Source organism: Caballeronia sp. AZ7_KS35 (genome assembly GCF_023631045.1).
GTDB classification, from domain to species: Bacteria; Pseudomonadota; Gammaproteobacteria; order Burkholderiales; family Burkholderiaceae; genus Caballeronia; species Caballeronia zhejiangensis.
Map to the genome: position 1 here is coordinate 1 of NZ_JALQDV010000009.1, position 230,686 is coordinate 230,686.

The window sequence follows — 230,686 nt, forward strand, 5'->3', positions numbered from 1 at the left end:
CTATTGCCGATTCCGAAGAACCAGCCGCACTCGCCATCAAGCGCCCACACTTATCGGCTGTTAGTTTTTAAAGAGCACATCGCAAGACAAGCCTTACTTCAACTTCCGTCTTGCGTCGCTGCATCAGCAGCAGAGAAACGAGATTATGAAGAACGTTTCGGTTCGTGTCAACAAGAATTCGAAGTTTCTTTTTCTTGCCGATCCGCGCCCGGAGCCTTCTACAACCTACCCCCGAGCACACCGCCGATACCGCCCTCTCCAGCTTCCTTCGCGTTCATCGAATCGCGAAGGAACGGAATTCTAGTGAGCGAATCCCGACTCCGCAAGGGGGATGCAAAGAAATTATCGTGGCGCTCCAAGTCACGCTGCACTCTCCTCCGATCGACGTGTTGCAACGCCGCACGATAAAAGCATCGCCCGAGCGACTACAATCAAAGGTTCACCGCACTAATTCACTCTAGTATCTATATGCGCTCGCGAATCGCAAAACGTATTCCCCCAGATGCAGACAAGCTCGTCAGCCTCTCCCTCGCGCTTTTCGCGTCCGGCAGCCGTGTCGAGGACCGCTTCTGGGAAGCTCGCCTCGACACGCTCATCGCCAAACTCGTGCGCAACGGCAATCAGACGACGCTCGACGCCGCGCTCGACCATCTGCAGCAGAATCATCCGGACGCCTACGGCGCGCTCGCCGATATGGCCGAGACGCACAGCGAGTCGTTCAGATTCGACATCGAAGGCGCACCGCATGAAGCCTTGCTCATTGCCGCGCCGGTGCTCGCGTGGACGCGCTACGCGATTCCATCGGGCTCGCTCAAAGGCGATGCCGTCGACGCACTGCGCACGCAGATGCAGGCTCATGTGCTCGCAGCCGATGCCCGGGTAGCCGTCGCGCCCTATCTGTACAGCATCGATCAGTTGCCACGCCACCATGTGGATACGTCGCGCCTCGCGCAACAGTTGCTGCAGACGGTGACGAGCGGCAGCGTCGCACGTCTGAATCTGTCGGACCTCCCGGAAACCTCGCCGATTCTCGCGGACCCGCGATTTCTATTGGCGCTGGTCGTCGTACCGGCCGGTGCGGCGTTCTTTCGCTGGCAGGAAGACGAAAACGGCAGCCGCGTGGAGCGGGGTCAATGCCTCGAACAGTGGGCCGCGCAAGGCGGACCGAGCTTCGCGGCAATTCTGCCGGGCTGCGAGTTCGAGTGCTTGCTTCCTGACGCCTACTACTCCGCCTGCCGCGACGCCGACGAGCAGGTGCGTCCGCACACCGTACGTACCGCCGTCCGATATCTGTTCGATACGCTCGGCACCGCGCCCCAGGACTTGCGCGCGGTCATCGCGGGCTTCGGCGAGCGGCGCATCGACGAATATCGCATCGGCTTTACACGTCGCGGCAGTAACGATGTGATCTACGGCGTCGTGTGGCCGCTCTATGGCCGCGAGAACGGGGAACTCGGAATGGACGAGGATCCGGTCGATCTCGAGGGCGCCAATGGACCGGTGGAAGAAATCGTCGAGTTGCTGAAGAAGACAGGTGTCTCTGACGTACGCCGCCATGCGGGACGCTTCGAACCGGAGTTCTGCGACGACTGCGGCGTGCCGCTCTATGCCGATCCGCTCGGCGAGATCGTTCACGCTGAAATGCCGGAAGACGCTGATCCTGCGCAGCCACATTTCCATTAACGATGCTCGATAGCAGCTATTTACGCCAAAAAGAACCCCGCCGCGTGCGGGGTTTTGTGTATTTATGCCTATGCCATTCGGATAGGGGGCCAAATCACCTTAAATTTGTCAACATACCGACTGGCGCCGATGCAAACCGGCGCCGAGTTCCGAAGCCGGTAGGCGACGGTGTATTGACAAGAGGTGAAGCATGATAATCAACATCATTGGTTCCGACGCAGAACGCCGGGCGGGCCTTAAAACATTGCTGCGCCGCGTTGCGCGCCAAGCGCAATTCATCGAGGCGAAGGATTGGAGACAAGCCCGTTCCGCCTTGAAGCGCTCCTCCCCTGACATGATCGTGATCGACTGGGCGCCCGAACTGCGCACCGGCGACCTGCAGATCCTGCTCGACGACGCCCCAGATGTGCCAGCGGCCATCATGGTCGACCGTTGCGGCGCCGCGCTGGTCTACGCGCTGATGAGCGTCGGCGCAATGGGCGTGATCCCGCGCGCCCTCGATCCCATCCTGATACTCCGCGCGCTGGAGATGGTCCTCGTCGGTGGACATTACATTCCGCCGGACGTGGTCGACCCGGAACTGACGCTTGAGCTCACCACCCGCCGCATTCGAAACAGTGCCAAGCTGCCGAAGATTCGCCATCATCCGACGCTGTCACCGCGACAACAGCAAATCATGCGCTGCGTGCACATGGGCAGCACGAACAAGATGATCGCGAAGACGCTCGGTATCAGCGAAGGCACGGTGAAAATCCACCTTGCAAGTATCTTCCAGCAGCTGGGCGCGACAAATCGCGCGGCCGCGGTCGCGATCTACAACGGCGTGCAGAATTCGCATCTCGAGATTCTGCGCAGCGGAGGCGAGAAACCGGTGCGCGTCGTATCGGGCCAGCCAGGCGTGATTCCGCTGCGCCGGCCGCGGACGCGCTATCCGTCGCTTCTCGACAACGATGCGGCCGCGCTGCCGATGGCCGCCGAGCCTGAATCAACGTTCTAGCAACAAACGAGGCAAACGGGTCCGTCCTTTGCGCACACGTTTTACGCGCAACGAGTAATATGCAAGGCATGGGGTTCTTCTACACACCGCTACCGCTTTGGCTAACCGTCGGCAGCTGGATCGCCGCCGCGGGGCTGCTCGCGCTCGCAATGCTGCAGCGTCCGTTCGCTCGCCTGCAGGACGCCACGCTGCAAAACGTGTGGCTTGGCGTCATCGTCGCGATCTCGGTGCTATGGGCATGCAACGCATGGTTCGATGACGGACCCGTCATCCATCTATTGGGCGCAACGTTGATGGTCACGCTGTTCGACTGGCGGCTCGCGCTCATCGGCACGGCCGCGACCACGGGTCTCGCGGCCGTCGTGCTCGATGCATCGTGGCTGTCGGTCGCGACCACCTATCTTCTCTTCGGCGCAGTGCCCGTCGCTGTGTCGACATTGCTGCAGCGCTTGAGCAACCTATGCTTGCCGCGCAATCTCTTTACCTTCATCGCCGGACACGGGTTCATCACGTCGGCGGTTGCGGTGGCCGCGGCTTGTGGCGCGACGGTCGGGCTCGAGATGGCGCTTGCCGGCGGCCCGGTCATCGTGCCTCCGGCATTCACGCGCGGCTCGCTGCTGCTGGGCGCCGGCGAGGCGCTCTTCACGGGCCTGCTCACCATATTGATCACGGTGTATAAGCCCGCCTGGATCACCACCTATGACGTGCGCCGCTATCGCCTGGACCGCGGCCCGCGCGTCTAGGTTGCGCGAAACGTATCAATTCACTGCTACTGGCGGAGTCGGATATCGGACTCCGGGCGATGGGTACGCGCACAAAGTACGATAAGATTGAACTCCCTCCCCACACGGCGCATCTTACTTGCCCGTGTCTTCTTAGCGCCAGACTTGATGGAAAGTAACTTCGCACCGCGCCGGCTCCTGCGGCTCGTCGGCCGGTTGGCGGCATGTGCATCGTTGGCATGCGCCGTGTCCGCTTTTGCCGATTCGCTCGACGAGCGCAACGAACTGATTCACCACTTCGTCACCGATTTCAAAGCCAACCCGCTCGTCGCGGATTGCGCTGCACATGGCAACTTCATCGCCAGCACGTCGTCGGCGTTCGATCACGTCGAATTTCCGCCTGCCTCGTTCGATGCCTCGCATTCCGCGATCGAGCCATGGAACGATTCGTTCGACGAGAAGAAGCAGCGAATCAAAGTGGACAACGTCGTGACCGTCGAAGGCCAAGGCATGCCGAAGGACGGCGGGAACGATCCCACTCCGCTCAAGTTCCGCTGCGGTTATGTCGGCAGTCAGATGCTCGCTTTCGGCTGGAACGATCCCGTCCCGCCATTGCGCGCGCGCGCTGAACCTCGCTCGACGCACGCCACGAAGGGCAAGCACGGCGCGAAGACGAAGGCGTCGTCGGGTAAGTCGAAGAGCACGTCGAAGTCCTCGACCAAGTCGACGAAAAAGACCACCAAGAAGCACTAGCTCCCTTCGTCCTGCGACGAAGACACGACAAAAAAGGGCGTGGCTGCATGAAGCGGCCACGCCCTTTTCACATCGGCGGCAAGTCGGCGGCGCTCAGGCGCCGAACGCCTGCAGATGCCACAGAATGGCTTGCAGCATCGATGCGCCGAGCGCCGCGCTGCGCGCGCCGTTCCAGCCGACGCTCTCGTCGGGCAGATTCGCGTTGTCCTTGAACGGCATCTCGAGCGTAAGCGACAGGCATTTATACTCGTTGCCGATGTACTTCGACGCGAGCTTGAGCGCATCTGTCTGATACTTGCTCGACTCGTAGCCGTGGACGTCCTGGAAATCCGGGCTCGCCTGCTTGAAGAAATCGACGAACGCCTTCTGCTCCTTCGCCTGCTGCTCGGTGAAGCCCGGCAGCATCTCCGAGCCCGCGACGAACACGTACGGAATGGCTTCGTCGCCGTGGATATCGAAGAACAGGTCGCAGCCCGTCTCCTCGATCGCCTCGCGCACGACCAGCACTTCCGGACTGCGTTGCGCGCTCGGCTCCATCCATTCGCGGTTGAGGTTCGCGCCCGCCGCGTTGGTGCGCAGGTTGCCGAGCACGCTGCCGTCCGGATTCATGTTCGGCACGATATGGAAAATGGCCCGCTCGAAGAGCGCGCGCGCCACCGGATCGCCCGCCCAGTCGCCGAAACCGGCGAGACGCTTCACGAGTCCTTCGACGAACCATTCCGCCATCGTCTCGCCCGGATGCTGACGCGCGATGATCCAGACTTTCTTCTTCGGCTCGGCGTCGCCGAAATCCGGGATGCCGAGCGACAGCACCGATATCGGGCGGCCCTGAACCGTGCTGCCGAGCTCGGTCAGCGTCGCGAGCGGCATCTGCTGGACCGCGCCGAGAAACTCCGAGTGGCGCTCTTCGCTGTACGGCTCGAAGTACGCGTAATAGATGCGATCGAAGTCAGGCGTGTGGTCGATCTTCATCACCTGCCCGTCGTACTCCGTCGACACGCGGAACCAGTTCACGCGGTCGTAGCTGGCGACCGCTTCATAGTCGCGCCAGCCTTCGGGAAACGCGCACTGCGCCGCGTTCTCGAAGGTCATCACGAGACGCTCGCCGCGCGCGCCCGACACGCGGAAATAGAACCATTGCGCGAAATCCGCGTGCGAATCGGGACGAATGCGCAGGCGAATGTCGGCGGGATCGTCGGCGTTGAGGACTTCGATCGCGCCCGCGTCGAAGTTGCTTGAGATAGAGAGAGTCATCTGCGTTTCCTTGCGTGCTTGCCGCGTGGATCTCAGTCCGCGACGCGGCGACGAAATACATAGGTCGTGTCGTTCGATGCTTTTGCATCGAATTTGTAGCCTTCGCTGTCGAAGCCCTTGAGCGCTTCCGGTTCGTCGATGCGGTTCTCGACCGCATAACGCGCCATCATTCCGCGCGCGCGCTTCGCATGAAAGCTGATGATCTTGTAGCGCCCGCCCTTCCAGTCCTCGAACACGGGCGAGATGACCGGAGCCGCCAGCAGCTTCGGCTTGACCGACTTAAAATATTCCTCCGACGCGCAGTTCACGAGCACCCGCGCGCCGCGCTGCCTCTGCAACTGCTCGTTGAGCGCCGCCGTAATGCGCTCGCCCCAGAAAGCGTAGAGATCTTTGCCGCGCGCATTCGGAAACTTCGTGCCCATTTCGAGCCGATACGGCTGCAGCAAATCGAGCGGCCGCAACAAACCATACAGCCCCGACAGCACGCGCACATGATTTTGCGCGAAATCGAGATCGCCGGCAGACAGCGACTTCGCGGCAAAGCCTTCGTACACGTCGCCGTTGAACGCGAGCACCGCCTGCTTGGAATTGTTCGTGTCGAAGGTCTTCGACCAGTCCGCGTAACGCTGGAAGTTCAGCGCCGCGAGCGGGTCAGAAATGCTCATCATGCCGCCGATCTGCTGCGGCGAAAGTTCGCGCAGTCCGTCGATCAGTTCCGCGGCGTCATCGACGAATTGCGGCAGCGTGTGCTTCTTGATATGGGCAGGCGTCTCGTAGTCGAGCGATTTGGCGGGCGAGAGAACGATTATCATGGAGGCTCGCCGGCACGCCGCCGGCGATCATTGGCATAAACCCCTGATTGTATCGAATGGACAATTCCGCCGCGCCGCAGCCTGGCTCCACGCGCGTGGTGCTCGATTCGAATGTGTGGATCGACATCCTCGTATTCGACGACCCCGCCACGCGTCCGATTCACGCGGCACTCGTTGCCCGCACGCTCGAAGCGCTCATCGACGAGCGCTGTCTCAGGGAACTCACGCGCGTGCTCGACTATCCGCAATTCGTGCGAATGGACGTCGACAAGACCGCCGCGCTCGCGAGCGTCGCGCGCCTCTCGACGCTCGTGGCCGCGACCATCGACGAAAACGGGCGTCCGCTGCCCCAATGCAAGGACCGCGACGACCAGAAGTTTCTCGAACTCGCGCACGCATCGGGCGCACAGTGGCTCGTATCGAAAGACCGCGCGGTGCTGAAGCTCGCGCGGCGCGTCGCGCGCGATTTCGCGTTTCGCATCGCCGAGCCGAAGCCGTTCGTCATCGAATTCGAGGCACAGGCGGCCATCGGCTGACGGTGTCTTAAAATAGTCGCGAGCCAAATTCAACGCCCATCCGACCATGAACACGACGCACGAATTGCCGCCGACACCGCCCGAACTTTACTTCCCGTCGCGTCTGCCCAACGTGGGCACGACCATCTTCACCGTGATGAGCGCGCTCGCCACGCAAAAAGGCGCGGTGAATCTCGGCCAGGGCTTCCCCGATTTCGATTGCGACGCCCGCATCGTCGATGCCGTCGCGGCCGCCATGCGCGACGGCCACAATCAATATCCGCCGATGGCGGGCGCCGCGCCGTTGCGCCAGGCGATCGCGCGCAAGATCGACGCGCTCTACGGCCGCGCGTATAACCCCGACACCGACATCACCGTGACCGCCGGCGCGACGCAGGCGCTGCTCACGGCGATCCTGTGCTGCGTGCATCCGGGCGATGAAGTCATCGTCATCGAGCCGATGTACGACAGCTATGTGCCGTCGATCGAACTCGCGGGTGGCAACCCGGTGTTCGTGTCGCTCGAAGCGCCCGACTACGCGCTGCCCTTCGACAAGATCGCCGCCGCGATCACGCCGAGGACGCGCCTCATCATGATCAACACGCCGCACAATCCGACCGGCCGCGTGTGGCGCGCGGAGGACATGAAGAAGCTCGAAGAGATCGTGCGCGACACCAATGTGCTGATCGTCTCCGACGAAGTCTACGAGCACATGGTCTACGACGGCGCGCCGCACGAAAGCGTGTCGCGCTATCCGGAGCTGGCGAAACGCAGCTTCGTCGTGTCGAGCTTCGGCAAGACGTTTCATGTGACCGGCTGGAAAGTCGGCTATGTGGCCGCGCCCGCCGCGTTGACGGCCGAATTCCGCAAGGTGCATCAGTTCAACGTGTTCACCGTGAACACGCCGATGCAGATCGGTCTCGCGCATTATCTCGAAGACCCGAAGCCGTATCTCGAACTGCCCGCGTTCTATCAGAAGAAGCGCGATTTCTTCCGCGAAGGTCTCGCGAAGACGCGCTTCTCGCTGTTGCCGTCCGAAGGCACTTACTTCCAGTGCGTCGATTATTCGAAGATCAGCGACATGCCCGAAGCCGAGTTCTCGCAATGGCTCACGAGCGAGATCGGCGTCGCGGCGATTCCCGTTTCGGCGTTCTATCACGAGAGCCATGAGTCGGGCGTCGTGCGCTTCTGCTTCGCGAAGAAGGAAGAAACGCTCGCACTCGCGCTGGAACGTCTCGCGAAGCTTTGAACCGCGGCGCACGCGCCATAACCGCCACAACGAGGAGTCGAACGGAACATGAGTACGCAAGACTTCAAGATCGAAACGCTCGGCATCGTCGGCAGCGGCGCGATGGGGCGCGGCATCGCGCAGATCGCGGCGCTCGGCGGGCTCAGCGTGCGCATCTACGATACGAATCCGAAAGCGCTCGCTGCGGCGCGCGAGTATCTGTCGGACACGTTCGCGAAGCTCATCGCGAAAGGCAAGCTCAAGGAAGCCGACGCGCACGCGGCGCTCGCGCGCATCCGCGATGCGGGCGACACGGGCGAGCTCTCCGATTGCGACGCCATCGTCGAGGCGATCGTCGAGAACCTCGACCTCAAGCGCGAACTGTTTCGCGAGCTCGAAGCCGTGGTCGGCGAGCGCTGCATTCTGGCGTCGAACACGTCGTCGCTTTCGATCACCGCGATCGCCGCCGGATGCGCGCATCCCGAGCGCGTCGCGGGCTTTCACTTCTTCAACCCGGTGCCGTTGATGCGCGTCGTCGAAGTCATCGACGGACTGCGCGGCGACCCGCGCGCAGGCGACGCATTGATGGACCTCGCGCGCCGCATGGGTCATACGCCCGTGCGCGCGAAGGACATGCCGGGCTTCATCGTCAATCACGCCGGGCGCGGCATGAACACCGAAGGCCTGCGCGTGGCGAGCGAAGGCGTCGCGAGCTTCGCGGAAATCGACCGCATCATGCGCGAGCAGGCAGGCTTTCGGCTCGGACCGTTCGAGCTGCTCGATCTCACCGCGCTCGATGTATCGCATCCGGTGATGGAGTCGATCTATCACCAGTTCTATGAGGAGCCGCGCTTCAAGCCGTCGCCGATCACGGGCACGCGGCTCGCGGGCGGGCTCATCGGGCGCAAGGCAGGCGAAGGTTTTTATCGCTATGTCGATGGCAAGCAGGACGTGCCGCCCGAACCCGCCGCGCCGACCGAACTGCCGACGCGCGTGTGGATCAGCCGCGCATCGCACGAAGGACGGGAGCAAGTGCTGAAGCTGATCGCCAAATGCGATTGCTCGGTGCACATCGACGCGGGCCACACGCCGGAGCCGGATTCGCTCATCATCGTGACGCCGCTCGGTTTCGATGCGACCACCGCCGCGGTCAACGAGCATCTCGATGCGACGCGCGTCGTCGCCGTCGATACGCTCTTCCCGCTCGATACGGTCGCGCGCCGCACGATCATGACGACGCCCGCGACCTCGCCCGAGATGCGCGACGCCGCGCACGCCCTCCTCGCTTTCGACGGCGTGCCGGTCTCCGTTATCCGCGATTCGACCGGCTTCGTCGCGCAACGCGTCGTCGCGACGATCGTCAATATCGGCTGCGATATCGCGCAGCAAGGCATCGCGACGCCCGAGGACATCGATCTCGCCGTGATGCTCGGCCTGGGCTATCCGCAAGGTCCGCTCGCGCTCGGCGATACGCTCGGCGCGACGACGATCCTCACGATCCTGCGCAACATTTGCACCGCGCTCGGCGATCCGCGCTACCGGCCCTCGCCGTGGCTCACGCGGCGCGCGCAGCTCGGACTTTCGCTTACCCATACCGAGGAGCTCAGATGAGCGCCGAACTTCTGACAGACCGTCCCGCGGGCAGCGACACCACGCTCGTGCTCAAGTTGTCCAATCCCGGCGCGCGCAACGCGCTGCATCCGGACATGTACGCGGCCGGCATCGAGGCGTTGAACACGGCGGAGCGCGACAACAGCGTGCGCGCGATCGTGCTGACCGGCGCGGACAACTTCTTCTGCGCGGGCGGCAATCTGAATCGCCTGCTGGAAAACCGCGCGAAGGATCCGTCGGTGCAAGGCGAAAGCATCGATCTGCTGGCGGAATGGATCAGCGCGTTGCGCTCATCGACGAAACCGGTCATTGCCGCCGTCGAAGGCGCGGCGGCCGGCGCGGGTTTCTCGCTCGCGCTCGCGTGCGATCTGATCGTCGCCGCCGATGACGCCCGATTCGTCATGTCGTATGCACGCGTCGGCCTGACGCCCGATGGCGGCGCATCGTGGTTTCTGTCACGCACGCTGCCGCGCACGCTCGCGAGCGAAGTGCTGCTCGAAGCGAAGCCGATCGGCGCGGCGCGGCTGCATGAAGTCGGCGTCGTGAACCGGCTGACGAAGAAAGGCATCGCGCTCGATGCGGCTATCGCGTGGGCCGACGATCTCGGCAGCGTGTCGCCGAAAGCGATGGCGCGCATCAAGTCGCTCATCAACGCCGCCGAACTGCAGCCGCTCGCCGCGCATCTCGACATGGAGCGCGACAGTTTCGTCGATGCGCTGCATCACGGCGACGCGCTCGAAGGCATCACCGCGTTCCTCGAAAAGCGCCAGCCGAACTATCGCTAAGCTCATGGCTCACTACGAATTGCCGAAGCGCCGGCGCATCTTTCTGATGCGTCATGGAGACGTCACCTATTTCGACGACAGCGGCCGCGCGATCGATCCCGAAAGCGTGCCGCTCAACGAGCGCGGACGCGAGGAAGCGAGCGCCGCGGGCCGCGAGTTCGCCGCGCAGAACGTGCGCTTCGATCGCGTGATTGCGAGCGGATTGCCGCGCACGATCGAAACCGCGCAACGCGTGCTCGACGCGACGGGGCAAAGCATCGACATCGAAGTGTGGCCCGAGTGGCAGGAAATTCGCGGCGGCAAGCTGAAGGATCTGACGGTGTCGGACATCGAGCGCGCGTTTCTCTCGGTGTTCGATGGCGTCGTGCCGGAAGAGACGCAATTCCTCGGCGGCGAAACCATCGGCGAATTGCTCGACCGCGTGCTGCCTGCGGTCGCGCGTCTGCGTGAAGATCGATCGTGGGACACGGCGCTGCTCGTGCTGCACGGTGGCGTCAATCGCGCGCTGCTCTCGCACGCGATCACCGCGGGCGGGCGCGCGTTCTTCGGGCATCTGTCGCAGGCGACGGGCTGCATCAACGCGCTCGATGTCGGCGACAAGCAGGCCGACTGGGTCGTGCACGCGATCAATCATTCGCCGCCCTCGCCGCTGCACGCCGACGTGCACAATACGACGATGGAACTGCTCTACGCCCAATTCGTTCGCTACAAGGCCGGCGACATGAACTGAAAACCGCAGTCCGGAGGAGACGATGCAGAACAACGAGACGCAAAAGCAGTCCGATTTCTCCGCGTTCGAAGGAACGCGGCCCGTGCAGGACAAACAGCGTTTCGATACCGATGCGCTCGTAGCGTGGCTCGCGGCGAACGTCGATGGCTTCGACGGCCCGTTGACCATCGAACAATTTGCCGGCGGCCAGTCGAATCCGACATTCAAGCTCGTCACGCCCGCGCGCAGTTACGTGATGCGCGCGAAGCCCGGACCCGCGGCGAAACTCTTGCCGTCTGCGCATGCGATCGAGCGCGAGTATCGCGTGATGCACGCGCTCGCCGCCACCGACGTTCCCGTCGCGCGCATGCTCGCGTTATGCGAGGACGAAAGCGTGATCGGCCGCGCGTTCTATGTGATGGAGTTCGTCCAGGGCCGCGTGCTGTGGGATCAGTCGTTGCCCGGCATGACGCCCGTCGAGCGCGCCGCGATCTATGACGAAACGAATCGCGTGATCGCAGCGCTCCATACCGTCGATGTCGAGGCCGCCGGGTTATCGGGCTACGGCAAGCCGGGCAATTATTTCGAGCGGCAGATCGGACGCTGGAGCAAGCAATACGTCGCGTCCGAAACCGAGAAGATCGACGCGATGAATCGCCTGATCGACTGGTTGCCGCGGCATATTCCCGCGTCCCGCGAACCGAAAGTCAGCGTCGTGCACGGCGACTTCCGGCTCGACAATCTCATCTTTCATCCGGCCGAGCCGCGCGTGCTCGCCGTGCTCGACTGGGAACTGTCGACGCTCGGCGATCCGCTCGCCGACTTCGCGTATCACTGCATGGCGTGGCATGTCGACCCATCGCAGTTTCGCGGCATCGCCGGACTCGACTGGGCGGCGCTCGGCATTCCCGACGAAGCCGCGTACGTGAAGCGCTATTGCGAGCGCACCGGCTTCGCAATCGAAGGCGACTGGAACTTCTATCTCGCCTACAACATGTTCCGCATCGCCGCGATCCTGCAGGGCATCATGAAGCGCGTCGTCGATGGCACCGCCGCAAGCGCGCAAGCCGTCGATGCGGGCAAGCGCGCGCGGCCGATGGCCGAACTCGCGTGGACATACGCACAAAAAGTGGGGACAAGCGCATGAACTTCGACTACACGCCCAAGGTCCAGGCGTTGCGCGAGAAGCTGCTCGCTTTCTTCGACGCGCACATCTATCCCAACGAAGGCGCTTACGCCGATGAAATCGCGGCGAATCGCGCGGCTGGCAACGCGTGGATTCCGACGCGCCTCATCGAAGGCTTGAAGGAGCAAGCGCGCGCCGAGGGACTGTGGAACCTCTTCCTGCCCGCATCGGCGCGCGGCGCGGGGCTGACGAATCTCGAATACGCGCCCTTGTGCGAAATCATGGGCCGCGTGCCGTGGGCGCCCGAAGTCTTCAATTGCAGCGCGCCCGATACGGGCAACATGGAAACCATCGAACGCTACGGCACCGATGCGCAAAAAGCCCAATGGCTCGAGCCGCTGTTGCGCGGCGAAATCCGCTCGGCGTTTTTGATGACGGAGCCGGAAGTTGCGTCATCGGATGCGACGAACATCCGCTGCAGCATCGCGCGCGACGGCGACAGCTACGTGATCGACGGCCACAAATGGTGGTCGTCGGGCGCGGGCGATCCGCGCTGCAAAGTGTATATCGTGATGGGCAAGACCGACGCCGACGCGCCGAAACACGCGCAGCAATCGATGATTCTCGTGCCCGCCGATGCGAGCGGCATCACGGTGCATCGGCCGTTGAACGTCTTCGGCTACGACGACGCGCCGCACGGCCATATGGACATCACGCTCGACAACGTGCGGGTGCCCGCGACGAACATGCTGTTAGGCGAAGGACGCGGCTTCGAAATCGCGCAGGGGCGGCTCGGGCCCGGGCGCATCCATCATTGCATGCGTCTGATCGGACTCGCCGAACGCGCGCTCGAGTTGATGACGAGACGCACACTCGCGCGTGTCGCGTTCGGCAAGCCGATCGCGCAGCATGGCGTGACGCAGGAGCGTATCGCCGAGGCGCGCATCATGATCGAGCAGGCGCGGCTTCTGACGCTCAAGGCCGCGTACATGATGGACACCGTCGGCAACAAGGGCGCGCGCGGCGAAATCGCGATGATCAAGGTCGTCGCGCCGAACGTCGCGTGCCAGGTCATCGACTGGGCGATCCAGGCACACGGCGCGGGAGGCGTCTGCGACGACTTTCCGCTTGCTTATGCATATGCATCGGCGCGCACGCTGCGTTTAGCCGACGGCCCCGACGAAGTGCATCGAAATGCGATCGCGAAGCTCGAACTCGGGAAATACGCGTCAGGCGGCTGACGCGCCTGAATCGACAGGATTGCGCAGGCCGAAAAGCGCGGCGGAATCGACGGTCAGCACGAGCTCGCCGTTCTGGTTGTGCGCTTCCCAGCGCGTCTGCACGATGCCGCGATCCGGCTTGCTCTTCGACACGCGCTTGTCGAGCACGCGCACGGTGAGGCGCACGCTATCGCCGACGCGCACCGGCTTGATCCAGCGGATGTTGTCGAGACCGGGCGAGCCCATCGAGGTCGAACCGCGCAACATGTCGCGCACGAGGATGCCCATCATCGCGGAACAGGTGTTCCAGCCGCTCGCGACGAGCCCGCCGAAATGCGACGCCTCGCCCGCCGCCTCCGAGAGATGAAACGGTTGCGGATCGTAACGCTCCGCAAATCCGACGATCTCGTCTCTCGTGAACGTGTGCGCGCCCAGCGTCACGGCGCTGCCGATTTCGAAATCCTCAAAAGCGTAGGTCATGCGTTCTCCTTTACGTGGCGGCAAATTCTGACAACGGAGAACACGGTCGCGCAGAACGCACGGAGGACTGGCGTCGGTGAGAAAAACTGAGGTCCATGCGCAGTGTCTCCTTCACGGCCCCTTCCGGAGCCCGAAAAGACACCGCGCAAGAACGTTACTGCAGCGGCTCTTTCAGCGCGTCCGGAACAGGCAACGGCATCACGTCGATCCCTTCTTCGAGCAGCGCGTGCGTCTCTTCGGGCGTCGTGACGCCGCGTATGTTGCGCGCGGGCGCCTCGTTGTAATGAATGCGCCGCGCCTCGTCGGCAAACCGGTCGCCCACGTTTTCGGTCTTCTCGATCAGCTCGCGCATGAATTGCAGCGCGCGCGCCTGCAATGCCGCCGCTTCAGGCGCGGCTTGCGCCTGCGCAGGCTGGGAAGCCGCCTCCCCTCGCGCGGACGACAAATTCAAGCGTGGCGCGGACGGCATACGACTCACATCGGTCGCCGAGCAAACCGGACAAGCAACCAGCTTGCGCGACAATTGCGACTCGAACTCTTCGGTCGAGGCGAACCAGCCTTCGAACCGGTGATCGTGCGAGCACTTTAAATCGAGGACCTTCATGCTGATGGGGCTTCGTTGAAGTTTATCTCAAAAACGCGCTTTATGAACGGTCGTTCGCAAATCTGCAGGAATGTGCAGTGGCCGTCAAACGCTGAACTACTCATTCTAGCCGCTCGGCCCGAAGGGCGCCTTTGACGACGCAAAAACGACAAAAGCGGCCATCGAGGCCGCTTTTGCACGCATCCGTGTGACGAGCGCTCAATCCTCGATCGACTCACCAAGCTTCCACTCACCCGAGCGGATCTTCTCCAGCCAGAACACGCCGATGATCGTCTTCACGTCGCTGATGCTGCCGTCCTTCACCCAGGCCATCAACTGCGCTTCGTCGGCGACGAAAGTCTCGAGGAATTCGCCTTCGTCGAGTTTCGCATCGCCGGCATTGAGGCCGCGCGCAAGATAGATGTCGATGAACTCGGTCGAATACGAAATCACCGGATGGATTCGCGTGAGGAACGTCCATTCACGCGCGGTGTAACCCGTCTCTTCCTGCAACTCGCGTTTCGCGCACGTCAGCTCGTCTTCGTCCGGATCGAGCTTACCCGCCGGAAATTCGAGCAGCACGCGGCCCACCGGATAACGAAACTGGCGTTCGAGCAGCACGCGTCCGTCGTCGAAGACCGGGAGAATCATCACCGCGCCGGGATGCTCGACGAACTCGCGCGTCGCGTGCTTGCCATCGGGCAATTCAACGGTATCGCGTTTCAGCGTGAGGAACTTGCCCTCGTGCAGCGTGACGCTTTCGACCTTCTTTTCGATGAGGCCGTCGTCGTTACCGGGAATCGAGGAATGATCTGCCATCTTGAGCCCTGTGCTGTTGAAGCAAACAAGCCGCTGACAGCACGAAGCGGTCAGCAGCGTTTGACGAGATATTGATACGTGAAGCCCGGAAAGGCGAACACGACGAAGAGACTGAAGGTAATGGCATAGAACTGCCATTCCTGATCGAATCGGTTGCCGGCGCGCGCTTCGAGCATGAAGCCGAGCGCACCGACCACAAAGTAAAGAACGACGAGCTCGCCGATGCGAATCCACGCGCTCTTCTTCGCCGCCTTGCGTCCCGTCGACGCCGGAAGCGGCAACGGGACGATGGCGAAGAGGCGCTGATTCAGGAACGGCACGTTGGCAAGAACGAGCGCCAACAGCACGATGAACCAGCCTGCCGCCGACATTACAGCGGCAGCGTATGCGAGATCGCCGTGAGGCACGCGCTCATCAACGGACCCGGCACCAGACCGAGCACCAGAACGGCCAGGCCGTTGAACGCGAGCAGCGAGCGGTTCAGGCCGCCGGCGACGATCGGCGATGCGTCCGTCGGCGCATCGAAGTACATCAGCTTGACGACGCGCAGGTAGTAGAACGCGCCCACGAGCGAGGTCATCACGGCGAGGACGGCGAGCCATGTGAGACCGGCGTTCATCGTCGCTTCGAGCACGGCGAGCTTCGCGTAGAAGCCGACCGTCGGCGGGATGCCGGCGAGCGAGAACATCATGATCATCATGACGAACGCGAATACCGGGCTGCGCTGATTCAGGCCCTTGAAGTCTTCGAGCATTTCGGCTTCGAAGTCGCGGCGCGCGAGCAGCATGACCACGCCGAAGGTGCCGAGCGTCGTGACGAGATAGATGATGCTGTAGAACATCGCCGAGCTGTATGCGCCCGCCGCACCCGTCAGCTTGCCGTCGACCACGCCGGCGAGCAGACCCAGCAGCACGAAGCCCATGTTCGAGATGGCCGAGTAAGCCAGCATCCGCTTGATGTTCTTCTGCACGATACCCGTGATATTGCCGACGATCAGCGACAGCGCCGCGAGGATCACGAGCATTTCCTGCCAGTCCACCGCGAGCGGCAAGAGGCCCATCACCAGGAAGCGCAGACCCCACGCGAACGCCGCGACCTTCGGTCCGCCGCCGGTGAGCAGCGTCATCGCGGTCGGCGCGCCCTGGTAGACGTCAGGCACCCACATGTGGAACGGCACCGCGCCCATCTTGAACGCCACGCCCGCAACGATGAAGATCGCGCCGAACAGCAGCACGGCGTCGTTGATGCGGCCCGAAGCGACGGTCTTCAGCACTTCGTTCAGATCGAGCGAGCCGGTCGCGCCGTAGATCATCGAGATGCCGTACAGCAGGAAGCCGGATGCGAGCGCGCCGAGCACGTAGTACTTCATCGCCGACTCGTTCGACTGCGGCACGTCCTTGCGCAGCGCGATCACCGCGTACAGCGACAGCGACATCAGTTCGAGGCCGAGATACAGCGTCAGGAAGTTGTTGCCCGAAATCATCACGCACTGGCCGAGCAGCGAAAACAGGCCGAGCAGGAAGAAGTCGCCGCGGAACAGGTCGCGGTCTTCCAGATACTTCTTCGAGTAGATGATCGACACCGCGTAGCCGAGACACACCACCGCCTTCATCGCGCTCGCGAACGGATCGACGATATACATGCGCGTGAAGAAGAAATGCGGCGTCGGGTCGAGCGCGGTGACGGCGAACCACACGCCGCAGACGATCGTCGACACGAGCGCGATCAGATACGTCGTGCCGCGGCTCTTCGGGCCGAACATCGTGTCGTTGAGCCAGGCCAGAACGACCGACGCCATCAGGACCGCGTCAGGCCAAAGAATACTCATAGAGGCGTTTTGCATGATCTTTTAGTTCCTCCGCACGACGTTACTGAGCCAGCGGCAGCTTGGACTGCGCGACGTGGGAGAGCAGGTTTGCCACGGATTCGTGCATCACGTCGGTAAAGGGCTTCGGATGCAGGCCCATGTACAGCGTGAACAGCGCAAGGATGGCGAGCATCAGGAATTCACGCCCGTTGATGTCCTTGAGCTTCGCGACGTGGTCGTTCGCGACCGCGCCGAAGTACACGCGCTTGTACATCCACAGCGTGTAGGCCGCGCCGAGGATCAGCGTGAACGTCGCGAGGAAAGCGATCCAGAAGTTGTACTTCACCGCCGCCAGAATCACCATGAATTCGCCGACGAAACCCGAGGTACCCGGAAGGCCGCAGTTGGCCATCGCGAAGAGCATCACGAATGCCGCGAACTTGGGCATCGTGTTCACGACGCCGCCGTAATCCGCGATCTGGCGCGAGTGCACGCGGTCGTACAGCACGCCGATCGAAAGGAACATCGCGCCCGATACGAAACCGTGCGAGATCATCTGGATGATCGCGCCTTCGACCGCGAGCTGGCTCGACGCACCGAACATGAAGAAGCCGAGCGTGACGAAGCCCATGTGCGCGATCGACGAATACGCGACGAGCTTCTTCATGTCGGACTGCACCATCGCGACGAGACCGATGTAGATCACCGCGATCAGCGACAGCGTGATGACCACCGGCGCGAGGAAATGGCTCGCGTCCGGCGCGATCGGCAGCGAGAAGCGCAGGAAACCGTACGCGCCGAGCTTCAGCATGATCGCCGCCAGCACGACCGAACCGCCCGTCGGCGCTTCGACGTGCGCGTCCGGCAGCCACGTGTGCACCGGCCACATCGGCACCTTCACGGCGAACGCCAGGAAGAACGCGATGAACAGCAGCACCTGCGGCGTCATGTCGAGCTTCGCGGCTTGCCACGTCGCCAGATCGAACGTGTGCGTCTGCGTGTAGAGGTACAGCAGCGCGACCAGCATCAGCAGCGAGCCGGCCAGCGTGTACAGGAAGAACTTGAACGCCGCATACACGCGGTTCGGGCCGCCCCACACGCCGATGATGATGTACATCGGAATGAGCGTGGCTTCGAAGAACACGTAGAACAGCAGGCCGTCCGCCGTCGAGAACACGCCGATCATGATGCCCGAGAGGATCAGGAACGCGGCCATGTACTGCGACACGCGCTCGGTGATCACTTCCCAGCCGGCGATCACGACGATCACCGTGATGAGCGCGGTCAGCACGACGAACCACATCGAGATGCCGTCGACGCCGAGGTGATACGTGATGTTGAAGCGCTCGATCCAGTTCGACTGTTCGACGAACTGCAGCGCGGCCGTCGACGTATCGAAGCCGGTGATGAGCGGAATCGTGACGATCAGCCCGAGCACCGAGCCGACCAGCGCGACCCAGCGCGCGGGCGCCGGGTTGCGGTCGTTACCAACTGCGAGCACGAGCAGGCCGAAAACGATCGGTAGCCAGATCGCGACACTGAGAATCGGAAAAGAGTGCATAGGATCCCTCGCCTTATTTGCCGCCGAGCGTCACAAACAGGGTCAAGAGCCCCAACATGCCGATAATCATGGCGAACGCGTAGTGATAGATGTAACCGGATTGAAGGAAGCGGATCACACCGGCGAACCAGCCCATGAACCGCGCACTGCCGTTGACGATGCCGTCGATGACGACCACATCGCCCTCTTTCCACAAGCCGCGGCCGATGGCGACAGCGCCCTTCGCGAACACGACCTCGTTGATCTTGTCGCAGTAGTACTTGTTGTCGAGCAGCACGTAGATCGGGCGGAACGTGCGCGCGACAACCGCTGGCAGGTCCGGACGCTTCATGTAGAAGAACCACGCGACGATCACGCCGAGCGCCGCGAGCCACACCGGACCCGGGGTGATGATGCCGTGCAGCGCCATCGCAATCCAGCCGTGGAACTCTTCGGCCATTTCCTTCAGGCCTTCGTGGTTCTCGGCGATGTAGATCACCTTGTCGAACACGACGCCGTGCGAGAAGAAGTCGCCGTAGATCATCGGGCCGATCATGATCGCGCCGATGATGATCGACGGAATCGCGAGCAGCACGAGCGGCAGCGTCACGACCCAAGGCGTTTCGTGCGGGACGTGAGCGTGTCCGTGACCGTGATCGTCGTGATGACCGTGCGAATCATGACCGTGGCCGTGCGCTTCCGCCTGGCCCATCGGCGAGTCGGGATGCTTCGGACCGCGGAAGCGCTCTTCGCCGTGGAACACCATGAAGTACATACGGAACGAGTACAGCGACGTGACGAACACGCTCGCGACCACCGCGAAATACGCGAAGCCCGAGCCCGCCAGATGCGAGTACTTCACGGCTTCGATGATCGAATCCTTCGAGTAGAAGCCCGAGAAGAACGGCGTGCCGATCAGCGCGAGCGAACCGATCAGCGATGTGATCCAGGTGATCGGCATGTACTTGCGCAGGCCGCCCATGTTGCGCATGTCCTGATCGTGGTGCATGCCGATGATGACCGAGCCCGCGCCGAGGAACAGCAGCGCCTTGAAGAACGCGTGCGTGCCGAGGTGGAACACGGCGACCGGATAAGCCGAGACGCCGAGCGCGACCGTCATGTAGCCGAGCTGCGAGAGCGTCGAGTACGCGACCACGCGCTTGATGTCGTTTTGCACGACGCCGAGGAAGCCCATGAACAAGGCCGTGATCGCGCCGATGACCGTCACGAACGAAAGCGCCGCATCCGAATGCTCGAAGAGCGGCGACATGCGCGTCACCATGAAGATGCCGGCCGTCACCATCGTTGCCGCGTGGATCAGCGCGGAGATCGGCGTCGGGCCTTCCATCGAGTCGGGCAGCCAGACGTGCAGCGGGAACTGCGCCGACTTGCCCATCGCGCCGATGAAGAGGCAAATGCACGCGACCGTCAGCAGACCCCATTGCGTGCCGGGGAACGTCATCGTCGCGAGCTTGTCGCCCTGCGCGAACACGTCGCCATAGTTCAGCGAACCGGCGAACGCGAGCAGCAGGCCGATGCCCAGCAGGAAGCCGAAGTCGCCCACGCGGTTCACGATGAACGCCTTCATGTTGGCGTAGATCGCGCTCTCACGCGTGAAGTAGAAGCCGATCAGCAGGTACGACACGAGGCCCACCGCTTCCCAGCCGAAGAACAGCTGCAGGAAGTTGTTGCTCATGACGAGCATCAGCATCGAGAACGTGAAGAGCGAGATGTACGAGAAGAAGCGCTCGTAGCCGACTTCCTCGTCCGCCATGTAGCCGATGGTGTAGATGTGCACCATCAGCGAGACGAAGGTCACGATGACCATCATCATCGCCGTGAGCGAGTCGACCAGGAAGCCGACTTCCATCTTCAGCGTGCCGACGCTCATCCATTCGTAGATGGTCGCGTTGAAGCTCGCGCCATGCATCACGTCGTTGAAGACGATCGCCGAAAGAATGAACGAGATGAAGACGCCGAGGATCGTGACGCGATGCGCGCCCTTGCGCCCTACCCATTTCGCGAACAGCCCCGCGATCAGACAGCCGGCAAGCGGCGCCAGCGGAACCGCGAGCAGGAGGTTTTCATTGAGTGTCGTGGACATAACAGCCTAGCCTGAAATTAACCTTTGAGCTGATCGAGGTCCTCGACGTTGATCGTGTCGAGGCTACGGAACAGGGTCACGAGAATCGCGAGACCGATCGCGGCTTCAGCGGCGGCGACAGTCAGCACGAAGAACACGAAGATCTGGCCGTGCACGTCGCCCAGATAGTGCGAGAACGCGACGAAATTGGTGTTCACCGCGAGCAGCATCAATTCGATGGCCATCAGGATGATGATGACGTTGCGGCGGTTCAGGAAGATGCCGACGATGCTGATCGCAAAGAGGATCGCACCGAGCACGAGGTAATGGGCAAGACTCAACATATTCGATTTCTCCTTCGCGCTCAGCCCTTGTTGTCGACCGTGCCCGCGCCGATGTTGCCGGTCACGGCAGGTTCCGTGGAGGCGTCGGGCGCCTGCGTTTCGGCCTGCATCTTCACGAGGCGCACGCGGTCTTCGCGGCGCACCTTGACCTGCTGGCTGACGGTTTGGGTCTTCTTGTCCTTCTTGTCGCGGATCGTGAGCGAGATCGCCGCGATGATCGCAACCAGCAGCACGAGGCCGGCGATTTCGAACGCGAAGATGTAGTCGGTGTAGATGACCTTGCCGATCAGTTGCGTGTTCGACATCGCCGCTGCGCCCGTCACCGCCGTCGACGTTTCGGGTGTGATCGTGCCGCCGTAGCCGTGCCAAAGGATCAGCGCGGTCTCGATCACGATGATCGCGCCGACGATGCTCGCGAGCGGCACGAAGCGCCTGAAATCCTTGCGCAGGACATCGATGTTGATGTCGAGCATCATGACGACGAACAGGAACAGCACCATCACGGCGCCGACATATACGAGAACCAGCAGAATCGCGAGGAATTCGGCTTGCAGCAGCATCCAGATCGCGGCCGCGTTGAAGAACGCGAGCACGAGGAAGAGCGCGGACGACACCGGGTTGCGCGAAGTGATCACCTTCAGCGCGGAAACGACCAGCAGCAGCGCGAAGATATAGAACAGTACGGTTGTGAATTCCATGATTACCGGTTCATCGTTAGGCCATCATCAGGCATGGTGTGTCGGCGCTTTCGGACAGGAGCCGCCCTCGGCGCGCGCCGCAGTGTGCCAAACAGCAACAACAAAATCGCTACGGTGCGATGCCGGAACATGAGGCTCGGGCATCGGACGCATATCAACGATAAGGCGCGTCGGCCGCCTTCGATGCGGCGATTTCCGTTTCGTAGCGATCGCCCACCGCAAGCAGCATGTCCTTCGTGAAATACAGGTCGCCGCGCTTTTCGCCGTGATATTCGAGGATGTGCGTTTCGACGATCGAATCGACCGGGCAGCTCTCCTCGCAGAAACCGCAGAAGATGCACTTGGTCAGGTCGATGTCGTAACGCGTGGTGCGACGGGTGTTGTCCGCGCGCGTTTCCGATTCGATCGTGATCGCCATCGCCGGGCACACCGCTTCGCACAGCTTGCAGGCGATGCAGCGCTCTTCGCCGTTCTCATAGCGGCGCAGCGCGTGCAGACCGCGAAAACGCGGCGAGATCGGCGTCTTTTCTTCCGGGAACTGCACCGTGATCTTGCGCTGGAACGTGTAACGTCCCGTCAGCGCAAGACCCTTGAGCAACTCGGTCAGGAAGAAGGTCTTAAAGAAGTTCTGAATAGCATTCATGATGTTTTCGTCCGCGCTCGCTTACTTCCAGATGTTGAGCGGCGACATGATCCAGAAACCGACCACGACCACCCAGATCACCGACACCGGCAGGAACACCTTCCAGCCCAGGCGCATGATCTGGTCGTAGCGGTAACGCGGGAATGTCGCGCGCGCCCAGATGAAGACCGACAGCAGCAGGAAAACCTTGAAAACGAACCAGAATACGCCCGGAATGAACGACAGGAAGCCGAACGGTGCATCCCAGCCGCCGAGGAACAGCGTCGCTGCGATCGCCGAGATCACGATCATGTTGATGTACTCGGCGAGGAAGAACAGCGCGAACGCCATGCCCGAGTAATCGATCATGTGACCGGCGACGATTTCCGATTCGCCTTCCACCACGTCGAACGGGTGACGGTTCGTTTCCGCGATGCCCGAGATGAAGTACACGACGAACATCGGCAAAAGTGGCAGCCAGTTCCACGACAGGAAGTTGATGCCCCAGCCCGCGAACATGCCGCGCTGCTGCGAGTGCACGATGTCGGACATGTTCAGCGTGCCCGCGACCATCAGCACCACGACGAGCGCGAAGCCCATCGAGATTTCGTAGGACACCATCTGCGCCGCGGCGCGCATCGCGCCGAGAAACGCGTACTTCGAGTTCGACGCCCAACCCGCCAGAATCACGCCGTATACGCCGATCGACGAAATCGCCATGATGTACAGCAGACCCGCGTTGATGTCGCCGAGCACCGCTTTCGCCTGGAACGGGATCACCGCCCACACGGCGAACGCCGGCACCACGGTCATGATCGGTGCGATCACATAGATCCACTTGCTCGCAGCCGTCGGCTGGATGACTTCCTTGAGCAGAAGCTTCAGCACGTCGGCGATCGGCTGCAGCAAGCCTGCGGGGCCGACGCGGTTCGGGCCGAGACGCACGTGCATCCAGCCGATGAGCTTGCGTTCCCAGAGAATCAGGTAGGCCACGCACAGCAGGATGACCACCGAAACCACCAGGATGCGGACCACCGCCCACACCGTCGGCCATGCGACGCCCAGAAGCTGCGTGCCGCCTGCGTTGATCGTATCGAACAAGCCCATTTTTACGCCTTCTCCACTACCAGTTCACCGAACAGGCCGCCGAGCGCGGCGCCAGCCGTCGTGCCCGCCGACACGCGGACCACCGATTCCGCGAGATTCGCATCGCGGATCGCGGGCAACGTCACCGACAGATTGCCTTGGCGAATACGCACTGCTTCGCCATCCTTCAGACCGAGCTTGTCGAAGAGCGCGGTCGGAAGGCCCGCCACGTTCGCATCGCGTGCGGCTGCCGTCAAATGCAACGAGGGCGCGCGACGCACGAGCGCATCGGCGTGATAGATCGGTACATCGGCGAGACGCTGCAAGCCGCTGCCGTTCAACACGACGTTCGATGCAGCGCGCTTGGCCTGCACTGTCGTCTTGTTCGACAGACGCGCGGTCAGATCGCCCGTACCCAACGCCGCGACACGCACTTCGTCAGCAGTGTCGAACTCGAAACCCGGCAGGCCGAGAATCGTGCCCAGCACGCGCAACACCTTCCAGCCCGGACGCGTCTCGCCCAGCGCGCGCACGACGCCATTGAACGACTGAGCGGTGCCTTCCGCGTTGACGAACGTGCCCGACGTTTCCGTGAACGGCGCGATCGGCAGCAGCACGTCCGCGTAGTCCATGCCGTGCTTGAACGGCGACATCACGACGACCATTTCCGCTGCCTTGAGCGCGGCGATGGCTTGCGCCGGATTGGCCGTATCGAATTCCGGTTCCGCGTTGAAGAGCACGTAGCCCTTGCGCGGCTGCTCGAACACTTCGCGCGCGTTGAGACCGCCCTCGCCCGGCAATGCATCGACGAGATGCGCGCCGACCGAGTTCGCCCCTTCCGTGAGGAAGCCGAGCGTCGCGCCGGTATTGTCGGCGATCCACTGGGCGGCCGCCTGAATCTGCGCGAAATCCGGATGCTGAACCGCGAGGTTGCCGAGCAGCACGACGCGCTGTTCGCCCGCCGACAGCGACGCCGCGACGTCCTTCGCCGCGGCCGACACTTCGCGACCCGCGAATGCGTCCGGCAGCGCGACGCCGCGCGCTTCCGAAACCGCCGCAGCGATGCCCGCAAGCTGATCGAGCCACGCCGACGGCGCCGCGACCAGGCGATGCGCGGTCGGGATCAGCGAGTCGTCGTTGCTTGCGTTGAGGAACGTGAGCTTCGCGCCGTTTTTCGCGGCCTGACGCAGACGCGCGGCAAACAGCGGATGATCGCGACGCAGGAACGAGCCGATGACGAACGCAGTGTCGATAGTCGACAGATTCGCGATCTTCGTGCCGAGCCACGGCGCGCCGACGCCGACCGGCGCCGAGAAATCGTTCTGACGCAGACGGAAATCGACGTTCGGCGTGCCGACGCCTTCAGCCAGCGTCTTCAGCAGATGCAGTTCTTCGACCGTGCTGTGCGGCGTGGCCAAAGCGGCGATGGCATTCGCGCCGTGATCCGCCTTGATGCCCTTCAGACCCTTCGCGACGTACTCGAGCGCGGTCTGCCAGTCGGTTTCGATCCAGTTGCCGCCCTGCTTCAGCATCGGCGCGGTGAGACGCTCGTCGCTGTTCAGGCCTTCGTACGAGAAGCGGTCCTTGTCGGAGATCCAGCATTCGTTGATGGCTTCGTTCTCCATCGGCAGAACGCGCATCACGCGGTTGTTCTTCACCTGCACCACGAGGTTCGCGCCGACGGAATCGTGCGGGCTCACCGACTTGCGGCGCGACAGTTCCCATGTACGGGCGCTGTAGCGGAACGGCTTGCTCGTCAACGCGCCGACCGGGCACAGGTCGATCATGTTGCCCGACAGCTCCGAATCCACGGTCTTGCCGACGAACGACGTGATTTCCGAATGCTCGCCACGGCCCAGCATGCCGAGCTCCATCACGCCGGCGACTTCCTGGCCGAAGCGCACGCAGCGCGTGCAGTGGATGCAGCGCGACATCTCTTCCATCGAGATGAGCGGACCGACGTTCTTGTGGAACACCACGCGCTTTTCTTCGCTATAGCGCGACTGCGACTTGCCGTAACCGACGGCCAGATCCTGCAATTGGCACTCGCCGCCCTGATCGCAAATCGGGCAATCGAGCGGGTGGTTGATCAGCAGGAATTCCATCACCGACTGTTGGGCCTTCACGGCCTTGTCCGACGTCGTGCGGACGATCATGCCGTTCGATACCGGCGTGGCGCAGGCGGGAACGGCCTTCGGCATCTTTTCGACTTCGACGAGGCACATCCGGCAGTTCGCCGCGATCGACAGTTTCTTGTGATAGCAGAAGTGAGGGATGTACGTATCGACCTTGTGCGCAGCCTGGATCACCATGCTGCCTTCAGGCACCTCGACCGCCTTGCCGTCAATTTCTAGTTCAACCATGATGGATAAAGATCCTCAACCCTTCTCGAGCGTTGTCGCGCATCTGACTGCGCGCCTGATTACGCGGTAAGCGCTTCGGACGGCGCGTGATGCGCGTGCCCGCCGACGAGACAATGCTTGTGCTCGACGTGATATTCGAATTCGTCCCAGAAGTGCTTGAGCATGCCGCGCACGGGCATCGCCGCTGCATCGCCGAGCGCGCAGATCGTACGGCCCATGATGTTCTCGGCGACCGAGTTCAGCAGATCCAGATCTTCCTTGCGGCCGAGACCGTGCTCGATGCGATGCACGACGCGATACAGCCAGCCCGTGCCCTCACGGCACGGCGTGCATTGGCCGCACGACTCTTCATAGTAGAAGTACGACAGGCGCAACAGCGAGCGCACCATGCAGCGCGTTTCGTTCATCACGATGACCGCGCCCGAGCCCAGCATCGAGCCGGCCTTCGCGATCGAGTCGTAGTCCATGTCGGTCGCGAGCATCATGTCGCCCGGCACGACCGGCGCGGACGAGCCGCCCGGAATCACGGCCTTGATCGACTTGCCGCGCACGCCGCCCGCCAGTTCCATCAGCGTCGAGAACGGCGTGCCGAGCGGAATCTCGTAGTTGCCCGGACGGTTCACATCGCCCGAGACGGAGAAAATCTTCGTGCCGCCGTTGTTCGGCTTGCCGATCTCGAGGTAATTCTGCGGGCCGATTTCCAGCAGGAACGGCACCGCCGCGAACGTCTCGGTGTTGTTGATCGTGGTCGGCTTGCCGTACACGCCGAAGCTCGCCGGGAACGGCGGCTTGAAGCGCGGCTGGCCCTTCTTGCCTTCGAGCGATTCGAGCAGCGCGGTTTCTTCACCGCAGATGTACGCGCCGTAACCATGGTGCGCGTACAGCTCGAACGAGAAACCCGAGCCCAGGATGTTCGCGCCCAGATAGCCGGCCTGACGCGCTTCTTCGAGCGCCGCTTCGAACACGCGATAGACTTCGAAAATCTCGCCGTGGATATAGTTGTAGCCGACGGTGATGCCCATTGCATACGCGCCGATGGCCATGCCTTCGATCAGCGCGTGCGGATTCCAGCGCAGGATGTCGCGATCCTTGAACGTGCCCGGCTCGCCTTCGTCCGAATTGCAGACGAGATACTTCTGCCCCGGAAACTGACGCGGCATGAAGCTCCACTTCAGGCCGGTCGGAAAGCCCGCGCCGCCGCGGCCGCGCAGACCCGACGCCTTGACGTCGGCGATCACCTGCTCGGGTGGAATCTTTTCTTCGAGAATGCGGCGCAACTGCTTGTAGCCGCCGCGCGCGACGTAATCTTCGAGATGCCAGTTCTCGCCATTGAGGCCAGCGAGGATCAGCGGCTTGATGTGACGATCGTGGAGTGACGTCATTTCGAAAGTTCCTCGATCAACTGGTCGATCTTCTCGCGGCTCATGAAGCTGCACATGCGATGGTTGTTCACGAGCAGCACAGGTGCGTCGCCGCACGCGCCGAAGCACTCGCCTTCTTTTAGCGTGAACTTGCCGTCGGGCGTGGTCTCGCCGAAATCGATTCCAAGCTTCTGCTTGAGATATTCGGCAGCGCTGTCCGAACCGCCATCCGGGCCGAGCTGGCAGGGCAGATTCGTGCAGAGCGTGATCTTGTGCTTGCCGACCGGCTTCAGCTCGTACATCGTGTAGAACGTGGCGACTTCCTGCACCGCGACCGGCGGCATGCTCAGGTAATCGGCCACGAACTGCATGATTTCGGGCGAGAGCCAACCATGCTCTTCCTGAGCGACAGCGAGCGCCGCCATCACCGCCGATTGCTTTTGCTCGGCGGGATACTTCGCGACCGCGCGATCGATTTCTTTCAGGCCTTCAGCTGAGATCATTTTCAGACACGACTCTTTCAATTCCTACCGAACGAAAACCTGCCGCGCCCTTCGTATTGCGGCAGACCTGGCGTTCCTGCGGGTTCCTGTTATTGCTTTCGCGTTTCTTGCGCAGCGGCTCGGCGAGCCGACCGCGCAGGCGCCGATGAATCAGCGATCGATCTCGCCGAACACGATGTCTTGCGTACCGATGATCGTCACTGCGTCGGCGATCATGTGGCCTCGCGCCATTTCATCGAGCGCTGCGAGGTGTGCATAGCCCGGCGCGCGAATCTTCAGGCGATACGGCTTGTTCGCGCCATCCGAGATCAGGTAGATGCCGAACTCGCCCTTCGGATGCTCGACCGCAGCGTACGTTTCGCCTTCCGGCACATGGAAGCCTTCGGTAAAGAGCTTGAAATGGTGAATCAGCTCTTCCATGTTGCTCTTCATGCCGACGCGCGACGGCGGTGCAACCTTGTGATTATCGACCATCACAGGGCCAGGATTCTTGCGCAGCCACGCAATGCACTGTTTGGCGATGCGCGTCGACTGGCGCATTTCTTCCACGCGCACCAGATAGCGGTCGTAGCAGTCGCCGTTCACGCCGACGGGGATGTCGAAGTCGAGCTGATCGTACACTTCGTACGGCTGCTTCTTGCGCAAGTCCCACTCGATGCCCGAGCCGCGCAGCATCGCGCCGCTCAAGCCCATCTGCAACGCGCGCTCCGGGCTCACCACGCCGATGCCCACGAGACGCTGCTTCCAGATGCGGTTGTCGGTGAGCAGCGTTTCGTACTCGTCGACACAGCCCGGGAAACGATTGAAGAAGTCCTCGATGAAGTCGAGCAACGAGCCCTGACGGTTCTCGTTCATCTTGTCGAGCGCCTTCGCGTTGCGGATCTTCGACGCCTTGTATTGCGGCATCGCGTCCGGCAGATCGCGATAGACGCCGCCCGGACGATAGTACGCCGCGTGCATGCGCGCACCCGACACCGCCTCGTAGACGTCCATCAGATCTTCGCGCTCGCGGAACGCGTAAAGGAAGACCGCCATCGCGCCGACGTCGAGCGCGTGCGAGCCGATCCACATCAGATGGTTCAGCACGCGCGTGATTTCGTCGAACAGCACACGGATGTATTTCGCGCGGATCGGCACGTCGATGCCGAGCAGCTTCTCGATAGCGAGCACGTAGCCGTGCTCGTTGACCATCATCGACACATAGTCGAGACGGTCCATGTACGGCACGGACTGCAGGAAGGTCTTGGTCTCGGCGAGCTTCTCGGTCGCGCGATGCAGCAGACCGATGTGCGGGTCGGCGCGCTGGATCACTTCGCCGTCGAGTTCCAGCACGAGGCGCAGCACGCCGTGCGCTGCCGGGTGCTGCGGGCCAAAGTTCAGCGTGTAATTCTTGATCTCTGCCATGGCGTTCTCTTAATGTTTCAGACCGCCATAGCGATCTTCGCGAATCACGCGCGGCGTGATTTCGCGCGGTTCGATCGTCACGGGCTGGTACACCACGCGCTTCTCTTCCGGGTCGTAGCGCATTTCGACGTAGCCGGAAATCGGGAAGTCCTTGCGGAACGGATGACCGATGAAACCATAGTCCGTGAGAATGCGGCGCAGATCGGGATGGCCTTCGAATACGATGCCATAGAGGTCGAACGCTTCGCGCTCGTACCAGTTCGCCGACGTCCAGATATCGACCACCGAAGCCACGATGGGCACTTCGTCGTCCGGAGCGAATACGCGCACGCGCACGCGCCAGTTGTGCGTGATCGAGAGAAGATGACTGACTGCCGCGAAACGCGGACCGTCGTAGACGCCGTCGCCATACGTCGAATAATCGACGCCGGAGAGGTCCATGAGCTGCTCGAAGCGCAGCGACGGGTCATCGCGCAACTGCTTGCAGACGTCCAGATAGTCGGCCGCCTTGACGACGACCGTCACCTGACCCAGCGACTCGGTAATGCTCTGGAGACGGCCGCCAAACGCCGTCTCGAGGTTCGCTTTGAGGGTCTCGAGTTTGCTTGCCATAGTTTGGGGGAGACTCAGGCCCTTACTGACGGGCGATGGTGTTGGTGCGGCGAATCTTCGCCTGCAACTGGATCACGCCGTAGACCAGCGCCTCGGCGGTCGGAGGACAACCGGGAACGTAGACGTCGACCGGGACGATCCGGTCGCAGCCGCGCACGACGGAATACGAATAGTGATAGTAGCCGCCGCCGTTCGCGCACGAGCCCATGGAGATGACCCAGCGCGGCTCGGCCATCTGGTCGTACACCTTACGAAGCGCGGGCGCCATTTTGTTGCAGAGCGTGCCGGCGACGATCATCACGTCCGACTGGCGCGGGCTCGGGCGGAACACCACGCCGAAACGGTCCAGGTCGTAACGGGCGGCGCCCGCGTGCATCATCTCGACCGCGCAGCATGCGAGACCGAACGTCATCGGCCACAGGGAGCCGGTGCGCGTCCAGTTGATGAGCTTGTCAGCCGTGGTGGTGACAAAGCCTTCCTTCAAGACCCCTTCGATACTCATTTGTTTTCCACTCCAGATGAGCAGCCAGCCAAAGCCGCCCATGAATCCGGTGATCTAACTGTCATTCCCAGTCGAGTCCGCCCTTTCTCCAGATGTAGGCGAAACCGAGCAAAAATTCGAGCAGAAAAATCATCATCGCGATGAAACCAGGCCAGCCGATATCGCGCAGGGAAACACCCCACGGGAACAGGAACGCCGTCTCAAGGTCGAAAATGATGAAAAGAATCGCGACGAGATAGTAACGCACATCGAACTTCATACGCGCGTCTTCGAACGCTTCGAAGCCGCATTCGTACGGCGCGTTTTTCTCGGTGTCGGGCTTGTTGGGACCGAGGATCTTGCCAATGCTGACCAACGCTATACCTAAACCAAGGCCCACCAGAAGAAACAAGAAGACGGGGTAATAGGGTGCGAGGTTCAAGGCTATCCTCAGATCGGTAGATGTGGCCTGTAATTGATTGGGGCGCTTCAGCCGGGACGGACCACCCGGCAGGAGATATCACTTGGGACCGCTCACGATATCAGCACAACGTGACAACCGCTTTGATGTTGTCGATGCCGCCGCAAAAACGTAAGCGTACTCCAGAAGTGACAATGCCAGCCGAAGCGATGCAAGCGGCTGGCATTGGATAACTTTGGTGCCGACGGCGAGACTCGAACTCGCACAGCTTTCGCCACTACCCCCTCAAGATAGCGTGTCTACCAATTTCACCACGTCGGCACTGTACTGCAATCCGGGAAAACTACTTCTTAATTGCCGCGAATCGCTTCAAGACTTGAATTATAACTGGGCCCTTGGAATTGTTCAACGCACAAAATGCAAAATCCGCGAAAAATCTGTTCCGTCGTTATTTGGGCACGTCAGCGCCCGGCGCCGACGATGCAACCGGTGCCGACACAGGCGCAGACGCTCCTGATGCGGCCACGGCCGGAGCCGATGCCGGCACAGGAGCCGCACCGCCCAACACACCCGCGGACGTCTGCGGCTTATAGCTTCCGAGATAGGTCAGCGCCAGCGTCGTCACGAAGAAGATCGCGGCGAGAATGGCCGTGGTACGCGACAGGAAGTTGGCCGAGCCCGTCGCACCGAACAGACTGCCCGATGCGCCGCTGCCGAACGCCGCGCCCATGTCCGCGCCCTTGCCGTGCTGGAGCAGCACGAGGCCGATTACACCCAACGCCGACAGCAACTGAACGACGATAATCAATGTCTTCAAATACAGCATTTCAACTCACCCGATTCCTGATGTTTCCGTGACACCTTCGTGTCGCACTATGCTCTTTCGCCTGCCCTGCCCGCTCGCCGTTCGACGCTCAATGCGTCACGGTTTGCGCCGCCCGGCAGATCGCCAGAAAATCTTTCGACTTCAGCGACGCGCCGCCAATCAGCCCGCCGTCGATGTCTTTCTGCCCGAACAGCTCTTCCGCGTTTTCCGGCTTCACGCTGCCGCCATATAAGAGCGGCACGTTCGCAACCGTTGCGCCCTTCTCCAGCAGCTTGTGACGCAGAAACGCATGAACATCCTGCGCCTGCCCCGGCCGCGCGGTCTTGCCCGTACCGATCGCCCAGACCGGTTCGTACGCGACCACGATGCCCGCCGCCTGCTCTTCCGTGAGCGCCTGCAACACGGCTTCGAGTTGCGTGCCGATGATCCGCTCCGTCGTGCCCGCCTCACGTTCTTCCAGCGTCTCGCCGACACAGACGATCGGCGTAAGGCCCGCTTCGATCGCGCGCTGCGCTTTCGACGCAACGAGTTCCGGACTTTCGCGATGATACGCGCGTCGCTCCGAATGCCCGACGATCGCGTACGTGACGCCGAAGTCCGCCGCCATCTCGGCCGCGACTTCGCCGGTGAACGCACCGCCCGTATGCGCCGACACGTCCTGAATGCCCCAGCGCACCACCGAGCCGCTGAGCAGCGCTTGCGATTGCGCGAGATACGGACACGGCACGCACACGCCGACGCTCACGCCCTTCTGCAAAGCCGATGCGCCCGCGGCGACCTCGATCAGCAAGGTCGCATTTTCTCCGATGCGGCCGTGCATCTTCCAGTTGCCCACCACCAGTTTCGCTCGTTCTCTGGACATATGTCTCGTCAGTCGGTGGCGGCTTGTTGCATGCACGTGGTCAGCCGCCCTGTTATAAGAATGAACCGCTACGAACCGCAAACTGCCTGCAAAACAGGCGATTTTACTGTGTTACGACGAAACCGGTCAAACCATCAAAAGCGAGCCGCAACATGAAACGCTCGCTCCCGGCGAATTTCACGCGTCGTCGCGCCAGTCGAGCACGATCTTGCCGACGTGCGTACTGCTTTCCATCAGTGCGTGCGCGGCGGCTGCATCGCGCGCCGGGAACACCTGATGGATCACCGGCTTGATGCGCCCCGCCTCGATTTCCGGCCAGACGCGCTCCTTCAGCTTCGCCGCGAGCTTCGCCTTGAATGCGACGGGACGCGGACGCAGCGTCGAACCCGTGATGACGAGACGCCGGCGCAGCACGTCGTTCAGATTGATCTCCGCCTTCGCGCCGCCGAGCAGCGCAATCACGCAGATGCGCCCGCCGTCGGCAAGCGCCTTGAGCTCGCGCTGGAGATAGTCGCCAGCGACCATATCCAGAATGACGTCGACGCCGCGATCGTTCGTCAGCGACTTCACCACTTCGACGAAATCTTCCGTCTTGTAGTTGATCGCCCGCTCCGCGCCGAGCGCTTCGCACGCGCGGCACTTTTCATCGGTGCCGGCCGTGGCGAACACGCGAAAGCCGAGCGCTTTGGCGATCTGAATCGCCGTCACGCCAATGCCGCTCGACCCGCCCTGCACGAGCAGCGTTTCTTCCTCGCCGTTCTCGCCCGCGCCCAACTGACCGCGTTCGAACACGTTGCTCCACACCGTGAAGAACGTCTCCGGCAAGGATGCCGCCTCGATGTCCGACAGACCCTTCGGCACCGGCAGACACTGTTCGAGCGGGGCCACCGCGTATTCGGCGTATCCGCCGCCCGCGAGCAGCGCGCACACGCGATCGCCTTTTTTCAGACCGAACGGGTTGTGCTTCGGATCGAAATCGCCATCGACGATTTCACCGGCAACCTCCAGCCCCGGGAGATCCGACGCGCCCGGCGGCGGCGCATAAGCGCCCTTGCGCTGGAACACGTCCGGCCGGTTGACGCCGGAAGCGGCCACCTTGATCAACACCTCGCACTTGCCCGGCGCAGGCGTCGGACGCTCGCCGAGTTTGAGAACTTCGGGTGCGCCGAACTCAGTGATTTCGATGGCCTTCATATGCTCTCCCTGTGCCGCCCAGAGTTAGTGTGCATCCGAACCGGATGGCACTGCGCGCGCCTCGAAGCAATCCGCGCTCCACACACTGCCATCGAGTCCGATGACGCGTCGGACAATGCATAGCGTCCCAAGCGTCATACATGAAAACGGCCGGCTCGCTGAAGCGGCCGGCCGTCTACACATTACCGCATTACTGCTGCGGGTGCGTCGGTTCTGCCTGCTGCGCGCCTTCGTTCAGAAGCGCCTTCGCCGACAGACGCACACGACCCTTTTCGTCCGTCTGGATGACCTTGACCTTCACGATCTGGCCTTCCTTCAGATAGTCGTTGATGTCCTTCACGCGCTCGTTGACGATCTCAGAGATGTGCAGCAGACCGTCCTTGCCCGGCAGAATGTTCACGATCGCGCCGAAATCGAGCAGCTTGAGCACCGGGCCTTCGTAGACCTGGCCGACTTCCACTTCCGCCGTGATGTTCTCGATGCGCTTCTTCGCGTCGGCCATGCCTTCCGCGCTCGTGCTCGCGATCGTCACGACGCCGTCGTCCGAAATGTCGATGGTCGTGCCGGTTTCTTCCGTCAGCGCGCGGATCACCGAACCGCCCTTGCCGATCACGTCGCGGATCTTCTCCGGATTGATCTTGATGGTGATCATGCGCGGCGCGTAGTCCGACAGTTCCGTGTTCGTCGTCGGAACGGCGGCGGTCATCTTGCCGAGGATGTGCATGCGGCCTTCCTTGGCCTGCGCCAGCGCGACCTGCATGATTTCCTTCGTGATGCCCTGGATCTTGATGTCCATCTGCAGCGCCGTGACGCCCTGCGACGTGCCGGCCACCTTGAAGTCCATGTCGCCGAGGTGATCTTCGTCGCCGAGGATGTCGGTCAGAACCGCGAACTTGTTGCCTTCGAGGATCAGGCCCATCGCGATGCCCGCGACGTGCGCCTTCATCGGCACGCCGGCGTCCATCAGCGCGAGGCAGCCGCCGCAGACGGAAGCCATCGACGACGAACCGTTCGATTCAGTGATTTCCGACACGACGCGAATCGAATAGCCGAACTCGTCGGCGCTCGGCAGGCACGCGACCAGCGCGCGCTTCGCCAGACGGCCGTGGCCGATTTCGCGGCGCTTCGGCGAACCGACGCGGCCGGTTTCGCCCGTCGCGAACGGCGGCATGTTGTAGTGAAGCATGAAGCGCTCGCGGTATTCGCCTTCGAGTGCGTCGATGCTTTGCTCATCGCCCTTCGTGCCGAGCGTCGCGACGACGAGCGCCTGCGTTTCGCCGCGCGTGAAGAGCGCCGAGCCGTGCGTGCGCGGCAATACGCCCGTACGAATTTCGATCGGACGGACGGTGCGCGTGTCGCGGCCGTCGATGCGCGGCTCGCCGTTCAGGATCTGCGTGCGGACGATCTTCGCTTCGATATCGAACAGGACGTTGCCGACCGTCGCCGCATCGGCCGCGACCGTGCCGCCCGTCGCGGCTTCTTCCGCCAGCTTCGCCGACGTCGCCGCGTAGACTTCCTTCAGCTTGGCCGAGCGCGCCTGCTTGTTGCGCAACTGATAAGCCGCTTCGAGTTCCGGCTTGGCGATTTCCGTGACGCGCGCGATGAGCGCTTCGTTCTTCGGCGCCGGCTGCCAGTCCCACTCGGGCTTGCCGCCTTCGCGCACGAGTTCATGGATCGCGTCGATGGCGGTCTGCATCTGCTCGTGGCCGAAAACGACCGCGCCGAGCATCACTTCTTCGGAGAGCTGCTGCGCTTCCGATTCGACCATCAGCACCGCGCGCTCCGTGCCCGCGACGACCAGATCGAGCGCCGATTCCTTCATCTGCGGGCGCGTCGGGTTCAGCACGTACTCGTTGTTGATGTACGCGACACGTGCCGCGCCGACCGGACCGTTGAACGGCAGTCCCGACACGGCGAGCGCGGCGGACGCGCCGATCAGCGCCGGAATGTCGGCCGGAACATCCGGGTTCAGCGACAGGACGTGGATCACGACCTGAACTTCGTTATAGAAGCCTTCCGGGAACAGCGGACGCAGCGGGCGGTCGATCAGACGCGAAATCAGCGTTTCGCCTTCCGACGGACGGCCTTCGCGGCGGAAGAAGCCGCCCGGGATCTTGCCGGCGGCATAGGTCTTTTCGAGGTAGTCGACGGTCAGCGGGAAGAAGTCCTGGCCCGGCTTGGCGGTCTTCGCGCCGACGACGGTTGCGAGCACGACGGTATCTTCGACATCGACGATCACCGCGCCGCTCGCCTGACGGGCGATTTCACCCGTTTCGAGGCGGACGTTGTGCTGTCCCCACTTGAACTCTTTGACGATCTTATTGAACATTTCGACTCCTTCTACGTTTGCGCCGCGCCGGTCGACTGGCGCGTGCGGGAAGGTCCGGAGCCACGCTTGAGAGGTGTGTTATGCCATTCCAGCGCGATGCGTTTCGATGAACGTCGTCGCGCTGGAATGACACAAAGCTCCGCTGCGAGGCTGGACCGAGTGTCGGACCGGATGGACTCATCCGGGACAAAGCTTATGAACTGCCGAAACTTCCGACTGCGTGGCAACTCCGGGCGCCGATTGCCGAAAACACGATCGGGCACCACTTCGCGACCGAAACGCACAAAAACAAAGTGCCTGTATCAGCGGACTGACACAGGCACTTCATTAGGACGTTGGCCGCAAAGCCACGCTTGGCGCCAATTACTTGCGCAGACCCAGCTTTTCGATCAGCGAGCGATAACGATCCGCGTCCTTGCCCTTCAGGTAGTCGAGCAGCTTACGACGACGGCTCACCATGCGCAGCAGACCGCGGCGGCTGTGGTGATCCTTCGAGTGCGACTTGAAGTGGACGGTGAGTTCGTTGATGCGGCTCGTCAGCAGTGCGACTTGCACTTCGGGAGAACCGGTGTCGTTTGCGCCGCGTGCGTATTCAGCGACGATGTCGGATTTCTTGATTTCTGCTACGGACATTTGCTTTTCCTTTGATACAGACAGGCGGTCACGGAAGAAAGGCCGTGCCGTGGATTTACAAAAAGTGAATCGTTTCCGGCAATGCGCCAAAAACGAAGCGCAGAGTATAGCACAGTGCAATGTCTCGCCGAAGCACTTCTGCGCGGGGCGAATCGGCGCCTTAGCGCGGCGGGCGCGACATACGGCACGTCGTCGGTTGCGCGGTCTTGTCGGCGGGGACGCTCTGAAGCGTGCGGAAGCCGTAGCCCGAGCCTTCGTTATCGAGCGGGACACCTTTCGTCCCCGCCTTGTCCATTTCCATGACGTAAAGGGGCTGGATCACCTGATGATCTTCGGCACGCACGGTCATCGGGTGGAAGCCTTCGCCGTCGAACTTCATGCCTTCGAGCGTGCGCGCCACCGCGAGCGGGTCCGCGCTTTTTGCGCGCGTCATCGCGGCGGCGAGCATTTCTACCATCAGCGGCATACGCGCGACAAGGTAATCGTCCGCGGCGGCAGGATAGCGGGCTCTGAACGCGCGATAGTACGCGTCCGACGCAGCGCTGCCCGCATTCGGATGCCAGTCCGCCACGGCGATCACGCGCTTCACGCCGGCATCGCCGAGCGCGGCCGGAGCGCCCAGACTGTTGCCGTAGAACGTGTAGAACTTCGTGTCGAGCCCCTGCTCGCGCGCGGCTTTGACGAGAAGCGTCAGATCGTTGCCCCAGTTTCCGGTGATCACCGCGTCCGCTCCACTCGCGCGGATTTTCGCGATGTAAGGCGCGAAATCCTTCACGCGCCCGATCGGATGAAATTCGTCGCCCGCGATCGCGATGTCCGGGCGCCGCTCCCTGAGCGCGCGCTGTGCCTCGCGGCTCACGTCGTGGCCGAAGCTGTAATCCTGATTGAGCAGATAGACCTTCTTCACCGCGCGATCGTCTTTCAGCGCATCGGCGAGGGCATCCATCCGCATGCCGGCGTGCGCGTCGAAGCGGAAATGCCAGAAACTGCACGCGTCGTTGGTGAGCGCGGGATCGTCGGCGGAATAATTGAGGAACAGCACGCGGCGATCCGGCTCGCGAGCGTTTTGGCGGTCGACAGCCGCTACGAGCGCCGCCGCCACCGCCGAACTGTTGCCCTGCATGACGAAGCCGATCTTCTCGTCGATCGCCGCACGCAGCTGCACGAGACTCGCCTCGCTGCTGCCCTTGCCATCGAGCACGACGAGTTGCAGCGGATGCGCGCCGTCCGCGAGCTTCACGCCGCCTTGCGCGTTCACGCGCTCGACGCCGAAACGCAGATTGCGCTCGACCATTGCGCCGGCGTTCGCGAACGGGCCGGACATGCCTTCGATCAGCGCGAGCTTGATGGGTGGCAATTCGGCCGCCCGCGCCGTCATGGATAAGGCAAGACACGCCGATGCCGCGATGCGCAGCCATTGCATCGCGCGCGCGCTGGTTCCGTTCTTCATGAGTTTCCGCCGATCCGCCGAAAGCGCGGATCATAGGCTGCAGCGCGCGCCCCGCGCAAGTCGCGATTGCCGACACATCGGCTTGAATGCCGCGACGTATCGGAGAATGCTTTGCCGCGCGCGCATGTCAAAATCACGGGAAACATCGAACAAACGCTGCTCGCCGCCGCGAGGAGCAAGCACGTGGAGGCTTCAATGCTGCATATACTCAACCGCATGCGCGCATCGCTGACATGCGCCGGGGTCGCGCTCCTTTTGTCCGCCTGCGCGCAGCCGTGGCAGAACTATCAGGCTGGCGCGGATGCCTCGACGATCACCGCCCGCCTCGGCCCGCCGCGCGAAATCTACGATCTGCCCAATGGCGGCAAGCGGCTGATGTGGCCGACGCAACCGCTCGGCGAATTCACCACCGCCGCCGATATCGACGCTTCCGGCAAGATCGTCAATGTTCGGCAAGTGCTCGACGAAAACGAGTTCTACAAGGCGCAGATCGGCACCTGGACGAGGCAGGACGTGCTCGTGAACTTCGGGCGGCCCGTGGAGACGTCGTACTTTCCGCTGATGAAGCGCGAAGTCTGGACCTATCGCTACATGGAGGCGAACATCTGGTATCTGATGTACAACTTCTATTTCGACGAGCAGGGCATCTTGCGCATGACGCAGAAAACGCCCGATCCGTTGCACGATCCGGATCGGCGCAATCTGTTCTGAGCGCATCGACGCCATGTAAAAAGCCCTCGCGAAGAGTAATGCCGTTCAGTTAAGGTCTTTTCCTAGATAGCGAACGGTGTACCGTTTAGGGCGGGATTTGACGACCCGGTCGCATGTGCGTCCGGGTCGTTTTTCGTTGCGCATAGACTTGAGCCTTTCGCGCAGACGCTGAAGGCAGGCGGGTAATTTTGCAAACGCCGGCGTGAGGGCCGCCCACATCATCTCGTGCTGGATCGTGTGAAGCGCTCGCACGAAGCTGATATCAGTCGGAGCAAGTTTCGCTTCTCGCGCGGCGCTCGCGATCTCACGTCGAATCAGGTTGTAGGCGATCAACGCGCCCCATATCTCCTGATAGACCCCTGCGACGGTGCGGCTGCGCAAGGTCAATTCCGAACCCAGCATCGATTGTTTGAGCTCGGCGTAACTGGTTTCGATTTGCCAGCGGCGCTCATAACAGGCGACGATATCAGCGGGTTTGAAGCGTCGGCGATCGATCAGCGAAGTCAGCAGCACGCGTTCGCGTCCGCGCGCGTCGATGGCACGGATCGCCCGCGCGCTCCAGAATTCGGGCAAAGCCGGACATTTCTGGCGCGCCTGCGGCGACACACGCATGCGCACCATCGCATCGTCAGCGCTACCCGAGACGACTTCCCAGCAGGTGTTGGCTTTGGCTGGAATCAGGAAGTGGCGATTGCGCGCGTTCATCGTCAGGCCACACAGGATTTCCGCGGCCAGAAAGCCTTTGTCGAACACCGTCAGTGAGTCTTCCGGGATCTGCGCCAGCAGGCTTTTGGCGTACACCATTTCGTTGGTGTCGTAGCGACCGAATTGATATCGGCGATCAGGTGCGTCGGAATGGCGGTGAGCGTCACGGCGCGCACCTGCGGATAACTCGCCACCTTGCCGCTGGCATAGCCCTGCGCGCCAAAGTGCTCGCGGTTGGCCGCGCTGTCCGGGGTGCGCAGTGTGGTGCCATCCATTGCCCACAGACTTAAGCCCTTGAACGCATGGTGGGCCGCGTCCTGAGTCGTCCACGCTCGCGCGGTCTGTTCAAACAGCCACGCCATCGGCGCTTCGCCAACGCGTTGGCGCGCCTGCGCCGCAGCGCTCTTGCTGACAAACGGGGCGGCCTCGTTGGGCAAGGCCAGATCGAGGCTGTCAAGGACCTCGCTGATCGACCAGTGACGGTACATCGCCAGCGCAATGACCAGCCACACCACCTGCTCGGCCGGAAGGCGACGGCGCCGGATGCTCGCCGTGCCGGTCGCCTGGACTGCGCGTTCGATCCACTCGAAGGGCAGATGCTCGGCCAACCGTCGCAGATCGGCCGGCTCCTGTGCTTCGATCAGGTACGTGAGGTGGTTGGCAAGCATCGCACCGAGAAGTTAACAGTCCGGCGCTCCGTTTACAACCACTTCTCGCTCCACAAACAAAAATGCCGTTCAGCGCTAACTGAACGGTATTACCTCGCGAAGAGGGCTTTTTTGCGTTTCGACCGATCGAATCAAAGCTGCGGATTGAGCTTTTCGACCTTCGAATGCAGCTTGTTCAACGCGGCGATGTACGCCTTCGCCGACGCCGCGACGATGTCCGGATCCGTGCCCACGCCGTTCACGATGCGACCGCTCTTCGACAGACGCACGGTGACTTCGCCCTGCGCCTGCGTGCCGGTCGTGATCGCGTTGACCGAATACAGCACGAGCTCCGCGCCGCTCTCGACCTTCGATTCGATCGCGTGCAGCGTCGCATCGACCGGACCGTTGCCGCGCGCTTCGCCCGTGACTTCGGTGCCTTCCACCGCGAACACGACCTTCGCTTGCGGCTGCTCGCCGGTTTCCGAATGCTGCTTCATCGACACGAAGCGGAAGTGCTCTTTCGCCTGCGCCTCGGCGGATTCCTCGGAGACGATCTGCATGATGTCTTCGTCGAAGATTTCGGCCTTGCGGTCAGCGAGATCCTTGAAGCGCGCGAATGCCGCGTTCACATCGGCTTCGGATTCGAGCGTCACGCCCAGTTCTTCCAGACGCTGCTTGAACGCATTTCGGCCCGACAGCTTGCCGAGCACGATCTTGTTCGCGCTCCAGCCCACGTCTTCCGCGCGCATGATTTCGTAGGTGTCGCGCGCCTTCAGCACGCCGTCCTGATGGATGCCCGAAGCGTGCGCGAACGCATTCGCCCCGACGACCGCCTTGTTCGGCTGCACGACGAAACCGGTGATCTGCGAGACGAGCTTCGAGGTCGGCACGATCTGCGTCGTGTCGATGCCCAGATCGAGGCCGAAGTAATCCTTGCGCGTCTTCACCGACATCACGATTTCTTCGAGCGACGTATTGCCCGCGCGCTCGCCCAGACCGTTGATCGTGCATTCGACCTGACGCGCGCCGCCGATCTGCACGCCCGCGAGCGAATTCGCGACCGCCATGCCGAGGTCGTCGTGGCAATGCACCGACCAGATCGCCTTGTCGGAGTTCGGCACGCGCTCGCGCAGCGTCTTGACGAGATTGCCGTAGAGCTCCGGCACGCCGTAGCCGACCGTATCCGCGATATTGATGGTGCGCGCGCCTTCGTCGATCACGGCTTCGAGCACGCGGCAGAGATAATCGATATCCGAGCGGCTGCCGTCTTCCGGCGAGAATTCGACATCATCCGTGAACTTACGCGCGAAACGCACCGCGAGGCGCGCCTGGTCGTAGACCTGCTCCGGCGTCATGCGCAGCTTCTTCTCCATGTGCAGCGCCGACGTCGCGATGAACGTGTGGATACGGAACTGGCCGGCGGGCTTGAGCGCATCGGCGGCGCGCTGGATGTCCTTGTCGTTCGCGCGGGCGAGCGAGCAGACCGTGCTGTCCTTCACGAGCCCCGCGATGGTGTGGATCGCGTCGAAGTCGCCGTTCGAGCTGGCCGCGAAGCCGGCCTCGATCACGTCGACCTTCATGCGTTCCAGTTGCTTCGCGATGCGGATCTTCTCTTCCTTCGTCATCGACGCGCCGGGGGACTGCTCGCCATCGCGCAAGGTCGTGTCGAAGATGATCAACTTGTCTGCTGCCATGTTGGGCTCCTGTGGGGAGATTTATCGATTGTTGGAGATATCGAGACGAAACTCAAAAGGGAATTCGGGTGTTCGCGCCACCGCTGGCGTCGAAAACCTGAATGGACGAGCAGACGGGAGGCGTGAAGGATCAGCGCGGTAGGCGCGCTAGCAGCGATAGTGCGCGTAGCGACGCACTAGCCGGAAACAACGAGAAGGGGAACGTGAAAAAGTTCATTCAAAAACTATAACGACTTTTGATGACGTGTGCAATGAGGCTTTCCGATTGCGCCGATTGACGCTGCCTCGCGCCCGAACGCAAAACAAAAAAGCCTGCGTCCGCAAAGGAGGCAGGCTTTTTTCGATGCCGACAGACGATCAGTAACCGCCGATCGACGCGCTCACGCGCTGGCGCAGTTCCGCGCCGTCGCCGACTTGCGCGTTCTCGATGCGACGCGCGCCCTGAAAACGCTTTTCCCAATAGCCGTCTTCCATGTCGTCGACACGGATCGTGCTGCCGGTCGACGGCGAATGCACGAACTTGTTGTCGCCGATATAGATGCCGACGTGCGAGAACGAGCGGCGCATCGTATTGAAGAACACGAGGTCGCCCGGCTTCAGATCGGAGACGGTCACTTTCTCGCCGACCCGGCTCATTTCCTCGGCGCGGCGCGGCAAGGTCATGCCGAGCGTGTCCTGGAAAACGTAGCGGACAAAGCCGCTGCAATCGAGACCGGAATCCGGCGTGTTGCCGCCCCAGCGATAACGCACGCCGATCATGTTGAGCGCGCCGACGACGACGTCGCCCGCCTTGCTCGCCACGCCCGACAGAAACGACTTCGCGCCGCCCGGATTGCTGGCGGCGTCTGCGCTTGCTGCATCGCTGGATTTGCTAGAGAAAATGCCGTTGTTGGCATTTTGGCTGCTACTGCTGACTTCGTCGGCGAACGCGCCGGAAGTTGTTGTCATCAGAAGGCCGATTAACATGCTCGCGGCGGCGCGCGCACATGTCTGAGTCATCGTTAGTGGCTGCATCGGTCGGTAGGTTTTACAATTAAAAGCTGCTAAATCAGGGAGATACGTGAAAGTTTGGAGGGATACTAGCCATAAAGTATTTAACTGTCAAAAGAAATAGAAAAATACAATTGAGACGCGCACCCAATTGGCGAAAAAGAAAGATTTTTAGGAAACTAGCGATGCTTTCAGAAGCTTTCTTGTGTATTCGTCAGAAGGGTTCGCAAAAATCTTCTCTACTTCCCCCGACTCCACGACAAAACCATTCCGCATGACCGCGACGCGATGAGCCATCGCGCCGATCACCTGCAGGTCATGGCTAATGAAAACGTAACCAAGATTGTGCTTCTTCTGAATATCGGCCAGAAGCGCAAGCACTTGAGTTTGAATGGAAACATCGAGCGCGCTGGTCGGCTCGTCGAGGATCAGGATGCTCGGTTCGAGCACGAGCGCGCGCGCGATCGCAATGCGCTGGCGCTGTCCGCCGGAGAATTCGTGCGGATAGCGATCGAGCGCCGCGCGCTCCATGCCGACTTCGCGCAGCACGGCGATCACTTTCGCCCGTCGAGCGGCGGCATCGAGTTCCGGTCGATGCAGCGCGAGCCCTTCTCCGACGATGCGCTCCACCGTCTGCCGCGGCGAGAGCGAGCTGAACGGGTCCTGAAACACCACTTGCAGGTTCGAGCGCAGCACGGTTTTTTCGCGTCCGCGAAAATCGCCGATTGCGCGCCCCTGGAACTCCACCGCGCCGTTCGAGATGCGCTGCAGGCCGAGTAGCGCCATCGCGAGCGTCGATTTCCCCGAACCCGATTCGCCGACGATGCCGAGCGTCTCGCCCTGGCGCACCGTCAGCGTGACGTCGTCGACGGCCTTGAAGCGGCCGCGCCGGAACCAGCCCGCGAAACCCGGCAGACGCGTCGGGTAATCGACGGACACATCCTTCGCATCGAGCAGCACCGGGGCGATGGGCAGCACCGGCAGCACGCTGCGCTTCGGCTTGCTCTCGATGAGCCGCTTCGTGTACGGATGCTGCGGCGACGCGAAAATGGCCTCCACCGTGCCGCTTTCGACGAGCACGCCCTTCTCCATCACCGCGACGCGCTCGGCGAAGCGCCGCACGAGATTCAGGTCGTGCGTGATGAGCAGCACCGCCATGCCGCGCTTTTCGGCTTCATCGCGCTGAAGTTCGAGCAGCAACTCGACGATCTGCGCGCGGATCGTCACATCGAGCGCGGTGGTCGGCTCGTCGGCGAGCAGAAGCCGCGGCCGGCAGGCGAGCGCCATCGCGATCATCACGCGCTGACGCTGTCCGCCCGAAAGCTGATGCGGATAACTGTCCACGCGCCTTTCCGGCTCGGTGATCCCCGTACGCGCGAGCAGCGCAATCGCGCGTTTTCTCGCCTCGCGCGGGCTCGTGCCGTCGTGCAGGCGGATCGTCTCGCCGATCTGGTCCCCGACCGTGTAGAGCGGATTGAGCGCGGTCATCGGCTCCTGAAAGATCATCGCGATGTCGGAACCGCGCAGACCTCGGATCGCGCGTTCGCTTTTCGACAGCAATTCCTCGCCGTTGAAGCGGATCGATCCGCTCACTTCGGCCTCGTGCCCGAGGCGCAACACCGACAGCGCCGTCACGCTCTTGCCCGAGCCCGATTCGCCGACGAGCGCCACACGCTCGCCCGCGCGAATGTCGAGATTGACGCCATCGACCGCGAGCGTGTCGCCGAAGCGCACGCGCAAGTCTTCGATCGAAAGTAGCGGCTCCGTCACTGCCCGCCTCCGGCTTTCACGGCATCGGAAATACGCGTATCGAGCGCGTTGCGCAAGGCGTCGCCCATGAAGGTCAGCAGGAGCAGCGTCGCGACGAGCACGCCGAACGTCGACAGCGAAATCCACCACGCGTCGAGATTGGCCTTGCCCTGCGCGAGCAACTCGCCGAGCGACGGCGTCGGCGACGGCACGCCGAGGCCGAGAAAATCGAGGCTCGTGAGCGCGAGAATCGCTCCGCTCATGCGAAACGGCAGGAACGTAATGACGGGCGTCAGGCTATTGGGCAAGACGTGCCGCCAGATGATCTGCCAGTTCGACAAACCCATCGCGCGCGCGGCGCGGACATAGTCCTGCGTGCGGTTGCGCAGAAACTCCGCGCGCACGTAATCCGACAGGCCGATCCATCCGAACAGCGACAGCAGGATGATCAAAAGAATGAGACTCGGCTCGAATATCGACGCGAAGATGATCAGCAGATAAAGCTCCGGCAACGCGCTCCAGATTTCGATCAGGCGTTGCCCGGTGATATCGATCCTGCCGCCGAAGTAGCCCTGCACCGCGCCCGCGACGACACCGAGCACGGTGCCGATCGCCGTCAGCACGAGCGCGAACAGCACCGACACGCGAAAGCCGTAGACGAGGCGCGCGAACACGTCGCGGCCGCGATCGTCGGTGCCGAGCCAGTTCTCGCGCGACGGCGGCGCCGGGTTCGAGCCCTTCGAAAAATAGTTGAGCGTGTCGTAGTAGTAGTGATTCGGCGGATAGATCGCGAAGTTGCCGGGCGCGCTGAAGCGATCGCGCACGAACGGATCGAGATAATCGGCGGGCGTCGGAAAGTCGCCGCCGAAGGTCGTCTCCGCATACGTCTTCACGAGCGGAAAGTAAATGTGGCCCTGATAGCGCACGACGAGCGGCTTGTCGTTCGACCACAGCGGCCCCGCGAGACTGATGACGAACGCCGCGATGAACACGATCAGGCTCCAGTATCCGAGCCTGTTTCGCTTGAAGCGCAGCCATACGCGCCGTCCTGGCGGCACCGATGCCGCGCCGCGCAGCGGTTGCGCATCGCTGCCGTTGGCACCGCGCCGTGACGATTCCGGTGAAGCGGCTCGATTCAAATCAGCGCTCCAGTTGTTCGAATTGAATGCGTGGATCGACCCAGACGTAACAGAGGTCCGAGATGAGCTTCGTCGCGAGGCCGATCAGCGTGAAGAGATAAAGCGTGCCGAGCACGACCGGATAGTCGCGCCGCACGACGGATTCGTACGAGAGCAGTCCGAGGCCGTCGAGCGAAAAGAGCGTCTCGATCAGCAGGCTGCCCGTAAAGAACGCGCCGATGAACGCCGCCGGAAAACCGACGATCAGCGGCAAGAGCGCGTTGCGGAATACGTGCTTCCACAGCACGCGCCGCTCACTCAAGCCTTTGGCGCGCGCGGTCAGCACATATTGCTTGCGGATTTCGTCGAGGAACGCGTTCTTCGTGAGCATCGTGACGACGGCGAAGCTGCCCACCACCGACGCCACGACCGGCAACGTGATGTGCCACAGATAATCGAGAATCTTGCCGCCGAGCGAGAGCGTCGCCCAGTTGTCGGACGTGAGATTGCGCAGCGGAAACAGTTGCAAGAACGTGCCGCCGCCGAACAGCACGAGCAGCAGCACGCCGAGCACGAAGCCCGGAATCGCAAAGCCGACGAGCACGATGAGACTCGTCGCGACATCGAACTTCGAGCCGTTCTTCACGGCTTTGGCGATGCCGAGCGGCACCGATATCAGATACGTGATGAAGAAGGTCCACAAGCCGATGCTGATCGACACCGGCAGCTTCGACACGATCAGCGACCACACGCTCTGATGCCTGAAATAACTCTCGCCGAGATCGAAGCGCGCGAACTTGCCGAGCATCAGAAAGTAGCGTTGCAGCGGCGGTTTGTCGAAGCCGTAGAGCTTCTTCAGTTGCTCGACCTGCTGCGCATCGACGCCCGTATGCGTGCGCAGCCCGAAGCCGCCGCCGCCTTCGGACTGTCCGCGCCGCAAGTCGTGCACCGCCTGTTCGACCGGACCGCCCGGCACGAACTGGATCACGACGAACGTGAGCGTCAACACGCCGATGAGCGTCGGGATCATCAAGAGAATGCGTTTAAGGATGTAGCTCCACATGGCGCGTCCTCGTTACTTCGCCGCGTGCGCGGCGGGCCCGGATTTGGCCCACCACGTCGATATGACCCACTCTTCCGCGCCGTAATACAGCGGCAGCGTCGACGGGTACGCCAGCGTATTCCGATACGCCACGCGATGCGTCGCCGAGTACCAGTGCGGCACCACATAGTAGCCGTTCATCAGCACGCGATCGAGCGCGTGCGTCGCGTCCACCAGTTGCTCGCGCGTCTGCGCGGAGATCACTTTCTGCAGGATCGCATCGACGGCCGGCGACTTCACGCCTGCGAGATTGTCGGAGCCCTGCTCGTCCGCGGACTTGCTGCCGAAGCGCGAAACCTGCTCGGTGCCCGGCACCTGCACGTCGGGCATGCGCACGCTCGTCACGTCGAAGTCGAACGCATCGAGACGTTTCTGGATCAACGCGTAATCGACGGTGCGAAAGTTCATCGTGATGCCGAGCTTCTGCAGATTGCGCCCGAACGCGGCCGCGACCGGCTCCATCGACGCGCCGCCGCCGGTGTCGTCGAGAATCTCGAAGACGAACGGCTCGCCCTTCGCGTTGCGCAGCGCGCCGTCGCGATACGTCCAGCCGGCTCGAGCGAGCAATTCGCGCGCCTTGATGAGATTGGCGCGCAGCGAGCCGGGCGGATCGGTGTCCGGCTGACGCGGCATGTCGCCGAACACGGAAGGATCGAGCTGCTTCTTCAGCGGGTTCAATATCGCGAGTTCGCCTTCGCTCGGCAATCCCTTCGCCTGCAGATCCGTGTTGACGAAAAAGCTGTCGATGCGCCTGTACTGATTGAAGAACAGTTGCCGGTTGAGCCACTCGAAATCGAGCGCGAGATCGAGCGCCTGACGCACGCGCACGTCCTTGAAGAGCGGCTTGCGCGTGTTCATGAAGAAGCCCTGCATGCCGGTGCCGTTGTGGTGCGGGAACTCGCGCTTGATGAGCTCGCCGCTGTCGAAGCGTTTGCCGATATCGCGCCGCACCCAACTGCGCGCGACGTACTCGACCAGCACGTCGTACTCGCCCGCCTTGAACGCTTCGAGGCGCGCGGTCGGATCGCCGTAAAGCTTGTAGTCGATGTGCGCGAAATTGAACGTGCCGACACGCACCGGCAGCGCCGTGCCCCAGTAATCCGGATTGCGCCGGTACGAGATCGTGCGGCCGTTGTCGTAACGATCGATCAGATACGGCCCGCTGCCGATGGGCTTCTGGAACGCGATCTTGTCGAACGGAATGCGCGTGCCGTCCGGCTTCATGCCCCACTTGCGCGAAAACACCGGAATGCCGCCCGCGAGCAGCGGCATCTCGCGCGTCGCGATCTTGAACTCGAAGCGGATCGTCTGCGGATCGACGATCACCGCGCGCGCGATCTGCCCGAAGTACACGGAGAACTGCGGCGCGGCAAGCGGACTCTTGAGCGTCTCGAACGAGAACTTCACGTCTTCCGCCGTGACCGGATCGCCGTTGGAAAAGCGCGCTTTCGGATTGATGTGGAAGGTGGTCGACATGCCATCGGGCGCGACGGAAATGTCATCGGCGAGCAGGCCGTAAGCGGTCGATACTTCGTCGGAACTGCCTGTCGTCAGACTCTCGAACATCAGCGAAAGACCGGGCGCGGGATTGCCGCGCAACGTGAACGGATTGAACTTGTCGAAGCTCGTCAGCCGGTTCGGGTTCGCGAGGACGAGCGTGCCGTCGCGCGGCGCGTCGGGATTCACGTAATCGAAGTGCTTGAAACCGGCCGGGTATTTCGGCTCGCCGTATTGCGCGATGGCATGCACCGCGTAAGCCGGACTCGCGAGCCATGCCGCCGATGCGGCCAGCGACCAGGTCAGGACCAAGCGTGAGGCGCTGCATAAACGGATCGTCATGTGCCTCTGGGCGCGATTTGAGTGTGTGACGCGATGGAGTGACCCGGCCGGAAACCCGAAGCGCGAGCCGCGGGAATCTTAAGGCGAGGCATTGCGATGTGAGAGAATTCTACCCAAAATCACGCACCGCTCGGCCTGCGACCCAAGGGTTGTCGACTGGCCGATCGCGCCACGCACGACCCCGCGCGGCATCGGACAACCGGTGCGCGCCGCGACACTGACATCAAAGAAGGAGCATTCATGGGCTTTCTCGCTGGAAAACGAATTCTGCTGACGGGCCTGCTGTCCAACCGCTCGATCGCTTACGGCATCGCCGCGGCCTGCAAGCGCGAAGGCGCGGAACTGGCGTTCACGTATGTCGGCGAGCGCTTCAAGGAGCGCATCACCGAGTTCGCGACCGAGTTCGGCAGCGACATGGTCTATCCGTGCGACGTCGCCGACGACGCGCAAATCGATGCGCTGTTCGCGTCGCTGAAAGAACGCTGGGACTCGCTCGACGGCCTCGTGCACTCCATCGGCTTCGCGCCGCGCGAGGCAATCGCGGGCGATTTCCTCGACGGCATGACGCGCGAGAACTTCCGCGTTGCGCACGACATCTCCGCCTACAGCTTCCCCGCGCTCGCGAAAGCCGCGCTGCCGATGCTGAAAGACGGCTCGTCGCTGCTCACGCTGTCGTATCTCGGCGCCGAGCGCGCGCTGCCGAACTACAACACGATGGGCCTCGCGAAGGCATCGCTCGAGGCGAGCGTGCGTTACATGGCGGCGTCGCAGTCGCTCGGCGCCAAGGGCGTGCGCGTCAACGCCATCTCGGCCGGCCCGATCAAGACGCTCGCGGCGAGCGGCATCAAGAGCTTCGGCAAGATTCTGAACTTCGTCGAACAGAATGCGCCGCTCAAGCGCAATGTGACGATCGAGCAAGTGGGCAATGTGGCCGCGTTCCTGCTGTCGGATCTGTCGAGCGGCATGAGCGCGGAAGTCGTCCACGTCGATGCCGGATTCCATGCGGTCGTCGGCGGAATGGGCGGCGACGCGGAATAAGCGCCCGTTCGCAGCTTCAAAATGAAGCGCCGCTCACTTCAGGTGAGCGGCGCTTTTTATTTGCCGCGATGACCGCGCCCTGCGCTCAACGATAGCCGTGCGGGCCGCCATGTCCGTTGCCGTGCCCGTTGCCATGTCCGTAACCGTGCCCCGGCGGCGGACCATGCGGGCGCGGCGGAGGCGGCGGACGGCCGTGCCCGTAATGACGATAGTAGTCGTTGCGGCTCCAATAGCGTCGGCCGTCCCAGTACCGGCTGCCATGCCAGCCGATGACGACCGGCGGCGCGTACATCGGCGCGGGCTGATAGACGACGGGCGGCGGAGGCGGTGCATAGACCGGCGTCGGCGCGACGTAGACCGGCGCCGGAATGCCGATATTCACGCCGACATGAACGTCCGCCGCGCGCGCGATGCCCGTCACGCTCAGCGCCGCCATGGTCAGCACACCGGCCACGATTCGTCCCGAGAACTTCTTTTTCATATGCAACCGGACCTCGCTTTGTACTTGTTCGCTTGCGCTCAAATATAACGAAAACCTTTCGACGCAATATTTCAGCTTTGTAAGTTATTGCCTGCTCGCGCTTTACGTCTGGAGAAACCTTACCTTTTGTTACATCGCGCGGGTGAGAATTCGCGGCGTTGTTGTTTTACTGGGAATTCGCCCTTCCACGTTCAAGCGGCAACAAAAAAGCCACCCGTGACGAACGAGTGGCTTTCGGCGACGGACGCCGGGCGGCGCGGGACGATCAACGCCAGCCGTTGTGACGGCCGTGGTCATGGCCGTCTTGATCGTGGCCGCGGCCATGATCGTAGTGGCGATAGTAATCGTCGCGATCCCAGTAGCGACGGCCATCCCAGTAACGATCGCCATGCCAGCCGACCACGATGGCCGGCTGCACGTAGACCGGCGCCGGAGGCGGCGCGTACACGACGGGCGGCGGAGGCGGCGCATAGACCGGCTCGGGCGCGACGTACACGGGCGCGGGCACCCCGATGTTCACGCCCACGGACACACCCGCATTGGCCGCGCCGGACACCATCAGACCGCCGAACATCACGGCGCCAGCCAGCACGGAAGCCTTCGATACCTTGTTCATGTAAAGCCCCACCCCGATGGGTTGTTTGTTGTGTTGACCGGACTATATCGGACGGATGCCGCATCGAGTGTTCGACTTCGTAACCTGCTATTACCGAGGAAAAACTTACGAAAAGTAAGCTCGTGCAGATGAAAAAACGGCGGCCCTCGCATCGCGAAGATCGCCGTTCGTGAGAGGCGCAGCGAAGATCAGTTCGGCAGTTCCTGGCCTTTCGTTTCCGGCGCGAGCGGGATCACCGCGAGACCGATGAGAAACGCAATCGCGGTAATGGCAATCGGCACGCCGAGCGTCTTCATGTTGAGCACCATCGCGCCGATGCCGAAGTTCACGATCGCGCCGAAGAAGCGCCCGACCGACGTGCAGAACGCGAAGGCCGTCGCACGCACGCGGGTTTCGAACTGCTCGGGCAGCCACAGCGAGAAGAGCGCGAAGTTGCCGCCGAAAAAGCCCAGCACGACGAGCAGCGCGATGAACGGCACCAGCCCGTTCGGCAGATAGAACGCCCAGCCGAACGCGAGCGCGATCGACGCTGCCATGCCGACGAAATACACCGCGAGCGTCTTTCTGCGGCCGATCTTTTCGGCCATCGGCGGCAGCGCGAGACAGCCGACGATCGTGCCGATCGAAAGCAACCCCGTCGCGATCGACGCCATGCGCGCGGCATCGTGCTTGTCCATGCCCGCCTTCGTCGCGAGCTGAACGACCGCCGACGGTTCATACACCGCGCCCGCCCACAAGCCGATGATCGCCACCGTCAGCAGCACGGCCGCGACGATCGTCCGCTTGCGATATTGCGCATTGAAGATCGCCTTCAGCGAACTCTCGTGCTTGACGTGCGGATGAGCGGTTTCGGCGCGTTCCCACTTGTCGGTTTCCTTCACGCGCAGGAGCACCATGATCGACACGACGACCGGAAACAGGCCGACGAGAAACATCGCGCGCCAGCCGAACGTCGCGCCGATCGTGTAATTGAGCGCGGCGGCGAGGAAGAAGCCCGCGTAGTAGCCGGTCTGCAGATAACCCGCGCCCATCTTCCGGCGATCTTCCGGCCACGCTTCCGCGACATACGTGCCCGCGAGCGCCCATTCACCGCCGATCCCCACGCCCGCGCAAAACCGATAGAAGCCGAGCTCCCACACGTTATGCGCGGTCGCCGCGAGGCCGGTGAAGATCGCGAACGTGAAGATGGTCGCCGCGAGCACTTTCGTGCGTCCGAAACGGTCGGCGAGCGGTCCCCAGATGAACGACAGTCCCCATCCGACGAGAAAGAGCGCGAAGAGAATCGAGCCCGCAAGCCCGATGTTCGCCGGCGTCGCATCATAGCCCGAACGCGGCAGCAATTCGGTGAGCGCCGGCGCGAGCACGAGCGCGTAGATGAACGAATCCATTCCGTCGAGCGTCCAGCCGGCCCACGCACCCCAGAAACCGGTGATCTGCGACCGGTTGAGCGGTGTCTTCGTGGCGCGCGTGGCGCTTATCTGTCGATCCAGCGTGCTGGGCATGGCCATGTCTCCAAAGGAATTAGCGACGCGCCGGTTAAAAGTGTTTGTTATGGCGTCTAGGGAAAGCACCGAAGTACCGTGTGCGTTTTTATATATAATATTTGAACATCGACACACGACAAGTCCGCACTTTCACCTAGCCATGCCGACAGATCTCTCAGCCGGATCGACTCCGGCCTCATTTCGCGACGCGCAGTTCGAACCGCGCCAGAGCACGTCGCGCTTCATCGCGGATGCGCTGCGCGCCGCCATCGTCGATGGCTCGCTGTTGCCGGGCGAGCCGCTGCGGCAGGACGCGATCGCCCGGCAGTTTTCGGTCAGCGCTATTCCGGTGCGAGAAGCGTTCCGCCAGCTCGAAAGCGAAGGCTGGGTGACAATCGAGCCGAATCGCGGCGCGGCCGTCAGTCTGCAATCGGCCGACGAGGCGCGCGAGATCTACGAGATTCGCGCATCGCTCGAAAGTCTCGCGATCGGCATTGCGATCGCGCATCACACGCCCGAAACGCTTGCCGACGCGAAACGCCTGCTCGAAGCCGCCGAGAACGAGCCCGATCCGACGCTCTACGTCGTGCGCAACGAGCAGTTCCACATGGCGCTCTACGCGCCCGCCGACCGTCCTCGGCTGATGGAGCTGATCGGCCAGATGCATCGGCGCGGCGAACGCTATTTGCGGCTGAAGCTCGGTCTGCCGATCCACAAGGATTCATCCGATGCCGAGCACCGCGCGATCTTCGATGCCCTCGCCGCGCGCGATATCGAACAGGCGCAGACGCTCGTCGCGCGCCATCTGCTCGCGACGGGCGACCTGCTCTACCGCTTTCTCGCCGATGCCCAGGCGCTCGCGCACTCGAGCCACGTCAAGAAGAAGAAACGCCGCGCATCTTCCCGATCGAATTCCGTCAAGGCCGACCAATGAACGACGTCATCGCTAAAACCCGCAACTGGAACACGCGCGCGCAGGAAAAAGCGCGGCGTCTTAAGCTGATCGAGCCGTGGATGAACGGCTCCGTGCTCGATGCCGCGCACATCGTCGATGCGTTGAGTGCGCTCATCGTCACCGGCGACCGTGTCGCGCTCGAAGGCAACAATCAGAAGCAGGCGGACTTTCTCTCGCGCGCATTCGCGAAGCTCGATCCGGATCGCGTGCACGACATCCATCTGCTGATCTCGAGCATCAGCCGTCCCGAGCATCTCGCGCTCTTCGAGCAAGGCATCGCGCACAAGGTCGATTTCGCGTTCGCCGGGCCGCAAAGCCTGCGCGTCGCGCAACTGCTCGAAGACGGCATGCTGGAGATCGGCGCGATCTATACGTACATCGAACTGTATGCGCGCATGTTCATCGACTTGACGCCGCAGGTCGCGCTCGTGTGCGCGGTGCAGGCGGACCGGCACGGCAATCTGTACACGGGCGCCAACACCGAGGACACGCCGACGATCGTCGAAGCCACCGCGTTCCGGCATGGCATCGTGGTCGCGCAGGTGAACGAAATCGTCGACGAACTGCCGCGCGTCGATATTCCCGGCTCGTGGGTCGATGTCGTCGTCGAGGCCGATCGTCCGTTCGCCGTAGAGCCGCTTTTCACGCGCGATCCGCGTCACATCGGCGAATTGCAGATTCTCATGGCGATGATGACGATCCGCGGCATCTACGAGCGCTATGGCGTCAAGGCGCTCAATCACGGCATCGGCTTCGATACGGCCGCGATCGAACTGCTGTTGCCGACATACGGCGAGAAGCTCGGCCTCAAAGGAAAGATCTGCACGAACTGGGCGCTCAATCCGCATCCGACGCTGATTCCCGCGATCGAATCCGGCTGGGTGGACAGCGTGCATTGCTTCGGCAGCGAAGTCGGCATGGAGGACTACATCGCGGCGCGCTCCGATGTGTTCTTCACCGGCCGCGACGGCAGCCTGCGCTCGAATCGCGTGTTCTGCCAGCTCGCGGGGCAATACGGTGTCGATCTCTTCATCGGCTCGACCTTGCAGATGGACGCCGACGCGAATTCGTCGACGGTCACGCTCGGGCGGCTCGCGGGCTTCGGCGGCGCGCCGAACATGGGACACGATCCGCGCGGCCGGCGTCATTCGAGCGAAGCGTGGCTCAAGCTCCTGAAGGACGACGGCCCGAATCCGAAGATCGCGCGCGGCCACAAGCTCGTCGTGCAGACGGCCGAGACGTACAAGAAAGGCGGCGAGCCGACCATCGTCGATGCGCTCGACGCGATTGCCGTCGGCGAGAAAAGCGGCATGCCGATCGCGCCCGTGATGATCTACGGCGACGATGTCACGCACGTCGTGACGGAAGAAGGCATCGCGTATCTGCACGCGGCCGAAGGCGTCGACGAGCGCCGCGCCGCGCTCGCGGCGGTCGCGGGCGTGACGCCGATCGGCATGCGCGCCGATCCCGCGAAGACGGCGGAATTGAGACGGCGCGGCATCGTCGCGTATCCGGAAGATCTGGGCGTGCGGCGCGGCGAAGCCAAGCGCTCGCTGCTCGCGGCGCGCAGCATCGACGATCTCGTCGCGTGGTCGGGCGGCTTGTACGCGCCGCCCGCGCGCTTCCGGAGCTGGTGATGAAGCCGGCTCTTCGCGATCTTGCGCGCGCGGTCGCGTCGCCGTCGCTCATCGCGCAATGCGCCGTCGATGCGCTGATCGCCGAGGCGCGTCTCACGCCGAAGCCCGCGCTCGTCGATGAACGCGGCAGCGGCGCGCATCGCGATCTCGATCTGGACACGATGCTGCGTTCCGCTCGCGCCCTGCATCCGACGTTTCTCGCGATCGCGCGCGCGGCGTCGCACGCGGAGCCGTCGCAGATCTTGCGCGAGCAACTGGCGCGCATCGGCCGCGAAGGCGAATCCGCGATGATGCGCGCAACCGATGGCAGCAACGCGCATCGCGGCGCGATCTGGATCATCGGTTTGCTGTGCGCGGGCGCGGCGATGCAAGCGCCCGACGACAGCGGCGCGATCTGCTTCTCGGCGGCGAAGATCGCCCGTTTCGACGATCGCTACGCGCCGCTAACGGCAACGAAGAGCCACGGTGCGCGCGTCAGCGAACGCTATCGCGTGGCGGGCGCACGCGGCGAAGCGCGCGATGGTTTTCCTCACGCGCGGCTCGTCGGCCTGCCCGCGCTGGACGCCGCGCGCGCACGCGGACTCGACGAATCCGACGCGCGGCTCGATGCGCTCGTCGCGATCATCGCGTCGCTGGACGATACGTGTCTTCTGCATCGCGGCGGAATGCCCGCGCTCGAAGCAGCGCATCGCGGCGCGCGCGATGTGATCGCTTGCGGCGGAGCGGCGAGCGTCGCGGGCCGTCGCGCGCTCGAGGCGCTTCACGAAGAACTGATGAAGCTGAACGCATCGCCCGGCGGCGCGGCCGACCTGCTCGCGGCGACACTCTTTCTCGACAGTCTCAGGCGCTTGCCCTGAAGAGGAACGAACGATGGAAAACATGCGATACGAATATCCGGCCAAACGGCCCGTCACGCGCCGCGCGCACGTGGGCGTCGTCGGCTCGGGCGATCTCGAAGTGCTGCTTTCGCCGTCACAAAGTGCGAACGCGGAAGTGGTGATCCGCACGAGCGTCGATGGCTACGGCCATGTCTGGAAAAGCGTGCTCGACCGCTTCTTCCAGCGCTACGACGGCGCGGCGAAAATCGAACTGAACGATTTCGGCGCGACGCCCGGCGTCGTCATGCTGCGACTCAACGAAGCCGTCGAAGCAAGCGAAAGCGAAGGAGACACGCCATGAACGCGCACGACACGTTTCTCGCGCGGCACAGCTTCATCGAAATGACGGCGCGCGAACGCGCGCACGCGCTGCTCGACCAAGGCACGTTCCGCGAACTGCTCGGCCCGTTCGACCGCATCGAATCGCCGTGGCTCGCGATGCAGAACATCGTCTGCCAGGCGGATGACGGCGCGGTCATCGCACGCGGCATGCTCGGCGGCGAACCGGCGGTGATCGCCGCGATCGAGCCGGCGTTTCAGGGCGGCAGCATCGGCGAAGTATCCGGCGCGAAGATCGCCGCCGCGCTCGAAATGGCCTTGAGCGAATTCGAAGCCGGGCGCGCGATCCGTCCCGTCGTGCTGTTCGAAACCGGCGGCGTGCGTCTGCAGGAAGCGAATCTCGGGCTCGCGGCCATCGCCGAAATTCAGGCGGCGATCGTCGCGCTGCGGGCTCATGTGCCTGTCGTCGGGGTGATCGGCGGGATGGTCGGCTGCTTCGGCGGCATGTCGCTCGCGGCCGCGCTCTGTACCGAGCTGGTGATGACGCGGCAGGCGCGCCTCGGCATGAACGGGCCGGAGGTGATCGAGCAGGAAGCGGGCATCGAGGAACTCGATTCGGGCGACCGGCGCCTCATCTGGTCGATGATCGGCGGCGAGGAACGCGTCGCGGTCGGTCTTGCGGACACGCTCGTCGAAGACGATACCGAGCAGGTGCGCGACGCCGTGCTCGCGGCGTTCAGGCGCGGCGTGCCGCCGCGGCATCGCACGGAGAACGTGGATGGCTTCATCGCGCGGCTCGCCGACGTCAACCCCGACGCCATTGATCCCGACACCTTGCGCAAACTGTGGGGCGCATCATGACCGGCACACTTTCCCGCGGCGAGCGCTGGCTCGACGCGCTGACTTCTGCGTCGACGCAATCGGAGCGCGGGCCGATCCGCGTGCGCGAAGGCGCTCTCGATGGCGAACGCGCGAGCTTCTTTGCCGTCGTGCCCGATCCGCAGAACCGCTTCCCGCGCGCGACCGATAACGTCGTCGGCCTCGAACAGGGCTGGCTGCTCGCACGCGCCGTGCGCGAAACGATCGACGCCGATCGCGATGCCGGGGTGAAGCGCGCCATCGTCGCCGTCGTCGATGTGAAGAGCCAGGCGTACGGACGTCGCGAAGAACTGCTCGGCATTCATCTCGCGTGCGCCGCCGCCGTCGATGCCTACGCGAGCGCGCGGCTCGCGGGCCATCCGGTGATCGCGCTGATCGTCGGACCGGCGATGTCGGGCGCGTATCTCGCGCACGGCTATCAGGCGAATCGCATCGTCGCGCTCGACGCGCCCGGCACGGCCGTCCACGCGATGGGCAAGGAAGCTGCGGCGCGCGTTACGCGGCGCAGCGTCGAAAGCCTCGACGCGCTCGGCGACGCGGTCCTGCCGATGTCGTACAAGATGAGCGCCTACGCGAAGCTCGGCTTGCTGCACGAGCTGATCGAAGGCGTCGACGCCGACGCGCCCTCTTCCGCCGACATCGAGCGCGTGAAGGCATCGCTCGCGGCGGCGGTGAAGGATGCGCGCAGCGGTCCGCGCGATCTGTCGAACCGGCTCTCTTCCGCCGATGCGAAACGCACGCGCGCCGCATCGATCGAGGTGCGCAGGCGCATGCGCGAGCAGTGGAGCGTTTGATGGACCGCGTGATGGAGCGCGCGCCGCGTCCGCACGATTTGCTGCGGATCGCGCCCGCGACGCCCGCCTTTGACGACGCGCCCGCGTGGGTCGCCGCGTCGCTCGCGCGCGCGCCGTTCGTCGTCGTGCGGCGCGCACCGCGCATCGGCGCTGCGATTCCCGTCGGCGTGCGCGGAATGACGCGCGGCGAACGCTTCGGCGCGTGGATCGAGACGCGTCACATCGACGCGATGCTCACGCCCGAAGCGCTGCGCACGCGCGAGCCCGATCCGGCGCGTCGCGACCTGCCCGCGTTCGCGTTGTTGCGCGCGGTCGCGCCGATCATCGACGGATGCGGTCTCGAATGGGGCCCGGCCGGCAGCGCGGGCTTCGAGCTCGCGTGCGCGATGCCGGCGATCACGCGCGACAGCGACCTCGATATCGTCGTGCGCGCGCCGACGCCCTTGCCCCGCGAAGACGCATCGGCGCTCTTCGATGCGCTCTCGCGAGCGGCGCAGAAGGAAGACACGCGCATCGACGTGCAGATCGAAACATGCGACGCGGCTTTCTCGCTCGCGGAGTTCGCGCGCGTCGGACTACGCGTCATGCTGCGGCACGCCGACGGCCCGCGCCTCGTCGCGAATCCGTGGGCAGCGGCATGATCGCGTACCTCTTTCCCGGACAGGGCGCGCAAGCGCCGGGCTTTCTGCATCGGCTCGGCGGCGGCGAGCCGCATCCGGCGATCGTCCGCACGCTCGACGAAGCATCCGATGTGCTCGGCGCGGACGTCCGCGATCTCGACAGCGCCGACGCGCTCAAATCGACCGTCGCCGTGCAGATTTCGCTCGTCGTCGCGGGCGTGGCCGCGGCGCGCGCGCTCGCGGAGGAAGGCGTCGAGCCGAAAGCCGTCGCGGGCTTGTCGGTCGGGGCGTTCGGCGCGGCGGTCGTGTGCGGCGCGATTTGTTTCGACGATGCGCTCGAACTCGTGCGCCTGCGCGCCAGGCTGATGGAAGACGCGTATCCGAGCGGCTACGGCATGCTCGCCGTGCTCGGGCTCAACGAAAGGGAGATCGCCCGCGCGATCGCCGATTGCGGCGCCGACGCCTACATCGGCAATCTGAACGCGCCGCGTCAAATCGTCCTTTCGGGCAGCGACGCCGCGCTCGCGCAAGTCCGCGACATCGCCCTGTCGCGCGGCGCGCGGCGCGCCGAACGGCTGTGCGTGAGCGTGCCCTCGCATTGCGTGCTGCTGGAAAGCGCCGCGCAACGGCTCGGCGAAGCGGCGAGCAAGGTGCGGATCGAGGCGCCGCGCATCGCCTACATCGGCAATCGCGGCGCGCGCGTGCTGCGTCGCGCCGACGCCATTCGCGAAGACCTCGCCACCAATCTGCGCTATCCGGTGCGCTGGCACGAATCGACGATCGCGCTCGCCGAACTCGGCGCGAAGGTGTTCGTCGAGATGCCGCCGGGACAGACGCTCACGCAGCTTGCCGCCGAAGCCTTGCCGGACGCGGCTTCGATCGCGATGGACGCCGCACCCGCCGCATCCGTCGCCGCACGCGTGCGCGCCGCCTGCAGGCGCGCGACCGATTGATTCGCGTTCCGTGCGCGACTGATGCACGGTTTCCGCTGGCGTTTTCATCTTTTTTGCCGACAAAATCGGAATTTTCGAATAGCTTACGAATCGACTGTCATTAGCATTTCGCTGCGTTCGCGCACTCTGCGCAGAACGACGATCACAACAACATTCGAAAGGTAAAACTATGACGATCTTCCGCATCGCGCTGGCGGCCTCCGCTGTGTTCACACTTGCGTCGTGCAGCAGCATGAGCAGCATGGATCCGAACCAATTGATGCAATCCGGGCAAATGGCGACTCAGGCGCTGTCGCTGAGCGACTCCGATGTCCGCACGCTGTCCGACAAGTCTTGTGCCGAACTCGACAAGGAAAACAAAGTCGCGGCGGCCAACAGCCCGTACACCCAGCGCCTGAACAAGATCTCGAAGCAGCTCGGCGACAACATCAACGGCGTGCCGGTCAATTACAAGGTCTATCTGACGAAGGACGTCAACGCGTGGGCGATGGCGAACGGCTGCGTGCGCGTTTACAGCGGCCTCATGGACCTGATGAACGATGACGAAGTGCGCGGTGTCGTCGGGCACGAAATGGGGCACGTCGCGCTCGGCCATACGAAGAAAGCGATGCAGGTGGCGTACGCGACGTCGGCGGCGCGCACGGTGGCTTCGGCGGCGGGCGGTATGGTCGGAAGCCTGTCGGCGTCGCAGCTCGGCGATCTGTCGGAAAAATTCGTCAACGCGCAGTTCTCGCAAACGCAGGAATCGGCCGCTGACGATTACTCCTTCGATACGCAGAAGAAGAAGGGCTACGACCCGAAGGGACTGGTCACGGCGTTCCAGAAGCTCGCGACCATCGATGGCGGCAAGTCGAGCATGCTGAGTTCGCATCCGTCGTCGCCGGCGCGCGCGAAGCATATCGAGGACCGGATCGCGTCAGGGAAGTAAGGATGTGACTGAGCGCGAGCGGCGACGCTCGCGTTCTCTTCGGCGACGATTCAGAAGGATGACGAAGCGATGCACTTCGTCGCAATGCACTTCGTCGCAATGCACTTCGCCGACTAACGCGGCAAAAAGAAAAAGCCCCGCAAGTTTTTAACCTTGCGGGGCCTTTCTACGACAACTGGCGGAGACGGAGGGATTCGAACCCTCGATCCAGTTTTTAGCCAGATGCTCCCTTAGCAGGGGAGTGCCTTCGACCTCTCGGCCACGTCTCCCAAACTTTTCGCCGCACCGGGAGTGCAGTGCAACGAGATCGAGATAATAGCGTGTTCGCAGGCCGGGGTCAAATTCACACGACGATTTTTTTCGAAACGGCCAATATGAAATCGCGCGTTCAGCGAACCGCAACGATGTGAAGGCCCGCGAGCCTTCACATCTCCGTCACACGCTTACACGCTTACGCGCGATCCAGCTCGAACGCCTTGTGCAGCGCGCGCACGGCGAGTTCGGTGTACTTCTCGTCGATCAGCACCGAGATCTTGATTTCGGACGTCGAGATCATCTGGATGTTGATGCCCTCTTCCGACAGCGTGCGGAACATCGTGCTCGCAATACCCACGTGCGAGCGCATGCCGACGCCCACCACCGACACCTTCGACACCTTCGGGTCGCCCAGCACGGTTTCGGCCTGGACGTGGCCCTTCACCTGGTTGTTCAGGATTTCGAGCGCGCGCTGATAGTCGCCGCGGCCGACCGTGAACGTGAAGTCGGTCTTGCCGTTCACGCTCTGGTTCTGAATGATCATGTCGATGTCGATGTTCGCATCGGCGACCGGGCCGAGAATCTGATACGCGACGCCCGGCTTGTCAGGCACGCCCATGACCGCGATGCGCGCTTCGTCGCGCTGGAACGCGATGCCAGAAATCACTGCTTTTTCCATGTTCTCGTCTTCTTCAAAAGTAATCAGGGTGCCGGAGTGCATTTCGGCTTCGAGCGGCATCAGCGGGTCGGTCAGGCTGGAGAGCACACGCGTCTTCACCTGATACTTGCCGGCGAATTCCACCGAGCGGATTTGCAGCACTTTCGAGCCGAGGCTCGCCATCTCCAGCATTTCCTCGAAGGTCACGCGGTCCAGCCGGCGCGCTTCTTCCACCACGCGCGGATCGGTCGTGTAGACGCCGTCGACGTCGGTGTAGATCAGGCATTCGTCCGCTTTCATCGCCGCCGCGATCGCAACCGCCGACGTGTCCGAGCCGCCGCGTCCGAGCGTCGCGATATGGCCTTCCGGATCGACGCCCTGAAAGCCCGTGATGACCACGACCTTGCCCGCGTCGAGGTCCTTCAGCACGCGTTCGCCGTCGATTTCGCTGATACGCGCCTTCGTGAACGCGCTGTCCGTCTTGATCGGCACTTGCCAGCCGGCATAACTCACGGCGTCGAGGCCTTCCGCGTGCAGCGCGATGGCCAGCAAGCCCACGCTGACCTGCTCGCCGGTGGAGGCAATCATGTCGAGTTCGCGCGGGTCCGGATCGGCCTTGATGTCTTTCGCGAGACCGAGCAGGCGATTGGTTTCGCCGGACATCGCCGAGGGCACGACGACCATCTTGTGGCCGGCCTTATGCCATTTGGCGACGCGCTTGGCGACGTTCTTGATGCGCTCGACCGAGCCCATCGAAGTGCCGCCGTATTTGTGTACGATGAGTGCCATTGTCGTTCTTGAACTGGAGAGAAAACCGCGCTTCACGCGCTTTGACGCGAGAACGCTCGAGACTCGCGCTCGATCGCTTCAGGGGATGTCGAAGCCGGCTACGATACGCGGGCGCTGCCGCACGCCCTTCGCACGCTCGCGCCATTGATAAGCGACGCGAGCGGATGCGTCGTTGCGGGCGAAATCGAGTCTTTTGAACGCAGATGCCGCGCAAAAACGCGCTTGGGCGAAAACGAGTTACCGTACCCGATCGAGGCTGAAATTACAAGATGAGGCACCGGTGACGGCGATTTTACCGGCTTCGGCGCAACGTTTGCCCAAAGCGCCTCACACGAGCAGCAAATCCGGCCGCCACGAAATGCGCCGCAGCGGTCCGTGCGCGGCGCTCGGCGCGGCCTCGCGGTTCACGCCGACATGCGGCACGAACAGCAGCGCCTCGCCGATGAAAAGCAGCGGTACGTCGCGCTTCCAGGCCGGCACGCCGCGCTCCTGAAAGAGGTTCTTGAGCGTGCGGCTCGGCGCTTCGGCCGCGACGCGCATGCGCTCGCCGCCCGCACGCGAACGCGCGACGAGCGGCGCGGCGCGCAACACGCCCTCCCCGACGACATCGTCGGCGGAAGAATCAGCGGGCTCGAACACGAACGAGCCGCGCCATTGCGGCAGACGCCACACCTCTTCGCCCTGCCATAGCAGTTCCGCCGCGACTTTGAGCGCGGCCGCGCCTTCATCGAGATCGGGCGCATCGGCGCTGTCGCCGGCTTCCCAGAACAGCAGATTGCGATACACGCGCAAGCTGTGCCCCGCATGATCGACGCGCAGCGCGTGGCCATCGCGCGCGGCGGCGGCATCGCGCAACTGACGCAACATGTCGGCGATGCGCGCCGTCGATGCCGCCATCAAACCGCGCGAGCGGATCCAGAAACGCATGAGATTGATCGCGCGCTCGTCGTCGAGTGCGAGAAACGCGTCGAGCACGAGCGCGCCCTCTTCGTCGGCGCTCTGAACGTGTCCCAGATCGATGCGCGCAAGCTGATCCAAAAGCCGCTGCGCCGACGCGGCATGCGATGCCGTGCGCGCGAGCGCATCGCGAAAGCCGGGAAAATGCACCGCGAGCATCGGCAGCACGTCATGGCGCAGCGCGTTGCGCGAATAGCGCGTGTCGGCGTTGGATTCGTCGTCGATCCAGCTCAGGTCGCGCTCGTGCGCGTATTGCTCCAGTTGCGCGCGCAGCAGGCGCAGCAGCGGACGCACACGCGGCGCGGCGCCGTCCGCGCGTTGCGGCGCCATCGCCGCGAGGCCCGCGACGCCCGCGCCGCGCAGCAGTTGCAGCAGCACGGTTTCGGCCTGATCGTCGGCATGATGCGCGATGAGCAGCGCCGCCGCGCCATGCTGATCGCAGAGCTCGTCGAGCGCGCGATAACGCGCGTCGCGCGCCGTGGCTTCGAGGCTCTCGCCGCCGGTCCGCGCGACATCGACATGACGCGCGTCATACCGCACGCCGAGCGACGCCGCAAAGCGCTCGCAATGCGCGGCCCACGCGTTGGCGTTCGGACTCAGACCGTGATGAACATGCAGCGCGATCAAACGTCGCGCGCCGAAGCAACTCACGGCCGCGTCGAGCAGCACGGTGGAGTCGAGCCCGCCGCTCAATGCGACCGCGAGAAGTGAATCCGGGGAAAGGTCCGCGTCCGAAACCGCCGCGCGCACCGCCTGTAACACGAGGCGGCCGGCCGGGGTTTCGTTATCGGATGTCACGAGAGTTCGTGATGGATGAGATGACGAAGATGACGGGAACGGATTACGCGCCCGGCAGCGATTCCTTGAACTTGCCGTACGCCATCAGCTTTTCGAAGCGGCGCTCGCGCAAGTCGTTGACGCTCATGCCCTGGAACTGACGCAGCGAATCGGCGAGTGCGCGGCGCAGGAGCGCGGCCATGCCCTTCGCGTCGCGATGCGCGCCGCCGAGCGGCTCGTTCACGATCTTGTCGATGAGACCGAGCGCCTTAAGACGATGCGCCGTGAGGCCGAGCGCTTCGGCCGCTTCCGGCGCCTTCGCCGCGCTCTTCCACAGGATCGACGCACAGCCTTCCGGCGAAATGACCGAGTACGTGGAGAACTGCAGCATCATCACGGTATCGGCGACGGCGATCGCCAGCGCGCCGCCCGAGCCGCCTTCACCGATGATCGTCGTGATGATCGGCGTCTTGAGCTCCGCCATCACATAGAGATTGCGGCCGATGGCTTCCGACTGGCCGCGCTCTTCCGCGCCGATGCCCGGGTACGCGCCCGGCGTATCGACGAACGTGAAGATGGGCAAGCTGAACTTCTCGGCGGTACGCATCAGGCGCTCCGCCTTGCGATAGCCTTCCGGACGCGGCATGCCGAAGTTGCGCAGCGCGCGTTCCTTCGTGTCGCGGCCCTTCTGATGGCCGATCACCATGCACGGCTGGCCATTGAAGCGCGCGAAGCCGCCGACGATCGCAAGGTCGTCCGCGAATGCACGGTCGCCATGCAATTCATGAAAATCGGTGAAAAGCTCGCTGACGTAATCGAGCGTGTACGGACGCTGCGGGTGACGCGCAATCTGCGAAACCTGCCACGGCGACAGGTTTGCGTAGAGATCCTTCGTGAGCTGCTGGCTCTTCTTCGACAGCCGCTCGATTTCTTCCGAAATATCGACAGCGGAATCGTCCTGAACGAAGCGGAGTTCTTCGATCTTCGCTTCGAGTTCAGCGATCGGCTGCTCGAAATCCAGAAACGTGGTCTTCATATGTTCGAGTCCTGGGAACATCGGGCAGCGCGTATTCTAACCGCGTCCGCCCCTCAAAAATTCGCGCGTGAACTATCGATTATAAAGCAACGATAGCGCGCGCTTTTCGCGTGGTTATTTTAGTGATCTGACGGAATCGGATTGAGGCTGCGCCACATGTACCACGTCGCGACCGTGCGCCACGGTTCCCAGTTCGCCGCCACTTCCCGCGCCTCGCTGCGCGTCACCGGCTCGCCGCTGAAGTAGTTGACGCTGATCGCCTGAATCAGGCCGAGATCGTCGAGCGGCAGGACGTCCGGGCGCGACAGATTGAAGATGAGGAACATCTCCGCCGTCCATCGGCCGATGCCGCGAATCTGCGTGAGCTCGGCGATGACGGCTTCGTCGTCCATCGACGTCCATGCGTCGACGTGCAGCGCGCCCGATTCGAAATGCTGCGCGAGATCGAGAATGTACTCGGCCTTGCGTTTGGATAAGCCGCACGCCTGCAGTTTCTCGTGACCGAGCTTGATGAAGTGCGCCGGATGAACCTCGGGACATGCGCCCTTCACCCGTTCCCAGATCGCCTGCGCGGCCTTCACCGAAATCTGCTGGCCGGCAACGGAACGCGCGAGCGTGGAGAACGGATCGCCGAGATTGACGAGATGAATCTCGCCGAACTTCGGAATCAGCTTCTTGAGTATGCGGTCGCGTCGCATCAAATCTGCGCACGCGCGGTCCCAGTAGTCGGGACGAACGGCTTCGCGCGTGAGTCCGCCGATTTGCACGGGCACCGCGGCATCCGATGTGACGACGCGCGACTTGCGCACCACTTCGCCGCGTTCGGCGACGAGCGCCTGAGCGCGCGCGCCATCGCCTGCGACCGCGCGGCCGTTGCCCTTCGCGGGCGACGCTTCGGCTTCTTCCGTGCCCGCTTTCGATGCGCGCGCAGCGCCGTTCAGGCGCGTTGCCGTCTCCGGCTTCGCGGCCTTGAGCGCAACGCTGCGCGCCGGCTTCGCCGTCTTGCCGGCCGCCGCACCTGCGCCATCGATCTTCTGCGTGTTCACTTTCGTTTGTGCGCTGCTCGCGCGCTTCGTTGCGCCCGACGCATCGCTGACAGACGCGGGTCGCTTGACCGGCGTCTTCCTGGCCGTTGCCATCTTGCCTCCTGCCTGGTGAGTCGATCAGAGGGTTCGAAGGGCCGCGCTCAAACGCGGCGCCATTCGGTCGACCCACCCGGTTTGTCTTCAAGCGCAATACCGGCTTCGAGCAATGCAGCGCGAATCCGGTCTGCTTCGGCATAGTTCTTCGCCTGCTTCGCGGCGATGCGCTCGGCGATCTTCGCTTCGATCTCTTGCGGCGAGAGTCCCTCGCTCGAGCCTGCGCCGCTCGCCCGCTGCAGGAACGCACGCGGCTCGCGCTGAAGCAGTCCGAGCACGCCCGCAAGACCCTTGAGCTGACGAGCGAGCGCGGCATCGCGCGTACGATTCACTTCGCTCGCGAGATCGAACAACACCGACACGGCCACCGGCGTGTTGAAGTCGTCGTTCATCGCAGACTGGAAACGCTGCGCGTTCGCCTCGCTCCAGTCAAGTTGCTGATTGTCCGGCTCGACATCCTTCAACGCCGTATATAGGCGCGTCAACGCGTTCTTTGCGTCGTCGATATGCACGTCGCTGTAATTCAGCGGCGACCGATAGTGTGCCCGCGCAATAAAGAAGCGCACGACTTCAGCATCAAATTTTTCAAGAACTTCGCGGATCGTGAAAAAGTTGCCGAGCGACTTCGACATCTTTTCACTGTCGATCTGCACAAAGCCGTTGTGCATCCAGTAGTTCACGAACTGCTTTCCGGTAGCGCCTTCGCTTTGCGCGATCTCGTTCTCGTGATGCGGGAACTGGAGATCCATGCCGCCACCGTGGATGTCGAACTGTTCGCCGAGCAACGTGCAGCCCATCGCGGAACATTCGATGTGCCAGCCGGGACGCCCGCGGCCCCACTTCGAGTTCCAGCCTGTGTCTTCCGGCTCGCCCGCCTTCGATTGCTTCCACAGCACGAAGTCGAGCGGATCTTCCTTGGCGTCGTTGGCCGTGACGCGCTCGCCGGCGCGCAAGTCTTCGATCGACTTGCCGGACAGCTTGCCGTAGTCGGTGAACTTGCGCACCGAGTAATTCACGTCGCCGTCTTTGGCCTGATATGCATAACCGTTGGCGTGCAACGCATCGATCATGCCGAGCATCTGCGGCACGAACTCGGTCGCGCGCGGCTCGATGTCCGCACGCGCGACGCCGAGCGCGTCCATGTCCTCATACATCGCCTCGATGAAACGCTGCGTGAGCGACTTGATCGATTCGTTGTTCTCCACCGCGCGGCGAATGATCTTGTCGTCGATGTCGGTGATGTTGCGGACGTAAGTCACCTTGTAGCCGATCTCGCGCAGCCATCGCTGAACGATGTCGAACACCACGAACATGCGCGCGTGCCCGACGTGACAGTAGTCATACACGGTGATTCCGCAGACATACATGCGTACCTCGCCGGCGCGAAGCGGCGTGAAGGTTTGCTTGTCACGCGCGAGCGTGTTGTAGATGCGCAGCGAGTTCATAGAAGGCGAAGCATGGGCCGGAATCAACCGTGTGCCGGGCAGCGAGCGCCGTGAGCGATACGCGCGGGAGCGAAGAGACCCACACGCGAGCGCGAACACGACGGTCATGCGACCAGGACGGAGACGGCCACGAGTGGCGAAAGACAGTCTGGAGTCGGCGCGAGATGCTCGCCTGGAGATCCAGGCGCAAGACTCGTGCGCGGGACGTGCAGACCTTTTGTTAGAATGGGTCGGAGTATAACACCGGGACTTGAGCCTATGAAATCTCGAAGCGGCCGCGCGGCGGGCATGGCAAGCCGCGCTCCGGGCCGGGCCGAAAGCCTTGCCGGAGACGACGCCGCATCGGGCATTTCCGCTCGTTCTCCAGTGCTCGCACGCCTTCGCGTGCTCGGGCGCTCGCCGTCCCTTTCGCCGCTTTCACGGCTTCTTTCGCAGCCTCATTCATTGACTCGATTCCAAGTGACTCATCGCCACGCGCGCACGCCTCTGCAACTCTCTTGCCGGCTCGTTTCCCGGACGCTCGCCATCGCGGCGCTCGGCTTCGCATGTGTCGGCATGTCCGGGGCCGCGCTCGCGCAGACCTCGACCGCAACTCGCGACGACACGCCGCAGATCGATTCGGCCATCGCGGGCAAGGACTGGAACGCCGCGCTAACACAACTCGATGCGCGCATCGCGAGCAACCCGCGCGACGTGCAGGCAAAGTTCAAGCGCGCCACCGTGCTCGCGCGCCTGAATCGCGACGACGAAGCCATCGCCGCCTTCACCGAGCTCACGCAAGCCTATCCAGAATTGCCGGAGCCGTACAACAACCTCGCCGCGCTCTACGCGAAGAAGGGCCGCTACGAGGATGCACGCGTCGCGCTCGAAACCGCGGTCAAGGCGAATCCAGGCTACGCGCTCGCCTATGACAACCTGGGCGATCTTTATCTTCGTCTCGCGAGCGAGTCGTACAAGCGCGCGCAATCGCTCGGCTCGAAGAGTCCGCTCACGCGCCAGCGCATCACGGCGATTCAGAACATCTACAACCCGCCGAAGAAGCGCGCGGGCGCGGCAGAAGGCGCATCGGGAACGGGCGCGGCAATTGCGCCAAGTCCGGCCGCGGACGAATGGGCGCCGGCATCCGGAGCCGCCTCGCAGACGATGCCCGGTCCCGACGATTACGCGCCGTTCGGCGGCCCGACGAGCCCGCTGCCGGCCACGCCATACGTCGCGCCGCAAGCGCAGCCATAAGCAGGCGCATTCGCGGCCGACTGTTTGCATTCACCACACGAGGATCGATCCTTCATGAAATTCCTGATGTTGGCGCTGTCGAGCGCTGCCCTGATCGCGACCACGCCTGCGTTAGCGCAGCCGAACGCGCAGGCCGCGCACCCCACCGTGCTCTTCAAGACCACGCAAGGCGACATCAAGGTCGAGCTGTATCCCGAGAAAGCGCCGAAGACGGTCGCGAACTTTCTCGACTACGTGAAGTCCGGTCAGTACAGCGGCACGATCTTTCATCGTGTGATTCCGGGCTTCATGATCCAGGGCGGCGGCTATAGCACGAGCTTCGCCGAGAAGCCGACGCGCGCGCCGATTCCGCTCGAAAGCAAGAACGGTCTGAAGAACGCCACCGGCACGCTCGCGATGGCGCGCACGAGCGATCCGAATTCGGCCACCGCGCAGTTCTTCATCAATATCGTCGATAATGCGGGTCTCGACTATCCGAGCCCGGACGGCAACGGCTACGCCGTGTTCGGCAAGGTCGTCGCGGGCATGGACGTCGTGAAGAAGATCGAAGGCAGCCCGACCACCACGCGCGGCCCGATGCAGGACGTGCCGCAAAAGCCGACCGTGATCGAGTCGGCCACCGTGGTCCCGCAGTAATCCGTAAGCGCCTGTCGCTGACCTGGCGCGCGCTGCGCCAGGGCTCAATCAAACACAATGGAGAGAACATCATCATGGTCGAACTGCATACGAACCACGGCGTCATCAAGATTGAACTGGACGCCGACAAGGCCCCGAAGACGGTCGAGAACTTCCTCAACTACGTGAAGAAGGGTCATTACGACAACACCGTGTTTCATCGCGTGATCGATGGCTTCATGATCCAGGGCGGCGGCTTCGAGCCGGGCATGAAGCAGAAGCCGACCGATGCGCCGATCGACAACGAAGCCAACAACGGCCTCAAGAACGAAAACGGCTCGATCGCGATGGCGCGCACGAACGACCCGCATTCGGCGACTGCACAGTTCTTCATCAACGTGAAGGACAACGACTTCCTGAACCACTCGTCGCCGACGCCGCAAGGCTGGGGCTACACCGTGTTCGGCAAGGTCGTCGAAGGCATGGACGTGGTCGAGAAGATCAAGAAGGTGAAGACCGGCTCGAAGGGCTTCCACCAGGACGTTCCGGTCGACGACGTGGTGATCGAGAAGGCCGTCGTGGTCTGATCACGGTCATTGCATGATCGATACGAAGACTTCATTCGATCGCGAAGCAGCGGGCACAGCGAAAAACGCGCGCCCGCTGTTTTTCATTGGCGATCTGCATCTCTCCGAAGTGATTCCGAAAACCGTTGCGGCCTTCGAGCATTTCATCGAGGTCACGGCGAACGATGCCGATTCGGTCTTCATCCTCGGCGACCTGTTCGAGTTCTGGATCGGCGACGACATTCTCGACGGCCCGCCAACCGACCCGCGCGCCAGCTTCGCGCGCCGCATGACGCGCCTCATGCATACGCTCTCGGAACGCGGCATCGGCCTATATGTGATGCACGGCAATCGCGATTTCCTGCTGGGCAAGCGCTTCATGAAAGATGCAGGCGCGCTGCCGCTGCCCGATCCGTTCGTCATCACCGCGTTCGGCAAGCGCATCGTGCTCGCCCACGGCGATGGCCTGTGCACCGCCGATCGCGCCTATCAAGGCTTTCGCTCGTTCGCGCGCAACAAGCTCGCGCAACGGCTCTTTCTGGCGTTGCCGCTCGACACCCGCCTGGGCATCGGCCAGCGCATGCGCTCGAAAAGCGAGGGCGCGCGCGTGACCACCGGCGTCAAGGCGAAGTACGACGTGACGAAGAAAGCGGTCGCGGAACTCTTCATCAATAGCCGCACGAACACGCTGATTCACGGCCACACGCATCGTCCGGCGATGCATCGCGAAGTCGCAGGCGTGCGCTGGGTTCTGCCCGACTGGGAACTCGACGCGGACCCGCCGCGCGGCGGCTATCTGCGCGTCGATGAAGAAGGCGTGCGCCCGCTGCCGCTTTAACTCGCGCGTTCGAGCGACCCGGCGCGCTCGTCCGCCGCCTTGCCATCCATCGACGTGCACAGGCGCTTGAGATCGACGAGCGCGGCGCCATCGACGGCGTTGAGCGCTTCCACGCGCGCGCCGAGCCGTTCGAGCGCCGCGACGATGTCGTCGATGCGCTGCGTCTGCGTCGACGCGTGATCGATCAGCCCGTGGATCGCGAGCGACACGGGATCGTCCGCGTTCGGCGTAATGCCGTAAGCGCAAAAGCCGCTCTTCGCGGTTTCATCGGATGGCTTCTTCGCGACGGCCGGCATCACGATGCGCGCCGGATTGCCCACCGCCGTACCGCCCGCCGGCACCGGCTTCACGACGACCGCATTCGAGCCGATCTTCGCATCGGCGCCGACCGTGAAGCCGCCGAGCACCTTCGCGCCCGCACCGACGATCACGCCGCGCCCGAGCGTCGGATGACGTTTCGCGCCGCGCGTGAGCGACGTGCCGCCGAGCGTCACGCCCTGATAGATCGTGCAGTCGTCGCCGATTTCGGCCGTCTCGCCGATCACGACGCCCATGCCGTGATCGATGAACACGCGCCGTCCGAGCGTCGCGCCCGGATGAATTTCGATGCCGGTGAGAAAGCGCGCGATCTGCGACACGAACCGCGCGAGCCAGCGCCATCGTCCGCGCCAGCACGCGTTCGCGATGCGATGCAGGACGATCGCGTGCAGCCCCGGATAACAGGTGACGACTTCCCAGGCGCTGCGGGCGGCGGGATCGCGCTCGCGGATGGCGGCGATGTCTTCGCGAAGTCGGTCGAACATGGCGATGTCTCTGAAAGGGGGACGAGTGCTTTGCACGAATCGCGCAAAGCTTATCGGCGTTCGCCGTTTTTCGCCGATTGTAGGACGAGCGCGCGCAGTCTGCCCGATGCCCCCGACGCCAGCGCGGTCAGTCCTTTTTCGTCCGAAGGAGGATGTGCTTCGCGATGCCGCGCAAAATATTCACTTCTTCGCGCTCGAGCCCGGAACGCGCGAACATCCGCCGCACGCGCGACATCAGCTTCTTCGGATTGGCCGGATCGAGAAAATCGAGCGCGACGAGCGCGTCTTCGAGATGCGCGTACATGCCTTCGATTTCATCGCTCGATGCGCTCTGCCCCGCCGATTCCACCACGGCAAGCGGGCTCGCGGACGTCTGGAACGCGACGCGTAGTTCATACGCGAGCACCTGCACGGCCTGCGCGAGATTGAGCGAGCTGTAGGCGGGATTGGCCGGAATATGTGCGAGCGCGCTGCATCTTTCGACGTCCGCGTTGGAAAGCCCGGTGCGCTCGTTGCCGAACACGAGCGCGATATCGCCGTGGCGCACGAATTCATGCGCGCGTTCGGCGAGCGCGCGCGGCGGCATCTGCGGCGGCCCGTATTCGCGCATACGCGCGGTCAGCGCGACCGACCAGCGCACGCCGACGAGCGCATCGGCGAGCGTGTCGACGACATGCGCGGACGCGAGCACGTCGTCGGCGCCGGAGGCCATCGCGATGGCTTCGGGCTCGTTCTTGACGTCGGTCACGCGCGGCGCGACGAGGACGAGGCGCGCGAAGCCCATCGTCTTGAGCGCGCGGGCGGCCGCGCCGACATTGCCCGGATGACTCGGCTCGACCAGGATGAAGCGCGTCGACGTGAAGCCGCCGGCGGGCGCGGAAAGTTCGTTGGGTTCCAAGGCGCGGTTCGTGCTGAATTTTGAAGAAAGTGCGACCCGATATGTTAACGCGCTTTGGCCATGCGCCGGAACCGCGCGGCCACTTTCGGGTAAAATGGCGCCTTCGCGCGCGGCGAACGGTTCTTGCATGGCTTCCAAAGAACCTTCGCGCGAACGCCCCGCTCTTATTCAATTCGTCTTTCGTCGACATAGTCGTTGTCGCCAATTTTCCCGTCCACACGAAGCTGCTGGGCGGTCAGAGGATTTCGCTCATGCATCCGATGCTCAATATCGCTGTCAAGGCCGCCCGCCGCGCCGGACAGATCATCAACCGCGCGTCGCTCGATCTGGATCGTCTCCAGGTCAGCAAGAAACAGCACAACGACTTCGTGACGGAAGTCGACAAGGCGTCCGAAGCCGCGATCATCGAGACGCTGCACACCGCCTATCCCGATCACTCGATCCTCGCCGAAGAATCCGGCGCGACGGATCGCGAGTCGGAGTTTCAGTGGATCATCGATCCGCTCGACGGCACCACCAACTTCATCCACGGCTTTCCGTACTACTGCGTGTCGATCGCGCTCGCGCACAAGGGCGTCGTGCAGCAGGCGGTCATCTACGATCCGACGCGCAACGACCTCTTCACCGCATCGCGCGGCCGCGGCGCGTATCTGAACGAGCGACGCATTCGCGTGGGCAAGCTCGACCGTCTGTCGGATGCGCTGATCGGCACCGGCTTCCCGTTCCGCGACGGCCAGGGTCTGAACGCCTATATGCGCCTCTTCAGCGAAATGACGCTGTCGTGCGCAGGGCTGCGCCGTCCGGGCGCGGCGGCGCTGGATCTCGCGAACGTCGCGGCCGGCCGTCTCGACGGCTTCTTCGAGCAAGGCATCCATCCGTGGGATGTGGCGGCGGGCAGCCTCATCGTGACCGAAGCGGGCGGACTCGTCGGCAACTACACCGGCGAATCGGATTTCCTGTTCAGAAACGAAATCGTCGCCGCCAATCCGAAGGTCTACGCGCAGATGGTCAAGATCCTCGACATGTACTCGCGCACGCGCCTGACCGGCGAATAAGCCGCATCGAGGGGGCGCGTCTTGCGCCCCTTTTGTTTTACCTCTTCCGCATCCCGGGCGCGCCGCCTGCTCTGCACCGAATGCAGGGCTCCGTTACAGTGCAAGCTTTGCCCTCGTTCCGGCAACGGCGATGCGCGCTTTCTTCCGCCCGCCCCGCTCTCACGCCGCGCGCCGCGCCCCACGTTATTCCCGCTCATGAAGAAAGGCTTCTATACGATCATCGCCGCGCAGTTCGTTTCGTCGCTCGCCGACAATGCGCTCCTGATCGCGGCGATCGCCATGCTCGCCGTCGTGCATTCCGCGCCGTGGGTCACGCCGCTGTTGCAGATCTTCTTCACGATTTCGTATGTTCTGCTCGCGCCATTCGTCGGCGCATTCGCCGATGCGATCCAGAAGCGCCACGTCATGTTCACGTCGAACGCGCTCAAGGCGGCCGGCTGCGCGATGATGATCGCGGGCGTGCATCCGATGATCGCGTATGGCGTCGTCGGCCTCGGCGCGGCGGCCTATTCGCCCGCGAAATACGGCATTCTCACCGAACTCTTGCCGCCGCAAAAGCTGATCGCGGCGAACGCGTGGCTCGAATCGGCGACGGTCGGCTCGACGATTCTCGGCACCGTGATCGGCGGCGCGCTCGTGAGCCAGGTCGTCGGGCGCTGGGTCGAGCACGCGCATCTGCCGTTCGTGAGCAGCGCCGCGCACGCCGCGCTCTTCGCCGTGATGGTGATCTACGCGTCGGCGGCCGTCATCAACGTATTCATCCCCGATACCGGCGCGCGCTATCCGAATCTGCTGAACGAACCGACGAAGCTCGTCCACGATTTCTCGCGCTGCTTCATGGTGCTGTGGAAGGACAAGCTCGCGCAGATCGCGCTGTGGGTCACGACGCTGCTCTGGGGCGCGGCCGTCACGCTGCAATTGCTCGTGCTGAAATGGGCCGATGCGAACCTCGGCCTGTCGCTCTCCAAAGCCGCCGTGCTGCAGGGCGTGACGGGCGTGGGCATCGCGCTCGGCGCGGCGGCGGCGTCCGCGTGGATCGTGCTGCGCCAGTCGCTGAAAGTGCTGCCGGTCGGCGTGCTGATCGGCGCGGTCGCGGTCGCGATGGCGTTCTACAACAAGGACCTCTTTCCGGCCGGCGCGGGCGTGCATATCGGTCCGCTCTTCGCGCCGGCGTACATCCTGATGGCCTATCCGCTGATGATCGCGCTCGGCGGCCTGTCGGGCTTTTTCATCGTGCCGATGAACGCGATCCTGCAGCATCGCGGCGCGACGCTGCTGTCGGCCGGACATTCCATCGCGGTGCAGAACTTCAACCAGAATCTCGCCGTGCTCGCGATGCTCGGCGCTTACGCCTTGCTGTTGACGGAGAAGGTGCCGGTGCAGTGGATCATCGTCGCGTTCGGCGTCTTCGTGTGCCTGATGATGGCGCTGGCGATGCGCCGCCACACGCACAACGAGCGCGAAACCGATCTCGTCGCGCTCGTCGAGGAATGAACCTTGCTCCACGGTGAACGGTGTATTCTGGGTTCATGCCCCGGCGCCGGCTCACGAGGAAACCATGGGAGGAACGCCGGCGGCGGGGTCGGGTCGTAACGCCATGTACGGCCCGGCGCGGCCGATCGCGGGCATCCGCATGGCGCATCGCGGACGGACCCGGCGATATTCATTCCTCGGCAAACGTCAATAAAGGAGCATGGAAATGGGATTGTTCACACGTTCGACGCTCGACAGCAAGATCAATGGCGCAGCCGATGTCGGCCAGCGCGCGGTGCGTGGTGCGAGCGACGCGGTCGATTCGGCGAGCAGCCAGTTGCGCAGCCTGCTCGATGATCTGGAAAGCTCGATCTCCGGCGCAAGGGACGTCGATGCCGACAAGCTGCGCAAGGAACTGCAATCGCGCCTCAAGACCGCCCGTTCGCAGATGAACGGCGCGGGCACGGCGCTCACCGGCAGACTGAACGACGCAGCCGGTTACGCCGACGAGTTCGTTCACGACAAGCCGTGGCACACGCTCGGCGCGGTGGCGGGTCTCGCATTGCTCGTCGGATATCTCGCCGGGCGCGCGTGACGCGCTCCGGCGTCATCGGAAATCGCCGCCGGCACGGCATCGCGTCCGTGCCGGCGGCGGCGTTCGCGCGGGCGATGCACATCGACTAGACACATCTCGTTGGCCATTCGGCCGACTCGCCGTCATCTCGCGACAGGTTAAACTCCTGCTCTATCGGCTGAACGACGGCCGGCGCACGTCGCGCCCGGCCGTTTAGTCATTCTGGCCTTCAAAGCACGCAAGATGGGCACTCAAACGGCAACTCCCGACACCTCACCAGACACCGCCGCGCCGCTCGCGGACCTGTCGCAGCACACGCCGATGATGCAGCAGTATCTGCGCATCAAGGCGGAGCATCCCGGCACGCTCGTTTTCTACCGGATGGGCGATTTCTACGAGCTTTTCTTCGACGACGCCGAGAAAGCCGCGCGTCTGCTCGATCTCACGCTCACACAGCGCGGCGCATCGGGCGGCAATCCGATCAGGATGGCGGGCGTGCCGCATCACGCATGCGAACAATATCTCGCGAAGCTCGTGAAGCTGGGCGAATCGGTGGCGATCTGCGAGCAGATCGGCGATCCGGCGACATCTAAAGGTCCGGTCGAGCGCAAGGTCGTGCGCGTCGTCACACCGGGCACGCTCACCGACGCAGCCCTGCTCTCCGATAAGAGCGATGTCTATCTGCTGGCGCTCTGCCCCGCGCACAACCGTCGCGGCGTGGTGACGAGCGTCGGCCTCGCGTGGCTCAATCTCGCGAGCGGCGCATTGCGTCTCGCGGAAGTCGCGCCGAATCAGGTCAGCGCGGCGCTCGAGCGCATTCGTCCGGCGGAAACGCTCATCGCCGATTCGATCACCGACGTTCAGGCGTCGCTCGGCGTGACGCATCCCGGCGCGACCACGCGCGTGCCGGCGTGGCACTTCGACGTCGGCTCGGGCACGCAGCGCTTGCGAGAGCAACTCGATGTCGCGAGCCTCGACGGTTTCGGCGCGCAAACGCTCACCTGCGCGTGCGGTGCGGCCGGCGCGCTGCTGCTCTATGCCGCCGCCACGCAAGGCCAGCAGTTGCGCCACGTGCGCAGTCTGAAAGTCGAATACGAATCGGAGTACATCGGGCTCGATCCGGCCACGCGACGCAATCTCGAACTCACCGAAACACTGCGCGGCACCGAATCGCCGACGCTGTTCTCGCTGCTCGACACTTGCTGTACGACGATGGGCAGCCGCCTGTTGCGCCACTGGCTGCATCATCCGCCGCGCGATGCGTCGATCGCTCAGGCGCGCCAGCAGGCGATCGGCGCAGTGCTCGACGCGCCCACGAGCGGCGGCCTCGACACGCTGCGCGGCGCGCTGCGCAAGATTTCGGACATCGAGCGCATCACGGGCCGTCTCGCGTTGCTGTCGGCGCGTCCGCGCGATCTGTCGAGCCTGCGCGATACCTTCGCCGCGCTGCCCGATCTGCGCGCCCTCGTCGCCGCAGTCGCCACGCATGCGCCGGCGCTCGAGCGCATCGACGCCGGGCTTGAACCGCCGCACGAATGTCTCGATCTGCTGACGAACGCCATCGCAGCGGAACCCGCCGCGCTGATTCGCGACGGCGGTGTGATCGCGCGCGGCTACGATCCCGATCTCGACGAATTGCGCGATATTTCGGAGAACTGCGATCAGTTCCTGATCGATCTCGAAGCGCGCGAGCGCACGCGCACCGGCATCGCGAATCTGCGTGTCGAGTACAACAAGGTGCACGGCTTCTATATCGAGGTCACGCGCGGGCAGACCGACAAGGTGCCCGACGACTATCGCCGCCGTCAGACGCTCAAGAACGCCGAGCGCTACATTACGCCCGAACTGAAGGCGTTCGAAGACAAGGCGCTTTCCGCGCAGGAACGCGCCCTCGCCCGCGAACGCGCGCTGTACGACGCGCTCTTGCAGAACCTGTTGCCCTTCATCGCGGATTGTCAGCGCGTCGCAAGCGCGCTCGCGGAACTCGATCTGCTGTGCGCGTTTGCCGAACGCGCCCGCGCGCTCGACTGGGTCGCACCGGAATTCAGCGCCGACGCGGGCATCGATATCGAACAGGGCCGGCATCCGGTCGTCGAGGCGCAGGTCGAGCAGTTCATCGCCAACGACTGTTGTCTCAGCCAGGACCGCAAGCTGTTGCTCATCACCGGCCCGAACATGGGCGGTAAATCGACCTTCATGCGTCAGACCGCGCTGATCGCGCTGATGGCGCACGTCGGCAGTTACGTGCCCGCAAAGCGCGCGCGTTTCGGCGCGCTGGATCGCATCTTCACGCGCATCGGCGCCGCCGACGATCTCGCGGGCGGACGTTCGACCTTCATGGTCGAGATGACGGAGGCAGCGGCGATTCTCAACGACGCGACCGCGTCGAGCCTTGTCTTGATGGATGAGATCGGACGCGGCACGTCGACCTTCGACGGCCTCGCGCTCGCATGGGCGATCGCGCGGCATCTGCTCACGCACAACGCCTGCTACACGCTCTTCGCCACGCATTACTTCGAGCTCACGCAGTTGCCCGCGGAATTTGCGCAGGCGGCCAACGTGCATCTGTCGGCGGTGGAGCACGATCACGGCATCGTGTTCCTGCACGCGGTGAGCGAAGGTCCGGCCAATCAGAGCTACGGTCTGCAGGTCGCGCAGCTCGCCGGCGTGCCAGGCGCCGTAATCCGCGCGGCGCGCAAGCATCTCGTCCATTTGGAGCAGCAGTCGATCAGCCAGCCCGCCGCGCAATTCGACCTGTTCGCGAGCCAGCCTTACACGCCTTATGAAGATGAAGCGCCAGCGAAGGAAGCGCCCGAACATCCGGTGATGGAAAAACTGCGCGCGCTCGATCCGAACGATCTGCGGCCGCGTGAGGCGCTCGATCTGCTCTACGAACTGCATGAACTGGCGAAGCTTGCGCCGGATGCCTCGCGTTGAGCGTGACACTTCGCGCGTTGGGCGTGCCGCGACACGTTTGACGCGCGTCATGGCGATCGGCGCCGCACTCGCGTGCGGCACGATCGCGCAGGCGCGCGCCGAGGGCAGCGCGCCGCTCGGCTTCGCGGTTCTGTCCGGCGCCATTTCCCGCCCAGCCGACGAAGCGCCCGTGCGCCGCATGCTCGACGCGATCGGGCGCGACCCCAACATCGCGTTCATCGTCTACGACGGCAATTTGAAGGACGGCGCCGAACCGTGCCGCGACAGCGTCTATCAGTCGCGGCACGATCTGCTCGACGCGTCGCGCACGCCGCTCGTGCTGCTGCTCGGCCAGCACGACTGGGCGGATTGCGGACTCGCGCATGCGGGTGCCTACGATCCGGTCGAGCGGCTCGACTTCGTGCGCCAGCTCTTTTTCGCCGATGCCGGGTCGCTCGGGCAGAACCCGCTTACGCTCTCGCGCGAAAGCGATGTCGCGCGCTTTCGGACCTTCCGGGAAATCGTGCGCTGGCAGGCGCAAGGCGTCGCGTTCATCGGGCTGAATGCACCGAGTCCGAACAATCACTATCTGACCGCGGGCGGGCGCAACGGCGAGTTCGAGGATCGCGCCGTCGCGACAACATTCTGGCTCGAACACGCGGCGGAATCGGCGCGACGTTCCGAGATGCGCGCGCTCGTCATCCTGTTGCAGGGCGATCCCGATTTTTCGCGCTACGAACGGCGCGAGCGCTTCGCGTGGCTGCGCTTCTCGCGCACGAACCAGCCGCGCGATGGCTTTCTCGAATTGAAACGCAGCCTCGTGAAAGCGGCCGAAAGTTTTCGCGGGCCCGTGATCGTGATTCACGGCACGGATGCGCCCGAGCCGAACGGCTTTCACATCGATCAACCTTTGCGCAACGACAAGGGCTTGATCGTTACGAATCTCACGCGCGTCGCGATTGCGTTCAAGAAGCCGCAATCGCAATGGCTCGAAGTGCAGAGCGATGCGCAGTGGCATCCGCCGTTTCGTCTGCGCGTGCGCGATGTGAAGGACACGCGCACGCGTGAACCGGTCGCGCCACCAGAGACGCCGGCTGCATCCTATCCGGCTCCTTACCCCGCGCCTCAGCCGACGATGCCCGCATCAGCGCCGCCCGCGTTGCCGCGTAACGACCTGCCCGAGTCGCTGCCGGCGCCGCCGTCGATGCCCCTGCCGGCATCCGACCTGCCGCCGATCCTCACGCCGCCGCAGTCGTTGCCGCCGATCTATCCCGTGCCCGCGTCGGGCGTGCAGAACGGGACCGGCGCGACGAACGGGCAATAAAAAAGCGCAGCCGTAGCTGCGCTTTCTTCATCGGCCGACGCGCTCAGTGCAGCGTCGGACCTGCGTCCTTGGGCGGTGCGTCGTCATCGTCTTCGTCGTCATCGACGACATGCAGGCCGTCCGCGCCGTGCGCGTGTTGATGTTCGATTTCGTCGTCCGTCGCCGTGCGCACTTCCTGCACCGACAGCGCGAAACGCAGCGCCATGCCGGCGAGCGGATGATTGCCGTCGAGCACCACTTTGTCTTCGGCGACGTCGGTCACGGTGTAGATGAGCGAGTCGATATCGTCATCGCCGTCTTCGGGCGTGCCTTCGAACTGCATGCCGACTTCCAGCGGCTCCGGAAAACGGCTGCGCTCTTCGACCTTCACGAGCTCGGGATCGTACTCGCCGAATGCATCCTGCGGCTCGAGTTGAATGAGCGTTTCATAGCCCGCCTCGTGACCGTCGAGCGCTTCCTCGATCTTGGGGAACGTGCCATCATAGCCGCCGTGCAGATAGACCATCGGCTCGTCGCTCTCCTCGATCAGATTGCCTTGCGCATCCGATAGCTTGTAAGCGACCGAAACGACAGTGTCTTTCGCAATTTTCATTGGATCCTCCAAGATACAAGCCTCGATTATACGATGCCCAAGCGGCCCTCATACGCAACACCGTCCCCCGTTTCCGGCCTTCCCGAGCATGCCCGCGCGCCTTTGCCCGACGAACTCACACCGCTGTTGGGCAACCGTACGCCGCGACAGTTCATGCGGCGTTACTGGCAGAAGAAACCGCTCTTGATCCGGCAGGCGATTCCCGATATCGCGGCGCCGCTCGCACGCGACGAACTGTTCCAACTTGCCGATCTCGACGACGTCGAGGCGCGGCTCATCACGCATTTTCGCAATGCGTGGAATCTGGAGCACGGACCGTTCGCGCCCGACGAATTGCCATCGGTCAAAAAGCGTGAATGGACGCTGCTCGTGCAAGGCGTGAACCTGCATCACGACCGCGCACACGCGCTGATGAACCGGTTCCGCTTCATTCCGGACGCGCGCCTCGACGATCTGATGATCTCCTATGCGACCGATGGCGGCGGCGTCGGACCGCACTTCGACTCTTACGACGTGTTCTTGCTTCAGGTCCATGGCAAGCGGCGCTGGCGAATCGGCGCGCAGCGCGACCTTTCGCTAAAACCCGGACTGCCGTTGAAAGTTTTACAGCACTTCGAGCCCGAGGAAGAGTGGGTGCTGGAGCCGGGCGACATGCTTTATCTGCCGCCGCATATCGCACACGACGGCATCGCCGAGGGCGAATGCATGACGGCATCGATAGGCTTTCGCGCGCCCTCGTCGCACGAGCTCACGGCTCAGTTCCTCTATCACCTCGCCGAGCGCGCCGGTGAAGCATCGGAGGGTGCTCGCGGCAACGCGCGGTATCGCGATCCGGCGCAGGAGCCGGTGTCGAATCCAGCGGCGCTGCCCGCGCTGCTGATCGACCGCGTTGGCGCGATACTTGCGAACGTGAACTGGAACGAAAAGGACATCGCGGAGTTTCTGGGTACTTATCTGAGCGAGCCGAAAGCGAACGTCGTGTTCGATGCACCCGACCGTGCGCTGAATGAGCAAAAATTTGTAGAACGAGCGAAAAAGACAGGCGTCAGGCTGGATAGAAAGACCATTTTGCTCTACAACGCCCGTTCTTATTTCGTAAATGGCGAAGCGGAAGTCTTGTCGTCGAAGCTGAAAAAGTGGCTCCCTGAATTGGCCGATACTCGGTCTCTGGAGGCGAAACGCTTTGTAACACTTACAGACGAATCGACAATGACAGCGCTGCTACACGAATGGTATCGTGCGGGCTGGATTCTTTTGGGCGCTTTGCCTTGACGGGCGTGCCTTTACAGGATTTCACGGAATACAGCAGATGCTAGAAATTTGCTGTTCCGCAATATGAAAATTTGTATGAGAAAGACAACGTATCGTCCCCTGATTTATCGACGGTCGTTACGAAAGTGCCTATAATTTCCGGCCAAGCCGTAGGAAGTCTCACATAAAAAAGAATTGTGAGTCTCCACAGCGGCCCAGGTCGGTGTTGGAGCACACATTACCGGTACTTTGCGCTGTTGCTTACCTTTAACCATAAAAGGACGTGATCATGAAGAAATCCCTCCTCGTAGCATCCCTGTTGGCTGCTGTTGCTCTGGCTGCATGCAACAAGTCTAGCGAAACGGCTGCTCCGAGCGCTGCAAGCGATACGTCGGCTGCTTCGGCTCCGGCTGCTGCTGCTTCGGACGCAAACGCTGCTGCATCGAGCGCTTCGGCCGCTGCAAGCGACGCAGCTTCGGCTGCTGGCGCAGCTTCGGACGCTGCCGCTTCGGCTGCCGCTCCGGCATCGGGCGCAAGCCAGTAAGGCTAGCGCTACGCCGCAGGCCGCTTCATGCGGTCTGCCAACGAAAAAACCGGCCCTTGGGCCGGTTTTTTTGTATCTGCTTTTGTATCTGCTTGCGGCGTCGGTCGGCGCGCAAGGCATCTTCGATTCAGAGCGTGAGCCAGTCGAAGCCTTCCGCCTGAGTCGCGACGACGACGTCCACCGCACTCGCGCCCAACACGGACGCAAGCGCCGCCTGCGCGAGGTGCGGCAGATTGTTTTGCTGACTCAGATGCGCGGCCACGAGATGGCGCAGCTTGGAGCGATCCAGCGACGCGAGAATGGCCGCCGCCGCTTCGTTATTCAGGTGTCCATGCGTGCCGCCAATACGCGCCTTGAGCATCGGCGGATAGCGGCTCGCGGCAAGCATCTCGACATCGTGATTGGATTCGAGCACGAGCGCGTCGCAGCCGCTCAGCACGCTCGTGATATGCGGCGTCGATACGCCGACATCCGTCAACACGCCGAGCCGGCTCGCGCCGTCGGAGAACACGTATTGCAGCGGCTCACGCGCATCGTGAGGCACGGTGTACGGCAGCACGCTCAGATCGCCGATGGCGACGCTTTCATCGCCCCATAGCACGTTCAATTCGACCTTGGCTTCATCGGCGCCGATCGCGCGCGCCGTGCCCCAGCTCATGTACAGCGGAATCGACCAGCGGCGCGCCAGCGTCAGCGCGCTGCCGATATGGTCCGTGTGCTCATGCGTGATGACGATGGCGTCGAGATCTTCGGCACGGCAGTTCAGACGCGCGAGACGGCGCTCGACCTCCTTGCCGGAGAATCCGCAATCGAGCAGCACGCGCGTCGTCGTCGTACCGCTCGATGCCTCGACGAGCAATGCATTGCCCTCGCTGCCGCTGCCGAGACTGGCGAATCTCACGATGTCTTCACTTCAGGATGTCGTTAGTTCAACTGCGCGTGCAGCAAGGAAACGATGCGCTGCGCATCGGACGACGTGTCCGGCTGGCCGTTCGCATCGACGACGCCGACTTGCGTGACCGAGTCGGCCTTCGGCCTCACGTTGACGAGGAACTGGCGCGTCGGCTTCGGCGTGTTGCTCGAGAAGAACTTGCCGAAGAGGCCATCCTTCTTCAGCTCCGCCATGGAGTCCGAAAAATGGACGTAATAGATGCCCTTGTCGCGATCGCGATTGTCGACCGTGAAGTTGGTGCGATCGAGCGCGAGGCCCACACGCAGCCAGGCGCGATCGAACGGCTCGGCGAGATCGAGCGTGGAGCCGCCCGCGCTCGGGTCGACCGCGACCTTCGCGCCGATCGGACGCGCTTGCGCCATCAACTGCTGCGACTGCTTTTCGGTCAGGCCGAACTTCTGCATCAGCTTCGTGAGCACCGCGGCTTCGAGCTGCGGATTACGCGGACGCGCCTCCCAGCGCGAAGACGTCTTGTCCTGCCCCGTCAGCACTTCTTCCATCGCGCTGTGCGTGACGGAGATGTCGGTCGAGCCATCGGATGCGCGATCGACCTGCGTGCGGAACATGTCGCGCGTACCCGACGAGTACGCGAAGTCGAGCAGCTTGCCCACGCTGTTCCTGAACCAGTCGTTCGGAATGTTCGCGCGGTTTTCGGCCCAGTCCGTCGCCATGATGCCCGTCTGCGGGGCATCGGTCTTGAGCGTGAAGCCGTTCTCTTCCCAGAACTCCTTCAGCGGTCCCCAGACCTGGTCCGGCGAACGGCCATCGACGACGAGCCAGCGGTGATCGCCATCGCTTTCGATGTGCATGCCGAACGGATCCTGCGCGTTCGGCACGCCGAGCGTCGCGTTGCCGGCCGGCGTGACCGCTCGCTCCGCGGCGCCGCCGAGCGAGTTGATCTTGGGCGGCGCGGCATAACGCTGGCTGATGTCGGCCGTGGTCAGGTCGGACGGAACGGCCAGCGAGGGTGCGGTTTCAGCAGCCTTGTAGTTGACGCGATCCGGCGCGAGCCAGTCGTTGAGCGTGTCGCAACCCGCGAGCGCGAAGACCGCACCGGCGCCGAGCGACAGCACGCCCAGGCGTTTGGCACGAGTAAGAAGAGCGGAACGTTTCATGAGGTCCTTCTTTGCTGCTGATGCGCATTGCCTCGCGCCGAACCCGCTCTAGGCGAGCGGCTCAGCGAGGCCAATGTCGAGGCCAATGAGCGGCGGTTGATGACTGAAGATGTGGTTCATTTCGATCACGTGCGGCGGCGCGGCTTTCGATTCCTTGTGACTCGGCGCGCCGCCCCATGCGATCAGGCGAGGAGCCCGGCGTCGCGCAACGCGCCACGCACCACGTCGTGATAGCGCGCGTCGAGCGGCGTGAGCGGCAGCCGGATGCCGCCTTCCATGCGGCCGAGCGCCTGCAGCGCCCACTTGGCCGGAATCGGATTCGATTCGCAGAAGAGTTGCTTGTGCAGCGACAGCAGCTTCAGATGGATGCGGCGCGCGGTGATCGCATCGCCTTCGATCGCGGCGCGGCAGAGCTGGCTCATTTCCTTCGGCGCGACGTTGGCCGTCACCGAGATGTTGCCGTGTCCGCCGAGCAGCATGAGCGCGATCGCCGTGGGATCGTCGCCGCTGAAGATGCTGAAATGCGCCGGCGCGTGCTTGATCAGATGCGCAGCGCGATCGATGTTGCCCGTCGCTTCCTTGACGCCGATGATGCCCGGCACGTCCGCGAGGCGCAGGATCGTTTCGTTGCTCATGTCGGCAACGGTGCGGCCCGGCACGTTGTAGAGCAGCACCGGCAGATCGACGGCTTCGGCGATCGCCTTGAAATGGCGATACATGCCTTCCTGCGTCGGCTTGTTGTAATACGGAACGACTTGCAGCGTGGCGTCGGCGCCGACCTTTTTGGCCTGCTTCGAGAGCTCGATGGCTTCGGCGGTCGAATTGCCGCCCGCGCCCGCGATGATCGGAAAGCGCTTGGCCGTATGCTCGACGGCCGTCTGGATCATCAGGATGTGTTCTTCGACCGACAAAGTGGCCGACTCGCCACTGGTGCCGACCACGACGAGTCCGTTCGAGCCTTGTTCGACGTGCCAGTCGATCAGTTTTCGAAACGCCGGCAGATCGAGACTACCGTCCTCGTGCATCGGTGTGACGATGGCAGGGATACTGCCGCGGATCTGGATGCCGCCGTGTGTTCCGTTTGTCATGAAACTCTATGAATTTAATCGTGAATTTAATCGCAAAAAGCGATATTACGCGATTGTAGCGGATTAGCCGCCGAGCGCGTAACGTGGCGGACCCGGGGGTATGTTACTAATCGTGAGTGGGTTTTCCGCTGACTGCGGTGCGCGAACCGCACAGATTCGCTGCACGTAGGCAGGGCGCGGGTCATCGACGAACCCGTCTTCGTAGCCGATCACGCGCAGTCGCCCTCGCACCGCTTCGAGCAGTTCGCCGGGTTCGAGCAGAAACGCCGGATTCGACGGCTTGCCGATACTGCCGTTGCCCGCCGCGAACGTTTCGTAGATCAGCACGCCGCCGGGTGCGAGCGCGTCGATGAAGTGCCCGAACAGCGGCCGATGCAGATAGTTGGTGACGACGACGGCATCGAACTTTCGATCGCCTGAAAGCGGCCACGGCGCGCCGTTTTCCAGATCGGCGGCAAGCGTTTCGATGCCTTCGAGCGCCGCCATCGACGCGAGCGCGTCCGCGTCACGATCGACCGCCAGCACGGAAAAACCACGCGCCGCGAACCAGCGCGCGTGGCGCCCGCTGCCCGCGGCGACGTCGAGGACCGCGCCGCCGGGCGCGACGAGATGCGCCCAGCGCGCGACCCACGGACTGATCGCACTGTCCATCAGTTGTAAGACAGCCCCATGGCCTCGCGCACGTCGCGCATCGTTTCGGTCGCGAACTTGCGCGCCTTGTCGCAGCCGTCCGCGACGATCGCGCGCAACAGCGACGGATCGTCCATGTACTTCTGCGCGCGTTCCAGCATCGGCTGCTGCTCGCGCAGGATGCCTTCGATCACCGGCTGCTTGCACTCCAGACAGCCGATGCCCGCGCTGCGGCAGCCCTTCTGCACCCATTCGTGCGTGTTTTCGTCGGTGTAGACCTGATGCAGTTGCCACACCGGACACTTGTCGGGATCGCCCGGATCGGTGCGGCGCACGCGCGCCGGGTCGGTCGGCATCTTGCGGACTTTCTGCTCGATGGTCGCCGCGTCCTCACGCAAGCCGATGGTGTTACCGTACGACTTCGACATCTTCTGGCCGTCGAGGCCCGGCATGCGCGACGCTTCGGTCAGGAGAACCTGCGGCTCGACCAGAATGATCTTGCGCGCGCCTTCGAGATAGCCGAACAGACGCTCGCGATCGCTCATCGACAGGCTTTGCGATTCCTGCAGCATCGCGCGTGCTTGTTCGAGCGCTTCGTCGTCGCCTTCCTGCTGATACGCGACGCGCAGCTCGTGATACAGCTTCGAGCGCTTGCCGCCGAGTTTCTTGGCCGCTTCGAGCGCCTTCTCCTCGAAATCCGGCTCCTTGCCATAGAGATAGTTGAAGCGGCGCGCGATCTCGCGCGTCATTTCCACGTGCGGCACCTGATCCTCGCCCACCGGCACGAGCGACGCGCGATACAGCAGGATGTCCGCCGCCATCAGCACCGGATAGCCGAGGAAGCCGTACGTCGACAGATCCTTTTCGCGCAGCTTTTCGATCTGCTCCTTGTAGGTCGGCACGCGTTCGAGCCAGCCGAGCGGCGTGCCCATGCCGAGCAGCAGCGAAAGTTCGGCGTGCTCGGGCACGCGGCTCTGGATGAAGAGCGTCGCCTGTGCCGGGTCGATGCCGGACGCCAGCCAGTCGATGAGCACTTCCCAGACGTTTTTCTCGATGACCTCGGGCGTCTCGTAGTGCGTCGTGAGCGCGTGCCAGTCGACCACTGCGAAGAAGCACGGATATTCGGACTGCAGCCGCACCCAGTTTTTCAGCACGCCGTGATAGTGGCCGAGGTGCAGCGACCCGGTGGGCCGCATGCCGGAGAAGATACGGTCAGGGAACATGATGTTATGGGAATAGTGAAGCGAGGGGATTCAAGATAGCCGACACCGCCGTATAGCCGACGTTCACGAGCGGCCCGAGCCAGAAGCGCGTCAGCACGCCGGTCACGACGAGCGCCATCACGATGAAGAAGCCGTACGGCTCGAGCTTCGAAAACGCGATGGACGCGCGCACCGGCAGAAGCGCCATGACGACACGGCCGCCGTCGAGCGGCGGCAACGGAAAGAGATTGAGCACGCCGAGCACGAGATTCACGCTGATGCCCGCCTGAGCCATGCCCGTGAAGAACGGCTCGTCGATGTGAAAGGCCCGCAGCAGCACGAAGATCACGCCCCAGACGATCGCTTGGGCGAAGTTGCTGCCCGGCCCGGCCGCCGCGACCCACAGGCTGCCCCAGCGCGGATTGCGCAGGTTGCCGAACGCCACGGGCACGGGCTTCGCATAGCCGAACATGAACGCACCGCTCGTCACGAAGTAAAGGACGATCGGAATGACGATCGTGCCGATCGGGTCGATGTGGCGCATCGGGTTCATCGAAACGCGGCCGAGAACGTAGGCCGTGTTGTCGCCGAGCAGTCGCGCGGCGTAGCCATGCGCGGCCTCGTGCAGCGTGATCGCGAAAATCACGGGGAGCGCGTAGACCGCGATGGTCTGTATCAGGGAAGCATCCATAGGGCGGTATTGTAACAAGCAGGCAGGTTGGATCAGACACGCACGGCGGCGCCGGGCGCGCACTATTTCGCCCATGGTGTGAGCAAACGCTTAATCGGGTCGTATGCCCGTGTGCGCTACTGCGCGGCGCTTACGCCGTGAGCCCGAACGGTTCGAGACTGCCTCTCCCCGCGCGCACGAGCACTGGCTCCCCCGAAGAAAGATCGATCACCGTGGACGGCTCCGCCGGACACGCGCCGGCATCGATCACGAGTTCGATCTGTTTTTCGAGGCGTTCGCGGATTTCCTCGGCGTCGTTGAGCGGCTCGGTGTCGGGCGGCAGGATCAGCGTCGATGCAAGCAGCGGTTCGCCGAGCGCCTCCAGCAACGCGAGCGTGATCGCGTGATCGGGCACGCGCAGCCCGATCGTCTTGCGCGACGGATGCGAAAGCCGCCGCGGCACTTCCTTGGTCGCCTGCAGCACGAAAACGTAAGGCCCAGGCGTCACCGACTTGATCAGCCGATACTGCTGGTTGTCGACCATGGCGAAATTGGACAGCTCGGAGAGGTCGCGCACGAGCAGGGAGAGCAACTGCTTGTCGTCGATGCCGCGCACGCGTCGCAATCGCTCGACCGCGTCCTTGTCGTCGAGATGGCAGCCGAGCGCGTAGCTCGAATCGGTCGGCAACGCGACGAGACCGCCGTCCTTGATGATCTGCACGGCCTGATTGATGAGCCGCGGCTGCGGATTATCCGGATGAATGCGAAAGAATTGAGACATGGCGACGCCTTATTGTTTCGATCGTTATCGCGATGGGCCGAGCGGCGCGCGACTTCTTGTCTCGCGCGCGAGCGCGCCCTGCGCGATGCGCGTGCGGAAAATCACAGGTGATGCAAAGACCGTGCGCGCGAGCAGAAAGACGCGCGCCGCGGGAACGCTAAAGCCAGCGCTCCCAGACAGGCGTGAGATCGTCGGGCAACGGCGGAAGCAGGCCGAGATCGACGCGCCCTTCGCCCGCGCCGTGGAAGTCCGAGCCGCGCGATGCCTCGAACCCATAGCGGCGCGCGACATCGGCGTATTCGCGGTACTGGTCGGGCGTATGGCTGCCCGTCACGACTTCGATGGCCCGGCCGCCGAGCTCGATGAATTCATCGAAGAGCGCGGCGAATTCGACCGGCGTGAAATCGTAGCGGCCCGGATGCGCGATGATCGGCTCGCCGCCCGCATCCTTGATCCATTTCACGGCGTCCGCGAGCTTCGCCCAGCAATGCCCGACGAAACCCGGCTTGCCGTCGCCGAGATAGCGCGCGAACACATCCGACGTGGACTGCGCATACCCCGCCTCCACCAGATACCGCGCGAAGTGCGTGCGCGAGATCATGTCGGGATCGTCGGTGAAGCGCAGCGCGCCTTCGTAGCAATCCGGAATGCCGACCGCCGCGAGCGCCTCGCCGATCGCCACGCCGCGCGCCGCGCGCCCGTTGCGCGTCGATTCGAGCCCCTTGCGCAGCGCATCGTTATGCGGATCGACGTTCATGCCGACGATATGCACCGTGCGCGAAGCCCACGTCACCGAAATCTCGACGCCGGGCAGATAGCGCATGCCGAGCGCCTCGGCGGCCTTCTTCGCTTCGTCCTGCCCGCCGAGCTGATCGTGATCCGTCAGCGACCATAGCGTGACGCCGTTCGCGTGCGCGCGCGCGGCGACATCGGCGGGCGCAAACTGTCCGTCGGACACGGTGGAATGGCAATGCAGATCGGCGTTCATCGTCGTTTATCGGGCTTCACTCACATTCTAACTGTATCGGCGCGACAAGCCGATTATGTAGTTCCTTCGTTCCGTGCTGCGCCGCTCACGCGCAGAACGATTCGACGAGCGCCGCGACGCGCTCCGGCTGATCGTGATGGATCATGTGACCGGCCTCGTCGACGATTTCCTCGCGCCAGTCGGGAAACGCCTGAAAGCGCGTCTTGAATTCGGCGATGGGCGTCTCGCCCGCGAAAGCCGCGAGCGTCGGCGAATCCTTCGCCTCGACGTGCAGCACGGGCGCCGCCACGCGCGCCCACGCCGCGCTCACCTCGTCGAGCCGATACAGCGTCGGTCCGCGCAATTTGTGCGCCGGATCGGCAAGCAGATGGAAGCGCCCATCCGCTTCCTCGCGGGACCAGTGTTGCGCGAGATAGCGCGCACGCGCGAGCGGCAGACGCGGATTCGTGCGGATCAGCCGGTCGGCGACTTCGTCGAGGCTCGCGTAGCTGCGCAGCGCGGGCGGCGCGCGCAGATCGTCGAGCCATTGGGAAATGCGCCCCGGCGATTGCGACGCGCGCGCCGCCGGCAATCCGAAGCCTTCGAGATCGACCACGCGGCGCACGCGCGCGGGCCGCACGCCCGCGTACAGCAGCGCGACGTTCGCGCCCATGCTGTGGCCGACGATGTTCACCTGACCGCCCGGCGCGTAATGGTCGAACAGCACGTCGAGATCGGAGAGATAGTCGGGAAAGTAGTAATGGCCGCCGCCCTTCTGCGCGACCGGCCAGTCGGAGAGCCCGAAGCCGCGCGCATCGGGCGCGAGCACTTGCCAGTCGCCCGCGAGTGCATCGACGACGAACTGGAACGACGCGCCGATATCCATCCAGCCGTGCAGCATGAAGAGCATCGGGGCGTCGGGCGAGCCCCAGCGGCGTACGTGCAGGCGCACGCCGCGCGCGTCGACGAATTCGGAGCGCGAATCTTTCATGGTGTCGTCTCGAAGTAAAAAAGGATGATCGTTCGATTATAGCGACGAAGAACCTGCCCTACTTCGCATCGTCGAGGCCGGCGAGCGCGCGCAGTTCGGCTTCGTCGAAACCGGCGTCGCGGCGCGCTTCGAAATTGAACGGGCCGCGCAGCTTCGGCGCGTGATATTGCGCGGCGAGGCGTCCGTAAGTCGTGTGCGGGTCCAGATTTCGCGCGTCGCACAGAAACCGGAACCAGCGATTGCCGATCAACACATGGCCGATTTCATCGCGCAGGATGACGTCGAGGATCGCCGCGGACGCGTGATCGCCCGCCTGCGCGAGACGCTTTCTGATCGGCGGCGACGCGTCGAGCCCGCGCGCCTCCAGTGTCCGCGGCACGAGCGCCATGCGCGCCAGCACATCGCCGCGCGTGCGTTGCGCCATGTCCCACAGCCCATCGTGCGCCGGGAAGTCGCCGTAAGCGTGGCCGAAATCGGCGAGGCGCGCGCTCAGCAGCGAAAAGTGATGCGCCTCCTCCGCCGCCACCTTCAACCAGTCGAGATAAAAATCCTGCGGCATCGACGGAAATCGCCAGACGGCATCGAGCGCGAGATTGATCGCGTTGAATTCGATGTGCGCGAGCGCGTGCAACAGCACGGCGCGCCCCGCATCCGACTGCATGCTGCGACGCTTCAGCGACGATGGCTCCACGAGCGCCGGACGCTCGGGCCGGCCAGGCAGATCGCGGGGTTCCGCCAACTCGGCTCGTGGATCGATCCGCGACGGCTGGGCGCGCGCCGCATCGAAAAGTGCGCGGGCGCGCGCGGCTTTCGTCGCGGGATCGCGCTCGCACAGGACCGCGAGCGCTGCGCGGCGGGCGCAGTCACCGGCTTCCGGGGAAATGACAAGGTCGTGCATCGGACTGTCTCGAAAACGGGCGTCGAACACTGCGTTCCAGCGGACGCTTAGGGCAAACAGCTAAAATGGTAATCCCGGCGGACGCCTCAAAACGCGCAACAATGCGCGTGCGCCGCCTCACCGGCAGGCGCGCATTGTAGTCCCACCTTCACGACATCACGCCTCAGGAGACAATGTGGCCATCTACAAACTCGGCGACGACGCCCCGACCATCCACGAAAGCGTGTTTCTCGCGGACACCGCGACCATCATCGGCCGGGTGACGCTCGAGGAAAACGCGAGTGTCTGGCCCGGCGCGGCGCTGCGCGGCGACAACGAGCCGATCGTCGTCGGACGCGGCAGCAACGTGCAGGAAGGCGCGGTACTCCACGCCGATCCGGGTTTTCCTCTGACGATCGAGAGCGATGTCACCGTCGGCCATCAGGCAATGCTGCACGGCTGCACGATCAAGGAAGGCTCGCTGATCGGAATCCAGGCGGTGGTCTTGAATGGCGCGGTGATCGGCCGCAACTGTCTGGTTGGCGCGGGCGCCGTCGTCACCGAAGGCAAGGTGTTTCCGGACAATACGCTGATTCTCGGCGCGCCCGCAAAGGCAGTGCGGGAAATCGGCGAGGCGGATATCGCCCGCATGCGTGCGGCCACGGCGAGTTATGCCGACCGTCGCGAATATTACAAGGCGCACCTCGTGCGTATCGGCTGAACGGACGCCGCACGAGACGGCGCAGCAGCCTCAACACCCAAGGAAGAGTTGTGAACGACCAGTTGCAGAAATTCATGTTCAACGCGGCGCCGGTGCGCGGCGAGATCGTCTCGTTGCGTCATACGTGGCAGGAAGTGCTCGCGCGCCGCTCGTATCCCGTGGCCGTGCGCAACGTGCTCGGAGAAATGATGGCCGCATGCGCGCTGCTGTCCGCGAACCTCAAGTTCGACGGCACGCTCATCATGCAGATCTACGGCGACGGTCCCGTGAAGATGCTGGTCGTGCAGTGCAATTCGAACCTGTCGCTGCGCGCCACGGCGAAGCTGGCCGATGGCGGCGAGAGCGAGCTCGACAGCGAAATGTCGCTGCCGGACCTGCTGAACCGTCACGGGCGCGGCCGCTGCGTCATCACGCTCGATCCCTCCGACAAAAAGCCGGGGCAGCAACCGTATCAGGGCATCGTGCCGCTGTCGGACGAGCATGGCGCGCTCAAGTCGATGGCCGAAGTGCTCGAGCACTACATGCATCACTCCGAGCAGCTCGACACACGCTTGTGGCTCGCCGCCGATACCGACCGCGCCGTCGGCCTGCTGCTGCAGAAGCTGCCGGGCGATGGCGGCATCGTTCCGCATCCGGGCGAGCACGACGCCGATACGTGGCAGCGCGTCTGCCATCTCGGCAGCACGCTTTCGAACGAGGAATTGCTGAAGGAAGAGCCGGATACCGTGTTCAAGCGCCTTTTCTGGCAAGAAAACGTCCAGCACTTCGAGCCGGCAGCCGCGCGCTTCCAGTGCACATGTTCGCGCGAGAAGGTCGGCGGCATGCTGAAGATGCTCGGCCGCGAGGAAGTCGACAGCGTGATCGTGGAGCGCGGCAATGTCGAAGTGCATTGCGAGTTCTGCAACCAGCGCTATGACTTCGACTCCGTCGACGTTGCGCAACTTTTTGTCGCAAACGAACTCTCACAAGGTGTGAGCCCGGCGTCGGACCGGCGCCACTGAAACGCCGCGCAAGCCTTGTCCAGTCGAGGTTTCGCCACGCGCGCCGGTGGCGCTCGAAGCACGGCGCGCCGCTTGCGGCCTGCTTTCGGCCCGGCTCTCACGACAGATTCCGCAAGCTATGATGGGACTCCTGCACAGATGTCCGGCCCGCTGGAGGTCGCAAAATGAAAACCGCAACGCTCAACTGGAAATTGCTGCCGTGTCTGGCCGGGGTCGCGCTCGTCGCCGGCTGCATGATGGATCCGCCCGGCCCGTCGCCGATCTATAGCCGCTTGCCCGACACATCGCCTGCGCCGCAACAGACGCTCACGCCGCAGCAGGAGATGGACCGCTACAACGCCATCGACAAGCAGGCGCTCAACGAATCGCAGCAGGCAGCCGCGGCTGGCAACGCCGCGAAGACGATGTCGCAGTTCTACGCGCCCGCGCCGGTGTCGGTCTACGGCGGCTATTCGAGCGGCGGCTGGGGCGGCCCGTACTGGGGCACCGGCATCGGATTCGGCACTTCGTGGTAGGCGAGGCGGCCATCCGCCTTTGTCTGCCAAATACAAAAATGGCGCGGTCGTGACCGCGCCATTTTTTATCTCAACCAGCCGGCGTCTTACTGCGCCGCGCCCTGCTGCTTTTTCTTCGCTTCGGCCGCTTTTTCCTTCTGCGCCTTCTTGTCCAGCTCGCGCAACTCCTGCTTCGAGCGCGACACGGGATTCGGCACCACGCGCAGCGGCGCCGCTGAAACCTGACCGCGCGTCGAGCCGTTCATGCCCGGCACGTTCGCGGAATTGACGGGCGCGTTCGAATTCGGCGAGACGAACTGCACGAACACCTCGCTGTCCTTCACCATGCCCATCTCGTAGCGCGCGCGCTCTTCCACGGCGGCGGTGCCGTTTTGCAAGTCCTGCACTTCGCCCTGGACGCGCTCGTTGCGCAGTCTCAGATTCGTGTTCTTGTCCGTCTGCTGCGCGAGCTGCTGCTGCAATTCATGCACGCGCAGCCAGCCGCCATGTCCCCACCAGAGCGGGTATTGGATCAGCACCAGCAAAAGAACCAGAACGACAGTTACGAGCCGCATTCACGTAGCCGAAATAAGCGCCGCCCGGCGGCAAGCTGCCCCGGGCGACGGGCTTCAAAAGATGACGCTTCAAAGACCACTAAGCGTCCTTATCGACTAAAGCGGCAAAAGCTTTAGCGCAAGTTGTAAAACGCCGACTTGCCCGGGTAGCTGGCGATATCGCCGAGATCTTCCTCGATGCGCAGCAACTGGTTGTACTTCGAGATGCGATCGCTGCGCGACAGCGAGCCGGTCTTGATCTGGCCGGCGTTCAGGCCGACCGCGATGTCCGCGATGGTCGAATCTTCCGTCTCGCCCGAGCGGTGCGAGATGACCGCCGTGTAGCCCGCGCGCTTGGCCATTTCGATCGCCGCGAAGGTTTCCGTCAGCGTGCCGATCTGGTTGATCTTGATGAGGATCGAGTTCGCGATGCCCTTCTCGATGCCTTCCTTCAGAATGCGCGTGTTCGTGACGAAGAGATCGTCGCCGACGAGCTGGATCTTCTTGCCGAGCTTGTCGGTCAGCGTCTTCCAGCCTTCCCAGTCCGACTCGTGCATGCCGTCTTCGATCGACACGATCGGGAACTTGTCGGCGAGCGTGGCGAGGTAATCCGCGAATTCGGTCGACGACAGTTGCAGGCCTTCGCCAGCCAGTTGGTACTTGCCGTCGTGATAGAACTCGCTCGCCGCGCAGTCGAGCGCGAGCAGCACATCTTCACCGGCGCGATAACCGGCCTTCTCGATGGCTTGCAGAATCGTCGACAGGCACTCGTCGTTGCTGCCGAAGTTCGGCGCGAAGCCGCCTTCGTCGCCCACCGCGGTGCTCATGCCGCGCTCGGCCAGGATCTTCTTCAGCGCGTGGAACACTTCCGCGCCGCAACGCAGCGCTTCGCGGAACGTCGGCTGGCTCACCGGGACGATCATGAATTCCTGGATGTCCAGGCTGTTGTTCGCGTGCGCGCCGCCGTTGACGATGTTCATCATCGGCACCGGAAGCTGCATCGCGCCCGAGCCGCCGAAGTAGCGGTACAGCGGCAGGCCGGCTTCTTCGGCGGCAGCCTTCGCGACCGCCATCGACACCGCGAGCATCGCGTTCGCGCCGAGACGGGACTTGTTGTCGGTGCCGTCGAGTTCGAGCAGGGTCTTGTCGAGGAAAGCCTGTTCCGAGGCGTCGAGGCCCATGATGGCTTCGGAAATCTCGGTGTTGATGTGTTCGACGGCCTTAAGCACGCCCTTGCCGCCGTAGCGGCCCGCTTCGCCGTCGCGCAATTCGATGGCCTCGCGCGAGCCGGTGGATGCGCCCGAAGGCACCGCCGCGCGGCCCATCGTGCCCGACTCGAGCAACACGTCGCATTCGACGGTCGGATTGCCTCGCGAATCGAGAATCTCGCGGCCGATGATATCTACGATAGCACTCATGGTTTCCTCAAGAAATGACGATGAATTCTGTCAGTCACAACGAAGCGCGCCGCCTGTTTTTACACTTCGATACACGCTTCACTGGCTTCGCTCAGACCCATTCGATGACCGCCGGGTTCAGCTCCGGCGCAAAGAGCGGTCGTTTCGGGACCGGATCGAATCCGGTCCGCATCGCTTTCGTGGGGAGCGGGCGTCTCATCCGCCGGTTGCGGATGCCGCCCCGATGCGTTGCACGCTCCTCCGTTGCCCGGATGACGCCGGACGGCCTGATCTCGCAACACGGGCGCCCATGATGACGCCCGCGCCGTACTACTTTTTGCTGCCGACGCTCAGTTGAAGTCGTTCTCGAGGAACGAACCGCTTTTCACCGCGCGATCGATCGTGATGAGCGTCGAAAGCAGCGCTTCCATGTGATGCAGCGGCACCGCGTTCGGGCCGTCGGACTTCGCGCAGGCCGGGTCCGGATGCGTCTCCATGAAGAGGCCCGCCACGCCCGTCGCGACCGCCGCACGCGCCAGCACCGGCACGAATTCGCGCTGACCGCCCGAGCTCGTGCCCTGCCCGCCCGGCAACTGCACCGAATGGGTGGCATCGAAGACGACCGGCGCGTTGGTTTCGCGCATGATCGCGAGCGAGCGCATGTCGGACACGAGGTTGTTATAGCCGAACGACACGCCGCGCTCGCACGCCATGAAGCGGTCTTCCGACAGACCCGCTTCACGCGCGGCGTCGCGCGCCTTGTCGATCACGTTCTTCATGTCGTGCGGCGCGAGAAACTGGCCCTTCTTGATGTTGACCGGTTTGCCCGAGCGCGCGCACGCGTGGATGAAGTCGGTCTGACGGCAGAGGAACGCGGGCGTTTGCAGCACGTCCACGACCGATGCGACCGCTTCGATTTCTTCCTCGGTGTGCACGTCCGTGAGAACGGGCACGCCGAGCTGCTTCTTCACTTCGCCGAGAATGCGCAGGCCTTCGTCCATGCCCGGACCGCGATACGACTTGCCCGAACTGCGGTTCGCCTTGTCGAACGACGACTTGTAGATGAACGGAATGCCGAGCTTCTGCGTGATTTCCTTCAGCCGGCCGGCGACGTCGATGGTCATTTGCTCCGACTCGACGACGCACGTGCCCGCGATCAGGAAGAACGGCTTGTCGAGGCCCGCTTCGAAATGACACAGCTTCATGCTTGCGCTCCCGCGGTGGCTTTCGCCGGCGCCTTCACGCCATTGCCTTCGGCGTGCGCGCGCGCTGCATCGACGAATGCCTTGAAGAGCGGATGCCCGTCGCGCGGCGTCGACGTGAATTCGGGGTGGAACTGCACGCCGACGAACCACGGGTGCAGCGACTGCGGCAACTCCATCATCTCGGGCAGATCCTCGCTCGGCGTACGGGCGCTGATGATAAGCCCGCCGGCTTCGAGCTGGGGCACGAAACGGTTATTGACTTCATAACGGTGACGATGACGCTCGTTCACATCGCTGCCGTAGATGCGCTCGGCCATCGTTCCCGGCTTGATCGGGCACTTCTGCGAGCCGAGGCGCATGGTGCCGCCGAGATCCGACTCTTCGTTGCGCTTTTCGATGCGGCCCGCGCGGTCGTACCACTCCGTGATGAGCGCGACGACCGGGTTGCCCGTGTCCTGATCGAACTCGGTGGAATTCGCATCGGCGAGACCGGCGACATCGCGCGCGAACTCGATCACCGCGAGCTGCATGCCGAGGCAGATGCCGAGATACGGCGTCTTCGATTCGCGTGCGTAGCGGATCGCCTTGATCTTGCCTTCCGTGCCGCGACGGCCGAAACCGCCCGGCACCAGCACGGCGTCGAGGTGCTTCAGTGCGTCGGTGCCTTCGGCGTCGATCTGCTCGGAATCGATGTACTCGATGTTGACCTTCGTCGACGTATGGATGGCCGCGTGACGCAACGCTTCGATCAGCGACTTGTACGATTCGGTGAGTTCGACGTACTTGCCGACCATGCCGATGGTCACTTCGTGCTTCGGATTTTCGAGCTTCTCGACGAGGTTCGACCACATCGCCAGATCGGCGGGCGGCGGCGCGAGCTTCAGCTCTTCACAGATGATGTCGTCGAGGTGCTGGTCGTTGAGCATCTGCGGAATCTTGTAGATGCTGTCCGCGTCCCAAACGGAAATGACCGCGTCTTCGGGCACGTTCGAGAACATGGAAATCTTGGCGCGCTCGTCGTCGGGAATGCGGCGGTCGGCGCGGCACAGGAGCACGTTCGGATAGATACCGATTTCGCGCAGCTTCTGCACGCTGTGCTGCGTGGGCTTCGTCTTGAGTTCACCCGCCGTCGCGATGAACGGCACGAGCGTGAGGTGCACGAAGCACGCGCTGTTGCGGCCCATGCGCAGGCTCATCTGACGCGCGGCTTCGAGGAACGGCAGCGATTCGATGTCGCCCACCGTGCCGCCGATTTCCACGATCGCCACGTCCGGCTGGCCGCACGTCGCCGCAGCGGCGCCGCGCTCCACGAATGCCTGGATTTCGTTGGTGATATGCGGAATGACCTGCACCGTCTTGCCGAGATACTCGCCGCGGCGTTCCTTGCGGATCACCGATTCGTAGATCTGGCCGGTGGTGAAGTTATTGGCCTTGCGCATCTTCGTGCTGATGAAGCGCTCGTAATGGCCGAGGTCGAGGTCGGTCTCCGCTCCGTCTTCCGTCACGAACACTTCCCCGTGCTGGAACGGGCTCATCGTGCCGGGGTCGACGTTGATGTAGGGATCGAGCTTGAGGAGAGTGACTTTGAGACCGCGCGATTCGAGGATCGCGGCGAGAGAGGCGGCGGCAATACCCTTGCCAAGGGACGAAACTACGCCGCCGGTGACGAATACATATTTGGTCATCGCTAGATGCTCGCGGGAAAAACGGATTATACCGTAAAGGCCGGTTCCCACGAAGCGCGCCCGGCGCGGATATTGGCTACAAATCCGCGCATTTCGGCGTCATTTTTGCGGAACGTGACGCGGGCCGTTCGTCAAGTCCCGCGCGCGTGCTCGCGCCCTTTTCAGCGCGCCGTCTGCATGGCCGTGAGCAGCCGCTGCACGGCGCGCGCGGTGTCGATCGGGCGCTCCATCGGAAAGAGATGGCTGCCTTCCATCCATTCGATGTGCTCGCCCGCGATGCGCCGCGTCATCCCGAGCCCGACCTGGCGCACTTCGCGCGAATGCGTCCCCGCGATGAAACCGACGGGCACCGGCGCGCCGTGCGCGAGCCGCGCGCCGAGCGTGTGCGGCAGCGTGCGATAGATCAGATATTCCACATGGCGATCGAATGCGAGCGAGCGTGCGCCGTTCGCATGGGTCTGCGGAATGCCGAAATCGATATAGTCCGACAGCATGCGTTCGTCCCAGCGCGCGAACGCCGGTTTCGACAGGAAATGCCGCCACGCCTCGTCGCGGCTCGCCCACTGCGTGCGGCGCTTGCGCGTCGCGGCGGCGGGCGACAGGCGCTCGTCCAGCCCGGTCCATTGCGTGACGCGCAGGAGTCCGCTCTTCCAGCCCGCGATCACCGGCGAATCGAGCATCACCACGCCTTTCACCCATTCCGGGCGCTTCAGCGCCGCCATCAGCGACAGATAGCCGCCGAGCGAATGCCCGACGAGCCACACCTTCGGATGATCGCCGTCGGCTTCGCGCCGATAGCGGCTCATGTCGTCGATGAGCTGATCGACGAGATACGGCCAGTCGCGCGTCACGGGAAAGCGCGCGTCATGACCGATGCGCTCGATACTGCGAACTTCGTATTCGTCGGAAAGCTCCGCGAACATCGTGCGACACGTCGATGCGGGAAAACCGTTCGCGTGCGAGAAATGGATGATGTCTTTCAAGCGTGTCTCTTGTTTTTTTAGCGTTTAGCGCGCCATCCAGTAGCGCGCGTGGCTTTGCCGGTAGCGCTCGAACGTAATCTGCGAACCGATTTCGATACGCGCCGCGCCGTCTTCGTCGCTGCGCGAAAGCACGATGTCGCGCATCCGGTAGCGCGCGAAAACGGTCGGATGCGGATGATGAAAACGGTTGCGATAGCCTACCTGAAATATCGCGGCCAACGGCCCGACAGAATCGAGGAAAGGCTCGGTGGACGAAGTGCGGCTGCCGTGATGCGGCACGATGAGCACATCGGCGCGCAGGTCTGACGCGTCGCGCGCGATCAGCATGCGTTCGACGTCCGCTTCGATATCGGCGGCGAAGAGCGCCGAGCGTCCCGCCGCGTTCGTCACCTTGAGCACGCACGACTGCCGATTCGGCTTGCCCGAAAGCGGTCCCGGCTCGGGCCACAGCATTCGGAATTCGACGCCGTCCCACGTCCAGCGCTGCCCCGCCGCGCAACGCAGCGTCTGCGCGCCGCGTGCGCGCGCATCGGACCACGACGCGTCCTGCGCGGGCAGCGACGCGAGCAGTTGCCGCACGGCGATCGATTGCAGCACCGCCGGCGCGCCGCCCGCGTGATCCGAATCGGAATGGCTGATGACGAGCGCATCGAGCGCGCGCACGCCCGCAGCCTGCAGATACGGCACCACGATCCGCTCGCCCGCATGCGTCGATTCGGGACCGGGACCGGCGTCGAAGAGCAACGTGTGCCGCGCCGTTTCGACGACGAGCGCCGAGCCCTGGCCGATATCGAGCGCGGTGACGCGAAACGCGCCGACCGGCGCGGGATGCATCGCGGGCGCGAGCAGCGGCAGCCACGTCAGCGGCGCGGCGAAGCGCAACGGCCAGCCGCGCGGCGCGAGCGCCCATGCGACGCCGACGCACGATGCCGCGAGCGCGAACGCATCCGGCCGGGGCAAAAGCCAGAGCGACGCGGGCGCGGCATTCGCGAGACGCGCGAGCATGTCGCAGAGCACGGACAACGCGGCATGGGCGACGTGAAGCATCGGCGCATCGAGCGGTGCGGGAAGCATGAGACCGGCGAGCGTCGCGGGCGTCACGAGCGCGCTGATCCACGGAATCGCGAACGCATTCGCGAGCGGACCGAGCAGCGGAATCTGCGAGAACCAGTAGACGGTGAGCGGCGCGAGCGCGATCGTCACCGCGTACTGCACACGCGCGCTCGACGCGATATACCGCCGCGCGCGCGCGGCGAACCGCGCGACGATCGCGAGCGGCCTGCGCTTCGCGACATGTTGCGGACGATGACCGACTTCGCTCGGATCGACGCGATCCCATTGATCGACGTCGTCCCGTTCTTCCGTTTGCGCCCGCGACGCGCGACGTCCCGCCGACGCGATCGCATGCAGAATCGCCGCCACCGCGCAGAACGACAGCCAGAATCCCGGCGCTGTCACCGCCCACGGATCCGCGATCAGCACGAACGCGAGCGCCCAAAGCAGCACGAGCGACGACAACGGCCGTCGTCCGAAGAAAAACGCGAGCGCAACGACCAGCAGCATCCACAGCGTGCGTTGCGCGGGCACGTTGAAACCGGCGAGCGCGGCATAGCACGCAGCGAACACGGTCGCGCCGATGGCCGCCGCTTTCGGCGTGGCCGCGATCAACGGCGCGCTCAGGCCGCGCAAGCGCACGCGCTTCCACACGAATCCGACGATCAACGCCGCCAGCCCCGCGACGAAGCCGATATGCAAGCCCGATATCGCAACGAGATGACTCGTGCCGGTCGCGCGCATGACGGTCCAGTCGGCATCGCTGACGGCGTCCTGCGCGCCCACCGCGAGCGCGACGATGATCCCGCGATGCGGCGCATCGCCGAGCACGGTCTCGATGCGTTCGCGTGCGCGCGCACGCAGCCGGTCGATCGTCAGCCGCGGACCCGACGCATCGGCGTGCAAACGGCGCGGCTCGCGTGCTGCCGATACATAACCCGTCGCGCGAATGCCGCGTTCGAGCAGCGTTGCTTCGGCATCGCGCAGACCGAAGTTGGCGTTGGCATGCGGACGCTTCAAACGCGCCATCAAGCTCCATCGCTCGCCGGCGTGCAGGTTCGGAACATGATCGCCCGACATCCAAAGCAAGCGCACGACGCGCGGAAAGTCATGCAATTTCGCGCCGTTGGCCTCGACTTCGAAGAGAAAGCGCGTACCGTCGGCGCGTCGCTCGGGCATGCCGCGCACGAAACCCGTCAGTTCGATGTCGCGCTGCTCGTAGCGTGCTGGCAATTGTTCGCGCAGCCGCACATCCGCGCGTATCGCCGCATACGCGAAACCCAGCGCGCAAGCAGCCAGCGCGAAGCTCGCGATGCGCGCACGCGGCTCGATCGCGCCCGACGCAATCGCGATGACGAACGCCGTGCAGCACGCGCACCACGCGATGACATCCGGCAAGCGAGCCTGCTGCTGCAACCACCAGACACCCAATGCAAATCCCAGCAGAATCGCCCGCACGTCTTCCCTCTTCATTCCTCGTCACGGCGAACGCATGCAGCCGATGCGTCCATCGAAACGATTATGAAGAGGCGAGCGCGAGCCGTGGGAGCGCAGCGTGAGCGTTAGCCGTTGTGCCTAGGGAAAGCACGTTTTCGTCGATGCCGCGCAGTTGCGCGAGCACTTGCGCGATGCGCGCGACCTGGTCCGGCGTGTTGCGTTGCTTGTAGCGCCAGGACGGCGCGATGTCGGGCGCATCGGTTTCGAGCACGATCGCGTCGAGCGGCAGCTCCGTCGCGAGCCGGCGGATCTGCAGCGCGCGCTCGAACGTGAGATTGCCGCCGAAGCCGAGATGCATGCCTTGCGCGATGAACGCCTCGGCCTGCTGGAAACTGCCGTTGAACGCATGCGCGATGCCGCGATGAATGTCGTGCGCGCGCAAGCCCTTCAGCACCTTGTCCTGCGACTTGCGCACATGACAGATGACCGGCAGATCGAACTCGCGAGCGAGCTTCAGTTGCTCGTTGTAGAAGAACTGCTGGCGGGCGTCGTCGAGCGTCGGCACGAAGTAATCCAGCCCGATTTCGCCGATGCCCACAAAGCGCGGATCGTCCATGCTCGCTTCGATTTCCTCGCGCAGCGCGCGCAGGTCGTCTTCGTGCGCGCCCGGCGTGAAGAGCGGATGAATGCCGAGCGCGTACGCGCCGCCTTCGATGCGATGCGCCAGCGCCCGCACCGTGTCGAAGTTGAAGCGCCCGACGCCCGGAATCACGATGCGCGTCACGAGCGCATCGAGCGCGGCATCGGCGACGGCATCGCGGTCGGCATCGAATTCGCCGGCATCCAGATGACAGTGCGTATCGATCCACATGGCGGCCTCCGCGCGTCGCGAAAGATTCAGACCGGCACGACCGGCTCTTCGTGCAGCACGCCGTCGCGCAGGCGCAGGATGCGGTCGCAGCGCGCGGCGAGATCGGGATCGTGCGTGACGATCACGAAGCTCGTCTCGAGCGTGCGCGACAGCTCCAGCATCAGGTTGAAGACGGTATCGGCGGTGCCGCCGTCGAGATTGCCGGTGGGTTCGTCGGCGAGCACGCATGCGGGATGCGTGACGAGCGCCCGCGCGATCGCCACGCGCTGACGCTCGCCGCCCGACAATTCGCCCGGCCGATGCTTCGCCCGATGCCCGATGCCCACGCGCTCCAGCATGACGAGCGCTTCCTTGCGCGCGTCTTCCTCGGGCATGCGGCGGATGCGCAGCGGCATCGCGACGTTGTCGAGCGCCGTGAATTCCGGCAGCAGATGATGGAACTGATACACGAAACCGAGCGCGCGATTGCGCAGCTCGTTGCGTTCCTTTTCCTTCAGTTCGGTGAACGGCTTGCCGAGCAGCGAGACCTTGCCCGCGCTCGGTTCGTCGAGCCCGCCGAGCACATGCAGCAGCGTGCTTTTACCCGAGCCCGATGCGCCGACGATCGCGAGCTTTTCGCCCTTCATCACGTCGAGTTGCGCGTTGTTGAGCACCTGCACGTTGAAGCCGCCCTGCACGAACGTCTTCGAAATCGCCGATGCCCGCAGCACGATGTTGTTGGCCGGAATCAGATCACTCATAGCGCAGCGCCTCCGCCGGACGAACCTTCGCGCCGCGCCAGCTCGGATAGAGCGTGGCGAGCGACGACAACAAAAATGCGATGACGCCGATCTTGACGACATCGCCCGGCACGAGCTCAGACGGCAGTTCGCTGATGAAATACACCGAGGACGGCAGGAACTGCACGTTGAAAAGATGCTCGATCATCGGCACGAGCCATGGAATGCTCCACGCGATCAGACAGCCGAGCGTCACGCCGAGGGCCGTGCCGATGAAGCCGATCGTCACGCCCTGCACGACGAATATCTTCATGATCGAGCCCGGCTGCGCGCCGAGCGTGCGCAGAATGGCGATATCGGCCTGCTTATCGGTGACGGTCATCACGAGCGACGACACGAGATTGAACGCCGCTACCGCGATGATCAGCGTGAGGATGATGAACATCATGCGTTTCTCGATCTGCACGGCGGAGAACCACGTCTTGTTCTGCTGCGTCCAGTCGCGAATGTACAAATCGCCCGACAGCGTGCCCGCGAGCTGGCGCGCGACTTCGGGCGCGCGCTGCATGTCCTTCAGGCGCAGGCGCACGCCGGTCGGCGCGGGCAGGCGAAAGAGCGCTTCGGCATCGCGGATTTCGATGAGCGCGAGCGTCGAATCGTATTCGTAGTGCCCCGACTCGAAAACGCCGACGACGGTGAACTGCTTGAGGCGCGGCATCATGCCGGCCGGCGTGATGGTGCCTTCGGGCGCGACGAGCGTGATCTTGTCGCCCCGCGTCACGCCGAGGTTGGCCGCGAGATCCTTGCCGAGCACGATGCCGAACTCGCCCGGCTTCAGGTCCGTGAGCTTGCCCGCGCGCATTTCCTTGCCGATGTCGGACACTTCCGGCTCGAGCGTGGGCTCCACGCCGCGCAGCGCGACGCCGCTCACGGCGCCCTGACGCGTGAGCAGCGCCTGCGCTTCGACATAAGGCGCGGCGCCGATCACTTCCGGATTGCGCTTCGCTTCCTGCGCGGTCAGTTGCCAGTCGGGCATGGAGCCCGTCGGCGAGAAGATTTCGACGTGCGCGAGCACCGACAGCATGCGGTCGCGCACTTCCTTCTGGAAGCCGTTCATGACCGACAGCACGACGATCAGCGCGGCGACGCCGAGCGCGATGCCCGCCATCGAAACGAGCGCGATGAAGGAGATGAAGCCGTTGCCCGTGGTGCGTTTGCTGGCGCGCGTGTAGCGCCAGCCGATCTGCCATTCGTACGGAAGTTTCAAGCGATTCCTTTCTGCTGCTGTTCCAGCGTTGTTGAGTCCGGTGAAGCAAATTTGCGAAAGTTTGCCATATGTCGCGAAAGCCACGCACTGGCAGCCTTCGTCCGCGAGGCGGGAACGGCGCGCCGAGCCTGATCGGAGAAGGCGCTTTGCCCTACAATGCCGAGCATCATGCCCGTTCATCATCTCCATCTCCTGTTGCCGTTCGCCCTGCCTTCGGCCGCGGACGCCGCCACCGCCCTGCACGGACTGGAGAGCGCGGCGCTCGACAAGCTGCTCGCCCGCGCCACGCTCGAAGAACGCGTCATCGGCGAGGATTTTCAGCGCACGCTGCCGCACGAACGCTGGATCGCGCGCCGCTTCGGCGCGGTGACGCCCGCCGATCAGCGCTATGCCGACGACGCCCCGCTCGCGCCCTTCATGCTGCTCGCCGACGGCGGCACGCCCGGCGATGCGCTCTGGGCCTGCATCGAGCCGGTTCATGTCCGTATCGCGCACGATCATCTCGTATTGATCGATCCCGACACGCTCGGCGTGCACACGGAAGAAGCGCGCGCCCTGCTCCAGACCGCGCGGCCGGTGATCGAAGCGCTCGGCGTGACGCTGCAAGCGCCGACGCCATTACGCTGGTACGTGTCGGGTGAAGCGCTGGGCGCGCTCGCGGGCGCATCGCCGTTGCGCGCGACCGGGCGCAACATCGAAATCTGGCTGCCGCACGAGGCCCGCACCGGCGATCGCTCGCGCGCGTGGATGAAGCTGCAGAACGAAGTGCAGATGGCATGGTTCGAACATCCGCTGAATCTGGAACGCGAATCGCGCGGCCTGCCTGCGATCAATTCGATCTGGCTCCACGGACAAGGCGCGATGCGGCCCGTGCAAAGCCCGTTCGCGCGCGTGATGTCCGATGCGGCCGCGACGCGCGGTCTCGCGCTCGCTTCCGGCGTGAAGCCGTCGATGCCGCCGGCGTCGTTTGCCTCGCTCTCGAAAGACGACGCGCAGGACGCGACGCTCGTCGAGCTCGATGCGTTCTCCGCGCCGTTCATCGAACAGGATTGGGCGCGCTGGAACGATGCGCTCAAGGCGCTGGAAAACGCGTGGTTCGCGCCCGCGCTGCAGGCGCTTCTCGACGGCTCGCTCGGCCGCCTGAGTCTCACGCTTTGCGGCGATACCGGCTCGGTCACGCTCTCGGTCACGCGCGCCGATCTGCGCAAGTTCTGGCGGCGCCGTCCGATCGCGGCGCTCTTCATCGAATAAGGCACTTTGCAATGACGCGAATCGTTACGCGCGCTTCTTCTCCCGCCGATGCCGAAGCGCTGATGCGCCACGGCCTGCATCCCGTCATCGCGCGTCTTTACGCATCGCGCGGCGTGACTTCTCCCGATGAAGTCGAAACCGAATTCAAGCGCCTGCACGCGCCCGCCGGCCTGAAAGGCTGCGACGCCGCCGCCGTCGTGCTCGCCGATGCGCTCGCCTCGGGACAGCGCATGCTCGTCGTCGCGGACTACGATTGCGACGGCGCGACCGCATGCGCCGTCGCCGTGCGCGGGCTGCGGATGTTCGGCGCGAACATCGACTATCTGGTTCCGAACCGCTTCGAATACGGCTACGGGCTGACGCCGGAAATCGTCGAGCTGGCGTCGCGTTCGAAGAGCGGCCTGCCGGATCTGCTCATCACGGTCGATAACGGCATCGCGAGCGTCGATGGCGTCGCGGCGGCGAACGCGCTCGGCATCGACGTGCTCGTCACCGATCATCACCTGCCCGGCGACGAGCTGCCCGCCGCGCGCGCGATCGTCAATCCGAATCAGCCGGGCTGCGCGTTTCCGAGCAAGTGCATCGCGGGTGTCGGCGTCATGTTCTACGTGCTGCTCGCGTTGCGCGCGGAGTTGCGGCGGCGCGGCGCTTATGCCGATGGCACACCCGAGCCGCGTCTCGATGGCCTGCTCGATCTCGTCGCGCTCGGCACCGTCGCCGATGTCGTGAAGCTCGACTGCAACAACCGCATTCTTGTCGCGCAAGGCCTGAAGCGGATTCGCTCGGGCCGCATGCAGCCGGGCATCGCCGCGCTCTTTCGCGCCGCCGGCCGCGATGCGCGCGCGGCGTCGGGTTTCGATCTCGGCTTTGCACTCGGGCCGCGCCTCAACGCGGCGGGACGGCTGTCGGACATGTCGCTCGGCATCGAATGCCTGACGACCGACGATGTCGGCCGCGCCTGGGAGCTCGCGCAGCAACTCGATTCGATGAACCGCGAGCGTCGCGAAATCGAAGCCGGCATGCAGCAGCAGGCGCTCGCCGAATTGCAGACGATCGATCCGGGCGAGCGCGCCACGCTCACGCTCTACGACGCGAGCTGGCATCAGGGCGTGATCGGCATTGTCGCGGGGCGGCTGAAGGAGCGGTTTCATCGGCCATCGTTCACGTTCGCGCACGCCGACGACAGCGGTACGCTCAGCAAGGGCTCCGGCCGCTCCATTCCGGGCTTTCATCTGCGCGACGCCGTCGATCTGATCGCCAAACGCGAGCCCGGCCTCATCCACAAGTTCGGCGGACACGCAATGGCCGCGGGCCTGACGCTTTCCACCGCCGACATCCCGCGCTTCACCGCCGCGTTCGAAGCGATCGGGCGCGAATGGCTGACGGCCGAAGCGCTGTCGCGCACCGTCGAAACCGATGGCGAACTCGAAGACGCGTACTTCACGCCGCAATTCGTCGAAATGCTCGACGCCGCCGTCTGGGGACAGGGCTTTCCCGCGCCGACCTTCTCCGGCGAGTTCGAAGTCGCGTCGCAGGCGCTCGTGAAGGACAAGCATCTGAAGCTGTCACTGTTGCGCGGGCGGCAGCGTTTCAACGCGATCTGGTTCAACCACGTCGATCCGCTGCCGCCGCGCGCGACCGTCGCGTACCGGCTCGTCAGCGATTCGTGGAATGGCGTCGCGCGGGTGCAGCTGATCGTGGAGCACGCGGGCTGAGCGGCCCGCCGCGCACCCCGAAGGCCGGGGAAACCCTGTCGATCGGCTATAATTTCATCTTTTTACGAAGCCGAAGATCGACAATGGAAGCGGAACGTCTCAACGCGATCGAAAGCCTTCTGGCCGACCTGCGCCGCCGCGCGGGCGAGCTACGGGGGTATCTTTGACTACGACGCCAAGTCCGCGCGTCTAGCCGAAGTCAATAAGGAACTCGAAGACCCGAACGTCTGGAACGACTCGAAGAACGCCCAGGCGCTCGGTCGCGAAAAGAAGCTGCTCGACGGCGTGGTCTCCGCACTCACCGCCCTCGACAACGACCTGCGCGACGCGGACGAACTGTTCGGCATGGCGCGCGAGGAAAACGACGAGGACACGCTCGTCGCATCCGAATCCGATGCGGATGCGCTGCGCCTGCGCGTCGAAGACATGGAATTCCGCCGGATGTTCTCGAACCCGGCCGACCCGAACAACTGCTTCATCGACATCCAGGCGGGCGCGGGCGGCACCGAAGCGTGCGACTGGGCGTCCATGCTGCTGCGCCAGTACCTGCGCTACTGCGAACGCAAGGGCTTCAAGACCGAAGTGCTCGAAGAGTCCGAAGGCGACGTCGCGGGCATCAAGAGCGCGACGATCAAGGTCGAAGGCGAATACGCATACGGCTATCTGCGCACCGAAACCGGCATTCACCGCCTCGTGCGCAAGTCGCCGTTCGACTCGTCGGGTGGGCGTCACACGTCGTTTTCGTCGGTGTTCGTGTATCCGGAAATCGACGATTCGATCGAGATCGAGATCAATCCCGCCGATATCCGCACGGACACGTATCGCGCGTCCGGCGCGGGCGGCCAGCACATCAACAAGACCGACTCCGCCGTGCGACTCACGCACGCGCCGACGGGCATCGTCGTGCAGTGCCAGAACGACCGCTCACAGCACCGCAATCGCGCGGAAGCCATGCAAATGCTCAAGGCGCGTCTCTACGAATTCGAGATGCGCAAGCGTCAGGCCGAGCAAGACAAGCTCGAATCGAGCAAGACCGACGTGGGCTGGGGCCATCAGATCCGCTCCTACGTGCTCGACCAGAGCCGCGTGAAGGACTTGCGCACCAACGTGGAAATGAGCAACACGCGCGCCGTGCTCGACGGCGACCTCGACGACTTCATCAGCGCGAGTCTGAAACAGGGCGTTTGATTCGCCGACGCGGGTATCTACTTCGATATCCGCGTTTTCAATTCAGCCCGCCTCGCATCAAAAAGCCACAATCATCATGACCGAACCGATTCAACCGGGCGCCGCTCCCGAACTGGAAGAGAACCAGATCATCGCCGAGCGGCGCGACAAGCTGCGCGCGATGCGCGAGCAAGGCATCGCCTATCCGAACGACTTCCGCCCGACGCATCAGGCCGCCGCGCTGCAGAGCGACTACGCCGAAACGGATAAAGACGCGCTCGAAGCGAATCCCCTGCCCGTCGCGATCGCCGGCCGGATGATGTTGAAGCGCGTGATGGGCAAGGCGAGCTTCGCGACGGTTCAGGATGGCAGCGGCCAGATCCAGTTCTTCGTGACGCCCGCGGACGTCGGCGCCGAAACCTACGACGCATTCAAGAAGTGGGATCTGGGCGATATCGTCGCCGCCAAGGGCGTGTTGTTCCGCACGAACAAGGGCGAGCTGTCGGTGCGCTGCACGGAGTTGCGTCTGCTCTCGAAGGCGCTGCGTCCGCTGCCGGACAAGTTCCACGGCCTCGCCGATCAGGAAACGCGCTATCGCCAGCGCTATGTCGATCTGATCGTCACGCCGGAATCGCGCAAGACCTTCATGGCGCGCACGAAAGCCGTCACGTCGATCCGCAATTTCATGGCGCAGGCGAGCTTCATGGAAGTCGAAACGCCGATGCTCCACCCCATTCCCGGCGGCGCGGCGGCCAAGCCGTTCACCACGCATCACAACGCGCTCGACATGCAAATGTTCCTGCGCATCGCGCCCGAGCTGTATCTGAAGCGGCTGATCGTCGGCGGTTTCGAGCGCGTGTTCGAGATCAACCGTAACTTCCGGAACGAAGGCGTGTCGCCGCGTCACAATCCGGAGTTCACGATGATGGAGTTCTACGCCGCGTACACCGATTACCGCTGGCTGATGGACTTCACCGAGCAACTGATCCGCCAGGCCGCGATCGATGCGCTCGGCACCGCCACCATCACGTATCAGGGGCGCGAGCTTGATTTGAGCAAGCCGTTCCATCGTCTGACGATCAATCAGGCGATTCAGAAGTACGCGCCGCAATACACCGACGCGCAGTTGTCCGATGCCGCGTTCCTGCGCACGGAACTGAAGAAGTTCGGTGTGGATACGACGCAGCCCGCGTTCCTCAACGCCGGTCTCGGTTCGCTGCAGCTCGCGCTGTTCGAAGAGACGGCGGAATCGCAATTGTGGGAGCCGACGTACATTGTCGATTATCCGATCGAAGTGTCCCCGCTCGCGCGTGCGTCGGATTCGGTGCCGGGCATCACCGAGCGTTTCGAGCTCTTTATAACGGGCCGCGAAATCGCCAACGGCTTCTCGGAGCTGAACGATCCGGAGGATCAGGCCGCGCGCTTCCAGAAGCAGGTCGACCAGAAGGACGCCGGCGACGAAGAAGCGATGTACTTCGACGCCGATTACATCCGCGCGCTCGAATACGGCATGCCGCCGACGGGCGGTTGCGGCATCGGCATCGACCGTCTGGTGATGCTGCTGACCGACAGCCCGAGTATTCGCGACGTGATTCTGTTCCCGCATCTGCGTCGCGAGGACTGAGCTTTCGCCTCGGTTTTCAGCGAAAAAAGCGCGCCTTTCGAGGCGCCTTTTTTTTCGATGGAACGATCGTTGTTGTAACCGCTGGTAAAAATTTCAAGCCGTATTCGGCCCGGAAGGGCGCAGAGCCGCGAGCCATCGCGATTGGCATTGCTCCTGCTTTCCTCGAAAGAGACAAGCTCCGCAAATTTGTTACACGCCGAAAAAGCGGAAAGTCGGCGCTTCCCCGAGAATGGGCGTAATCGCCGACATCGGTAGCGGCAGTTCGCCTCGAAACGGAGGTTCGATAATGGATAACGGAACCAGCAAACTCGGCACGTCACCCTCTTCCGGCAGCGCTCACCCGCCGCAGCGGCGTCTGCATCCGCTCATCGCCACGGCGGCGGGCGCAGTCATCGTCGCGAGCCTCGTGGCTACCGCCGCGATGACGGGACTGTTCCCGAGAGCATCGAGCAATTCCTCGCAGAACCCGCAGACACAGACGGCGGCGGTCGCGCAGCAGCCAGTAGTCGATTCCGCCGCGCCGAGCCCGGCGCAGCAGCAAGCCGCCGCTCAACAGCAGGCGGCGCAGCAACAAGCCGCCCAGCAACAGCAAGCGGCACAGCAGCAGGCGCAACCGGCCCCGGCGCAGCCACGACCCGCGCAGCCATCGTATGCGCAGCAACCGCCGCAGCATCCGGCGTATTGCTCGACGTGCGGCACCGTCGAGTCGATTTCGGCCGTCAAGCATGAAGGCCGCGGCACCGGCATCGGCGCGGTCGGCGGCGCGGTGGCGGGCGGCGTCGTTGGCAATCAGTTCGGCCGTGGCGGCGGGCGCACGGCGATGACGCTGCTCGGCGCGCTCGGCGGCGGTCTGGCCGGCAATTCGGTCGAAAAGCATATCCGCAGCGAAACCGATTACTCGGTGCACGTGCGGATGGAAAACGGCAAGACTCGGACCTTCACGTACAAGAATCCGCCGCCGTTCCAGCAAGGCGAGCGCGTGCATATTCAGAACGGCACGCTGGTCGCGGGTTGATCGGCGCGCAAAAAGCAAAAAGGCGGCGAACCTCATCGGTTGCCGCCTTTTTTGTTTGAAAGCGTCGAGGCCTAGTGTTCCCGCTGCGAACTGCGCGCGGGATTCGGCCGTCCGCGTATCGCAAGATAGCCCCACCAGATATAGCCCGAGAAGCCGTACAGCACGAACAGGCAGAACAGCATGACCGGCGGATCCGACGACACCAGCACGAACGCCACCACGATCAGCAACACGCCCGCGAACGGCACGCGATAGCGCACGTCGAGCGCCTTGCCGCTGTAGAACGGCGCGTTCGATACCATCGTCACGCCGGCGTAGATGGTCAGCGCAAACGCGACCCACGGCAGCCACACGAGCTTGAGCGGCACGCGATTGTCGGTCGCGAGCCAGACGAAACCGGCGATCAGCGCAGCCGCGGCCGGTGACGGCAAGCCCTGGAAGTACCGCTTGTCGACCACGCCGACGTTTGTATTGAAGCGCGCGAGCCGCAGCGCCGCGCCCGAGCAGTAGACGAACGCGGCGAGCCAGCCCCAGCGCCCGAGATCCTTCAACACCCATTCGTACATGACGAGCGCCGGCGCGACGCCGAACGACACCATGTCCGAAAGGCTGTCGAACTGCTCGCCGAACGCGCTCTGCGTGTGCGTCATGCGCGCGACGCGTCCGTCCATGCCATCGAGCACCATCGCGACGAAAATGGCGATGGCCGCGATCTCGAACCGCACGTTCATCGCCTGAACGACGGCGAAGAAGCCGCAAAAAAGCGCGGCCGTGGTAAACGCGTTGGGCAGCAGGTAAATGCCGCGTTTTCTGAGGAACTGCTGCCGCTTCGCGCGCCGCGTCTCCACGGCGCCGACGTCCTGCGCGGCCTTGTTGCGGCGGAACGCGCGCGGAGGCGTCGCGTTCGCGCGATTACGGCGCGGTTTGAATGCCGCCATCGAATCCTCCGCGTTATTCCGCGAATTCGGCGAGGATCGTCGACGAAGCCGAAACCTTCTCGCCGATCGACACGCGCGGCCGGCTGCCAACCGGCAGATACACGTCGACACGCGAGCCGAAGCGAATGAAGCCGTAGCGCTGGCCGCGCGTGAGCGGCTCGCCCACATGCACGTAGCAGAGAATGCGTCGCGCGATGAGGCCCGCGATCTGCACCGACGTCACGGTATGCCCGCCCGCCGTCTGCAGCACGACCGCGTTGCGCTCGTTCTCGGTCGACGCTTTATCGACGGCCGCGTTCAAATACGCGCCCGGAAAGTACTGCACCTTCGTGATGGCGCCGTCCACCGGCGAGCGCTGCGAGTGTACGTTGAACACGTTCATGAACACGCTGATCTTGAGCGCTTCGCGGCCCACGTACGGATCGTGCGCGGTTTCGACCGCGACGATGCGGCCATCCGCCGGACACAGCACCGCGTTGGGCTGGGTCGGAATCGGGCGGGCCGGATCGCGGAAGAACTGGACGACGAAAATCACGATCAGCCAGAAGATCCAGGCGAAGCCAAAGCCGCCGATCGCCTGCACGAGGATGGCGACGACAGCCGCGATGGCGATGAACGGCCAGCCTTCGCGGGCAATGATCGGATGAGGATAGTTCATGAACGAGTTCTGTGTTTTATAAAAACCGTAGGATAGCAAAAGCCGCCCGGCGCACAGGGCATCCGGGCGGCTTTCGATGCAGCAAAAAGCGTGACTAGCGAAAGATTTAGTTCTTCGACTGGTCGACGAGCTTGTTCTTCGCGATCCACGGCATCATCGCGCGCAGCTTCTCGCCGACTTGCTCGATCTGATGCTCCGAAGTCAGACGGCGGCGCGATTGCAGCGTCGGCGCACCCGCGCGGTTCTCGATGATGAAGCTCTTCGCGTATTCGCCCGTCTGGATGTCCTTCAGCACGGCCTTCATCGCCTTCTTCGTCTCTTCCGTGACGATGCGCGGACCCGTCACGTATTCGCCATATTCGGCGTTGTTCGAGATCGAGTAGTTCATGTTGGCGATGCCGCCTTCGTAGATCAGGTCGACGATCAGTTTCAGTTCGTGCAGGCACTCGAAGTACGCCATTTCCGGCGCGTAGCCGGCTTCCACCAGCGTTTCGAAGCCGGCCTTGATCAGGTCGACGGTGCCGCCGCACAGCACGGCCTGCTCGCCGAACAGGTCGGTTTCGGTTTCTTCACGGAAGTTCGTTTCGATGATGCCCGCGCGGCCGCCGCCGTTCGCCACCGCATACGACAGCGCCACGTCGCGCGCGGAGCCGGACTTGTCCTGCGCCACGGCGACCAGGTGCGGCACGCCGCCGCCTTGCGTGTACGTGTTGCGCACGGTGTGGCCCGGCGCCTTCGGCGCGATCATGATGACGTCCAGATCGGCGCGCGGGATCACCTGACCGTAGTGCACGTTGAAGCCGTGCGCGAACGCGAGCGCCGCGCCCTGCTTGGCGTTGTCATGCACTTCGTTCTTGTAGACTTCAGCGATCTGCTCGTCCGGCAGCAGCATCATGACCACGTCCGCGCCCTTCACGGCTTCGGCCACTTCCTTCACCTTGAGGCCCGCGTTCTCGGCCTTGCTCCACGATGCGCCGCCCTTACGCAGGCCGACCGTCACGTTCACGCCGCTTTCTTTCAGGTTGAGCGCGTGTGCATGGCCTTGCGAGCCATAACCGATGATGGTGACTTGCTTGCCCTTGATGAGGGAGAGGTCGGCGTCCTTGTCGTAGAAAACTTTCATGGTGGTTCCTTGATCGTGCGTTGAATTTGGTTGCGCTACTTTGCTTCGTTTTGACTGGAAAGGCGTCAGACCTTGAGAATCCGCTCGCCCCGGCCGATGCCTGAGCTGCCCGTGCGAACCGTTTCGAGGATCGCCGTGGCGTCGAGCGCCTGGATGAACGCGTCGAGCTTGTCGGACGCGCCCGTCAGTTCCATCGTGTAGGTCTTCTCGGTCACGTCGATGATGCGGCCGCGGAAGATATCCGCCATGCGCTTCATTTCTTCGCGTTCCTTGCCGACCGCCCTTACCTTGATGAGCATCAGCTCGCGCTCGATGTGGGCGCCCTCTGTCAGGTCGACCACTTTCACCACCTCGATCAGGCGGTTCAGGTGCTTCGTGATCTGTTCGATCACGTCGTCCGAGCCAATGGAGACGATGGTCAGCCGCGACAGCGAACTGTCTTCGGTCGGCGCCACCGTCAGCGTTTCGATGTTATAGCCGCGTGCCGAAAAGAGCCCGACGACGCGCGATAACGCGCCCGGTTCGTTCTCCAGCAAAACGGAGATGATGTGTTTCATTGTCTTTTCCCGAATGTGTCCAGAAGAGGCGTTCGTCCGAAAAACCCGCGCGCGTCACATGTCCTTTGTGAAGACAGGCGCGCGCGGGCCTCGCGAGTCGAAGCCGCGTTATAGATCCTCAGACCCGAGCAGCATTTCCGTGATGCCTTTGCCTGCCTGCACCATCGGGAATACGTTTTCGGTGGGATCGGTCTGGAAGTCGAGAAATACGGTGCGATCCTTCAGGCGCAGCGCTTCCTTCAGCGCCGGCTCGACGTCCGCGGTCTTTTCGACGCGAATGCCGACGTGACCGTACGCCTCAGCGAGCTTCACGAAGTCGGGCAGCGCGTCCATGTACGAACTGGAATAGCGCTTCTTGTATTCGATCTGCTGCCACTGGCGCACCATGCCGAGATAGCGGTTGTTCAGCGAGATGATCTTGACGGGCGTGTTGTACTGCTTGCACGTCGAGAGCTCCTGAATGCACATCTGGATCGAGCCTTCGCCCGTGATGCAGACCACTTCGTCGTCCGGATAGGCCATCTTCACGCCCATCGCCGCCGGCAGGCCGAAGCCCATCGTGCCGAGACCGCCCGAGTTGATCCAGCGGCGCGGCTTGTTGAACGGATAGAACTGCGCCGCCCACATCTGATGCTGGCCGACATCGGAACACACGAACGCGTTGCCGTCGGTCAGTTCCCAGAGCTTTTCGACGACGTACTGCGGCTTGATGATCTCGCTCTTGCGGTCGTAGGACAGGCAATCCTTCGAGCGCCAGCCTTCGATCTCGTCCCACCACTTCGCGAGCGCCTGCGTGTCCGGGCCGTGCTCGGCGTGCTGAAGCTGCTCGATGAGCTCCTTGAGCACTTCCTTCACGTCGCCGACGATGGGGATATCCACCTTCACGCGCTTGGAAATGGACGACGGGTCGACGTCGATATGGATGATCTTGCGCGGCGACGACGCGAAGTGCTTCGGATCGCCGATCACGCGGTCGTCGAAGCGCGCGCCGATGGCGATCAGCACGTCGCAGTTCTGCATCGCCATGTTGGCTTCGTACGTGCCGTGCATGCCGAGCATGCCGAGGAACTTCTTGTCCGATGCGCGATAGCCGCCGAGGCCCATCAGCGTGTTGGTGACGGGATAGCCGAGCAGATCGGCGAACTGGTTCAGCTCGCGCGATGCATCGGCGAGGATGATGCCGCCGCCGGTATAGATGTACGGGCGCTTCGCCGACAGCAGAAGCTGCACCGCCTTGCGGATCTGGCCCGAATGGCCCTTCGTGACCGGATTGTACGAACGCAGCGACACGCTCTTGACCGGCTCGTACTTGCACGGCGCCTTCGACACGTCCTTCGGAATGTCGATCAGCACCGGGCCGGGACGGCCGGTACGCGCGATGTAGAACGCTTTCTTGACGGTCTCGGCCAAGTCGCGCACGTCCTTCACGAGGAAGTTGTGCTTCACGCATGGACGCGTGATGCCGACGGTGTCGCACTCCTGGAATGCGTCGAGACCGATGGCCGCGGTCGGAACCTGCCCGCTGATGACGACGAGCGGAATCGAATCCATGTAGGCCGTGGCGATGCCGGTGACGGCATTGGTGACGCCCGGGCCCGAGGTCACGAGACACACGCCGACGTTGCCGGTCGAGCGCGAATACGCGTCGGCGGCGTGCACGGCGGCCTGCTCGTGGCGCACGAGAATGTGCTGAATCTGGTCTTGCTTGTACAGCTCGTCGTAGATGTAGAGTACCGAGCCGCCGGGATAGCCCCAAATGAACTCGACGTTCTCATCGGCCAATGCGCGCATGAGCACGGTGGCGCCGATGGAGTCAGCTTCGTGAGGAGGAGTCGTATCCGACGTGGAGAATTCCGCGCTGGGCATGTTCATTCATCACCTTTCGAATTTTCGGCAAAAAATTGATCGGGTGCTCTCTGCCGGGCTTGTGGCTCGGGTTCAAGCGGCGCGTCTAGGTTTGACTGGCGTGCTTCTTGGGCTCGCCTCAAAGCAGACATTTCACTGATGATGCGAGTCAGAAAATGTAACAGCGGCGCGCGCGGGCGGTCAAGCAAAAAGTTACCGAACGCGGCGTGCGCGCTGATTTTGCGCCGTTGCGGTGCGAAAGTTCCTTCCGTGGAGAGGCTGTCCGGGGGGCATTCGACCGGTCGAGTGCAGGCGGCAAATGGCAACAAAAGCTCTCATCCGCTCCGGATGCGGCGAAACTTTGCTAGGATTCGCAGGTTTTCCTAGAACTCCACGATCCTCATCGACGCAACTTCGGACGCAGCTTCGTTGCGCCGGGTCCCCAACGGATGGCATCAGACAAGGAACTCGCCGACTTCCTGGCGGGCGTCGAAAGACGCGCGTTCAAGCAAACCGTGTACACCGTTCGCGACGACGACGCGGCGCTCGACATCGTGCAGGACGCGATGATCAAGCTGGCGGAAAAATACGGCGACCGGCCTGCATCCGAGCTTCCCCTTTTATTCCAGCGTATCCTTCAGAACGCGACGCATGATTATTTCCGTCGCCAGAAGGTGCGCAACACCTGGGTCAGCCTGTTTTCGTCCTTCGGCAATGCGGACGACGACGAATTCGACCCGCTCGAAACCCTCGAATCCGAGGACGGCGCGGCGGGCAGCGAGAGCAGCGAAAACCGTCTGGAGCGCGAGCAGGTATTGAATCTGATCGACGCCGAAATCCAGAAACTGCCCGCGCGTCAACGAGAAGCTTTTCTCATGCGTTACTGGGAGGATATGGATGTCGCCGAGACGGCCGCCGCGATGGGATGCTCCGAGGGTAGCGTGAAGACGCACTGTTCACGCGCTACGCATGCACTCGCGCAAGCCCTGAAAGCCAAAGGGATCACGCTATGAGTTCCACTCTTGAAACGAAGGAAAACGAGTTCGCGCTGAAAGTCGTGCGCGCACTCGATGAAAGCACGTTGAACATTCCGGCTGCCGCCGTCGACCGGCTGCGCGATGCGCGCCGCGCCGCGATCGCGCGCAAGAAGCCGGAGAAGGTGGCCGTCGCGATGACCGCGCCCGCCTTCGCGCCCGCCTTCGCTCCGGCGTTCGCCGGAGGCACGCTCGACGCGGGCGGCGCCGATAACGGCCGCGGCGCAAAAGGGCTGCTCGCGCGGCTCGGCGGCCTCGGACTCGCGTGGCCGCTCGCGGCGCTCGTCATCGGGATTGCGGGCATCGCGTATTGGGAAGATCAGCAGCGCAAGGCGGAACTGGCCGACATCGACGCGGCCATGATGAGCGACAGCCTGCCCATCGACGCCTATCTGGATCACGGTTTCAACGCGTATCTGACGCGCAATCATTAAGCACTGAAAACAGCGGGGGAATTTCCGGGTGAGTTACAAGCGCGGTCTCGCGATTGTCTTTAGTTGCGCGATTGCGGGTCTGGTTGCGTTCGCCGCGACTTATCCGCGCTTTTATTCCACCGCCGCAGCGCCGTCGTCCGCCGCCGCGCCGAGCGGCAGTTCCGGCACGCCCGCCGATTCGAACGCATCGCCGCTCGCGGCGCTGTCGTCCGACAGCCCGATCTCCTGGAGTCATCTCACCGAAGCGCAGCACGTTGCGCTCGCGCCCTTCGCCACGCAGTGGGACTCGTTCTCCGACGAGCGCAAGAAAAAGTGGCTCAGGATCGCGTCGCGGTTCCATCGGATGTCGCCCGACGCGCAGAAGCATCTGCATCAGCGCATGGAAGAATGGGTGCGGCTCACGCCCGACCAGCGCAAGGTCGCGCGCGAGAACTATCAGGTTTCGAAGTCGGTGCCGCTCGAAAAGCGCGAGAAGGCGTGGGACGCGTATCAGAAGCTCTCGGAAGAACAGAAGAAAAAGCTGGCCGCGAGCGAGCACACGCGCCGTCCGACAATCGTTTCCGCGCCGCCCACCGGCAAGACGGAAGTGAAGGACATCAACCGGCTCGTCGCGGCGCGCGAGCAGGGACACGTCGGCGGCCACGCGGACGGCAGTTCGGCGGCGGCGGCCGCGCCGGCAGTGCCCGTTTCCGGCGCGCCGGCGCAACCCGCCATTCCGAACGCGGCGAGCATCGTGCCGGCCACGCCGATTCCGGTATCGCCGCAGCAGGCGCCTTCGATGTACAACGGCTCGTGAGCGCGCAGCCGGCAGTGGCCACCGTCGATCCGATGCGCGCGCCCACACTGCGCCGCCGGCTCGCGACGATGCTCTACGAAGGCGTCATTCTCTTCGGCGTCGTGTTCCTCGCCGGTTATCTCTTCAGCACGCTCACGCAGCAACGCAACGGCCTCACGCATCACAACTGGCTGATGTCGTGGATCGGCATCGTCCTCGCGGCTTACTTCGTGTATTTCTGGACGCACGGCGGCCAGACCCTGCCGATGAAAACCTGGCGCCTCAAACTCGTCGATGCGCGCGGGCAACCCGTCAAACCCGCCCGCGCGCTCGCGCGCTACGCGCTCGCGTGGCTGTGGTTCCTGCCGCCGCTCGCGCTGCACCCGCTCTTCTCGCTCGCCGTGCCGCAGACGCTCGCCGTCTTCGCCGCGTGGGTCGCGCTGTGGGCCGCCGCCGTGTGGCTTGATCCGGCGCGTCAATTTCTCCATGACCGCCTCGCCGGCACGCGCATCGTTCCCGCGCAATCCGTTGTCAAGTAATAAGAACTTCTCGTGACTGTCACGGCTCGGTCACGGCCGGAAGGCGTAATGCGCATACCGAAACCCGATGCGCGAGCCAATGGCCTTCAACTCGTCCGCCCGACCGGCAATCGACCCGCCCTCTCCCTTCAGCTTCAGCAATAGCGAACTGCGCACCGGTCCCTTCGCGCTGCGATCGGAGTCCACGGAATCGTTCGGGTCCGAATCCGCGTCGCCGGGCCAGCACGACGGCATCGCCGATTCTGGCGGAGAGCCGCATCGATACCGCACGATCTGGCTGTCCGATATCCACCTCGGCTCGGGCGGCTGCCAGGCGCCGTATCTGCTCGATTTCCTGCGGCACCACGAGTCGGAGTATCTGTATCTCGTCGGCGACATCATCGACGGATGGCAGCTTCGCAAAGGCTGGTTCTGGCCGCAGGCGCACAACGACGTCGTGCAGAAAATCCTGCGCAAGGCGCGAAAGGGCACGCAGGTCGTGTACATCCCGGGCAATCACGACGAAGCGGCGCGCCAGTTCTGCGATCTCGCGTTCGGCGACATCCACGTTCGCGGCGAAGCCTTTCACACGACGCTCGCGGGCAAGCGTCTATGGATCGTGCACGGCGATCTCTTCGATGGCGTGATCCAGCACGCCAAATGGCTCGCCTATCTCGGCGACACCGCCTACACGATGATCCTGCTGCTCAACCGCTGGTTCAATCGCGTGCGCACGAAGCTCGGCTTCAACTACTGGTCGCTGTCGCAATACCTGAAGCATCAGGTCAAGAACGCGGTGAACTTCATCTCGCAGTTCGAGCGCGTGATGACCGACGAAGCGCGCCGCCGCGGCTGCGACGGCGTCGTGTGCGGGCACATCCACAAGGCCGAAATCCGCGACATCGACGGCATTCTCTACTGCAACGACGGCGACTGGGTCGAGAGTCTCTCGGCGCTCGTCGAAACCTACGACGGCGAACTGAAAATCGTCTACTGGACGGTGATGCGCTCGCCGGAAGCGCGGCCGGCGAAAGCACGCGCGACCGTCTGACCACGAACGAACCAACGGGGCCAAAGCCGATGAAGATCATGATCGTTACCGACGCATGGGAACCGCAGGTCAACGGCGTCGTGCGCACGCTCACGCAGACGACGAAGGAACTCACCGCGCTCGGACATCGCGTGGAATTGCTCACGCCGCTCGAGTTCAGAACGATTCCCTGCCCGACCTATCCGGAGATTCGCCTGTCGCTGATGCCGGGACAGCGCGTCGCGAGCCGCATCGACGCGTTCGGGCCGGACGCGCTGCACATCGCCACCGAAGGTCCGCTCGGACTCGCGGCGCGCGCGTATGCGCTGCGTCACAAGCTGCCGTTCACGACCGCGTACCACACGCGCTTTCCGGAGTATGTGAAGGCGCGCTTCGGCATCCCGCTCGCGCTGACGTATCGCTTCCTCCACTGGTTCCACAAGGGCTCGCAGGCGGTGATGGCGCCGACGCCCGTCGTCAAGAGCGATCTCGAAAAATACGGCTTCACCAATGTCGTGCTGTGGACGCGCGGCGTCGATCTCGACATCTTTCATCCGATGGAGTCGAAGGTGCTCAACACGGCGCGGCCGATCTTTCTGTACGTCGGGCGCGTGGCCGTGGAAAAGAACGTCGAGGCGTTTCTCAAGCTCGATCTGCCCGGCTCGAAGTGGGTCGCGGGCGAAGGTCCGGCGCTCGCGGAGCTGAAGTCGCGCTATACGAACGTCAACTATCTGGGCGTGCTGTCGCAGCCGGAGCTCGCGAAGGTCTACGCGGCGGCGGATGTCTTCGTGTTCCCCAGCAAGACCGATACTTTCGGCCTCGTGCTGCTCGAAGCGATGGCCTGCGGCACGCCGGTCGCGGCCTATCCGGTGACGGGCCCGATCGACGTGCTCGGCGAAAACGGCCCCGGTGCGCTCGACGACGACCTTCACGAAGCCTGCCTGCAGGCGCTGAAAATCGAACGCGCCGATGCCCGCGCGTGGGCCGAACGCTTCTCGTGGCGCGCGGCCTCGGAGCAGTTCGCATCGCATCTGCGCCAGTTCGGGCCGCGCGCCGCGAGCTCGGACCGGGCAGCGGCATGACGCGACACGCCGTGGCGCAGGAACGGGCCGAAGCGAACGCGCGAGGCGCATCGTCCGCGACGGCCCGCGCGCGCGATCCCTTCGACGATGACCCCGAAGACATCGACGAAACGTCCGCGCAGCCGCCCGAGCCGCTCGGCCCCGACGACCTGCCCTTCAATCCGTACAAGGGCAACCGCGGCTTCACGCGCGCGTGGCACGCGATGAAAAATTCGCTGTACGGTTTTCGCGTCGCGATTCGCGAGGAAAGCGCGTTTCGTCAGGAATTGACGCTCGCCGCGATCCTGTTGCCGTGCAGCCTTTTCGTGCCGGTCGCGCCCGTCGAGCGCGCGGCGCTGATCGCGTCCGTGCTGCTGGTGCTGATCGTCGAGTTGCTGAATTCGAGCGTCGAGGCGGCCATCGACCGGATATCGCTCGAACGTCACGAGTTGTCAAAGCGCGCGAAGGATTTCGGCAGCGCCGCGGTGATGGTCGCGCTCGGCGTCTGCGTCATTACCTGGGGTCTGATTCTTTGGCCGTTTGCATCCGCTTGGCTCGCGCGTATCTTATAAAAGAGAATTCGTGCGCTCAAAGCTCGCGTCCGTGCCGCAGAACGACCGGTTTATAATCGTCCGATATTCTCAAAAATAGCAACGGAAGCGGCCGCGCGAACGCTCATCCCGAGCCCTCGCGGCCCGATCCCAAGGTCGGACGACATGGAAGCCAAACCACCCCGCCGCACCCGCGAACGGATACTCGAGCTGTCGCTGAAGTTGTTCAACGATATCGGCGAGCCGAACGTCACCACGACGACGATCGCCGAGGAGATGGAAATCAGTCCGGGCAACCTGTACTACCATTTCCGCAACAAAGACGACATCATCAACAGCATCTTCGCGCAGTTCGAGCAGCAGATTCAGAAGCGTCTGCGCTTTCCGGACGATCATCGCCCGACGATCGACGAGATGTGGTCGTATCTGCAATACATGGCGGATTTCTTGTGGACTTACCGCTTCCTGTATCGCGACCTGAACGATCTGCTCGCGCGCAACCGCACGCTCGAAACGCACTTCAAGCAGATCATCACGCACAAGGTGCACTTCGCGAGCCAGTTGTGCGAGGCGCTCGTGGCCGATCAGGAAATGGTCGCGACGCCCGAGGAGATCAAGGTGATCGCGACGAACATCGGCGTAATCGCGACGTACTGGCTGTCGTATCAGTACGTGATGAATCCGCGCAAGTACAACGATCAGGAAGCGATCCGCACGGAACTGCATCAGGCGAGCCTGCATATCATCTCGATCATGGCGCCGTATCTGCGCGGACGCTCGCGTCAGCTCTTCGACGATCTCGTTTCCGGTAAGCTGCCAAAGCGCGAGTATGCGGATTTCCTGCCGCCGCGCGAAGACGCGTCCAACGCATCGAACGCGTCGAAGACCGAAATACCGAAGGATTCCAGATAAATGAAGGCAGTTTGTGTTTATTGCGGCTCCGCGACCGGCGCCCGCCCCGTCTATGCCGAAGCGGCCAAGGCATTCGGCCGCGCGCTCGTTGAAAACGATCTCTCGCTCGTCTACGGCGGCGGCCGCGTCGGGCTGATGGGACTCATCGCCGATGAAGTGCTCGCCGCGGGCGGACGCGCCGTCGGCGTGATTCCCGAGTTGCTGCTCGCGAAGGAAGTGGGCCACACGGATCTCACCGAATTGCACGTCGTGCCCGACATGCACGAGCGCAAGAAGAAGATGGCCGATCTGTCGGACGCGTTCGTCGCGATGCCGGGCGGCGTCGGCACGTTCGAGGAGTTTTTCGAGGTCTACACGTGGGCGCAGCTCGGCTATCACCAGAAGCCGGTCGGCTTGCTCGACGTGAACGGCTACTACGATCCGCTCATGGCGATGCTGCGTCATACGGTCGACGAAGGCTTCATGCGCGAGGCGTATCTGGATTTCATTCAGGTCGCAGCCGAACCCGGCGAGATGATCGCAAAGCTGAAGACCTACACGCCGCCCGCGATCGACAAGTGGTCCGAAAAACGTAACGCCGTCTGAGGAGCGGAACCGATGTCGAAAGTGATCCTGATTACGGGGGCAAGCCGCGGCATCGGCCGCTCGGCTGCGGTGCTCGCGGGCGCGCGCGGCTGGTCGGTCGGCGTCAACTACGCGTCGAACGCCGCGGCCGCCGATGACACCGTCGCGGCCGTCGTTGCGGCGGGCGGCAAGGCCATCGCGATTCCCGGCGACGTCAGCGACGAAGCCGCGATCATCGCGATGTTCGACGCGACGGAGAAAGCCTTCGGCAAGATCGATGGCGTCGTGAACAACGCGGGCATCGTCGCGCCCGGTTCGATGCTCGCGGACATGGATATCGCGCGCATGAAGCGCATCTTCGACATCAACGTGCTCGGTGCGTATCTCTGCGCGCGCGAGGCGGCGCGGCGCATGTCGACTTCGCGCGGCGGCAAGGGCGGATCGCTCGTGAATGTATCGTCGGCGGCGGCGCGGCTCGGCGGGCCGAACGAGTACGTCGATTACGCGGGATCCAAAGGTGCGATCGACACGCTCACGATCGGGCTGTCGAAGGAACTCGGGCGCGAAGGCGTGCGCGTGAACGCGATTCGCCCCGGGCTCATCGATACCGACATCCACGCGAGCGGCGGCAAGCCGGATCGCGCGCACGTACTTGGCGTGCAGACGCCGATCGGACGCGCGGGCACCGCCGATGAAGTCGGCGAATCGATCGTATGGCTGTTGTCGGATGCGTCGTCGTATGTGACGGGCGCGATTCTGGACGTGTCGGGCGGGCGTTGATCACGCAGGCTCTGGCATGAACTCGAGCCGATAACCGCGCTCCTCGAGCATCTTGACCACAGGCGGCTCCAGCGGATGTTCGTCGATGTGGCGCCGCGTCGCGCCATAACGCACGACCGGCGGATCGATGCTGGCAAGACGCCGCCATGAACCGTGCATGCCGAATACAGCGTGAAGGTTCACGCCGATGTGACTGAGCGCGGCATGTTCGAAACCGAAACGCGCCGCGACTTCGAGCGGCGCGAACCGCAGACCCACGGCTTCCAGCTCGGGACGCAACATGCAGGTGAGTTGCACGTCTTCATGCGTGGCGTCGTTGAACCAGCTCATGGCGATCGGCTCGGAATCGCTGACGTCGGGCGGCGGGACCACCATCCGGATGTGCGGATGATCGACCAGCGCACGAAGCATGCGACGGCTACGGAGACTGAAGCCTCCGTTGAGCACCGGAATCACGACGGAGTCCGGGTTCTCGAGATCGCCGTACCAAGAAAAATCCTTCTTCCAGTAAATGCCTTCGGGTCTGTCGACGCGCGCGAGGTGTCCGGGCGCGCCGATATAGTCGTATTCGAGGAATTCATCGGTCCAGTTCGACGCGTCGAGCAGCCAGCCGTCTTCCTGGACGATCAGCACGTACTCCGTTTCGACCATGCGCCACAACGCGAACATCATGAAAAGGCTGTATTCCTTGAAGCTCAGCGGCGCGATGGCACGGTGACGAATGTCCGGCGGAAGATTGCCGGGTGCGGACGGGCTTAGAAGCAAGGCGGAAGCGCCGGGCATTTGCCGGCGGGAGAATTCGAGCGCCAGCGCCGCGCCGTGGGCGTCGTTCAGTCCGGTCACGGAGACCAGAGTGATGTTGCTGAAATCGGGCATGAAACACGTCGGATGATAAGGATGCCGAGCGATTCTAAATCACTGGCATTCGACGCCATCTCAAAAGGCTGGGTCATTCATCGACGCGCATTTGGCGGCGAGAATATGGTTTTGACGGGGAAAGTGCGCGATCACTTTCGATGAAGCGAGCAAATCGATCGGGTGGCTGATGTCGCATATGTCGTTATTGACACCGAACTCAGGCGCGCGGCAACTGTTCAGATCGTTGCAAAGGCCCGCGGCAGGCGAGCCTTCCATTCATACTCGACGACGTCTCGAGCGCGTAACAGCGGGATCTGCCCTGTCAGCTTCGTTTGATCGCCAGGATGCTCTCAACGGCCTTCCGGGCATTGATGAGACCCGCGCCACAACCCTCCGGACACTGTGCGGCCATCGATGTCGCCGTTGAAGTCAGGGCGGACTTTATCTCGTCGACGGTCGCCCCAGGGTTCGCCTCAAACATGAGTGCAATCACTCCTGCTACGTGCGGAGTTGACTGCGATGTGCCACTCAATATCGAAAACATGGAGTTGGATGCGGGAACGGTCTTACCTGTATCGATGGTCGAGATGATCGATCCGCCGGGGGCCATCACAGTGACCGGCGGCCCGTAATTCGAGAATACAGCACGATTGCCACCGGAATCCGTTGCACCAACAGTGACGATCCCGTTGCAGTTCCCAGGCTGCTGCGTCGAAACTTCCCCCTTGCCGTTAGGCCCGTTTCCGGAAGCAGTCACTCATTATTCGGATACCTTATTTAATTCGTATCCTTAATTTAACCGACCGTAAAACTGAACATTGCACCCAGATACTATGCGACCATGCCACCCTCCTCTGTCGATGATGAGTTCCCGAAAACCTCCCTAGCGTCATCGTCTGGGGGCGATGTCTTCCAGTGCGTCGCCCTATGCCTGCTCACTCCGCAGCGAACGTTACGCGATACCCGCGCGCCTCCAACATACGCACGACATCCATTTCCCGGAATGCCCGCTGTGCCAAACTGCGTTTGACTTTGTACTCCACGCTCGGTGGATCGATGCTGACCAGACGGCGCCAGGAAGCGTGATGGCCGAAAAGGTCCATGAAATCGGCATCGCCATAGATAGGACCGGAATCTTCGACTGCAAAGCGCTTGCACAAATCGAGCGGAGCGTACTTGATCCCGACCGCCTCGAGTTGCGGACGCAAAGTGGCAGTCAGTTGCACGTCTTCATTGGGTGCGCGATTACTCCAGCGCATGCGAAATTCGCTGTTATCGAGTAATTCCGGCCGCGGAATCTCAACCTTGATTTCCGGATGATCCATCAATGCGCGCAACATGCGCCTGCTGCGCAGGCTGAAGCCTCCATTCAAAACAGGCCGCACGACATGGCCCGGACGATCTATCCGATCGCGCCATTTGAAGTGTGAAATCCACTCGGTACCGGCGGCCGATTCGACGCACGCCTGATGAACGGGTGCCCCTATGTAGTCGTAGTCGAAGAATTCGTCACGCCAGTTATTGCCGTCCAGAACCCAGCCATCAGCCTGCAAGACGAGCGCGAAATCGGTGTCGATCAGCTTCCAAAGCGCAAACATCACGAACCAGCTGTATTCGTGGTAGTTCGTGGGAGCGATCTTGCGGTGCGCGATTCCTTCAGGCAGCCCGCGCGGCGAATTCGGGCTGCAAAGTAATGCGCGCGCGCCTGGCATTTGTCTGCGACTCAATTCCAGCGCTGGAACGGCGCGCGTGGCGTCCTGCAAACCTGTTACGGAAACCAAAGTAATTCGATTAAAGTTCGCGCGCGTCATGCTGTTGCGATGGTCCGATATATGAATAGTGCCTTGATACAGCGGTATTCATATTAGGGGCGCATCGCTCATGCATCAATAGAACTAATCGGAAAACGGATCGTCAACGACCAATGTCAATCCGTTCGATCGACGATGTGACGCGGGCTTCCTCACGTAAAAGGGATGCGGCACACGCTTCGCCCGTGGCTCAAAACCCGCCATGCGCCGCCAGCCACGCTTCCTCATCGGCGCGCATTTCGCGTCCGAGAATTCGATTGCGATGCGGAAAGCGTCCGAAGCGCTCGACCACTTCCGCGTGCTCCAGCGCCGATTCATGGAAGCTCGAAACGCCGGTCTCTTCTTTCAGCTTTGCGAATAAGCGCAGCGCCTCGCGCTGGCTCTCCATCGATTCATCGTGCTCGAACGGCATGTACGCGAACGCGCGATGGTACGCACTCGGCAAGCGCAGATCGTCGCCGCGCTCGACCAGCGTCTTCGCCAGCGCGAGCGCACGCGCATCGCCCGCAAACGCGCGCGGCGTGTTCCGATGACAGTTGCGCGAAAACTGATCGATGAGCACGATCAGCGCAAGCGTGCCGAGCGGCGTGCTTTCCCACTCGCGCAAGCCGCCCGCGTGCGCCTCGTCGAGCAGCGCGCCGAAACGTTCGGCGAGCAGCGAATCGAAGGCGCGCTTCTTCTTCCACCACAGCTTGCGATCCTGACCGAATTCCGCTGAACCGGGCGCGCCGAACCAGAGATCGAGCACGGCCTGAGCGCGCGGATCCATGCTCAGACGAGTTCCAGCACCAGTCGCCGCGTGCGCGCGCTCTTTTTCTCCAGCTTCGCGATGCGCAACTCGCCGATCTCCTCCGTGTTGCGCACATGCGTGCCGCCGCACGGCTGCAGATCGACATTCTCGATGCGCAAGAGACGCACGCGGCCGAGGCCCGTCGGCGGCTTCACGCTCATCGTGCGGACGAGCTCGGGACGCGCGGCCATTTCATCGTCGGTGATCCATTCGGTCTGCACGCCGTGCGCGCCGCCGATCAGCGCGTTGAGCTTCGCTTCGACGGCTTCGCGCTCGATCGGCTCGACCGTCGCGAGATCGAGCCGCGCGTATTCCGTCGTGATGCTGCAGCCGTCGACGGGATACGGCAGCACCGCGCAGATCAGATGGCTCGCCGTATGCAGCCGCATGCGCCGGTAACGCTGCGCCCAGTCGATCTCCGCGCTCACCTTGTCGCCGGTTTTCAGCTTCGCAAGCGCATCCTCCTGACCGGGCGCGGGAACGTGAACCGCGTCATCCGGCGTTGCGCCTTCGAACTTCGCCTTGCGCGTATCGGCGATCGCGATGACCGTCCCGTCCGCGAGCGTCAGCGTGCCGGCATCGCCCGCCTGGCCGCCGCCGAGCGGATAGAACACGGTTTGATCGAGGTGGATGCCCTGCTCGTCGATGGCGGTGACGGTCGCGTCGCAACGCGTTTGATAAGCGTCCTCGCGAAAGAGTGCGCGTGTGCTCATGGTCGTGCTTCCTTGCGATGAGGCGAAAAAGCCGATGATGCATCAGCCGCGCCCCGCCTGAACCGGTACAAAAGAAAGCGAATCAACCGGGACGGTTGCGCATCCAGTCGGCGGTATCGAAGAACGAAGTGAGCAGCCGCTCGCGCAAGGATGCGTCGATGCCGATGTCTTCCATCGCCCACGCCATGCAGCGCAGCCATTGATCGCGCTCGCTCGATGCAATCGCGAACGGCAGATGCCGCGCCCGCAAACGCGGGTGACCGAAGCGGCTGATGTAGTGATCCGGCCCGCCCATCCAGCCGCACAGGAACCAGAACGTCTTGTCGCGCGAATTGTCGAGCGTCGGCGGATGCAGCGCGCGGATGCCCGCGAACTCCGGCTCGAGGTCCATCAGATCATAGAAACGGTCGACGAGCGCGCGCACGCGCTCTTCGCCGCCGACCAGCTCGAAAGCGGTCGGCTTTTGCACATCGTCTTCGGGATTGACGTCGGTCATTGCTCTGATTCGAAAAACTACGCGTCGCGCAGCGATTGCAGCGCGGGGCGCGCCAATACGCGCCGCAGGCTCAGCCAGCCGCCGAGCCCCGCGCACGCGACGCCCGCGACGATGCCCACCGGCACGAGCCACGGATTGAAATCGATATGAAACTCGAACACGCGCGCCGCCAGCACATAGCCGATGCCCTGCGCGCCGACCGCGGCCATCAGCCCGGACAGCGCGCCCACGGCGACGAACTCGGCGACCTGCACCGAGCGGATCTGTCCGTGCGACGCGCCGAGCGCGCGCAACAGCGCCGATTCGCGCACGCGTTCGTCGCGCGTGCCGGCAAGCGCCGCGTAGAGCACGAGCACGCCCGCCGCGAGCGTGAAGAGGAACAGGAACTGCACCGCGCCGATCACCTGCGCGAGCGTGCGATGAATCTGCGCGAGAATCGGCGCGATATCGATCGCCGTCACGTTCGGATAACGCGCGACGAGCCCGTCGATCACGCGTTGCTCGTCCGCCGGCAGATGAAAGCTCGTGATGAAGGTCGCGGGAAGATCGGCGAGCGCGTCGGGCGGCAGCAGCACGAAGAAGTTGACCTTGAACGAATTCCAGTCGACCTTGCGCACGCTCGTCACCGGCGCTTCGACCGGCAGTCCGGCGACGTCGAAACGCAGCACGTCGCCCATCTTCACGCGGATCGTCTTCGCGATGCCCTCTTCGATCGACACCTGCGGCTTGCCGTCTTTGCCGAACCACGCGCCTTGCGTGACGCGGTTATCGCCCGGCAGTTCGGTCGTGTACGACAGATTGAATTCGCGATCGACGAGGCGCTTCGCGTCGGCACGGTCGTAGTTGTCCGGATTCACAGCCTTGCCGTTGATGGCGACGAGACGCGCGCGCACCATCGGCGAAAGCGCGGCGTCGGGCTGGCCGTGCGTGTGCAGATAGTCGAGCACGCCGGCGCGCTGGTCCGGCTGAATGTCGATGAGAAACTGATTCGGCGCGTCGGGCGGCGTCGCGTCGCGCCAGCCCTTGATGAGATCGTTGCGCGTCATGCCGATGAGCAGCAGACACATCAGCCCGATGCCGAGCGCGGTGATTTGCAGCGCGCTCGACCCGCTGCGCCGCTCCAGCGACGCAAGCGCATAACGCCAGCCGACGCCCGCGCGGCTGCGCTCCCGCCGCACGAAGCGCGCCGCCGCCCAGAGCGCCGCGCGCGCGATCGCGCCGAACACGAGCAGGCCCGCCGCGAAACCGCCCGCGACGATGCCGCCGAGCTTCAACTCGCCCGCCGCGACGATCAAAAGCGCCGCGAACAGAAGCACGCCGACGCCATACGCGGCATGGGCGACGCGTTGCGCATCGCCAAGCTCGCGCCGGATGACATGCACCGGCGGCACGCGCGTGATCGGCAGAAGCGGCGGCAGCGCGAAGCCGAGCAGCAGCACGAGCCCCATCGCGACGCCTTGCAGCGCGGGCCAGACGCTCGGCTGCGGCAGTTCGACATCGACGAGCGAGCCGAGCCAGTTCAGCAGCACGAGATGCCCGCCGAAACCGAGCACGACGCCCGCCGCGCTGCCGATCAGGCCGATCGCCAGAAATTCGTTCAGGAAGAGCGCGCGCAGCGTGCGCTGGCTGACGCCGAGACAGCGCATCGCGGCGCAGCCGTCGAGATGACGCCGCGCGAAACGATGCGCCGCCATCGCGATCGCGACCGCCGCGAGCAGCGCCGTCAACAGCGACACCAGCGTGAGGAAGTGGCTCGCGCGATCGATCGTCTGGCGCACTTGCGGCTGGCCGTCGGAGAGCGATTCCAGCGCGACGCCGCGCAGCTTGCCGCCATCGACGTTCTCGCGCGCGAACTTCGCGAACTGCTCGACCTGGCTGTCGGAACCGGCGACGAGCAGGCGATACGTCACGCGGCTGCCGTAGCCGATGAGTCCCGTGGCGGCGATTTCGTCGGCGCGCATCATCAGGCGCGGCGAGAAGTTGACGAACGAGAAGCCGCGATCCAGTTCGCGCGTGATGACGCCCGCGACCGTGAACGTGCGCGTGCCGACTTTCACCGTGCCGCCGACCTTCGTCTTGAGCGCATCGAGCAAGGCGGCGTCGACCCAGACGGTGCCGGGCGCGGGAATGCCGTGCGCGGGCGCATCGGCGGCGTCGACGGCGGGCGCGATGCGCAGCGCGCCGCGCAACGGATAGCCCTGCGTCACGCCCTTGATCGCCGCGAGGCGCGAGAGCGGCTGCGCGGACGTCGAACTGATCATGCTCGGGAAAATCGTCGTGCCCGCCGTCTCGAGTCCGAGCGATTTCGCTTGCGTTGCGAACATCGGATCGACGGGATGATCGGCGCGCACGACGAAATCGGCGGCGATCATCTGGCGTCCGTCGCGCGCGAGCCCTTGGCGCATGCGATCCGCGAGAAACCCGACGCTGGAGAGCGCCGCCACCGCCAGCACCAGCGCGAGCAGCAGCATCGTGAGCTCGCCCGCGCGCCAGTCGCGGCCGGTCATGCGCCACGCCTGACGCATCGTCTGCATGAAACCGAGCGTGATGTGCGGATGCGAATGTCCTGCCTTACGTGCGGCCTGATCGTTCCTGAATGCGGTGCTCAATCGTGCTTGCTCCGCAGCCGGTTCATCCGATGTTCCGAGCTCGGCAGCATGTGCTTGGCCATGCGCGACACCCCGCCGTGCACGCCGCGCGCGAGCCTCGGCAGCGCCCAGCCCGCCAGCACCAGAAACGCGAGAAGCAGCACGAGAAACAGCAGCGGCACGAAGAGCGCGAGCGCGATGCCGGTGACCGCGCCGACATCCTCGGTCGCCGACGCCGCCCAGTTCGACACCGGCTCCGGCGACAGATTGATGAGCGCCCGCGTGCCCGCCTTCGCGAAATGCGATGCACCGGCGAGCGTGCCGCCCGCGAGCGCGGCGATGGTGAGCATGGCGGGATCGGCGTGGCCGAGGGAGCCGGCGGCGAGCACCGCGCCCGCCGGAATGCGGATGAACGTGTGCACCGCGTCCCACAGGGAATCGAAGGCGGGAATTTTATCGGCGAGAAATTCGACGACCGCGAGCACGCCCGCGACGCCGATCACCCACGGCGAGCCGAGCACCGCAAGCGAATCCGGCAGGTGAACGATTCCCATGCGCTGGAACATGCCGGCGATGAAAACAGTGAGATACAGGCGCAGCCCGCTCGCCCATGACAGGCCCGCTGCGAGCGAAAGTGACTCAAGCATTGCCGTCTCCCTAATGCTGCCTGCCGCCGGCGTTCGCCGCTACGGGACGATTTGCCGATTGAAAAGAGCGGTCTTTGCGGCAGATGCCGGAAGAAGCCGCCTACATCCGCGAAGATAGGATGAAAAAGCGCAAAACGTTGCGCTCAGACAAATGCGGATGACCTCGAACCATTATATCCACGCAAATACGCGCGGTGCAGCACGGTTCAAGCGATTGGCGTTCCCGGCGCCCTCAGTGTCCTGACGAGAGCTTGAGCCCGATCAGCCCGGCGACGATCAGCACCGCGCTCAGGATGCGCGCCGCCGACAGCGCTTCGCCCATGAACACGATTCCGAAGACGAACGCGCCGACCGCGCCGATGCCCGTCCAAACGGCGTAGGCCGTGCCGAGCGGCAGTTGCTTCATGGCCATCGCGAGCAGGACGAAGCTGCCGAGCGCGGTGATGACGGTAAAGACGGACGGTCCGAGCCGGGTGAAGCCTTCGGACGATTTGAGACCGGCCGCCCAGGCGACTTCCAGCAGACCGGCGACGAAAAGAAGAATCCAGGACATCGAGCGACTCCCTTGAAAAATGGGGCCGTCCCCGACGAAACGATGCGCATGCGGTCGTCCGCATGGCTTAGGCGCGAAAGCCGAAGATTGTACCAAACGGGTGCATTCGCGGCACGCGCACGCGGCGCTTCGCCGCGCGGCGTGTGGTCGCGTTCCTTAAAACCATGCTATTAAGGAGAAAAGCGCCCGCGCGAGGCGCGCCTTTCGACACATCCGCTGCAAAAAGCCTGAACAAGGAGCGTTCATGGATGTCGACTCGGTCCTGCTCTCCCGCTTCCAGTTCGCGTGGGTCGTCGCCTTTCACATTCTGTTGCCGGCCTTCACGGTCGGTCTGTCGTGCTTCATCGCGACGCTCGAATTCAACTGGTGGATCACGAAGCGCGACGTCTATCGTCGCCTGTCGGCGTTCTGGCTGAAAATTTTCGCGGTGTCGTTCGGCATGGGCGTGGTGTCGGGCATCGTGATGCCGTTTCAGTTCGGCACCAACTGGAGCCGTTTTTCGGATGCGACCGCGAACGTCGTCGGCCCGCTGATGGGCTACGAAGTGCTGACGGCGTTCTTCCTCGAATCGGCGTTTCTCGGCGTGCTGCTCTTCGGGCGCAAGCTCGTGCCGCAGTGGGCGCATGTGATGTCGGCGATTTTCGTCGCGGCGGGCACCGTGATCTCGTCGTTCTGGATTCTCGCCGTCAATAGCTGGATGCAGACGCCGCAAGGCCACCGCGTCCTGCCGGACGGCCGCTTCGAAGTGGTGAGCTTCTTCGACGTGATCTTCACGCCGTCGTTTCCGTACCGGCTCGGGCACACGGTGAGCGCGTTTCTCGTGACGGCCGGCTTCGTGATTCTCGGCGTCGGCGCGATGTATCTGCGCCAGCGCCGCGCGCTCGAGGAAAGCCGCGTGATGGTGAAGATGTCGCTGATCTTTCTCATCATCATGGTGCCGGTGCAGATGGTGATCGGCGACGCGCATGGACTCAACACGCTCAAGCATCAGCCGGCCAAGCTCGCGGCGATGGAAGCGCTCTGGGAATCCGGCACGCGCGTTCCGGCCAATCTCTTCTCGATTCCCGATCAGGACGAGGAACGCAATCACTTCGAAATCTCGATTCCGGTGCTCGGCAGCATCTATCTGACGCACGACCCGAACGGCTACGTGCGCGGCCTCAAGGACTTTCCGCGCGAGGACCGGCCGCCCGTCGCGGTCGTGTTCTTCGCGTTTCACATCATGGTCGGCATCGCGCTGCTGATGTTCGCGCTCGTGCTGTGGGGCATCGTGCAGTTCGCGCGCGGGCGCATCGAGACGAGCACGCGCTGGCTGCGCGCGGCGACGTGGGCGATGCCGCTCGGCTTCATCGCGGTGATCGCCGGCTGGACGACGACCGAGGCCGGCCGTCAGCCGTGGACCGTCTACGGCATCCTGCGCACGAAGGATTCGGTGACGCCCTCGCTCACCGCCGCCGATGTCGGTCTCTCGTGGCTGCTCTATGTGCTCGCCTATCTCGTGATCTTCGGCGCGGGTTTGTTCCTGCTGCGGCGGCTGGTGCGCGTCGGGCCGGCCGAAGTCGGCCATGCGCACGAAAAGGACGAACTCGATACGAAGGCGCGCGCGGCGCGTCCGCTGTCGGCGGTATCGGCGGGCGCGAACGGCGCGACGCCCCGCGTGAGCGAGGACGACATCGTGCCGCCCGGCCGCGGACGCAAATAAGCAACGAACCGGAGAACGCGATGCTCGATCTCGTGCCGCTGTGGGCCGCCATTCTCGCGCTGGCGGTGTTCATGTATGTGCTGCTCGACGGCTTCGATCTCGGCGTAGGCATGGTTTTTCTGCTGCGCCGCGACGCCGAATCGCGCAATCTGATGATCAACTCCGTCGCGCCCGTGTGGGACTTCAACGAGACCTGGCTCGTTCTCGGCGGCGGCGGATTGTTCGCGGTGTTTCCGCTCGCGTTCGCGATCATCGTGCCGGCCGTTTATTTCCCGATTCTCTTCATGCTGCTCGGGCTGATCTTTCGCGGCGTCGCGTTCGAATTCCGCGAAGTGACCGGCGCGCGCAAATGGCTGTGGGACGGTGCGTTCGGCTGCGGCTCGCTCGTCGCGACGTTCTCGCAGGGCATCGTGCTCGGCATGTTCATCCAGGGCTTCCCGATCGAAGGCCGCGTCTACGCCGGCACGAGCTGGAACTGGGTCGCGCCGTTTCCGTTGCTCGTCGGCGTGGGGCTGATCTTCGGCTATGCGCTGCAAGGCACGACGTGGCTCGTGCTCAAGACCGAAGGCGAACTGCAGGACTGGAGCCGCAAGATGGCGCGCTATGCGCTCATCGGCGTGATCGCGTTCATTCTGCTCATCAGCCTGTGGACGCCGCTCAAGGACGCGCGCATTGCCGCGCGCTGGTTTGCCTTCCCCGACAGCCTGGCGTTCGCGCCGGTGCCTGTGCTCACCGTGCTGCTCGCGTGGACGCTCTGGTCGAGCCTCGCGAAAGACCGCGACGTGCTGCCGTTCCTGTGCTCGATCGGGCTCTTCTTTCTCGCGTTCACGGGGCTCGTCATCAGCCTGTGGCCGTTCATCGCGCCGCCTTCGGTCACGCTCTGGGATGCGTCCGCCGCGCCCTTGTCGCATCAGTTTCTGCTGATCGGGACGATGTTTCTGCTGCCCGTCCTGATGATCTACGTGATCTGGTCGTACTGGGTGTTCCGCGGCAAGGTACGCGGCGACATGGGTTATCACGCGGAATAGTCAGAGCTTCTGCTGCGTGGCGAGCGACAGGAGGCGCGCCCATTTGTGCGCCTCGCCGCGATCGCGCATCGGCAGCGTCCATTCGCCGTGCTTCGCGTCCCGCACGTCGAGCACGACCTGCCACGCGCCGTTCGTTCCATTCGCCTGCCGCATGCGCGCGCCGCGCAGGTCCGCGAAGATATAGCTGCCGCGCTCGTCGCCGACGCGCACATCGCACAGACGCTTGCCCGCCGCGACCCGCACGCCGCCCCAGTCGGATTTGAGTTCGTGGGTCCAGTCGCCGTGTTCGCCTTTGCGCAGATTCGGCGCGATCTCGCGGCGGCTCGCGAGCCAGCGCATCACGCCCGCCGCGATGATCGCCAGCACGACGATCGCAACCGCCACCGCGACGCCGAGGCCGAAGTGCGCGTGTAGCGCGTCGAACGACCATATCGCGCCGTAAATCAGCAATCCTAAGACGATCAGTCCGACGACGATGGGCATCGCGCCTCCCGCACGCTCAATCGATGAGACCGCAGCGTATCACTGCGCCTTGTGCTTCGCGTTCCAGTCGCGCAGCGCCTGCAGCGTGTTGGCGACGTGCTGGTCCGGCGACAGGCTCGTGTATTCGTAGATGACGCGGCCGTCGGGCGCGATCACGTAGGACACGCGCTTGGCCATCGTGCTTTTCATCGGCATGGAGGCGTCGTAGGACTTGATGATCTTCGAGTTTTCGTCCGCCGCGACCGGAAACTTGCTGCGGCATTCGCTCACCGAAAACTTCTTCAACGTATCGATGTTGTCGTGCGACACGCCGATGACCGTCGCGCCTTCGGCCTTGTACTGATCGACCGCTTCCGCGAACTCATGCGCCTCGATCGTGCAGCCCTTCGTGAACGCCGCCGGATAGAAGTACAGCACGACCGGGCCATTCTTGAGGGCATCGGCGAGCGAATAGTCGTACACGTTGCCGCCGAGCGACGCCTGCGCGGTGAAGTCGGGCGCGGCATCCCCGGGCTTGAGCGTCGCGCCTGCGACGAGCGGATAAACGGCCGCGGCCGCGGCCATCGCCAGAACAGCACCCGCTTTCAAACCGGAAAATCTTTTCATGCGCGCTCCTTTCGAAGACCTCGTTCATGCAAAGACGCCGGCTATGCGTCGTCCTCGCCCTGATCCATCCGGTGTTGCGCGAACCACGCCGCCGCTTCGAATTGCAGTTTAGCGAGCACCGCGGGCGTGAGCACGTCGAGCGATGGCTGCGCGTGCCGGCTCGCGTCGATGGCGGGCGCATCGCCCCGCTCGGCAGCCCGCGCGATGCCGAGCAGCGCGCCGAGCAAGCCTTCGCCCGCGAGAATGGCCGTGCGGATTTCGGCCGCCAGATGGAGCTTATCGAGAATTTCCACGGGCTGCATGTTCAGCACGACATGCACGAGCGAGAAGATGCCGGTCATGAACGCGGCGTCGGAGAAGGCTTCGTCGGCGGGACGCAGCTTTTCGGCCGCGAGCTCCAGGAAGCGCGCGCGCGTGCCGACGAGTTGCAGCAGCGGATCCGAGCGCCACGGCAAACCGCTGCCGTCCGCGTAAAGCAGCAGCTGCGCCCAGCGCATCAACTGGCGCGTGCCGGTCGCGGCGATCGCCTCGCGCAACGACGACACGCGCCGCCCGCGCGTCTGCGCACTCGAATTCGCGAGACGCATCAGCTGCACGACGATATCCGGATTGCGCTTCAGTTCCGCTTCCAGCTCGCGCAGGCCCGGCTCGCCGGCGAGCACGGCCATGAGGCGCAGGAGCGAGCCGCGCGCCGGGCTCTCGCGCCGCGCCGAAAGCACCTGCGGCCGCGCGAAGAAATAGCCCTGAAAGAGATCGAAGCCGAGACGTTTGGCGCGCGTCAGATCGTCGAACGTCTCGATCTTTTCCGCCACGAGCAGCTTGCCGCGCCGCTTCACCTCCGCAGCGAGTAGCGGCAGATGCCGATCGTCCGCGGCGAGGAAATCGACCTTGACGATATCGACGGTCGGCAGCGCGGCATGCAGCGCGTCGTCGAGCTTCACGACGTCGTCGAGCGCGAAGCGAAAGCCCGCGTTGCGCAACTGCGCGCAGCGTTTGAATAGCGACTCGTCGAACGTGATGCTTTCCAGCAGCTCCAGCACGAAACGCTCGGGCTGCATGATGTGGACGATGTCGTCGAACAGCAGCTCGCGGTTCATGTTCACGTAACCGGGATGCGGCCCGAGCACCGCCGGCACGCCCATCTCGCCGATCGTGCGCGCGACGACATGCGCGGTCGCCTGCACGTCGTCGTGGATGCGGGCGCGATTGTCGGGGCTGTCGCGAAAGAGCAGTTCGTAGGCGACGAGCGCGCCTTCGCCGTCGAGGATCGGCTGACGCCCGACATAGACGCTTTGCCCGCGCCGCGCCGATGCCGCGCGCTTCAGGGAAGAATCGGGCATGGCGCGGACCGGTCGGATGCGCGCGGCGGCGCCGTGAAGCGTTGCGTGATGGCCGGCTCGATGGCCTTGGCTATGGCACAGGCCGGCCGCTTGGTGGATTCGATCATGGGGCGAACGAGTCGAACGGAATTCTGATGGTCAACAGCACGGCGAAAGCCCTGCGTCCGGCGGCACACCGACGAGAGAACGGGTTCCCGGCCGCAAACGCGCCACTGTAACCGAATTCTCCTGACGAGATAATATGAAACCTCATATCGACAATAACTGGACGTTCTTGATGCCGCGATGCGCCCGCCGCATCCGCGCCGCCGGTTAAAGAAATCCCCGATCGCGCCGATAACTCGCCTGATAGAGCGTGTCGCGCCTCATTGCGGCACGTCCCGGCCGGAACCTGCGAGGCGCGTGTTCCGCGCGCCGCCGCCTGGCCGAAAAAGCAGGCGCTGCCGCCAGAAACCAACGAGACCATGCAAGCGAACCGGATCAACGTCTCCCGCCGCGCACCGTGGCGCATCGCGCTCGATGCGCTCTCCCGCGCATGGGGAAGCGCCGCGCGCGAGCGGCATCCCGAGAGCGCCGGGGAGCCGCCCGCGCCCGCGACATCGCCCAAGGCCGGCGCGCCGGATGCGCCCGTCGCCGCCGTCGCGAATGCCCTGACCGACGCGTCCGAGGCCACGCTCGGCGCGGTCGACTTCCTCGCCCAGCTCGACGATGCGCTGCGCTTCCAGTATGTATCGGATGCGAGCATCGAGTTCATCGGCTATCACCGCGATTATCTGAGCATGCTGACGCTGCACGATCTCGTCGCATCCGAGGAAGCCGACGAGCTGCATGCGCTCGTCGCGCGGGCGCGCGTGAGCGGCAAGCTCGAATCGGCGACGCTGACGGTCGTGAAGTCGCTCACCTATCCGATCTGCGTCGAGTTGCGGCTCGTGTCGACGGCCGCGCGCGGCATGCCCGGCTTCGCGCTCGCCGCCTTCGACGTGACGCACTGGCGCGAGCGCGAAGCGGCGCTCGTGCATACGATCAATCACGATGCGCTGACGGGCCTCGACAATCTCATCGCCCTGAAGGCCGCGATCGTTGCGGCGCAGGACGAAGCCGAACTCACGCGCACGCACGCGGGACTCGTGCTGCTCGACATCGACGATTATCAGCGCATCAACCGCGCGCTCGGCTACGACGCCGGCGACGAGCTGCTGCGCGAAACCGCGCGGCGCATCCAGCATACGGCGGGACACGGCGAGCGCGTCGCGCGCGTGGCCGGCGATGAATTCGCCGTGCTGCTGCCGCCCGGCACCACGGCGGAACTCGCCGAAAGTCTCGGGCGGCGCTTGCTCACCGCGATCGCGCAGCCCTACCGGCATCGCGGGCAGCACACGCATTTGTCGGCGAGCGTGGGCGTCGCGCTGTATCCGGATCAGGCGGGCAGGCTCGCGAAAAGCGAAGCGCAGACCAACCTCTTGCGCATGGCCGATCAGGCGCTCGCGCAGGCGAAGGAATCGGGCGGCAATGCGCTCGTCTTCCACACGATCGACGACAACCCCGCCGACGCCGAGCGCCTCAAGCTCGAAGCGGACCTGTACGAAGCCGTGCGCAACGGTGAGTTCTCGCTCTACTTCCAGCCGATCACGAAGATCCGCACGGGCGCGGTGGTCGGCGTGGAAGCGCTGATGCGCTGGAATCATCCGGTGCACGGGCTCGTGCCGCCGTCGACGTTCATTCCGCTCGCGGAATCCATCGGCCTCATCAATTATCTGGGCAACTGGGTGCTGAAGGCCGCGTGCATGCAGATCGTGCAGTGGGACGCGATCGGCATCCGGCTCGATTACGTGTCGGTGAACGTGTCGCCGCAGCAGTTCCGCGACAAACGATTCACCGCCGCAGTGAAGGAAGCGCTCGCGCTCACCGGCATCGACGCGCGGCGGCTCGTGTTCGAGATCACCGAAAGCCTTTTGATGCACGATCCGGAGGAAGCGACGCGCCTGCTCGAAACGCTGACGACGATCGGCATCCGCTTCGCCGTCGACGATTTCGGCACGGGCTATTCGAGCCTCGCCTATTTGCAACGTTTTCCGCTCTCGAAGCTCAAGATCGACCGCAGCTTTGTCGAGAACCTGATTACGTCCCGAAACAATCGCGCGATCGTGAGCGCCGTGGTCGGGCTGGCGCAATCGCTCGGACTGGAGCTGGTGGCCGAAGGCGTCGAAACCGAGGCGCAGCGGGATTTGCTCGCGGACCTCGGATGCGACCATATTCAGGGCTGGCTCATCAGCCATGCGTTGCCGTCGGACGAGCTGGCGCGCTCGTTCCAGTCGCATTCGCTCGTATTGCACGAGACATTATGAACGGACGATTGTTCGTGTTTTAATCGAAGCACGCGCCGTAACTCCCTAATAACGTGTACATTTCGTTGTTGGGTGCTGGATTGCAGGACCGCCTCGGGTTAGCCGTCGCGTAACGAACGAGTTCTTATTTTTTGCAATGGCACGCACCAAGGCCGAACTACTGGACAAGCTGTGGTCGCGCATGAGCGAGCGCGGGGATTTCCCCATGCTGTCTCAGGCGCTGCGCTCGACTGTGTCCGCAATGAGCGATGACGACCTCGACTTCACGTCCCTCGTGCAAGTCGTGCTGTCGGACGTCGGCCTCACGCAGAAGGTGCTGCGGCTCGCCAACTCGGCGATGTACATCGCGTTCGGCGGCAACATCACCACCGTCACGCGCGCGTTGATGGTGCTCGGCATGGACGCCGTCGGTCATCTCGTCGTCGGGTTGAAGCTCGTCGACCACTTCCATCAGAGCGCGCCGCGCCGTATCGACGCGAAGCTCGAACTGAACCGCACCCTGCTCTCGGGCGCGGTTGCGCGGCAGCTCACCGAGCACAAGGACTTGCGCTCCGCCGAGGAAGCGGTCGTCTGCACGCTGATGCGGCAGATCGGCAAGCTGCTCGTCGCGTTCTATCTCGAACACGAGTGGGATCAGTTGCGCCGCAAGGCCGCTTCGGAAAACATCCCCGACAGCGCCGCCTGTGCCGCGCTGCTCGGCGTCACCTTCGACGAGATCGGCCTCGAAGCGGCGGACCGCTGGCGTCTGCCCGAGACGATTCGCGAAGGCATGCGCGCGACCGATCCGAACGCGCCCGTCGATGAAACCGTGCCGAAGCACGTTCGCTGGCTGCGCGCGATCTCCAACTATTCGACCGAAGTCGCGGACGCGCTCACGGCGCAAAACGTGGCCGCGGACGGCCGCGAATCGGTGCTCTTCGATATCGCGAACCGCTACACCGGACCGCTCAACACCGACGCCGACACGCTCACGTCGATGAGCCTCGCGCTCGCGAACGAAGAAGCGAGCGACGGCGTGATGCGCGAGATCTCCGAGCTGCAGGCCAACGCCGATGCCATGGCGCGCGCGAACGTATCGGCGGAGGCGCGCATCGGCGCGAGCGTCGCGGACTTGCGCTCGTTGCCGTCGAAGAATGCGCTGGCGCCCGCGCTCGCGCTCGCGTCGGAATCGATACTCGGCAGCCTGCATCTGTCGCGCACCGTGGTGTTCGTGCGCCAGGCCAACAACGAATTCCACGCGCGTCTCGGCCTCGGCGCGGGCGTCGAGCCGATGTTGCCGAAACTGCGCTTCTCGGCGGAGTTCCGGCCCGACGTGTTTCATCTCGCGATCAGCAATCCGGTCGGCATCTTCATCGAGAACGCGCACGACGCGCGCATCGACGCCCGCCTGCCGCGCTGGTACAAGGAGACGCTCGGCGAAGCGCAGGCGTTCGTCGTGCTGCCGGTGAAATCGAACGATACGACCGTCGCGCTGATCTACGGCGACTGGACCTCGCCGCAACACGTGCGCAAGATCTCGCCCGCCGAGATGAGCGCACTGAACGAGCTCACGAAGGAGTTGAGCCGTTTTTTCTTTAGCGCGAACTGGAAGGAAGTCGAGCTCATCTGAGCGGCTTCCTTCTTGCGCGCAGACCCCTTCCTCCGCCTTATTCCCGCTTCAGAATCGCCACGGCCTGCTCGCCGTATCGCACGATATAGCCGCCGTGCGCGCGCTGCCATTCGCGTGCTTCCGATTCGTTCGCAAACCAGTTCTTCTCGTAGTCGTTGAACGCGCCGGCGTCGAGCCGATAGCGGTCGATCGCCGCGTCCGGCTGTTCGTCGATGTGGGATTTGCACGCGTCCCAGCCTGGGTAGCCGAGTTCGACGGCGAGCATCGAAAGCAGATGCTTCAGTTGCAGATCGTCGCGCATCGCGTGCAGATCGGCGAGGCGTTCCGCGCGCGTGACGTTCGTCGCGAGCAGGCGGCGCAGAACGGGCATCGACGCGCTCGTATCGCCGTCGCGGGCGTGACGAAGCAGACGCCGCGCATGTTCGCGCAGATAGTCGCTATTGGAAACGGAAGAAGAGATCGGACAGGATGTAGACCACATGACGTTGTTCCTTTGTTGCGCCGTTCTCGCTGCGGCTATAAAGGTTCGACGTTGCGGTTCGATCCAAAGTTGAGGTGCTGCACGGCAGGTGCGTAAGACTTTCGCGAGACCGGGCGCCCTGCCGCGCCCGTCCGCGATTCTATCCTCAAGCCTTGCGTCAAGCCAACTGGAATTTTCCGACGAGCGACTTGAGCGCGCGCGCCTGATCGTCGAGCGATTGCGCGGCGGCCGCCGCCTGTTCGACGAGCGCGGCGTTCTGCTGCGTGTTCGCGTCCATCTTCGTGACGGCCTCGCCGATCGACTCGATGCCCGTCTTCTGCTCCGCCGATGCCGCCGAGATCTCGCCCATGATGTCCGTCACGCGGCGCACGGCCTTGACGACTTCCTCCATCGTGGCGCCCGCTTCCTGCGCGTAGGTCGAGCCGTCCGACACGCGCGACACCGATGTATCGATGAGCCCTTTGATCTCCTTCGCCGCCGACGACGAACGCTGCGCGAGACTGCGCACCTCGCCCGCGACGACCGCGAAGCCGCGTCCCTGCTCGCCCGCGCGCGCCGCTTCGACCGCCGCGTTCAGCGCGAGGATGTTGGTCTGGAACGCGATGCCCTCGATCACGCCGATGATGTCGCCGATGCTCTTCGCGCTCGCATCGATGCGCTGCATCGTTTCGACGACGCGGCCCACGACCGCGCCGCCCTTCTCCGCGATCTCCGACGCGCTCGCCGCGAGCGTGCTCGCCTGCTTCGCATTGTCGGCGTTCTGACGCACCGTCGACGTGAGCTGCTCCATGCTGGCCGCGGTTTTTTCCAGCGCGACGGCCTGCTCCTCGGTACGGCGCGACAAGTCGACGTTGCCCGTTGAAATCTCGCTCGATGCCGAAGCGATCGCCTCCGCGCTCGCCGCGATATCGCCGACGGTCGACGACAGTCCCGCCTGCATTTCGGAGAGCGCGTGAAGCATCGACGCGTCGTCGCGACGCTTGAGCTTGACCGGATACGCGAGATCGCCCGATGCGATGCGACGCGCGATGTCCTTCGCATAACCGGGCTCGCCGCCGAGCTGGCCGGCGAGACGCCGCACGACCCATTCGGAGACGACGATCGCGAGCGCGAACAACGCGAGCGTCAGCACCGACACCATCACGAACGACGAATGGAAGATGAACGCGGCGGATTCGATCGTCGCCTTGGCTGCGGCGCCGCGGCGCGCGACGAGTTCATCGACCATCTTTTCGAGCTTGCCCGTTTCGACGAGCAGCGACACGTCCTGCATGCCGACTTGCCAGTTCATCTGCGAGAGATCGAGCGGTTGCTCCTTCACGAGCTTCACGAACGTCCGCAGATTCTCGGCCCACTTGCCGAGCGCGATCGAGAAGTTCTTTTGCTGCGCGAGCGCGTCCTTGTCGGCGTGATCGATGTATTGCGCGAGCTGCGCCTGTTCACGTCCGATTTCGGCGAGCGATTGCTCGATCTGCGCGCCGAGATCGTCGCGCTCTTTCGCCGTGCTCGCGGTGAGCAGCATCTTCTGCGACCGGCTCGCGCGCAGCAGATAGCCGCGCGTTTCCTCGGCCGCGCGGCTCGCGACGTAGCCTTGCGTGTAGATGGATTCGGTCGCGCCGTTCAGACGGCTGATCTGCGTGAGCGAAATTGCGCCGATGACGAGCGTGCCCGCGAGCACGAGTCCGAAAGCCAGCCTGAGCGATGCCTTGACTGATAGCGTGCGCTTCGCTTCGTCATGCGCCATGAAGCCCGCGTCTTTTGCGCCGCGTAGCGAAAACAGTTTCATCGATCGAATCCCCGAATTTGTTCTTTGGACTTGGCCGTCGTGAGGCGTGTCCTGGTCTGATCCCTGCCGGGAATACGGCAGGTTTGCGGGCTTTCTTGAGCCTTTTTTTAGCAGGAGCGCACGTTCGTTCGCTCCGCCGTCGCTTCTTATAACCGGCCAAAAAACCTTGCGTGCGACGAAATCGCAGCTTGATTCGCTGCCGATCCTGTCCGATTCGCGACAAAGCTTGGCAGGACAACGCGTCGGGGACAGCCTACACTTGTCAGAAATTCAGTCTGCGCATAAATGTCGCACTGACAAAAGATCGATTCCGAGACGCTTTCCTGCTTTCACAAGCCATCACTATGCAAACGAGCATCGACAAGGGCGCTTTGTCGCCTTCCGGCGCATCGGCCGGCGCTTCCGCCAACGCTTCTGCAAACGCTTCCGCCGCGACATCAGCGGGCGCGCAACGCACCGTTTATTCCGTTCTGGGCGCGATCAGCTTTTCGCACCTTTTGAACGACATGATCCAGTCGCTGATTCTGGCGATCTATCCGATGTTCAAGAGCGAATTCGCGCTCACGTTCGGACAGATCGGTCTCATCACGCTCGTGTATCAGGTGACGGCTTCGCTGCTGCAACCGCTCGTCGGCCTGTACACGGACAAGCATCCGAAGCCGTATTCGCTTCCGGTCGGCATGGGCTTCACGCTGTCGGGTCTCTTGCTGATGTCGGTCGCGGGCAGCTTCGGCACGCTCTTGATCGCGGCGGCGCTGGTCGGCTGCGGATCGTCGGTGTTTCATCCGGAATCGTCGCGGGTGGCGCGCATGGCGTCGGGCGGCAAGCACGGTCTCGCGCAGTCGCTCTTTCAGGTCGGCGGCAACGCCGGTTCGTCGTTGGGTCCCTTGCTCGCCGCGCTGATCGTCATCCCGCACGGGCAAAAGAGCATCGCGTGGTTCTCGGTGGCCGCGCTCGTCGCGATGTTCGTGCTGGCGAATATCGGCCGCTGGTACAAGCGTCATCCGGCGACGAAGAAGGGCCGCGCGCAGACCGCGCACGCGACGCTGCCGCGCAACAAGGTCGTCATGGCGATGAGCGTGCTCGTGCTGCTCGTGTTCTCGAAGTACTTCTATCTGGCGAGCATCACGAGTTACTTCACGTTCTATCTGATCAGCAAGTTCGGCATCTCGGTGCAGGCCGCGCAGATCCATCTGTTCGTGTTCCTCGCGGCGGTGGCGGCGGGCACGATCATCGGCGGTCCGGTCGGCGACAAGGTCGGGCGCAAGGCGGTGATCTGGGTGTCGATTCTCGGCGTCGCGCCGTTCACGCTCTTGATGCCTTACGCGAACCTGTTCTGGACGGGCGTGCTGTCGGTGATCATCGGGCTCGTGCTGGCATCGGCGTTCTCGGCGATTCTCGTGTATGCGCAGGAACTGATTCCGGGCAAGGTCGGGATGGTCGCGGGCTTGTTCTTCGGATTCGCGTTCGGCATGGGCGGCGTGGGCGCGGCGGTGCTCGGGCATCTCGCGGATGCGACCAGCATCGATTATGTGTACAAGGTTTGCGCGTTCCTGCCGTTGCTGGGCGTGTTGACGGTGTTGTTGCCGAAGACGCATGAGGGGAAGGCGAAGGCCTGAGCGCACGCGATGACGATCACAACGGGCACGCCGGACCGCGTGCCCGTTGTGTTTTGGGCGCTCAGTTTCCCAACGCCTCCCTCACCTGCATCAACGCGCCCGGATCCTCGATCGTCGGCAGCTCGCCCGGATCGCGCCCTTCCGCCAACGCCGCGATCGCGCGTCGCAGCAGCTTCCCCGAACGCGTCTTCGGCAGCATCGTCACGAAATGCACGCGCGCCGGACGCGCGATCGCGCCGAGCTGCGAATCCACCGCGTGACACAACTCCGCTTCCATGCCCTCGCGCGCGCCCGGCGCATTGATGCGATCCGCATCGCGCAGCACGACGAACGCCGCAGCCGCCTGCCCCTTCACGGAATCGGCGATGCCGACCACCGCGACCTCCGCGACCGCCGGATGCGCCGACAACGCCTCTTCGATCTCGCGCGTGCCGAGCCGATGCCCCGCCACGTTGATGACATCGTCGGTGCGGCCGAGGATCGACACGTAGCCGTCCTCGTCCTGCACACCCCAGTCGAAGGTCGAATAGACCATCTGATTCGGCACGCTCTTCCAGTACGTGTCGACGAAGCGCTCGTCGTCGCGCCACACCGTCTGCATGCAGCCCGGCGGCAGCGGATACGCCAACGTGACGACGCCCTTCTCGCCGGGCGCGCAGGCATCGCCGGTCGCTTCGTTGCGCAGCGTGAGATTGAAGCCCATCGACGGTACGCCCGGCGAGCCGAGCTTCGACGGCAATTCTTCGATGCCGCGCGGAATCGCGATCATCGGCCAGCCGGTTTCCGTCTGCCAGTAATTGTCGATGACGGGCTTTTTCAACGCGCTCTGGATCCAGTGCGCAGTCGGCTCGTCGAGCGGCTCGCCCGCGAGAAACAGCGTGCGCAGGCTCGACAGATCGTATTTCTCCATCAGCGCCGGATCCTGCTTCTTCAGCACGCGGATCGCGGTCGGCGCGGTGAACATCAGATTGATCTTGTACTGCTGGACGAGCCGCCACCAGATGCCGCCGTCGGGACGAATCGGCGTGCCTTCGTACATCACGGTCGTGAGGCCGGCGATCAGCGGCGCATAAATGATGTAGCTGTGCCCCACGACCCAGCCGATGTCCGATGCGGTGAACATCGTGTCGCCCGGCGCGCCCTGAAAGATGTGCTCCATCGATGCGGCGAGCGCGACCGCGTAACCGCCGACATCGCGTTGCACGCCCTTCGGCCTGCCCGTCGTGCCGGACGTGTAGAGCACGTACGACGGCTCGTTCGATTCGAGCCATTCGCACGGCACGTGCGCGTCGAAAAATTGCTCGCGCAGCGGTTCGTACGCGACGAGATAACTCGCCTGCAAGCGCTCGGGCGCGAGTTGCCGGTCGATCAAGAGCACTTGCGGCACCTTGTATTCGGCGCGCGAGAGCGCTTCGTCGACGAGCGGCGTGTAGTCGATCACCTTGCCCGCGCGCGCGCCGGCATCGGCGGTGACGATGAGCGCAGGCTCGGCATCGTCGATGCGCGCCGCGAGATTCGGCGCCGCGAAGCCGCCGAACACGACCGAGTGGATCGCGCCGATGCGCGCGCACGCGAGCATCGCGAAGAGCGCTTCGGGAATCATCGGCAGATAGATGAGCACGCGATCGCCCTTCTTCACGTGCAGCGAGCGCATGACGGCTGCCATGCGGTTCACTTCCGCGTGCAGCTCGGCGTAGGTGTAGCGGCGCTCGATGCCCGTTTCCGTCGATACGTAGACGAGCGCGTCCTGTTGCGCACGCGACGCGAGATGCCGATCGACGGCGTTATGGCACAGATTGGTCTTGCCGCCGACGAACCACCGCGCGAACGGCGGCTTGCTGCGGTCGAGCACCCGCTCGAACGGCGTCTGCCAGTGAATGCGACGGGCCTGTTCGGCCCAGAACGCTTCGGGCTCGTCGATCGACCGTCGATACGCTTCTCGGTAAGTCGGCATGCGCGTCCTCTGCAAAGCGGCGTTGGCTGAGCCCTGAGCATAGAGCAGCCGTCCAACCCGCGCCAGACCGGGCGCGCCCTGATCGATCCGGCGCGTCAGAGCGCCCGGGTTCGGGCTGAGGCGCGGCCCTCGGACGCGGTGTGCTTGAGCAGCACCGGCGCAAGCTCGCCCGCGACGCGCATGCTCGACACGACGACCGTTCGTACGCCGCATCCGTCCGTCAATGCGCGCAGCGTTTCTCGCGTGCTCGCGCGCGCCTCGATGCGCGGTTCGATCAGGATCAGGCCGCGGCAGTACGCGGCCAGCATCGCGCGATGCGTGCGCATCCACGCGGCGCGCAGACGGGCGTCGTCGGCGGTTTCGTTTGCGTCGTGCTCGGCCACGAGAACGAAAGGCGTCGCGAGGGACACGAGACGGCGCATCTGCGCGCCCCATGCGAACGCATAGCCCGGTTTCACGGCGCGCGGACGCAGGCGCACGAGCGGGAATCGGCTCGCGTCGAAAAGACGCTCGTCGAGTTCGATGGATTTCGGTGCGAGGTCGGCGGCGTTCACAGCGGTTTCGGACTCCAGTAGTTGAGCGCGGCGACGAGCGACGGCCAGCGGGAACGCCGCGGCACCACGCGTTTCTTGGGCTGCGTGGCGCGTGGCGCGCGGCGAGCCAACTCCTGCGCCGCCTGCGCCGCCTGCGCCGTCGCCTCCGTCCACGCGCGGCGCGTGGTTTCGAGCACCTTCGCGGCGTTCGCCGAAACAGCGCAACGCTCGCCCCGCTCGCCGCTTTCGGACGCCGGGCGCGCTTCGCCCATCGTGCCGATGGCGGTGAAATCGTTGGTCATGTCGTCGGGCCTCCTGTGTCTGCCTCACGGTGTGCGAGTCATTGTATTGAGAATCATTCTCAACTACAAGCAGGATTTTCGACGATGCGCCGCCCCCGGAAAGCCGCGTCCGCGTGGGATTCGGCGCTCGATCAGCCGGCAGCGCGGAGAAAGCGCGACAAAATGCCCGACGAGTAAGTCGCGGCGATCGACGTCAGAAATTCGGTGAACGATAGCGGCGCGGCGGCGTCCGCCGCATCGGAAATGGTCCGCACGACCGCGCACGGCACGCCGTGCTCGTAGCAGACCTGCGCGATGGCCGCGCCTTCCATTTCGACCGCGAGCGCGTCGGGCAGCGCGTCGCGCAAGCCGAAGAGCGCGTCGTGGCTCGCGATGAAGCGATCGCCGCTCACGATCAGCCCGCGATGCACGCGCGGCCCGGCGACGGCGAAGCGCTCCGTCAGCGTACCGCCCTCGTCGGCGATGAACGCATCGGCGGCGGCGGCGAGCGCATCGGAAAGCGCGCGATCGGCGCCGAAGCGCGCGCGGTCGAGCAGCGGCACTTCGTAGCGCGGAAAGAGCGGCGATGCGTCGAGATCATGCTGCAGCAAAGCATCGGCGATGACGACATCGCCCACTTGCACGTCCGCCCGCACGCCGCCCGCGACGCCTGTGAAGACGATGGCATCGGTTTCGAACACATGGATGAGCGCGCTCGCGGTCGCGGCCGCCGCCACCTTGCCGATGCGCGCGAGCGTGACGACGGCCGGCAGCCCATGCGCGTCGCCGACGTAATACTCGCGCTGGCCGAGCGTCACGGTGCGAACTTCGCCTGCCGAGCGCATCTGCGCGATGAGGTCGCCCAGTTCCTGCGGCAGCGCCGCCATGATGCCGAGCCGCTTCGTCTTCATTCGACGGCCTGCAGTTTCGCCACGGCCAGCGCGAGCCACTTTTCGCCGTGGCGCTTGAAGCGAACTTGCGCGCGCGCGTCGCCGCCCGAGCCTTCCAGCGCGGTCACGGTGCCTTCGCCGAACTTCGTATGGAACACGGCCTGGCCGACCTTGAAGCCGGATTCCGCCGCGCGCTGCTCGTTGGCGAACGACGGCAATGCCGCGCTGGCGCCCTGATCCCGCGCATAGCCGGAAGAACCGCCGCGCTCCTGTCCGGGACGCGCAAACCAGTCGCGGCCCCAGCCGGCGTTGTCGGCGCGTCCGCCCCAGCGCGCGCCCGCCTCCATCTTCGGCGTGAGCCACTTGAGCGAGCCTTCGGGCAATTCGTCGAAGAAACGCGAACGGATGTTGTAGCGCGTCTGGCCGTGCAGCATGCGGCTCTGCGCGAACGACAGATAAAGCCGCTCTTTCGCGCGCGTGATCGCCACGTACATGAGACGCCGCTCTTCCTCCAGCCCGTCCGATTCCTGCGCGCTGTTCTCGTGCGGGAACAAGCCCTCTTCCAGCCCGGTGATGAACACCGCCGTGAATTCGAGGCCCTTGGCCGCGTGCACGGTCATCAGTTGCACGGCGTCCTGGCCGGCCTGCGCCTGGTTGTCGCCGGCTTCGAGCGATGCGTGCGACAGGAAACCGGCGAGCGGCGTCATCGTATCGGGATTCTGCGCGGGATCGGCGATGCCGGGCGCATCGAGCACTTCGATCTCGCCGTCCTCGCTGACGATCTCCGGCAACGCCGACGCGCCCGGACGCAGCGGAATGGAGCGCGCGGGCGTATCGAGCCCGTAGCCTTCCTCGCTGACGAACGCCGCCGCCGCATTCACGAGTTCCTGCAAGTTCTCGAGCCGATCCTGGCCCTCGCGCTCGGTTTCGTAGAACGCGGCCAGACCGCTCGCGCGCACGACGTATTCGACGGTTTCCGGCAGGCTCATCTGCTGCGTTTCGGCGCGCATTTTCGCGATGAGCGTCGCGAATGCGCCGAGGCTCGTGCCCGCCTTGCCGGTGACGTACGGCACGGCGGCGGCCATCGAACAGTTGTAGAGACGCGCCGCGTCGGCCACTTGCTCGATGGAGCGCGCACCGATCCCGCGCGTCGGGAAATTGACGACGCGCGCGAACGCGGTGTCGTCGTTCGGATTGTCGATGAGACGCAAATACGCGAGCGCATGCTTCACTTCCTGCCGCTCGAAGAAGCGCAGACCGCCATACACGCGATACGGAATGCCCGCGTTCACGAGCGTATGTTCGATGGTCCGCGACTGCGCGTTGCTGCGATAAAGCACCGCGACCTCGCCGCGCGACACGCCCGTATTGATGAGCGCCTTGATTTCCTCGACGATCCAGCCCGCTTCCTGCGAATCCGTTGCGGCCTCGTAGACGCGCACCGGCTCGCCGTGTCCCGCGTCGGTGCGCAGATTCTTGCCGAGCCGGTTGGCGTTGTTGGCGATCAGATAGTTCGCGGTATCGAGAATATGGCCGTGCGAGCGATAGTTCTGCTCCAGCTTGATGAGATTGCGCACGCGGAATTCGCGCTCGAAATCGTGCATGTTGCCGACGTTCGCGCCGCGGAACGCGTAGATCGACTGGTCGTCGTCGCCGACCGCGAAGATCGCGTTGTGCTCGCCCGCGAGCAGCTTGAGCCACGCGTACTGCAGCTTGTTCGTGTCCTGAAACTCGTCGACGAGAATGTTGCGAAAGCGCGCCTGATAATGCGCGCGCAGCGGCGGATTGTGCGCGAGGAGTTCATAACAGCGCAGCAGCAGCTCGGGAAAATCGACGACGCCTTCGCGCTGGCATTGCTGATCGTAGGCTTCGTAAAGCTCGACGAACTTGCGATTGAACGCATCGGTGGCGTCGACGTCTTTCGGACGCAGGCCCTGCTCCTTCGCGTTGTTGATGAAGTACTGCAGATTCTTCGCCGGATACTTCTCGTCGTCGACGTTCAGGCCTTTCATCAGCCGCTTGATCGCGGACAGCTGGTCGGCCGTGTCGAGAATCTGGAATGTCTGCGGCAGGCCGGCGTCGCGGTAATGCGCGCGCAGCATGCGGTTGCACAAGCCGTGAAACGTGCCGATCCACATGCCGCGCGTATCGATGGGCAGCAGCGCGGACAGGCGCGCCATCATCTCGCGCGCGGCCTTGTTCGTGAAGGTGACGGCGAGCACGGTCGGCGGCGACGCGTAGCCCTGCTGGATCAGCCACGCGATGCGCGTGATGAGCACGCGCGTCTTGCCGCTGCCGGCGCCCGCGAGAATGAGCGCGGGCTCGTCCGGGAGCGTCACGGCGGCGAGTTGTTCGGGATTCAGATTCGCGAGCAGGTCGGGCATGGGAAAGAGGCGTCGAGGTAAGCGAGCATTATAAATGTCCGGTTCTTCGACGACTTTCCGCGTCGCCCATCGCAGCCGACACTCGATTACGGCGCAGACGGCCTACTTTCCATGGATTGTTGCATTTTCTGGGCCGCGTCCGCGCCTAGCGTATTTCGCACACGTCCGTTCACAAGCGTGTTCAGAAATTTGTCATCGAAGCCATTCGCCACTTTCCAGGCGTCCCGATCCCGCTCGAACACGAATTCGCCCTTGAGCTGCACGTATGGCATCGCACCGATAACGCTCAACAGATTGTCCTTATAGTCGACCAAAACCGGACATGCGTAGGAATGGTCATCGATCCTGCGGCAATCCGCTGCCGGAAGCACGCCGATGACCCTCGCTTCCATCGTTCTCGGCACATCTTCCCCGTACACCGGTTTGTGATGCGACGGCGACCGTCTGCTCACGCGATCGTCGATTCCCTTGATTCCCGCGATGACCGCCGCGCGAATCGCGTCGCGGCCGAGCGGGGCGCCCAGCGCCTTGTTCAGCCCGGCCTCGTTGTAGCGCGCGGCCACGTATTCGGACGGATAGGTATGCACTTCGAACTCACCATTCTTTTCCCTGGGCCGGATCACGTAGCCTATGGGGCTCGTCGCCTCCCCCGCTTTGATGACCGCTGTGCAACCGCGCGATCTGTCGCCATCGTCGTAGCCCACTTCCTGGAAATCCGAAAATCGTGGCGTCAAATCGCGGTCATCGTTCAGCGACAGGCCCGGACGCTTCGTGGCGAGATCGGTCTTCGATTGGACGCCGATCCGGAACAGCGCGTCCTTCGTGCTGGTTGCCGCGCAGGATGGCGTGCTTGCCGACCAGAGGGTGTAGGCCCCGACCGCCGCGAAGATCACGCAAAACGCCGATGCATATCCGATCATGCGACGTTTCACCTTCTTGCGCGTGCGCGCGGCGAACGCCGCGAATGGCGCCCGGAAACGCGGGTCGATCTGCCCGACGACCGACTCGTACTGCAACAAGTCCTCGGGCGCCTTGTCCGTCTCCAGCGTTTCCACGAAACGGACCGCCGCCGCTTCCGCCGCTTGCTCATCCAGGAAACCTTCTTGAATGAGCCAGTCGAGCATCGCGCGCGCGGAATCGAAGCGCAGGTCGATCTCCGACATCTGGTCCATCGACTCTAGCACCCGCAGGGCCGTTTTATCGTCGATATAGCCGCAACTATTCAACGCTGCCAAAGTCTGCAAGCGGACCATGCCCGCGACGCTAACCTTCTGACACTCCTGATCTGTGGTCATCTCGCCCCTTTCTCTTGCGCCACTCGTGCCGGATGCACGCGTGCGAATCCGCCAGCGTAGAACCATGGCTTTTTGCGATACAGGGACAGAGCGCGCTTTTGACAATTACTTCCAGATATCGCTCTTACGGGGCACTCGGGCACCGTACGAGTAGGCCACGTGGGCACCGCTATAATTGACGGATTCCCTGCTTTCAGATCTAGACGAACGACGACATGAGCGACAACACACTGGCAAAAAGCTTCGAGCCTCAAAACATCGAGTCCCAATGGGGCCCGGAATGGGAAAAGCGCGGATACGCCGCTCCCACGTTCAAGGAAGGCGCGAAGAATTTCTCCATCCAGTTGCCGCCGCCGAACGTCACCGGCACGCTGCACATGGGGCACGCGTTCAACCAGACCATCATGGATGGCCTGACGCGGTATCACCGCATGCTGGGCGAAAACACGCTGTGGGTGCCGGGCACGGACCACGCGGGCATCGCGACGCAGATCGTCGTCGAACGCCAGCTCGATGCGCAAGGCATCTCGCGCCATGACCTCGGCCGCGAAGAGTTTCTGAAGCGCGTCTGGGCGTGGAAGCAGCAATCCGGCTCGACCATCACGAATCAGGTTCGGCGTCTGGGCGCATCGATCGACTGGTCGCGCGAATACTTCACGATGGACGACAAGATGTCGGCCGCCGTGCGCGACGTGTTCGTCACGCTCTATAAACAAGGGCTGATCTATCGCGGCAAGCGGCTCGTGAACTGGGACCCGGTGCTCGGCACCGCCGTGTCCGATCTCGAAGTCGTGAGCGAAGAAGAAAACGGCAGCCTGTGGCACATCAACTATCCGCTGCCGGACGGTTCCGGTCATCTGACGGTCGCGACCACGCGCCCGGAAACCATGCTGGGCGACACCGCCGTGATGGTGCATCCGGAAGACGAGCGTTATCAGCATCTGATCGGCAAGACGGTGACGTTGCCGCTATGCGATCGCGAAATCCCGATCATCGCCGATGAATACGTCGATCGCGAATTCGGCACCGGCGTCGTCAAAGTCACGCCCGCGCACGACTTCAACGACTACGCCGTCGGCCAGCGCCACAAGCTGCCGCAGATCGAAATTCTCACGCTCGACGCGAAGATCAACGACAACGCGCCTGAAAAATATCGCGGCATGGATCGCTTCGACGCGCGCAAAGCCGTCGTGAAAGATCTCGAAGCGCTCGGCCTGCTCGAATCCGTCAAGCCGCACAAGCTGATGGTGCCGCGCGGCGACCGCACCAACGTGGTCATCGAACCGATGCTGACGGACCAGTGGTTCGTCGCGATGAGCAAGCCGGCGCCCGAAGGCACGTTCAATCCGGGCAAGTCGATCACGGAAACGTCGCTCGATGTCGTGCGCAACGGCCAGATCAAGTTCGTGCCGGAGAACTGGACGACCACCTACTATCAGTGGCTCGAAAACATCCAGGACTGGTGCATTTCGCGCCAGTTGTGGTGGGGCCATCAGATTCCCGCGTGGTACGGCGAGAACGGCGAGATTTTCGTCGCGAAGACCGAAGAAGAAGCCCGCGCCGAAGCCGACGCGCAAGGCTACAAAGGCGCACTCAAGCGCGATGAAGACGTGCTCGACACCTGGTTCTCGTCCGCGCTCGTGCCGTTTTCGTCGCTCGGCTGGCCGAACGAGACGAAGGAACTGAAGGCGTTCCTGCCGTCGTCGGTGCTCGTGACAGGCTTCGACATCATCTTCTTCTGGGTCGCCAGAATGGTGATGATGACCACGCATTTCACCGGCAAGGTGCCGTTCGACACCGTCTATGTGCACGGACTCGTGCGCGACGCCGAAGGCCAGAAGATGTCGAAGAGCAAGGGCAACACGCTCGACCCGATCGATATCGTCGATGGCATCGACCTCGAATCGCTCGTCGCCAAGCGCACGACCGGCCTCATGAATCCGAAGGCCGCCGCGCAGATCGAGAAGAAGACGCGCAAGGAATTCCCCGAAGGCATTCCGTCGTTCGGCACAGACGCGCTGCGCTTCACGATGGCCTCGATGGCCACGCTCGGCCGCAACGTGAACTTCGATCTCGCGCGCTGCGAGGGTTATCGCAACTTCTGCAACAAGCTCTGGAACGCCACGCGTTTCGTGCTGATGAACTGCGAGGGCCACGATTGCGGTTTTGCGAATCCGGGCGCGTGCAAGCCAGGCGATTGCGGCCCTGGCGGCTACACGGATTACTCGCAGGCGGATCGCTGGATCGTGTCGCTGCTTCAGCGCGTGGAAGCCGAAGTGGAAAAGGGTTTCGCGGACTATCGTTTCGACAACGTCGCGAGCGCGATCTACAAATTCGTGTGGGACGAGTACTGCGACTGGTATCTCGAACTCGCGAAGGTGCAGATCCAGACCGGCACGCCCGAGCAGCAGAGGGCGACGCGTCGCACGCTCTTGCGTGTGCTCGAAACGGTGCTGCGCCTCGCGCATCCGATCATTCCTTTCATCACGGAAGCGTTGTGGCAGAAGGTTGCCCCTCTCACCGACGCCTTCCCGCAAGGCGCGAAGGAAGGCGAAGTCTCGATCATGACGCAGCCTTATCCGCGCGCCGAGCAGAAAAAGATCGATGAATCGTCAGAACAGTGGGCTGCCGAACTGAAGAGTGTCATCGATGCATGTCGTAATCTACGTGGCGAAATGAATCTGTCGCCCGCGGTGAAGGTGCCGTTGCTCGCGCACGGCGACGCGGCGCGCCTCACCGCGTTCGCACCGTATATCGCTGCCCTCGCGCGTCTTTCCGAAGTGAAGATCATCGACGACGAAGCCGCCCTCGACAAGGAAGCTCATGGCGCGCCCGTCGCGATCGTCGGCACGAGCAAGCTCGTGTTGAAAGTCGAAATCGATATCGCCGCGGAACGCGAGCGCCTGACCAAGGAAGTGGACCGTCTGACGGCCGAGATCGCAAAATGTAACGCGAAACTCGGAAACGAAAGCTTTGTTTCAAAAGCGCCGGCCGCTGTCGTTGAACAGGAGCGTAAAAGGCTGGCAGAATACGGAACCACTATCGAGAAGCTTCAGGCCCAATTATTGCGTCTGCCTGCTTGAATTTGAGGGTTCGAATCATTTATCGATCCGCTCCGTCTGTCTCGACGTTTCATTGATTAAGAGGATCAGGGTCATCACATGCTAAAAGTTACCAAAGCGGTTTTCCCCGTCGCAGGTCTGGGCACGCGGTTCCTTCCCGCGACCAAGGCCAGCCCGAAGGAAATGCTGCCTGTCGTCGACAAGCCGCTGATTCAGTACGCGGTCGAAGAAGCAATGGCGGCCGGCATTACCGAAATGATCTTCGTGACGGGACGCAGCAAGCGCGCCATCGAAGATCACTTCGACAAGTCCTATGAGATCGAAGCGGAACTCGAAGCGCGCGGCAAGGACAAGCTGCTCGAACTCGTGCGCAGCATCAAGCCGAGCCATGTCGACTGCTTCTACGTGCGTCAGGCCGAAGCGCTCGGTCTCGGCCACGCTGTGCTCTGCGCGGAGAAGCTCGTCGGCGACAATCCGTTCGCCGTGATCCTCGCGGACGACTTGCTGTACGGCAAGCCGCCCGTCATGTCGCAGATGATCGAAGTCTTCGATCACTATCACAGCTCGGTGATCGGCGTCGAAGAAATCCCGCCGGAGGATTCGAAGTCCTACGGCATCATCGACGGCAAGGAATGGGAAGACAACATCTTCAAGCTGTCGGGAATCGTCGAGAAGCCGGAACCCGCCGTGGCGCCGTCGAACCTGGGCGTAGTCGGCCGGTACGTGCTGAAGCCGCGCATCTTCGATCACATTCGCGCGCTGAAGCCGGGCGCGGGCGGAGAACTGCAACTGACGGATGCGATTCAATCGCTGCTGTCGGATGAGCAAGTGCTCGCGTACAAGTATCAGGGCACGCGCTTCGATTGCGGCAGTAAGCTCGGCTATCTGAAGGCGACGGTCGAGTTCGCGCTGCGTCATCCGGAAGTGAAGCAGGAATTCGAGGAATATCTGCGCAATCGCGCGCCGATTCTCGAAGACTGACTTTCTGGCCGGATCGGCTGAAAAAAATGCCCGTCACCTGCGTGACGGGCATTTTGCTTTTGGGCGTTTGCTTGTGCGTTCGTTGGCTTCAACGCCGGCGCATCAGGAAGATGAACGTCTTGTCCTGTGCGGTCGATTCGACGATCTCGTTGCCGGTCTGCTTCGCGAAGGCCGCGAAATCGCGTTGCGATCCCGGGTCGGTCGCGAGCACTTTCAAAATCTGACCGCTCGTCATGTCGGCGAGCGCCTTCTTTGCCCGCAAAATCGGCAACGGGCAGTTGAGCCCGCGCGCGTCGACTTCCTTGTGAACTTCCATCGCGATTGAACCTTTGTTTGCCGGTGAGGGGAGCGCTCGTGAAGGTTCGATTTTAACGCAGAGGTCAAAACTCCACCGCCCGCCCACTCTCATAAGCCTGCCGCATCGCAATACCAATGCGCGTCGCCTCTCTTGCATCGTCGAGCGTCAGCCCCGTCGGCTGCCCTTGCCGAAGCAACCCGACGAACGCCTGCGCCTCGCGCAAAAACGCATCCTCGAAGCGCTCGAAGAACGTCGGCGTGCAGGCATTGCGCACGCCCTGCGCATCCGCGATTTCCACGCGATTCGCCCGCGGATTGCGTCCCACCGACAGCGCGCCCGCCGTGCCGATCACTTCCGTCTGCGTGTCGTGCCCATGCGCCATCGTCCGCGACGCATACAGCACCGCGAACCGTCCGTCATCGAACTCGATCGTGCCCACGCCATTGTCGATGTCATTGCACTCGCGCAAGCCTTCGTGAATCGCGATGGTTCCGCTCGCATACACGCGTTTCGCGCGCGGATTGCCGAGCAGCCAGCGCGCAAGATCGATGTCGTGCACGCTGCAATCGAGAAACAGCCCGCCCGATGTCGGCGCGAATCGCACGAAGAAGCCATCGGGATCGTTCTTGTCGCAGGTCTGCGAGCGCACCATGAACGGCCGGCCGATCGCGCCGCTCGCGACGCGATCGAACGCATCGCGATAGCTCGCATCGAAGCGCCGCACGAAGCCGATCATCACTTGCAGATGCGGATGCCGCGCGTGCTCTTCGATCACCGCGTCGCATTCGGCGAGATCGAGCGACAGCGGTTTCTCGCAGAACACATGCTTGCCCGCGCGCAACGCGGCGATGATCTGCCGCGCATGCAGCGACGTCGGCGTGACGAGCCACACGGCATCGACGGAGGCATCGGCGAGCAGTTCATCGTAATCCGCATAAAGCGACAACTCGGGAAGACTCGACGAAGCCCACTCGCGCTCGTCCACAACCGGACTGCACGCCGCGACGAGTTTCGCGCCCGGCACGCGCCACGCGAGATTCTCCGCATGCCGGCGCCCGAGCCGCCCCAGTCCGGCGATACCGAAGCGCACCGCGCTCATGCGACGTTCTCCCCGAGCTTGACGATGCGCTTCTCGCGCCACGACAAGGTCGCCGCTTCGGCGAGTTCGAGCGCCTTGAGGCCATCGGCGACGGTGGTTCGCACCGGTTTGCCGTTGCTGACCGCATCGAAGAAATGCGCGATTTCCGCCGCATACGCCGCGCGATAACGTTCGAGAAAGAACGCCTCGGGCTTGTCGCTCGACACCGACGCCGACGTGTACGCGGTGACTTCCGTCGGCCGCACATTGCCCGCCTGCAGCATGCCCGCGCTGCCGAGCAGCTCGAAGCGCTGATCGTAGCCATACGCCGCGCGCCGCGCCGTATTGATCTGGCACAGACGCCCGCGCTTCGTGCGGATCGTGACCGCGGTCGAATCGATATCGCCCGCTTCGGCGATGGCCGCATCGCTCAAGCAACTGCCCGTCGCGTGCAGCGTGTCGGCTTCGTCGTCGAGAATCCAGCGGAAGATGTCGAAGTCGTGAATCAGCATGTCCTTGAAGATGCCGCCCGAATGCAAGATGTACTCGACCGGCGGCGCGCCCGGATCGCGGCTCGTCACGATCAGCATTTCCGGATCGCCGATCTCGCCCGCGTCGATACGCGCCTTCAACGCCGAGAACGTCGGATCGAAGCGGCGCTGAAAGCCGATCATGCAGACGACGCCCGCCTTCTCGACAGCATCGGCGCACGCGCGCGCACGCTCGGTCGTGAGATCGACGGGCTTCTCGCAGAACACATGCTTCTTCTGCGCCGCCGACGCCAGAATCAGATCCGCGTGCGTATCCGTGCTCGAACACACGACGGTCGCGCCGACGGAGGCATCGCCCATCGCGCCATCGACATCGGCGACGGTCGCGCCATGCGCTTTCGCGAGCGCGGCGGCCGCGTCGCGATTCACATCGACGACGTATTTCAGACGCACGTCCGGTTGCCGCGCGAGATTGGCCGCGTGAATCTTGCCGATGCGCCCCGCCCCAAACACCGCCACATCAATCGTCATAGCCACCTGTCTCCTTGGATTCCTCAACGTTCAACTCGAGCCGGTACGCGAGCGCGATGAACAACGCCTGGCACAGGCAAATGGTGCTCGTGAGCGAGCGAAACGCGAACGCGCTGCCCTCCTTCACGAACAGACTCGCGCTCGCGTGACGCGCGAGCGGCGAAAGCTGGCTATCGGTGATGACGAGCGTCGCCGCGCCGTGATGCTGCGCGGCGCGCACGCAATATTGCGTCTCCTTGCCGTAGGGCGCGAAGCTGATCGCGATCACCACGTCTCCCTTCTTCACGCTGCGCACCTGTTCGCGAAACATGCCGCCGAAGCCCGAGATCAAATGCACGCGCTTCTTCGTGTGCTGCAATGCATAGACGATGTAGCTCGCGACCGCGAACGACCGGCGCACGCCGATCACGTAGATGTTCTCCGCCTGCGAAAGCATCTCGACGGCGGCTTCGAACTGCGCGTCGTCGAGACCGGCTTCGAGCTCGTCGAGACCCGTGCGGCTCGCCGCGATGAACTCGCGCGCGACCGACACGCCGGACGCATCGCCCGCCTTCTCGTCGATGAGCTTACGTATGCGCTGCTGATACGTCTGCTGCGAACCGCCCGCGCCCGTGTACGCCTGCCGGAACACGGCCTGCAAGTCGGAGAAACCGGAGAAACCGAAGCGCTGCGCAAACCGCACGACCGCCGACGCATGCACGCCGCACGCGTTGGCGATATCGCTCGTGCGATCCATCATCACGCTTGGCCGATGCTGCTCGATATACGTCGCGACGCTCTTCAACTGGCGCGGCAGCGAGTCGTAGGCGTCGGTGATCCGCTGCATCAGTTCGTCGACGCTTTGCACGTCGGTGCTGGTCTCATCCATCACAGGCTCTTTCGATGTTCGTCGTGAACCGATTATAGGAACACGGCAAGCAAATTGGAATGTATTTTCCATTTGCCGCACCAATGAAATTTCTATTGCAGGCCACCGAAAACTGACCTACTCTTGGTCCTGAGCACGGCACATCGAAGGGTCGGCTCGCGAAACATCACACCAAACAACAACCGAGATAGGTGGAGACAATGACCATTTGCAACGGTCGGGCCGCGCTGCGCGCGCTGGTGGCTGCTGCTGCGTTGTGCAGCGCATCGATGATGGCGGCGAGTCCCGCACACGCGGCGCCCGACGCGAAGTTCGTGCTGATCAGCCACGCGCCGGACTCGGATTCCTGGTGGAACACCATCAAGAACGCGATCAAGCAGGCCGACGAAGACTTCAACGTGCAGACGGACTACCGCAATCCGCCGAACGGCGATATCGCGGACATGTCGCGCCTGATCGAGCAGGCCGCCGCGCGCAACTACGATGGCGTCATCACGACCATCGCCGACTTCGATGTGCTGAAGAGCGCCATCAACAAGGTCACGGCGAAGAAGATTCCGCTCGTCACGATCAACTCGGGCACCGAGGAACAGAGCGCGCAACTGGGCGCGATCATGCACGTCGGCCAGCCGGAATATGTGGCGGGCAAGGCGGCCGGCGAGAAGGCGAAGGCCGCGGGCGTGAAGTCGTTCGTCTGCGTGAATCACATCGCGACGAACACGGTGTCGTTCGATCGCTGCAAGGGCTTCGCGGACGCGCTCGGCATCGACTACAAGGCATCGACGATCGATTCGGGACAAGACCCGACCGAGATCCAGTCGAAGGTATCGGCGTATCTGCGCAACCATCCGGATACGGGCGCGATCCTCACGCTCGGACCGACGCCCGCATCCGCGACGCTCAAGGCCGTCACGCAAATGGGCCTGCAAAACAAGGTGTATTTCGTGACTTTCGACTTCTCGGACGACATCGCGAAGGCCATCAAGGACGGCACGATCAAGTTCGCGATCGATCAGCAGCCGTATCTGCAAGGCTATATCCCGGTGGCCGTGCTCGCGATCGTGAAGAAGGAACATACGACCGATCCGGCGAAGATCCGTCAGCTTCTCGAAGCCAATCCGAAGTTCAAGGCGCGCCTCGAAACCTACGGATTGCAGCCGTCGTACGGACCGAAGAACATTCGTTCGGGCCCGGGTTTCATCACCAAAGAAAATCTCGACAAGGTCGTGAAGTACGCGGGTCAATATCGTTGATCCCGGCGTGACCTGATTCGGGCGGCGCTTCGCGCACCGCCCGCTTTTATCGACGTTCAGCGCGCCTTGCTGCGTCCGTTCGCGGACGCGGCGGCGACGCGCGCATCGGTACCGCATCGACATCGAGTCTCAAGGAGCCATCATGGGCGTAGCCGGCAAACACTACCCTCCTCACGTGAACCGTCAGCAGGACAACGCTGAAACACCTGACCAGGCCAAGCCCTCGGATGAGCGCGTACGCCACACGTCGTGGTTCGGTCATTTGCTGAATCGCCCGGAGTTCGCGGCCATTTCCGGCACCGTGCTCGTCTTCATCGTGTTCGGCTTCGGCGCGGGATCGTCGGGCATGTTCAACCTCGACGGCGTGATGAACTGGTCGCAAGTGGCCGCCTATCTCGGCCTGCTCGCGGTCGGCGCGTGTCTCCTCATGATCGCCGGCGAGTTCGACTTGTCCATCGGCTCGATGATCGGCTTCGCTGGCATGATGGTCGCGTTGCCGGCGGTCTATTTTCATTGGCCGCTATCCCTTTCGATTCTCTTCGCGTTCGTCATGTCGATGCTGCTCGGCGCATTGAATGGCTATCTCGTCATGCGCACGCGCCTGCCGTCGTTCATCGTCACGCTCGCGTTCCTGTTCATTCTGCGCGGCCTCACGCTCGCGCTGTCGATCATGTTCGCGGACCGCACCATCATCTCGGGCGTCGGCGATCTCGCCCAGGCCGATCCCATCGCCGACACGCTCTTTCATGGCGTCGCGTTTCACGGCCTGTTCACCTGGCTCGCGCACATGGGCATCGGCAAGCTGCTCGACAGCGGCCAGCCGCTCGTGCCGGGCATTCCGAAAGTCATCATCTGGTGGCTCGCGCTCGCGGCGGTCGGCGCGTTCGTGCTCGCCAAGACGCGCTACGGCAACTGGATTCTCGCGGTCGGCGGCGATGCGAATGCCGCGAAGAACGTCGGCGTGCCGGTGAAGCGCGTGAAGATATCGCTCTTCGTGCTCACCGCGTTCTGCTCGTGCCTCTTCGCCGTGCTGCAAGTGTGCGATATCGGCTCGGCGGCGGCGGATCGCGGCTTGCAGAAGGAATTCGAAGCGATCATCGCGGCGGTCATCGGCGGCACCTTGCTGACGGGCGGCTACGGATCGGTCGTCGGCGCATGTTTCGGTGCCCTGATCTTCGGTGTCGTGCAGATCGGCATCACTTATACGAACGTGAGCTCGGACTGGTTCCGCGTGTTCCTTGGCGTGATGCTGCTCATCGCCGTGCTCTTCAATCACTACGTGCGCCGCCGCGTGTCCCAGGCTCAATGAGAGGAGCAACGAACATGCAAGACGACAACATCCTCGCGCTCGAAAACGTCAGCAAGTTCTTCGGCAAGGTGATCGCGCTGAACGGCGTCACGTTGCGGCTCAAACGCGGTGAAGTGCATTGTCTGCTCGGCGATAACGGCGCGGGCAAATCGACACTCATCAAGACGCTCGCAGGCGTGCATCAGCCCTCTTCCGGCGACTATCTCGTCGATGGCAACCCCGTGCATTTCGACTCGCCGAAAGAAGCGCTCGATCTCGGTATCGCGACTGTGTATCAGGATCTCGCGCTTGTGCCGTTGCTATCGGTGGCGCGCAACTTCTTCATGGGACGCGAGCCGCAAAAGAAGCGCTTCGGCATCAGCGTGATGGACCTCGACCTCGCCGCCGAAACGTCGCGCGCCAAGCTCGCCGAAATGGGCATCAATGTGCGCGATCCGCATCAGCCGATCGGCACGATGTCCGGCGGCGAGAAGCAATGTCTCGCGATTGCCCGCGCGATTCACTTCGGCGCGCGCGTGCTGATCCTCGACGAACCGACCGCCGCGCTCGGCGTGAAGCAGAGCTTCAATGTGTTGAAGCTCATCCACAAGGCGCGCGAAAAAGGCATCTCGGTGATCTTCATCACGCACAACGTTCACCATGCCTATCCGATCGGCGATTCGTTCACGCTGCTCAATCGCGGCCGCTCGATGGGCACGTTCACCAAGGACAACATCAGCAAGAACGAAGTGCTCGACATGATGGCGGGCGGCGCAGAAATGCAGCAGATGATGACCGAACTCGAAGGCGCGACGATCTGAGGACATTGAATCCATGCCAACGCAAAATCCCTCTCGCTTCGCGCCGGATCGCACGCGCGATATCGTGTGTCTCGGCCGCCTCGCCGTCGATCTCTATGCGCAGAATGTCGGCGCGCGGCTCGAAGATGTATCGACGTTCGCGAAGTATCTCGGCGGCTCGTCGGCGAACATCGCGTTCGGCTGCGCGCGGCTCGGGCTGAATGCGTCGATGCTCGCGCGCGTCGGCAACGATCACATGGGGCGCTTTCTCACGGAGACGCTCGAACGCGAAGGCTGCGATGTGAGTCACGTTCGCATCGATCGTGACCGGCTCACCGCGCTCGTGCTGCTCGGCCTCGAAGACCGCGACACGTTTCCGCTCGTGTTCTATCGCGAGAACTGCGCGGACATGGCCGTCGACGAACACGATTTCGATGAAGCGTATATCGCGTCATCGAAGGCGCTGCTCATTACGGGCACGCACTTCTCGACGGAACAGGTGAACCGCACGAGCCGTCGCGCGCTCGACTACGCGCGAAGCAACGACGTTCGCACGATTCTCGACATCGACTATCGGCCTGTCTTGTGGGGTCTCACGGGCAAGGCGGATGGCGAGACGCGCTTCATCGCGAATGAAGGCGTCACTGCGCATTTGCAGCGCATTCTGCCGTTGATCGATCTCGTCATCGGCACGGAAGAAGAGTTTCGCATCGCGGGCGGCAAGGACCGTCTGATCGATGCGCTCGCGATGGTCCGCAAGGTCACGAGCGCGACGCTCGTCGTGAAGCGCGGGCCGCTCGGCTGTTCGATCATCGAAGGCGCGGTGCCGTCGTCCATCGACGATGCGCCGGTTCATGGCGGCGTCGAAGTGGAAGTGCTCAACGTGCTCGGCGCCGGCGACGCGTTCGCTTCAGGCTTCTTGTCGGGATGGCTGCGCGACGAGCCGCTCGAAGCCTGCGCGCGAACGGCCAATGCATGCGGCGCGCTCGTCGTGTCGCGTCACGGCTGCGCGCCCGCGATGCCCACGCCCGCCGAGCTCGATTACTTTCTCGCCGCGGCGAAGGAAGACCCCGCGCGCATGCGCCGCCCCGATCGCGATGCAAAGCTCGCGCGTCTGCATCGCGTGAGTCCGAAGCGCAAGCAATGGGACGAAGTGCTCGGCTTCGCGTTCGATCATCGCAATCAGTTCTTCGATCTCGCGCAGCAAACGGGCGCGAGCGAAGCGCGCATCTCGACGTTGAAAAACCTGTTCGTCGAAGCCGTTGCACAGACGGAGAAAGAACTCGCGCTCGAAGGACGCATTGGCGTGTTGATCGACGATCGCTACGGGCAAGATGCGTTGAACGCGGCGACGGGACGCGGCTGGTGGATCGGCCGGCCGGCCGAATTGCCCGGCTCGATGCCGCTCGAATTCGATCATGGCCGCTCCATCGGCACGACGCTCGTGCAGTGGCCGCGCGAGCAGGTCGCGAAGTGTCTCGTGCAATATCACCCCGATCATCCGCATGACGTGCGTCTCGAACAGGAAGCGCAGTTGCGCGCGCTCTACGATGCCGTTCAGGCAAGCGGCAACGAACTGCTGCTCGAAGTGATCGTGCCGAAGAACGGGCCACCGATTGAAGACGACACCGTGCATCGTGCGTTGAAGCGTCTTTATAACCTCGGCATCTATCCGGAATGGTGGAAGCTCGAACCGATGAGCGCGAAGCAATGGCAAGCCATCGATGCGCTGATCGCGCAGCGCGATCCGTATTGCCGTGGCGTCGTGTTGCTGGGCTTGGCGGCGGGCGTCGATCAGTTGCGTGAAGGCTTCGCAGCGGCGGCATCCTCGAAGACGTGCAAGGGCTTCACCGTCGGGCGCACGATTTTTCATGAGCCGAGTCATGCTTGGCTCGCCAATGAAATCGACGACCGCGAATTGATCGCGCGCGTGCGACGCACGTTCGAAGCGCTGATCGATGCATGGCGCGAGGCGCGTTCGTCTTCGGGCGCAGAACTTCGAGTGACACAGGAGCAAGCCGCATGAACCAGCGTGCAACGCAATCGGAGACCGCAGTGAGTTCGACCATTCGACTGACCGCCGCGCAAGCGCTCGTGCGCTATCTCGCGGCGCTTCGCACCGAACACGGCGAGCCGCTTTTCGGCGGCGTGTTCGCGATCTTCGGGCATGGCAATGTCGCGGGCATGGGCGAGGCGTTGTATCGGCATCGCGATGAATTGCCGACGTATCGCGCGCACAACGAGCAGGCGATGGCGCATGGCGCGATCGCGTATGCGAAGGCGCATATGCGGCGGCGCATGATGGCGGTGACGACGTCGATCGGTCCGGGCGCGACCAATCTCGTGACGGCGGCCGCGCTCGCGCATGTGAACCGCTTGCCGGTACTGCTGTTGCCGGGCGATATCTTCGTGTCGCGCGCGCCCGATCCGGTGTTGCAGCAAGTGGAGGATGGTCACGATGGCGGCGTCTCCGCTAACGATGCGTTGAAGGCGGTATCGCGTTACTTCGATCGCATCGTGCATCCCGCGCAATTGTTGAGCGCATTGCCGCGCGCGATACGCGTGCTCACCGATGCGGCGCAATGCGGCCCGGTCACGCTCGCGTTGCCGCAGGACGTGCAGGCGATGGCGTACGACTACCCTGCTTCGTTCTTCGAGCCGCGCGCCGTCGAGTTTCATGCGCCGGCACCGATTCCGCGCGAGATCGAACGCGCCGCCGCGATGCTGCGTGAAGCGCGCGAGCCGTTGATCGTATCGGGTGGCGGCGTGCTGTACGGGCTCGCGACCGATGCGTTGCGCACGTTCGCGCACAGGCATGGCGTGCCCGTCGCGGAGACGCAGGCGGGCAAAGGCGCGCTCGCCTGGGACGATGCGTTGAACGTCGGCGGTATCGGCGTGACGGGCGGCACCGCTGCGAACGAACTCGCGCATGCGAGCGATTGCGTGCTTGCTATCGGCACGCGTCTGCAGGATTTCACGACCGGATCGAACACGCTATTCACGCAGGCGCGGCTTGTCGCGGTCAATGCGAATCCGTTCGATGCGCTCAAGCAGAACGCGCTCGCCGTGCAGGCGGATGCGCGTGCCGCGCTGGAAGCGTTGTCCGAAGCGCTCGGCGACTGGCACGCATCGCCGCAATGGACGACGCGCGCGCATCGGCTTGCGAATGAGTGGCGCGAGACCGTGGCGCATGTGACGAACACGCCCGTCGCGGATGGCAAGCTGCCGCGCGAAGCCGATGTGATCGGCGCGGTGCAGCGCTCGGACGATGCTTCTTCAGCCAACGATATCGTCGTGTGTGCTGCGGGCACTTTGCCCGCGGATTTGCAGAAGCTCTGGCGCACCAGCGCGCCGGGCGGTTATCACGTCGAATACGGCTATTCGTGCATGGGCTACGAAGTCGCGGGCGGACTGGGCGTGAAGCTCGCGCGGCCCGAGCGCGAAGTGATCGTGATTGTCGGCGACGGCTCGTATCTGATGATGAATAGCGAGCTCGCTACGTCGGTGATGCTCGGCGCGAAGTTGATCGTGGTGTTGCTCGACAATCGCGGGTTCGGGTGCATCAATCGCTTGCAGCAGGCTTGTGGCGGGGCGCCGTTCAACAATCTCATCGATGATTGCAAGCAGGGCGCGCTTGGGGCGCCGGAGATCGATTTCGCGATGCATGCGCGGTCGCTCGGGGCTTTGGCGGAGCATGTTTCCAGCATCGATGAGCTTATCGTCGCGATGAAGCGCGCGCGGGCGGCGGATCGCAGTTATCTCATCTCTATCGATACGGATCCTTCGAGGACTACCGAGGAAGGTGGATGGTGGTGGGAAGTCGCCGTTCCTGAAGTGTCGGATCGCGCGGCTGTCGTCGTTGCGCGTGAGGCCTATGAGCAGGCCGTCAAAGCTCGTAGTGTTTGATTGAGCTTCTATGGAAGCCTGTGATCGCGTCGGTCTATTGGCGTTGCCCCTGTGCGGGGCGGCAGTCACTTTCTTTGCTGCTGCAAAGAAAGTAACCAAAGAAAGCAGCTCGTCACGGCCCGCGGTCACACGCAATTTGGGTAGTTCTCTCGTCCCAGGCGGCACTCGCCTAAAGAGTGCCCTCAAAGGACCAACCGGGCTTGGCTCGCGCACGGTCCGCCGCCCGAAAACGCTGAGGACACTGGTTCAGCACGAAAGAGCTTCGGCACAGCGCTACGCGCTGCCGCCGGGTATGCAAGGGAAACCCAAGGGCGGCGATTGCAGTGAGATGGAGACGTTAGTAGAGAAGCACGCGCGGACCCGGTTGACCGGTCGGCCGCGCAGCGGGCTGGAGCTATTTGGTGCTGAACCAGTTTGGTGTGTGGTGCGATGTGGCAGACCGTGCGCGATCCAAGCCCGAATAGGTGTTTGAGGGCACTCGTTAGGCAGCCCACGATGGACGAGAGGACTACCCAAATTGCGTGTGACCGCGGGCGTATCGGAAGCTGCTTTCTTTGGTTACTTTCTTCGCAGCAGCAAAGAAAGTGACTGCCGCCCCGCACAGGGGCAGTGCTAATAGACCGACGCGAAACCGGGATCCGGCGAAAGCGAAAGCAAAAAGCAAAAAGCAAAAAGGAGAACCCAACATCATGCCTTTGAAAAAGATACGCATCGGCATCAATCCATTGTCATGGATGAACGACGACCTGCCTTCGCTCGGCGGCGAGACGCCTCTCTCCACCGCCCTGACGGAAGGAAAACAGATCGGCTATGAAGGCTTCGAGCTAGGCAACAAGTTCCCTCGCGAACCGCAAGCGCTAAAAGCCTTGCTCGCGCAGTACGAGCTAGCGCTAGTCTCCGGTTGGTATTCAGGCCGACTCGCAGAACGCAGCGCAGAAGAAGAAATCGAAGCCGTGGGCCCCCATCTCGACCTGCTCGCGCAAAACGGCGCGACCGTAATGGTCTACGGCGAGGTCGCCAACTCGATCCAGGGCGCGCCAAAACCGCTCTATCAACGTCCGCGCTTTTTCTCGGATGCGCAATGGACCGAGTACGCAGACCGCCTGAACCGCTTCGCCGAATACACCCTCTCGCGCGGCGTGCGCGTCGCCTATCATCATCACATGGGCGCGTATGTCGAAACGCCCGCCGACGTCGACCGCCTCATGGCGCTCACCAACGATTCGGTCGGCCTGCTGTTCGACGCGGGACACATCACGTTCGCGGGCGGCGATGCCCTGAGCGTGCTGCAAAAGCACATCGCTCGTGTATGCCACGTCCACTGCAAAGACGTGCGCCCCGAAATCGTGAAGCTCGCGCGCAATCGCAACTGGAGCTTTCTCGATGCGGTCATCAACGGTGCGTTCTCCGTGCCCGGCGACGGCTGCGTCGACTATCCGGGCATCATCGCGTGTCTCGCGAAGCATGATTACGAAGGCTGGCTCGTCGTGGAAGCGGAACAGGATCCGGTGATCGCGCCGAGCTACGCATACGCCGACAAGGGCTATCGCACGCTGCGTACGCTCGTCGACGCAACATTCAAGGAGGCAGCATGAGCCTGCTAGTGAAAGCATCGCGCGAAGGACAAACCATCGCGCGCGTCACGCCCGATTCCGCCGGCTGGAAGCACGTCGGCTTCGCGGCGTATCGCCTGAATGCGGGCGATGTCGTGCATGTCTACGACGCGGATCGCGAAAGCTGCATCGTCGTGTTGACGGGCACGGTGAGCGTCGAAGCGGGCGACGAGCATTATCAGTCGGTCGGCTCGCGCGACAGCGTGTTCGAAGACGCCGCGCCGTATGCCGTCTACGTGCCGCCGAAGCTGGCCGCCATCGTGCGTGCGGAACGCGATGCGCAGATCGGCGTCGCGAGCGCGCCCGCGAAGGGCGAGTTTCCGCCGCGTCTCATCGAGCCATCGCAGATGAAGCGCTCGACGCGCGGCAAGAACGCGAATACGCGCTACGTGTGCGACATTCTTCCGCAAACGGAAGATGCCGAGTCGTTGCTGGTCGTGGAAGTGCGCACGCCGGGCGGACATGCGTCGAGCTATCCGCCGCACAAGCACGATCAGGACAATGTGCCCGTCGAAAGCTCGCTCGAAGAGACGTATTACCATCGACTGAATCCGCCGCAAGGATTCGCGTTTCAGCGCGTTTATACCGATGAACGCGATCTCGATGAAACGATGGCCGTCGAGGATCACGATGTCGTCATGGTGCCGCGTGGGTATCATCCGGTGGTCGTGCCGTATGGCTACGATAACTACTATCTGAACGTGATGGCCGGCGACAAGCGGACGTGGCACTTCAAGAACGATCCGAAGCATGAGTGGATCGTGGAGAGGGATAGCAAGGCGCAGGGTTAAGCGAGCGGGAAGGCGAATGCCGCATGTCGCGGCATTCGCTGCACTACGCGTTCCAGGGATCGAAGATCGTCGCGTCGAACTGACTAATGGGTGCCGATGCTCTTTCTCGACGCAGCGATTTCCGCGTACGCATCGGCTGCATCGTTATCGAAACTCGGCAGACGGCCAGCGAAATCTTCACTGAAGATGATCCGCGTGGCGTCCCATAGGCGCTGCCGCCTGATACCTGCGGCCATCGACCATATTCCATGGAGAATTTCTCCACGCGTGACAGTCGTGGTGAACAGTGCCGAACGCGGCTCGTTGGCGAGCCATGTCAAAACGCGCTGTTCCGGCGCCGGACGCAGCAACTCGGAAAGGACGTTGGTATCCAGAACGATCAGTCATCGAACCCCGACGGGTTACGAATCGCCTCGCGCTTGGGAAGCTCCAACTCGACTCCGCCAAGCGGATCGATGCGGCCACGAATCGATTCGACAAGAATCTTTCCTTGCGCCGGTTCTGTCCAAAGAGCTGTCCGCAGAATGTCGCGAGCCTCTTCCTCCATCGAGCGACCGTGCTTCGCTGCCTGCATACGCAGGAACTTCAGGCATATTAACTCGAATCGAACGTGCCACCGACCGACAGCCATTGCCGCGAGATCGCTTCATCGCGCGCGAGCGTCTCGATCGTCCCATCGAACTGTATCGCCCCATGCCCCATGACCGCGACGCGCGCATCGAGCGTGCGCGCGATCGTCAATCGCTCTTCGATCAGCAGCGTCGCGACGCCGCGGTTGCGCAGCATCGCGAGGCACGCGGCCACTTGCGCGAGCACTTGCGGCGCGAGCCCTTCGCCCGGTTCGTCGATGACGACCAGCGACGGATCGCCCGTCAACGTGCGCGCGAGCGCGAGCATCTGCTGCTCGCCGCCCGACAGCGCGCCCGCCTTCACCGACGCGCGTTCCTCGAGCACGGGAAACAGCCGATACGCATCGCGCAACGCAAAACGCGTGCCCTTCCTTTCGCCCAGCACGAGATTTTCGCGCACCGTGAGCGCAGGGAACACATCGCGCGTTTCGGGCACGTAACCAATGCCCAGCCGCGCGATGCGATGCGCCCTCAAGCCGACGAGCTGAACATCGCGATAGCGCATGTCGCCCGCGCATCGCACGAGTCCCATGATGGCTTTCGCGAGCGTCGATCGTCCCGATCCGTTGCGGCCGACAAGCGCCACCGCTTCGCCTTCGTCGATGCACAGGTGCACGCCGTGCAGCACTTGCGCCGCGCCGTACCACGCGCGCAAATCGTCGATACGCAACTGCGCCTTCATGACGCGACTCCACCGAGATACGCGTCCTGAACAGCGCGATTCGCGCGTATCGCAGCGGGCGTATCGGTGGCGATCACGCGCCCTTGCACGAGCACCGAAATGCGATCCGCGAGGCCGAAAACCGCATCCATGTCATGTTCGATGACGAGCAGCGTGCGCCCTTCCGTCGTCGCGCGAATCAGTTCGAGCGCGCGAGTCGCCTCCGCGCGATTCATGCCGGCGGTGGGCTCGTCGAGCAAGATCAGCGGCGCATCGGTGGCAAGCGCGATGCCCAGATCGAGCGCGCGTTGCTCCGCGTACGTCAGGCGTGCCGCGAGTTCGTCGGCGCGCGCGGCAAGGCCGATGGCATCGAGCATCGCGTGCGCGCATTCGTCGATTCGTCGCGAAGGCAGCCATCGATCGACAAGCCGCGACGATGCCGCGCCGAGCGCCGCGCAACGCAGGTTCTCGAACACGGACAAGCCGCCGAACACGCTCGTCGTCTGAAAGCTGCGGGCAAGCGAGCGCGATACGCGTTGCGGCGGCTTGCCGGTGATATCGATTCCGCTCGCGACGATGCGTCCATCGTCGGGCCGCGTGCGTCCCGAGATCAGATCGAAGAGCGTGGATTTGCCCGCGCCGTTCGGTCCGATGAGCGCGTGCCGCTCGCCCGCAGCGACCTGCAAGTCGACGCCGCGCAGTACGCGCGTCACGCCGAAGCGCTTGACGATGCCATGCAATTCGAGCGCCGCGTTCATCGCGCGGTCCTCGTGCGTCGCGCGAGCCACAAGCCCAGCAACGCGCACGGCAACGCGATGAACCACGCGCGTGCATCGGTTCGTCCGGCGTAAAGCGCTTCGACCGGCACGACGACCGCGACGCCCCACGCGATCGCGCTCAGCATGCCGATGCACAAGGACCGCGCATCGCGCCGAACGAGGCCCGCGACGCCTTCCGGCGCGGCCACGACGACCCACATGAACAAGAGCCCGAGATACATCGGCCACGCGGCGCTGACGCTCGCGAGCCCGACGCTGAAGAACGTAAGCAGCACCGCGCCGACGACCGGCCCGGCGAACGTGCCCGCGCCGCCGATGACGGTCGCGACGAGCGCGCTCGTCGATCGCGCGAGACCGACGCTCTCCGACGACACCAGCTCGACGTTGATCAACGCCAGCACGCCCGCGATGCCCGCGAAAAACGCCGACACGATCAACACGTGCAAGCGCACGCGCGCGGGCGCGAAGCCGATCGCGGCGGCGCGCGCGGGATTGTCGCGCACGGCGTTGGCGAGACGGCACATCGGCGTGCGCGAAAACGCGAACATCGCGACCGCCGATATCACGCACCAGCACGCGATCAACGCATACGCCTCGCGCGGCGGCCCGAAGGTCATCGCGAAGAACGAAGGCCCGCTCGCGCGATCGATCGTCACGCCGCCCTCGCCGCCGAACCACCCCGGCACGAGCCACACGCATGCGGCGACGAGTTCGCTCAAGCCCAGCGTGATCATCGCGAAGGACGTGCCCGCGCGCTGCGTCGAAATCGCGCCGAAAACGACCGCGACGAGCATCGCCGCGCATCCGCCGATCATCGGCAGTAACGGCAACGGCACGCCGAATCGAGCGAACGCATGCGCGGCGGCGAACGCGCCGAGACCCGAATAGACCGCGTGCCCGAACGAGAGCAAACCCGTCTCGCCGAGCAACAGGTTGTACGAAAGCGCGAGGACGATGAGCGTCGCCGTCTGCGCGAGATACGCGAGCAGCCACGATTGATCGACGACGAGCGGCGGCAGCGCGAGCGCGACGATCAGCGCGATGAAGACCTTAAGCATCGCGCGTGCGCTCGCCGAAAAGCCCGCGCGGCCGCGCGGCCAACATCGCGACGAGCAGCAGATACGGCAGCACGGGCGCGAGTTGCGCGACCGTCAACGCGCTCCACGCAGGCGGCAAGGTCACGCCGAGCGATGCCGCGATGCCGCCCGCCGTCGCGCTCGCGCCGACCGCGAAGGTCTGGACGCAGCCGATCAGAAGCGACGCGACGAGCGCGCCGCCGAGCGATCCGAGCCCGCCGATCACGACGACGACGAACACGATCGGGCCCATCGCATCGGCCATCGCCGGTTCGATGACGGCGAGCGGCGCGCCGATCACGCCAGCGAGCGCGGCGAGCGCGGTGCCGGCGGCGAAGACCATCGTGAAGACGCGCGGCACATCGTGGCCGAGCGTTTCGACGGTCGCGGGATGCGTAAGCGCCGCGCGCACGATGAGCCCCGTTTTCGATGTACGCAACACGAGCCACAGCGCGCCGAGCATGACGACGGCGACCGTCATCATGAACACGCGATAGCGCGCGAACGATGCGCCGTACAGCATGAAAAGCGGTCCGTCGAGCACGCGCGGAACGGCGGCGGGCAACGGCCCGAGTCCCCAGACGAGCTTCACGCCCTCGCCGATGACGATGGCCGCGCCGAACGTCAGCAGCATGTCGGCGAGCGCGCCGCGCGCATGGACGCGCCTCAATAGCAGGCGCTCGAACAAGGCCCCGGCAACGCCAACGATCAATGGCGCACAGATGAGCGCGAACCAGAATCCGCCGTACGCGGCGAGCGCCTGCCCGACATACGCGCCGAGCATGTAGAAACTCGCGTGCGCGAAGTTGAGCACGCCGAGCATCGAGAAAATCAGCGTGAGTCCCGCCGACAGCATGAACAGCAGCAATCCCACGCTCACGCCGTTGAGCAGACTCACGCAAAACCACTGAAGCAAAACGCGACCCTCAGCCGGTGATGAGCGGCTTCAACGCATCGACGAGCGGCGCGGGCAACGGCACCGGCCTGCGCGTCACGCGATCCACGTAGACATGCACGAAATGCCCCTGCGCGGCGGCTTCGTCCGCGCCTTGCGTGAAGATCGCGACTTCGTAGCGCACGCTCGTATTGCCGAGCTTCTCGACGCGCAAGCCCGCCTCGATCGGTTCGGGAAACACGACCGGCGCGAAGAAATTGCAGCGCGTCTCGACGACGAGGCCGATGGTTGCGCCCTCGCTGAAATCGAGCACGCCCGCGCGCAGCAGATACTCGTTCACGACCGTATCGAAGTAGCTGTAGTAGACGACGTTGTTGATGTGGCCGTAGACGTCGTTATCCGACCAGCGCGTGCTGATCGGCAGGAAGTGCGCGTAATCGGCGCGCGTGGTCGGGACCGGCTTGCTCATCGCTCAGAGAGACTCCATCAGCATGCGTCGATAATCGTCGGCGCTCGCCTCGCGCGGGTTCGTCTTGTGGCAGTGATCCGCGAGCGCGCCCTTCACGACCTTGTCGAACATGCTTTCGTCGACGCCCATCTGCGACAGACGCGTCGGCAGGCCGAGGCGCGCGGTCATGTCGTGCACGGCCTGCGCGACATCGGCGTTATCGGGGAGATTCATCACGCGGCGCATGCGCGCGAAACGCCGGTCCGCGACGACCGTCGGCGCGCTTTCGTTGAAGCGCAGCACGGCAGGCAAGACCACCGCGTTCAGCGTGCCGTGATGCAGCGACGTGCGTCCGTTCACCGCCAGCCCGCCCAGCGGATGCGACAGCGAATGCACGCAGCCGAGGCCCTTCTGGAACGCCATCGCGCCCTGCATCGACGCGGACATCATGTTCAGACGCGCGTCGCGGTCCTGGCCGTCGTGCGTCGCGCGCTCGATGTTGGCCCACGCGCGTTCGAGTCCATCGAGCGCGATGCCGTCGGCGGGCGGATTGAACGCGGGCGCGAGAAACGTTTCGATGCAATGCGCGATCGCGTCCATGCCGGTCGCGGCGGTGAGCGGCGGCGGCAGGCCAAGCGTGAGCGACGGATCGCAGACCGCCGATTTCGGCAGCAGATGCCACGAATGGAAGCCGAGCTTGCGCCCGTCGTTCAGGATGATGATCGCGCCGCGCGCCACTTCGCTGCCCGTGCCCGACGTGGTCGGCACCGCGATCAGCGGCGCCGCGCGCTCGGTGATCTTGCCGCTGCCGCCTTCGATCGTCGCGTAGGTCGTGAGCGGCTCGTCGTGCGTCGCGGCAATCGCCACGCCCTTCGCCAGATCGATCGATGAGCCGCCGCCCACCGCGATCAGGCCGTCGCAGCCTTCGCGCTTGTATTGCGCGGCGGCTTGCATGACCATCGCTTCGGTCGGATTCGACGGCGTGTCGTCGAACACCGGCAGCGCGCCGAGCCGCGCGCTTTCGATCACGCGATCGGCAAGCCCCGCCGCCTTCACGCCTTTATCGGTGATGACGAGCGGACGCTTCATCCCGATGCGCGCGCATTCGCTTTGCAGCGTCTGTAGCGCGTCGTAGCCGAGATGAATGTGGGTCAGATAGAAGATGAAGGCCATGGCGTCAGCGTCGATAAAAGAGGTGCGGCCATGTTGAAACCGCACGCCGGAAGTGTCAATCGGGGTTAGATCGACGCCGACAAGGCGCGCACTTCATCGACGAAGCGCTCGACGGTCCCCCGCTGCGTATCCCACGCGCACATCAGACGGCAGCCGCCCGAGCCGATGAACTGATAGAAGCGCCAGCCCTTCGCGCGCAGCGCCGCCGCGACGTGCGCCGGCAACTCCGCGAACACCGCGTTCGATTCGGGCTTGAAGAGCAGCGACACGCCCGGAATGCCGGCGAGGCGCTCGGCCATCAGCGATGCCATCGCGTTCGCGTGACGCGCGTTGCGCAGCCAGACGTCGTCGTCGAGCAGACCGAGCCACGGCGCGGAAATGAAGCGCATCTTCGAGGCGAGTTGCCCGGCCTGCTTCAGGCGATAGGCAAAATCGGCGGCGAGCGCCTTGTCGAAGAACACGACCGCCTCGCCCACCGGCAGACCGTTTTTCGTGCCGCCGAAGCACAGCACATCGACGCCCGCGCGCCACGTGATCTCCGACGGATGCACGTTCAGCGTCGCGACCGCGTTCGCGAAACGCGCGCCGTCCATGTGGATCTTCAGATGCCGCCGCTTGGCGATGGCCGCGATCGCGCGGATCTCCTCGACGGTGTAGACGGTGCCGACTTCCGTCGCCTGCGTAAGCGAGACGACCTTGGGCTTCGGATAGTGGATATCCGAGCGCTTCGTGACGAGTTCTTCGATCGCGTCGGGCGTGAGCTTGCCGTTCTCGCCCTTCGCGGTGAGCAGCTTCGAGCCGCCGGAGAAGAATTCGGGGCCGCCGCATTCATCGGTTTCGATATGCGCGAGTTCGTGGCAGATCACCGAGTGATACGACTGACAGAGCGACGCGAGCGCGAGCGAATTCGCCGCCGTGCCGTTGAAGACGAAGAAGACTTCGCAATCGGTCTGGAAGAGGTTGCGGATGCGGTCGCAGACTTGCGTGGTCCACGAATCGTCGCCATAGGCGGGTTCGTGGCCGCTCGTGTTGGCCTGGATCAGCGCTTGGAGCGCTTCCGGGCAGATGCCTGCGTAGTTGTCGGAGGCGAAGTGTTGGATCGGGTCCGTGGGCGCTGTCATGGGGTCGCTGTGATGGCCGGTTTGAACGCGGCGCGCGCGGGCGCTAAGACATCGAACGTCATCGCGCGCGCCGGCAATCGGGCCATTTTAGCGGTTCATCGCCTTCCGAACCGCGTGCGCCTACTTGGTGTTCGGCGCGCTCGCGGCGTTGGCCTGCTGCGCCTGTTGCGCCTGCTTGTCCTTCTTGTTCGCTTCGTGATGGCCGATCGCGCAGCCGCCGATCGCGCCCGCGGTGCCATGTCCGCCCGCGACATGTCCCGCGACGCCGCCGACCGCCGCGCCCTTCAGACAGCCCTTCGCCTGCGCGGCGCCCGTTGCTGCGAGCATCGTCGAAGCCACAATGATCGATGCGAGTCTGCGATTCATATGTCGTCTCCCTTGTGTTGATGGAACTTCACGGGAAGACGCACGCGCCATACCTGACAGCGTGTAAAGAAAAACGGCCCGATCTTCGTCAGATCGAGCCGTTTTGTCAGAAGCGATGAACGCTTAAAGCTGCTGCTGCACCCATCCGGTCACGCCGGCCAGCGCGGCCGGCAGATTGGCCGGTTCCGTGCCCCCTGCCTGCGCCATGTCGGGACGGCCGCCGCCCTTGCCGCCGACCTGCTGCGCGACGAAATTGACGAGCTCGCCCGCCTTCACCTTTTTCGACGCGTCCGGCGTCACGCCCGCGATCAGGCTGACCTTGCCGCCATCGACGGACGCGAGCACGATCGCCGCGCTCTTGAGCTTGTCCTTGAGCTTGTCGACGGTTTCACGCAGCGTCTTCACGTCCGCGCCTTCGAGTTGCGCGGCGAGCACCTGCACGCCGGAAACATCGACGGCCTTCGAGACGAGTTCGTCGCCCTGGCTCGCCGCCAGCTTCGATTTCAGCGCGCCCAGTTCCTTCTCCAGCGACTTCACGTGCTCCTGAACCTGCGCGATGCGTTGCGTGAGTTCGGACGGTTGCGCCTTCAGCACGCCCGCCGCCGCATTGATGCGCTGATCCAGTTCCTGCACGTAGCGCACGGCGTTGTCGCCGGTGATCGCCTCGACGCGGCGAATGCCCGCCGCGACGCCGCCTTCCATCACGATCTTGAAGAAGCCGATGTCGCCGGTGCGCTGCACGTGCGTACCGCCGCACAGCTCGCGCGAGAAGCCGAGATCGAGCACGCGCACGGTGTCGCCGTATTTCTCGCCGAAGAGCGCCATCGCGCCGCCCTTCACCGCGTCGTCGTACGGCATCACGCGCACGACGCCCGGCGCGTTCGCGATGATCTCGTTGTTGACGATCTGCTCGACGCGACGGATTTCTTCGTCCGACATCGGCGCGTTGTGTGCAAAGTCGAAGCGCGTCTTGTCCGCATCGACGAGCGAGCCTTTCTGCTGCACGTGACCGCCGAGCACTTCGCGCAGCGCCTTGTGCATCAAATGCGTGGCCGAGTGATTGCGCGCGGTGCGGGCGCGGCGCACGCCGTCGATTTCCGCCTTCACGACGTCGCCGACCTTGAGCGTGCCCTGCTCGACCGTGCCGTGATGACCGACGACATCGGCCTGCACTTTCAGCGTGTCCGCGACGGCGAAGCGCACGCTTGCGTTCGCGAGCACGCCCTGATCGCCGACCTGGCCGCCCGATTCGGCATAGAACGGCGTGTGATCGAGCACGACGACCGCTTGCTGGCCGTCCTTCACTTCATTGACCGATGCGCCTTCGACGTACAACGCGAGGATTTTCGCGTCGTCGAAGATTTCCTTTTCGTAGCCGTGGAACGTGGACTTCGCGCCCGAGTATTCGAGGCCCGCCGCCAGCTTGAACTTGCCGGCCGCGCGCGCCTGATCGCGCTGACGCGCCATCGCGTCGTCGAACGCGGGTTCGTCGACGGTCACGCCACGCTCGCGGCACACGTCCGCCGTCAGATCGAGCGGGAAGCCGTAGGTGTCGTGCAGCTTGAACGCGAGTTCGCCGTCCAGTTGCTTCACGCCCTTCTTTTCGAGATCGGCGAGTTCGCCTTCGAGGATCGACATACCGTGCTCGATGGTCTCGAAGAAGCGCTCTTCTTCCTGACGCAGCACGTCGGTCACGCGTTGTTGCGCATCGGTGAGTTCCGGATACGCCGCGCCCATTTCCGCGACGAGATCCGCGACGAGCTTGTGGAAGAACGCGCCCTTCTTGCCGAGCTTGTAGCCGTGACGGATCGCGCGGCGCACGATGCGGCGCAGCACGTAGCCGCGGCCTTCGTTGCCGGGAATGACGCCGTCGACGATCAGGAACGAGCATGCGCGGATGTGGTCCGCGATCACCTTCAGCGAGTTGTTTTCCAGATCCGGCGTGTTCGTTTCGCGCGCCGCGGCCTTGATGAGATTCTGGAACAGGTCGATCTCATAGTTGCTGTGCACGTGCTGCAGCACCGCGGCGAGACGTTCGAGGCCCATGCCGGTATCGACGCACTGCTTGGGCAGCGGCGTCATGTTGCCTTGCGCGTCGCGATTGAACTGCATGAACACGAGATTCCAGATCTCGATGAAGCGGTCGCCGTCTTCTTCGGGCGATCCCGGCGGGCCGCCCCAGATTTCCGGGCCGTGGTCGTAGAACACTTCGGAGCACGGACCGCACGGGCCGGTGTCGGCCATCTGCCAAAAATTGTCCGATGCGTAACGGGCGCCCTTGTTGTCGCCGATGCGGATGATGCGCTCGACCGGCACGCCGATTTCCTTCGCCCAGATATCGAAGGCTTCGTCGTCTTCCTGATAGACCGTGACCGTGAGTTTTTCCGCCGGCAGGTTGTAGACCTTCGTCAGCAGTTCCCAGCAGTAGTGGATGGCGTCGCGCTTGAAGTAATCGCCGAACGAGAAGTTGCCGAGCATCTCGAAGAACGTGTGATGCCGCGCGGTGTAGCCGACGTTCTCCAGATCGTTGTGCTTGCCGCCCGCGCGCACGCTGCGCTGCGCGGTCGTCGCGCGCGAATACGGACGCGATTCGCTGCCCAGGAACACGTCCTTGAACTGGACCATGCCCGAGTTGGTGAAGAGCAGCGTCGGGTCGTTGCCGGGCACGAGGCTCGACGAACGCACGATCGTATGGCCCTTCGATTCGAAAAACTTCAGGAATTTCTCGCGTATTTCGGCGGCTTTCATAGCGTACGGGGCGTGTCTTCGGTTCTTTGATGGCGCCCGCGGGCAGCTGATTTCGCAGGCTGCCGGCGGAACAAGGGTGATTGTCGATTATACGGGATTCGCCGCGCGCGCCCGGGCGATGCGGACGCCCGCGCTATCGCGCACGCCGCGGTTCTGTGCGACAGTCGCACTCCGGAGACACAACGTAGCGAGACACATCGATGGGAGCCTTGAGCCATATTCGCGTGCTGGACCTGACCCGCGTGCTGGCGGGACCGTGGTGCGCGCAGACGCTCGCCGACTTCGGCGCGGACGTCATCAAGATCGAGCGGCCCGGAACCGGCGACGACACCCGTCACTGGGGCCCGCCCTACCTCAAGACGCCCGAGGGCAACGACACGCACGTAGCCGCGTACTACCTCGCGGCGAACCGCAACAAGCGCTCGGTGACGGTCGATATCGCCACGCCCGAAGGCCAGCAGATCGTGCGCGAGCTGGCCGCGCAAAGCGATGTCGTCCTCGAAAACTACAAGGCCGGGCAACTGAAGAAGTACGGGCTCGACTACGAGTCGCTGAAGGCCGTGAAGCCGGACATCGTCTATTGCTCGGTGACGGGCTTCGGGCAGACGGGGCCGTACGCGTCGCGCGCGGGCTACGATTTCATCGTGCAGGGCATCGGCGGATTCATGAGCATCACCGGCGAGCGCGACGGCCAGCCCGGCGGCGGTCCGCAGAAAGCGGGGGTGGCGATCGCCGATCTGATGACCGGCATGTACGCGACCATCGGCGTGCTCACCGCGCTCGCGCACCGCGACCGCACGGGCGAGGGCCAATACATCGACATGGCGCTGCTCGACGTGCAGGTCGCGATGCTCGCCAACATGAACACGAATTTTCTCGCGAGCGGCAAGCCGCCGGTGCGCTGGGGCAACGCGCATCCGAACATCGTGCCGTATCAGACCTTCCAGACGAGCGATGGCTGGATCATCGTCGCGGTGGGCAACGACGGGCAGTTCCGCAAGTTCGTCGAAGCGGGCGGACGCCCCGAGCTGGCCGACGACGCGCGTTTCGCGGCGAATCCGTCGCGCGTGCGCAACCGCGACATGCTCGTGCCGATTCTCGCGGACATGGTGCGTCTGAAAGGCAAGCACGAATGGATCGCCGAGCTCGAGGCGGCGGGCGTGCCGTGCGGGCCGATCAACGATCTCGGCGAAGTATTCGAGGATCCGCAAGTGCTCGCGCGCAGGATGCAGATCGATCTGCCGCATCCGACGGCCGGCACCGTGAAACTCGTCGCGAGCCCGATCAAGATGAGCGCGACGCCGCCCGAAGCGCGCACGCATCCGCCGCTGCTAGGCGAGCACACGTCGAGCGTGCTGGCCGACGTGCTCGGCTACGACGAAGCGAAAATCGCGCGATTGCGGGAAAAGAAGGCGATCTGAACCCTTATCGAACGCCCGCGCCGATCAGACCGCCCGCCGCCGCGCCCGCGACGGTGCCGATCGGCCCGCCCGTGACCAGATACCCGAGCGCGCCGCCGGCGGCCGCGCCGACGCCCGCGTGAGCCTGCTGACGCGAGACGTTTGCGCAGGCGGCGAGGCTCGATACGAGCGCGGCTGCGGCGGCGAATTTGAGCGTCGTGAGGGCGATCTTCTTCATGATGGGCTTCCTTGTGTTGTCGTTGTGATGTGTTGTGCCTGGCGCTCGAGCGTGCCCCCGGAACCGGCGCGCTCGATGCACGCGAGCCGATCTTAAGAGCCCGCGCGCGCGCCTTTCAACGCGATTTACGTCCCGTTACGGCGGTTACGAGGCGTGCCGCGGCACGTAAACCATGTAACGGAACTCGCGAAACGGCGCGACGGCTGGAACCGCCCGGCGAAACAAAGCGCGAGCGCTTCCTCATACGCCGCCGCGGCCTGCCCCGGACGGTTGCGTAAGGTAGAATCGACCCAATATTCAAGGCCTTCGTACGCGTTTCGAGTTTCATCGAGCGCTTCCCGAACCGATCACGCGCGCGAGCGCATCCGCTGCCACTTTTTCCGCATGAACACCGATCGCAACGACGCTCCGGCGCCATCCAATTTCATTCGCAACATCATCGAAGACGACAACCGCTCCGGCAAATGGTCGCAGCGGGTCGAGACGCGCTTTCCGCCGGAGCCGAACGGCTATCTGCATATCGGCCATGCGAAGAGCATCTGCGTGAACTTCGGCCTCGCCGCGGATTACGGCGGCGTGTGCCATCTGCGCTTCGACGATACGAATCCCGAGAAGGAAAGCGTCGAATACGTCGATTCGATCATCGACGCCGTGAAATGGCTCGGCTTCGACTGGAACAAGAACGGCATCGAGCACCGCTATTTCGCGAGCGACTACTACGACAAGCTGTACGAATACGCCGAAATGCTCATCAAGAAGGGCCAGGCGTACGTCGACAGTCAAACGGCCGAAGAGATGCGCGCGACGCGCGGCTCGGCCACCGAAGCCGGCATCAACTCGCCGTATCGCGATCGTTCGCCCGAAGAAAACCTCGACCTCTTCCGCCGCATGAAGGCGGGCGAGTTCAAGGAAGGCGAGCACGTGCTGCGCGCGAAAATCGACATGGCGTCGCCGAACTTCAACATGCGCGATCCGGTCATCTACCGCATCCGCTTCGCGCATCATTACCGTACCGGCGATACGTGGTGCATCTACCCGATGTACGACTACGCGCACTGCGTGTCGGACGCGATCGAGAACATCACGCACTCGCTCTGCACGCTGGAGTTCGAAGATCATCGGCCGCTCTACGACTGGTTCCTCGCGCAGCTCGCGGACGACGGCGTGTTTCAGCGTCCGCTCCCGCAACAAATCGAGTTCTCGCGCCTGAACCTCACCTACGCGATCACGAGCAAGCGCAAGCTGCTGCAGCTCGTGCAGGACAATCACGTCGACGGCTGGGACGATCCGCGCATGCCGACCATCGTCGGCGTGCGTCGCCGCGGCTTTACGCCGGAAAGCATTCGTTTGATGGTCGAGCGCGTCGGCGTGACGAAGGTCGATTCGTGGATCGACATGAGCATTCTCGAAGGCGCACTGCGCGACGATCTCGACGAGAAAGCGCCGCGCGCGATCGCCGTGCTCGATCCGCTGAAGCTCGTCATCGACAACTATCCGGAAGGACAGAGCGAGGAATGCAGCGCGCCGGTGCATCCGCATCATGCGGATCGCGGCGTACGCACGTTCCCGTTCTCGCGCGAATTGTGGATCGAGCGCGAGGACTTTCAGGAAACGCCGCCGAAGGGCTATTTCCGCCTCTTCCCCGGCAACAAGGTGCGTCTGAAGTACGGCTTCATCGTCGAATGCACGGGCGCGGACAAGGACGAGAACGGCAACGTGATCGCCGTGCACTGCAACTACTTCCCGGACAGCAAGTCGGGCACCGAAGGCGCGAACAACTACAAGGTGAAGGGCACGATCCACTGGGTCAGCGCGGCGAGCGCTTATGCGGCCGAGGTGCGTCTGTACGACCGTCTGTTCAAGGAACCGCAGCCGGGCGCGGGCGGCGCGGAGTTCCTCGACGCGCTCAATCCGGATTCGAAGCGCGTCGTGAACGCCTATCTCGAACCGAGCGCGCGCGATGCGAACGCCGAAGACCGCTTCCAGTTCGAGCGGCACGGCTACTTCGTCGCGGACCGTGTGGATTCGCAGCCGGGTAAGCCCGTGTTCAACCGCATCGTCAGCCTGCGCGACAGCTGGGGCAAGCCGGCCTGACATCGATGCAACGAGGGCGCCGCGCGGCGCCCTCGTCGTGTCTGGCGGCCCGGCCATACGCCGCTTCCAACGAGGAGAACATGAAGCAGTCGCATTCCTTCGCGCCGCGCCGCACACGGGCCCAACGAAGCGCCGCCCTCGCCTCCGTGCTGCTGTTCGCATCCGCCGGCGCGGGTGCCGCCACGAGCGCCGAACTGGCGACGGCCCAAGCCAGCGTCGATCAGATGCCGCCGTCGGCGACGCTGCGCAAGATCGCCGAGAACGGCGCGATCGTGCTGGGCACGCGCGAATCGTCGGTGCCGTTTTCGTACACGGTGAAGCAGCAGCCAGTGGGCTACTCGTACGACATCGCACTGAAGGTCGTCGACGACATCAGGAAGCGCCTCAAGATGCCGAACCTCGCGGTCAAGAACGTGATGGTCACGTCGGCGAACCGCATCTCTTATGTCGTGAACAATCAGGTCGATCTGGAATGCGGCTCGACCGCGCATGTGGCCGATCGCGATCCGCTCGTCGCGTTCTCGAACAGCTTTTTTCAGTACGGCATCCGCATGGCCGTGAAGAAGAAGTCGGGCATCCGCGATTACGACGATCTCGCGAACAGGACGGTCGTGACGACGGCGGGCACGTCGGACGAGCGCATGCTGCGGCAGATGAGCATCGACAGGAAGCTGAACCTGCGCATCATCAGCGCGCGCGATCATGCGGAGGCGTTCGCCGCGCTGAAGTCGGATCGCGCGGTCGCGTTCGTGATGGACGATCCGCTTCTCTACGGCAAGATCGCGCAGGAAGGCGCGGCGCGCAATGAATACACGGTGACGGGCGCGCCGCTCGCGAACGAAGCGTACGGCTGCATGATGAGAAAGGGCGACCCGGTGTTCAAGCGCATCGTCGACGACGTGATCGCCGGCATGCAGCGCTCGGGCGAAGCCACGAAACTCTACGAGACGTGGTTCATGCGCCCGATTCCGCCCGACGGCATCAACCTGCAATTCCCGATGTCGCCGGAAATGAAGGCGCTCTTCGCCAATCCCAACGACCGCACGATCGACTGATCGCGCCGGTCAAAGCGTCTCGTGCAGTTCGGCGAGCGAGAGCGTGGTCTGAAAGAGCCGCGCGAGACTGCGGCTCGCGAACTGATCGACATCCGCCGGACTGACCCAACGATACGCATCCATCTCCGGAATCATGGTGCCGTCGCTGTAGCGCGGGAAAAACGATTCGCACACGCAATTTTCAAGCTGCACTTCCTCGGCGGAAACGCGCACCGCGAACAGATGCAGATCCTTGTCGCGGCGATAGACGAAGCGCCCGAGATCCTTCAGACGTTCAGCGGGCAGCACGATGCCCGTCTCCTCGACGAGCTCGCGCAACGCCGCCTCGCGCGGGCTTTCGCCCGGATCGGCGGCGCCCTTGGGCACGTCCCAGTGCGTGGTTTCGGTCGCGTGACAGAGCAGCACGTCGCCCTGTTCGTTGAGGATGACCACGCCGCACGATACGGTGCGCGCGGTCATCGATCGCTTGCCCGGTTCGTCACTGCTTCTTGAGTTTCCACGTGCCGTCGCTCTGCTTGCATGCGGTCGGGATCCAGGTTTGCGTCTGTCCCTTCGCGTGCGCGACGAGCGTGACCTTGCGGCATTTGAGGCCGCCGGATTCGAAGGTTTCCTGCGGCGTCACCGTTCCATTGATCGGGACCGTGTTGCCCGTGCCCTCGTTGTTCCAGTCGAGCGATTCGCCGTCCTGCTTCGTGTTGAGCGCGATCTGCGCGGCCTTGTTGAGCGCCTGCAGGTCGCGCTGCTTCATGTAGGTGATCGGCGTGTTGTTCAGGAAGCCGAGATTGGCGGCGGATGCGGTCGCGCTCACGGCGACGAGCGCGGCTGCCGCGATCGTCCGGAGAGAGGCGTGAGCGAACGCTCGATCTCGTATCGGCATGAAGTTTCTCCTCGTTGCATTGGTGTTTCGCCGATGACCGCGCCGGCCGTCGGCTGCAACGAGAATAGCATGAGGCGCGGGCCGCGCCGCCCGCGCTGTCTCAGTTTTGCGCGGACTTCATTTCGTTGATGCCGATGCCCTTTTGCGAGTCCTTGTCCCTCGCCGGATCGTAGCCGTCGGTGAGCGTGCCGAGGAACGCGACGACGTCCTTGATCTCGGCTTCGTCGAGCGCGGGTTTGTCGCCTTTCTTGCGATCGAACGGCGGCTCGGTGTTGACGTTCTCCCAGTACTTCTTCGGCAGGTCGTCGAACTTCTGCACGGCGCCGTTCTTCGACACCGGATAGAACTTTTCCGGATTCGTGTCGCGCTCGACATAGAAACGCACCACGTCTTCCAGACGATGATAGATGCCGTTATGGAAGAAGGTCTTGCGCGTCGCGACGTTGCGCAGCGACGGCGTGCGGAAGATCCCGCAATACTCGTCCATGCCCTTCAGGTCGCGACGCTCGGGACCGCATGCGCCGAGATCGTGGAAATTCGGATTCTTGTTGATCGGCAAGGCGCGGTTGCGCGGCACGCCGATCGCGATCAGGCCGAAGTCGCTGAACTGCGGCGGCGAGCCGTCCTTCGCGCGCTGGCTGATGTGGCACGACGCGCAATTGCCCTTGTTCTCGTCGTTGAAGAGTTGCAGGCCGTGCATTTCGGCGTCGTTGAGCTTCGCGCGGCCGGCGAGGAACGCATCGTACTTGCTCGTGTACGGATAGAACTTGTCGGGCGATTGCTCGAACGCTTCGAGCGATTCCAGCACCGACGCGAACGCCTTGTCGTCGCTTGCGAAGACATCGGCGCCGAACGCGCGGCGGAAATCATCGGCATAGGACGACGCCTTCACCGCCGCGACGACCTTGCCCGGCGTGCTGCCCATTTCGAACGACGACAGAATCGGGATGCGCGCCTGATCCGATCCGCGATCGACGCGGCCGTCCCACGTCAGGCCGCCGGTCGGTCCGGCATCGACGCTTTCGTCGCCTTCATCGTCGGAATCGTGGAAGTGACGCGTGAAGGCAGGCACCGACTGCAAGTACTTGAGCGACGGCACCGCGCGAAAGCCCGCCTGATGCATGTCGTTGCCGCCGAGCTGCACGGACAGCGCATTCGGCGGCCCGAACGCATGACTCGGGCTATGGCACGACGCGCACGCGAGCTTGCCCGACCCGGACAGCGACGGATCGAAGAAAAGCTTCTCGCCGAGCGAGGTGATCTGCTTCACATGCGCGAATACTTCCGCGCGCGATTGACCGTGCGGCGCCGTGTTGTCCGCGTTGGCCGCATTCACCGTCCTGGCCGCGACGTTCGCCGCGTGCGAATCGCAGCCGCTCATCGCCGCCGAAAACGCGGCAAGCGCGATGGAACACAGGACGAACGGCAGGCGCATCGAAGACATGGCGTAGGAGGCGGAATCGAAAGATGCCGAAGCGTATGTCGTCTGCGTGTCTTTCATGTGACAAGCCTCGACGCTTTCACATCGAACCATCTACGCGAAATTTATTAAGCAAACATTACGCAAACGAAAGCGTTGTTACATGGTTGCGTCAATTTGCGTTGCGACACTGCGCACGCCGGCGAGCAAAGACTCATTCGACGATGAAGCCGCGCCGTGCGCCGGTCCCCAACACAAGAGAGATCCTCAATGAACAAGAAACTCGTTTGCGCGGTGCCGATCGTGGCCACTGCCGCATTCGGCCTCTACGCATGCGGTGGCGACGACCATCACGACAGCAGCGATATTTCTTCGGTGAAGAACGTCGTCGTGATCTACGCGGAAAATCGCAGCTTCGACAATCTGTACGGGCATTTCCCCGGCGCGAACGGCCTGCAGAACGTGACGGCGGCGAGCGCGCAGCAACTCGACCGCGACGGCAGCGTTCTGCCGACATTGCCGACGATCTGGACCGGCCTGACGGCGACGGGCGTGACGCCCGCGATCACCGCGGCGATGACGACGAATCTGCCGAACGCGCCCTTCGCCATCGACGATCCGAAGGGCTTCAACATCCAGCTCAACGTCACGACGCGCGATCTGTATCACCGCTTCTACGAGAATCAGATGCAGATCGACGGCGGCAAGAACGACAAGTTCGCCGCGTGGGGCGATTCGGGCGCGCTCGTCATGGGTCACTACGACACGCCGCCGGACAAGCTGCCCCTCTACAAGATCGCGCAGCAATACACGCTCGCGGACAACTTCTTCATGGGCGCGTTCGGCGGCTCGTTCCTGAATCACCAGTGGCTCGTCTGCGCCTGCACGCCGATCTATCCGAACGCGGACAAGAGCGTCGCGTCCGGCTCGATTTCGGCCGTGAATGCCGATGGCGTGTCGCTGAAGCTCAAGACGGATCCGCCGCCTTCGGCGCTCACCGGCTCGGCGGACGCGCAGTTCGTGAACTCGGGCACGCTCACGCCCGACTTCTACGCCGTCAACACGATGCAGCCGCCGTATCAGCCGAGCGGCAACCCGGCGCCCGCGGGCGTCGATCCGGCGCTCGGCGATGCGACCAAGGCCAACACGCTGCCGCCGCAGACGCAGCAGCACATCGGCGATCTGCTGAACAGCGCGGGCGTGAGTTGGGCGTGGTACGGCGGCTCGTGGGCGGCGGCGCTCGCGAACCGCTCGGTCATCAACGGCGCGGTCAACGTCGTGCCTGACTTCCAGACGCATCATCAGCCGTTCAACTACTTCGCCGATCTCGCGCCCGGTACGGCGAACCGCGCGCAACACTTGCTCGACGGCGGCACGAACGGTTCGGAGTTCATCAAGGCGATCGACGCGGGCACGCTGCCGCAAGTCGCGTTCTACAAGCCGCAGGGCAACCTGAACGAGCACGCCGGTTACACGGACGTCGCGCAGGGCGACCAGCACATCGCCGATCTGATCTCGCATCTGCAGAAGAGCCCGCAGTGGAAGAACATGGTCGTCGTCGTGACGTATGACGAAAACGGCGGCTTCTGGGATCACGTCGCGCCGCCGAAGGGCGATCGCTGGGGTCCGGGCACGCGCATTCCGGCGCTCATCATTTCGCCGTACGCGAAGAAGGGCTTCGTCGATCACACGCAGTACGACACCACGTCGATCCTTCGCTTCATCACGAAGCGCTTCAACCTGCCGACGCTGCCGGGCCTCGCCTCGCGCGACGCCGCGCTGGTGGCGAACGGCGCGCCGAAGATGGGCGATCTGACCAACGCGCTCGACTTCTCGCAGTAAGCATCGCGCGCACGCAACAATGACAGGGCCGCGGCTTTCGAAGCCGCGGCCCTTTCTTTTTGCCGACGATCACGCGAGCGCGAAGATCGTCGCCAGATCGCTCGTGCGCGACGCGCCCGCTTGCGCGAGAACGCGCGCTTCCAGTTCGTCGATGTGCGTACGCATCGCAGTTAGCGCGGCATCGAGATCGCCCTGTTCGAGGGCGTCGATGAGTTGCGCGTGTTCATCGGATGAGCAGTTCGACAGCTTCGATGGATCGAAAAGCGCCTTGTAGAGCTCGGTCTTCGCGACGAGCCTCGCGAGAAACGCCTCCACTTCCGGCGCGCCCGCGAGTTCCGCGAGGAGCACATGAAAGTGGCCCGCGAGACGCACGCATTCCGCGACGCTCCCCGCTTTCAGCGCGCGCTGTTCGGCCTTGACGTGAGCGCGCAACGCACGCAACGCCTTCACGCTCAACGCGCCGCACAGCGATGCGACGATGCCCGCCTCCACCACTTGCCGCGCGCGATAAACCTCGCGGATGTCGTCGACGGTCGGCGACGGCACGAACGCGCCGCGATTCGCTTCGAGCGTGAGCTTGCCTTCCGCGCCGAGGCGCGCGAGCACCTTGCGGATCGTGCCGCGCGTGCACTCGAAGGCTGCGGCGAGCTCGCGCTCGACGAGCTGCGCGCCGGGCGCGAGCTTGCCTTGCAAAAGCGCGGACGCGATTGCCGCGTAGACGCGCTCGTCCGCGGAAATGTCCTTCGATGAAGTGTCCTTGCGTGATGCCATGATGCCCGCCGTGCTTGCGATGAATCGCATTGTAGCGAGCGCGCACCGCCGCGTACGAATGCGCCCTATTCGGTTCGTCGTATTTTTGGTTGACCAAAAATAGATAGAATGGTCAACCATTTCGCACCGAGGATGAGTCACATGAAAGCATCGAACGTCGCGTGGCTCGCGGTGATCGTCGCGATCGGCCTGAATCTGCGGCCGCTGCTCACGTCCGTCAGTCCGCTGATGGGCGTGATCTTGCACGCGACAGGACTGTCGTTTCGCGGGGCGTCGATGCTGACCGGCTTGCCCGTCGTCGCGATGGGCGTGTGCGCGTTCGGCGCGAGCGCGCTGTCACGCTCGGTCGGCAATGCGCGCGGCGTGGCGCTCGGGCTCATCGCGATCGTCGCGGCGTGCGCGGCGCGCCTCGTCGCGGGGAACGCGGTGGCGCTCGTCGCGAGCGCGGCCATCGCGGGCACGGGCGTCGCCGTCATTCAGGCGCTCTTGCCGGGCGTGATGAAGACGCGCTTTCCCGCGCGCCTGCCCTTCGCGATGGGCCTCTATTCCGCATCGATCATGGCGGGCGGCGGGCTCGGCGCGAGCATCACGCCGGCGGTCGCATCGCGCGTGACGTGGCAGGCTGGACTCGCGTTCTGGGCTGTTCCCGCGCTGATGGCGCTCGCGGCGTGGATGATGCTGATGCGCGCCGATGCGTTGCCGCGCGTCGCATCGACGGGCCGCGCGAAGCCCGCGCCGTCGCTCTTTCTCAATCGTCGCGCGTGGACGCTCGGGATTTTCTTCGGGCTCGTCAATGGCGGCTATACGAGCCTCGTCGCGTGGATGCCCGCGTATTACCAGCAACTCGGCCGCGGCGTGACCGAAAGCGGCGCCCTGCTGGCGATGCTCACGGCGTTCCAGGCGTCGTCCGCGCTGCTGTTGCCGATGGCGGCGGCGCGTTTCGGACGCGGCAGGGATCGTCGTCCGTGGATCGCGCTCGGCCTCGCCGCGCAGCTCGCGGGGTTCGCGCTGTTGCTAGTGGCGCCGCTTGCCGCGCCGCTCGCCGTCGTCGCGTTGCTCGGCGCGGGCCTTGGCGGTGTGTTCGCCCTTTCGCTCGTGCTGACGCTCGATCACGCCGACGATCCCGCGTTGGCCGCGCGGCTCGTCGCGTTCGTGCAGGGCGTGGGGTTCGTGATCGCGGCGATTGCGCCGGTCGTCGCGGGCATCGTGCGCGACGTGAGCGGCGGCTTCTCGATGTCGTGGATGATGCTCGCCGCGAGCCTCGTCGCGATGATCGCGCTCGACGTCGTGTTCGTCCCGCGCGGGTATGCGCGCGCGATGCGGTCCGCGCGGGTCAGCGAACCGCGTGACAGGCGAAGAACTCGTCGAGCAGATCGGTCATCTGCCATACGGGACACGGACGGCGGCAATGGCCGTCGTAGCCCGCTTCCTTGAGATGCGCGATCGGCTCTTCGGGCAGAAAACCGCTCATCGCGATGATGAGGCGAGTGGCGTCGTCATCGGCTTCGCGCAGCGCCCGCACCAGCGCGTAGTTGCCGGAACCTCCGATGCGCGTATCGAGAAAAAGCACATGCGGACGCCATTGCTCGACGATGTTTCTGGCCGATGACACATCCGCCGCAAGCTGCGCCGGAAAGCCCTTCAGCTCGAACAGCGACGCAAGCGATGCGCCGAGCACGCGTTCCGGCAGCGCGAGCAGCACGCGGCGCGATTCCGGTTGCAGGCGCAGCTTCTTGCGATTCCATAGCGAGCATTGCGCCGGGCTGGTTTCGTATGCTCGATTGTTCAAGTCACCCTCTTTCGACGATGCGGTACGCACCGTCACCGTTGTGGCGCACCGCGCGCCACGATGACGCATCGGCGCACCGTCGATGGGCGGCACGTCTGCTTGTACGAGATGGTTAAATTTGTGAAGCGTTGTGTGGCGCGGAGTTGCGGGGATCGGGCGCGCACGCGGGGGAAGGACGGGCAGGAAGCGGGCCAGGCGATGGCGCCTCGCTGCTTGCTTTGCGCGGAGCGCAAAGCAAAAAGCCCAGCCGAAGGAAGACTGGGCTTTTGCCTGTGTGCAGGCCGTTTGGCCCGCCCTACACGACTCGAACCGTTATATAGAGTCGAAATGGGTCGCCACGGAGTGTGTGAGTGAGTGAAAAGCCAACAGGTCGGCGTCTGCATCGTGATTGACGAAATTCGCGAGATGCGACCAGTCGCGCGTTAGGCCTAGCTGGTCGCATATTTTCCATAACTGCAACGTGCGAGCCGACACGTATAGATATGCGTCGAAACGGCGCGGCGACGGTTGCAGTCTCCGCTTAACTTCTACGAGATGTCGTTCGAGTTAGCTAGCCCAGCGAATGCAGGCAACGGCAAGACGCTCCACGTTCACCTCTTTGCGAATGTAAGCTGTGAAATTAAGCAAAAGATGGCATCAAAAGATAAGTTGTCGTTTTTCAACCTAAACACCGGAGTTCCTAGAAATCACATTAAGCCGGTTAAGCCATCAGTTGTCGTTTCCGTACGCCCCCACTTAAAACCGAGGCTATCGCTCCCTTTTTTTGGGCCGGCCTGCCGACAGTGTCGTTAAAACGCAACACGGTAATTCTTAAGACGCGCACCGAGGAAGGTCTTAGACTACATGCGCCCTACGCCATCCGTTCTAGACTCGTCGCTCCGACGACAAGTATTAACGAAACCGACTCGCGTTACGCACTGAGAAGGACTGTCCGAGCGGACTGGTGCCATCCCGACCCGGCTACCATTTCCTCGCCAAAAACGTGCGCGCAAAGTCATAGCCCGGCGAAAAACACAACATCTTGTGCTTGACAGCGCAAACGACGGAATATATTGTGTTATGAACATTACAATTAACGTTCGGCATCGGGGGCGTCATTGGCCACTCAGCAGCAGTTCATTGATTTTCTATCGGAAATCGAACCTAGTACGTCCACCAAGTTCACGTGCTCATCGGCGCATTCGACTCTGCGCACCAGGCTCGCTGCAGAAGAGCGTTACCAGAGCATTCATCTAGAGACGTATCTTTCTGGCTCTTATGCTCGCAATACTGCCCTGCGACCACGCACGACCGAAGGGATTATTCGCCGGCCCGATGTCGACATTATTGTTGTCACCAATCACTCGACTTCCGACCAGCCGAGTACGGTCATCTCAACCCTTCGTCGCGCGCTCAAGCAGTGCGGATACGGCGACCTCGAATCCAATCGACGGTCGGTATGCGTATCGCTCGCCTCGGTCGAGATGGACGTTGTTCCCATCATTCCAGACCCGTGGCGCGACGGGTATTGGCTGATTGCTGACAAGCACGAGGAGCGTTGGCTCGAGACAAATCCGATGGGGCACAACAAATGGGCGCTCGATATCAATCGGCGCACTGATGGGACATTCAAGCCGCTGGTCAAACTGATTAAATGGTGGAAGCGCGAAAATCTTCCTCACCTTCGGCGCCCCAAAGGGTTCATCCTCGAGACTCTCGTGGCCGAACTCATGGATTCCAAAGAGCGAAGCTACGAAGAGTTGTTCTGCAAGCTTTTGGAGCGGGTGACCCAAGAGTACCAAGTACATGCAGCGATAGGCCAGGTTCCATGTCTGCGAGACCCGAGTGTCGATGGCAACGACGTCTTCTCCCGCGTGAGGCCGGAGGAGTTCAAGCGCTTCTACGACGTCGCGGCCACGCATGCCGTTTTGGCTCGACGCGCTCAGAGAGAAACCGACGAGGATAAAGCTCTCGCGTTGTGGCAACGCGTTTTCGGTGACCGGTTCCGGAAATCTGCAGCTAAGAGTTCGAGCCTGCTCCGGCCTGCAGCAGTCAACGTCGCGCCCTTGGTATTTCCTTCCCAGGCAATCGTGCCGCCTAATAAGCCAGCAGGATTTGCGTGATGCGCTTGCTCTTGGAAGAGCCGGTTCGCATGTTGGAAGAGACCCACGGACTGTATTCGCTCGCAGCGCGGTCAGCCTGGCTTACGAAACTTCAATGGGGCTTCACACAGGAGAAAGACGTTTGTGTCGATTTCGACATTACATTGGCCTCGACTGTCTACGAAGCGACCTTGGTCTATCCAGTGCTGTTCCCGCACGCCCCTGCCTGGGTAAGGCCACGGGATAAGAGCGAATCTTGGAGTGGCCACCAATACGTCGGTTCCGGTGCTCTGTGCCTTGAGTACGGCCCGGACAATTGGACCCCCGCGCTTACTGGCGTGGACCTTATCTCGAGCACATTTAAGCTCCTGTCATACGAGAAGCTGGGCCCTGCTCTTCAAGTCGAAACTCCATCTCGTCACGACTTCACAATTGGACAACGAGTACGATTGTCCCTGCAGCGGTTCGGCGTGACACCGCAACTGAGAGCATCGTTATTGACCGCATTCGACAATACGGTCACCCCAATTGCTGTATCTACGTCGCCTCGCCTCTCCGGTCTGGTGAGCTTCATCACTAAATTAGGTCCGAGCGATTCCCCCGACGTTCAAGCCCTTCCGACGGAACTCACAGATTCATTTGTTGGAGGCACTTTCACTCGGACCGGATTCGCGGTGCGTTGCGAGGATTGGACGCCGCTAAAAGCGCCTGTGACAAATCAAGCAGCAGTACGCGAGTTTCTGAAAGAAAGGAACCGGTGGCCCTGGAGTGACGACGATGACCGCTTCGCATTCGTTCTGCTGGTAGACGACAAATTTCGACTTCGACCAATCGCACTGGCAACTGGACAGGGAGCCACTGCCTATGAATATCAAGTGGTCGAACTCGAGACCACTAGCGACCTGCGCCAACCCGAGAGAAATCGGGCTCTAACGGGAAAACGGGTGGCTGTCATCGGGCTTGGCTCCGTCGGGAGCAAACTAGCGCTGACCCTTGCGCGCTCGGGTGTATCAAAGTTCCTCCTCATCGACGACGACATTCTCCAGCCAGGGAATTTGTCGCGCAACCAACTCGACTGGTTGTCCGTTGGCTTCGATAAAGTTGATGGGGTCCGTGGCGCGATTCGTCTCGTTCAACCTGATGCCGATGTCCAGACGCGAACCTTTAGATTTGCGGGACAAGAGAGCGCCAGCCTGAACAGTGCGGTTTTGGAACAGGTCGCGGCCTGCGACCTCGTTATTGACGCAACGGCTAATTCGAGCGTGTTCTCGTCATTGGCTGCGGTCTGCACTCGCCGCAGTGTTCCTCTGGTCTGGGGAGAACTATTCTCGGGCGGAATTGGCGCATTGATGGCGCGGAGCATTCCAGGCGTCGACGCCGAACCGTTGGCGGTTCGCGCGGCAATAAATGCATATCTATCGACACTTCCTGAAGCTCCGTTGAAGCACGCCCAAACTTATGACGCTGTACTGGCCAACGCAACTCTGGTCGCCGGAGATGCCGAGGTCAGTCAGCTTGCAGCATCAATGACTCAGTTTGCGATTGACGCGCTCGTCTTAGCTGACGAGCGACGTTTTCCGGTCGCAGCCTACCTGTTCGGTTATCAGGAAGCGTGGGTGTTTGAGGCTCCTTTCGATACACGGCCTATCACCTGCCCTTCGGCCACCGCGAGCACAGGTACCGAAGCCCAGAAGGATTTCAACACTGAGGCACTGACAAATCTGTTAGCTGTTTTTGGACCGCCTACATGCTGACCGTGAGCATCCCTCGAGACGTTCAAGGCACGCTCGTACGTGCTCTCAGTGCATCAGGAGCGAACGAGTGCGGAGGCATCCTGATGGCCGAGCACGTGGGGCCGGCTGAGTTCGTGGTCCGACGGCTCACGGTTCAGGGAGGCGGAAGGTTTGCGAGTTTCGTGAGGAGCGCCCGCTCCGCCTTGACCTCTCTTACAGAGTACTTCCGCCAGTCCGACTTTGACTACACGCGCTTCAACTACCTCGGTGAGTGGCATTCACACCCCAGCTTCTCGGTTCAACCGAGCAGCATCGACCACGCGTCGATGCGAGGAATCGTCACTGATGTGAACGTAGGCGCGAACTTCGTTGTATTGCTCATCTTCAGGCTCGCTGGCCGGAAAGCGTTAGAGGGAAGTGCACACACGTACTTACTCGATGGAACCATTACGCCTTCAACGCTGATTTTCGAATAAGTATGAAAACGCCTCTTTTCGAGCGCCAATCCGTTGGCGGAGTCATCGCGCGCGATGGATTCGAGTACCAGGACTCTTACCTCCTGCAGAAATTCCCCTTTCTCTTATCGCAATCCGCTTTCAGCCACGCGGTAAGCGAGGTGCTCGGCGATGTAGAGATACGCTACTTTCGACCGACCGGCGGCACGCTTTGCGAACTGTATGAAGCAAAAGGGTATCAACTTACGAAAGCCGCGTTTTGGGAAGAAATCGAGCGGTTTAAGCATCTCCACACCGAAGCGCCCGATGAGTACGTCCGATTCTCTCTAGTTTGTGATGATTTCAACAACGAGTTCGGTCCCTTGTTCAGGATGCTCGAGCGTTATCGAGGAGTCGGTCAGTCACTGAACGCTGATTCGAAGATTCGCCAGGGCGCAGTCGGGGAAGTCATCGCGGCTGTAGTAGCACTCGGACAGTCGCAGGCGACCGCGGAGTTCGTCCTCAACCGAGTGTCTTTCAGTAAGCACCGCAGTAGTGATGCAGATGGCGCATTCACAAGCAATCTCAACAGCGCGCTGCCCGTTCTTGGAGACATGCGAAGCCGCGAGATAGACGCGTTCCGGAAAAACTGCGCCAACCTCGTCAACACCTCCGCAAAACACACCGTCTATCGTGCAGATATCGAACACGCCCTACTTACTGCTGCTCCTAGCGAACGTTCTCAGTGGCTCAGCGTCGCAGCCGAGATTTCGCTTCAGTCTTGTCCGCCATGCACAATCTCGGAACTGTCTTTGGATGTGGGCGCCTTCAACGGCGAAAAGAGAGGTAGTCTGGGAATCGAGCAGTGGCACTCGCTGCAGACGCAACTAGAGGAGCTAAGCGGCTTTCTACACGCGAGTCGAGCCGGTAGAGCCATAGCGCTTTCGGCAAAACAGCGTATCTCGTTGGCATGCGTCATCGGACACACATTCTCGGCTACCCGCGGGCATACCTTGCGTATGACCCACAACGGTTCGACCTTCGACACCTCCGACCACGAACGGGTGAACGGACCATTCTTCCAGGTAACCGATATCACTGCGGCAGTACCGCATGACGAGGCAGTTGCTGCAATCAGCTTTCCATACTCTCAAGCCGACGACGTCAAACTTGCGACTGACGGGCTCGGACTCCGTGACCTGGCGCAACTTCATCTCGCCAGTAGCAAGGCAATCGAGAATATGAAAGACTTGAATACTGCGGTCCACGAGGCGAAGGCTGCCCTCTCTTCGTTCCGTTCGCGACATCGGCTAAAGCGACTGCACCTTTTTATCAAGGCGCCAGCTGTATTTGCGATGGCGCTTGGGCACAGGCTTAATGGTATCGGCACTATCCAACTGTACGATTGGATTGACCTTGCGTACAAGCCGACGGCCGAGCTGACCTAACTTGGCTAGCACGCACGCTTTGCATGCAAGTATCGTCAGCTAACTCGGCCCTCACAGCGGCGTTTGCGAAGCTCAACGGTTTCATTTTTCGAGCCACTTTGCGTAACCATGAACACACCTCGCAAGCCGGTGTTACTCGTCGACGAGCCGTCACCCACTGACCTACTCGGTGGGGCGCACGAACGAGTAGCGGCAACGATTGTCACCCTACTTCAAAATTCGCCAGGCGGCCAAACCATCCGGTTGGATGGGATGTGGGGTTCCGGAAAGTCCACCGTTGTTCGTATGGTTAGTGACGAACTTGAACGAATAAGCGGTGGCGGTAATTTCGCCGTTTTTACCTATGATGCATGGGTGCATACCGGTGACCCCTTGCGGCGAGCATTCCTATCGGCACTACTCGAGAAACTGAGACTACGTCATTGGCTGCGCGAACGGCCCGCTGAGGAGGAAAATTACTGGCAGCGCAAATTAGCTCAGCTCAGTCGCCGATTCAAAGTGACTTCAAAGCGAACGAAGCCACTCTTCTCCCCGACAGCAAAGCGTGTTCTGACGGGGCTTGTTGCCCTCGCTGTAGCGAGTCCTGCGTTAGCGGAGTTCACAAAGAAGCTCCTTGGCGACTTCAATCTCTTCGAACTTGCACTGGCAACCGTGGCAATCGGCAGTGCCACGTTTTGGGTATTGAACCGATTCACGGCCGAGACCTTCGGCTTCATTGTTCGTCGCTCAACCGACGAGGAACAAGTCGAAACACACGAAGACCCGGAACCCACTTCCGTCGAGTTTCAGCAGGCCTTCGGCGAACTCATGAGCGAAGTACTCGCCGATTCGTCTCGGCGCTTGCTCATCGTCGTTGACAATCTCGATAGAATCGACCGCAACGAAACTCAATCGATTTGGTCCCTGTTACGCTCGTTCCTCGACAATCCTCAGTTTGTCAACCGTCCGTGGTTCAGGCGAATCTGGGTGCTGGTGCCCGTTGCAGATGAGAAGCGTGTGCTTTTGACTTCACTCATCGATGCAGCGTCCGCGGGCGGCGGAAAAGACCCGAGCCCGTCCTTCCTCGAGAAGGTCTTCCAGATTCGGCTCGCCCTTCCGCCGCCGATGCTTCATTCCTGGAAGAACTATCTAAACGCGAAGCTTGTGGAGGCCTTCGGGGACGATTTGACCGGAGACTACGATGAAATACTTCGCCTCTATGACGAACTGAGGCCGCAAGAGTCTTTGACTCCCAGAGCGTTGGTGTCCTTTGTCAATGAGCTTGTCGTCATGAAGCTCGAGTGGAAAGAAGAAGCCACGCTCGCTAGCCTCGCAGCCTATCTCCTTTCAAAGGAAGTTATTTCCGAATCGAAGTACGCACCGTCGCCACGTGTTGCGGCAATCCTTCGAGAACCAAACTTGTCCGACACGTTTGCCATGCTCCATCATCGTGCCGGGAGCCGAGCCGAAGCCTCATACCTGTCTGTTCGCCCTCGACTTGATAAGGCGCTCGACGATGCAGATGCCGACGCGCTGGCAGCGCTTTTTGAAGAAAGCCCAGGGTTCGGGCACGTTCTTGACCGATATGTGCGACAAGAGCTGCCTGGGCTCGAGTCTCAACAAGAGCGACTCCTCCAAGCCGTGCGAGCGCTAGCACCCCTAGCAAGACATGATGGCTCGGACCGACCACCGAGAATTCAAGCTCGTGCGGCCGAGCAACTGCGACACACGTGTATTACGACCTTCCTTGCTGGGCCTGCACTGCGACTCGCAAATCCAAATATTCTGCCCGGGCTCGAGGCTTTGTTCTCCTTGATTAGCAACGAGCGTAAGGTTGCCGGAGCCGTGGTGTTGATGTTACGTCGACTCGCACTGAAGGCTGAGTCGAACGTCACCGTTGACCTCAAGGCCCAGTTTGCAACCGGATGGGATACATGGGCGGACGCACTGATTGCAGTTCTTTCGTTGCCCCCGGTCAAGGAGATAACTGAGGAACCGTTATTTGAGCGCATTTCTCTACCTCTCGAACCCGGTACGTGGGCAAGATTGTGTCATCGGGCACTCGAACAGAACTCGGTATGGATGCTGCACGCTTGCGAGCCAATGAGTGGCCCCATGGCGCAAGTCCAGTGGTTGGAAAACGAACTGAGAAGTCGAGCCCCTACTCCTGAAGAGCTATCGTTAATCAAGTTCCATATGGAGACAGGCGACCCTGAGTTTTTTGATGCTGCGGCCCGAGGGCTCGTCGCGGGGTACAGAGCCCCCGATTCCGATGGCGGTCGGGGCAAAAGCGCGATACGCTTATGTACAGGCATGGTCGGGCTATTGAAGCTGGACCGTTCGCGCTTAAGCATTTGTTTGAAGGACTCTTCCCGTGAAGTGCTCAGCGCATATGCATCGATGGAAGCAGAAAAAGATGTCGATTTCTGGCGCGCATCGCTTTTCTTCTTGATTGCTTATTTGAGCAAGACACAACCCAGCCTCAGCTTTCCACATGGTAATGATGCAGAGTTGGATGACTCTGCTATCAAAGGTCAAAGCCTGTTCAAGATGTTGATTGACGGAAAAATTGGACTCAACTCAAATCAATTCAAAACGTACGTCGATGCGCTAGTCGAGCTTGACCTATTTTCCGTGCTGCCCATGCTGACAGAAAACAATCTCCGCAGCGGTTTTGTAGCGAACCTACTCTCCGAGCTCCCTGAGAGTGAGCACTTCATTCAACTCTTCGCTACCGATGGGACGCCAGCGGCGGCAGCTAGCAACTTCGCAAAGAAGTTCGTGTCGGAAGAAGGTCGCGAGCAATTCACTCGCCGACTCATGGCGCGGATAGGACCCACGAAGCAAGAGTCAAATCAGCCAGAATGACCATACTCTACTGCGAAGCGGAATGCGTACTGGGGCGACTCTGCGTCACAGCCTCTCAACCCTTTCGGAATGGTACAAGCCGTGCTTGATAGTCTGCCTGCAGTGGTCGGAGATATCTTCAGTTGTTTATCAGTTCCGGGCGGCGGTGCCGCCGGAGAAGCGCTAAAGGCGCTGTTTAAAAAGCGCGCCGATAGCGCTCGAGAAATCATGCTGGCTGAACTTTCTCGCGGCAAGGTTCGGTTCAGCGAGACCGATGCTGAAGAGGCGGTCGCAATTGTCTATCGCTATCTTCGAGCAGCACAGGAAGGGGCGGGACGAGTCAATCTGCGCTTGCTCGCGCAAGTGCTTTCTGGACAAGCGCACCTTGGGCTAATTAAGGCGGATGACTTTCTGTACTATGCCGACCTCCTTTCGCCCTTGCGTCGAGATGAGATTCTCGTTGCGGGCAGCATTCTCCACCACTGGGAAGTCGCCATTGACCAGAAAGACGACTCAATAGAGCGGAAGAGAACTGCGACCACAAAAGCGCGCGAAGCTCTCATCCCAAGCGTCTTCGGCGACGCAGCGGAGTTTCAAGCAGTAGCAGACGGCCTACGACGAACTGGCTTCTTCAGTATCCAGGCAACCGCCGGTGGCGGCGACTTGCTTGGACCATCTCCCGTGCTGCTCCGGTTGGCACGCATGGTTGATTTTGAAGCGGCTGTGGCATAAAGGTTACGAAGGTCTTCGACTTTAGCCGCGACCTGCGACGCGGTGCCCGTAATCTATGCGGGCGGATTCCGGCAACAAGAGCAATGTCTCCGCTGCATGCGCAAGCGAAGCGGTAGGGAAAGATGGAAACCCGCTCGCCGGTGCTGCCAAGACGTCGTTCTTGAAGAAGTGCGAGGCTGATGCCGGCAAGTAATCCCGAGCCAGAAGAAGGCTGGCTTGAGGACCGCCAATGCGGCTTTGGACCCCGTCAGCCTTCTTCGCCGCTTCTGCGTTTTCGCTAGTCGCTTTCGCCGCTCTCCGCGGTCCAATCGGAAGACGGCGTCGCTAACGAGCCCATTCCGTGAGCTATTGTCGAGTTCTCTGCCCCTGGCCTAGCGGTGATAGTCCACGATTACTCTGCAGACTGCCATCGGCAGGATTTAAGTCAATCGCCTTCACGCGCCAAGAGAACCGGCCTGCACATCGCTCGCGTTCGCCGGAAGCATCGTCGCCGAATCTGCCGCATTCTCCGCTGTAACGTTGCCACCCGACTTCTTTGTCGCGACCTGCTTGACGACAGCTTTCTTGCCCGCGACTTTCGGTGCCTTCTTAGGTACGGTTGTCGACTTATTTGCATTAGCGCTCTTGCCTGCAGAAGTCTTCGCAGACGTCGCCGACGCCTTCTTCGCAGCGCCCTTCTTTGCCGATACCGTCGCGGTCGTTTTCTTCGCGGTTGCTCTCTTCGCCGCGACTGCCTTCGGTGCACTTTCCTTGCCATCAGCGGCCGTGGCCGCAGCGCCGTCAATCAGGAACTTCGTCCTGTCCTTTGCGCTTGCGAGCCATCCCGGCGCTTTTCCGCGACCGCTCCATTCCGCACCGCTTTTTGGGTCCCGGTATTTTGCGGGTTGCGGCCCGCGAACGTAGTTGCCTACGGCCTTCGCCGAACTTTTATCTACAGCGGGCGCGCTCGTCGCATTGCCATCAATTAGAAACCGGTCGCGATTTTTCGCAGTCGCCATCCATCCCGGCGCTTTTCCACGACCACTCCACGTCGCCCCGGACTTCGGGTCGCGGTACAGCGCGGGCTGCGGACCACGAGGGTAATTGCCGACACCCTTCAGCGACGTTTTGGCGGCAGTCGAAGCGCCCGCCGCACTGCCATCAATAAGAAACTTGTCGCGATTCTTTGCGCTCGCAATCCAGCCCGGCGCGCGGCCATGTCCGCTCCATGTCGCTCCCGACTTTGGGTCCCAATATCTCGCCTTCGACGCTTGCGCGACCGAAGCTGACTTCATCGCCATCTTGCTGCCACGCTTCTTGCCACCAAACGCGGAGCCGAGGTCATCCATTGTTATCCCGTGCTCCGCCATCAGAGCATGAATGTCGGCAATGACGTTCGCCGATTTCTTCTTGGTGATTGCCTCCGCTTCAGCTTGAAGTTTCGCAATCTTCGCCTGAATGGACTGCAGCGTAGCCATGACTTTCCCCTTTCGTGATTGCAATCAGCGCACTATGCCATATGGGCATTGAGCAATGCGAGTCCTCGGCCTAGAGCGATGCTCTAATGAAGCGCGAAGAGTAGTTTTTTGGACAACAACACTCATCGCGAAATTGCTTGTAAGCCACCGAAGCAATTAAGGGTTTGCCTCATTCAGGCGATACGACCTTATTGCCTCAGGTCAACGTCGCAAGCAGCTTCATGAAGTTTCTCTTGGCACCATATGCGCTTCGAATCACCTCAAGCTCTTTCGCAAACTCAACCGGCTCGCCGAGCTCTATTCTCAGACTCCGAATCTTGCGCACGATACTGAACGCTTCCTCGTAGCGAGCCTTTCTCGTGCCCTGCTCCGCTGCAATTGGCAGCAAACGGTGGTAGAGGGCGATTGCATCGCGGGGATGAGTCTTCGCTCGGATTGATGCCATCGTTGCCCACATATTGGTGGCGACCGCACCACCGGCGAATGCCTGCCAAGCTTTTTCGTAATCTTTGGAGGTGAGGAAGATTTCGACGATGGTGGTGCGCGACGTCGGGTGGTACCACGTCGACTTATTGGCGGCAGCCGAAGCTTCCTCCTTCTTCACCAGCGCCCAGAGAAGGGCAAATGCTCGCTCGCGCGCTAGGTCAGCGCTGTTGGTCGCTCGGCCAAGCTCCATAAGCGCACCGAACGCCTCGGCGTCCGGCCGCTGCTCGAAACGCAACCAAGCATATAAATTCGCTTCAACCGACTCATCCCGGCGCAAATACTCCTGCACGCAGAAGTCGAGTAGGCGCCGGTCCGGGTCTTTGAAGGTGGCGAGTCCTTGCCGAGCCCTTCGACGCTGAGTTGGTTTGAGTTCGTGCTCTCAACGCCCGTCGTGTTGTGGGCGGGGTTTCCATTCTTCGAGCGCTGTGTTCAGTCATTCCTCAATCGCAGCCCGAACATGTGGACGCTCATAGGCTTAGGAACTGGGGCGGCCTATATCTACAGTGTGATTGCTGTCGTGGCACCAGGCGTGTTTCCTGCGACCTTCGTCGCACACGGTCGTGTCGAGGTCTACTTTGAGGCCGCGGCTGTCATCATATCGCTCACGCTGCTGGGGCAACTGCTGGAGTTAAGGGCGCGTTCGCAAACATCAGCTGCCATCAAGGCGCTTTTGGGCTTGGCCCCAAAGACAGCCAGAAGAATCAATGCAGACGGAACCGAAGAGGATGTCCCGCTGACACACGTCCATGTCGGAGACCTTTTGCGCGTGCGGCCGGGTGAAAAGGTGCCGGTGGATGGTGTCGTCACGGACGGAACCAGCTCACTCGATGAGTCGATGATTACTGGCGAACCGATTCCTGTTTCCAAGAGGCCCGGAGACCGTGTAATTGGCGCCACTATGAACGCCGCGGGTACCTTGGTTATCAGGTCAGAAAAGGTCGGTTCGCAAACAGTATTGGCGCAAATCGTCCAGATGGTCGCGCAAGCTCAGCGCTCTCGCGCGCCTATGCAACGGATGGCAGACCAAGTCGCGGGTGTATTCGTCGTAGCCGTCGTTGGCGTCGCTGTCCTGACGTTCGTTGTATGGGGCTTGCTCGGACCTCAACCAAGCTGGGTATTTGGTCTCATCAATGCAGTCGCCGTGCTCATCATTGCATGCCCATGCGCGCTCGGACTCGCAACACCGATGTCTATCATGGTTGCAAGCGGTAAGGCAGCTACGAACGGAGTGCTCTTTCGGGATGCCGCGGCTATTGAGAACCTGCGTAAGGTCAACGCGCTTATCGTTGATAAGACCGGCACGCTCACGGAGGGACATCCAGCGTTTCAACGCTGTGTCGGCGTCAACGGCTTCTCGGAGCAAGAGGTTCTTCGTCTTGCAGCAAGCCTTGACCAAGGTAGCGAACACCCGCTCGCCGCAACAATCGTGGCTGCAGCGCGCGAGCAGGGCCTGACGCTCGAAAGAGTTGAAGAATTTGAGTCCAGCACGGGTATCGGCGTGCGAGGAATTGTAGGCGGCCGCAATCTTGCCCTAGGCAATACCGCGCTGATGCAAGCAGAGGGCATTGACGCTGGACTGATAGCAAATGACGCCGACTCGCTAAGGGCTCAAGGCGCAAGCGTCATGTACTTGGCCGTTGACGCGAAGCTGGCTGGCCTTCTGGCCGTGTCGGACCCGATAAAGGCGACGACGCCAGAGGCGTTGGCTCGCCTTGCTGATGACGGCATTCACGTGGTGATGGCAACTGGCGACGGTGTCGTGACTGCCAAGGCCGTAGCTAGCAAACTGGGCATTGACGAGTTTTACGGTGAGGTCAAGCCCGCCGACAAGCTTGCGCTCGTCACTCGGTTCCAGGAAGCGGGCAAAGTGGTCGCGATGGCCGGCGATGGTATCAACGACGCGCCAGCACTCGCCAAGGCGGACGTCGGAGTCGCGATGGGCACGGGAACCGACGTCGCAATGAGCAGCGCGCAGGTTACCTTGGTCAAGGGTGATTTGCGCGGCATCGCCCGAGCTCGAGAGCTGTCTGAGAGCACGGTCAAGAACATGAAGCAAAACCTTGGCTTCGCGTTCGTCTACAACGCATTGGGGATTCCACTGGCGGCAGGCGTGCTTTACCCGTTCACGGGCCTACTACTATCGCCGATGATTGCGGCGCTCGCTATGAGCCTCAGTTCAGCCTCCGTCATAACCAACGCTCTGCGGTTGCGGAACGCGAAGGTTTAGTAACGTCATCTCATGGTTAAAGGGCGATGTCACCCTGTAGGCGACAGCGCCCTGCCCGCAACGCGCCGACGGTCGCTAGTGAACAAGTGCGGCATCCGCCCGAGAGAGTCGAGGCACGAAGCGCGGCGTTCGAGCAGTGTAATCGAGCCACGGCCTTTCCGAACTCTTTCTCGGAATCCCGTTCCTCATGACGTGCGAGCTGCACGTACGTGACGACGAGTATCGGAAACATGACCAACGTGACTAATGTTGGCCATTGCAGAAGGAAGCCTGCCATGATGATGACGAACGCAACGTACTGCGGGTGGCGGATGTGGCATTCGGCCCCGTTGTAGCCAGCTGACCGCTGCCGGCGCCGTGTAGAGCGCGTGCAAGGCTTTCGAGAGGAGGTAGAAGCCGCCGAAGATAAGGGCAATGCTCGCCAGGTGAGGAACCCCTAGATGAGGGTTTCCCTGTCGTCCTGTCAACATCCACCATAGGTGACCGGCGTCGTGCGAGAAGAGGACTCGCAGACGTCGACAGAGAACCAGTCAACCCAAGTGAAGTTTGGCGGAGCGCTTATGGGCTCCCGGTGGGGAGTAAGAGGCACAGAAGACCTTGGTTCTGGACTGTCAGCAATTTTCCAGTTGGAGAATGGGTATAACCCCGGTACCGGCGCCCTTGGCCAAGGAGGCCGGATGGTCGGGCGCTCTGCGACAGTGGGTCTATCTAGTCGCCTTGGAACCATCAAACTCGGGCGAACGTATGACCCGGTCACCGACCTTGTAGAGCCGCTGACTGAAGACAACTTCTTCAGTGGACTGTTCGCCACGCCTGGTGACGTAGACAACTACGACAATGACCTGCGGGTCAGCAACGCGCTCAAGTACATCAGCCCGGTGATGTATGGCGTTCAAATCGAAGCGCTCTACGCGTTCGGAGGGGTAGCGGGGAGCACCGCGTCCGGGCAGACATACTCGGCGGCAATCAGCTATACGAGTGGACCGCTCGGCGCAGCAGTTGGCTATCTCCACGCGGACGGCGGCAACACTCTCACCAATGGCATCCGCACGTGGACGAGCAGTTCGGATTCGCTTTTCTTCTCCGCAATAAACCAAGGCTTTGCTTCTGCCAGTTCGATTGACACCATGCACGCGGGAGTGCAGTACGTTCTCGGGCAGTTCACTTTCGGCGTAGGCTATAGCCACAGTCAGTACAACCGTGACCCGCGACCAGGAACGGCGACAGCGTCCCGAGCAGCATCTTCGCGAGCGGAGTTGTGGCGCCAAAAAGCGCGGCGGCAAGCAGCGCCGTGAACGCGGCGTTTAGTCGTACGTGCATGAACGCATCCTGTACATCGCTAAAGAGTGAAAGCTCAGCATGTTAGTATACCCCCCTAGACTATACGAGGGGGACCCGCAGTGAGTCATACCGTCCGCGAAAAGCAGAAGTTGCTTAACCGAGTCCGTCGTATCAAAGGACAGATAGAGGCCATCGAACGCGCGCTTGAGGAGGAGCGCGGTTGTATGGACGTGCTTCAGCAGATTACGAGTTGCCGGGGAGCGATGAATGGGCTGGTGGCGGTAGTCCTTGAGGACCACATTCGAACTCATTTAGTCGACGCGGAGCATGAAGGCGAGCACGGCAGTGGCACGGAACAGTTAATCGAAGTGGTCCACAGCTACTTCAAGTAAGAGCAGGTTTCGAAATGAGTAACTGGAAAGACGCGGAATTTGGCGCGGGGCACGACCACATCTTCCTCGGGGCAGCCCATGAGGAAAACGAGCGCAGAACCTGGATGGTGATTGCGCTGTGCAGCGCCATGATGGTGGCAGAAATCGTCGGGGGCAGCCTCTTTGGGTCGCTGGCGCTCGTCGCTGATGGGCTGCATATGTCGACGCATGCGGGTGCGATGCTGATTGCCGCGCTGGCCTACACATACGCACGCAAGCACGCGACTGATTCGCGCTTTGTTTTTGGGACGGGCAAGCTGGGCGACCTCGCGGGGTTCACGAGCGCCATCGTGCTTGCGATGATTGCACTGCTGATTGCGTACGAAGCTGTTTCGCGCTTCTTTTCACCCGTACCCATTCACTTCGATGAAGCGATTCCTATCGCCGTTGTCGGCCTGCTGGTCAACCTTGCCAGTGTCTGGTTGTTGAGCGGCGACCATCACGGCCATAGTCATGGGCACAGCCATGGACACGGACATGTACATGGGTCCGGCGACGACCGTGCTCATGAAGATGAGTCGAAACATATCTTCGCCGGCGGCGCTTTCGCTGTTTCCATCTTCGAAGATGGCGTACCGCCGGTGTTCCGTATCACTCCTGAAACCGGAAAATCGAAGCTAACGCCGGACACGGTTTCGGCCACGACGATTCGTCCAGGCGGTTCTCGTCAGACATATTCGTTTGCTGACCGGGGCGAATATCTCGAATCAGAAGAAGAGATTCCCGAACCTCATGCTTTCACGGTACTCGTCCGACTTCCAGACGGCGAGCACGAAGTCGAATTCGTAGAACACGAGCATGGTCACGGCGAAGCATTGGCTACTTCCATGCGTGACCACAACATCCGGTCGGCATACGTTCACGTCATCGCGGACGCAGCCGTTTCGGTGCTGGCGATTATCGGTCTCCTGCTTGCCCGCGCGTTTGGCTGGGTTTGGATGGACCCGCTTGCCGGTGTTATCGGCGCACTCGTAATCGCAAATTGGTCGTGGGGCCTGATGCGCGATACAGGTGGCATTCTGCTCGACATGAACCCCGACCGGCGGCTTGCCGAAAGCGTGCGTCACGTAATTGAAGACGGTGGTGATACGGTGCTGGACCTGCATGTATGGCGTGTCGGCCCGGGACACATGAGTGCTGTCGTGTCGGTTGCCACCAATGAGGTGGAGCGCAGTCCGAGCTTCTATCACTCCGCTCTGAAGCGCTTCAAGGGACTGTCGCACATTACAGTCGAAGTCAACCGGGTCGGCGCGCTAGCCTGAAGGGGAAAGTCCGGAGCGTTGGCGGACCTCTTGAACAGAGCGCGGCTCGAACGACTGCTGCAAGGCTTAGACGCGAACCAGCGGCACGAGATTTCACGCAGCTTCTGGGAGTTTCGGGGCTGCGACGGAACGGATTGGCCCTTTCGCAACTACTTCGCCGCCAACAAATATGTCTCACAGCGGTGGTAGATTTCGCGGGTCGTTGCAGACGAGAAGTCCAGCCGCAGATTGCTGTCGAAAATAGAAGCTAAGGCATTGCCGCTCAGCGTGAGACCGGTCTCGGCTTCGATGACCTTCGCAATCGATAGCGCTCGACTTGTTAGCATGACCCTGTTCACGAAGTCTTCATCACGCTGCAATGCCTTCGACCAGTAAATTGACGACTCCACGGTATTCTCTGTCGACATCCACTCACCGGTCGCGTATTTAGTCGCAAGGTGCGAGATGACGAGAAAGGTCAGCAGTTCTGTCTGCGCTCGCAAATCGCCGCTAACGGAAAATGTCATATCGGTGTGCAGGACGGCGTGGTCATGATGATGCATTTTAGGACGCGTGAGCCTGAGTTCAAGTCTTTGCTAAACCTTGAATCTGCAGCGCGCGGAACGTTGCCTCGAGCGTCCGGGACACCAACGCAGCGCACGCGCTCGTGTCGAGAAGGTCCACTGACAGCGGAATCGCCGCGGTGCCCAACTGCTTGCAAACGGTTGTGAGTGCTGCTTCATCGCGGTCCGCCAGCACCACACGCGCTCCACCGGCAACAAGCATCTGAGAAATCGCCAGGCCGATTCCCGACGCGGCTCCCGTCACCGGCGCCACCTTGCTTTGCAACTGCGTACCCGTGGATGCTCCCTGTTCAATGGCTTTCGAATGCACCAGTCCATTAGCTGCTCAGTCTTCGGTAGGCGTTGAGGTGCCTGATTAGCCCACGTCGGTCACCGCGCTTTTCCAACAACATCGCGAGGTTGTGGTGGGCATCGGCGTAATCGGGGTTCAGGGCGAGGCACCGCTCGTAGCTCGCGCGGGCCTCTTCGAGGCGCCCCATCGTGTCGAGCGCCACCGCTCGATTGAAGTGCAGAATTGCGTCGTTCGGAAAGTGCCGTAGTGCTTCGTCAAATACCTCGAGCGCCTTGCCGCATTGATGCTCTTGCTCGCATAGCAGAGCCCCCAAATCGACGTACGCCGCGTAGAACGGTTCTGGCGCCAGTTCGATGGCGCGCCGATAGTGGCGCTCGGCGGCATCCGCGTCGGTCTTTACCAATTGTTCGGCCAGCTCGTAGCGCTCCTGGGCTTGAGCTGCCGCAACGCTCTTGCGCTCGGGTGATGCATCTAGCAGGACGACATCGCCTTTAACTTCCGCCACTTCAAAGTCCAGCAGCATCTGCCCCGTGATTGCATCCCAGCGTGAGGGACCGGTCTTGACGACAATCGCGTCGCCCTCGGCGGCGACACGAATCCCAGACAGCGGGAGTTCATCCGGGAGCTCGCGCTTGAGTCGCGCAAGCGCTTCTCGCAGTTTCCGTGGAGTTGTCTTCGCCGTCCGTAGTTGCAGTGCTGTGCGCAACAAGACGACGTCCTGGAACGTGAAGCGCAGCGCGTTACGCGGTCCGCGGGTGGGCGTGACCAGCCCGAGGTCAATGAGCCCGTCAACAACGCGCCGCGAAACGCCAAGCATCGATTGAAGCTTGGCGAGCGAGACGTGATGCGATACGTCGCGCTTGCTCACTTGCGGGCACGCACCTTCACTGGAGCCTCGGTGGCGACCTTCGGCGCTCGGGCGGCAGGCTTACGCGTTTTCGGAACCACTGGCTCTTCAACCGCCTTCAATGCGGGTTTGCGCTTTTCAGACGGTTTGGCTTTCTCGCCGCTCTTTGCCAGACTTGCACGCAACGCCTCCATCAGGTCGATGACCTCGCCAGTCGGCGCAGCTTCGCCGCCTGCAGGCGCAACAATCTGTTTGCCTCCAATCTTCCGGTCGATTGCTGCGAGAATGCGCTTCTTCTCTTCGTCCTCATATGCGGATGCGTCGTAATTGTCTTCGGCACCCTGTTCGATTATTTGCACGGCGAGCTTCAACTCGGCGTCAGAGACCGCCACGTGCTCGATGTCCAGGTCCTTCAACGAGCGGACTTCATCTGCGAAGAGCAACTGCTGAAACACCATGCCATCGTCAGTCGGGCGTATCTGGACAATTCGCGTCTTTCCTTTGTAGGACCATTTCGCCAGCGCGCATCGACCAGTCTCAGCAAGCGCCCGTTGTAAGAGGCTGTATGGCTTTCCGCCTCGCTTGTCCGGCGCAATAAAATAAGCTTTGTCGTAGAACAAAGGGTCCACCGCCTTCTCCGGAACGAAAGAGACGATTTCGACAACGTGACTTGCGCCTTCTTCCAGTGCCTTCAACTCCTCGCCGGTGAAGACGACGTATCGGTCCTTTTCAAACTGGTATCCCTTTTGCATCGAAGCTCGCTCGACGACCTTTCCCGTGGTCTCTGAGACATACTGCTGCTTCACGCGCGACCCATCTGGCGCCAGCATATTGAACCGGACTTCCGACGAGCTCTCGGTGGCAGAGTAGAGCCGAACCGGAATGGAGACCAATCCGAAGGATAGAGAAAGCGACGCGATTGAGCGAGCTGCCATGGGCTTCTCCTAGCCGGCTGTTGGAGTTTGCCGGACGAAAAGGACGCAACCGTCGGGCACGGCCGCCGGGGCGCCGTGGACAGAATAGCACCGCCCGCGCCGAGACATCCGCGGCGCGGCCACAGCCGCACCGCTAGGGCGCCACCAAATGTCGGCATATCGCTTGCTTTCCCTGTCGTGAAAGATACCGGAGGGAACATGGCTACGAAGATGAGAGAGCAGAACCCGAGCAACGAGAAGTCCGAGGACCTTATCGATGAGTCGGTCGAGGAGACTTTCCCGGCAAGCGACCCGCCCGCCACCGGCGGTATTACACGCATCGAGACAGACGACGACAAAGAGGCCGGCGACGGCTCCGAGCGCAACGATGCTGCGTGAGCGATGGCTCGTCAGCGCGGGTTCCGGCGCTTTCGCGAAAGGCGTGCGACCGGCTCGCACGTCGCCTTCCTGACCGCCCAACATGGTTTCGCCTCATGACACGAAGTCCCCGCCGCTTTCACGCTACCGAAAGAAGCGCGACTTCAGTATCACTCCCGAGCCGTCGGCATCTACCGCTCAAACGGCCGGCGGTGCAGGCAGCCTGAGTTTTGTCATCCAGAAACACTGGGCGAGCCGTCTGCACTACGACTTCCGACTCGAACTGGGTGGCGTACTGCTATCGTGGGCCGTTCCCAAAGGTCCTTGCTATGACCCCAGCAGAAAGCAGATGGCCGTGCACGTCGAGGACCATCCTATCGACTACGCCGGTTTCGAAGGCACGATTCCGCCAAAGCAGTACGGCGCCGGTACGGTGATTGTGTGGGACCGGGGAACATGGGAGCCGGTAGGCGACGCGGTCAAGGGCGTGGGCGCGGGCAAGCTCGTGTTCCGCCTGCATGGCGAAAAGCTCGCCGGCTTATGGGAGTTAGTGCGCATCTCAAAGCCCGACGACAAACAAGACCAGTGGATGCTCTTCAAAAAGCGCGACGAATGGGCGCGCCCGCTCAATGAATACGACGTCATCAAAGCACTTCCTGACAGCGTCATCACAAATCCGCTCGGGCTCGTCGAAGAACGTGAGCCGAGAGCAGCGAAACGTTCACGGGCGACAAAGCAAGAGGCTGACTTCTCCGCTGCGCAAGACGCACCTTTACCTGCGAAGCTTGAGCCGCAGCTCGCAACGCTTGCCAACACTCTTCCCGCGACCGGCGATTGGGTGACCGAGACAAAGCTGGACGGCTATCGGCTGCTTGCTCGTATAGACGGAAAGCGAGTCAAGCTGTTCACTCGAAACGGTCACGACTGGACGGCGAAGTTTCCGACGCTCAAAGCGGAAATACAAAAGGTAGCTGTCTCGAGTGCCTGGCTCGACGGCGAGATTGTCGTCTTGAAGGACGGCATTCCCAGTTTCTCGGCACTCCAAGATGCAATCGGCGGAGCGACCAATGCCGACATCGTCTACTTTCTCTTTGACCTGATGTATCTGGAAGGACAAGACCTGAGAAAGGTGCCGTTGTGGGCGAGGCGCGCTCGGCTAGCGTCTCTTCTCGAAGGCAGCGGCGAGCACCTTATCTTCAGCCAAGACTTCGACGCTCCGCCCGTCCGGGTTTTCGAGGCCGCAGCTGGGCTCGGTCTCGAGGGTCTCGTGCTGAAGCGCAGAGATGCGCCGTATCAATCGGGTCGCACCGAAACGTGGCTGAAAGCGAAAGCGCGTTTGCGCCAAGAGTTCGTCATCTGCGGCATGACCGGTCGTGGCGGCAACGCTGGCGAGGTAGGCAGCCTCCTGCTCGGCTATTACGCCGGAAAGAAGCTCCATGACGCAGGAAGCGTCGGAACGGGCTGGAATTCCAAGACTGCGCGAGAACTATGGCAGCAACTAGCACCGCTTCAAGTGGGTGAAGCGCCGTTCGACACGCCAGTGAAAAAGCCCGGACGATGGTCAAGACGCGCGGCCGGAAGTGAGCTGTGGGTGAAGCCGACCATGGTCGCTGAAGTTGAGTTCGCAGAATGGACCGCGGAGGGAGTTGTTCGACAGGCTTCCTTTCGAGGACTACGAATCGATAAGCCTGCCGGCAGCGTCGTCCGGGAGGGAGGGAAAACCGAGCTTCCCACGCCACCTGCCGAGCTCAAAATCACGCACCCCGAGCGGGTGATTGACGCATCAGCAGGAGTCGTGAAGGCCGACCTTGTTCGATACTACGCGAGCGTCGCCGAGTGGATGCTGCCACACCTGAAGGACCGCCCGGTTGCGCTGGTTCGTGCACCGGAAGGTGTGTCCGGCCAGCTCTTCTTTCAGAAGCATGCAGAGCGAACCGCGATGCCTGGTCTAGCGGCTCACGACCGCGACCTATGGCCAGGGCACCCGCCACTGCTGACCGTCGATACTCCGGACGCTTTGTTGGCGGCTGCTCAAATGAACTGCGTCGAGTTCCACACATGGAATTCGGTAGTCTCCCGTCTCGACAAGCCTGACAGAGTCATCTTCGACCTGGACCCCGGCGACGGAGTCAAATGGGCCATCGTGCAGGAGGCTGCGCTCCTCGTGCGCACACTGCTATCGGAGCTTGGATTGAAGGCGTGGTTGAAGACGAGCGGCGGCAACGGCTTACATCTTGTGGTGCCCCTAACGCCGCGTGCAGATTATGCGACCGTGAAGGCGTTCTCTCAGGCGTTCGTGCGGCATCTAGCGAAGACGATTCCGGAGCGGTTCTCCGCGGTCTCGGGACCGGCAAACCGGATTGGGAAGGTCTTTGTCGACTACTTGCGCAACGGCAAGGCACAGACGACCGCAGCGGCGTTCTCCGCACGCGCCCGTGCAGGAATGGGCGTCTCGATGCCGGTCGCATGGGAACAGCTCGCGGACCTGAAAGGCGGTGCCCAATGGAACGTTCAAACGGCGCGTGAGTATCTAAGTTTCCATTCCGAGGACCCGTGGAGGGACTTCTGGTCCACTCGCCAATCGGTGACCTCAGCGATGGAACGCCTGCCGTGAACAACCGCTGCACCTTTCCCGGCGGTTCCGAGTTCGAACTGTTGGGCGGAGCGCCGATTGGCGACGCTCAATAATGCGCTAAGCGGTTGCGATGCCTTCGGCTCAACGAAAGCGACGCCTGTATGCTGCAAGCAGTACCTGCGTATCTTCACAAGTAAGAGCAGTGACTACGAAGATGGCCTGTAGTCACTGATGAGCGATTCGAGATACTAGAACTTTCAATCCGAAAGCTCTATAACCTTAATCATTACCCTGGCGACGGTCGACTGCAGCTAGCGGCAATGGCACCGCTAAAATCCTAGCGTTCTGCAACGCTTCTACCGTTCAAAACCAACATTAGGCATTCCGCCTTGGAGGTACGAAATGAACAAGCGTATCCGTTGTCCGACTATGACCCTCCTTGCAGCTACCGCAACTCTTCTGACCGTCAGTAGCAGCTTCTCACAAACGATTCCAAAGCAAGGCCCAATTGACGTTACCTTTACCGCGGTCGGACGCGACGTGAAGGAGATTCCTGTTGGCAGTGAGAATGCCGTGTACCTCTTCGAGGCGACGATGACGTTCACAAATAACGCCAAGACTCCTCTCATGCAAAACGTCACAGCGCGTTGCGCCGAAGCCGGTTTCAGCGCTGGAGGGGCGAATGGTTTCTGCGTTTTCGCAGACAAAGATGGCGACAACTTCGTCGAGACGTTCAGTCATGCAGCCGGCACAATTGCCGGAAAGGCGACACTGGGCTCCGGAACCGGCAAGTACAAGGGAATCAAGGGAGAGCTTGACTGGCAGCAGGTTCTGCAACTCCCTGCCGAGAAAGGCTCATTCAACTTCGTCGGAAAGAAGACGGGCAGCTATCGCATTACGGCTGATTGAGCAACGCTTAGCGAAGCCAAGTTCCATTTAAGGGCCGAATGGCTCACGCTCGCTGGCGCTCTGGCAGTTTGCGCCAAGCGGCGTTTCGCTTCGAAGGCATATCGATTCCGACGTGAGTTCGCTATTCGTATTCGGGCTTAACCAATCGTTGTTGACGCGGAGAATGTCGTTAGCGAAGTGTTTTTGCTAAGAAAGATAGGTAAACGCAGTCGTGGTGCGCGGATTTCTTTGGCCATTGCGCTCGCGCTCGGCGGTTTCCAGCCACGACCTATGTCCTAGTTTCCGAGAGCGACTCTCGTGGCTCTCGCGTACCGTGACCGGATGTCCCTCAAGCCCCGCCCTAAAGGCGCGTTGCTTATCCCTCGCGCGTCAGTGAGCATTCGCAGAATCGGGGCATTGTTCAGCCAAGCCGGCAGCCCGATTAGTAACGTGCCCATAGGCGCCAGCAAAGCACTCTCCAAGAGCGGCTCGCCGATTTCACGTGGTTCGCGCATCTACCGTCGCACTCTTTATCTCGAAGCGGCGAACGCCTGGGCCCGAATCTTGCTTCAAGCGGACCCAAAGAATATCGAAATCGGTCCGCCTCCAGCCGCAAGCGGAATGCAATGAACTCGAAATTCTCGGTCTCGGACTTGCAAGCTGACGAACACGCGATGACTGTCGCATTCGCATTGCTGCGCGCCCTTTCTACAGGCGATGCGTTTGTCGGCATGTATGACGAGAACGACTACCTTCGTTTCGCAAACGCGGCGTTTCGTCAAGCCTTCGGAATTGCCGTCGGCCAAGTCGTCACCTTCTCCGACATCATTGTCAGCGCAGGTTGCGGCGCCAATGCGCTGCGGGTCGACGCAAGCGACCGCGTCGCCTTCATTGCGGATACTCAAACGCGGCGTCGCGCCAACGTACAGTCTGCAAGGCAGCGGTCTTTTCCGGTCGACTTCATCGATGACCGTTGGTTTTGGTGCACCGAGACCTTGCTTCCGGACGGATGGATAATCCTGACGGGCTCCGAGATTACATCACTCAAAAGGACGGAGAAACTGCTCTCCCTCGAGCGCGACCAGGCCCTCATGCTCAGTGGACTCGACGAGCTTACTGGGGTGCCGAACCGTCGTTTCACGCTAGCGCGATTGGACGCACTCTTACGGGCTCAGTCAACTGAAGGCGGGCGTGTTTGTGTCGCCCTCGTCGACCTTGACTACTTTAAGTCAATCAACGACACCTTCGGCCATGCGACAGGTGACACCGCTCTTCGTCACTTTTCGCAGCATTGCGTCGCTTTTCTTTCGAACCAAACGCTCATTGGTCGTCTTGGCGGTGAAGAGTTCCTTGTTATCTTTCAGAACAAAACCTACGGCGAGGCAAAGGACGCACTCGACAAGCTTCGTCACTCCATCCCGGCGGTCTCGTCACGGCTACCGGCGCACGTGAGCATCGACGTTACCTTCTCGGCGGGCGTGGCGCGCGCCGCTTATGGCGAGACTCGCGAAGATTTGCTCGCACGAGCGGACAGGGCGCTGTATGCAGCCAAACAGAGAGGTCGAAATCGTGTCGAGATTGATGAACTGCTCGCGAGTGGCAGTCGTTGAACCTCGATAGGCCTTCGTGATGACCATTGCCGGGGAACGCATGCCTGTCTCAGCAACGCCGTGGTACGTAGCAATCGGTGCGTCGGGTCCACAAGGCCTGCAGGACATCATCAATCTTTTAATAGACATGCCACCCACCAGTAACGCAGCCTTCATGGTCGTGCTGCATCGGTCGAGCGAACAGTCTAGTCAGCTGCGACAGGTACTTCAGCGGCAGATTGCGCTACCAATCAAGATTGCGTCGGACGCAAAACGTCTGCTTCAGGGGGTTTGCTACATCGGAGACCCTGCCGAACATTTGACGCTTGCCGCACAAGGGCGCGCGGAAATGGTCGCAGGGCAACAACACCTCTATCGGAATCGAACCATCGACTTACTTTTTGAGTCAGTCGCGACGTTTGCGAAGCGGCAAGCAATCGGCATCGTTCTCTCAGGCGGGCTCGACGACGGCGCGCGAGGCTTGGCTGCGATTCATAAAGCCGGAGGTGTAACGATGGTGTTAAAGCCCGATTCGCGAATACGGGGCATGCAGCGGAATGCCATGGACTAGGATGGGCCTATTGATTTCGTCGGAACTTCCGACGAAATCGCTCGCGAGGTTCTGAAGCAAACAGACTCTTCTTTCGACGGCCCACTGCCCGGCAATTTCTGACACGGGCAACGACCACCGTTCTGCATGACTTGAGCAACGCTTCGAAACGCGACCCGGGTAGGTGGGGGGCACACCTTTCTCAACAATCGGCCCAACGAAATGAGGGAAACGGACGATGGCTTCGCCCCAAAAACAGCGCCGCCTTCCACTCGAACGCTACAGAAGAAGCGCGACTTCAGCATCACGTCTGAGCCACCCGGGTCGGGAGCAAGTACGTCTGAACTAGGAACGTCTGCCGGCTTTGTAATGCAGAAACACTGGGCAAGTCGCCATCACTAAAGCTCATTGTCGGTGCCGAGAGGCAGGTCTTCAAAGATGGCAAGTTCGACGATAAGCAGACGTCAGCAGCGCTCATCACGGAGACAGACGTGTTCGAGACGGCAAGACAAGAGCTACACACGCGCGACCTACGCGACGTCGACGCCGTGATTTTGGAGCGCAACGGCAAGCCTTATCCGCAAGTCGAACGGTGCAAAACCCTAGTAATCGGCTGCAATCGGAATTGCCTTCAGCAAACGCACGTCGATGCGCCAAGCGGTGAGACTGCGCGTCGAAGCTTCATTCAGAAATGAGCGTATATTCCGGCGTCGTCGGCCGACCGCAAACGACGCGCTGCTTAAAGCGCCGCACTGCCCATCAGACTTTGCAAGTCGGCCGGAGAGAACGGCTTCAATAGAATGGGCACGCCGAGGTGCTTTCCTCTTTCCAGTTCGCCAGCGTAGCCGGTCATCAGTGCAAGCGGCTGAGACGGCCACTGCTTCTTCACGAGTTCGGCCAGGTCGAGTCCGCTGTGTATGCCTGGCATTTGAATGTCGGACAAAATGATATCGAACTTTTGGCCTTGATGAAGCAGTGCGAGCGCATCATCGCCGCTGTTTGCGCGCTTCACCTCAAAACCGAGAAGCTGCAAAACGGCAGCTAAGCCTGCGGCGACCTCTTCGTTGTCTTCAACCAAGAGCACGCTTTGCCAAGAGCTCGAGTCGTGAATGCCAAGCCTTGGTTGCTCCGTCGACGCGGGCGCAACCTCGGGCGCGTCGGCTACCGGCAGGTATAGCAAGACCTCGGTCCCCGACCCAAGCTGGGTCCTTATGCGGGCAGTACCGCCAGCCTGCTCGCACATCGACAGAACTTGAGCCAATCCGAGGCCGGTCCCGGAACCGACCTCTTTGGTCGAAAACAGCGTTTCGAACGCCCGCTGAGCGACCGAATCGCTCATACCAACGCCATTGTCCGAGCAGCTGACAACTACATATTCGCCCCTATCCACCGTCCGCTCCTCAGTCACGGACTCGTTGCGGCAACGCACGACGAATTCCCCACCTTCCGGCATTGCATCTCTTGCATTTACCGCGATGTTGATGAGGGATGCCTCAAGCTCGGCTCTGTCAACGACGATAGGCCTCAGGTCGTCGGGGGCATCGAAGGAGGCCGATACGACCGGCCCGACCGCTGCCTTGACTAGAGCCATAGCTCCGGGAAGCCACTGGCTCAGTTGAACTCGCTCTTTCTTCAATGGGTTCTTGCGCGCGACGCTCAACAGCTTGCGCGACAGTTCCGACGCTGTGCTCGCCGCATGCTCCACCGCGTGCACTTCAGCTTGAACCCCTGAATATCCTTTCCGACGCGCCAATTCCATATTGGAAAAGACGACCATCAAAAGATTATTGAAATCATGTGCCACGCTGGCCACTAGATTTCCCAATGCGCCGACACGACGCAATTGTCGACTCCTCGCTTCTGCGTCGACGCGCAGAGCCGCCTCGCTCTTCCAATTTTCCCATGCACTCTGCTCCAGCTTCAACCGGTAAATCGAAAAGCCAATAAGCGACCAAATCCCGACGCACGGCCCGAGCACAAGCAGTGCGACGAGCAGGTCGTGCTTCCACCAGTCAGCAAGCACGGACGAGACATCGAAGCTGACGGTCACGTACAGGGGATAATCCGTAAGCCTCCGAAAAGCGACGGTCTTATCTCGGCCATCAATGGCCGACGTCGTCCTGACGTGACCCTGTTGAAGGTTCTGACGGAAAATGGAAACGAAGGGATTGTTTTCCGGGATGACGATGCCGTCGCCCGCGGCCGGGTAACGAACTAGGAGATTGGCGTCCGAACGGTACAGTCCCACGGTAAGGTCCGGATTATTGCCGACCAGTTGCCGATAGAAGTCGCGGAAATATGCACGTCGGAGGGCAACGGCGACCACGCCAAGGAACTCACCGTTAGTGCCCATCCTGCTTGTCGCCGTATTAAACACGTCGGTTTGCGCAACAGCGCCAAACATTGGTAGAGAGAAGTACGTTGTCTGTGGACGGTCTCGCGCGGCCCGGAAATCGGCGCGCTGTAAAATTGATATGTCGGGTACCGGGTACCAACGGCTACTTGCAACCAAATCGCCGTCCGTGGAAAACACCGATACGGCTGCCACTTGCGGCAATCTTCCGGCCATTGCATCCAGACGAGCGTGCAACGTTGCCTGCTGCTCGCGAGTCTGGGTTTCATCGAGGTCGCCGAGAATTTCCACAATCCGTGAAGTCATCTCGCGGTTGAGGTCCAACACCTTGACGGCGTTTTCTTCGGCGACCCTCGCGAGCCGGTTCACCGCGTCCAGCGAATCCGCTTGACGGCGTTGATAGTCGAAGTATGCGTACAGACCGATGCAGAGCATCGGTATCACGACAGACGCCAATAGAACCGCTACCAAGACCCGTCGAGTCGTCGCGAAATCTCGCGCTGGTGGCGGCGACCCGGCGACCTCCTCGTCAACAAGTGGCGCGGTGACATCTCCCATGGATTGTTGCATTGAATGACCGGTTAGCGGCTAGCCAAGCCGGATTGCGCATGTCTGGCGTCGCTCGACCGCTTCCAGGCCTCTGCGCACCAGTCGCATTCGCGTGTGCTATGGAGAGTTTAATACAGTTCAATAGCGACTCGTCGCGCTCGTTCGCCTAGTCGCCGCTTGCACCGCACCGCGTTGGTCCCTCACGCGCGAAGAAGCAGGCGGAACGCACGTTGCTGCGAACGGCGGAGAACATTACCTTCTAAGCAGATGCAATCTCTTCTACTCGTTGAAGACAATCCGCACGACCTGGACCTTGCTCTCATTGCATTTGAGCCGTACGCGGAATCCGTTGTCGTTGCGACCGCCCGCGACGGCGCTGAAGCGTTGGATTTTCTAAAGCGAGAAGGAAAGTGGACGGGTCGCATCGGCGACACGTCCCTTGTCTTGATGGACCTGAAATTGCCCGGGTTGACCGGGGTTGAGGTGTTGCGGGAGATTCGCCGTACGCCCGGCATCGCTTCCCTGCCGGTGGTCGCGTTAACGTCCTCAAGGGAGCCGCAACACCTGCGTTGTTGTTATGAGTGTGGTATCAATGCATTTCTCGTTAAGCCAACGGGCTTCAAGGAGTTTTCGCAGATATTTCGGTCTTGGCTTCTGTTTGGTTGGGACTGAATAGGCGACCCTCGAATCTGAGGGTCGCTTAAGACGGGTCGCGTCCGCCAATGCGACACGTTAGACGTCGAGGGGGTCTTGACGCCCCCTTCGGAAGTCAGGTGAGGACGACCAGTATGGGTCGCGATTGTAAAACTGATGCAGCGACGTTCCCCAGTTGGAGTCTGCCATCGCCGGCCAGTGGTCTTTGTCGAAGCCCGGCTCGCTCTTGATGCGCTCCGCCGTCGAGTCGAGTCTGAACACCTTTTGGTCGGTATCCAGAGTGAGGGCGCTCCAAGGAATGGCTCGAAGCGTATCGCCGATGCCGAGGAAGCCACCGCTTGCGAGAACCGCATAAGCAATGCGTCCATTACGGACGTCGAGCATGACATGTTTAATCTTGCCGACGTCTTCGCCATCTGACGTAATAACTGTGGTGTCTTCCAACGTCGATGCTGCCATAACGTCCGGCCCCGGACCCTCGCCGACTCCGCTACCTACGATGTTCGCGCCGCTTTGCGGGGTTCCAGAACCTGGTAAATCACTCATCGCCATGATTGTTGCTCCTTTCCGCCTGCGAGCTACTGATGCCGGCCCGTCTTGGACAACGTGCCGGTGCCTCGCCGCGCGCAGGCTTGCATCGACAAGGCTTACCGTAGAGCTTGCAACGGGCGTGCCTTAGCCGTGCGGTCGATGCTGCTGTGACAATGAACTGAAGAACAAACAATGGCGCCAGTGCAAGACGGGTTCTGACGATGCGTTCCGACCCGGCAACGAGGGGTCGTAATATAGCTCTATGCGCCGTATGAACATCCGATGCCAGTGCCAAGGTGCGAATCTATGCAACTAGAGTGCTTTGATATTGACGCGAGGCTAGCGCAGAGCCTCCTTCCTTCATTGACGACGTGCGACGAGGCTCTTTGCCGGCAGCGCACACGGGTCGAACAGTTGACGGCCGCGGGCAGATGCGACGCTACCCACAGGGAGACGCTCGCAGCGATGGAGCTTACGTATGCATTGCTCTACGGCTTGTGGAGACGAGCTTCATTACCGCCCGCCTTGCAGAGCGCTCAGCAATGGAGGAGTTTCCCTGGTGGAGCTGAACGCCCAGCCTGTTCCGAGACAAGCGTTGACCGTTCAAAGGAGTGCTCGCTAGTCGGTTGACCTTCTTGTCAGCGGAATCGCCCGCTCCTGCGCGCGGTCCCGACGCACTCCTGTACGTCGGATTCTGACTGCGGCGGTTCGCGGTCGATTCGACAGGCCGAGACGCGAACGGCTTCACGACGACTCGGAGCCGGAACTCATGCAACGACCGGACGCCGCGTGACAGTGACGGCCTTGCGCGGCTAGTTCGCACCAACGAACACGCAGCGGGACGTACTGCGTGTCTCCGATTCGAGCCGAGAAATCGACGGGCTCTAGAGGGCGTGACAATCTGGCGCCTCGCGCGATTTCGAAAACGCTGTCTCCGGGAATGGCAATCGAGCTCCAGCGGTTTTCCGCACGCGGTAGCGCGGCGTAAAATACCGGAAGGTTGCGGACGTTGAGCCACGCCATGGAAAACTTTCCGAATAACAACGAGTCGGACGAGACGCTGGCTCGTGACATCGGCGCCGTGGCCAGAATAGGCGCGGTGCCCGCCATATTGCACATGATTTGCGAAGAAACCGGGATGGGTTTCGCTGCCGTCGCTCGCGTCACGGATTTGACTTGGACCGCATGCGCGGTCCACGACGACATCGGCTTTGGACTCAAAGCAGGGGGGCAACTCGACCTCCACACCACTCTGTGCTTCGAATCGCGAGCCGCGCGAGCGTCTATCGCTGTGGACGATTTCAGTACTAGCCCGACATATCGCAATCACCGCACCCCGGCGCTGTACAGGCTCGAAAGCTACATCTCGGTACCCATCATCCTGCCGGACGGGGAGTACTTCGGCAACCTTTGCGCGGTCGACGCTCGGCCGCATGAAGTTTCGAACACGCGAGTGCTTCGCATGTTTGAGGTCTTCGCAAGTCTCATTGCCTTGCAGTTGGATAGTGTGAGAAAGCAATCTTCGGTGGAGGCGCTTCTGGCAGATGAGCGGCGCACAGCCGCTTTGCGCGAAGAGTTTATAGCGGTGCTCGGGCATGACCTTCGGAATCCACTTTCTGCCTTCAATGCAACAGCGGAACTGCTGTGCCGGCGGAAAGAAGATGAGCTAGTCCGTGTCGGCCAGCGTCTTGGGCGGACAGTTAGCCGAATGGCCGGACTCATTGACGATGTCATGGACTTCGCCCGAGGCCGCTTGGGCGGCGGCCTCGCCGTGAACATCCAATGCGTCGCAGATTTGGGAACGCCTTTGCGCGCAGTCATCGACGAACTTTGCGACGCGAACCCGTTGTGCACAGTCGAATGCGACATCGAATTGGTGGAGGCAGTCGATTGTGACCGAGCGCGTATGCAACAGCTATTGTCGAACCTTTTGGCCAATGCGCTGAGCCATGGCGCGAAGGGTGCCCCCGTCACCGTGACCGCGAGGCTCGCGAATGGGCAGCTTGTCCTTTCGGTGCGCAACAGTGGCAAGCCGATTCCAAGCGAAGTTTTGACAAGGATATTCGAGCCGTATTATCGACCGTCGACCAGTGTGCCGGGCGGGGGACTCGGACTGGGACTCTATATCTGCAAGCAGATTGTGGACGCTCATGGGGGCAGCCTCACCGTCACGTCAACCGAAACAGACGGGACCGTCTTTATAGCGAGCATTCCGCAAAGGCAATAGAACGCCGGTCCTGTGCATGGCACAACGGTTGCGCGGAAGTGGGTAAATGACCACTGCACACCATGGCTCGCGTACTACTTGTTGACGATGATGTCCGTCCCCTATATGCGCTCGGGGCTGTATTCGAAGTTCACGGCTTCGAAGTACTGCCATCAAACGACGGTTTAGATGCGTTCGTGAAGGCGCTCAAAGCACTACCCGACCTGGTCGTAACCGATTGGGAAATGCCAGGGCTCGATGGCATCAGCCTGTGCCGACGTCTGAGAAGCCTTCGCCGATTCGCGCGCGTCCCGCTCATATTGACCTCCGGGAGAGCGCCTCCTGTGGTCGAGGGAGTGTGCGATTTGTTTATGCGAAAGCCCGTGGATTTTTCCGAGCTTGACGCATTTATCGCCAGCTTCAAGGCAAGGGCGTGACCCGGAACGACTTGGACAGCTAGTCGCTGCATCGGTGCATTGCGAATCGCTCAGTCATACTAAGTAGCATCGTCGTTGTGAAATGCGCCACTGGGGAGTTGCTCAGTCGCAACCTACCGAAGCGTCGCTGGACGTGTGGCAAGAAGCTGTCGCCAATGCCGGCAAGCACGAGAGTCGGTCCAGCCAATCACCGACCATTCCAGAAAGTCAGACAGCTCACATGGCCTCGTGAGACGAGTCCTTCGATGAGCCGGTGAAGATACGTGAGCGAGCTGGCTTTTTGACAGTAGCCGTCGAACAGCGAGGCGTCGCTGTTCAACCGCACGAAATCCTGGTCAGTCGCCGTGTATGCGATGATGGCAAAGTCATCTCTTGAAAGGCGTCGAAGCGCGCGGGCCGTGAAGAATCCATCGTGCTCGGGCATCATGATGTCGAGTAGGATGATGTCAGGGCTCCATTTCTCGACGACATGCAATGCGTCGAAGCATCCGTTCGCCGTCTTCACGGCGGCGCCCTCGATTTGCAAATAAGCCGCGACAGCGGTCGCCGCATCCTCGTAATCGTCGACGACCAGAACTCGTGGCCTTCGCCGCCCTATGAAGACGTCTCGCGACGTCCATCGTTGACATTTGCTCGCGGCGTACATCAAAGAATAAAGGGGTAAATTGAATGCATCATTATAGCTGACGCCCGCCTCTGCCTCTCTCGAGCCCTCCCGCGACCGTCTCCGACCGGTGCCCTGATGGTTCTGGGGTGTCGTTATCTCAGATGCGCGAACGATTCGTCTCACGAGAACCAAGTTGTGACCCGACCCGCACCACGGTCTTTTATCTTTCTTCAAAGCAGGAGCCGACGAGACTGTCGAAATCGCTAATCGCCGTAGCCACGATTTTTCGCAACATCGCGTCGAGCGGGGTGCGGCTTGAGAGTTCGCGCGCCAAGAGCCTGGCTGTGCGGAGATTCACACAGGCGGTTCGCGCTTGACCTTCCTGGTCCTCAACAAGGAAGCAAAAAAGGTGTGAATCCTGGTCGCCGGTGTCTGCCGGATTGTAGGCGGTGATTGTAACTTTCATGATGGCCGGGCGTGCACTTTTGTACACTCCAGCATCGCGCAGACCCGACTAGCCGGTGAATTTGGCCCCCGCGATGTGTTGGCGCTCGAGCCATCGCCGGCGTTTCACTAGAGGTCGAATTTCCCGCAGGATTGCGATAGGTCGCCATGCAAGGTTTCATGGCACTCGTCGGCCGGAAGAATCCGGATGTCTGCGTTCGGCCTCAGCTTTCGCGCCAGTTCGAGCGCCGCGCTCTGGTCGCTGACCAGCGTCACGGAAGCGGGACCGGAGTCACGGGGAATCTCGACCCGCCAACCTCCTCTGTCGGCCGGACGGACGATGATTTCAGCTTCGTCGGCGCCTTCCTTGGTCAACATTTGAGTCCGAACCCCTTCACATGTGAAACGATAAACGCATGTTGATATTTTGGCAGGTCCTGCGGAAAAGTCACGATGCTAAGAAAAAAAGCTCGCAGTAACAGCCACTTAATGCAGTCGGACGACTGCCAGCGGTGGACGGAAACTTGTCACCTGGACCTCGCGGTCCAGGCGTCACCCTGAGCGACTGAACGCGCGCTGGACCGGGTAGATTTCCTGCGCTGAATTCGAACCTGAACGTATCCCTCAGAGCACAACCATCCCCGAGTGCGTTCAGCACCGGCCGTAATGCGACGCGCTAACTGCGGAAAGCTCACATTGGTTGCCGCGCGACTCGCTTTTCAGTTCGTCGCGTCTGTGAGCGTGCGTCGCGGCGCGCTTCAGGCCGTAGTGCGCCCTTTGCCGATTCAAGTTCGAGGAAAGTATTTGCCTTCCACGCACGTCACTTCGACGTTCCTTTGCCATCCTCGTGAACGACGGCATAGATACCCGAGACATTCACGACCTCCACCGGTTCATACGACGTATCGCCTGCTATTTTCTTCCCTCCCCGATGATGTTGGTCGGTGTGTCGCGGAAACAACGTCTTCACCCGCTGGCTTGGCTCTCCGCCCGACAAGCAAAAGGCTCTTCCCGAGCGGCCCGCGCCTGAGTCGTTCGATTCGCTCCTGCACCGGTGGACGAAGTGGGCGCGACGGCTCGCCTTGCCGCTCCTGTCCTCAAAGCTCAGGGTTGGACAGGTCTGCTTTGATGATTTCCTGTGCACGTCGAACGGCGGCTTCCTTCGCCGCGTCCTTTGTGTTAAATGGCCCGAGGTCCTCGGCACCTGCGAAGGGATAGAGCAATCGCGCGTCGGTCAAGCGGACGACCTTTAATGTGCCGACAAACCTTCCACTTAGGGGACGATAAGAGGCGTAAACCGCGTAGTCAGCTTCCGACGTCCCGGCTTTTGCGGCGACGAAGCGCTGAGTTGGAAACAAAACGTGCTTAGGCCGTCGGCGCGAAAACGTTTCCATGCGACTCTCCCGGGACGTGTCGGACGGCTCATCCAAATGCAGCAAATGTCATACCTCTTATGCCTCGCGGTTCGCCGCCGAACCGCTCCGCCGTTCCAGTCGCTCGCTCGCGTGGTCCCTCCTCGTCAGAGCCTGTTGCCGTTCGTCGGACGCTTCAATGTCCCAGGCGCCGAAATTCGGTTGGTTTCGTCACGCACATCGAGGCAGTCGAAGGGAAGCAGACACGCACATCTTCTGGTCTTTTCAAGGGATTCGAGTTGTGCGTGCATGTACAAGATATCAAGTACTCGATGATGGCGGCAGCGCGCCACCAAGTCGCAATTACAGACGCCGGGATTCACCGGCACCTTTATAGGTGTCATGAAACGCAGAGCCACTGTCACCTGTGAGCGCGACGGACGCGTTCTTCTCGTCGCTCGAGCGCGGGGGAGACGGGCTTTCCCCGGCAGCCGAGCGAACTGCGACGGAAAGCTGGTCGACGCGGCGGCTCGTGAATCGAAGGAAGAGACTTAGCTATTAGCCGAGGACATCCGCTACGCCTTCCAATTCCGCGGCCTGCGCACTCGACACTTTGTCTTCGTCGCCACAGTAACCTCGGGCGCGGAGCCGATGCCATCGAACGAAATTGCGCGGTGCGGATGGTCGCTGCACGCGAATTGGACGTAATCCAGGCGAGTGTTCCCACGAAAGGAACCGCAGAAATTTTTCTCCGGCAAGCGAAAGGCGGGCGCGGCCTTCCCCTGAAGGACATACTCGACAGAGCGGCAGCCTAGCCGTTCTCCGCTCCCCCGACCCGTGGCACGCTTGCGATGACGGCACTGGCTCGTCGGGGCGATGATGGGGTCGTTTCCGGTCGACGGCCGAGTCTGATTGCACGAGGTCAGCCCGCCGTGCCATAGCCAAGAAACAAGAAGGTGGTCGACACAAGGCTGCGACCCGGCCGTATGACGCGCGCCGCTGCCAGGCTCTCCTCACATGTGCGGGAAGACCAGGCAACGGCTGGCGATTACAGCTTCATCCCTACGTGTGCAGGTGCCGGGTCCGGCGTATTTTCCAACGTGTTCATTTCGTGGATAACGCGATACGCTTCAACAAGCGCCTTTTCCTTTTCGACGTCGTGCCCACCGATGACACGCGCCATCTCGGCGCGAGACAGTTCTTTTTCCGGGCGGGCGAGGTCGACAATCGTCAGTGTGCTCATTTGGTTCACCATGAAGTAGGGTTGCGGCAAAGGCCGGGACTTCGATTGAGCGGTGCTAAGCAACGCTCGCTTGGCCTTAGTCACATTCCGTGCCAACGTCGATACCCTTTCTCATCGAACGCTAAGTAACTATTTTCAAATGAAATTTCGGTCGACCCACGCTTCCCTCTGAAGGTCGCGGCGTCGATGTGTTGGAACGTCTCCGACAAATGACGGGCGCGTTTGTTGGGAGATGACGATGATGGGCGACAACGGAACGCAAGCACTGCTCGCAACCATCGAGTCAGGTGAGCCCGAATTTGAGAGGCGCGAGTCAGGAGACGCCGACTGCTTTCAAAAGCACCAGCATACGAAGGAGGCACGGATGCTACGCAAGACTCTCAACGCTTCTCGACTCCAGCAGGAAGTCGACCGACGCATTCATCGATTGCAAGAGGTGGTAGAGGACGGCGTCAAGATTCATGTGCCACGCCCGCAACTACAGGAAGCTGACGCGACAGGCTGCAATTGGAACATGAGGCATTTTGGGAACGCGATTGGCTTCGAACGCTCCGTCGAGGGTGTCTTGAAGGCGGTACGTGCTGAATACAACCTTAGCAACGAAGCAAAAGAGAAGGTCGACCCCTTCGGCGACTAGCCGCCGCTGCGCGAAATAGTTGAGCCGGGGCTTCCGGTCTGCGCTTCAGCCTGCCCACGGGCTGATGCAGCGAGCGCAGTTTCAACCGTCCGTTTCGTCTTCGTCATCGTCCCGCTCGACGAATTCCAGGTCGTTCTCGACAATCTCGATGCGGATTTCTTCCGTGTCATCTTCGAAGGCAATCTGGTTGGGCGGTACGGCAACAACTTGGAAATCGAAGCCTAAGGCGCTGGCGTGCGCGACGTATTCGCCCTCGTCGTTCTCCCGCAAAACGTCGTCGTCGAGCATCGAACGGCGTTCAGGGTGAAAGTCCTTACCTGTAAGAACGAGTCCTTCGTCCTCGCCAGTCGCGATTTCGACGACCAACAGTTCAAGTGTTCCGGATAGCTCGAGCATGGCTTCTCCCAGTTTCTGACGTCTCCGACCTTGACGGCACACTGGAGTTTCCGGGGCCAGTCGCGCTCAGGTGCCGAAGCGCCTGCGGGTGCATGAGCACGAGGCATCATGGCGTGACACGCGAGATGCCAGACGCGCTAGGACCTTACACGGCAGAGCCTTTTGTTACTCTGGGCCAGGCGTGTCAGCATCCGACTCGAGAACGGAGGCATGCGGAGTTTGATTAGCCTGCGACGCCCTCACGCTTAAGGCGCGCCTTCACGACCTTCCGGCCGGCCGCAAGCTGCCGCCGATGATGCTTCGCGACGACAGGCCTCCTACGTAAAGGCTTAAAATGTCCGCCGGAGCCACTTACCTCCGCAGCGTCGCCCCGTGATTGGAAATCAGCGCAAGCCGCGGCTGGCGCAATCTGCCTCGCAGAGTTCCTTTTCGCCCCTAGATTGAACAATACGGAGCCAAAACCGGCCAAGCCACACAACAGAAACAGCCACGCGGATTCTTCTAAAGCAAAGAGGAAATTCGTCATTCCTAGCCCCTAGTCTTGAACAGCTTCTAAACACATCAGAAGATAGCAAATGAGAGACGCTATCAAGGCAGCTACGTGCTCTCTGTGCAGCGTCCTCTCTCGTCCTTGAGCGCGTAACAAAATCGACCCACGCGGCGAAACGCTGGTGTCGAGAAATGAACTTATCGCAGTAAGCCGCCAACGGGTGACCAAATGGCGGTCTCGAGTGCAACCTCCGCGAAAAGCGGCGCCCAGCACAGATGCGTCGGATTCGCGGCGCCTAACGCGCTACAAGTGATTGCGTTTCGTCAGAATTGTCGTGCCGCTTGTCCAGGCGTCGACGAAATGCAACAGCAGCTCACTTCACCCTCTGATTGGGGTTCAGCTGCTTTCCGCGGTTCCCATGGACCTGGGCGTTGGTCTTGTTGTTCCCGCTTGTTCCCTTACTTTGATTGAGCGTATCGGAACGATGGTTGGCCTGCTGCTTAGTCTGCTGCGACATGGGGAGCTCCCGTTTCGCGGGAGGTCATTCCATCATAGGCGGCAGCAGGGAAAGCAGCGGTGAAATCTTCACAACCTACGGTAGAGATGTTGCCCTTTACTTGAGCGTCTTCCGACAGGCCAGCGCCAGCGGGAGTTCGGCGAAAGGAGTCGGGACCATGATGTCGTACTCGATGCTTTGGGCCGTGCGCTGGAGGGATGTCGACTAATGGCGTTGGTCACAGATGCTGTACATGGAGCAACAGCAGCAAATTGCCTACCCTGTGAGGGCACCGAAAACACGAAAACCCTATGCTGACAATTCCTGGGAAGGCCTCTTCAATCAACGTCCGCAAAGTCCTTTGGCCCTGTTCAGAGCTTGACCTGATTTCGTGCGGGAGGATTGGCCCACCCGTCAATTACCATCAGTCAGGTCGACGCGGTGTCGCGCTTTCGGCCGACCGGACGGGTCCAGCATCACGTCGAGGGCGTCGCGCGCCGATTCGAGTTCCTGCATCGCGGCGGCGAGGCGTGCCAGCTGCAAGGTGGGCGCAACTCCGGCCTTCTGCTTCTTGAAGTGCGCTTCGAGGGCGACGGATGCCGATTGAACTTCCCTCGCAGCCTCGGCGATGCGCGCGACGGCCGCCGCTTCATCGCATCTTTTGTCGGATTGTTCCATTCTGCATTGCTATAAAAGAGATGAGTCCGAAGCCGAGCGTCGTTGCCGCATGCCTGGCCCGACAGTGGCCACTTCCAATGCCGCCTCACGACGACTAACGTGACTGACCTTCAACTGTTGCGGCGCGCGTCAGTAACCACAACTGTATTGGCTAAGCGGTCATGCAAAGCCTGCCTTTTCGGATTGAACAGTACCCATGCAAATCCAGCTCCGAACGTCGCAAACGTAACGAGATACCCCGCTGTGCGCAAGACAGCTTGCTTTGTCGACATCGCATGTCCACTATCAGCATCGACCATGCGAAGTCGCACGACGTGCTTTCCCGGCGATGTTCTCCATACTGCCCACAGCACTCCGGTTATCAATATCGGGATGCAATGCGCTACATACAGCGACAGCACGATGGAAATGGCCAGTTCATCCGGAGACGACGGAATTCCGTCGCCTAGAAGCCCGAGTGGCACGAAAAGCGAAATTGCTGTCCACCAGACGGAGTCGATGAAGAGCGCGCGAGCGCGCTGCGCAATGGTAGCGTGGGTCATGGGAAGTGAGTCTATCCGCGACTTCGTAGGTCCGCTCAGCAGAAGTTTCGACTGACGGTTGTAAGTCCGCCGAGCAGATGCGACATGTCAACCAAGCGCTGGGCAACGAGATGTCGGACACCCGCCTCGGACTGCCAAGTGCCGTACACCGCAAGCAGTGCAGCGCCCAGCGCTTCTCGCCGTTGCTTCTCAAGCAGAGAAGGCCAGATAATTACATTCACATTGCCGGTTTCGTCTTCGATGGTCACGAACATAACGCCCTTCGCGGTTCCTGGTCGCTGACGCACCGTCACGAGGCCGCATGCCCGAGCCAGGCGACCGTTGCGATACGTAAGGAGCGTCGATGCCGGCATAAGGCGTTGCTCAAGTAGCGCCGGTCGCAGCAATGACAGAGGGTGGCGTCCGAGCGTAAGTCCCGCGGAGTTGTAGTCTGCGACGATGTCTTCTGCTTCAGACGGTGCGCCAAGCACGGGTGTGTCATCGTCAACACGGGCGTCCGCGAGAATGTCGCGGTCCGGCACGGCAGCAACCGACTGCCAAAGCGCTTCGCGCCGGTTGCCCGCCAACGAAGATAGAGCGTTCGCGGCGGCCAACACTTGCAGGTCCCGCCGGTCCAGTTGAGCGCGTCTGGCAAGGTCGCTGACGCTTGAGAATGGCTTCACCGCTCTCGCCGTCTCGATGCGCTCTGCGGCGCCGTCCTTCATTCCCTTTAGCAACGATAGGCCCAAGCGTACCGCCGGCTTCGGTTCACCAGCAACCGCCTCCAGTACTGAATCCCAACCGCTGATTGTGACGTCAACCGGCACAACCTCGACGCCATGGCGCCGTGCATCTTGTATAAGTTGCGACGGCGAATAGAAGCCCATCGGTTGCGAGTTGAGCATCGCAGCCAGGAAGGCAGCGGGCTCATGACACTTTAGCCAACTGCTCGCATACACGAGCAGCGCGAAGCTTGCCGCATGGCTCTCAGGGAAGCC

Annotated in this window: 214 protein-coding genes, 2 tRNA genes and 4 pseudogenes (1 of these 220 cut by a window edge); 90 read left to right on the forward strand and 130 right to left on the reverse strand. The window is 62.7% G+C overall.

The features are described 5' to 3' along the window. Positions 1-468 precede the first annotated feature (468 nt). The 4 genes from NCT05_RS10180 to NCT05_RS10195 all read left to right on the forward strand — a co-directional run bounded on the left by NCT05_RS10180 (position 469) and on the right by NCT05_RS10195 (position 4,155). Positions 469-1,683: a DUF2863 family protein gene (locus tag NCT05_RS10180; protein WP_175983165.1), complete on the forward strand. Its 1,215-nt coding sequence runs from the start codon at positions 469-471 to the stop codon at positions 1,681-1,683. Positions 1,684-1,873: 190 nt separating this feature from the next. Then, positions 1,874-2,680 (forward strand): helix-turn-helix transcriptional regulator, encoded by an 807-nt coding sequence (locus NCT05_RS10185; protein WP_033535768.1) that lies wholly within the window; start codon positions 1,874-1,876, stop codon positions 2,678-2,680. A gap of 68 nt (positions 2,681-2,748) precedes the next feature. Further along, positions 2,749-3,423, forward strand: a complete 675-nt coding sequence (locus NCT05_RS10190; protein ID WP_033535783.1) for a membrane protein — start codon at positions 2,749-2,751, stop codon at positions 3,421-3,423. 147 nt (positions 3,424-3,570) lie between these two features. Further along, the gene (locus tag NCT05_RS10195) at positions 3,571-4,155 is read left to right on the forward strand and encodes a BspC domain-containing protein (RefSeq protein ID WP_250460381.1); all 585 of its coding nucleotides are present in this window, start codon (positions 3,571-3,573) and stop codon (positions 4,153-4,155) included. 93 nt (positions 4,156-4,248) lie between these two features. Here the strand turns inward: NCT05_RS10195 and NCT05_RS10200 are convergent, their stop codons facing one another. Then, on the reverse strand, positions 4,249-5,409 hold the full coding sequence (locus tag NCT05_RS10200) for a M14 family metallopeptidase (protein WP_008341683.1): 1,161 nt from the start codon (positions 5,407-5,409) through the stop codon (positions 4,249-4,251). A gap of 32 nt (positions 5,410-5,441) precedes the next feature. Continuing rightward, positions 5,442-6,221: a peroxide stress protein YaaA gene (gene yaaA / locus NCT05_RS10205; RefSeq protein ID WP_008341685.1), complete on the reverse strand. Its 780-nt coding sequence runs from the start codon at positions 6,219-6,221 to the stop codon at positions 5,442-5,444. A gap of 56 nt (positions 6,222-6,277) precedes the next feature. On the opposite strand from yaaA, the gene NCT05_RS10210 reads away from it, so the two are divergent. Genes NCT05_RS10210 through NCT05_RS10240 form a run of 7 tightly spaced genes read left to right on the forward strand, consistent with a single transcriptional unit; the run spans position 6,278 to position 13,436 of the window. Next, the gene (locus NCT05_RS10210; protein ID WP_250434877.1) at positions 6,278-6,757 is read left to right on the forward strand and encodes a putative toxin-antitoxin system toxin component, PIN family; all 480 of its coding nucleotides are present in this window, start codon (positions 6,278-6,280) and stop codon (positions 6,755-6,757) included. A gap of 46 nt (positions 6,758-6,803) precedes the next feature. Then, a complete protein-coding gene (locus NCT05_RS10215) occupies positions 6,804-7,985 on the forward strand; it encodes a pyridoxal phosphate-dependent aminotransferase (protein WP_250502215.1) in 1,182 nt (393 codons plus the stop codon). A gap of 48 nt (positions 7,986-8,033) precedes the next feature. Then, complete coding sequence (locus NCT05_RS10220; protein WP_008341692.1) at positions 8,034-9,575, forward strand: 3-hydroxyacyl-CoA dehydrogenase; 1,542 nt, start codon at positions 8,034-8,036, stop codon at positions 9,573-9,575. Next, positions 9,572-10,360, forward strand: coding sequence for an oxepin-CoA hydrolase, alternative type (locus NCT05_RS10225; protein WP_008341693.1), 789 nt, complete (start codon positions 9,572-9,574; stop codon positions 10,358-10,360). The genes NCT05_RS10220 and NCT05_RS10225 overlap by 4 nt, the downstream gene beginning before the upstream one ends. Positions 10,361-10,364: 4 nt before the next feature. After that, the gene (locus NCT05_RS10230) at positions 10,365-11,090 is read left to right on the forward strand and encodes a histidine phosphatase family protein (RefSeq protein ID WP_250502216.1); all 726 of its coding nucleotides are present in this window, start codon (positions 10,365-10,367) and stop codon (positions 11,088-11,090) included. 22 nt (positions 11,091-11,112) lie between these two features. Next, positions 11,113-12,216: a phosphotransferase gene (locus NCT05_RS10235; protein WP_250502217.1), complete on the forward strand. Its 1,104-nt coding sequence runs from the start codon at positions 11,113-11,115 to the stop codon at positions 12,214-12,216. After that, positions 12,213-13,436 (forward strand): acyl-CoA dehydrogenase family protein, encoded by a 1,224-nt coding sequence (locus NCT05_RS10240; protein ID WP_250502218.1) that lies wholly within the window; start codon positions 12,213-12,215, stop codon positions 13,434-13,436. The genes NCT05_RS10235 and NCT05_RS10240 overlap by 4 nt, the downstream gene beginning before the upstream one ends. Here NCT05_RS10240 and NCT05_RS10245 read toward each other — a convergent pair. The 25 genes from NCT05_RS10245 to NCT05_RS10365 form a co-directional block, all read right to left on the reverse strand. After that, on the reverse strand, positions 13,425-13,895 hold the full coding sequence (locus tag NCT05_RS10245; protein ID WP_250502219.1) for a MaoC family dehydratase: 471 nt from the start codon (positions 13,893-13,895) through the stop codon (positions 13,425-13,427). The two genes, NCT05_RS10240 and NCT05_RS10245, sit on opposite strands and share 12 nt — an antisense overlap. Positions 13,896-14,049: 154 nt before the next feature. Continuing rightward, positions 14,050-14,499, reverse strand: coding sequence for a DUF1178 family protein (locus NCT05_RS10250; RefSeq protein WP_175983172.1), 450 nt, complete (start codon positions 14,497-14,499; stop codon positions 14,050-14,052). A gap of 198 nt (positions 14,500-14,697) precedes the next feature. Further along, on the reverse strand, positions 14,698-15,297 hold the full coding sequence (locus NCT05_RS10255) for an NUDIX domain-containing protein (RefSeq protein WP_250481555.1): 600 nt from the start codon (positions 15,295-15,297) through the stop codon (positions 14,698-14,700). A gap of 50 nt (positions 15,298-15,347) precedes the next feature. Beyond that, on the reverse strand, positions 15,348-15,668 hold the full coding sequence (locus tag NCT05_RS10260; RefSeq protein ID WP_250502220.1) for a DUF2818 family protein: 321 nt from the start codon (positions 15,666-15,668) through the stop codon (positions 15,348-15,350). After that, the gene (gene nuoN / locus NCT05_RS10265; RefSeq protein ID WP_244807408.1) at positions 15,668-17,140 is read right to left on the reverse strand and encodes an NADH-quinone oxidoreductase subunit NuoN; all 1,473 of its coding nucleotides are present in this window, start codon (positions 17,138-17,140) and stop codon (positions 15,668-15,670) included. Before nuoN ends, NCT05_RS10260 begins: the two co-directional genes overlap by 1 nt. A gap of 25 nt (positions 17,141-17,165) precedes the next feature. Further along, positions 17,166-18,665 (reverse strand): NADH-quinone oxidoreductase subunit M, encoded by a 1,500-nt coding sequence (locus tag NCT05_RS10270; protein ID WP_008341712.1) that lies wholly within the window; start codon positions 18,663-18,665, stop codon positions 17,166-17,168. 13 nt (positions 18,666-18,678) lie between these two features. Further along, positions 18,679-20,748, reverse strand: coding sequence for an NADH-quinone oxidoreductase subunit L (gene nuoL / locus NCT05_RS10275; protein ID WP_008341714.1), 2,070 nt, complete (start codon positions 20,746-20,748; stop codon positions 18,679-18,681). A gap of 17 nt (positions 20,749-20,765) precedes the next feature. Then, entirely contained in the window at positions 20,766-21,071 is a 306-nt protein-coding gene (nuoK, locus tag NCT05_RS10280; RefSeq protein ID WP_007588140.1) for an NADH-quinone oxidoreductase subunit NuoK, read from the reverse strand. Between the two features lie 20 nt (positions 21,072-21,091). Next, positions 21,092-21,769 (reverse strand): NADH-quinone oxidoreductase subunit J, encoded by a 678-nt coding sequence (locus NCT05_RS10285; protein ID WP_008341733.1) that lies wholly within the window; start codon positions 21,767-21,769, stop codon positions 21,092-21,094. A gap of 154 nt (positions 21,770-21,923) precedes the next feature. Further along, a complete protein-coding gene (gene nuoI / locus NCT05_RS10290; protein WP_008341734.1) occupies positions 21,924-22,412 on the reverse strand; it encodes an NADH-quinone oxidoreductase subunit NuoI in 489 nt (162 codons plus the stop codon). 21 nt (positions 22,413-22,433) lie between these two features. Continuing rightward, positions 22,434-23,498: an NADH-quinone oxidoreductase subunit NuoH gene (gene nuoH, locus NCT05_RS10295; RefSeq protein ID WP_008341736.1), complete on the reverse strand. Its 1,065-nt coding sequence runs from the start codon at positions 23,496-23,498 to the stop codon at positions 22,434-22,436. A 2-nt stretch (positions 23,499-23,500) separates the two neighbouring features. Further along, positions 23,501-25,840, reverse strand: coding sequence for an NADH-quinone oxidoreductase subunit NuoG (gene nuoG, locus NCT05_RS10300; protein WP_250502221.1), 2,340 nt, complete (start codon positions 25,838-25,840; stop codon positions 23,501-23,503). Between the two features lie 59 nt (positions 25,841-25,899). Continuing rightward, positions 25,900-27,222 carry an NADH-quinone oxidoreductase subunit NuoF gene (gene nuoF, locus NCT05_RS10305; protein WP_008341740.1) on the reverse strand — a complete coding sequence of 441 codons (1,323 nt, stop codon included), beginning with the start codon at positions 27,220-27,222 and terminating at the stop codon, positions 25,900-25,902. After that, the gene (nuoE, locus tag NCT05_RS10310) at positions 27,219-27,704 is read right to left on the reverse strand and encodes an NADH-quinone oxidoreductase subunit NuoE (RefSeq protein WP_008341741.1); all 486 of its coding nucleotides are present in this window, start codon (positions 27,702-27,704) and stop codon (positions 27,219-27,221) included. The genes nuoF and nuoE overlap by 4 nt, the downstream gene beginning before the upstream one ends. 150 nt (positions 27,705-27,854) lie before the next feature. After that, positions 27,855-29,108, reverse strand: coding sequence for an NADH-quinone oxidoreductase subunit D (locus NCT05_RS10315; protein WP_008341742.1), 1,254 nt, complete (start codon positions 29,106-29,108; stop codon positions 27,855-27,857). 9 nt (positions 29,109-29,117) lie between these two features. Next, on the reverse strand, positions 29,118-29,720 hold the full coding sequence (locus tag NCT05_RS10320) for an NADH-quinone oxidoreductase subunit C (protein WP_008341743.1): 603 nt from the start codon (positions 29,718-29,720) through the stop codon (positions 29,118-29,120). 22 nt (positions 29,721-29,742) lie between these two features. Next, on the reverse strand, positions 29,743-30,222 hold the full coding sequence (locus tag NCT05_RS10325) for a NuoB/complex I 20 kDa subunit family protein (RefSeq protein ID WP_006052903.1): 480 nt from the start codon (positions 30,220-30,222) through the stop codon (positions 29,743-29,745). A gap of 61 nt (positions 30,223-30,283) precedes the next feature. After that, entirely contained in the window at positions 30,284-30,643 is a 360-nt protein-coding gene (locus tag NCT05_RS10330) for an NADH-quinone oxidoreductase subunit A (RefSeq protein ID WP_008341784.1), read from the reverse strand. Between the two features lie 215 nt (positions 30,644-30,858). Next, a tRNA-Leu gene (locus NCT05_RS10335) sits at positions 30,859-30,943 on the reverse strand. Between the two features lie 127 nt (positions 30,944-31,070). Further along, a complete protein-coding gene (secG, locus tag NCT05_RS10340) occupies positions 31,071-31,448 on the reverse strand; it encodes a preprotein translocase subunit SecG (RefSeq protein WP_175983176.1) in 378 nt (125 codons plus the stop codon). An 88-nt stretch (positions 31,449-31,536) separates the two neighbouring features. Continuing rightward, positions 31,537-32,310 (reverse strand): triose-phosphate isomerase, encoded by a 774-nt coding sequence (tpiA, locus tag NCT05_RS10345; RefSeq protein WP_008341786.1) that lies wholly within the window; start codon positions 32,308-32,310, stop codon positions 31,537-31,539. Between the two features lie 177 nt (positions 32,311-32,487). Then, a complete protein-coding gene (locus NCT05_RS10350) occupies positions 32,488-33,504 on the reverse strand; it encodes an NAD(P)H-quinone oxidoreductase (protein WP_034473898.1) in 1,017 nt (338 codons plus the stop codon). Between the two features lie 190 nt (positions 33,505-33,694). After that, complete coding sequence (gene pnp, locus NCT05_RS10355) at positions 33,695-35,833, reverse strand: polyribonucleotide nucleotidyltransferase (RefSeq protein ID WP_008341788.1); 2,139 nt, start codon at positions 35,831-35,833, stop codon at positions 33,695-33,697. A gap of 363 nt (positions 35,834-36,196) precedes the next feature. Next, positions 36,197-36,466, reverse strand: a complete 270-nt coding sequence (rpsO, locus tag NCT05_RS10360; protein WP_008341789.1) for a 30S ribosomal protein S15 — start codon at positions 36,464-36,466, stop codon at positions 36,197-36,199. A 160-nt stretch (positions 36,467-36,626) separates the two neighbouring features. Beyond that, a complete protein-coding gene (locus NCT05_RS10365) occupies positions 36,627-37,916 on the reverse strand; it encodes a branched-chain amino acid ABC transporter substrate-binding protein (RefSeq protein WP_250502222.1) in 1,290 nt (429 codons plus the stop codon). Positions 37,917-38,111: 195 nt separating this feature from the next. Between NCT05_RS10365 and NCT05_RS10370 the strand changes: the two genes are divergently transcribed. Further along, on the forward strand, positions 38,112-38,627 hold the full coding sequence (locus tag NCT05_RS10370) for a hypothetical protein (protein WP_033535784.1): 516 nt from the start codon (positions 38,112-38,114) through the stop codon (positions 38,625-38,627). Positions 38,628-38,672: 45 nt separating this feature from the next. Here the strand turns inward: NCT05_RS10370 and NCT05_RS10375 are convergent. The 7 genes and pseudogenes from NCT05_RS10375 to NCT05_RS10405 form a co-directional block, all read right to left on the reverse strand. After that, positions 38,673-40,000 (reverse strand): annotated as a pseudogene (locus NCT05_RS10375) (IS4 family transposase). A 131-nt stretch (positions 40,001-40,131) separates the two neighbouring features. Then, positions 40,132-41,676, reverse strand: coding sequence for a 2-isopropylmalate synthase (locus tag NCT05_RS10380; RefSeq protein ID WP_008341793.1), 1,545 nt, complete (start codon positions 41,674-41,676; stop codon positions 40,132-40,134). 357 nt (positions 41,677-42,033) lie between these two features. Then, on the reverse strand, positions 42,034-42,690 hold the full coding sequence (locus NCT05_RS10385; RefSeq protein WP_008341795.1) for a C40 family peptidase: 657 nt from the start codon (positions 42,688-42,690) through the stop codon (positions 42,034-42,036). Positions 42,691-42,837: 147 nt separating this feature from the next. Continuing rightward, positions 42,838-44,436 carry an ABC transporter ATP-binding protein gene (locus NCT05_RS10390; RefSeq protein WP_250502223.1) on the reverse strand — a complete coding sequence of 533 codons (1,599 nt, stop codon included), beginning with the start codon at positions 44,434-44,436 and terminating at the stop codon, positions 42,838-42,840. Then, positions 44,433-45,554 carry an ABC transporter permease gene (locus tag NCT05_RS10395; RefSeq protein ID WP_372492617.1) on the reverse strand — a complete coding sequence of 374 codons (1,122 nt, stop codon included), beginning with the start codon at positions 45,552-45,554 and terminating at the stop codon, positions 44,433-44,435. Before NCT05_RS10395 ends, NCT05_RS10390 begins: the two co-directional genes overlap by 4 nt. Position 45,555: 1 nt before the next feature. Beyond that, complete coding sequence (locus NCT05_RS10400; RefSeq protein WP_250502224.1) at positions 45,556-46,596, reverse strand: microcin C ABC transporter permease YejB; 1,041 nt, start codon at positions 46,594-46,596, stop codon at positions 45,556-45,558. Positions 46,597-46,608: 12 nt separating this feature from the next. Continuing rightward, positions 46,609-48,474, reverse strand: a complete 1,866-nt coding sequence (locus NCT05_RS10405; protein WP_250502225.1) for an extracellular solute-binding protein — start codon at positions 48,472-48,474, stop codon at positions 46,609-46,611. A gap of 240 nt (positions 48,475-48,714) precedes the next feature. On the opposite strand from NCT05_RS10405, the gene fabI reads away from it, so the two are divergent. Beyond that, on the forward strand, positions 48,715-49,512 hold the full coding sequence (fabI, locus tag NCT05_RS10410; protein ID WP_008341802.1) for an enoyl-ACP reductase FabI: 798 nt from the start codon (positions 48,715-48,717) through the stop codon (positions 49,510-49,512). A gap of 85 nt (positions 49,513-49,597) precedes the next feature. Here fabI and NCT05_RS10415 read toward each other — a convergent pair whose 3' ends face one another. The 3 genes from NCT05_RS10415 to NCT05_RS10425 form a co-directional block, all read right to left on the reverse strand. Continuing rightward, the gene (locus tag NCT05_RS10415) at positions 49,598-49,993 is read right to left on the reverse strand and encodes a hypothetical protein (protein WP_175982687.1); all 396 of its coding nucleotides are present in this window, start codon (positions 49,991-49,993) and stop codon (positions 49,598-49,600) included. Between the two features lie 265 nt (positions 49,994-50,258). Beyond that, positions 50,259-50,609 (reverse strand): hypothetical protein, encoded by a 351-nt coding sequence (locus NCT05_RS10420; protein WP_250502226.1) that lies wholly within the window; start codon positions 50,607-50,609, stop codon positions 50,259-50,261. A gap of 188 nt (positions 50,610-50,797) precedes the next feature. Further along, positions 50,798-52,111, reverse strand: coding sequence for an MFS transporter (locus NCT05_RS10425; protein ID WP_175982688.1), 1,314 nt, complete (start codon positions 52,109-52,111; stop codon positions 50,798-50,800). A gap of 142 nt (positions 52,112-52,253) precedes the next feature. Between NCT05_RS10425 and NCT05_RS10430 the strand changes: the two genes are divergently transcribed. The 9 genes from NCT05_RS10430 (at position 52,254) to loiP (ending at position 60,016) form a co-directional block, all read left to right on the forward strand. Further along, the gene (locus NCT05_RS10430; protein WP_250502320.1) at positions 52,254-53,027 is read left to right on the forward strand and encodes a GntR family transcriptional regulator; all 774 of its coding nucleotides are present in this window, start codon (positions 52,254-52,256) and stop codon (positions 53,025-53,027) included. After that, positions 53,024-54,685 carry a malonate decarboxylase subunit alpha gene (mdcA, locus tag NCT05_RS10435; protein ID WP_175982690.1) on the forward strand — a complete coding sequence of 554 codons (1,662 nt, stop codon included), beginning with the start codon at positions 53,024-53,026 and terminating at the stop codon, positions 54,683-54,685. Before NCT05_RS10430 ends, mdcA begins: the two co-directional genes overlap by 4 nt. After that, on the forward strand, positions 54,685-55,542 hold the full coding sequence (locus NCT05_RS10440) for a triphosphoribosyl-dephospho-CoA synthase (protein ID WP_250502227.1): 858 nt from the start codon (positions 54,685-54,687) through the stop codon (positions 55,540-55,542). Before mdcA ends, NCT05_RS10440 begins: the two co-directional genes overlap by 1 nt. A gap of 13 nt (positions 55,543-55,555) precedes the next feature. Next, on the forward strand, positions 55,556-55,864 hold the full coding sequence (locus NCT05_RS10445; RefSeq protein WP_008341815.1) for a malonate decarboxylase subunit delta: 309 nt from the start codon (positions 55,556-55,558) through the stop codon (positions 55,862-55,864). Further along, a complete protein-coding gene (locus NCT05_RS10450) occupies positions 55,861-56,703 on the forward strand; it encodes a biotin-independent malonate decarboxylase subunit beta (RefSeq protein ID WP_250434891.1) in 843 nt (280 codons plus the stop codon). The genes NCT05_RS10445 and NCT05_RS10450 overlap by 4 nt, the downstream gene beginning before the upstream one ends. Then, entirely contained in the window at positions 56,700-57,515 is an 816-nt protein-coding gene (gene mdcE / locus NCT05_RS10455) for a biotin-independent malonate decarboxylase subunit gamma (RefSeq protein ID WP_250502228.1), read from the forward strand. Before NCT05_RS10450 ends, mdcE begins: the two co-directional genes overlap by 4 nt. Beyond that, positions 57,515-58,156 (forward strand): malonate decarboxylase holo-ACP synthase, encoded by a 642-nt coding sequence (locus NCT05_RS10460; RefSeq protein WP_250502229.1) that lies wholly within the window; start codon positions 57,515-57,517, stop codon positions 58,154-58,156. The genes mdcE and NCT05_RS10460 overlap by 1 nt, the downstream gene beginning before the upstream one ends. Then, positions 58,153-59,088, forward strand: coding sequence for a malonate decarboxylase subunit epsilon (gene mdcH, locus NCT05_RS10465; RefSeq protein ID WP_033535786.1), 936 nt, complete (start codon positions 58,153-58,155; stop codon positions 59,086-59,088). The genes NCT05_RS10460 and mdcH overlap by 4 nt, the downstream gene beginning before the upstream one ends. Positions 59,089-59,257: 169 nt before the next feature. Then, positions 59,258-60,016 carry a metalloprotease LoiP gene (gene loiP / locus NCT05_RS10470; protein WP_175982696.1) on the forward strand — a complete coding sequence of 253 codons (759 nt, stop codon included), beginning with the start codon at positions 59,258-59,260 and terminating at the stop codon, positions 60,014-60,016. Positions 60,017-60,192: 176 nt separating this feature from the next. Here the strand turns inward: loiP and NCT05_RS10475 are convergent. From NCT05_RS10475 to cysS, 6 genes are all read right to left on the reverse strand, one after another. Continuing rightward, positions 60,193-60,285 (reverse strand) — tRNA-Ser (locus tag NCT05_RS10475). Between the two features lie 182 nt (positions 60,286-60,467). Next, a complete protein-coding gene (locus tag NCT05_RS10480; RefSeq protein WP_175982697.1) occupies positions 60,468-61,718 on the reverse strand; it encodes an aspartate kinase in 1,251 nt (416 codons plus the stop codon). A gap of 327 nt (positions 61,719-62,045) precedes the next feature. Further along, the gene (gene tilS, locus NCT05_RS10485; protein WP_250502230.1) at positions 62,046-63,473 is read right to left on the reverse strand and encodes a tRNA lysidine(34) synthetase TilS; all 1,428 of its coding nucleotides are present in this window, start codon (positions 63,471-63,473) and stop codon (positions 62,046-62,048) included. 43 nt (positions 63,474-63,516) lie between these two features. Further along, the gene (locus NCT05_RS10490; protein WP_008341830.1) at positions 63,517-64,488 is read right to left on the reverse strand and encodes an acetyl-CoA carboxylase carboxyltransferase subunit alpha; all 972 of its coding nucleotides are present in this window, start codon (positions 64,486-64,488) and stop codon (positions 63,517-63,519) included. 119 nt (positions 64,489-64,607) lie between these two features. Beyond that, positions 64,608-65,627 carry an endonuclease III domain-containing protein gene (locus NCT05_RS10495; RefSeq protein WP_175982698.1) on the reverse strand — a complete coding sequence of 340 codons (1,020 nt, stop codon included), beginning with the start codon at positions 65,625-65,627 and terminating at the stop codon, positions 64,608-64,610. A 47-nt stretch (positions 65,628-65,674) separates the two neighbouring features. Continuing rightward, positions 65,675-67,072, reverse strand: coding sequence for a cysteine--tRNA ligase (gene cysS, locus NCT05_RS10500; protein WP_244807422.1), 1,398 nt, complete (start codon positions 67,070-67,072; stop codon positions 65,675-65,677). Positions 67,073-67,627: 555 nt separating this feature from the next. On the opposite strand from cysS, the gene NCT05_RS10505 reads away from it, so the two are divergent. The 4 genes from NCT05_RS10505 (at position 67,628) to NCT05_RS10520 (ending at position 70,324) form a co-directional block, all read left to right on the forward strand. Beyond that, a complete protein-coding gene (locus NCT05_RS10505) occupies positions 67,628-68,305 on the forward strand; it encodes a tetratricopeptide repeat protein (protein WP_175982736.1) in 678 nt (225 codons plus the stop codon). A 54-nt stretch (positions 68,306-68,359) separates the two neighbouring features. Further along, complete coding sequence (locus tag NCT05_RS10510; RefSeq protein WP_250502231.1) at positions 68,360-68,941, forward strand: peptidylprolyl isomerase; 582 nt, start codon at positions 68,360-68,362, stop codon at positions 68,939-68,941. 74 nt (positions 68,942-69,015) lie between these two features. Beyond that, positions 69,016-69,507 (forward strand): peptidylprolyl isomerase, encoded by a 492-nt coding sequence (locus tag NCT05_RS10515; RefSeq protein ID WP_008341836.1) that lies wholly within the window; start codon positions 69,016-69,018, stop codon positions 69,505-69,507. Between the two features lie 13 nt (positions 69,508-69,520). Next, positions 69,521-70,324, forward strand: coding sequence for a UDP-2,3-diacylglucosamine diphosphatase (locus NCT05_RS10520; protein WP_250502232.1), 804 nt, complete (start codon positions 69,521-69,523; stop codon positions 70,322-70,324). Here NCT05_RS10520 and cysE read toward each other — a convergent pair. After that, positions 70,321-71,127, reverse strand: coding sequence for a serine O-acetyltransferase (cysE, locus tag NCT05_RS10525; RefSeq protein WP_250502233.1), 807 nt, complete (start codon positions 71,125-71,127; stop codon positions 70,321-70,323). The two genes, NCT05_RS10520 and cysE, sit on opposite strands and share 4 nt — an antisense overlap. Before the next feature lie 127 nt (positions 71,128-71,254). Next, positions 71,255-72,154: an RNA methyltransferase gene (locus NCT05_RS10530; protein WP_244807423.1), complete on the reverse strand. Its 900-nt coding sequence runs from the start codon at positions 72,152-72,154 to the stop codon at positions 71,255-71,257. A 122-nt stretch (positions 72,155-72,276) separates the two neighbouring features. Between NCT05_RS10530 and NCT05_RS10535 the strand changes: the two genes are divergently transcribed. From NCT05_RS10535 to NCT05_RS10555, 5 genes are all read left to right on the forward strand, one after another. Next, on the forward strand, positions 72,277-73,080 hold the full coding sequence (locus NCT05_RS10535; RefSeq protein ID WP_008341842.1) for an inositol monophosphatase family protein: 804 nt from the start codon (positions 72,277-72,279) through the stop codon (positions 73,078-73,080). Positions 73,081-73,275: 195 nt separating this feature from the next. Continuing rightward, positions 73,276-74,574: a lysophospholipid transporter LplT gene (gene lplT, locus NCT05_RS10540; RefSeq protein WP_250478748.1), complete on the forward strand. Its 1,299-nt coding sequence runs from the start codon at positions 73,276-73,278 to the stop codon at positions 74,572-74,574. Between the two features lie 205 nt (positions 74,575-74,779). After that, positions 74,780-75,148, forward strand: a complete 369-nt coding sequence (locus tag NCT05_RS10545) for an ElaB/YgaM/YqjD family protein (RefSeq protein ID WP_008341847.1) — start codon at positions 74,780-74,782, stop codon at positions 75,146-75,148. 222 nt (positions 75,149-75,370) lie between these two features. After that, positions 75,371-78,064 carry a DNA mismatch repair protein MutS gene (gene mutS / locus NCT05_RS10550; RefSeq protein ID WP_034473073.1) on the forward strand — a complete coding sequence of 898 codons (2,694 nt, stop codon included), beginning with the start codon at positions 75,371-75,373 and terminating at the stop codon, positions 78,062-78,064. 49 nt (positions 78,065-78,113) lie between these two features. Continuing rightward, complete coding sequence (locus tag NCT05_RS10555) at positions 78,114-79,367, forward strand: hypothetical protein (RefSeq protein WP_250458346.1); 1,254 nt, start codon at positions 78,114-78,116, stop codon at positions 79,365-79,367. 43 nt (positions 79,368-79,410) lie between these two features. On the opposite strand, the gene NCT05_RS10560 is transcribed toward NCT05_RS10555, so the two are convergent. Further along, positions 79,411-79,959: an FKBP-type peptidyl-prolyl cis-trans isomerase gene (locus NCT05_RS10560; RefSeq protein WP_008341850.1), complete on the reverse strand. Its 549-nt coding sequence runs from the start codon at positions 79,957-79,959 to the stop codon at positions 79,411-79,413. A 33-nt stretch (positions 79,960-79,992) separates the two neighbouring features. On the opposite strand from NCT05_RS10560, the gene NCT05_RS10565 reads away from it, so the two are divergent. Both NCT05_RS10565 and NCT05_RS10570 read left to right on the forward strand, forming a co-directional pair. Beyond that, positions 79,993-81,231 carry a cupin domain-containing protein gene (locus NCT05_RS10565; RefSeq protein ID WP_244807425.1) on the forward strand — a complete coding sequence of 413 codons (1,239 nt, stop codon included), beginning with the start codon at positions 79,993-79,995 and terminating at the stop codon, positions 81,229-81,231. 268 nt (positions 81,232-81,499) lie between these two features. Beyond that, positions 81,500-81,754 (forward strand): hypothetical protein, encoded by a 255-nt coding sequence (locus NCT05_RS10570; RefSeq protein ID WP_074168913.1) that lies wholly within the window; start codon positions 81,500-81,502, stop codon positions 81,752-81,754. Positions 81,755-81,881: 127 nt separating this feature from the next. On the opposite strand, the gene NCT05_RS10575 is transcribed toward NCT05_RS10570, so the two are convergent. From NCT05_RS10575 to NCT05_RS10620, 10 genes are all read right to left on the reverse strand, one after another. Then, positions 81,882-82,655, reverse strand: a complete 774-nt coding sequence (locus NCT05_RS10575; protein WP_008341854.1) for an MBL fold metallo-hydrolase — start codon at positions 82,653-82,655, stop codon at positions 81,882-81,884. A 23-nt stretch (positions 82,656-82,678) separates the two neighbouring features. Further along, entirely contained in the window at positions 82,679-83,821 is a 1,143-nt protein-coding gene (gene bamC / locus NCT05_RS10580; RefSeq protein WP_008341855.1) for an NlpB/DapX family lipoprotein, read from the reverse strand. Positions 83,822-84,003: 182 nt separating this feature from the next. Further along, the gene (gene dapA, locus NCT05_RS10585; RefSeq protein WP_008341856.1) at positions 84,004-84,909 is read right to left on the reverse strand and encodes a 4-hydroxy-tetrahydrodipicolinate synthase; all 906 of its coding nucleotides are present in this window, start codon (positions 84,907-84,909) and stop codon (positions 84,004-84,006) included. Positions 84,910-84,972: 63 nt separating this feature from the next. Next, positions 84,973-85,560, reverse strand: coding sequence for a class I SAM-dependent methyltransferase (locus NCT05_RS10590; RefSeq protein ID WP_244807428.1), 588 nt, complete (start codon positions 85,558-85,560; stop codon positions 84,973-84,975). Further along, positions 85,560-86,762: a tryptophan--tRNA ligase gene (locus NCT05_RS10595; protein ID WP_008341861.1), complete on the reverse strand. Its 1,203-nt coding sequence runs from the start codon at positions 86,760-86,762 to the stop codon at positions 85,560-85,562. Before NCT05_RS10595 ends, NCT05_RS10590 begins: the two co-directional genes overlap by 1 nt. A 4-nt stretch (positions 86,763-86,766) precedes the next feature. Next, positions 86,767-87,432 carry a site-2 protease family protein gene (locus NCT05_RS10600; protein WP_008341863.1) on the reverse strand — a complete coding sequence of 222 codons (666 nt, stop codon included), beginning with the start codon at positions 87,430-87,432 and terminating at the stop codon, positions 86,767-86,769. Between the two features lie 130 nt (positions 87,433-87,562). Continuing rightward, a complete protein-coding gene (locus NCT05_RS10605; RefSeq protein WP_008341865.1) occupies positions 87,563-88,192 on the reverse strand; it encodes an L-threonylcarbamoyladenylate synthase in 630 nt (209 codons plus the stop codon). A gap of 157 nt (positions 88,193-88,349) precedes the next feature. Next, positions 88,350-89,180 carry a 3',5'-nucleoside bisphosphate phosphatase gene (locus NCT05_RS10610; protein ID WP_008341867.1) on the reverse strand — a complete coding sequence of 277 codons (831 nt, stop codon included), beginning with the start codon at positions 89,178-89,180 and terminating at the stop codon, positions 88,350-88,352. A gap of 85 nt (positions 89,181-89,265) precedes the next feature. Beyond that, entirely contained in the window at positions 89,266-90,150 is an 885-nt protein-coding gene (locus NCT05_RS10615; RefSeq protein ID WP_008341868.1) for an alpha/beta fold hydrolase, read from the reverse strand. Positions 90,151-90,208: 58 nt separating this feature from the next. Continuing rightward, complete coding sequence (locus tag NCT05_RS10620; protein WP_250502234.1) at positions 90,209-91,048, reverse strand: ferritin-like domain-containing protein; 840 nt, start codon at positions 91,046-91,048, stop codon at positions 90,209-90,211. Positions 91,049-91,223: 175 nt separating this feature from the next. Between NCT05_RS10620 and NCT05_RS10625 the strand changes: the two genes are divergently transcribed. The 3 genes from NCT05_RS10625 to NCT05_RS10635 all read left to right on the forward strand — a co-directional run bounded on the left by NCT05_RS10625 (position 91,224) and on the right by NCT05_RS10635 (position 93,264). After that, the gene (locus tag NCT05_RS10625; RefSeq protein ID WP_008341871.1) at positions 91,224-91,748 is read left to right on the forward strand and encodes a gamma carbonic anhydrase family protein; all 525 of its coding nucleotides are present in this window, start codon (positions 91,224-91,226) and stop codon (positions 91,746-91,748) included. 50 nt (positions 91,749-91,798) lie between these two features. Continuing rightward, entirely contained in the window at positions 91,799-92,749 is a 951-nt protein-coding gene (gene hslO, locus NCT05_RS10630; protein WP_008341872.1) for an Hsp33 family molecular chaperone HslO, read from the forward strand. A 164-nt stretch (positions 92,750-92,913) separates the two neighbouring features. Beyond that, positions 92,914-93,264, forward strand: coding sequence for a hypothetical protein (locus NCT05_RS10635; RefSeq protein WP_008341874.1), 351 nt, complete (start codon positions 92,914-92,916; stop codon positions 93,262-93,264). A gap of 86 nt (positions 93,265-93,350) precedes the next feature. Here the strand turns inward: NCT05_RS10635 and ftsB are convergent, their stop codons facing one another. The 9 genes from ftsB to NCT05_RS10680 form a co-directional block, all read right to left on the reverse strand. After that, complete coding sequence (gene ftsB, locus NCT05_RS10640) at positions 93,351-93,818, reverse strand: cell division protein FtsB (protein WP_008341875.1); 468 nt, start codon at positions 93,816-93,818, stop codon at positions 93,351-93,353. A 113-nt stretch (positions 93,819-93,931) separates the two neighbouring features. Continuing rightward, positions 93,932-95,215 (reverse strand): phosphopyruvate hydratase, encoded by a 1,284-nt coding sequence (gene eno, locus NCT05_RS10645; protein WP_008341877.1) that lies wholly within the window; start codon positions 95,213-95,215, stop codon positions 93,932-93,934. 329 nt (positions 95,216-95,544) lie between these two features. Further along, a complete protein-coding gene (gene kdsA / locus NCT05_RS10650; protein WP_008341878.1) occupies positions 95,545-96,399 on the reverse strand; it encodes a 3-deoxy-8-phosphooctulonate synthase in 855 nt (284 codons plus the stop codon). Continuing rightward, entirely contained in the window at positions 96,396-98,084 is a 1,689-nt protein-coding gene (pyrG, locus tag NCT05_RS10655) for a CTP synthase (protein WP_008341880.1), read from the reverse strand. Before pyrG ends, kdsA begins: the two co-directional genes overlap by 4 nt. Before the next feature lie 161 nt (positions 98,085-98,245). Further along, positions 98,246-99,067 carry an alpha/beta fold hydrolase gene (locus NCT05_RS10660; RefSeq protein WP_250502235.1) on the reverse strand — a complete coding sequence of 274 codons (822 nt, stop codon included), beginning with the start codon at positions 99,065-99,067 and terminating at the stop codon, positions 98,246-98,248. A 24-nt stretch (positions 99,068-99,091) separates the two neighbouring features. Then, entirely contained in the window at positions 99,092-101,578 is a 2,487-nt protein-coding gene (locus NCT05_RS10665) for a DNA internalization-related competence protein ComEC/Rec2 (protein WP_502801784.1), read from the reverse strand. Between the two features lie 61 nt (positions 101,579-101,639). Beyond that, positions 101,640-102,428 (reverse strand): TatD family hydrolase, encoded by a 789-nt coding sequence (locus NCT05_RS10670; protein WP_175982710.1) that lies wholly within the window; start codon positions 102,426-102,428, stop codon positions 101,640-101,642. 26 nt (positions 102,429-102,454) lie between these two features. Continuing rightward, positions 102,455-103,168, reverse strand: coding sequence for a lipoprotein-releasing ABC transporter ATP-binding protein LolD (gene lolD, locus NCT05_RS10675; RefSeq protein ID WP_008341887.1), 714 nt, complete (start codon positions 103,166-103,168; stop codon positions 102,455-102,457). Beyond that, positions 103,161-104,414, reverse strand: a complete 1,254-nt coding sequence (locus NCT05_RS10680) for a lipoprotein-releasing ABC transporter permease subunit (protein ID WP_033535777.1) — start codon at positions 104,412-104,414, stop codon at positions 103,161-103,163. Before NCT05_RS10680 ends, lolD begins: the two co-directional genes overlap by 8 nt. Positions 104,415-104,570: 156 nt before the next feature. On the opposite strand from NCT05_RS10680, the gene NCT05_RS10685 reads away from it, so the two are divergent. The 5 genes from NCT05_RS10685 (at position 104,571) to NCT05_RS10705 (ending at position 111,186) form a co-directional block, all read left to right on the forward strand. Continuing rightward, a complete protein-coding gene (locus NCT05_RS10685; RefSeq protein ID WP_008341889.1) occupies positions 104,571-105,665 on the forward strand; it encodes a hypothetical protein in 1,095 nt (364 codons plus the stop codon). A gap of 11 nt (positions 105,666-105,676) precedes the next feature. Continuing rightward, a complete protein-coding gene (gene recJ / locus NCT05_RS10690) occupies positions 105,677-107,380 on the forward strand; it encodes a single-stranded-DNA-specific exonuclease RecJ (protein ID WP_250502237.1) in 1,704 nt (567 codons plus the stop codon). Positions 107,381-107,463: 83 nt separating this feature from the next. Continuing rightward, positions 107,464-108,568 (forward strand): peptide chain release factor 2 gene (prfB, locus tag NCT05_RS10695; RefSeq protein WP_144403574.1). Its coding sequence is split into 2 segments (ribosomal slippage): positions 107,464-107,544 and positions 107,546-108,568, totalling 1,104 coding nucleotides; the frame shifts between segments, so codons are not numbered across the junction. 76 nt (positions 108,569-108,644) lie between these two features. Beyond that, positions 108,645-110,171 (forward strand): lysine--tRNA ligase, encoded by a 1,527-nt coding sequence (gene lysS, locus NCT05_RS10700; protein ID WP_244807434.1) that lies wholly within the window; start codon positions 108,645-108,647, stop codon positions 110,169-110,171. A 286-nt stretch (positions 110,172-110,457) separates the two neighbouring features. Then, on the forward strand, positions 110,458-111,186 hold the full coding sequence (locus tag NCT05_RS10705; protein WP_250458352.1) for a glycine zipper 2TM domain-containing protein: 729 nt from the start codon (positions 110,458-110,460) through the stop codon (positions 111,184-111,186). A gap of 71 nt (positions 111,187-111,257) precedes the next feature. On the opposite strand, the gene pssA is transcribed toward NCT05_RS10705, so the two are convergent. The 5 genes from pssA to NCT05_RS10730 all read right to left on the reverse strand — a co-directional run bounded on the left by pssA (position 111,258) and on the right by NCT05_RS10730 (position 116,334). Then, positions 111,258-112,124 carry a CDP-diacylglycerol--serine O-phosphatidyltransferase gene (pssA, locus tag NCT05_RS10710; protein ID WP_008341899.1) on the reverse strand — a complete coding sequence of 289 codons (867 nt, stop codon included), beginning with the start codon at positions 112,122-112,124 and terminating at the stop codon, positions 111,258-111,260. A 13-nt stretch (positions 112,125-112,137) separates the two neighbouring features. Then, complete coding sequence (locus NCT05_RS10715; RefSeq protein WP_034473054.1) at positions 112,138-112,782, reverse strand: phosphatidylserine decarboxylase; 645 nt, start codon at positions 112,780-112,782, stop codon at positions 112,138-112,140. 106 nt (positions 112,783-112,888) lie between these two features. Beyond that, positions 112,889-113,905 carry a ketol-acid reductoisomerase gene (gene ilvC, locus NCT05_RS10720; RefSeq protein ID WP_008341903.1) on the reverse strand — a complete coding sequence of 339 codons (1,017 nt, stop codon included), beginning with the start codon at positions 113,903-113,905 and terminating at the stop codon, positions 112,889-112,891. A 65-nt stretch (positions 113,906-113,970) separates the two neighbouring features. After that, positions 113,971-114,462 (reverse strand): acetolactate synthase small subunit, encoded by a 492-nt coding sequence (gene ilvN / locus NCT05_RS10725; protein WP_008341906.1) that lies wholly within the window; start codon positions 114,460-114,462, stop codon positions 113,971-113,973. Positions 114,463-114,570: 108 nt separating this feature from the next. Continuing rightward, a complete protein-coding gene (locus tag NCT05_RS10730; protein WP_008341907.1) occupies positions 114,571-116,334 on the reverse strand; it encodes an acetolactate synthase 3 catalytic subunit in 1,764 nt (587 codons plus the stop codon). 422 nt (positions 116,335-116,756) lie between these two features. On the opposite strand from NCT05_RS10730, the gene NCT05_RS10735 reads away from it, so the two are divergent. From NCT05_RS10735 to NCT05_RS10780, 10 genes are all read left to right on the forward strand, one after another. Then, positions 116,757-117,320 (forward strand): RNA polymerase sigma factor, encoded by a 564-nt coding sequence (locus NCT05_RS10735; RefSeq protein ID WP_008341908.1) that lies wholly within the window; start codon positions 116,757-116,759, stop codon positions 117,318-117,320. Further along, positions 117,317-117,775 (forward strand): DUF3619 family protein, encoded by a 459-nt coding sequence (locus tag NCT05_RS10740; RefSeq protein WP_250502238.1) that lies wholly within the window; start codon positions 117,317-117,319, stop codon positions 117,773-117,775. Before NCT05_RS10735 ends, NCT05_RS10740 begins: the two co-directional genes overlap by 4 nt. Positions 117,776-117,803: 28 nt before the next feature. After that, positions 117,804-118,571 carry a DUF3106 domain-containing protein gene (locus NCT05_RS10745; RefSeq protein ID WP_250439961.1) on the forward strand — a complete coding sequence of 256 codons (768 nt, stop codon included), beginning with the start codon at positions 117,804-117,806 and terminating at the stop codon, positions 118,569-118,571. Further along, positions 118,568-119,089, forward strand: coding sequence for an RDD family protein (locus NCT05_RS10750; protein ID WP_008341911.1), 522 nt, complete (start codon positions 118,568-118,570; stop codon positions 119,087-119,089). Before NCT05_RS10745 ends, NCT05_RS10750 begins: the two co-directional genes overlap by 4 nt. A 67-nt stretch (positions 119,090-119,156) precedes the next feature. Beyond that, entirely contained in the window at positions 119,157-120,119 is a 963-nt protein-coding gene (locus NCT05_RS10755) for a UDP-2,3-diacylglucosamine diphosphatase (RefSeq protein ID WP_239295366.1), read from the forward strand. 29 nt (positions 120,120-120,148) lie between these two features. After that, positions 120,149-121,180, forward strand: a complete 1,032-nt coding sequence (locus NCT05_RS10760; RefSeq protein ID WP_034473050.1) for a glycosyltransferase family 4 protein — start codon at positions 120,149-120,151, stop codon at positions 121,178-121,180. Further along, complete coding sequence (locus NCT05_RS10765; RefSeq protein ID WP_250502239.1) at positions 121,177-121,731, forward strand: diacylglycerol kinase; 555 nt, start codon at positions 121,177-121,179, stop codon at positions 121,729-121,731. The genes NCT05_RS10760 and NCT05_RS10765 overlap by 4 nt, the downstream gene beginning before the upstream one ends. 144 nt (positions 121,732-121,875) lie before the next feature. Then, a complete protein-coding gene (locus tag NCT05_RS10770) occupies positions 121,876-122,622 on the forward strand; it encodes a TetR/AcrR family transcriptional regulator (RefSeq protein ID WP_008341915.1) in 747 nt (248 codons plus the stop codon). Continuing rightward, positions 122,623-123,207, forward strand: coding sequence for an LOG family protein (locus NCT05_RS10775; protein ID WP_244807439.1), 585 nt, complete (start codon positions 122,623-122,625; stop codon positions 123,205-123,207). A gap of 12 nt (positions 123,208-123,219) precedes the next feature. Next, positions 123,220-123,966, forward strand: a complete 747-nt coding sequence (locus NCT05_RS10780; protein WP_008341918.1) for an SDR family oxidoreductase — start codon at positions 123,220-123,222, stop codon at positions 123,964-123,966. On the opposite strand, the gene NCT05_RS10785 is transcribed toward NCT05_RS10780, so the two are convergent. From NCT05_RS10785 to sugE, 10 genes are all read right to left on the reverse strand, one after another. Beyond that, the gene (locus NCT05_RS10785; RefSeq protein WP_034473046.1) at positions 123,967-124,842 is read right to left on the reverse strand and encodes a DUF5672 family protein; all 876 of its coding nucleotides are present in this window, start codon (positions 124,840-124,842) and stop codon (positions 123,967-123,969) included. Positions 124,843-124,902: 60 nt separating this feature from the next. Continuing rightward, on the reverse strand, positions 124,903-125,100 hold the full coding sequence (locus NCT05_RS10790; RefSeq protein WP_250502240.1) for a hypothetical protein: 198 nt from the start codon (positions 125,098-125,100) through the stop codon (positions 124,903-124,905). 46 nt (positions 125,101-125,146) lie between these two features. Then, a complete protein-coding gene (locus NCT05_RS10795) occupies positions 125,147-125,581 on the reverse strand; it encodes a S8 family peptidase (RefSeq protein WP_075583547.1) in 435 nt (144 codons plus the stop codon). Positions 125,582-125,759: 178 nt separating this feature from the next. Then, positions 125,760-126,635, reverse strand: a complete 876-nt coding sequence (locus NCT05_RS10800; RefSeq protein ID WP_250502241.1) for a DUF5672 family protein — start codon at positions 126,633-126,635, stop codon at positions 125,760-125,762. Positions 126,636-126,825: 190 nt separating this feature from the next. After that, complete coding sequence (locus tag NCT05_RS10805; protein WP_250502242.1) at positions 126,826-127,404, reverse strand: DUF924 family protein; 579 nt, start codon at positions 127,402-127,404, stop codon at positions 126,826-126,828. A 2-nt stretch (positions 127,405-127,406) separates the two neighbouring features. Continuing rightward, positions 127,407-128,138: an alanyl-tRNA editing protein gene (locus tag NCT05_RS10810; RefSeq protein WP_008341926.1), complete on the reverse strand. Its 732-nt coding sequence runs from the start codon at positions 128,136-128,138 to the stop codon at positions 127,407-127,409. Between the two features lie 82 nt (positions 128,139-128,220). Next, positions 128,221-128,634, reverse strand: coding sequence for a group II truncated hemoglobin (locus tag NCT05_RS10815; protein ID WP_008341927.1), 414 nt, complete (start codon positions 128,632-128,634; stop codon positions 128,221-128,223). A gap of 17 nt (positions 128,635-128,651) precedes the next feature. Further along, positions 128,652-131,168, reverse strand: coding sequence for an ABC transporter permease (locus NCT05_RS10820; protein WP_409014117.1), 2,517 nt, complete (start codon positions 131,166-131,168; stop codon positions 128,652-128,654). Positions 131,169-131,239: 71 nt separating this feature from the next. Continuing rightward, a complete protein-coding gene (locus NCT05_RS10825; RefSeq protein WP_008341929.1) occupies positions 131,240-131,869 on the reverse strand; it encodes a DUF4126 domain-containing protein in 630 nt (209 codons plus the stop codon). A 232-nt stretch (positions 131,870-132,101) separates the two neighbouring features. Next, positions 132,102-132,422 carry a quaternary ammonium compound efflux SMR transporter SugE gene (gene sugE, locus NCT05_RS10830; RefSeq protein WP_008341930.1) on the reverse strand — a complete coding sequence of 107 codons (321 nt, stop codon included), beginning with the start codon at positions 132,420-132,422 and terminating at the stop codon, positions 132,102-132,104. Positions 132,423-132,666: 244 nt separating this feature from the next. Between sugE and NCT05_RS10835 the strand changes: the two genes are divergently transcribed. Both NCT05_RS10835 and cydB read left to right on the forward strand, forming a co-directional pair. Then, positions 132,667-134,124 (forward strand): cytochrome ubiquinol oxidase subunit I, encoded by a 1,458-nt coding sequence (locus tag NCT05_RS10835; protein WP_244807443.1) that lies wholly within the window; start codon positions 132,667-132,669, stop codon positions 134,122-134,124. 20 nt (positions 134,125-134,144) lie between these two features. Beyond that, complete coding sequence (cydB, locus tag NCT05_RS10840; protein ID WP_250502243.1) at positions 134,145-135,152, forward strand: cytochrome d ubiquinol oxidase subunit II; 1,008 nt, start codon at positions 134,145-134,147, stop codon at positions 135,150-135,152. Here the strand turns inward: cydB and NCT05_RS10845 are convergent, their stop codons facing one another. The 3 genes from NCT05_RS10845 to NCT05_RS10855 are packed head-to-tail and all read right to left on the reverse strand — an operon-like array spanning position 135,153 to position 137,581. After that, positions 135,153-135,635 carry a hypothetical protein gene (locus NCT05_RS10845; RefSeq protein ID WP_250439974.1) on the reverse strand — a complete coding sequence of 161 codons (483 nt, stop codon included), beginning with the start codon at positions 135,633-135,635 and terminating at the stop codon, positions 135,153-135,155. A 39-nt stretch (positions 135,636-135,674) separates the two neighbouring features. Further along, positions 135,675-136,241, reverse strand: coding sequence for a peroxiredoxin (locus NCT05_RS10850; protein ID WP_250502244.1), 567 nt, complete (start codon positions 136,239-136,241; stop codon positions 135,675-135,677). Positions 136,242-136,282: 41 nt separating this feature from the next. Continuing rightward, positions 136,283-137,581: an EAL and HDOD domain-containing protein gene (locus NCT05_RS10855; RefSeq protein WP_008341935.1), complete on the reverse strand. Its 1,299-nt coding sequence runs from the start codon at positions 137,579-137,581 to the stop codon at positions 136,283-136,285. Between the two features lie 464 nt (positions 137,582-138,045). On the opposite strand from NCT05_RS10855, the gene NCT05_RS10860 reads away from it, so the two are divergent. Next, on the forward strand, positions 138,046-139,926 hold the full coding sequence (locus NCT05_RS10860; protein ID WP_250502245.1) for a putative bifunctional diguanylate cyclase/phosphodiesterase: 1,881 nt from the start codon (positions 138,046-138,048) through the stop codon (positions 139,924-139,926). 136 nt (positions 139,927-140,062) lie between these two features. Then, positions 140,063-141,535, forward strand: a complete 1,473-nt coding sequence (locus NCT05_RS10865; protein ID WP_008341937.1) for an HDOD domain-containing protein — start codon at positions 140,063-140,065, stop codon at positions 141,533-141,535. A gap of 37 nt (positions 141,536-141,572) precedes the next feature. Here NCT05_RS10865 and NCT05_RS10870 read toward each other — a convergent pair whose 3' ends face one another. After that, on the reverse strand, positions 141,573-142,016 hold the full coding sequence (locus NCT05_RS10870) for a hypothetical protein (protein ID WP_008341938.1): 444 nt from the start codon (positions 142,014-142,016) through the stop codon (positions 141,573-141,575). Positions 142,017-142,173: 157 nt separating this feature from the next. After that, the gene (locus tag NCT05_RS10875; protein ID WP_008341939.1) at positions 142,174-143,802 is read right to left on the reverse strand and encodes a methyl-accepting chemotaxis protein; all 1,629 of its coding nucleotides are present in this window, start codon (positions 143,800-143,802) and stop codon (positions 142,174-142,176) included. 344 nt (positions 143,803-144,146) lie between these two features. Between NCT05_RS10875 and NCT05_RS10880 the strand changes: the two genes are divergently transcribed. Next, a complete protein-coding gene (locus tag NCT05_RS10880; RefSeq protein ID WP_008341940.1) occupies positions 144,147-145,421 on the forward strand; it encodes an MFS transporter in 1,275 nt (424 codons plus the stop codon). Between the two features lie 61 nt (positions 145,422-145,482). Here NCT05_RS10880 and NCT05_RS10885 read toward each other — a convergent pair whose 3' ends face one another. The 6 genes from NCT05_RS10885 to NCT05_RS10910 all read right to left on the reverse strand — a co-directional run bounded on the left by NCT05_RS10885 (position 145,483) and on the right by NCT05_RS10910 (position 152,758). Further along, the gene (locus tag NCT05_RS10885) at positions 145,483-147,375 is read right to left on the reverse strand and encodes a propionate--CoA ligase (RefSeq protein ID WP_250502246.1); all 1,893 of its coding nucleotides are present in this window, start codon (positions 147,373-147,375) and stop codon (positions 145,483-145,485) included. Positions 147,376-147,470: 95 nt separating this feature from the next. Continuing rightward, the gene (locus NCT05_RS10890; RefSeq protein ID WP_034473027.1) at positions 147,471-147,929 is read right to left on the reverse strand and encodes a hypothetical protein; all 459 of its coding nucleotides are present in this window, start codon (positions 147,927-147,929) and stop codon (positions 147,471-147,473) included. Next, a complete protein-coding gene (locus NCT05_RS10895) occupies positions 147,926-148,210 on the reverse strand; it encodes a hypothetical protein (RefSeq protein WP_175982728.1) in 285 nt (94 codons plus the stop codon). The genes NCT05_RS10890 and NCT05_RS10895 overlap by 4 nt, the downstream gene beginning before the upstream one ends. Positions 148,211-148,341: 131 nt before the next feature. After that, positions 148,342-149,100 carry a 5'-methylthioadenosine/adenosylhomocysteine nucleosidase gene (locus NCT05_RS10900; protein WP_250434919.1) on the reverse strand — a complete coding sequence of 253 codons (759 nt, stop codon included), beginning with the start codon at positions 149,098-149,100 and terminating at the stop codon, positions 148,342-148,344. After that, positions 149,097-151,463: a UvrD-helicase domain-containing protein gene (locus tag NCT05_RS10905; protein ID WP_008341949.1), complete on the reverse strand. Its 2,367-nt coding sequence runs from the start codon at positions 151,461-151,463 to the stop codon at positions 149,097-149,099. The genes NCT05_RS10900 and NCT05_RS10905 overlap by 4 nt, the downstream gene beginning before the upstream one ends. 86 nt (positions 151,464-151,549) lie before the next feature. Beyond that, positions 151,550-152,758, reverse strand: a complete 1,209-nt coding sequence (locus tag NCT05_RS10910) for a hypothetical protein (RefSeq protein WP_250502247.1) — start codon at positions 152,756-152,758, stop codon at positions 151,550-151,552. 215 nt (positions 152,759-152,973) lie between these two features. Here NCT05_RS10910 and NCT05_RS10915 point away from each other — a divergent pair, with 215 nt between their 5' ends. Together NCT05_RS10915 and galU are read left to right on the forward strand one after the other, a co-directional pair. Then, positions 152,974-155,841, forward strand: a complete 2,868-nt coding sequence (locus NCT05_RS10915) for a valine--tRNA ligase (RefSeq protein ID WP_008341952.1) — start codon at positions 152,974-152,976, stop codon at positions 155,839-155,841. Between the two features lie 78 nt (positions 155,842-155,919). Beyond that, positions 155,920-156,801, forward strand: coding sequence for a UTP--glucose-1-phosphate uridylyltransferase GalU (gene galU / locus NCT05_RS10920; protein ID WP_008341953.1), 882 nt, complete (start codon positions 155,920-155,922; stop codon positions 156,799-156,801). Positions 156,802-156,889: 88 nt separating this feature from the next. Here galU and NCT05_RS10925 read toward each other — a convergent pair whose 3' ends face one another. From NCT05_RS10925 to NCT05_RS10940, 4 genes are all read right to left on the reverse strand, one after another. Next, complete coding sequence (locus NCT05_RS10925; protein ID WP_008341954.1) at positions 156,890-157,117, reverse strand: sulfurtransferase TusA family protein; 228 nt, start codon at positions 157,115-157,117, stop codon at positions 156,890-156,892. 64 nt (positions 157,118-157,181) lie between these two features. Beyond that, entirely contained in the window at positions 157,182-158,198 is a 1,017-nt protein-coding gene (locus NCT05_RS10930; protein WP_250502248.1) for a Gfo/Idh/MocA family protein, read from the reverse strand. Further along, positions 158,195-159,199 (reverse strand): inositol 2-dehydrogenase, encoded by a 1,005-nt coding sequence (gene iolG / locus NCT05_RS10935; RefSeq protein ID WP_250502249.1) that lies wholly within the window; start codon positions 159,197-159,199, stop codon positions 158,195-158,197. Before iolG ends, NCT05_RS10930 begins: the two co-directional genes overlap by 4 nt. Next, positions 159,189-160,067: a MurR/RpiR family transcriptional regulator gene (locus tag NCT05_RS10940; protein ID WP_008341959.1), complete on the reverse strand. Its 879-nt coding sequence runs from the start codon at positions 160,065-160,067 to the stop codon at positions 159,189-159,191. Before NCT05_RS10940 ends, iolG begins: the two co-directional genes overlap by 11 nt. Before the next feature lie 200 nt (positions 160,068-160,267). Here NCT05_RS10940 and NCT05_RS10945 point away from each other — a divergent pair, with 200 nt between their 5' ends. From NCT05_RS10945 to iolB, 7 genes are all read left to right on the forward strand, one after another. Then, positions 160,268-161,320: a sugar ABC transporter substrate-binding protein gene (locus NCT05_RS10945; RefSeq protein ID WP_008341961.1), complete on the forward strand. Its 1,053-nt coding sequence runs from the start codon at positions 160,268-160,270 to the stop codon at positions 161,318-161,320. Positions 161,321-161,462: 142 nt separating this feature from the next. Beyond that, positions 161,463-162,629, forward strand: a complete 1,167-nt coding sequence (locus NCT05_RS10950) for an ABC transporter permease (RefSeq protein ID WP_008341964.1) — start codon at positions 161,463-161,465, stop codon at positions 162,627-162,629. A 14-nt stretch (positions 162,630-162,643) separates the two neighbouring features. Further along, positions 162,644-163,429, forward strand: coding sequence for an ATP-binding cassette domain-containing protein (locus NCT05_RS10955; protein ID WP_008341966.1), 786 nt, complete (start codon positions 162,644-162,646; stop codon positions 163,427-163,429). A gap of 13 nt (positions 163,430-163,442) precedes the next feature. Next, positions 163,443-165,434, forward strand: a complete 1,992-nt coding sequence (locus tag NCT05_RS10960; RefSeq protein ID WP_250502250.1) for a bifunctional 5-dehydro-2-deoxygluconokinase/5-dehydro-2-deoxyphosphogluconate aldolase — start codon at positions 163,443-163,445, stop codon at positions 165,432-165,434. Continuing rightward, positions 165,431-167,314 carry a 3D-(3,5/4)-trihydroxycyclohexane-1,2-dione acylhydrolase (decyclizing) gene (gene iolD / locus NCT05_RS10965; RefSeq protein WP_175982734.1) on the forward strand — a complete coding sequence of 628 codons (1,884 nt, stop codon included), beginning with the start codon at positions 165,431-165,433 and terminating at the stop codon, positions 167,312-167,314. The genes NCT05_RS10960 and iolD overlap by 4 nt, the downstream gene beginning before the upstream one ends. Before the next feature lie 689 nt (positions 167,315-168,003). Beyond that, positions 168,004-168,909 (forward strand): myo-inosose-2 dehydratase, encoded by a 906-nt coding sequence (gene iolE, locus NCT05_RS10970; protein ID WP_250496900.1) that lies wholly within the window; start codon positions 168,004-168,006, stop codon positions 168,907-168,909. Beyond that, positions 168,906-169,718 carry a 5-deoxy-glucuronate isomerase gene (gene iolB, locus NCT05_RS10975; RefSeq protein ID WP_250502251.1) on the forward strand — a complete coding sequence of 271 codons (813 nt, stop codon included), beginning with the start codon at positions 168,906-168,908 and terminating at the stop codon, positions 169,716-169,718. The genes iolE and iolB overlap by 4 nt, the downstream gene beginning before the upstream one ends. A gap of 83 nt (positions 169,719-169,801) precedes the next feature. Here the strand turns inward: iolB and NCT05_RS10980 are convergent, their stop codons facing one another. From NCT05_RS10980 to alaS, 11 genes are all read right to left on the reverse strand, one after another. Beyond that, the gene (locus NCT05_RS10980; RefSeq protein WP_244807454.1) at positions 169,802-170,038 is read right to left on the reverse strand and encodes a PIN domain-containing protein; all 237 of its coding nucleotides are present in this window, start codon (positions 170,036-170,038) and stop codon (positions 169,802-169,804) included. 59 nt (positions 170,039-170,097) lie between these two features. Then, complete coding sequence (locus NCT05_RS10985) at positions 170,098-170,292, reverse strand: FitA-like ribbon-helix-helix domain-containing protein (RefSeq protein ID WP_081851873.1); 195 nt, start codon at positions 170,290-170,292, stop codon at positions 170,098-170,100. A 20-nt stretch (positions 170,293-170,312) separates the two neighbouring features. After that, on the reverse strand, positions 170,313-171,029 hold the full coding sequence (locus tag NCT05_RS10990; protein ID WP_244807455.1) for an ABC transporter ATP-binding protein: 717 nt from the start codon (positions 171,027-171,029) through the stop codon (positions 170,313-170,315). Continuing rightward, positions 171,026-171,766, reverse strand: coding sequence for an ABC transporter ATP-binding protein (locus NCT05_RS10995; protein ID WP_250502252.1), 741 nt, complete (start codon positions 171,764-171,766; stop codon positions 171,026-171,028). Before NCT05_RS10995 ends, NCT05_RS10990 begins: the two co-directional genes overlap by 4 nt. Beyond that, positions 171,763-172,845, reverse strand: coding sequence for a branched-chain amino acid ABC transporter permease (locus tag NCT05_RS11000; protein WP_250502253.1), 1,083 nt, complete (start codon positions 172,843-172,845; stop codon positions 171,763-171,765). The genes NCT05_RS10995 and NCT05_RS11000 overlap by 4 nt, the downstream gene beginning before the upstream one ends. Beyond that, positions 172,838-173,719, reverse strand: coding sequence for a branched-chain amino acid ABC transporter permease (locus NCT05_RS11005; RefSeq protein WP_051996832.1), 882 nt, complete (start codon positions 173,717-173,719; stop codon positions 172,838-172,840). Before NCT05_RS11005 ends, NCT05_RS11000 begins: the two co-directional genes overlap by 8 nt. Before the next feature lie 70 nt (positions 173,720-173,789). Further along, entirely contained in the window at positions 173,790-174,227 is a 438-nt protein-coding gene (locus NCT05_RS11010; protein ID WP_008341987.1) for an acyl-CoA thioesterase, read from the reverse strand. Between the two features lie 3 nt (positions 174,228-174,230). Then, entirely contained in the window at positions 174,231-175,379 is a 1,149-nt protein-coding gene (gene gbd / locus NCT05_RS11015) for a 4-hydroxybutyrate dehydrogenase (protein ID WP_250439987.1), read from the reverse strand. A 65-nt stretch (positions 175,380-175,444) separates the two neighbouring features. After that, on the reverse strand, positions 175,445-176,479 hold the full coding sequence (locus tag NCT05_RS11020; RefSeq protein ID WP_033537101.1) for a threonine aldolase family protein: 1,035 nt from the start codon (positions 176,477-176,479) through the stop codon (positions 175,445-175,447). Positions 176,480-176,620: 141 nt separating this feature from the next. Further along, positions 176,621-176,866 (reverse strand): hypothetical protein, encoded by a 246-nt coding sequence (locus NCT05_RS11025; RefSeq protein ID WP_250502254.1) that lies wholly within the window; start codon positions 176,864-176,866, stop codon positions 176,621-176,623. 123 nt (positions 176,867-176,989) lie between these two features. Further along, the gene (alaS, locus tag NCT05_RS11030) at positions 176,990-179,614 is read right to left on the reverse strand and encodes an alanine--tRNA ligase (protein ID WP_008341992.1); all 2,625 of its coding nucleotides are present in this window, start codon (positions 179,612-179,614) and stop codon (positions 176,990-176,992) included. 200 nt (positions 179,615-179,814) lie between these two features. Between alaS and NCT05_RS11035 the strand changes: the two genes are divergently transcribed. After that, positions 179,815-181,035 carry a CaiB/BaiF CoA transferase family protein gene (locus NCT05_RS11035; RefSeq protein WP_250502255.1) on the forward strand — a complete coding sequence of 407 codons (1,221 nt, stop codon included), beginning with the start codon at positions 179,815-179,817 and terminating at the stop codon, positions 181,033-181,035. Between the two features lie 4 nt (positions 181,036-181,039). Here the strand turns inward: NCT05_RS11035 and NCT05_RS11040 are convergent, their stop codons facing one another. Then, positions 181,040-181,252, reverse strand: coding sequence for a hypothetical protein (locus NCT05_RS11040; protein ID WP_008341996.1), 213 nt, complete (start codon positions 181,250-181,252; stop codon positions 181,040-181,042). A 384-nt stretch (positions 181,253-181,636) separates the two neighbouring features. Between NCT05_RS11040 and NCT05_RS11045 the strand changes: the two genes are divergently transcribed. Both NCT05_RS11045 and NCT05_RS11050 read left to right on the forward strand, forming a co-directional pair. After that, a complete protein-coding gene (locus NCT05_RS11045; RefSeq protein ID WP_250496903.1) occupies positions 181,637-183,346 on the forward strand; it encodes a glutamine--tRNA ligase/YqeY domain fusion protein in 1,710 nt (569 codons plus the stop codon). A gap of 80 nt (positions 183,347-183,426) precedes the next feature. Next, on the forward strand, positions 183,427-184,401 hold the full coding sequence (locus NCT05_RS11050; RefSeq protein WP_008341999.1) for a transporter substrate-binding domain-containing protein: 975 nt from the start codon (positions 183,427-183,429) through the stop codon (positions 184,399-184,401). Between the two features lie 9 nt (positions 184,402-184,410). Here the strand turns inward: NCT05_RS11050 and NCT05_RS11055 are convergent, their stop codons facing one another. The 3 genes from NCT05_RS11055 to NCT05_RS11065 form a co-directional block, all read right to left on the reverse strand. Next, positions 184,411-184,860: an NUDIX hydrolase gene (locus NCT05_RS11055; RefSeq protein WP_008342000.1), complete on the reverse strand. Its 450-nt coding sequence runs from the start codon at positions 184,858-184,860 to the stop codon at positions 184,411-184,413. A 19-nt stretch (positions 184,861-184,879) separates the two neighbouring features. Next, positions 184,880-185,278: an RT0821/Lpp0805 family surface protein gene (locus NCT05_RS11060; protein WP_008342001.1), complete on the reverse strand. Its 399-nt coding sequence runs from the start codon at positions 185,276-185,278 to the stop codon at positions 184,880-184,882. A 100-nt stretch (positions 185,279-185,378) separates the two neighbouring features. Continuing rightward, on the reverse strand, positions 185,379-186,659 hold the full coding sequence (locus tag NCT05_RS11065) for a cytochrome-c peroxidase (protein WP_502801785.1): 1,281 nt from the start codon (positions 186,657-186,659) through the stop codon (positions 185,379-185,381). Positions 186,660-186,968: 309 nt separating this feature from the next. Between NCT05_RS11065 and NCT05_RS11070 the strand changes: the two genes are divergently transcribed. Further along, positions 186,969-188,540: an acid phosphatase gene (locus NCT05_RS11070; RefSeq protein ID WP_250439991.1), complete on the forward strand. Its 1,572-nt coding sequence runs from the start codon at positions 186,969-186,971 to the stop codon at positions 188,538-188,540. 69 nt (positions 188,541-188,609) lie between these two features. On the opposite strand, the gene NCT05_RS11075 is transcribed toward NCT05_RS11070, so the two are convergent. Continuing rightward, complete coding sequence (locus NCT05_RS11075; RefSeq protein ID WP_239295557.1) at positions 188,610-189,311, reverse strand: GntR family transcriptional regulator; 702 nt, start codon at positions 189,309-189,311, stop codon at positions 188,610-188,612. A gap of 141 nt (positions 189,312-189,452) precedes the next feature. On the opposite strand from NCT05_RS11075, the gene NCT05_RS11080 reads away from it, so the two are divergent. After that, positions 189,453-190,745: a cyanate transporter gene (locus NCT05_RS11080; protein ID WP_250502257.1), complete on the forward strand. Its 1,293-nt coding sequence runs from the start codon at positions 189,453-189,455 to the stop codon at positions 190,743-190,745. Here NCT05_RS11080 and NCT05_RS11085 read toward each other — a convergent pair. Further along, positions 190,645-191,100 (reverse strand): response regulator, encoded by a 456-nt coding sequence (locus tag NCT05_RS11085; protein ID WP_063828766.1) that lies wholly within the window; start codon positions 191,098-191,100, stop codon positions 190,645-190,647. The genes NCT05_RS11080 and NCT05_RS11085 overlap by 101 nt on opposite strands. Positions 191,101-192,197: 1,097 nt before the next feature. On the opposite strand from NCT05_RS11085, the gene NCT05_RS11090 reads away from it, so the two are divergent. The 6 genes from NCT05_RS11090 (at position 192,198) to NCT05_RS11115 (ending at position 200,354) form a co-directional block, all read left to right on the forward strand. Beyond that, the gene (locus NCT05_RS11090) at positions 192,198-193,202 is read left to right on the forward strand and encodes an SMODS domain-containing nucleotidyltransferase (RefSeq protein WP_250502258.1); all 1,005 of its coding nucleotides are present in this window, start codon (positions 192,198-192,200) and stop codon (positions 193,200-193,202) included. A gap of 428 nt (positions 193,203-193,630) precedes the next feature. Then, positions 193,631-194,935, forward strand: coding sequence for a HesA/MoeB/ThiF family protein (locus tag NCT05_RS11095; protein WP_250502259.1), 1,305 nt, complete (start codon positions 193,631-193,633; stop codon positions 194,933-194,935). Then, positions 194,929-195,390 (forward strand): Mov34/MPN/PAD-1 family protein, encoded by a 462-nt coding sequence (locus NCT05_RS11100; RefSeq protein ID WP_250502260.1) that lies wholly within the window; start codon positions 194,929-194,931, stop codon positions 195,388-195,390. Before NCT05_RS11095 ends, NCT05_RS11100 begins: the two co-directional genes overlap by 7 nt. Positions 195,391-195,392: 2 nt before the next feature. Beyond that, positions 195,393-196,796, forward strand: coding sequence for a CD-NTase-associated endodeoxyribonuclease Cap4 (cap4, locus tag NCT05_RS11105; RefSeq protein ID WP_250502261.1), 1,404 nt, complete (start codon positions 195,393-195,395; stop codon positions 196,794-196,796). A 108-nt stretch (positions 196,797-196,904) separates the two neighbouring features. Continuing rightward, positions 196,905-199,643, forward strand: coding sequence for a KAP family P-loop NTPase fold protein (locus NCT05_RS11110; RefSeq protein WP_250502262.1), 2,739 nt, complete (start codon positions 196,905-196,907; stop codon positions 199,641-199,643). 69 nt (positions 199,644-199,712) lie between these two features. After that, positions 199,713-200,354 carry a hypothetical protein gene (locus NCT05_RS11115; protein WP_250502263.1) on the forward strand — a complete coding sequence of 214 codons (642 nt, stop codon included), beginning with the start codon at positions 199,713-199,715 and terminating at the stop codon, positions 200,352-200,354. A 434-nt stretch (positions 200,355-200,788) separates the two neighbouring features. Here NCT05_RS11115 and NCT05_RS36755 read toward each other — a convergent pair whose 3' ends face one another. Continuing rightward, positions 200,789-201,811 (reverse strand): H-NS family nucleoid-associated regulatory protein, encoded by a 1,023-nt coding sequence (locus NCT05_RS36755; RefSeq protein ID WP_284507510.1) that lies wholly within the window; start codon positions 201,809-201,811, stop codon positions 200,789-200,791. 196 nt (positions 201,812-202,007) lie between these two features. Further along, positions 202,008-202,586 (reverse strand): hypothetical protein, encoded by a 579-nt coding sequence (locus NCT05_RS11135; protein WP_250502264.1) that lies wholly within the window; start codon positions 202,584-202,586, stop codon positions 202,008-202,010. A gap of 48 nt (positions 202,587-202,634) precedes the next feature. On the opposite strand from NCT05_RS11135, the gene NCT05_RS11140 reads away from it, so the two are divergent. Both NCT05_RS11140 and NCT05_RS11145 read left to right on the forward strand, forming a co-directional pair. Continuing rightward, positions 202,635-204,524, forward strand: coding sequence for a copper-translocating P-type ATPase (locus NCT05_RS11140; RefSeq protein ID WP_250502265.1), 1,890 nt, complete (start codon positions 202,635-202,637; stop codon positions 204,522-204,524). 524 nt (positions 204,525-205,048) lie between these two features. Beyond that, positions 205,049-205,729: pseudogene (locus NCT05_RS11145) on the forward strand (porin); the annotation flags it as partial. Here the strand turns inward: NCT05_RS11145 and NCT05_RS11150 are convergent. Then, positions 205,728-205,844, reverse strand: a pseudogene (locus NCT05_RS11150) (EamA family transporter); the annotation flags it as partial. The pseudogenes NCT05_RS11145 and NCT05_RS11150 overlap by 2 nt on opposite strands. A gap of 80 nt (positions 205,845-205,924) precedes the next feature. Between NCT05_RS11150 and NCT05_RS11155 the strand changes: the two are divergent. Together NCT05_RS11155 and dmeF are read left to right on the forward strand one after the other, a co-directional pair. Continuing rightward, complete coding sequence (locus NCT05_RS11155) at positions 205,925-206,197, forward strand: metal/formaldehyde-sensitive transcriptional repressor (RefSeq protein WP_250502266.1); 273 nt, start codon at positions 205,925-205,927, stop codon at positions 206,195-206,197. A 14-nt stretch (positions 206,198-206,211) separates the two neighbouring features. After that, entirely contained in the window at positions 206,212-207,498 is a 1,287-nt protein-coding gene (gene dmeF / locus NCT05_RS11160) for a CDF family Co(II)/Ni(II) efflux transporter DmeF (protein ID WP_250502267.1), read from the forward strand. A 149-nt stretch (positions 207,499-207,647) separates the two neighbouring features. Here dmeF and NCT05_RS11165 read toward each other — a convergent pair whose 3' ends face one another. Genes NCT05_RS11165 through ku form a run of 4 tightly spaced genes read right to left on the reverse strand, consistent with a single transcriptional unit; the run spans position 207,648 to position 210,135 of the window. Next, positions 207,648-208,040 carry a hypothetical protein gene (locus tag NCT05_RS11165; protein WP_250502268.1) on the reverse strand — a complete coding sequence of 131 codons (393 nt, stop codon included), beginning with the start codon at positions 208,038-208,040 and terminating at the stop codon, positions 207,648-207,650. A 22-nt stretch (positions 208,041-208,062) separates the two neighbouring features. After that, positions 208,063-208,371 (reverse strand): SDR family NAD(P)-dependent oxidoreductase, encoded by a 309-nt coding sequence (locus NCT05_RS11170; protein WP_250502269.1) that lies wholly within the window; start codon positions 208,369-208,371, stop codon positions 208,063-208,065. Between the two features lie 7 nt (positions 208,372-208,378). Beyond that, the gene (locus NCT05_RS11175; protein WP_250502270.1) at positions 208,379-209,221 is read right to left on the reverse strand and encodes a tetratricopeptide repeat protein; all 843 of its coding nucleotides are present in this window, start codon (positions 209,219-209,221) and stop codon (positions 208,379-208,381) included. Next, complete coding sequence (gene ku, locus NCT05_RS11180; RefSeq protein WP_250502271.1) at positions 209,218-210,135, reverse strand: non-homologous end joining protein Ku; 918 nt, start codon at positions 210,133-210,135, stop codon at positions 209,218-209,220. Before ku ends, NCT05_RS11175 begins: the two co-directional genes overlap by 4 nt. A gap of 198 nt (positions 210,136-210,333) precedes the next feature. On the opposite strand from ku, the gene NCT05_RS11185 reads away from it, so the two are divergent. The 5 genes from NCT05_RS11185 to NCT05_RS11205 all read left to right on the forward strand — a co-directional run bounded on the left by NCT05_RS11185 (position 210,334) and on the right by NCT05_RS11205 (position 216,115). Beyond that, positions 210,334-210,513 (forward strand): hypothetical protein, encoded by a 180-nt coding sequence (locus tag NCT05_RS11185; protein ID WP_250502272.1) that lies wholly within the window; start codon positions 210,334-210,336, stop codon positions 210,511-210,513. Positions 210,514-210,595: 82 nt separating this feature from the next. Next, positions 210,596-213,106, forward strand: coding sequence for a DNA ligase D (ligD, locus tag NCT05_RS11190; RefSeq protein WP_250502273.1), 2,511 nt, complete (start codon positions 210,596-210,598; stop codon positions 213,104-213,106). A 363-nt stretch (positions 213,107-213,469) separates the two neighbouring features. Continuing rightward, positions 213,470-213,976, forward strand: a complete 507-nt coding sequence (locus tag NCT05_RS11195) for a hypothetical protein (protein ID WP_250502274.1) — start codon at positions 213,470-213,472, stop codon at positions 213,974-213,976. Positions 213,977-214,581: 605 nt separating this feature from the next. After that, a complete protein-coding gene (locus NCT05_RS11200) occupies positions 214,582-215,565 on the forward strand; it encodes a sensor domain-containing diguanylate cyclase (RefSeq protein WP_250502275.1) in 984 nt (327 codons plus the stop codon). Between the two features lie 19 nt (positions 215,566-215,584). Then, the gene (locus NCT05_RS11205) at positions 215,585-216,115 is read left to right on the forward strand and encodes a chemotaxis protein CheB (RefSeq protein ID WP_250502322.1); all 531 of its coding nucleotides are present in this window, start codon (positions 215,585-215,587) and stop codon (positions 216,113-216,115) included. 718 nt (positions 216,116-216,833) lie between these two features. Here the strand turns inward: NCT05_RS11205 and NCT05_RS11210 are convergent. Then, a complete protein-coding gene (locus tag NCT05_RS11210) occupies positions 216,834-219,017 on the reverse strand; it encodes a hybrid sensor histidine kinase/response regulator family protein (RefSeq protein ID WP_250502276.1) in 2,184 nt (727 codons plus the stop codon). Between the two features lie 246 nt (positions 219,018-219,263). Between NCT05_RS11210 and NCT05_RS11215 the strand changes: the two genes are divergently transcribed. Beyond that, complete coding sequence (locus NCT05_RS11215; RefSeq protein WP_250502277.1) at positions 219,264-219,668, forward strand: response regulator; 405 nt, start codon at positions 219,264-219,266, stop codon at positions 219,666-219,668. A 60-nt stretch (positions 219,669-219,728) separates the two neighbouring features. On the opposite strand, the gene NCT05_RS11220 is transcribed toward NCT05_RS11215, so the two are convergent. Further along, positions 219,729-220,202, reverse strand: coding sequence for a PRC-barrel domain-containing protein (locus NCT05_RS11220; protein ID WP_250502278.1), 474 nt, complete (start codon positions 220,200-220,202; stop codon positions 219,729-219,731). Between the two features lie 1,000 nt (positions 220,203-221,202). Here NCT05_RS11220 and NCT05_RS11225 point away from each other — a divergent pair. Both NCT05_RS11225 and NCT05_RS36965 read left to right on the forward strand, forming a co-directional pair. Further along, a complete protein-coding gene (locus NCT05_RS11225; protein WP_250502279.1) occupies positions 221,203-222,408 on the forward strand; it encodes a GAF domain-containing sensor histidine kinase in 1,206 nt (401 codons plus the stop codon). A 62-nt stretch (positions 222,409-222,470) separates the two neighbouring features. Then, positions 222,471-222,824, forward strand: a complete 354-nt coding sequence (locus tag NCT05_RS36965) for a response regulator transcription factor (RefSeq protein ID WP_350030080.1) — start codon at positions 222,471-222,473, stop codon at positions 222,822-222,824. Positions 222,825-223,011: 187 nt separating this feature from the next. Here NCT05_RS36965 and NCT05_RS11230 read toward each other — a convergent pair whose 3' ends face one another. From NCT05_RS11230 to NCT05_RS11250, 5 genes are all read right to left on the reverse strand, one after another. Next, positions 223,012-223,470, reverse strand: a complete 459-nt coding sequence (locus NCT05_RS11230; RefSeq protein WP_250502280.1) for a response regulator — start codon at positions 223,468-223,470, stop codon at positions 223,012-223,014. A gap of 181 nt (positions 223,471-223,651) precedes the next feature. Further along, a complete protein-coding gene (locus NCT05_RS11235; protein ID WP_250502281.1) occupies positions 223,652-223,897 on the reverse strand; it encodes a hypothetical protein in 246 nt (81 codons plus the stop codon). Positions 223,898-224,004: 107 nt separating this feature from the next. Beyond that, positions 224,005-224,253, reverse strand: coding sequence for a hypothetical protein (locus tag NCT05_RS11240; protein WP_250502282.1), 249 nt, complete (start codon positions 224,251-224,253; stop codon positions 224,005-224,007). 719 nt (positions 224,254-224,972) lie between these two features. Further along, positions 224,973-225,269, reverse strand: coding sequence for a DUF6723 family protein (locus tag NCT05_RS11245; RefSeq protein ID WP_250502283.1), 297 nt, complete (start codon positions 225,267-225,269; stop codon positions 224,973-224,975). A 1,006-nt stretch (positions 225,270-226,275) separates the two neighbouring features. Then, complete coding sequence (locus tag NCT05_RS11250) at positions 226,276-226,470, reverse strand: hypothetical protein (RefSeq protein ID WP_250502284.1); 195 nt, start codon at positions 226,468-226,470, stop codon at positions 226,276-226,278. Between the two features lie 364 nt (positions 226,471-226,834). Here NCT05_RS11250 and NCT05_RS11255 point away from each other — a divergent pair, with 364 nt between their 5' ends. Further along, on the forward strand, positions 226,835-227,107 hold the full coding sequence (locus NCT05_RS11255) for a hypothetical protein (RefSeq protein WP_250502323.1): 273 nt from the start codon (positions 226,835-226,837) through the stop codon (positions 227,105-227,107). 81 nt (positions 227,108-227,188) lie between these two features. Here the strand turns inward: NCT05_RS11255 and NCT05_RS11260 are convergent, their stop codons facing one another. Beyond that, positions 227,189-227,503: a hypothetical protein gene (locus tag NCT05_RS11260; protein WP_250502285.1), complete on the reverse strand. Its 315-nt coding sequence runs from the start codon at positions 227,501-227,503 to the stop codon at positions 227,189-227,191. A 1,297-nt stretch (positions 227,504-228,800) separates the two neighbouring features. Here NCT05_RS11260 and NCT05_RS11265 point away from each other — a divergent pair. Beyond that, a pseudogene (locus tag NCT05_RS11265) lies at positions 228,801-228,895 on the forward strand (thioredoxin domain-containing protein); the annotation flags it as partial. A gap of 8 nt (positions 228,896-228,903) precedes the next feature. Here NCT05_RS11265 and NCT05_RS11270 read toward each other — a convergent pair. The 3 genes from NCT05_RS11270 to NCT05_RS11280 form a co-directional block, all read right to left on the reverse strand. Continuing rightward, a complete protein-coding gene (locus NCT05_RS11270; RefSeq protein WP_250502324.1) occupies positions 228,904-229,167 on the reverse strand; it encodes a hypothetical protein in 264 nt (87 codons plus the stop codon). A gap of 110 nt (positions 229,168-229,277) precedes the next feature. Further along, a complete protein-coding gene (locus tag NCT05_RS11275; RefSeq protein WP_250502286.1) occupies positions 229,278-229,709 on the reverse strand; it encodes an RDD family protein in 432 nt (143 codons plus the stop codon). 35 nt (positions 229,710-229,744) lie between these two features. Beyond that, positions 229,745-230,686: the 3' end of an error-prone DNA polymerase gene (locus NCT05_RS11280; RefSeq protein WP_250502287.1), read on the reverse strand. Its footprint extends 2,208 nt past the window's final position; the window shows 942 of its 3,150 coding nt (coding positions 2,209-3,150); its start codon lies off the right edge, out of view; it ends in the stop codon at positions 229,745-229,747.

Coding starts and splice junctions, on each gene's coding strand:
- kdsA (WP_008341878.1), bottom strand. CDS start 96,399: ATGAAGCTGTGTCATTTCGAAGCGGGCCTCGACAAGCCGTTCTTCCTG.
- mdcE (WP_250502228.1), top strand. CDS start 56,700: ATGACCGGCACACTTTCCCGCGGCGAGCGCTGGCTCGACGCGCTGACT.
- NCT05_RS10415 (WP_175982687.1), bottom strand. CDS start 49,993: ATGAAAAAGAAGTTCTCGGGACGAATCGTGGCCGGTGTGCTGACCATG.
- NCT05_RS10425 (WP_175982688.1), bottom strand. CDS start 52,111: ATGCCCAGCACGCTGGATCGACAGATAAGCGCCACGCGCGCCACGAAG.
- NCT05_RS10225 (WP_008341693.1), top strand. CDS start 9,572: ATGAGCGCCGAACTTCTGACAGACCGTCCCGCGGGCAGCGACACCACG.
- NCT05_RS10480 (WP_175982697.1), bottom strand. CDS start 61,718: ATGGCACTCATCGTACACAAATACGGCGGCACTTCGATGGGCTCGGTC.
- mutS (WP_034473073.1), top strand. CDS start 75,371: ATGGGCACTCAAACGGCAACTCCCGACACCTCACCAGACACCGCCGCG.
- NCT05_RS11240 (WP_250502282.1), bottom strand. CDS start 224,253: ATGTTGACCAAGGAAGGCGCCGACGAAGCTGAAATCATCGTCCGTCCG.
- NCT05_RS10620 (WP_250502234.1), bottom strand. CDS start 91,048: ATGCACGACCTTGTCATTTCCCCGGAAGCCGGTGACTGCGCCCGCCGC.
- NCT05_RS10515 (WP_008341836.1), top strand. CDS start 69,016: ATGGTCGAACTGCATACGAACCACGGCGTCATCAAGATTGAACTGGAC.
- NCT05_RS10570 (WP_074168913.1), top strand. CDS start 81,500: ATGAAGAAATCCCTCCTCGTAGCATCCCTGTTGGCTGCTGTTGCTCTG.
- NCT05_RS10780 (WP_008341918.1), top strand. CDS start 123,220: ATGTCGAAAGTGATCCTGATTACGGGGGCAAGCCGCGGCATCGGCCGC.
- NCT05_RS10190 (WP_033535783.1), top strand. CDS start 2,749: ATGGGGTTCTTCTACACACCGCTACCGCTTTGGCTAACCGTCGGCAGC.
- NCT05_RS11050 (WP_008341999.1), top strand. CDS start 183,427: ATGAAGCAGTCGCATTCCTTCGCGCCGCGCCGCACACGGGCCCAACGA.
- NCT05_RS11260 (WP_250502285.1), bottom strand. CDS start 227,503: ATGCTCGAGCTATCCGGAACACTTGAACTGTTGGTCGTCGAAATCGCG.
- NCT05_RS10350 (WP_034473898.1), bottom strand. CDS start 33,504: ATGAAGGCCATCGAAATCACTGAGTTCGGCGCACCCGAAGTTCTCAAA.
- pssA (WP_008341899.1), bottom strand. CDS start 112,124: ATGGCGGCATTCAAACCGCGCCGTAATCGCGCGAACGCGACGCCTCCG.
- NCT05_RS10775 (WP_244807439.1), top strand. CDS start 122,623: ATGAAGGCAGTTTGTGTTTATTGCGGCTCCGCGACCGGCGCCCGCCCC.
- NCT05_RS11025 (WP_250502254.1), bottom strand. CDS start 176,866: ATGAATCGCAGACTCGCATCGATCATTGTGGCTTCGACGATGCTCGCA.
- NCT05_RS10635 (WP_008341874.1), top strand. CDS start 92,914: ATGAAAACCGCAACGCTCAACTGGAAATTGCTGCCGTGTCTGGCCGGG.
- NCT05_RS10940 (WP_008341959.1), bottom strand. CDS start 160,067: ATGGATGAGACCAGCACCGACGTGCAAAGCGTCGACGAACTGATGCAG.
- nuoE (WP_008341741.1), bottom strand. CDS start 27,704: ATGATCTCAGCTGAAGGCCTGAAAGAAATCGATCGCGCGGTCGCGAAG.
- NCT05_RS10850 (WP_250502244.1), bottom strand. CDS start 136,241: ATGAAAAGATTTTCCGGTTTGAAAGCGGGTGCTGTTCTGGCGATGGCC.
- NCT05_RS10815 (WP_008341927.1), bottom strand. CDS start 128,634: ATGACCGACGTCAATCCCGAAGACGATGTGCAAAAGCCGACCGCTTTC.
- NCT05_RS10925 (WP_008341954.1), bottom strand. CDS start 157,117: ATGGAAGTTCACAAGGAAGTCGACGCGCGCGGGCTCAACTGCCCGTTG.
- NCT05_RS11220 (WP_250502278.1), bottom strand. CDS start 220,202: ATGGCGATGAGTGATTTACCAGGTTCTGGAACCCCGCAAAGCGGCGCG.
- mdcA (WP_175982690.1), top strand. CDS start 53,024: ATGAACGACGTCATCGCTAAAACCCGCAACTGGAACACGCGCGCGCAG.
- NCT05_RS11250 (WP_250502284.1), bottom strand. CDS start 226,470: ATGAGCACACTGACGATTGTCGACCTCGCCCGCCCGGAAAAAGAACTG.
- NCT05_RS10760 (WP_034473050.1), top strand. CDS start 120,149: ATGAAGATCATGATCGTTACCGACGCATGGGAACCGCAGGTCAACGGC.
- NCT05_RS10885 (WP_250502246.1), bottom strand. CDS start 147,375: ATGCCGACTTACCGAGAAGCGTATCGACGGTCGATCGACGAGCCCGAA.
- NCT05_RS10210 (WP_250434877.1), top strand. CDS start 6,278: ATGGACAATTCCGCCGCGCCGCAGCCTGGCTCCACGCGCGTGGTGCTC.
- NCT05_RS10950 (WP_008341964.1), top strand. CDS start 161,463: ATGGGCGTAGCCGGCAAACACTACCCTCCTCACGTGAACCGTCAGCAG.
- NCT05_RS11005 (WP_051996832.1), bottom strand. CDS start 173,719: ATGCTGTCGGCGGGACTCACGCTGATTTTCTCGATGCTCGGCGTGCTC.
- NCT05_RS11255 (WP_250502323.1), top strand. CDS start 226,835: ATGCTACGCAAGACTCTCAACGCTTCTCGACTCCAGCAGGAAGTCGAC.
- yaaA (WP_008341685.1), bottom strand. CDS start 6,221: ATGATAATCGTTCTCTCGCCCGCCAAATCGCTCGACTACGAGACGCCT.
- NCT05_RS10880 (WP_008341940.1), top strand. CDS start 144,147: ATGCAAACGAGCATCGACAAGGGCGCTTTGTCGCCTTCCGGCGCATCG.
- NCT05_RS10955 (WP_008341966.1), top strand. CDS start 162,644: ATGCAAGACGACAACATCCTCGCGCTCGAAAACGTCAGCAAGTTCTTC.
- NCT05_RS10855 (WP_008341935.1), bottom strand. CDS start 137,581: ATGCCCGATTCTTCCCTGAAGCGCGCGGCATCGGCGCGGCGCGGGCAA.
- NCT05_RS10230 (WP_250502216.1), top strand. CDS start 10,365: ATGGCTCACTACGAATTGCCGAAGCGCCGGCGCATCTTTCTGATGCGT.
- nuoG (WP_250502221.1), bottom strand. CDS start 25,840: ATGGTTGAACTAGAAATTGACGGCAAGGCGGTCGAGGTGCCTGAAGGC.
- NCT05_RS10535 (WP_008341842.1), top strand. CDS start 72,277: ATGCATCCGATGCTCAATATCGCTGTCAAGGCCGCCCGCCGCGCCGGA.
- NCT05_RS11060 (WP_008342001.1), bottom strand. CDS start 185,278: ATGCCGATACGAGATCGAGCGTTCGCTCACGCCTCTCTCCGGACGATC.
- fabI (WP_008341802.1), top strand. CDS start 48,715: ATGGGCTTTCTCGCTGGAAAACGAATTCTGCTGACGGGCCTGCTGTCC.
- NCT05_RS10860 (WP_250502245.1), top strand. CDS start 138,046: ATGCAAGCGAACCGGATCAACGTCTCCCGCCGCGCACCGTGGCGCATC.
- NCT05_RS10385 (WP_008341795.1), bottom strand. CDS start 42,690: ATGCAGCCACTAACGATGACTCAGACATGTGCGCGCGCCGCCGCGAGC.
- NCT05_RS10995 (WP_250502252.1), bottom strand. CDS start 171,766: ATGAACGCGGCGCTCGAATTGCATGGCATCGTCAAGCGCTTCGGCGTG.
- NCT05_RS10520 (WP_250502232.1), top strand. CDS start 69,521: ATGATCGATACGAAGACTTCATTCGATCGCGAAGCAGCGGGCACAGCG.
- NCT05_RS11055 (WP_008342000.1), bottom strand. CDS start 184,860: ATGACCGCGCGCACCGTATCGTGCGGCGTGGTCATCCTCAACGAACAG.
- NCT05_RS10505 (WP_175982736.1), top strand. CDS start 67,628: ATGTCCGGGGCCGCGCTCGCGCAGACCTCGACCGCAACTCGCGACGAC.
- NCT05_RS10790 (WP_250502240.1), bottom strand. CDS start 125,100: ATGGAAGGCTCGCCTGCCGCGGGCCTTTGCAACGATCTGAACAGTTGC.
- dapA (WP_008341856.1), bottom strand. CDS start 84,909: ATGACAAACGGAACACACGGCGGCATCCAGATCCGCGGCAGTATCCCT.
- NCT05_RS11200 (WP_250502275.1), top strand. CDS start 214,582: ATGAACTCGAAATTCTCGGTCTCGGACTTGCAAGCTGACGAACACGCG.
- NCT05_RS10810 (WP_008341926.1), bottom strand. CDS start 128,138: ATGAGCACACGCGCACTCTTTCGCGAGGACGCTTATCAAACGCGTTGC.
- NCT05_RS10545 (WP_008341847.1), top strand. CDS start 74,780: ATGGGATTGTTCACACGTTCGACGCTCGACAGCAAGATCAATGGCGCA.
- nuoF (WP_008341740.1), bottom strand. CDS start 27,222: ATGACGTCACTCCACGATCGTCACATCAAGCCGCTGATCCTCGCTGGC.
- NCT05_RS10800 (WP_250502241.1), bottom strand. CDS start 126,635: ATGACGCGCGCGAACTTTAATCGAATTACTTTGGTTTCCGTAACAGGT.
- mdcH (WP_033535786.1), top strand. CDS start 58,153: ATGATCGCGTACCTCTTTCCCGGACAGGGCGCGCAAGCGCCGGGCTTT.
- secG (WP_175983176.1), bottom strand. CDS start 31,448: ATGCTGTATTTGAAGACATTGATTATCGTCGTTCAGTTGCTGTCGGCG.
- NCT05_RS10985 (WP_081851873.1), bottom strand. CDS start 170,292: ATGCAGGCAGCGAAGCACGGTCGCTCGATGGAGGAAGAGGCTCGCGAC.
- NCT05_RS10875 (WP_008341939.1), bottom strand. CDS start 143,802: ATGAAACTGTTTTCGCTACGCGGCGCAAAAGACGCGGGCTTCATGGCG.
- NCT05_RS10735 (WP_008341908.1), top strand. CDS start 116,757: ATGGCATCAGACAAGGAACTCGCCGACTTCCTGGCGGGCGTCGAAAGA.
- NCT05_RS10440 (WP_250502227.1), top strand. CDS start 54,685: ATGAAGCCGGCTCTTCGCGATCTTGCGCGCGCGGTCGCGTCGCCGTCG.
- NCT05_RS10495 (WP_175982698.1), bottom strand. CDS start 65,627: ATGGCAACGGCCAGGAAGACGCCGGTCAAGCGACCCGCGTCTGTCAGC.
- NCT05_RS10765 (WP_250502239.1), top strand. CDS start 121,177: ATGACGCGACACGCCGTGGCGCAGGAACGGGCCGAAGCGAACGCGCGA.
- NCT05_RS10845 (WP_250439974.1), bottom strand. CDS start 135,635: ATGCCCATCGTCGTCGGACTGATCGTCTTAGGATTGCTGATTTACGGC.
- NCT05_RS10770 (WP_008341915.1), top strand. CDS start 121,876: ATGGAAGCCAAACCACCCCGCCGCACCCGCGAACGGATACTCGAGCTG.
- NCT05_RS11110 (WP_250502262.1), top strand. CDS start 196,905: ATGAACACACCTCGCAAGCCGGTGTTACTCGTCGACGAGCCGTCACCC.
- NCT05_RS10405 (WP_250502225.1), bottom strand. CDS start 48,474: ATGACGATCCGTTTATGCAGCGCCTCACGCTTGGTCCTGACCTGGTCG.
- NCT05_RS10215 (WP_250502215.1), top strand. CDS start 6,804: ATGAACACGACGCACGAATTGCCGCCGACACCGCCCGAACTTTACTTC.
- NCT05_RS10740 (WP_250502238.1), top strand. CDS start 117,317: ATGAGTTCCACTCTTGAAACGAAGGAAAACGAGTTCGCGCTGAAAGTC.
- NCT05_RS10865 (WP_008341937.1), top strand. CDS start 140,063: ATGGCACGCACCAAGGCCGAACTACTGGACAAGCTGTGGTCGCGCATG.
- NCT05_RS11115 (WP_250502263.1), top strand. CDS start 199,713: ATGGTACAAGCCGTGCTTGATAGTCTGCCTGCAGTGGTCGGAGATATC.
- NCT05_RS11270 (WP_250502324.1), bottom strand. CDS start 229,167: ATGGAACAATCCGACAAAAGATGCGATGAAGCGGCGGCCGTCGCGCGC.
- NCT05_RS11215 (WP_250502277.1), top strand. CDS start 219,264: ATGCAATCTCTTCTACTCGTTGAAGACAATCCGCACGACCTGGACCTT.
- NCT05_RS10325 (WP_006052903.1), bottom strand. CDS start 30,222: ATGAGTATCGAAGGGGTCTTGAAGGAAGGCTTTGTCACCACCACGGCT.
- pnp (WP_008341788.1), bottom strand. CDS start 35,833: ATGTTCAATAAGATCGTCAAAGAGTTCAAGTGGGGACAGCACAACGTC.
- NCT05_RS10835 (WP_244807443.1), top strand. CDS start 132,667: ATGGATGTCGACTCGGTCCTGCTCTCCCGCTTCCAGTTCGCGTGGGTC.
- NCT05_RS11275 (WP_250502286.1), bottom strand. CDS start 229,709: ATGACCCACGCTACCATTGCGCAGCGCGCTCGCGCGCTCTTCATCGAC.
- cap4 (WP_250502261.1), top strand. CDS start 195,393: ATGAAAACGCCTCTTTTCGAGCGCCAATCCGTTGGCGGAGTCATCGCG.
- NCT05_RS36755 (WP_284507510.1), bottom strand. CDS start 201,811: ATGGCTACGCTGCAGTCCATTCAGGCGAAGATTGCGAAACTTCAAGCT.
- nuoI (WP_008341734.1), bottom strand. CDS start 22,412: ATGAATGCTATTCAGAACTTCTTTAAGACCTTCTTCCTGACCGAGTTG.
- ilvN (WP_008341906.1), bottom strand. CDS start 114,462: ATGAAACACATCATCTCCGTTTTGCTGGAGAACGAACCGGGCGCGTTA.
- NCT05_RS10615 (WP_008341868.1), bottom strand. CDS start 90,150: ATGAAAGATTCGCGCTCCGAATTCGTCGACGCGCGCGGCGTGCGCCTG.
- NCT05_RS10380 (WP_008341793.1), bottom strand. CDS start 41,676: ATGGCAGCAGACAAGTTGATCATCTTCGACACGACCTTGCGCGATGGC.
- NCT05_RS10605 (WP_008341865.1), bottom strand. CDS start 88,192: ATGTCTCAATTCTTTCGCATTCATCCGGATAATCCGCAGCCGCGGCTC.
- NCT05_RS10220 (WP_008341692.1), top strand. CDS start 8,034: ATGAGTACGCAAGACTTCAAGATCGAAACGCTCGGCATCGTCGGCAGC.
- nuoL (WP_008341714.1), bottom strand. CDS start 20,748: ATGTCCACGACACTCAATGAAAACCTCCTGCTCGCGGTTCCGCTGGCG.
- NCT05_RS10565 (WP_244807425.1), top strand. CDS start 79,993: ATGCCCAAGCGGCCCTCATACGCAACACCGTCCCCCGTTTCCGGCCTT.
- NCT05_RS11000 (WP_250502253.1), bottom strand. CDS start 172,845: ATGCTTAAGGTCTTCATCGCGCTGATCGTCGCGCTCGCGCTGCCGCCG.
- iolE (WP_250496900.1), top strand. CDS start 168,004: ATGCCTTTGAAAAAGATACGCATCGGCATCAATCCATTGTCATGGATG.
- eno (WP_008341877.1), bottom strand. CDS start 95,215: ATGAGTGCTATCGTAGATATCATCGGCCGCGAGATTCTCGATTCGCGA.
- NCT05_RS10595 (WP_008341861.1), bottom strand. CDS start 86,762: ATGTTCCCTGACCGTATCTTCTCCGGCATGCGGCCCACCGGGTCGCTG.
- NCT05_RS10805 (WP_250502242.1), bottom strand. CDS start 127,404: ATGGATCCGCGCGCTCAGGCCGTGCTCGATCTCTGGTTCGGCGCGCCC.
- nuoN (WP_244807408.1), bottom strand. CDS start 17,140: ATGCAAAACGCCTCTATGAGTATTCTTTGGCCTGACGCGGTCCTGATG.
- NCT05_RS10245 (WP_250502219.1), bottom strand. CDS start 13,895: ATGACCTACGCTTTTGAGGATTTCGAAATCGGCAGCGCCGTGACGCTG.
- NCT05_RS11185 (WP_250502272.1), top strand. CDS start 210,334: ATGGCTACGAAGATGAGAGAGCAGAACCCGAGCAACGAGAAGTCCGAG.
- NCT05_RS10185 (WP_033535768.1), top strand. CDS start 1,874: ATGATAATCAACATCATTGGTTCCGACGCAGAACGCCGGGCGGGCCTT.
- lolD (WP_008341887.1), bottom strand. CDS start 103,168: ATGAGTGATCTGATTCCGGCCAACAACATCGTGCTGCGGGCATCGGCG.
- NCT05_RS11070 (WP_250439991.1), top strand. CDS start 186,969: ATGAACAAGAAACTCGTTTGCGCGGTGCCGATCGTGGCCACTGCCGCA.
- NCT05_RS10895 (WP_175982728.1), bottom strand. CDS start 148,210: ATGACCAACGATTTCACCGCCATCGGCACGATGGGCGAAGCGCGCCCG.
- NCT05_RS11010 (WP_008341987.1), bottom strand. CDS start 174,227: ATGAGCAAGCCGGTCCCGACCACGCGCGCCGATTACGCGCACTTCCTG.
- NCT05_RS36965 (WP_350030080.1), top strand. CDS start 222,471: ATGGCTCGCGTACTACTTGTTGACGATGATGTCCGTCCCCTATATGCG.
- NCT05_RS10235 (WP_250502217.1), top strand. CDS start 11,113: ATGCAGAACAACGAGACGCAAAAGCAGTCCGATTTCTCCGCGTTCGAA.
- NCT05_RS11045 (WP_250496903.1), top strand. CDS start 181,637: ATGAACACCGATCGCAACGACGCTCCGGCGCCATCCAATTTCATTCGC.
- NCT05_RS10420 (WP_250502226.1), bottom strand. CDS start 50,609: ATGAACAAGGTATCGAAGGCTTCCGTGCTGGCTGGCGCCGTGATGTTC.
- NCT05_RS10820 (WP_409014117.1), bottom strand. CDS start 131,168: ATGCAGACGATGCGTCAGGCGTGGCGCATGACCGGCCGCGACTGGCGC.
- bamC (WP_008341855.1), bottom strand. CDS start 83,821: ATGAAACGTTCCGCTCTTCTTACTCGTGCCAAACGCCTGGGCGTGCTG.
- NCT05_RS11245 (WP_250502283.1), bottom strand. CDS start 225,269: ATGGAAACGTTTTCGCGCCGACGGCCTAAGCACGTTTTGTTTCCAACT.
- NCT05_RS10870 (WP_008341938.1), bottom strand. CDS start 142,016: ATGTGGTCTACATCCTGTCCGATCTCTTCTTCCGTTTCCAATAGCGAC.
- NCT05_RS10590 (WP_244807428.1), bottom strand. CDS start 85,560: ATGGACAGTGCGATCAGTCCGTGGGTCGCGCGCTGGGCGCATCTCGTC.
- NCT05_RS10430 (WP_250502320.1), top strand. CDS start 52,254: ATGCCGACAGATCTCTCAGCCGGATCGACTCCGGCCTCATTTCGCGAC.
- iolB (WP_250502251.1), top strand. CDS start 168,906: ATGAGCCTGCTAGTGAAAGCATCGCGCGAAGGACAAACCATCGCGCGC.
- NCT05_RS10400 (WP_250502224.1), bottom strand. CDS start 46,596: ATGTGGAGCTACATCCTTAAACGCATTCTCTTGATGATCCCGACGCTC.
- NCT05_RS11075 (WP_239295557.1), bottom strand. CDS start 189,311: ATGGCATCACGCAAGGACACTTCATCGAAGGACATTTCCGCGGACGAG.
- pyrG (WP_008341880.1), bottom strand. CDS start 98,084: ATGACCAAATATGTATTCGTCACCGGCGGCGTAGTTTCGTCCCTTGGC.
- NCT05_RS10450 (WP_250434891.1), top strand. CDS start 55,861: ATGAACGCGCACGACACGTTTCTCGCGCGGCACAGCTTCATCGAAATG.
- NCT05_RS10365 (WP_250502222.1), bottom strand. CDS start 37,916: ATGAAGAACGGAACCAGCGCGCGCGCGATGCAATGGCTGCGCATCGCG.
- NCT05_RS10240 (WP_250502218.1), top strand. CDS start 12,213: ATGAACTTCGACTACACGCCCAAGGTCCAGGCGTTGCGCGAGAAGCTG.
- NCT05_RS10530 (WP_244807423.1), bottom strand. CDS start 72,154: ATGCAAGAACCGTTCGCCGCGCGCGAAGGCGCCATTTTACCCGAAAGT.
- NCT05_RS10195 (WP_250460381.1), top strand. CDS start 3,571: ATGGAAAGTAACTTCGCACCGCGCCGGCTCCTGCGGCTCGTCGGCCGG.
- NCT05_RS10990 (WP_244807455.1), bottom strand. CDS start 171,029: ATGAAGGCGCAGTTGCGTATCGACGATTTGCGCGCGTGGTACGGCGCG.
- NCT05_RS10915 (WP_008341952.1), top strand. CDS start 152,974: ATGAGCGACAACACACTGGCAAAAAGCTTCGAGCCTCAAAACATCGAG.
- NCT05_RS10900 (WP_250434919.1), bottom strand. CDS start 149,100: ATGAAGACGAAGCGGCTCGGCATCATGGCGGCGCTGCCGCAGGAACTG.
- NCT05_RS11165 (WP_250502268.1), bottom strand. CDS start 208,040: ATGCATCATCATGACCACGCCGTCCTGCACACCGATATGACATTTTCC.
- NCT05_RS10960 (WP_250502250.1), top strand. CDS start 163,443: ATGCCAACGCAAAATCCCTCTCGCTTCGCGCCGGATCGCACGCGCGAT.
- NCT05_RS11035 (WP_250502255.1), top strand. CDS start 179,815: ATGGGAGCCTTGAGCCATATTCGCGTGCTGGACCTGACCCGCGTGCTG.
- NCT05_RS10730 (WP_008341907.1), bottom strand. CDS start 116,334: ATGAACATGCCCAGCGCGGAATTCTCCACGTCGGATACGACTCCTCCT.
- nuoH (WP_008341736.1), bottom strand. CDS start 23,498: ATGGGCTTGTTCGATACGATCAACGCAGGCGGCACGCAGCTTCTGGGC.
- iolD (WP_175982734.1), top strand. CDS start 165,431: ATGAACCAGCGTGCAACGCAATCGGAGACCGCAGTGAGTTCGACCATT.
- sugE (WP_008341930.1), bottom strand. CDS start 132,422: ATGTCCTGGATTCTTCTTTTCGTCGCCGGTCTGCTGGAAGTCGCCTGG.
- NCT05_RS10200 (WP_008341683.1), bottom strand. CDS start 5,409: ATGACTCTCTCTATCTCAAGCAACTTCGACGCGGGCGCGATCGAAGTC.
- NCT05_RS10685 (WP_008341889.1), top strand. CDS start 104,571: ATGCCGAGCATCATGCCCGTTCATCATCTCCATCTCCTGTTGCCGTTC.
- lysS (WP_244807434.1), top strand. CDS start 108,645: ATGACCGAACCGATTCAACCGGGCGCCGCTCCCGAACTGGAAGAGAAC.
- loiP (WP_175982696.1), top strand. CDS start 59,258: ATGACGATCTTCCGCATCGCGCTGGCGGCCTCCGCTGTGTTCACACTT.
- NCT05_RS11100 (WP_250502260.1), top strand. CDS start 194,929: ATGCTGACCGTGAGCATCCCTCGAGACGTTCAAGGCACGCTCGTACGT.
- NCT05_RS10560 (WP_008341850.1), bottom strand. CDS start 79,959: ATGAAAATTGCGAAAGACACTGTCGTTTCGGTCGCTTACAAGCTATCG.
- NCT05_RS11225 (WP_250502279.1), top strand. CDS start 221,203: ATGGAAAACTTTCCGAATAACAACGAGTCGGACGAGACGCTGGCTCGT.
- NCT05_RS10490 (WP_008341830.1), bottom strand. CDS start 64,488: ATGAAGACCACGTTTCTGGATTTCGAGCAGCCGATCGCTGAACTCGAA.
- recJ (WP_250502237.1), top strand. CDS start 105,677: ATGACGCGAATCGTTACGCGCGCTTCTTCTCCCGCCGATGCCGAAGCG.
- NCT05_RS10510 (WP_250502231.1), top strand. CDS start 68,360: ATGAAATTCCTGATGTTGGCGCTGTCGAGCGCTGCCCTGATCGCGACC.
- cysS (WP_244807422.1), bottom strand. CDS start 67,072: ATGAACTCGCTGCGCATCTACAACACGCTCGCGCGTGACAAGCAAACC.
- NCT05_RS10460 (WP_250502229.1), top strand. CDS start 57,515: ATGGACCGCGTGATGGAGCGCGCGCCGCGTCCGCACGATTTGCTGCGG.
- alaS (WP_008341992.1), bottom strand. CDS start 179,614: ATGAAAGCCGCCGAAATACGCGAGAAATTCCTGAAGTTTTTCGAATCG.
- NCT05_RS10255 (WP_250481555.1), bottom strand. CDS start 15,297: ATGGCAGATCATTCCTCGATTCCCGGTAACGACGACGGCCTCATCGAA.
- NCT05_RS11205 (WP_250502322.1), top strand. CDS start 215,585: ATGACCATTGCCGGGGAACGCATGCCTGTCTCAGCAACGCCGTGGTAC.
- iolG (WP_250502249.1), bottom strand. CDS start 159,199: ATGACGATTGATGTGGCGGTGTTTGGGGCGGGGCGCATCGGCAAGATT.
- lplT (WP_250478748.1), top strand. CDS start 73,276: ATGAAGAAAGGCTTCTATACGATCATCGCCGCGCAGTTCGTTTCGTCG.
- NCT05_RS10610 (WP_008341867.1), bottom strand. CDS start 89,180: ATGAACGCCGATCTGCATTGCCATTCCACCGTGTCCGACGGACAGTTT.
- cydB (WP_250502243.1), top strand. CDS start 134,145: ATGCTCGATCTCGTGCCGCTGTGGGCCGCCATTCTCGCGCTGGCGGTG.
- NCT05_RS10930 (WP_250502248.1), bottom strand. CDS start 158,198: ATGAGCGCGGTGCGCTTCGGTATCGCCGGACTGGGGCGGCTCGGGCGC.
- NCT05_RS10270 (WP_008341712.1), bottom strand. CDS start 18,665: ATGCACTCTTTTCCGATTCTCAGTGTCGCGATCTGGCTACCGATCGTT.
- NCT05_RS10555 (WP_250458346.1), top strand. CDS start 78,114: ATGGCGATCGGCGCCGCACTCGCGTGCGGCACGATCGCGCAGGCGCGC.
- NCT05_RS10180 (WP_175983165.1), top strand. CDS start 469: ATGCGCTCGCGAATCGCAAAACGTATTCCCCCAGATGCAGACAAGCTC.
- gbd (WP_250439987.1), bottom strand. CDS start 175,379: ATGGCCTTCATCTTCTATCTGACCCACATTCATCTCGGCTACGACGCG.
- NCT05_RS10670 (WP_175982710.1), bottom strand. CDS start 102,428: ATGTGGATCGATACGCACTGTCATCTGGATGCCGGCGAATTCGATGCC.
- NCT05_RS10755 (WP_239295366.1), top strand. CDS start 119,157: ATGCGCGAGCCAATGGCCTTCAACTCGTCCGCCCGACCGGCAATCGAC.
- NCT05_RS10250 (WP_175983172.1), bottom strand. CDS start 14,499: ATGAAGGTCCTCGATTTAAAGTGCTCGCACGATCACCGGTTCGAAGGC.
- NCT05_RS10285 (WP_008341733.1), bottom strand. CDS start 21,769: ATGGAATTCACAACCGTACTGTTCTATATCTTCGCGCTGCTGCTGGTC.
- NCT05_RS10715 (WP_034473054.1), bottom strand. CDS start 112,782: ATGAACTATCCTCATCCGATCATTGCCCGCGAAGGCTGGCCGTTCATC.
- NCT05_RS10315 (WP_008341742.1), bottom strand. CDS start 29,108: ATGGCAGAGATCAAGAATTACACGCTGAACTTTGGCCCGCAGCACCCG.
- NCT05_RS10370 (WP_033535784.1), top strand. CDS start 38,112: ATGCTGCATATACTCAACCGCATGCGCGCATCGCTGACATGCGCCGGG.
- ku (WP_250502271.1), bottom strand. CDS start 210,135: ATGGCAGCTCGCTCAATCGCGTCGCTTTCTCTATCCTTCGGATTGGTC.
- NCT05_RS11065 (WP_502801785.1), bottom strand. CDS start 186,659: ATGAGCGGCTGCGATTCGCACGCGGCGAACGTCGCGGCCAGGACGGTG.
- NCT05_RS11230 (WP_250502280.1), bottom strand. CDS start 223,470: ATGTACGCCGCGAGCAAATGTCAACGATGGACGTCGCGAGACGTCTTC.
- NCT05_RS10910 (WP_250502247.1), bottom strand. CDS start 152,758: ATGACCACAGATCAGGAGTGTCAGAAGGTTAGCGTCGCGGGCATGGTC.
- NCT05_RS11235 (WP_250502281.1), bottom strand. CDS start 223,897: ATGAAAGTTACAATCACCGCCTACAATCCGGCAGACACCGGCGACCAG.
- NCT05_RS10600 (WP_008341863.1), bottom strand. CDS start 87,432: ATGGATGCTTCCCTGATACAGACCATCGCGGTCTACGCGCTCCCCGTG.
- ligD (WP_250502273.1), top strand. CDS start 210,596: ATGGTTTCGCCTCATGACACGAAGTCCCCGCCGCTTTCACGCTACCGA.
- NCT05_RS11210 (WP_250502276.1), bottom strand. CDS start 219,017: ATGCAACAATCCATGGGAGATGTCACCGCGCCACTTGTTGACGAGGAG.
- NCT05_RS11195 (WP_250502274.1), top strand. CDS start 213,470: ATGAACAAGCGTATCCGTTGTCCGACTATGACCCTCCTTGCAGCTACC.
- nuoK (WP_007588140.1), bottom strand. CDS start 21,071: ATGTTGAGTCTTGCCCATTACCTCGTGCTCGGTGCGATCCTCTTTGCG.
- NCT05_RS11040 (WP_008341996.1), bottom strand. CDS start 181,252: ATGAAGAAGATCGCCCTCACGACGCTCAAATTCGCCGCCGCAGCCGCG.
- cysE (WP_250502233.1), bottom strand. CDS start 71,127: ATGTTCGACCGACTTCGCGAAGACATCGCCGCCATCCGCGAGCGCGAT.
- ftsB (WP_008341875.1), bottom strand. CDS start 93,818: ATGCGGCTCGTAACTGTCGTTCTGGTTCTTTTGCTGGTGCTGATCCAA.
- ilvC (WP_008341903.1), bottom strand. CDS start 113,905: ATGAAAGTTTTCTACGACAAGGACGCCGACCTCTCCCTCATCAAGGGC.
- NCT05_RS10905 (WP_008341949.1), bottom strand. CDS start 151,463: ATGCCCGACCTGCTCGCGAATCTGAATCCCGAACAACTCGCCGCCGTG.
- NCT05_RS10785 (WP_034473046.1), bottom strand. CDS start 124,842: ATGCCCGATTTCAGCAACATCACTCTGGTCTCCGTGACCGGACTGAAC.
- rpsO (WP_008341789.1), bottom strand. CDS start 36,466: ATGTCCGTAGCAGAAATCAAGAAATCCGACATCGTCGCTGAATACGCA.
- tpiA (WP_008341786.1), bottom strand. CDS start 32,310: ATGTCCAGAGAACGAGCGAAACTGGTGGTGGGCAACTGGAAGATGCAC.
- galU (WP_008341953.1), top strand. CDS start 155,920: ATGCTAAAAGTTACCAAAGCGGTTTTCCCCGTCGCAGGTCTGGGCACG.
- NCT05_RS10320 (WP_008341743.1), bottom strand. CDS start 29,720: ATGGCAAGCAAACTCGAGACCCTCAAAGCGAACCTCGAGACGGCGTTT.
- NCT05_RS10825 (WP_008341929.1), bottom strand. CDS start 131,869: ATGCTTGAGTCACTTTCGCTCGCAGCGGGCCTGTCATGGGCGAGCGGG.
- dmeF (WP_250502267.1), top strand. CDS start 206,212: ATGAGTAACTGGAAAGACGCGGAATTTGGCGCGGGGCACGACCACATC.
- NCT05_RS10445 (WP_008341815.1), top strand. CDS start 55,556: ATGGAAAACATGCGATACGAATATCCGGCCAAACGGCCCGTCACGCGC.
- NCT05_RS10260 (WP_250502220.1), bottom strand. CDS start 15,668: ATGTCGGCGGCAGGCTGGTTCATCGTGCTGTTGGCGCTCGTTCTTGCC.
- NCT05_RS10705 (WP_250458352.1), top strand. CDS start 110,458: ATGGATAACGGAACCAGCAAACTCGGCACGTCACCCTCTTCCGGCAGC.
- NCT05_RS11080 (WP_250502257.1), top strand. CDS start 189,453: ATGAAAGCATCGAACGTCGCGTGGCTCGCGGTGATCGTCGCGATCGGC.
- NCT05_RS10945 (WP_008341961.1), top strand. CDS start 160,268: ATGACCATTTGCAACGGTCGGGCCGCGCTGCGCGCGCTGGTGGCTGCT.